Origin of the sequence: Streptomyces sp. WAC07094 (assembly GCF_036320405.1) — a bacterium.
Taxonomy (GTDB): Bacteria; Actinomycetota; Actinomycetes; order Streptomycetales; family Streptomycetaceae; genus Streptomyces; species Streptomyces lannensis.
This window is the reverse complement of sequence record NZ_JAVMJZ010000001.1, coordinates 8226443-8452500: the sequence shown is the minus strand read 5'-3', so window position 1 is coordinate 8452500 and position 226058 is coordinate 8226443. Positions and strand designations below refer to the sequence as shown.

208 protein-coding genes and 6 pseudogenes (2 of these 214 running past the window's edge) are annotated in these 226058 nt (G+C 68.9%); 113 read left to right on the top strand and 101 right to left on the bottom strand.

The window, feature by feature from the left end; all coding sequences use genetic code 11:
- The 7 genes from RCR19_RS37980 to RCR19_RS37950 form a co-directional block, all read left to right on the top strand.
- Positions 1–334, top strand: the 3' end of a protein-coding gene (locus tag RCR19_RS37980) for a LysR family transcriptional regulator (RefSeq protein ID WP_331269670.1). It extends 605 nt beyond the left edge of the window; only the last 334 of its 939 coding nucleotides appear in the window; its start codon lies off the left edge, out of view; its stop codon occupies positions 332–334.
- 116 nt (positions 335–450) lie between these two features.
- Positions 451–1608, top strand: a complete 1158-nt coding sequence (locus RCR19_RS37975) for a CoA transferase (protein ID WP_331269286.1) — start codon at positions 451–453, stop codon at positions 1606–1608.
- Positions 1609–1645: 37 nt separating this feature from the next.
- Positions 1646–2413 carry a crotonase/enoyl-CoA hydratase family protein gene (locus tag RCR19_RS37970; protein WP_331269285.1) on the top strand — a complete coding sequence of 256 codons (768 nt, stop codon included), beginning with the start codon at positions 1646–1648 and terminating at the stop codon, positions 2411–2413.
- Position 2414: 1 nt separating this feature from the next.
- Positions 2415–3161, top strand: a complete 747-nt coding sequence (locus RCR19_RS37965) for an acetoacetate decarboxylase (RefSeq protein WP_331269284.1) — start codon at positions 2415–2417, stop codon at positions 3159–3161.
- Positions 3158–4108, top strand: coding sequence for a 3-hydroxyacyl-CoA dehydrogenase NAD-binding domain-containing protein (locus RCR19_RS37960; RefSeq protein WP_331269283.1), 951 nt, complete (start codon positions 3158–3160; stop codon positions 4106–4108). Before RCR19_RS37965 ends, RCR19_RS37960 begins: the two co-directional genes overlap by 4 nt.
- 1 nt (position 4109) lies before the next feature.
- Complete coding sequence (locus tag RCR19_RS37955; RefSeq protein ID WP_331269282.1) at positions 4110–5330, top strand: acyl-CoA dehydrogenase family protein; 1221 nt, start codon at positions 4110–4112, stop codon at positions 5328–5330.
- 5 nt (positions 5331–5335) lie between these two features.
- Entirely contained in the window at positions 5336–6565 is a 1230-nt protein-coding gene (locus RCR19_RS37950; protein ID WP_331269281.1) for a CoA transferase, read from the top strand.
- A 170-nt stretch (positions 6566–6735) separates the two neighbouring features.
- Here the strand turns inward: RCR19_RS37950 and RCR19_RS37945 are convergent, their stop codons facing one another.
- Positions 6736–7962 (bottom strand): transposase, encoded by a 1227-nt coding sequence (locus RCR19_RS37945; protein WP_331269280.1) that lies wholly within the window; start codon positions 7960–7962, stop codon positions 6736–6738.
- Between the two features lie 366 nt (positions 7963–8328).
- Between RCR19_RS37945 and RCR19_RS37940 the strand changes: the two genes are divergently transcribed.
- A complete protein-coding gene (locus RCR19_RS37940; RefSeq protein ID WP_331269669.1) occupies positions 8329–9486 on the top strand; it encodes a CaiB/BaiF CoA-transferase family protein in 1158 nt (385 codons plus the stop codon).
- Here the strand turns inward: RCR19_RS37940 and RCR19_RS37935 are convergent.
- The 4 genes and pseudogenes from RCR19_RS37935 to RCR19_RS37920 all read right to left on the bottom strand — a co-directional run bounded on the left by RCR19_RS37935 (position 9438) and on the right by RCR19_RS37920 (position 14427).
- The gene (locus tag RCR19_RS37935; RefSeq protein ID WP_331269279.1) at positions 9438–10457 is read right to left on the bottom strand and encodes a MaoC family dehydratase N-terminal domain-containing protein; all 1020 of its coding nucleotides are present in this window, start codon (positions 10455–10457) and stop codon (positions 9438–9440) included. The genes RCR19_RS37940 and RCR19_RS37935 overlap by 49 nt on opposite strands.
- A gap of 112 nt (positions 10458–10569) precedes the next feature.
- Positions 10570–11744, bottom strand: a pseudogene (locus RCR19_RS37930) (acyl-CoA dehydrogenase family protein).
- A gap of 577 nt (positions 11745–12321) precedes the next feature.
- Positions 12322–13305, bottom strand: coding sequence for an Lrp/AsnC family transcriptional regulator (locus tag RCR19_RS37925; RefSeq protein WP_331269278.1), 984 nt, complete (start codon positions 13303–13305; stop codon positions 12322–12324).
- Between the two features lie 180 nt (positions 13306–13485).
- The gene (locus RCR19_RS37920; protein WP_331269277.1) at positions 13486–14427 is read right to left on the bottom strand and encodes an LLM class flavin-dependent oxidoreductase; all 942 of its coding nucleotides are present in this window, start codon (positions 14425–14427) and stop codon (positions 13486–13488) included.
- Positions 14428–14876: 449 nt separating this feature from the next.
- Between RCR19_RS37920 and RCR19_RS37915 the strand changes: the two genes are divergently transcribed.
- Both RCR19_RS37915 and RCR19_RS37910 read left to right on the top strand, forming a co-directional pair.
- The gene (locus tag RCR19_RS37915; protein ID WP_331269276.1) at positions 14877–15530 is read left to right on the top strand and encodes a response regulator transcription factor; all 654 of its coding nucleotides are present in this window, start codon (positions 14877–14879) and stop codon (positions 15528–15530) included.
- 95 nt (positions 15531–15625) lie between these two features.
- Positions 15626–16780: a histidine kinase gene (locus RCR19_RS37910; RefSeq protein WP_331269275.1), complete on the top strand. Its 1155-nt coding sequence runs from the start codon at positions 15626–15628 to the stop codon at positions 16778–16780.
- A 79-nt stretch (positions 16781–16859) separates the two neighbouring features.
- Here RCR19_RS37910 and RCR19_RS37905 read toward each other — a convergent pair whose 3' ends face one another.
- The gene (locus RCR19_RS37905; RefSeq protein WP_331269274.1) at positions 16860–17297 is read right to left on the bottom strand and encodes an ATP-binding protein; all 438 of its coding nucleotides are present in this window, start codon (positions 17295–17297) and stop codon (positions 16860–16862) included.
- A 416-nt stretch (positions 17298–17713) separates the two neighbouring features.
- Between RCR19_RS37905 and RCR19_RS37900 the strand changes: the two genes are divergently transcribed.
- Positions 17714–18955, top strand: coding sequence for a cytochrome P450 (locus RCR19_RS37900; RefSeq protein ID WP_331269273.1), 1242 nt, complete (start codon positions 17714–17716; stop codon positions 18953–18955).
- A 276-nt stretch (positions 18956–19231) separates the two neighbouring features.
- Here the strand turns inward: RCR19_RS37900 and RCR19_RS37895 are convergent, their stop codons facing one another.
- On the bottom strand, positions 19232–19780 hold the full coding sequence (locus RCR19_RS37895; protein ID WP_331269272.1) for a carboxymuconolactone decarboxylase family protein: 549 nt from the start codon (positions 19778–19780) through the stop codon (positions 19232–19234).
- Between the two features lie 137 nt (positions 19781–19917).
- On the opposite strand from RCR19_RS37895, the gene RCR19_RS37890 reads away from it, so the two are divergent.
- The gene (locus tag RCR19_RS37890; RefSeq protein ID WP_331269271.1) at positions 19918–20538 is read left to right on the top strand and encodes an ABATE domain-containing protein; all 621 of its coding nucleotides are present in this window, start codon (positions 19918–19920) and stop codon (positions 20536–20538) included.
- A gap of 336 nt (positions 20539–20874) precedes the next feature.
- Here RCR19_RS37890 and RCR19_RS37885 read toward each other — a convergent pair whose 3' ends face one another.
- Positions 20875–21807, bottom strand: a complete 933-nt coding sequence (locus tag RCR19_RS37885) for a 2-dehydropantoate 2-reductase (RefSeq protein WP_331269270.1) — start codon at positions 21805–21807, stop codon at positions 20875–20877.
- A complete protein-coding gene (locus RCR19_RS37880; protein WP_331269269.1) occupies positions 21798–23081 on the bottom strand; it encodes an MFS transporter in 1284 nt (427 codons plus the stop codon). The genes RCR19_RS37885 and RCR19_RS37880 overlap by 10 nt, the downstream gene beginning before the upstream one ends.
- Positions 23082–23123: 42 nt before the next feature.
- On the opposite strand from RCR19_RS37880, the gene RCR19_RS37875 reads away from it, so the two are divergent.
- Complete coding sequence (locus RCR19_RS37875; protein ID WP_331269268.1) at positions 23124–23747, top strand: CGNR zinc finger domain-containing protein; 624 nt, start codon at positions 23124–23126, stop codon at positions 23745–23747.
- Positions 23748–24018: 271 nt separating this feature from the next.
- Here the strand turns inward: RCR19_RS37875 and RCR19_RS37870 are convergent, their stop codons facing one another.
- From RCR19_RS37870 to RCR19_RS37835, 8 genes are all read right to left on the bottom strand, one after another.
- Positions 24019–24738: a DinB family protein gene (locus RCR19_RS37870; RefSeq protein ID WP_331269267.1), complete on the bottom strand. Its 720-nt coding sequence runs from the start codon at positions 24736–24738 to the stop codon at positions 24019–24021.
- Positions 24739–24882: 144 nt separating this feature from the next.
- On the bottom strand, positions 24883–25326 hold the full coding sequence (locus tag RCR19_RS37865) for a VOC family protein (RefSeq protein WP_331269266.1): 444 nt from the start codon (positions 25324–25326) through the stop codon (positions 24883–24885).
- Positions 25327–25757: 431 nt separating this feature from the next.
- Entirely contained in the window at positions 25758–26141 is a 384-nt protein-coding gene (locus tag RCR19_RS37860; RefSeq protein WP_331269265.1) for a hypothetical protein, read from the bottom strand.
- A 388-nt stretch (positions 26142–26529) separates the two neighbouring features.
- Entirely contained in the window at positions 26530–26997 is a 468-nt protein-coding gene (locus RCR19_RS37855) for a GNAT family N-acetyltransferase (protein ID WP_331269264.1), read from the bottom strand.
- A gap of 201 nt (positions 26998–27198) precedes the next feature.
- On the bottom strand, positions 27199–28128 hold the full coding sequence (locus RCR19_RS37850; protein ID WP_331269263.1) for a pyridoxamine 5'-phosphate oxidase family protein: 930 nt from the start codon (positions 28126–28128) through the stop codon (positions 27199–27201).
- Between the two features lie 51 nt (positions 28129–28179).
- On the bottom strand, positions 28180–28788 hold the full coding sequence (locus tag RCR19_RS37845) for an ABATE domain-containing protein (RefSeq protein WP_331269262.1): 609 nt from the start codon (positions 28786–28788) through the stop codon (positions 28180–28182).
- Between the two features lie 451 nt (positions 28789–29239).
- On the bottom strand, positions 29240–30130 hold the full coding sequence (locus tag RCR19_RS37840; protein WP_331269261.1) for a LysR family transcriptional regulator: 891 nt from the start codon (positions 30128–30130) through the stop codon (positions 29240–29242).
- A gap of 321 nt (positions 30131–30451) precedes the next feature.
- Positions 30452–31003, bottom strand: coding sequence for a TetR/AcrR family transcriptional regulator (locus RCR19_RS37835; RefSeq protein ID WP_331269260.1), 552 nt, complete (start codon positions 31001–31003; stop codon positions 30452–30454).
- 438 nt (positions 31004–31441) lie between these two features.
- On the opposite strand from RCR19_RS37835, the gene RCR19_RS37830 reads away from it, so the two are divergent.
- Entirely contained in the window at positions 31442–32878 is a 1437-nt protein-coding gene (locus tag RCR19_RS37830) for an aldehyde dehydrogenase (protein WP_331269259.1), read from the top strand.
- Positions 32879–33033: 155 nt separating this feature from the next.
- On the opposite strand, the gene RCR19_RS37825 is transcribed toward RCR19_RS37830, so the two are convergent.
- Positions 33034–33717 carry a TetR family transcriptional regulator gene (locus RCR19_RS37825; protein WP_331269258.1) on the bottom strand — a complete coding sequence of 228 codons (684 nt, stop codon included), beginning with the start codon at positions 33715–33717 and terminating at the stop codon, positions 33034–33036.
- 158 nt (positions 33718–33875) lie between these two features.
- Here RCR19_RS37825 and RCR19_RS37820 point away from each other — a divergent pair, with 158 nt between their 5' ends.
- The 5 genes and pseudogenes from RCR19_RS37820 to RCR19_RS37800 all read left to right on the top strand — a co-directional run bounded on the left by RCR19_RS37820 (position 33876) and on the right by RCR19_RS37800 (position 39553).
- Positions 33876–34739, top strand: coding sequence for an SDR family NAD(P)-dependent oxidoreductase (locus tag RCR19_RS37820; RefSeq protein ID WP_331269257.1), 864 nt, complete (start codon positions 33876–33878; stop codon positions 34737–34739).
- Between the two features lie 443 nt (positions 34740–35182).
- Positions 35183–35602: pseudogene (locus tag RCR19_RS37815) on the top strand (thioredoxin domain-containing protein); the annotation flags it as partial.
- A gap of 19 nt (positions 35603–35621) precedes the next feature.
- Positions 35622–35879: a hypothetical protein gene (locus RCR19_RS37810; RefSeq protein WP_331269256.1), complete on the top strand. Its 258-nt coding sequence runs from the start codon at positions 35622–35624 to the stop codon at positions 35877–35879.
- Between the two features lie 447 nt (positions 35880–36326).
- Positions 36327–38753 (top strand): SpoIIE family protein phosphatase, encoded by a 2427-nt coding sequence (locus RCR19_RS37805; RefSeq protein ID WP_331269255.1) that lies wholly within the window; start codon positions 36327–36329, stop codon positions 38751–38753.
- 215 nt (positions 38754–38968) lie between these two features.
- On the top strand, positions 38969–39553 hold the full coding sequence (locus tag RCR19_RS37800; protein WP_331269254.1) for a CGNR zinc finger domain-containing protein: 585 nt from the start codon (positions 38969–38971) through the stop codon (positions 39551–39553).
- Positions 39554–39669: 116 nt separating this feature from the next.
- Here RCR19_RS37800 and RCR19_RS37795 read toward each other — a convergent pair whose 3' ends face one another.
- Together RCR19_RS37795 and RCR19_RS37790 are read right to left on the bottom strand one after the other, a co-directional pair.
- Positions 39670–42123: an FtsX-like permease family protein gene (locus RCR19_RS37795; RefSeq protein ID WP_331269253.1), complete on the bottom strand. Its 2454-nt coding sequence runs from the start codon at positions 42121–42123 to the stop codon at positions 39670–39672.
- Positions 42117–42854: an ABC transporter ATP-binding protein gene (locus tag RCR19_RS37790; protein WP_331269252.1), complete on the bottom strand. Its 738-nt coding sequence runs from the start codon at positions 42852–42854 to the stop codon at positions 42117–42119. Before RCR19_RS37790 ends, RCR19_RS37795 begins: the two co-directional genes overlap by 7 nt.
- 382 nt (positions 42855–43236) lie before the next feature.
- Between RCR19_RS37790 and RCR19_RS37785 the strand changes: the two genes are divergently transcribed.
- Both RCR19_RS37785 and RCR19_RS37780 read left to right on the top strand, forming a co-directional pair.
- On the top strand, positions 43237–44508 hold the full coding sequence (locus tag RCR19_RS37785; RefSeq protein ID WP_331269668.1) for a sensor domain-containing protein: 1272 nt from the start codon (positions 43237–43239) through the stop codon (positions 44506–44508).
- Positions 44481–45140: a response regulator transcription factor gene (locus RCR19_RS37780; RefSeq protein WP_331269667.1), complete on the top strand. Its 660-nt coding sequence runs from the start codon at positions 44481–44483 to the stop codon at positions 45138–45140. Before RCR19_RS37785 ends, RCR19_RS37780 begins: the two co-directional genes overlap by 28 nt.
- Positions 45141–45277: 137 nt before the next feature.
- On the opposite strand, the gene RCR19_RS37775 is transcribed toward RCR19_RS37780, so the two are convergent.
- Complete coding sequence (locus RCR19_RS37775; RefSeq protein WP_331269251.1) at positions 45278–46183, bottom strand: NAD(P)H-binding protein; 906 nt, start codon at positions 46181–46183, stop codon at positions 45278–45280.
- A gap of 504 nt (positions 46184–46687) precedes the next feature.
- Positions 46688–47140 carry a MarR family winged helix-turn-helix transcriptional regulator gene (locus RCR19_RS37770; protein WP_331269250.1) on the bottom strand — a complete coding sequence of 151 codons (453 nt, stop codon included), beginning with the start codon at positions 47138–47140 and terminating at the stop codon, positions 46688–46690.
- Between the two features lie 319 nt (positions 47141–47459).
- Here RCR19_RS37770 and nthB point away from each other — a divergent pair, with 319 nt between their 5' ends.
- The 7 genes and pseudogenes from nthB to RCR19_RS37735 all read left to right on the top strand — a co-directional run bounded on the left by nthB (position 47460) and on the right by RCR19_RS37735 (position 51340).
- The gene (nthB, locus tag RCR19_RS37765; RefSeq protein WP_331269249.1) at positions 47460–48110 is read left to right on the top strand and encodes a nitrile hydratase subunit beta; all 651 of its coding nucleotides are present in this window, start codon (positions 47460–47462) and stop codon (positions 48108–48110) included.
- Positions 48110–48706 carry a nitrile hydratase subunit alpha gene (nthA, locus tag RCR19_RS37760; RefSeq protein WP_331269248.1) on the top strand — a complete coding sequence of 199 codons (597 nt, stop codon included), beginning with the start codon at positions 48110–48112 and terminating at the stop codon, positions 48704–48706. The genes nthB and nthA overlap by 1 nt, the downstream gene beginning before the upstream one ends.
- On the top strand, positions 48703–49059 hold the full coding sequence (locus RCR19_RS37755) for a nitrile hydratase accessory protein (protein ID WP_331269247.1): 357 nt from the start codon (positions 48703–48705) through the stop codon (positions 49057–49059). The genes nthA and RCR19_RS37755 overlap by 4 nt, the downstream gene beginning before the upstream one ends.
- 265 nt (positions 49060–49324) lie before the next feature.
- Complete coding sequence (locus RCR19_RS37750) at positions 49325–49702, top strand: hypothetical protein (RefSeq protein WP_331269666.1); 378 nt, start codon at positions 49325–49327, stop codon at positions 49700–49702.
- A gap of 126 nt (positions 49703–49828) precedes the next feature.
- Positions 49829–50353, top strand: a complete 525-nt coding sequence (locus RCR19_RS37745; RefSeq protein WP_331269246.1) for a YcxB family protein — start codon at positions 49829–49831, stop codon at positions 50351–50353.
- Between the two features lie 49 nt (positions 50354–50402).
- Positions 50403–50669 (top strand): annotated as a pseudogene (locus RCR19_RS37740) (transposase); the annotation flags it as partial.
- 476 nt (positions 50670–51145) lie between these two features.
- Positions 51146–51340, top strand: coding sequence for a hypothetical protein (locus tag RCR19_RS37735; protein WP_331269245.1), 195 nt, complete (start codon positions 51146–51148; stop codon positions 51338–51340).
- A gap of 79 nt (positions 51341–51419) precedes the next feature.
- On the opposite strand, the gene RCR19_RS37730 is transcribed toward RCR19_RS37735, so the two are convergent.
- The 4 genes from RCR19_RS37730 to RCR19_RS37715 all read right to left on the bottom strand — a co-directional run bounded on the left by RCR19_RS37730 (position 51420) and on the right by RCR19_RS37715 (position 54990).
- Complete coding sequence (locus tag RCR19_RS37730; protein ID WP_331269244.1) at positions 51420–52322, bottom strand: DMT family transporter; 903 nt, start codon at positions 52320–52322, stop codon at positions 51420–51422.
- 550 nt (positions 52323–52872) lie between these two features.
- Positions 52873–53127: a hypothetical protein gene (locus RCR19_RS37725; RefSeq protein ID WP_331269243.1), complete on the bottom strand. Its 255-nt coding sequence runs from the start codon at positions 53125–53127 to the stop codon at positions 52873–52875.
- Between the two features lie 104 nt (positions 53128–53231).
- Positions 53232–53912, bottom strand: a complete 681-nt coding sequence (locus RCR19_RS37720; RefSeq protein ID WP_331269242.1) for a flavodoxin family protein — start codon at positions 53910–53912, stop codon at positions 53232–53234.
- Between the two features lie 445 nt (positions 53913–54357).
- A complete protein-coding gene (locus RCR19_RS37715; protein WP_331269241.1) occupies positions 54358–54990 on the bottom strand; it encodes an isochorismatase family cysteine hydrolase in 633 nt (210 codons plus the stop codon).
- Positions 54991–55170: 180 nt separating this feature from the next.
- Here RCR19_RS37715 and RCR19_RS37710 point away from each other — a divergent pair, with 180 nt between their 5' ends.
- Together RCR19_RS37710 and RCR19_RS37705 are read left to right on the top strand one after the other, a co-directional pair.
- The gene (locus tag RCR19_RS37710; RefSeq protein WP_331269240.1) at positions 55171–55767 is read left to right on the top strand and encodes a TetR/AcrR family transcriptional regulator; all 597 of its coding nucleotides are present in this window, start codon (positions 55171–55173) and stop codon (positions 55765–55767) included.
- Between the two features lie 255 nt (positions 55768–56022).
- A complete protein-coding gene (locus RCR19_RS37705; RefSeq protein ID WP_331269239.1) occupies positions 56023–56547 on the top strand; it encodes a hypothetical protein in 525 nt (174 codons plus the stop codon).
- 121 nt (positions 56548–56668) lie between these two features.
- Here the strand turns inward: RCR19_RS37705 and RCR19_RS37700 are convergent, their stop codons facing one another.
- The 4 genes from RCR19_RS37700 to RCR19_RS37685 form a co-directional block, all read right to left on the bottom strand.
- A complete protein-coding gene (locus RCR19_RS37700; RefSeq protein WP_331269238.1) occupies positions 56669–57613 on the bottom strand; it encodes a D-2-hydroxyacid dehydrogenase family protein in 945 nt (314 codons plus the stop codon).
- 419 nt (positions 57614–58032) lie between these two features.
- Entirely contained in the window at positions 58033–58758 is a 726-nt protein-coding gene (locus tag RCR19_RS37695; protein ID WP_331269237.1) for a hypothetical protein, read from the bottom strand.
- Positions 58759–59308: 550 nt separating this feature from the next.
- Positions 59309–59866: a LuxR C-terminal-related transcriptional regulator gene (locus RCR19_RS37690; protein WP_331269236.1), complete on the bottom strand. Its 558-nt coding sequence runs from the start codon at positions 59864–59866 to the stop codon at positions 59309–59311.
- Between the two features lie 1098 nt (positions 59867–60964).
- Complete coding sequence (locus RCR19_RS37685; protein WP_331269235.1) at positions 60965–61396, bottom strand: helix-turn-helix domain-containing protein; 432 nt, start codon at positions 61394–61396, stop codon at positions 60965–60967.
- Positions 61397–61557: 161 nt separating this feature from the next.
- Here RCR19_RS37685 and RCR19_RS37680 point away from each other — a divergent pair, with 161 nt between their 5' ends.
- Positions 61558–62298 carry a response regulator transcription factor gene (locus RCR19_RS37680; protein WP_331269234.1) on the top strand — a complete coding sequence of 247 codons (741 nt, stop codon included), beginning with the start codon at positions 61558–61560 and terminating at the stop codon, positions 62296–62298.
- A gap of 169 nt (positions 62299–62467) precedes the next feature.
- On the opposite strand, the gene RCR19_RS37675 is transcribed toward RCR19_RS37680, so the two are convergent.
- Positions 62468–63145, bottom strand: a complete 678-nt coding sequence (locus RCR19_RS37675; protein ID WP_331269233.1) for an alpha/beta hydrolase — start codon at positions 63143–63145, stop codon at positions 62468–62470.
- Between the two features lie 571 nt (positions 63146–63716).
- Between RCR19_RS37675 and RCR19_RS37670 the strand changes: the two genes are divergently transcribed.
- Both RCR19_RS37670 and RCR19_RS37665 read left to right on the top strand, forming a co-directional pair.
- Positions 63717–64574, top strand: a complete 858-nt coding sequence (locus tag RCR19_RS37670) for an alpha/beta hydrolase (RefSeq protein WP_331269232.1) — start codon at positions 63717–63719, stop codon at positions 64572–64574.
- A gap of 193 nt (positions 64575–64767) precedes the next feature.
- Complete coding sequence (locus RCR19_RS37665) at positions 64768–65148, top strand: VOC family protein (RefSeq protein WP_331269231.1); 381 nt, start codon at positions 64768–64770, stop codon at positions 65146–65148.
- 227 nt (positions 65149–65375) lie between these two features.
- Here the strand turns inward: RCR19_RS37665 and RCR19_RS37660 are convergent, their stop codons facing one another.
- Together RCR19_RS37660 and RCR19_RS37655 are read right to left on the bottom strand one after the other, a co-directional pair.
- Positions 65376–66635: a DUF6596 domain-containing protein gene (locus tag RCR19_RS37660; protein ID WP_331269230.1), complete on the bottom strand. Its 1260-nt coding sequence runs from the start codon at positions 66633–66635 to the stop codon at positions 65376–65378.
- Between the two features lie 10 nt (positions 66636–66645).
- Complete coding sequence (locus RCR19_RS37655) at positions 66646–67047, bottom strand: YciI family protein (RefSeq protein ID WP_331269229.1); 402 nt, start codon at positions 67045–67047, stop codon at positions 66646–66648.
- Between the two features lie 582 nt (positions 67048–67629).
- Between RCR19_RS37655 and RCR19_RS37650 the strand changes: the two genes are divergently transcribed.
- Both RCR19_RS37650 and RCR19_RS37645 read left to right on the top strand, forming a co-directional pair.
- Complete coding sequence (locus RCR19_RS37650) at positions 67630–68409, top strand: transposase (protein ID WP_331269228.1); 780 nt, start codon at positions 67630–67632, stop codon at positions 68407–68409.
- A gap of 68 nt (positions 68410–68477) precedes the next feature.
- On the top strand, positions 68478–69026 hold the full coding sequence (locus RCR19_RS37645; RefSeq protein WP_331269227.1) for an N-acetyltransferase: 549 nt from the start codon (positions 68478–68480) through the stop codon (positions 69024–69026).
- A gap of 306 nt (positions 69027–69332) precedes the next feature.
- Here RCR19_RS37645 and RCR19_RS37640 read toward each other — a convergent pair whose 3' ends face one another.
- Positions 69333–70709, bottom strand: coding sequence for an FAD-dependent oxidoreductase (locus tag RCR19_RS37640; protein ID WP_331269226.1), 1377 nt, complete (start codon positions 70707–70709; stop codon positions 69333–69335).
- A gap of 71 nt (positions 70710–70780) precedes the next feature.
- On the opposite strand from RCR19_RS37640, the gene RCR19_RS37635 reads away from it, so the two are divergent.
- Together RCR19_RS37635 and RCR19_RS37630 are read left to right on the top strand one after the other, a co-directional pair.
- Positions 70781–71713 (top strand): AraC family transcriptional regulator, encoded by a 933-nt coding sequence (locus RCR19_RS37635; protein ID WP_331269225.1) that lies wholly within the window; start codon positions 70781–70783, stop codon positions 71711–71713.
- Positions 71714–71822: 109 nt separating this feature from the next.
- Positions 71823–72638 (top strand): DUF899 domain-containing protein, encoded by an 816-nt coding sequence (locus RCR19_RS37630; RefSeq protein ID WP_331269224.1) that lies wholly within the window; start codon positions 71823–71825, stop codon positions 72636–72638.
- 295 nt (positions 72639–72933) lie between these two features.
- Here the strand turns inward: RCR19_RS37630 and RCR19_RS37625 are convergent, their stop codons facing one another.
- Together RCR19_RS37625 and RCR19_RS37620 are read right to left on the bottom strand one after the other, a co-directional pair.
- Positions 72934–73683 (bottom strand): class I SAM-dependent methyltransferase, encoded by a 750-nt coding sequence (locus RCR19_RS37625; RefSeq protein WP_331269223.1) that lies wholly within the window; start codon positions 73681–73683, stop codon positions 72934–72936.
- Between the two features lie 398 nt (positions 73684–74081).
- Entirely contained in the window at positions 74082–74708 is a 627-nt protein-coding gene (locus tag RCR19_RS37620) for a TetR/AcrR family transcriptional regulator (protein WP_331269222.1), read from the bottom strand.
- Between the two features lie 223 nt (positions 74709–74931).
- Here RCR19_RS37620 and RCR19_RS37615 point away from each other — a divergent pair, with 223 nt between their 5' ends.
- Together RCR19_RS37615 and RCR19_RS37610 are read left to right on the top strand one after the other, a co-directional pair.
- Positions 74932–75807 carry an NAD(P)H-binding protein gene (locus RCR19_RS37615; RefSeq protein WP_331269221.1) on the top strand — a complete coding sequence of 292 codons (876 nt, stop codon included), beginning with the start codon at positions 74932–74934 and terminating at the stop codon, positions 75805–75807.
- Positions 75808–76027: 220 nt separating this feature from the next.
- Entirely contained in the window at positions 76028–76900 is an 873-nt protein-coding gene (locus RCR19_RS37610; protein ID WP_331269220.1) for a methyltransferase domain-containing protein, read from the top strand.
- Between the two features lie 231 nt (positions 76901–77131).
- Here RCR19_RS37610 and RCR19_RS37605 read toward each other — a convergent pair whose 3' ends face one another.
- Complete coding sequence (locus RCR19_RS37605; protein ID WP_331269219.1) at positions 77132–78358, bottom strand: CoA transferase; 1227 nt, start codon at positions 78356–78358, stop codon at positions 77132–77134.
- A 5-nt stretch (positions 78359–78363) separates the two neighbouring features.
- Complete coding sequence (locus tag RCR19_RS37600; protein ID WP_331269218.1) at positions 78364–79590, bottom strand: acyl-CoA dehydrogenase family protein; 1227 nt, start codon at positions 79588–79590, stop codon at positions 78364–78366.
- Positions 79591–80329: 739 nt separating this feature from the next.
- On the opposite strand from RCR19_RS37600, the gene RCR19_RS37595 reads away from it, so the two are divergent.
- On the top strand, positions 80330–81760 hold the full coding sequence (locus tag RCR19_RS37595; protein WP_331269217.1) for an MFS transporter: 1431 nt from the start codon (positions 80330–80332) through the stop codon (positions 81758–81760).
- A 212-nt stretch (positions 81761–81972) separates the two neighbouring features.
- Here RCR19_RS37595 and RCR19_RS37590 read toward each other — a convergent pair whose 3' ends face one another.
- The 6 genes from RCR19_RS37590 to RCR19_RS37565 form a co-directional block, all read right to left on the bottom strand.
- A complete protein-coding gene (locus RCR19_RS37590) occupies positions 81973–82509 on the bottom strand; it encodes a hypothetical protein (protein ID WP_331269216.1) in 537 nt (178 codons plus the stop codon).
- A gap of 282 nt (positions 82510–82791) precedes the next feature.
- Positions 82792–83304 carry a hypothetical protein gene (locus tag RCR19_RS37585; RefSeq protein WP_331269215.1) on the bottom strand — a complete coding sequence of 171 codons (513 nt, stop codon included), beginning with the start codon at positions 83302–83304 and terminating at the stop codon, positions 82792–82794.
- Positions 83305–83532: 228 nt separating this feature from the next.
- Positions 83533–83778: a hypothetical protein gene (locus tag RCR19_RS37580; protein WP_331269214.1), complete on the bottom strand. Its 246-nt coding sequence runs from the start codon at positions 83776–83778 to the stop codon at positions 83533–83535.
- A 177-nt stretch (positions 83779–83955) separates the two neighbouring features.
- Complete coding sequence (locus RCR19_RS37575; RefSeq protein WP_331269213.1) at positions 83956–84435, bottom strand: DNA-binding protein; 480 nt, start codon at positions 84433–84435, stop codon at positions 83956–83958.
- Between the two features lie 284 nt (positions 84436–84719).
- Positions 84720–86327 carry an FAD-binding oxidoreductase gene (locus tag RCR19_RS37570; RefSeq protein WP_331269212.1) on the bottom strand — a complete coding sequence of 536 codons (1608 nt, stop codon included), beginning with the start codon at positions 86325–86327 and terminating at the stop codon, positions 84720–84722.
- 155 nt (positions 86328–86482) lie between these two features.
- Positions 86483–87265, bottom strand: a complete 783-nt coding sequence (locus RCR19_RS37565) for an SDR family oxidoreductase (RefSeq protein WP_331269211.1) — start codon at positions 87263–87265, stop codon at positions 86483–86485.
- A gap of 86 nt (positions 87266–87351) precedes the next feature.
- On the opposite strand from RCR19_RS37565, the gene RCR19_RS37560 reads away from it, so the two are divergent.
- Together RCR19_RS37560 and RCR19_RS37555 are read left to right on the top strand one after the other, a co-directional pair.
- Positions 87352–88209: a helix-turn-helix transcriptional regulator gene (locus RCR19_RS37560; RefSeq protein ID WP_331269210.1), complete on the top strand. Its 858-nt coding sequence runs from the start codon at positions 87352–87354 to the stop codon at positions 88207–88209.
- Positions 88210–88772: 563 nt separating this feature from the next.
- Positions 88773–89852 (top strand): MerR family transcriptional regulator, encoded by a 1080-nt coding sequence (locus RCR19_RS37555; protein WP_331269209.1) that lies wholly within the window; start codon positions 88773–88775, stop codon positions 89850–89852.
- A 78-nt stretch (positions 89853–89930) separates the two neighbouring features.
- Here RCR19_RS37555 and RCR19_RS37550 read toward each other — a convergent pair whose 3' ends face one another.
- Positions 89931–90281, bottom strand: a complete 351-nt coding sequence (locus tag RCR19_RS37550) for a hypothetical protein (RefSeq protein WP_331269208.1) — start codon at positions 90279–90281, stop codon at positions 89931–89933.
- 304 nt (positions 90282–90585) lie between these two features.
- Between RCR19_RS37550 and RCR19_RS37545 the strand changes: the two genes are divergently transcribed.
- On the top strand, positions 90586–91404 hold the full coding sequence (locus tag RCR19_RS37545; RefSeq protein WP_331269207.1) for an SAM-dependent methyltransferase: 819 nt from the start codon (positions 90586–90588) through the stop codon (positions 91402–91404).
- Positions 91405–91484: 80 nt separating this feature from the next.
- Here RCR19_RS37545 and RCR19_RS37540 read toward each other — a convergent pair whose 3' ends face one another.
- A complete protein-coding gene (locus tag RCR19_RS37540) occupies positions 91485–91988 on the bottom strand; it encodes a DUF6083 domain-containing protein (RefSeq protein ID WP_331269206.1) in 504 nt (167 codons plus the stop codon).
- A 402-nt stretch (positions 91989–92390) separates the two neighbouring features.
- Between RCR19_RS37540 and RCR19_RS37535 the strand changes: the two genes are divergently transcribed.
- Together RCR19_RS37535 and RCR19_RS37530 are read left to right on the top strand one after the other, a co-directional pair.
- A complete protein-coding gene (locus RCR19_RS37535; RefSeq protein ID WP_331269205.1) occupies positions 92391–93320 on the top strand; it encodes a class I SAM-dependent methyltransferase in 930 nt (309 codons plus the stop codon).
- Between the two features lie 260 nt (positions 93321–93580).
- Complete coding sequence (locus RCR19_RS37530) at positions 93581–94147, top strand: GNAT family N-acetyltransferase (RefSeq protein ID WP_331269204.1); 567 nt, start codon at positions 93581–93583, stop codon at positions 94145–94147.
- Between the two features lie 584 nt (positions 94148–94731).
- Here RCR19_RS37530 and RCR19_RS37525 read toward each other — a convergent pair.
- On the bottom strand, positions 94732–95532 hold the full coding sequence (locus RCR19_RS37525) for an MBL fold metallo-hydrolase (RefSeq protein ID WP_331269203.1): 801 nt from the start codon (positions 95530–95532) through the stop codon (positions 94732–94734).
- 49 nt (positions 95533–95581) lie between these two features.
- On the opposite strand from RCR19_RS37525, the gene RCR19_RS37520 reads away from it, so the two are divergent.
- Positions 95582–96037, top strand: a complete 456-nt coding sequence (locus RCR19_RS37520) for a MerR family transcriptional regulator (protein WP_331269202.1) — start codon at positions 95582–95584, stop codon at positions 96035–96037.
- A 14-nt stretch (positions 96038–96051) separates the two neighbouring features.
- On the opposite strand, the pseudogene RCR19_RS37515 reads toward RCR19_RS37520, so the two are convergent.
- Positions 96052–96636: pseudogene (locus RCR19_RS37515) on the bottom strand (transposase); the annotation flags it as partial.
- Positions 96637–96656: 20 nt separating this feature from the next.
- Between RCR19_RS37515 and RCR19_RS37510 the strand changes: the two are divergent.
- Entirely contained in the window at positions 96657–97040 is a 384-nt protein-coding gene (locus tag RCR19_RS37510; RefSeq protein ID WP_331269201.1) for a hypothetical protein, read from the top strand.
- A gap of 224 nt (positions 97041–97264) precedes the next feature.
- On the opposite strand, the gene RCR19_RS37505 is transcribed toward RCR19_RS37510, so the two are convergent.
- The 3 genes and pseudogenes from RCR19_RS37505 to RCR19_RS37495 form a co-directional block, all read right to left on the bottom strand.
- Positions 97265–99376: a SpoIIE family protein phosphatase gene (locus tag RCR19_RS37505; RefSeq protein ID WP_331269200.1), complete on the bottom strand. Its 2112-nt coding sequence runs from the start codon at positions 99374–99376 to the stop codon at positions 97265–97267.
- A gap of 609 nt (positions 99377–99985) precedes the next feature.
- The gene (locus RCR19_RS37500; protein ID WP_331269199.1) at positions 99986–100156 is read right to left on the bottom strand and encodes a hypothetical protein; all 171 of its coding nucleotides are present in this window, start codon (positions 100154–100156) and stop codon (positions 99986–99988) included.
- A 176-nt stretch (positions 100157–100332) separates the two neighbouring features.
- Positions 100333–101767 (bottom strand): annotated as a pseudogene (locus RCR19_RS37495) (aldehyde dehydrogenase).
- Between the two features lie 182 nt (positions 101768–101949).
- Between RCR19_RS37495 and RCR19_RS37490 the strand changes: the two are divergent.
- The 9 genes from RCR19_RS37490 to RCR19_RS37450 all read left to right on the top strand — a co-directional run bounded on the left by RCR19_RS37490 (position 101950) and on the right by RCR19_RS37450 (position 110157).
- A complete protein-coding gene (locus RCR19_RS37490) occupies positions 101950–102504 on the top strand; it encodes a TetR family transcriptional regulator (protein ID WP_331269198.1) in 555 nt (184 codons plus the stop codon).
- Between the two features lie 30 nt (positions 102505–102534).
- Positions 102535–103200 carry an NAD-dependent epimerase/dehydratase family protein gene (locus RCR19_RS37485; protein WP_331269197.1) on the top strand — a complete coding sequence of 222 codons (666 nt, stop codon included), beginning with the start codon at positions 102535–102537 and terminating at the stop codon, positions 103198–103200.
- Between the two features lie 86 nt (positions 103201–103286).
- Complete coding sequence (locus RCR19_RS37480; protein ID WP_331269196.1) at positions 103287–104726, top strand: AMP-binding protein; 1440 nt, start codon at positions 103287–103289, stop codon at positions 104724–104726.
- Positions 104723–105331 (top strand): TetR/AcrR family transcriptional regulator, encoded by a 609-nt coding sequence (locus RCR19_RS37475; protein WP_331269195.1) that lies wholly within the window; start codon positions 104723–104725, stop codon positions 105329–105331. The genes RCR19_RS37480 and RCR19_RS37475 overlap by 4 nt, the downstream gene beginning before the upstream one ends.
- Positions 105332–105470: 139 nt before the next feature.
- On the top strand, positions 105471–105605 hold the full coding sequence (locus RCR19_RS37470) for a hypothetical protein (RefSeq protein ID WP_331269194.1): 135 nt from the start codon (positions 105471–105473) through the stop codon (positions 105603–105605).
- Complete coding sequence (locus RCR19_RS37465; protein ID WP_331269193.1) at positions 105602–106444, top strand: alpha/beta hydrolase; 843 nt, start codon at positions 105602–105604, stop codon at positions 106442–106444. Before RCR19_RS37470 ends, RCR19_RS37465 begins: the two co-directional genes overlap by 4 nt.
- A gap of 16 nt (positions 106445–106460) precedes the next feature.
- Positions 106461–107717 (top strand): lipase, encoded by a 1257-nt coding sequence (locus RCR19_RS37460; protein WP_331269192.1) that lies wholly within the window; start codon positions 106461–106463, stop codon positions 107715–107717.
- Between the two features lie 13 nt (positions 107718–107730).
- Positions 107731–108774 (top strand): alpha/beta hydrolase, encoded by a 1044-nt coding sequence (locus RCR19_RS37455; RefSeq protein WP_331269191.1) that lies wholly within the window; start codon positions 107731–107733, stop codon positions 108772–108774.
- Between the two features lie 180 nt (positions 108775–108954).
- Positions 108955–110157, top strand: coding sequence for an MFS transporter (locus tag RCR19_RS37450; RefSeq protein ID WP_331269665.1), 1203 nt, complete (start codon positions 108955–108957; stop codon positions 110155–110157).
- 130 nt (positions 110158–110287) lie between these two features.
- On the opposite strand, the gene RCR19_RS37445 is transcribed toward RCR19_RS37450, so the two are convergent.
- Both RCR19_RS37445 and RCR19_RS37440 read right to left on the bottom strand, forming a co-directional pair.
- Complete coding sequence (locus tag RCR19_RS37445) at positions 110288–111139, bottom strand: ABC transporter permease (RefSeq protein ID WP_331269190.1); 852 nt, start codon at positions 111137–111139, stop codon at positions 110288–110290.
- On the bottom strand, positions 111136–112122 hold the full coding sequence (locus RCR19_RS37440) for an ATP-binding cassette domain-containing protein (RefSeq protein WP_331269189.1): 987 nt from the start codon (positions 112120–112122) through the stop codon (positions 111136–111138). Before RCR19_RS37440 ends, RCR19_RS37445 begins: the two co-directional genes overlap by 4 nt.
- 381 nt (positions 112123–112503) lie before the next feature.
- Between RCR19_RS37440 and RCR19_RS37435 the strand changes: the two genes are divergently transcribed.
- Together RCR19_RS37435 and RCR19_RS37430 are read left to right on the top strand one after the other, a co-directional pair.
- Positions 112504–113247, top strand: coding sequence for a beta-phosphoglucomutase family hydrolase (locus tag RCR19_RS37435; protein WP_331269188.1), 744 nt, complete (start codon positions 112504–112506; stop codon positions 113245–113247).
- The gene (locus tag RCR19_RS37430) at positions 113244–115589 is read left to right on the top strand and encodes a glycosyl hydrolase family 65 protein (protein WP_331269187.1); all 2346 of its coding nucleotides are present in this window, start codon (positions 113244–113246) and stop codon (positions 115587–115589) included. The genes RCR19_RS37435 and RCR19_RS37430 overlap by 4 nt, the downstream gene beginning before the upstream one ends.
- 28 nt (positions 115590–115617) lie before the next feature.
- Here RCR19_RS37430 and RCR19_RS37425 read toward each other — a convergent pair whose 3' ends face one another.
- From RCR19_RS37425 to RCR19_RS37405, 5 genes are all read right to left on the bottom strand, one after another.
- The gene (locus RCR19_RS37425) at positions 115618–117132 is read right to left on the bottom strand and encodes a glycoside hydrolase family 47 protein (protein WP_331269186.1); all 1515 of its coding nucleotides are present in this window, start codon (positions 117130–117132) and stop codon (positions 115618–115620) included.
- A gap of 114 nt (positions 117133–117246) precedes the next feature.
- A complete protein-coding gene (locus RCR19_RS37420; RefSeq protein ID WP_331269185.1) occupies positions 117247–118011 on the bottom strand; it encodes a YoaK family protein in 765 nt (254 codons plus the stop codon).
- 176 nt (positions 118012–118187) lie between these two features.
- The gene (locus RCR19_RS37415) at positions 118188–118505 is read right to left on the bottom strand and encodes a hypothetical protein (protein WP_331269184.1); all 318 of its coding nucleotides are present in this window, start codon (positions 118503–118505) and stop codon (positions 118188–118190) included.
- Between the two features lie 164 nt (positions 118506–118669).
- Entirely contained in the window at positions 118670–119446 is a 777-nt protein-coding gene (locus RCR19_RS37410) for a polysaccharide lyase family 7 protein (RefSeq protein ID WP_331269183.1), read from the bottom strand.
- A 37-nt stretch (positions 119447–119483) separates the two neighbouring features.
- Positions 119484–120800, bottom strand: a complete 1317-nt coding sequence (locus RCR19_RS37405) for a ThuA domain-containing protein (RefSeq protein ID WP_331269182.1) — start codon at positions 120798–120800, stop codon at positions 119484–119486.
- Positions 120801–121228: 428 nt separating this feature from the next.
- On the opposite strand from RCR19_RS37405, the gene RCR19_RS37400 reads away from it, so the two are divergent.
- The 4 genes from RCR19_RS37400 to RCR19_RS37385 all read left to right on the top strand — a co-directional run bounded on the left by RCR19_RS37400 (position 121229) and on the right by RCR19_RS37385 (position 124133).
- Positions 121229–122224, top strand: coding sequence for a hypothetical protein (locus tag RCR19_RS37400; protein ID WP_331269181.1), 996 nt, complete (start codon positions 121229–121231; stop codon positions 122222–122224).
- 16 nt (positions 122225–122240) lie between these two features.
- Positions 122241–122594 (top strand): nuclear transport factor 2 family protein, encoded by a 354-nt coding sequence (locus RCR19_RS37395; RefSeq protein ID WP_331269180.1) that lies wholly within the window; start codon positions 122241–122243, stop codon positions 122592–122594.
- Positions 122595–122796: 202 nt separating this feature from the next.
- Positions 122797–123339 (top strand): GNAT family N-acetyltransferase, encoded by a 543-nt coding sequence (locus tag RCR19_RS37390; protein ID WP_331269179.1) that lies wholly within the window; start codon positions 122797–122799, stop codon positions 123337–123339.
- A gap of 83 nt (positions 123340–123422) precedes the next feature.
- A complete protein-coding gene (locus RCR19_RS37385) occupies positions 123423–124133 on the top strand; it encodes a hypothetical protein (protein WP_331269178.1) in 711 nt (236 codons plus the stop codon).
- Between the two features lie 188 nt (positions 124134–124321).
- Here RCR19_RS37385 and RCR19_RS37380 read toward each other — a convergent pair whose 3' ends face one another.
- Positions 124322–125038 (bottom strand): SDR family oxidoreductase, encoded by a 717-nt coding sequence (locus tag RCR19_RS37380; protein WP_331269177.1) that lies wholly within the window; start codon positions 125036–125038, stop codon positions 124322–124324.
- 71 nt (positions 125039–125109) lie between these two features.
- On the opposite strand from RCR19_RS37380, the gene RCR19_RS37375 reads away from it, so the two are divergent.
- Positions 125110–125925 (top strand): helix-turn-helix transcriptional regulator, encoded by an 816-nt coding sequence (locus tag RCR19_RS37375; RefSeq protein WP_331269176.1) that lies wholly within the window; start codon positions 125110–125112, stop codon positions 125923–125925.
- A gap of 406 nt (positions 125926–126331) precedes the next feature.
- On the top strand, positions 126332–127492 hold the full coding sequence (locus tag RCR19_RS37370; RefSeq protein WP_331269175.1) for a SpoIIE family protein phosphatase: 1161 nt from the start codon (positions 126332–126334) through the stop codon (positions 127490–127492).
- A 47-nt stretch (positions 127493–127539) separates the two neighbouring features.
- Here the strand turns inward: RCR19_RS37370 and RCR19_RS37365 are convergent, their stop codons facing one another.
- The gene (locus RCR19_RS37365; protein WP_331269174.1) at positions 127540–128613 is read right to left on the bottom strand and encodes an NAD(P)-dependent alcohol dehydrogenase; all 1074 of its coding nucleotides are present in this window, start codon (positions 128611–128613) and stop codon (positions 127540–127542) included.
- A gap of 470 nt (positions 128614–129083) precedes the next feature.
- Between RCR19_RS37365 and RCR19_RS37360 the strand changes: the two genes are divergently transcribed.
- Together RCR19_RS37360 and RCR19_RS37355 are read left to right on the top strand one after the other, a co-directional pair.
- Positions 129084–129614, top strand: coding sequence for a YbhB/YbcL family Raf kinase inhibitor-like protein (locus tag RCR19_RS37360; RefSeq protein WP_331269173.1), 531 nt, complete (start codon positions 129084–129086; stop codon positions 129612–129614).
- A gap of 134 nt (positions 129615–129748) precedes the next feature.
- Complete coding sequence (locus RCR19_RS37355; RefSeq protein WP_331269172.1) at positions 129749–130078, top strand: hypothetical protein; 330 nt, start codon at positions 129749–129751, stop codon at positions 130076–130078.
- Positions 130079–130201: 123 nt separating this feature from the next.
- Here the strand turns inward: RCR19_RS37355 and RCR19_RS37350 are convergent, their stop codons facing one another.
- From RCR19_RS37350 to RCR19_RS37340, 3 genes are all read right to left on the bottom strand, one after another.
- Complete coding sequence (locus RCR19_RS37350) at positions 130202–130576, bottom strand: hypothetical protein (RefSeq protein ID WP_331269171.1); 375 nt, start codon at positions 130574–130576, stop codon at positions 130202–130204.
- Between the two features lie 146 nt (positions 130577–130722).
- Entirely contained in the window at positions 130723–132051 is a 1329-nt protein-coding gene (locus RCR19_RS37345) for an MFS transporter (RefSeq protein ID WP_331269170.1), read from the bottom strand.
- Positions 132048–132650, bottom strand: coding sequence for a helix-turn-helix domain-containing protein (locus RCR19_RS37340; protein ID WP_331269169.1), 603 nt, complete (start codon positions 132648–132650; stop codon positions 132048–132050). Before RCR19_RS37340 ends, RCR19_RS37345 begins: the two co-directional genes overlap by 4 nt.
- A 284-nt stretch (positions 132651–132934) precedes the next feature.
- On the opposite strand from RCR19_RS37340, the gene RCR19_RS37335 reads away from it, so the two are divergent.
- From RCR19_RS37335 to RCR19_RS37310, 6 genes are all read left to right on the top strand, one after another.
- Complete coding sequence (locus tag RCR19_RS37335) at positions 132935–134008, top strand: hypothetical protein (RefSeq protein ID WP_331269168.1); 1074 nt, start codon at positions 132935–132937, stop codon at positions 134006–134008.
- 13 nt (positions 134009–134021) lie between these two features.
- On the top strand, positions 134022–135200 hold the full coding sequence (locus RCR19_RS37330) for a toxic anion resistance protein (protein ID WP_331269167.1): 1179 nt from the start codon (positions 134022–134024) through the stop codon (positions 135198–135200).
- On the top strand, positions 135197–136735 hold the full coding sequence (locus RCR19_RS37325; RefSeq protein ID WP_331269166.1) for a VWA domain-containing protein: 1539 nt from the start codon (positions 135197–135199) through the stop codon (positions 136733–136735). The genes RCR19_RS37330 and RCR19_RS37325 overlap by 4 nt, the downstream gene beginning before the upstream one ends.
- A 4-nt stretch (positions 136736–136739) precedes the next feature.
- Positions 136740–137324, top strand: a complete 585-nt coding sequence (locus RCR19_RS37320) for a hypothetical protein (protein ID WP_331269664.1) — start codon at positions 136740–136742, stop codon at positions 137322–137324.
- 183 nt (positions 137325–137507) lie between these two features.
- Positions 137508–137804 carry a hypothetical protein gene (locus tag RCR19_RS37315; protein ID WP_331269165.1) on the top strand — a complete coding sequence of 99 codons (297 nt, stop codon included), beginning with the start codon at positions 137508–137510 and terminating at the stop codon, positions 137802–137804.
- A 312-nt stretch (positions 137805–138116) separates the two neighbouring features.
- The gene (locus tag RCR19_RS37310; RefSeq protein ID WP_331269164.1) at positions 138117–138308 is read left to right on the top strand and encodes an antitoxin; all 192 of its coding nucleotides are present in this window, start codon (positions 138117–138119) and stop codon (positions 138306–138308) included.
- A 441-nt stretch (positions 138309–138749) separates the two neighbouring features.
- Here RCR19_RS37310 and RCR19_RS37305 read toward each other — a convergent pair whose 3' ends face one another.
- Together RCR19_RS37305 and RCR19_RS37300 are read right to left on the bottom strand one after the other, a co-directional pair.
- Positions 138750–139217 carry an SRPBCC family protein gene (locus RCR19_RS37305; RefSeq protein WP_331269163.1) on the bottom strand — a complete coding sequence of 156 codons (468 nt, stop codon included), beginning with the start codon at positions 139215–139217 and terminating at the stop codon, positions 138750–138752.
- A 332-nt stretch (positions 139218–139549) separates the two neighbouring features.
- Positions 139550–139762: a hypothetical protein gene (locus RCR19_RS37300; protein ID WP_331269162.1), complete on the bottom strand. Its 213-nt coding sequence runs from the start codon at positions 139760–139762 to the stop codon at positions 139550–139552.
- Positions 139763–140221: 459 nt separating this feature from the next.
- Here RCR19_RS37300 and RCR19_RS37295 point away from each other — a divergent pair, with 459 nt between their 5' ends.
- The 6 genes from RCR19_RS37295 (at position 140222) to RCR19_RS37270 (ending at position 148662) form a co-directional block, all read left to right on the top strand.
- Positions 140222–142582, top strand: coding sequence for a GH92 family glycosyl hydrolase (locus tag RCR19_RS37295; RefSeq protein ID WP_331269161.1), 2361 nt, complete (start codon positions 140222–140224; stop codon positions 142580–142582).
- A gap of 519 nt (positions 142583–143101) precedes the next feature.
- Positions 143102–143575: an MEKHLA domain-containing protein gene (locus RCR19_RS37290; protein ID WP_331269160.1), complete on the top strand. Its 474-nt coding sequence runs from the start codon at positions 143102–143104 to the stop codon at positions 143573–143575.
- 56 nt (positions 143576–143631) lie between these two features.
- Entirely contained in the window at positions 143632–144819 is a 1188-nt protein-coding gene (locus RCR19_RS37285; protein ID WP_331268581.1) for an IS4 family transposase, read from the top strand.
- A gap of 600 nt (positions 144820–145419) precedes the next feature.
- Complete coding sequence (locus RCR19_RS37280; protein WP_331269159.1) at positions 145420–146103, top strand: GNAT family N-acetyltransferase; 684 nt, start codon at positions 145420–145422, stop codon at positions 146101–146103.
- A 240-nt stretch (positions 146104–146343) separates the two neighbouring features.
- Positions 146344–147171 carry an NAD-dependent protein deacetylase gene (locus tag RCR19_RS37275; RefSeq protein ID WP_331269663.1) on the top strand — a complete coding sequence of 276 codons (828 nt, stop codon included), beginning with the start codon at positions 146344–146346 and terminating at the stop codon, positions 147169–147171.
- Between the two features lie 657 nt (positions 147172–147828).
- Positions 147829–148662 (top strand): PIG-L family deacetylase, encoded by an 834-nt coding sequence (locus tag RCR19_RS37270; protein WP_331269158.1) that lies wholly within the window; start codon positions 147829–147831, stop codon positions 148660–148662.
- 191 nt (positions 148663–148853) lie between these two features.
- On the opposite strand, the gene RCR19_RS37265 is transcribed toward RCR19_RS37270, so the two are convergent.
- Positions 148854–149816, bottom strand: coding sequence for a multicopper oxidase domain-containing protein (locus RCR19_RS37265; RefSeq protein WP_331269157.1), 963 nt, complete (start codon positions 149814–149816; stop codon positions 148854–148856).
- Positions 149817–150013: 197 nt separating this feature from the next.
- Between RCR19_RS37265 and RCR19_RS37260 the strand changes: the two genes are divergently transcribed.
- The 8 genes from RCR19_RS37260 (at position 150014) to RCR19_RS37225 (ending at position 164398) form a co-directional block, all read left to right on the top strand.
- On the top strand, positions 150014–152527 hold the full coding sequence (locus RCR19_RS37260; RefSeq protein ID WP_331269156.1) for a ThuA domain-containing protein: 2514 nt from the start codon (positions 150014–150016) through the stop codon (positions 152525–152527).
- Positions 152528–152541: 14 nt separating this feature from the next.
- Complete coding sequence (locus tag RCR19_RS37255) at positions 152542–154731, top strand: family 16 glycoside hydrolase (protein ID WP_331269662.1); 2190 nt, start codon at positions 152542–152544, stop codon at positions 154729–154731.
- Positions 154732–154999: 268 nt separating this feature from the next.
- On the top strand, positions 155000–156127 hold the full coding sequence (locus RCR19_RS37250) for a hypothetical protein (protein ID WP_331269155.1): 1128 nt from the start codon (positions 155000–155002) through the stop codon (positions 156125–156127).
- Positions 156128–156655: 528 nt separating this feature from the next.
- Positions 156656–157333: an NAD(P)H-binding protein gene (locus tag RCR19_RS37245; RefSeq protein ID WP_331269154.1), complete on the top strand. Its 678-nt coding sequence runs from the start codon at positions 156656–156658 to the stop codon at positions 157331–157333.
- A 110-nt stretch (positions 157334–157443) separates the two neighbouring features.
- Entirely contained in the window at positions 157444–158301 is an 858-nt protein-coding gene (locus tag RCR19_RS37240) for a MoxR family ATPase (protein ID WP_331269661.1), read from the top strand.
- Entirely contained in the window at positions 158298–159668 is a 1371-nt protein-coding gene (locus tag RCR19_RS37235; RefSeq protein WP_331269153.1) for a VWA domain-containing protein, read from the top strand. Before RCR19_RS37240 ends, RCR19_RS37235 begins: the two co-directional genes overlap by 4 nt.
- 80 nt (positions 159669–159748) lie before the next feature.
- Positions 159749–160456, top strand: a complete 708-nt coding sequence (locus RCR19_RS37230) for a hypothetical protein (RefSeq protein WP_331269152.1) — start codon at positions 159749–159751, stop codon at positions 160454–160456.
- 228 nt (positions 160457–160684) lie between these two features.
- Positions 160685–164398, top strand: a complete 3714-nt coding sequence (locus RCR19_RS37225; protein ID WP_331269151.1) for a S8 family serine peptidase — start codon at positions 160685–160687, stop codon at positions 164396–164398.
- A 340-nt stretch (positions 164399–164738) separates the two neighbouring features.
- Here RCR19_RS37225 and RCR19_RS37220 read toward each other — a convergent pair whose 3' ends face one another.
- Positions 164739–166934, bottom strand: a complete 2196-nt coding sequence (locus RCR19_RS37220) for an alpha-galactosidase (protein ID WP_331269150.1) — start codon at positions 166932–166934, stop codon at positions 164739–164741.
- A 235-nt stretch (positions 166935–167169) separates the two neighbouring features.
- Entirely contained in the window at positions 167170–167430 is a 261-nt protein-coding gene (locus RCR19_RS37215; protein ID WP_331269149.1) for a hypothetical protein, read from the bottom strand.
- Positions 167431–167883: 453 nt separating this feature from the next.
- Here RCR19_RS37215 and RCR19_RS37210 point away from each other — a divergent pair, with 453 nt between their 5' ends.
- Entirely contained in the window at positions 167884–169089 is a 1206-nt protein-coding gene (locus RCR19_RS37210; protein WP_331269148.1) for an ROK family transcriptional regulator, read from the top strand.
- Positions 169090–169125: 36 nt separating this feature from the next.
- On the opposite strand, the gene RCR19_RS37205 is transcribed toward RCR19_RS37210, so the two are convergent.
- Together RCR19_RS37205 and RCR19_RS37200 are read right to left on the bottom strand one after the other, a co-directional pair.
- Positions 169126–171399 (bottom strand): SpoIIE family protein phosphatase, encoded by a 2274-nt coding sequence (locus RCR19_RS37205; protein WP_331269147.1) that lies wholly within the window; start codon positions 171397–171399, stop codon positions 169126–169128.
- 422 nt (positions 171400–171821) lie between these two features.
- Positions 171822–172130 (bottom strand): hypothetical protein, encoded by a 309-nt coding sequence (locus RCR19_RS37200; RefSeq protein WP_331269146.1) that lies wholly within the window; start codon positions 172128–172130, stop codon positions 171822–171824.
- Between the two features lie 627 nt (positions 172131–172757).
- Between RCR19_RS37200 and RCR19_RS37195 the strand changes: the two genes are divergently transcribed.
- Both RCR19_RS37195 and RCR19_RS37190 read left to right on the top strand, forming a co-directional pair.
- Positions 172758–173285 carry a GNAT family protein gene (locus RCR19_RS37195; RefSeq protein WP_331269145.1) on the top strand — a complete coding sequence of 176 codons (528 nt, stop codon included), beginning with the start codon at positions 172758–172760 and terminating at the stop codon, positions 173283–173285.
- A 136-nt stretch (positions 173286–173421) separates the two neighbouring features.
- The gene (locus RCR19_RS37190; protein ID WP_331269144.1) at positions 173422–174111 is read left to right on the top strand and encodes a response regulator transcription factor; all 690 of its coding nucleotides are present in this window, start codon (positions 173422–173424) and stop codon (positions 174109–174111) included.
- A gap of 118 nt (positions 174112–174229) precedes the next feature.
- Here the strand turns inward: RCR19_RS37190 and RCR19_RS37185 are convergent, their stop codons facing one another.
- On the bottom strand, positions 174230–175429 hold the full coding sequence (locus tag RCR19_RS37185) for an Ig-like domain-containing protein (RefSeq protein WP_331269143.1): 1200 nt from the start codon (positions 175427–175429) through the stop codon (positions 174230–174232).
- A gap of 354 nt (positions 175430–175783) precedes the next feature.
- Positions 175784–176278, bottom strand: a complete 495-nt coding sequence (locus tag RCR19_RS37180) for a PaaI family thioesterase (protein WP_059129888.1) — start codon at positions 176276–176278, stop codon at positions 175784–175786.
- A gap of 89 nt (positions 176279–176367) precedes the next feature.
- Between RCR19_RS37180 and RCR19_RS37175 the strand changes: the two genes are divergently transcribed.
- On the top strand, positions 176368–176838 hold the full coding sequence (locus RCR19_RS37175) for a helix-turn-helix domain-containing protein (RefSeq protein ID WP_331269142.1): 471 nt from the start codon (positions 176368–176370) through the stop codon (positions 176836–176838).
- Between the two features lie 93 nt (positions 176839–176931).
- Positions 176932–178029 carry a PP2C family protein-serine/threonine phosphatase gene (locus RCR19_RS37170; protein ID WP_331269141.1) on the top strand — a complete coding sequence of 366 codons (1098 nt, stop codon included), beginning with the start codon at positions 176932–176934 and terminating at the stop codon, positions 178027–178029.
- A 372-nt stretch (positions 178030–178401) separates the two neighbouring features.
- Here the strand turns inward: RCR19_RS37170 and RCR19_RS37165 are convergent, their stop codons facing one another.
- The 4 genes from RCR19_RS37165 to RCR19_RS37150 all read right to left on the bottom strand — a co-directional run bounded on the left by RCR19_RS37165 (position 178402) and on the right by RCR19_RS37150 (position 182496).
- Positions 178402–178887 (bottom strand): lipocalin-like domain-containing protein, encoded by a 486-nt coding sequence (locus tag RCR19_RS37165; RefSeq protein ID WP_331269140.1) that lies wholly within the window; start codon positions 178885–178887, stop codon positions 178402–178404.
- Between the two features lie 29 nt (positions 178888–178916).
- Positions 178917–180185: an MFS transporter gene (locus RCR19_RS37160; protein ID WP_331269139.1), complete on the bottom strand. Its 1269-nt coding sequence runs from the start codon at positions 180183–180185 to the stop codon at positions 178917–178919.
- 107 nt (positions 180186–180292) lie between these two features.
- The gene (locus RCR19_RS37155) at positions 180293–181870 is read right to left on the bottom strand and encodes an aldehyde dehydrogenase (NADP(+)) (protein ID WP_331269138.1); all 1578 of its coding nucleotides are present in this window, start codon (positions 181868–181870) and stop codon (positions 180293–180295) included.
- Positions 181867–182496, bottom strand: coding sequence for an isochorismatase family cysteine hydrolase (locus RCR19_RS37150; protein WP_331269137.1), 630 nt, complete (start codon positions 182494–182496; stop codon positions 181867–181869). The genes RCR19_RS37155 and RCR19_RS37150 overlap by 4 nt, the downstream gene beginning before the upstream one ends.
- Before the next feature lie 170 nt (positions 182497–182666).
- Here RCR19_RS37150 and RCR19_RS37145 point away from each other — a divergent pair, with 170 nt between their 5' ends.
- From RCR19_RS37145 to RCR19_RS37135, 3 genes are all read left to right on the top strand, one after another.
- Positions 182667–183257 (top strand): TetR/AcrR family transcriptional regulator, encoded by a 591-nt coding sequence (locus RCR19_RS37145; protein ID WP_331269136.1) that lies wholly within the window; start codon positions 182667–182669, stop codon positions 183255–183257.
- Positions 183258–183391: 134 nt separating this feature from the next.
- The gene (locus tag RCR19_RS37140; RefSeq protein ID WP_331269135.1) at positions 183392–184099 is read left to right on the top strand and encodes a helix-turn-helix domain-containing protein; all 708 of its coding nucleotides are present in this window, start codon (positions 183392–183394) and stop codon (positions 184097–184099) included.
- A gap of 160 nt (positions 184100–184259) precedes the next feature.
- Positions 184260–184481, top strand: coding sequence for a hypothetical protein (locus RCR19_RS37135; protein ID WP_331269134.1), 222 nt, complete (start codon positions 184260–184262; stop codon positions 184479–184481).
- 369 nt (positions 184482–184850) lie between these two features.
- Here the strand turns inward: RCR19_RS37135 and RCR19_RS37130 are convergent, their stop codons facing one another.
- The 3 genes from RCR19_RS37130 to RCR19_RS37120 form a co-directional block, all read right to left on the bottom strand.
- Positions 184851–185060 (bottom strand): hypothetical protein, encoded by a 210-nt coding sequence (locus tag RCR19_RS37130; protein WP_331269133.1) that lies wholly within the window; start codon positions 185058–185060, stop codon positions 184851–184853.
- 205 nt (positions 185061–185265) lie between these two features.
- Positions 185266–185652 carry an SsgA family sporulation/cell division regulator gene (locus tag RCR19_RS37125; RefSeq protein ID WP_331269132.1) on the bottom strand — a complete coding sequence of 129 codons (387 nt, stop codon included), beginning with the start codon at positions 185650–185652 and terminating at the stop codon, positions 185266–185268.
- A gap of 299 nt (positions 185653–185951) precedes the next feature.
- Complete coding sequence (locus RCR19_RS37120; RefSeq protein WP_331269131.1) at positions 185952–186329, bottom strand: hypothetical protein; 378 nt, start codon at positions 186327–186329, stop codon at positions 185952–185954.
- 546 nt (positions 186330–186875) lie between these two features.
- Between RCR19_RS37120 and RCR19_RS37115 the strand changes: the two genes are divergently transcribed.
- Both RCR19_RS37115 and RCR19_RS37110 read left to right on the top strand, forming a co-directional pair.
- Complete coding sequence (locus RCR19_RS37115; RefSeq protein ID WP_331269130.1) at positions 186876–187820, top strand: LysR family transcriptional regulator; 945 nt, start codon at positions 186876–186878, stop codon at positions 187818–187820.
- A gap of 130 nt (positions 187821–187950) precedes the next feature.
- Positions 187951–189111, top strand: coding sequence for an NAD-dependent formate dehydrogenase (locus RCR19_RS37110; RefSeq protein WP_331269129.1), 1161 nt, complete (start codon positions 187951–187953; stop codon positions 189109–189111).
- A gap of 268 nt (positions 189112–189379) precedes the next feature.
- Here the strand turns inward: RCR19_RS37110 and RCR19_RS37105 are convergent, their stop codons facing one another.
- Together RCR19_RS37105 and RCR19_RS37100 are read right to left on the bottom strand one after the other, a co-directional pair.
- Positions 189380–190342, bottom strand: coding sequence for a GlxA family transcriptional regulator (locus tag RCR19_RS37105; protein ID WP_331269128.1), 963 nt, complete (start codon positions 190340–190342; stop codon positions 189380–189382).
- A 35-nt stretch (positions 190343–190377) separates the two neighbouring features.
- Positions 190378–191025 (bottom strand): HD domain-containing protein, encoded by a 648-nt coding sequence (locus RCR19_RS37100; RefSeq protein WP_331269127.1) that lies wholly within the window; start codon positions 191023–191025, stop codon positions 190378–190380.
- Between the two features lie 378 nt (positions 191026–191403).
- Here RCR19_RS37100 and RCR19_RS37095 point away from each other — a divergent pair, with 378 nt between their 5' ends.
- Positions 191404–192492: a PP2C family protein-serine/threonine phosphatase gene (locus RCR19_RS37095; RefSeq protein WP_331269126.1), complete on the top strand. Its 1089-nt coding sequence runs from the start codon at positions 191404–191406 to the stop codon at positions 192490–192492.
- A 9-nt stretch (positions 192493–192501) separates the two neighbouring features.
- Here RCR19_RS37095 and RCR19_RS37090 read toward each other — a convergent pair whose 3' ends face one another.
- The gene (locus RCR19_RS37090) at positions 192502–193182 is read right to left on the bottom strand and encodes a TetR/AcrR family transcriptional regulator (protein ID WP_331269125.1); all 681 of its coding nucleotides are present in this window, start codon (positions 193180–193182) and stop codon (positions 192502–192504) included.
- A 223-nt stretch (positions 193183–193405) separates the two neighbouring features.
- On the opposite strand from RCR19_RS37090, the gene RCR19_RS37085 reads away from it, so the two are divergent.
- On the top strand, positions 193406–193819 hold the full coding sequence (locus RCR19_RS37085) for an SRPBCC family protein (protein ID WP_059126305.1): 414 nt from the start codon (positions 193406–193408) through the stop codon (positions 193817–193819).
- A 54-nt stretch (positions 193820–193873) separates the two neighbouring features.
- On the opposite strand, the gene RCR19_RS37080 is transcribed toward RCR19_RS37085, so the two are convergent.
- Entirely contained in the window at positions 193874–194587 is a 714-nt protein-coding gene (locus tag RCR19_RS37080) for a D-Ala-D-Ala carboxypeptidase family metallohydrolase (protein ID WP_331269124.1), read from the bottom strand.
- A 446-nt stretch (positions 194588–195033) separates the two neighbouring features.
- On the opposite strand from RCR19_RS37080, the gene RCR19_RS37075 reads away from it, so the two are divergent.
- Entirely contained in the window at positions 195034–195576 is a 543-nt protein-coding gene (locus RCR19_RS37075; RefSeq protein ID WP_331269123.1) for a winged helix-turn-helix domain-containing protein, read from the top strand.
- The gene (locus RCR19_RS37070) at positions 195563–195922 is read left to right on the top strand and encodes a DUF1707 domain-containing protein (protein ID WP_331269122.1); all 360 of its coding nucleotides are present in this window, start codon (positions 195563–195565) and stop codon (positions 195920–195922) included. Before RCR19_RS37075 ends, RCR19_RS37070 begins: the two co-directional genes overlap by 14 nt.
- A gap of 262 nt (positions 195923–196184) precedes the next feature.
- Here RCR19_RS37070 and RCR19_RS37065 read toward each other — a convergent pair whose 3' ends face one another.
- On the bottom strand, positions 196185–196844 hold the full coding sequence (locus RCR19_RS37065) for a PadR family transcriptional regulator (RefSeq protein ID WP_331269121.1): 660 nt from the start codon (positions 196842–196844) through the stop codon (positions 196185–196187).
- A gap of 97 nt (positions 196845–196941) precedes the next feature.
- Between RCR19_RS37065 and RCR19_RS37060 the strand changes: the two genes are divergently transcribed.
- The 3 genes from RCR19_RS37060 to RCR19_RS37050 all read left to right on the top strand — a co-directional run bounded on the left by RCR19_RS37060 (position 196942) and on the right by RCR19_RS37050 (position 199151).
- Entirely contained in the window at positions 196942–197433 is a 492-nt protein-coding gene (locus RCR19_RS37060) for a hypothetical protein (RefSeq protein WP_331269120.1), read from the top strand.
- Between the two features lie 34 nt (positions 197434–197467).
- Positions 197468–198664 carry an NAD(P)/FAD-dependent oxidoreductase gene (locus RCR19_RS37055; protein ID WP_331269119.1) on the top strand — a complete coding sequence of 399 codons (1197 nt, stop codon included), beginning with the start codon at positions 197468–197470 and terminating at the stop codon, positions 198662–198664.
- 205 nt (positions 198665–198869) lie between these two features.
- Positions 198870–199151, top strand: a complete 282-nt coding sequence (locus RCR19_RS37050; protein WP_331269660.1) for a hypothetical protein — start codon at positions 198870–198872, stop codon at positions 199149–199151.
- Positions 199152–199346: 195 nt separating this feature from the next.
- Here RCR19_RS37050 and RCR19_RS37045 read toward each other — a convergent pair whose 3' ends face one another.
- Positions 199347–199664, bottom strand: coding sequence for a hypothetical protein (locus tag RCR19_RS37045; RefSeq protein ID WP_331269118.1), 318 nt, complete (start codon positions 199662–199664; stop codon positions 199347–199349).
- Positions 199665–200241: 577 nt separating this feature from the next.
- Here RCR19_RS37045 and RCR19_RS37040 point away from each other — a divergent pair.
- Complete coding sequence (locus tag RCR19_RS37040; protein WP_331269117.1) at positions 200242–200709, top strand: hypothetical protein; 468 nt, start codon at positions 200242–200244, stop codon at positions 200707–200709.
- Between the two features lie 212 nt (positions 200710–200921).
- On the opposite strand, the gene RCR19_RS37035 is transcribed toward RCR19_RS37040, so the two are convergent.
- The 4 genes from RCR19_RS37035 to RCR19_RS37020 all read right to left on the bottom strand — a co-directional run bounded on the left by RCR19_RS37035 (position 200922) and on the right by RCR19_RS37020 (position 202976).
- On the bottom strand, positions 200922–201095 hold the full coding sequence (locus RCR19_RS37035; protein WP_331269116.1) for a hypothetical protein: 174 nt from the start codon (positions 201093–201095) through the stop codon (positions 200922–200924).
- Between the two features lie 418 nt (positions 201096–201513).
- Positions 201514–201669, bottom strand: coding sequence for a hypothetical protein (locus tag RCR19_RS37030; protein WP_331269115.1), 156 nt, complete (start codon positions 201667–201669; stop codon positions 201514–201516).
- A 40-nt stretch (positions 201670–201709) separates the two neighbouring features.
- Positions 201710–202297: an Imm21 family immunity protein gene (locus tag RCR19_RS37025; RefSeq protein ID WP_331269114.1), complete on the bottom strand. Its 588-nt coding sequence runs from the start codon at positions 202295–202297 to the stop codon at positions 201710–201712.
- A gap of 238 nt (positions 202298–202535) precedes the next feature.
- Positions 202536–202976 (bottom strand): hypothetical protein, encoded by a 441-nt coding sequence (locus RCR19_RS37020; protein WP_331269113.1) that lies wholly within the window; start codon positions 202974–202976, stop codon positions 202536–202538.
- 1116 nt (positions 202977–204092) lie between these two features.
- On the opposite strand from RCR19_RS37020, the gene RCR19_RS37015 reads away from it, so the two are divergent.
- The 3 genes from RCR19_RS37015 (at position 204093) to RCR19_RS37005 (ending at position 207370) form a co-directional block, all read left to right on the top strand.
- Positions 204093–204797 carry a hypothetical protein gene (locus RCR19_RS37015; protein ID WP_331269112.1) on the top strand — a complete coding sequence of 235 codons (705 nt, stop codon included), beginning with the start codon at positions 204093–204095 and terminating at the stop codon, positions 204795–204797.
- Positions 204798–204938: 141 nt separating this feature from the next.
- Positions 204939–205670 carry a class F sortase gene (locus tag RCR19_RS37010; RefSeq protein ID WP_331269111.1) on the top strand — a complete coding sequence of 244 codons (732 nt, stop codon included), beginning with the start codon at positions 204939–204941 and terminating at the stop codon, positions 205668–205670.
- A 227-nt stretch (positions 205671–205897) separates the two neighbouring features.
- Positions 205898–207370 (top strand): MFS transporter, encoded by a 1473-nt coding sequence (locus tag RCR19_RS37005; protein ID WP_331269110.1) that lies wholly within the window; start codon positions 205898–205900, stop codon positions 207368–207370.
- A gap of 251 nt (positions 207371–207621) precedes the next feature.
- On the opposite strand, the gene RCR19_RS37000 is transcribed toward RCR19_RS37005, so the two are convergent.
- Both RCR19_RS37000 and RCR19_RS36995 read right to left on the bottom strand, forming a co-directional pair.
- Positions 207622–208527, bottom strand: coding sequence for a DMT family transporter (locus RCR19_RS37000; protein WP_331269109.1), 906 nt, complete (start codon positions 208525–208527; stop codon positions 207622–207624).
- 461 nt (positions 208528–208988) lie between these two features.
- Positions 208989–210762 (bottom strand): annotated as a pseudogene (locus RCR19_RS36995) (cellulase family glycosylhydrolase).
- A 489-nt stretch (positions 210763–211251) separates the two neighbouring features.
- Between RCR19_RS36995 and RCR19_RS36990 the strand changes: the two are divergent.
- On the top strand, positions 211252–211521 hold the full coding sequence (locus RCR19_RS36990; protein ID WP_331269108.1) for a hypothetical protein: 270 nt from the start codon (positions 211252–211254) through the stop codon (positions 211519–211521).
- Positions 211518–212078 (top strand): hypothetical protein, encoded by a 561-nt coding sequence (locus RCR19_RS36985; RefSeq protein ID WP_331269107.1) that lies wholly within the window; start codon positions 211518–211520, stop codon positions 212076–212078. Before RCR19_RS36990 ends, RCR19_RS36985 begins: the two co-directional genes overlap by 4 nt.
- 140 nt (positions 212079–212218) lie before the next feature.
- On the opposite strand, the gene RCR19_RS36980 is transcribed toward RCR19_RS36985, so the two are convergent.
- The 5 genes from RCR19_RS36980 to RCR19_RS36960 all read right to left on the bottom strand — a co-directional run bounded on the left by RCR19_RS36980 (position 212219) and on the right by RCR19_RS36960 (position 217288).
- Entirely contained in the window at positions 212219–212626 is a 408-nt protein-coding gene (locus RCR19_RS36980; protein WP_331269106.1) for an SgcJ/EcaC family oxidoreductase, read from the bottom strand.
- 131 nt (positions 212627–212757) lie between these two features.
- Positions 212758–214080, bottom strand: a complete 1323-nt coding sequence (locus RCR19_RS36975) for a transposase (protein WP_331269105.1) — start codon at positions 214078–214080, stop codon at positions 212758–212760.
- Between the two features lie 254 nt (positions 214081–214334).
- Positions 214335–214787: an NAD(P)H-dependent oxidoreductase gene (locus RCR19_RS36970; RefSeq protein WP_059126289.1), complete on the bottom strand. Its 453-nt coding sequence runs from the start codon at positions 214785–214787 to the stop codon at positions 214335–214337.
- A gap of 96 nt (positions 214788–214883) precedes the next feature.
- Positions 214884–216383 (bottom strand): NAD(P)/FAD-dependent oxidoreductase, encoded by a 1500-nt coding sequence (locus RCR19_RS36965; protein ID WP_331269104.1) that lies wholly within the window; start codon positions 216381–216383, stop codon positions 214884–214886.
- Positions 216384–216637: 254 nt separating this feature from the next.
- Positions 216638–217288, bottom strand: coding sequence for an NAD(P)H-dependent oxidoreductase (locus RCR19_RS36960; protein WP_331269103.1), 651 nt, complete (start codon positions 217286–217288; stop codon positions 216638–216640).
- 119 nt (positions 217289–217407) lie between these two features.
- Here RCR19_RS36960 and RCR19_RS36955 point away from each other — a divergent pair, with 119 nt between their 5' ends.
- Complete coding sequence (locus RCR19_RS36955) at positions 217408–217797, top strand: helix-turn-helix domain-containing protein (protein WP_059126286.1); 390 nt, start codon at positions 217408–217410, stop codon at positions 217795–217797.
- Between the two features lie 100 nt (positions 217798–217897).
- On the opposite strand, the gene RCR19_RS36950 is transcribed toward RCR19_RS36955, so the two are convergent.
- Together RCR19_RS36950 and RCR19_RS36945 are read right to left on the bottom strand one after the other, a co-directional pair.
- Positions 217898–219205 (bottom strand): FAD-binding protein, encoded by a 1308-nt coding sequence (locus tag RCR19_RS36950; RefSeq protein ID WP_331269102.1) that lies wholly within the window; start codon positions 219203–219205, stop codon positions 217898–217900.
- Positions 219202–220101, bottom strand: coding sequence for an LLM class flavin-dependent oxidoreductase (locus RCR19_RS36945; protein WP_331269101.1), 900 nt, complete (start codon positions 220099–220101; stop codon positions 219202–219204). The genes RCR19_RS36950 and RCR19_RS36945 overlap by 4 nt, the downstream gene beginning before the upstream one ends.
- A 64-nt stretch (positions 220102–220165) precedes the next feature.
- On the opposite strand from RCR19_RS36945, the gene RCR19_RS36940 reads away from it, so the two are divergent.
- Positions 220166–220558: a helix-turn-helix domain-containing protein gene (locus tag RCR19_RS36940; protein WP_331269100.1), complete on the top strand. Its 393-nt coding sequence runs from the start codon at positions 220166–220168 to the stop codon at positions 220556–220558.
- Between the two features lie 49 nt (positions 220559–220607).
- Here the strand turns inward: RCR19_RS36940 and RCR19_RS36935 are convergent, their stop codons facing one another.
- Together RCR19_RS36935 and RCR19_RS36930 are read right to left on the bottom strand one after the other, a co-directional pair.
- On the bottom strand, positions 220608–221486 hold the full coding sequence (locus RCR19_RS36935) for a YegS/Rv2252/BmrU family lipid kinase (protein ID WP_331269099.1): 879 nt from the start codon (positions 221484–221486) through the stop codon (positions 220608–220610).
- 64 nt (positions 221487–221550) lie between these two features.
- Complete coding sequence (locus tag RCR19_RS36930; protein ID WP_331269098.1) at positions 221551–223143, bottom strand: FAD-binding oxidoreductase; 1593 nt, start codon at positions 223141–223143, stop codon at positions 221551–221553.
- A gap of 73 nt (positions 223144–223216) precedes the next feature.
- Here RCR19_RS36930 and RCR19_RS36925 point away from each other — a divergent pair, with 73 nt between their 5' ends.
- On the top strand, positions 223217–223816 hold the full coding sequence (locus RCR19_RS36925) for a TetR/AcrR family transcriptional regulator (RefSeq protein WP_331269097.1): 600 nt from the start codon (positions 223217–223219) through the stop codon (positions 223814–223816).
- Complete coding sequence (locus tag RCR19_RS36920; protein ID WP_331269096.1) at positions 223813–225414, top strand: glycerol-3-phosphate dehydrogenase/oxidase; 1602 nt, start codon at positions 223813–223815, stop codon at positions 225412–225414. The genes RCR19_RS36925 and RCR19_RS36920 overlap by 4 nt, the downstream gene beginning before the upstream one ends.
- A 114-nt stretch (positions 225415–225528) precedes the next feature.
- Here the strand turns inward: RCR19_RS36920 and RCR19_RS36915 are convergent, their stop codons facing one another.
- Positions 225529–226058 carry the end of an aldo/keto reductase gene (locus RCR19_RS36915; protein ID WP_331269095.1) on the bottom strand. The gene runs 553 nt beyond the window's last position, so only the last 530 of its 1083 coding nucleotides appear in the window; the start codon falls outside the window, past its right edge; it ends in the stop codon at positions 225529–225531.

Below are 226058 nucleotides of genomic sequence, written 5' to 3'. Positions count from 1 at the left end.
GCTGGATCAGGCGTTGACGGAGCACGGTATTCGCAATCGCATCACCCTCACCGACACCGGCTACGCCGGAATATCGGAGGTCATTTCCAACGGGTCGGCATTCTGTATCTCCATTCTCGAGCCGGACAGCCCGATGCGGGGATACAGCATCGAGAATGTGACGGTACTGCCGTTCACGGACTTCCACCCCAGCCTGGACACGGCCCTGGTGTGGCGCCGCGACCGTGCCGACGGAGACCTCAAGGAGCTGGTCACAGCCGCGTGCGACATTTTCGACAAGCCCGTCCACCGTCGGTCCGATACCCGGAAAACGCCGTCCGGGAAATCCCGGTGAACGGTGTGACCGCTGCGGTCACACCGCCGTTCCTATTTCGATAATTCCACCTGGCATCGCTCTTCATTAGCGTTGTGCATCAGGCACGACGAAGCACGGCGCGAAAGGAAGAGGAGATGGCGGAATCCTTGAGGACCGGACCGCTCGACGGCGTACGGGTGATCGACATGTCCACCGTGGTGATGGGTCCGTACGCGGCCCAGATCCTGGGTGATCTCGGCGCCGACGTGATCAAGATCGAGTCGCCCTCCGACACCGTTCGCGTAGGCCGGTATCACGTCACCCCGGGCATGACCGCCCTCAGCCTCAACGTCAACCGCAACAAGCGCAGCGTCGCCCTCGATCTCAAGGACCCGGCGCAGCACGAGCAGGCCCTGAAGCTCATCGACACGGCGGACGTGCTGATCACCAACATGCGATCGGCCGCACTGCACCGACTGGGCCTCACCTACGCCGACGTCGCCGCACGCAACCCGGGCCTCGTCTACGCCCACGGTCAGGGCTTCCGCAGCGACTCCGACCGGGCCGGCAACGCCGCCTACGACGAAACCGTGCAGGCCGCCTCCGGGCTGGTCGACATCACCCGCCGCGCGCTCGGCACACCGGTGTACCTGCCGATGATCATCGGGGACAAGGTCTCCGCCCTGACCATCGTCTACAGCGTGCTCGCCGCCCTGCTGCACCGCTGCTGCACCGGGCAGGGACAGCACATCGAGGTGCCGATGACCGACACGCTCCTGGCGTTCAATCTGGTGGAGCATCTGGCGGGGCACGAGTTCGAGCCGGCGATCGGCCCCACGGGCCACCCCAGGTCGATGTCGAAGGAACACCGGGCACGGCGCACCAAGGACGGCCTCGCCTGCCTCATCCCCTACACCCCGCAGAACTTCCGCGACTTCTTCGTAGCCGCCGGGCGACCGGACCTCGCCGCCGACCCCCGGGTGAACGGGGCGACCATCGACATGGCCGACCTTGACGGCCTTGCCCTGCTGGCCGACGAGTGCGCACCGGCGCTGACCACGGCCGAGTGGGAAGAGGTGTGCGCCAAGCACAGCATCCCGATGGCCCCCGTGCTGGAGCTGGAACACGCCCACGAGGACCCCTACGTCAGCGACGGCCATCTGCTGGAGCCCGTCGTCCACCCCACCGAGGGACCGATCCGCACGATCGGTATCCCGGTGCAGTTCTCCGCGACACCCGCTTCGATCCGCCGTCTGGCCCCGGTACCGGGCCAGGACACCGCCGAAGTCCTCGCCGAGCTGTCCGGCCACTGAACCCCACCCCCCTGTACCTCACCGAGAGAGGCGAGCCATGAGCACCACCGACGTGCGCACCCAGCGGGCGGGCACAACCCTGCTGATCACGATCGACCGTCCGCAAGCACGCAACTCCGTCAACGCGGTGGTCGCCACGCTCCTGGCCAAGGCACTGGACGAGCTGGAGGCCGACCCGGAACTCCGAACCGGAGTGCTGACCGGCGCCGGCGGGACCTTCAGCGCCGGCATGGACCTCAAGGCCGCTCTGCGCGGTGAGTCCCCCAACGTCCCCGGGCGTGGATTCGGCGGGGTGACCGAGGTGGAGCGCACCAAGCCGCTGATCGCCGCCGTCGAGGGCTGGGCCATGGGCGGCGGATTCGAACTGGCTCTGGCCTGCGATCTGATCGTGGCTGCGGAGGACGCCCATTTCGGCCTGCCGGAGGTCAAGCGGGGACTGATCGCCGCAGGCGGCGGAGTGATCCGGCTGCCCCGGCGCATCCCGTACCACCTCGCGATGGAGTTCCTGCTGACCGGCGAGCCGGTGAGCGGCGCTCGGGCCGGTGAACTGGGCCTGGCCAACCGGGTCGTGCCCACCGGACAGGCCGTGGAACAGGCCCTTCTGCTCGCCGAGCAGCTCGCTGCGAACGCCCCGCTCGCGCTGGCCGCCGTGAAGGCGGTCACCCGGGCCGCGGACGGCGTGCCCGAGGCCGAGGCCTTCGCCGCGCAGCGCACGGTGATGGCCGGTCTGATGGCCTCTGCCGACGTGCGCGAGGGCATGACCGCTTTCGCCGAGCGCCGGACCCCTCGGTGGACGGGGCGGTGACATGCGCATCGAGGACGTCAGGAAGAACCTGACCACCCCACTGACCAGCCCGGCGTACACATCGACGGTCCCACGCTTCACCGACCGCGAGTACCTGAACGTCGTCTACCGCACCGACCCCGGCGCACTGCGTGCCGTCGTCCCCGAACCCCTTGGGATCGGCGAACCGCTGGTTCGCTTCGAGGTCATGAAGATGGGCGACGTCAGCGGGTTCGGGCCCTACACCGAGGCGGGACAGGCCATCCAGGTCCACTTCGAGGGCGAACAGGGCGAGTACCTGCACGCTATGTACCTCGACAACTTCCCGGCCACCGCGTCCGGGCGCGAGGTCAGCGCATATCCGAAGGTCATCGGCGCACCCAGCCTGTACGTCGACCACGGGGCGCTCGTCGGCACCCTCGACCACGGAACCCTTCGCGTCGCCACCGCGACCATGGGCTACAAGCACCAGCCCCTCGACGAGGACACGGCCAGGGCCCAGATCACCGTGCCCACCTTCATGCTCAAGGCCGTCCCGGGCTACCGGCGTGGCATGCGTGTCCAGGAGCTGGTGCGCACCGAGATCACCGACGTGGTCGTCAAGGAGGCCTACACCGGCCCCGCACGGCTCCAGCTCTTCGCCCACGTCCTCGCCCCGCTGGCGGACCTGCCCGTGCTCGAGATCGTCTCCGCCAGCCACATCCTCACCGACCTGACCCTCGCTCCGGTCGAGCCGGTCTTCGACTATCTGAAGGGAGACATGCAGTGACACACCCCATCCGCACCGCCGCCGTGATCGGGGCGGGCACCATCGGACTGTCCTGGACAGCCTTGTTCGCCGCACACGGTCTGATCGTCCGCGTCAGCGACCCTCGGCCCGATCTGGCGGAGGCGGTCGCCGAGGCGCTTGCCGCGTTCGGTCCGCACCTGGCCGCACAGGGCCTGGACACCGACGGCCTCGCCGCACGTGTACATCTCGCCGCCGATGTGACCGAAGCGGTCCGCGACGCGGACGTCGTCCAGGAGAACGCCCCGGAGCGCGTGGAGTTCAAGAAGGAGCTGTTCGCCCAGCTCGTCCGGGAAGCCCCTGGACACGCACTGCTGCTGAGCTCGTCGTCGGCGATCCCGGCGACCGCTTTCACCACGGACATCGAGGACGCGGGCCGCATCCTCATCGGACATCCGTTCAACCCGCCCCACCTGCTGCCGCTCGTCGAGGTGGTGCCCGGCAAGCGCACCACCGAGGAGTCCGTGCAGGCGGCCGTCGCCTTCTACACCGCCGTCGGTCGTACGCCCGTCGTCGAACGCCAGGAGATTCCCGGGTTCGTGGGCAACCGTCTCCAGAAGGCGCTCAGCCGCCAGGCCGTCTACCTCGTCCAGCAGGGCGTGGTGACCCCCGAGGACCTGGACACGGTGGTGACCCACTCGCTCGGCATCCGCTGGGCGACGGTCGGACCGTTCCTGGGCGCGCACCTGGGCGGTGGGCCCGGCGGCTACCGCCACATCACCGAGCACATCGGTTCGTCGATGCAGCAGATGTCCCTCGGCGAGCCCTCCCAGGAGCCGGAGGACCAGGAGCGGGTCGTCCAAGCGGTGGAGAAGGCCTACAAGTCCACCCCGTACGCCGACCTCGCCGAAGTCCGTGACCGCAGGCAACTCGCCGTCCTGTCCGCCCTGGCGGACATCCGTCGTAATCAGCACCAGAAGGAGAACTGAGATGACCACCACCCCCGTCCCCACCCCCGCCGCCCCGATGGACGACCTGCCGGCCGCCGACTTCTACCGCTACGAGACGCTGCTTTCGGACGAGGAGCGCAAGATACTGCTCGACGCCCGCGCCTTCCTGCGCAAGGAGATCAAGCCACTGGTCAACGAGTACTGGGGCAAGGCCGAATTCCCCTTCGAGTACATCGAGAAGTTCCGCGGCAGCGGACTGGCCGCCCTCGCCTACGAGGGGTACGGCGAGCACAAGCCGGCCTGCAGCCACCTATTGGGTGGCATGCTCGCCACCGAGCTAGGCCGCGTCGACGCCTCCACCGCCACCTTCTTCGGCGTCCACAACGGTCTCGGCTTCTACTCCATCCACTACGGCGGCAGCCAGGAGCAGCGCGACAGGTTCCTGCCCGCCATGGCCACGATGGAGAAGATCGGAGCGTTCGCGCTGACCGAACCGCTCGGCGGCTCCGACGTCTCCGGCGGCATGCGCACCACCGCCCGGCGCGACGGCGACACCTGGGTCCTCAACGGCGCCAAGAAGTGGATCGGCAACGCCACCTTCGCCGACTACGTCGTGGTCTTCGCCCGGGATGTCGAGGACAACAAGGTCAAGGCCTTCGTCGTCGAGAAGGGCACCCCCGGCTTCAGGCCCGAGAAGATCGAAGGCAAGATCGCACTGCGCATCGTACAGAACGCCGAGATCACCCTGACCGACGTCCGTCTGCCCGAAGCCAACCGGCTGCAGAACATCAAGGGCTTCCGCGACGTCGCCGAGGTGCTGCGCCAGACGCGCAGCGGGGTCGCCTGGCAGGCCCTCGGCGTCATGATCGGCGCCTACGAACTCGCGCTCGACTACGCGAAGGAGCGCATCGCCTTCGGCCGACCCATCGCCAAGTTCCAGCTGGTGCAGGACCTGCTGGTCAAGAGCCTGGGCAACATCACCGCCTCATGGGGCATGCTCATACAGCTCGCCCGGCTGCAGGACCAGGGCATCTTCCGCGACGAACACTCCGCCCTGGCCAAGGAGTACGTCGCAGCCCGAATGCGCGAGGTCGTCGCCTGGTGCCGCGAACTCTTCGGCGGCAACGGCATCCTCCTCGACTACGACGTCGCCCGGTTCTTCTCCGACGCCGAAGCCCTCTACTCCTACGAGGGCACACACCAGATGCAGACCCTCATCGTCGGCAAGTCGATCACCGGCCACAGCGCGTTCGTGGGGTGACGGCGATGACCACACATTCCGTCTTCACCGGCCTGAAGGTCCTGGACGCGTCGACCTACATCGCGGGACCGGCGGCGGCCACCATGCTCTCCGACTTCGGAGCGGACGTCATAAAGATCGAACCGCCGGGGCAGGGCGACCCTCAGCGGCGGCTGAGCTTCGTGCCGCCCAGCCCCCGGGCGGAGGCCAACTACGGCTGGCACCTCGCCAACCGCAACAAGCGCGGCATGGTGATCGACCTCAAGTCCCAGGCGACCACCGAGGTTCTCAAGCGCCTCGTCCAGTGGGCAGACGTGGTGATCACCAACTTCCCGCACGGCACACGCGAAAAGCTGCACCTCGACTACGACCAGGTGTCGAGCTGGAACCCGAGGGTCGTCTACGCCGACATCACGGGCTTCGGTGATGCAGGCCCCGACGCCAGGCAGCCGGGCTTCGACCTGACCGCCTTCTGGTCGCGCAGCGGGCTGCTGGCCTCCACCCGGGACGCGGGAGCCCCGCCGACGGTGCCGGTCTGGGGCAGCGGCGACTACACCTCCGCCGTCGCGCTCTACGGGGCCATCGTGACAGCCCTGTACCGCCGTGAGCTGACCGGGGAGGGGACCAGTGTCGGAACCTCACTGCTCGCCACCGGGGTCTGGGCCACCGGAACCCTCGTCGCCGGTGCGCTCGCCGGGGGCACGCCGTTCGAGCTGCACGACCGCAACGCACCGGTGAACGCGTTGACCAACCCCTACCGCACGGCGGACGGCCGGTGGTTCATGCTGGCGACCTCGTCCCTGCACTGGCCGGGACTGGCGCGCGCCGTCGGGCGTCCCGAGCTGCTCGAGGACCCCCGCTTCGCCGACGCCGAGGGCCTGCTCAAGAACGCCGCCGCCGTGAGCGAGGTGCTCGACGCCGAGTTCCGCTCGCAGTCCTTCGCCCACTGGAAGGACGCCCTGGACCGGGAGCGCATCACCTTCAGCCTCATCCAGACTCCGGAGGAGGCAGCGCAGGACGTGCAGTTGCGCGCGAACGACATCGTGGTGCCCCTGGAAGGCGTCAGCGATCTCAAGGAGACCGTCAGCAGCCCGATCAATCTGCGCGGGGTGCCGAAGGTGGCGGCCAAGCGTGCGCCGGACCTGGGCGAGCACAACGACGAGGTGCTCGCCGAGCTGGGATTCGGCCCCGCCGATGTCGTCCGGCTGCGCAGCCAGGGAGCGATCCCCGGCGCTCCGGAAGAGGAGGCGGCGTGATGAGCACGATGCCGGGAGAGACCCGCTCAGCGCACTGGCCGTGAACTGCTCCCTCGGGGTTGCGTTCCTTAATTGAAGGCTCCCCCGTCTGGAGGCGAGGGATTCCCGTCCGGCCTTGCGGCCGGACGCCCCTTGCGGGGCGCCTTCAGGCGTGTGTGGGAATCCCAGGCTCAGGCAGCCTTCCGGGCCAGCGGCCCGGGAGGTCTTACGCCCTCAGCACCTGCCGGGCACCAACCCGTCCGGACCAGCATCACGAACGCGGAATTCTTGTCCCGAGGGCGCACGGCTCCGCATCGCGTGCAGGTATACGTTCGCTCCGAAAGAGGCAGCGCGTGCTTGGTTCTCGCTCCGCAGTCTGCGCACTCCATCGTGGTGTGCACGGGATGCACCAGGCGCACATCCCGCCCATGCTTGCGGCCCATCTCGATCAGGGCGCGCTTGGTAGCCGAAATAGCAGCGTCGGCCGCCTTCTTGGCCATGGTGGTCTTCGCGAGGAACTTCGGGCGGAAGTCTTCCACCGCGATCCGGTCATGGTCGCAGACCACGGACTTGGCCCACTTGCGGCCGGTATCCTGACGCTGCCCGGCGACCTTGGCGTACGCCTTCGCGCGCGGCTTCTTCGCCTCGCGGTAGCCCTTCGAGGCGGCCTGCCCCTTGGCCGGTCGGCGTCGGGCCATCATCCGGTCATAGCGCGAGAGCTTCGCCTGGGCCTTCTTCCCATGCTGGGCGTGGGGAAGGTCGTGGTCGTCGCTCGTAGTGGTCGTGGTCTCCTTGACGCCCCAGTCGATCCCGATCATGAGGCCGGTCTCCGGCAGGTGCTCAGTGATGGCGGTGGTCACGAAGGACGCGTACCAATGGCCGATGCTGTCGCGGTACACGCGCACCGAGGACGGCGGCTTGGGCAGCCGGCGCGACCACACCACCGTCAGCACGATCCCGCCCGCCAGGTGCAGGCGCCCTTCCTTGAGACGGAACCCACGCCGGGTGTAGTTCAACGACGGGTCCGCCTCCCGCTTCTTCTTCCAGCGGGGCATCCCTGCACGCTGCCGCATCGGCAGCCGGGCCTTGATGTCCCCCAACGCCTTCGCCCGCGATGTCGCGAAGTCGTGTATGACCTGCTGCTGTGGCACGCTCGCGCCCTGCGCGAGCCACGACGTCACCCGGCGCGCCTCGGTCAGCATCTTGTCGAGCTGCGCTGGACCACACGTCAGCTTGTCCTCGGAACGCACCTTGTTGTGCAGATACACGGCCTTGGACTTGGCCACGCACTCGTTCCAGATCCAGCGGCACCCGTCCCACTCCGCTTCGAGCGCAGCCCGCGCGCCGGCGGACACCCGAAGGCGGTACGAGTACCGGACGTGCCCGGCCTCCCCATTCGTCGTCGCGTCCGCCGTCATGAACCCGAATCCATCCGGGAGGACTGACAGTCGGGAGCTCTTGATCAAGGCGGGCCTGCTCACCCCGTCCCGTGGTGGACGGCCAATCGCCCTCGCGGCGATCGCCCTTTCCCCGCCCCGCTCCGCCCCGCAGGAGTCCGATTCCTCCCCGACCTGATGGCCGGGGCATCCTCGGAGGAACCCGGTGACCTGTCTCCCCCCGGTCGTTGGGCATGGAGTGCCGGTCCGGACATGGCGGCCCCGACATCTCCGAAGCACCGTGTCCGCGCCCCTGGTCGCAGCGGGGGCCAGGATGTGATGGTCTTGCTCGACGACGTCGGCCGGACCCGAGGAGGCCCAGTGACCGCCCTGCCCCTGGAAGGGATCATGGTGGTGAGCCTGGAGCAGGCCGTTGCCGCTCCCTTCGCCACCCGCCAGCTCGCGGACCTCGGAGCCCGGGTCATCAAGATCGAGCGCCCCGGCGTCGGTGACTTCGCCCGCGCCTACGACGAGTCGGTGCACGGTCAGTCCAGCTACTTCGTCTGGCTCAACCGCTCGAAGGAGTCGGTCACCCTCGACCTCAAGTCCCCCGGCGGCCGCGAGGTGTTGGACAGGCTGCTTGTCGACGCGGACGTGTTCGTCCAGAACCTCGCCCCCGGCGCCACCCGCCGGCTCGGCCTCGGCGCCGAGGATCTTGCGGAGTGCCACCCCAAGCTGATCGTCTGCGACATCTCCGGTTACGGCAACCGCGGCCCATGGGCCGACCGCAAGGCGTACGACCTGCTGGTCCAGTGCGAGACCGGCGTCGTCTCCCTGACGGGCTCCCCCGAGGAACCCGCGAAGGTCGGCATCTCGATCGCCGACATCGCTGCCGGCATGTACGCCTACTCCGGCATCCTCACAGCGCTGATCCGGCGCGCCACCACGGGCCGCGGCACCCCGGTCGAGGTCTCCCTCTTCGAGGCGCTCTCGGAGTGGATGGGCTCACCGGCCTACTACACGGCTTACAGCGGCCTCGAGCCCGCCCGGTTCGGTGCCCAGCACGCCACCATCGCCCCCTACGGGCCGTTCACGGCACGCGACGGCGGGACCGTGCTGCTCGCCATCCAGAACGAACGAGAGTGGGCCTCGTTCTGCGAGATCTTCCTCAAGGCCGCGGACATCGCCGCGGACGAGCGTTTTCACCGTGGCTCCGCCCGGGTGGCCAACCGCGAGGAACTCAACTCGCTCATCGGCGAACGCTTCGCCGACCTGGACGCCGCCGCAGCCGTCGAGTTGCTGGACCGGGCCAATGTCGCCAATGCCCGGCTCAACTCGGTCGCCGAGTACTGGGACCATCCGGTTCTGGCCGGCCGTGACCGATGGCGCGATGTCGAGACACCGGGCGGGCCCATCAGGGCCCTGCTGCCCCCTGCCACCCTGGGCGGAGTCACCCCGCGGATGGACCCGGTCCCGGCCGTGGGCGAGCACACCGACACCGTGCTGCGGGCGCTCGGCTACGACAACGAAGCGATCAAGGCGCTGCACGCCGACGGCTCGGTCTGACCGAGGAGTTCACGACGTCCTCCGGGCCCTCCCGCAGCGGCCTCCGCGCCCTTCTGCGGGGCGCCGACCGCCCGGAAGTCCTGCTCAGTCAGCGAAGGGTCACGGACGCGGAGATCCCGGGAGCGGAGCCCGGAAGACCTGCCGAGAACACCGCACGGTCGCCCTCCGGAACGCCCGTCACCTCGATGTCCCTCGACGCGAAGAGCGGGGCTCTCGAGCGGAACGTGAAGGCGGCGACGGCGCGTTCCGGGGGCGCAGCGGCGCGGGAGTTCCAGCAGGGACAGGGCCAGCAGGGGGCCATGCACGACCAGGTCCGGGTAGCCCTCCACGTCCCGCGCATAGTCGCGGTCGTAGTGGATGCGGTGGGCGTTGTAAGTGAGCGCGCTGAAGCGGAAGAGCAGTGTCGGGTCCGGCCGCAGGGTGAACGCCCAAGGGGCGGTGGGCACTTCGGTCGGCGCGGCCGGGACCGCTTCCCCGGCAGGCTCGGGGACGGGCGCGATGCCTGCCTGCTTGTAGACGAGGTCCTGCTCCTCGACCGTGCGGATCTCGCCGTCGACGAGGTAGTCATGACGCACCGTCACCAGCAGTAGCCAACCGGATCCGCCGTGCCGTGCGCGTACGCTCGCGACCTCGGAACGGCGGGTGAGCAGATCGCCGACGCGGATCGGGGCACGGAATTCCAGCCGTCCTCCACCGAACATCCGACGCCGGTCCGGCAGTGGTGGCAGGAAGAGCCCGCCGTCGCGAGGGTGGCCGTCCTCGCCCAGATCGGCCTGGGCCGGGCGGTCCAGCATGTACAGCCAGTGCCACAACGGGGGCAGCGGATCGCCGACGCCCAGCGCCGGGACCGGCTGGTCGAAGAGCCCCGCCAAGGCCCGGACGGGCGCCGCGGTGACGAACTCCGCGGCCTCGACGGGCCCCGGACGCCAATCGGCCTCGATGGCCGCGAAATGCTCAGGCGCGCCGCTCATCCCAGTGCCTCCCCTATGGCTGCCGGCGCAGCTTCGGCGCCCGTGGGTCCGGCACCGGTGCGCCGCCCCTGCCTCGGGGCGCGGAGCGTGGTGGGGGCGTCGGATCGGCTCATCAGCGGCCTCCGCCGTCGATCGGGTTGCGGGCGATGTACTGCCTGGCGATGACGTTGCGCTGGATCTCGTTGGTGCCCTCACCCACGATCATCAGCGGGGCGTCACGGAAATAGCGCTCGACGTCGAACTCGGTGGAGTAGCCGTGACCGCCGTGGATCCGGATCGCGTTGAGGGTGACCTCCATACAGACCTCGGACGCGAAGAGCTTGGCCATGCCCGCCTCCATGTCGGCACGCTCGCCGGCGTCCACCCGGGCGGCAGCGTCCAGGGTGAGCAGGCGCGCCGCCCGCAGTTTGGTGGCACCGTCGGCGAGATAGTTGCCGATCGACTGGTGCTCCCAGATCGGACGGCCGAAGGCCTCCCGCTCCTGTGCATAGCGGGTGGCGTCGTTGAGCGCCGCCTGGGCGACACCAAGCGCCCTGGATGCCACCTGGATCCGGCCGATCTCCAGTCCGCGCATCATCTGCGGGAAGCCGCTGCCGGCCACGCCGCCGAGGACGGCGGACTCAGGGACCTGCACCTGGTCGAAGACCACTTCACAACTCTCGACACCTTTGTAGCCGAGCTTGGGCAGGTCTCGGGAGACTTCGTAACCGGCACCCTTCTCCACCAGAAGGATGGAGAAGCCCTGCCCTGTTCGGGTTCGGTGCGGGTGAGCAGCGCGATCAGTCCGGCCCGGCGTGAGTTGGTGATCCAGGTCTTCGAGCCGTTGACGGTCCATGTGCCGTCCGCGAGTACCGCCTTGGTCCGCATGGCCTTCAGGTCGGAGCCACCGCCCGGCTCGGTCAGCGCCATGGTGGCACGCAAGGCGCCGGTGGCCATCGCGGACAGATACGTCGCCCTCTGCTCGGGCGTGCCGAAGGTGCGGATCAGATAGGCCACCACGGAGTGCCCGCCCATCGCACCGGCCAGCGACATCCAGCCGCGCGCCAGCTCCTGGGCGACCAGGGCGAAGCAGGCGGTGGAAACATCAACGCCGCCGTACTCGGCGGGCACGAGCAGGCCGAACACCCCGAGCCGCTTCATCTGCTCGATGAGCTCCTCGGGGTAGGTGTCGGAGTGCTCCAACTGCCGAACCACGGGGAGCACCTCGTTGTCGACGAAGTCGGCGACCACTTCCACGATGGCGCGCTCCTCCTCCGTTAGCCGGGCGGTCGACGGGACCTCGGTCATCCCCATGATTACGTCACGTCCTTGTCGAGCGTCTTGCGGAGGATCGGCTTGGCGTCCTCCACCTTCTCAGGGGATGACTCCCGCCGGACCGGTCGGGCTCCGCAACGGGCAGGTTCCTCCTGGTCCTGCTGCCCGGAAAGTCCCTGCGACACGGCGCCGAGGGCTCGCAGACAGTCCTCCGTCTGCGAGCCCTCGGACCGCGACTGGTGGTTCGACGGACGTTCAGCTCGCCCGAGCGGAGATGCCGCCATCCACATCGGCCGCCGTGTTCCGGGTCACGTGCGTGGATTCAAAGGTGCCGGTTCCGCCGAGCATGGCCACGCCACCGCCGGGGCCAGCGGTGGCGGTGTTTCCGGTCACCCAAACGGTCAGCCCGGGAGCACCGTCTCCGTCACGTCGAGCCGGGTGGACGGCAACACGGCCAGTAGCGCCGGCGGTGCCATTGGGCTGAGTGACCTGGAACAGCCGGAAATGCGGTGTGCCGGGGGCGGTGGAAGACTCGATGACGGTATGATGCGCCGTCAGTTCCCTTGGCCTGCCCGGATGACGGCCAGGTCGACACCGACCTGAGGCCTCGTCACAGAGTCACCGCGGCGTGGCGCACAAGGCCGGTGCGCTTGACTCCGGTGAGGATGGGGGTCACCTCTATTGCGGAAACACCGGTCAACGCCCCTACCGTGCCGGTCAGGAAGGTGTACAACGCGCTGAGATCGGTGGCGGCCACCGCCACCAGCAGACTGCTGGAGCCCGTTGTGGCCGCCGTGAAACGTACTTGAGGATGCTGACTGAGGATCTGCCCCGTCTCTTCCCATGCCCCCGGATCCACCGTGATCCACAGCAGTGCCTCGGCGTGCACCCCCAGCAGTGCCAGGTCCACTTCGGTGGCCAGCCTGACGACATGCGCCTCCACCAGGGCGTGCAGGCGCCGTTGTACGGCTCTCGGGGTCCTGCCGGTGCGGTGCGCGAGCTCTCCATAGGTCATACGGGCGTCCTCGACCAGTGCGTCGATGAGCGGCTTGTCCTCCGGGAGTGGAGACAGCGCCTCGGGGGGCCGGGTCAAGTCAGGCCACAGCACCTGGGACTCCTCCTCGCTCAGAAGTCCCGCGCTCCACGCGAATCCCGCGGGGAAGACCTTCAGCAGGTCGTAGGCCGTCCAGGACTGCACTGCCGCGGTCGCCGGCAGGTCGCGGAGGAGCAGGTTGTTGCGTGCATCGGGTCCGTCGAGGAAGGCCACGATGCAGATCTCGTCTCCCCCACCGAGGATGTCGACCCAGACGGTGTCGGAACGCCGGGCGAGGGCGGCGGCGATCGCGGTGATCCGGTCGGGGCGACAGCGGATGCGCAGGACAGTCGGGACCAGGTGGGGAAAGAGAGCGGGATTGCGTACGGCGGTGGCCCGCAGGGTGCGATCCTGGTACAGCGGGGCGGCACGCCGTACGACCGTGCGCTCGGACACGCCCAGCACCGCCGCGACGCTCCGCCAGGACGCACGGGGTGACGCCATCAGCACGGCCGTGATCCGCCGATCCGCCGTGTCGAGACGGCGGCGAGCTTTCTGCATGGAGGGCCTTCAGCGTCCTCTCTCTTCTTGGCGGAGGCCTGTGCGGTATCCGTAGAGTGACGGTTCCTGTCGCCGGTCGAGGCGGCCCGCACGGTCATCGGCCGCCCGAGCGAGTGGCCCGCAATCGGCCGCCGGCGACAGAGCCGTTGGCCGGCCACCGGTGGCCGAGTCGGCGCCTTGCTATCCGGACGTCCCCGCGCCGAGTCCCGGCATGACCTCCGACGCCAGCCGCTCGAGGTGTTCGGCCTGCGCGAACAGCGGTGTGAACAGGATGAGTTGCGCACCCGCGGCGATGACCTCGCGCAGTTGGAGAGCGCATTCCGCGGGAGTCCCCGCGATCGCCGCGGCCTCCACCTCGGGCGACTTCCTCATATAGAGCGCGGCCAGCTCGGCGTTGATCCGCTCGCGGGCCGACCGGGCGTCGTCGTCCACCGCGATGTAGACGCGCTTGGCGATCGCGAAGTCGTCCACCGGCCTGCCGGACTCGGCCAGAGCCTCCCGCACGATCTGTACCTGGTCGGCGAACTTCGCGGTCGAGACCTGTCCGGCGCCGAAGAAGCCGCTGAACAGTCCCGGGCTCATCACGGCCCGGCGCAGTGCGGTGCGCCCGCTACCTCCGAACCACATGGGTGGGTTGGGCTTCTGGAACGGCTTCGGCTCCATGGCGGCGTCCGTCAGTTGCCAGAACTCGCCTCGGTAGTCGGTCTTGGAGTCGCGCCAGAGCCGGGTCATGACGTCGAGGCCCTCATAGAAGCGGGCGACGTAGCGCTCCGGATCGACGCCGAAGGCCCCGAACGGGCGTTGCTTGCCACCCGTGCCGAAGCCGACCTCGATCCTGCCGCGGCTGAGCTGGTCCAGCGAGCTGATGCTCTTCGCCAGGTGGACCGGACTGTGCAGGGTGGACACGAAGACCACGCATCCAAGACGTAGGCGCTCCGTGCACGCGGCGGCGTAGGTCATGGTCTCGATCGGTCCGAGCTGCGGCTTGGAACCGAGCATCTGCTCCTGCGTCCAGGCGCTGTCGAAGCCCGACTGCTCCACACGCGTGAGGTAGGCGCGGAACGCGGCCGGATCGAACGCGCCGTCTGCGGAGAACTGCGGAATGGAGATCGCGAATCGCACCCGCACATCCTAGGGAGCGTCGCCTGCCGGGCACCGGGTGCCGCGCCGCTCGCCCCTTCCGCCTTGTCAGCCGGGCAGCCGGGGCTCGTCGACGAAGGACAGGTGCGGTCCCGTCCGCCGAGGGCCCAGCATCCGAACGCGAAGAACAAGAAGCTCTCCGCCAGGAGCATCTTTGCAGGGTCCTCGTCGAGGACCTGCTCACCCAGCCGGTCCTCACGGTCGCGGATAGCGACACCGGCTCGCTCTGACACTTCATGCCGAGACCTCGTCCCCTATGGGGCATGCGCGTGCAGCCCCGCCCCGGGCGAACGCGTCAGTCATGCCGCAACATGCCGGTCCCGCCATGATGGGACACAGTGGAACACCTGGAGGTGCAGTCCGCCCATGGGCACGCGCACGGCGGGCGATCACCGTTGAGCACCTCCGTGAGAGCGACGGGGCGGTACCGGATGGTGATCCACGTCCTTGTGGCCGACGACAGTGAGATCGTGCGCCGCGGCATCGGTGACGTGCTCGAGTCCGCGGACGACGTACACGTGGTCGCCCAGGCGTGGGACGGTCGGAGCGCTGTTGACGCGGCCAGGCAGTTCAGCCCCGACGTCGCCCTGCTCGACATCCGTATGCCCGGCATGGACGGGCTGGCCGCGACGCGTGAGATCCGCGCTCTCCCGGTGCCGCCTCGCGTGATCATCCTGACGATGTTCGGCGAGGACGAGCACGTCGACACGGCGGTACAGGCGGGTGCCAGCGGCTTCCTGCTGAAGGACACGCCCCCAGAGGACCTGCTGCGGGCCGTTCGTCAGGTCGCGGCGGGCAAGGGCGCGCTCGACCCGGCCGTCACGGGACGGGTCATGGAGCAGCTCGCCGAGCACGGAGTCCGCCTCACCGAAGCCGAGCAGTCCGCCCTCGCGAAGCTGACCGAACGCGAGGTCGACGTACTGCGGCTCATCGGCCGGGGACTTTCCAACGCGGACATCGGCGCCGCCCTCCATGTCAGCGAGGGCACCGTCAAAGGCCAGGTCAGCAGGCTGCTGGCGAAGATCGGCGCCGAGAACCGCGTACAAGCGGCGCGGCTGGCGTACCGGGCGGGGTTGGAGCGCTGACCTCCGAGGCCACCGGCACCGCCCCACAGCGTCCCCGGCGATCCGCGGAGGGTCTCGGCGTGCCATCGGCGACCAGGACCTGATCCACTGTAGGGGTGGCGTCCGGCGTCTTCTCCGCGTCGTTCTGGTCGCCGCGGCGGGTGGACGCAGCCCTGGTGATCGCCGCGACCACGCTCGGCGTGGGCAACAGCTGGATCAAGCCCTCGAACGGTCTGCTGCTGACCGGGGCGCCGCTGCCCCTGACCGCCACGGTCTCCGGTGCGGTGGGGCTGCTGCTGTGGTGGCGGCGACGGCATCCGTTCGCCGTCGGCTGTCTGGTCGTACTCTGCCATCTGCTCTGCTTCACCCCCACGGCGCTGGCCATCGCCTTGTACACGGTGGGGACCGCCTACCGCCGGCAGGCACGGGTGCTCGCCTTCTTCGTGATCGTCGCGAGCGGAGCCGACATCGGGACCCTGTGGTCGGGTGCGGCGTGGGACCCACGGGAAGCGGGATACACCCTCGCCCTGGCCATCGGTCCCCTGGCCGTGGGCGGAGCGGTCGGTCTGCGCCGGGACCTCACCACCGCCGCCCGGGCCCAGCTGGCCACCCTGGAACGCGAGCAGGAGCTGCTCGTCCAGCGCACTCGTGTCGAGGAGCGGTCGCGCATCGCCCGGGACATGCACGACGTCGTCGCGCACCGGGTCGGTCATATTGTGCTGACAGCCGGTGCCCTGCGCGTCGGAGCCGCAGCACACGAACCCAAGATCGCCGATGCCGCCGAACTGATACGCCGCGAAGGGCGTCACGCGCTGGAGGAACTCCGCGAGATCCTCGGCATCCTCACCCCCGGCCGCCGCGCCCCGCGAGCTCCGCGACCCGACGCCGACGAACTGTCGGGCCTGGTGGAGCGGTGCCGACGTACCGGGCAGCTGATCTCCCTGTGCGTGGAGGGGTTTCCCGAGGCGCTGCCCACCGTCGTACAGCAGGCCCTCTATCGCACGCTTCAGGAGGCGCTCACCAACGCCGCCAAGCACGCTCCCGGCGCGTCCGTGGACGTCGATCTGCACTGTCGGGTGGACGGTGTGCACCTGACGGTCTCCAACGGTCCGGCCACCCGGTCACCTGACGACGATCTGCCGAGCGGCGGCCACGGCCTTGTGGGTCTGCGCGAACGCGCTGCCCTGCTCGGCGGGCACATCGACGCCGCCCCGAGCGCCGACGGCTTCCGTGTGGCGCTCCACCTGCCCTCCCGTCCGTCGACCGAATGACACAGGGACGGGCCCACGCTCCGATCGTTGCCATGCCGCACAGGGCAGCCACTGCCATGTGCCCATGCCGACGACGGTCTCACGCGGGAACGGATGCCCAGTCACACGTGGCCTCGAGCTGGAACCACACCCACTTCCCCCGGCCACCGACCGGGGAGACGCCCCAGGACGAGGCCAGCATGTCCATGAGGTCCAGACCGCGACCGTTCTCCAGGCACACGTCCGACTCGGCCGCCTCGGCCTGCCGCAGGTGCGTCACCCGGGCGCCGGGTCCCATCCGAGGGTCGGTGTCGAAGACCGCGCCGACGATCGTCCCGCCTGCCTTGCGCGTGACCGCCACGGTGATGTCGGCACCGTCCGAGTGGAGCACCGCGTTCGACACCGCCTCGGACACCAGCAGTGCGGCGGTGTCAGCGATCGTGCAGCCGGTCGGGGTGAGGCGGGCGAGGACTCGGCGTGCCTGGGAGGGCGCATGACGATCGCGGCGAAGCCTGGCGACCAAGCGGTGGCGACTCATCGAAGGGCCTCCAAGAGGATGCGCACGCGGGCCGACGGCTCGGTCCCGGACTACCTCCACAGTGGCCTTGCCGGAAGCGCGGGAACGATCTCTTTCTTCCGATTCGAGGATGGCCGAAGACACACGGCGACGTAACTTTCGTCGCGGTTGCGGCCCCGCTCCCTCCTCTCGGCGGACCGGGAGTCCGTGGGCTCTCGGCCCCCGCGTATGTCCGTCCACAGCGAGGCCACGGGCGGATTTGGCGGCTCCCCGCTGCTCGCCCGGGAGCCGATCCGTGCGACGTCCTCGGCGGAACACGGGCCAGAGTCTTCGTCCCGTCCCTTGGTTGAAATCCCTGATACGGCACAATCGACGCATAGAATCTCAAAGCCGGACAGATTCATGGGACGTGATCGCGGCGTACTTCGGGAGGCATCATGAGCCAGCAGCCGGTCCTTCTGCCCTACGCCGACCCGGACTTCCTCACCGACCCGTTCCCGTTCTACCGGCAGTTGCGCGACGAGGGTCCGGTGCGGCGCGCCGTCATCGCAGGCGGCCTGGAGGCCTGGCTGGTCACACGGTACGAGGACGCTCTCGCCGCCCTGTCCGACCCGCGGCTGAGCAGCGACATCCGCGACGCCTCGGACCCCCGGCTGATGCAGCAACTGCCTTCGACGGAGCGCGAGTCCTTTCTGAGCACCATGCTCCGCGCCGACCCACCGGACCACACCCGCCTGCGCCGCCTGGTGTCGAAGGCGTTCACCGCTCGTCGGGTCGCCGAACTGCGCCCCCGCGTTCAAGTGATCAGCGACCGTCTGCTCGACGCGGTCGTACCGACGGGCCGCGCGGACCTCATCACGGACTTCGCCCTGCCCCTGCCGGTCACCGTCATCAGTGAACTGCTCGGAGTCCCCTCGACCGACCGGCACGAATTCCAGCGCTGGACCGACGAGATGATCCGCCGGGGCTCGGAACCGCCGGATCCGGCCGTCGTGGACGGCGCCTGGCGGCACATGCGCTCGTACCTCACCGGGCTGCTGCAGGCCAAACGGGACCGGCCGGCGGACGACCTGCTCAGCGCGTTGATCGTCGCCCGGGACGCGGAACAGCGACTGGACGAGGACGAACTCGTCGCCATGACCTTCCTGTTGCTGGTGGCCGGATACATCACCACCGTGAACCTGATCGGCGGCGGCATCTCCGCGCTGCTGGCTCATCCCGACCAACTGCGATCGCTGAGGGATGATCCTGCGCTGCTGCCGGACGCGATCGAGGAATTCCTCCGCTACGACGGGCCGGTCAACCCCGGGATCGCCCGGTTCGCACGCGAGGATGTCGAGATCGCGGGCGTGACGATCCCTCGCGGCGCCACGGTGGTCGTCGCCTCCGCCATCGCGGACCGCGATCCGGAGCGGTTCGCGGACCCCGATCATCTGGACATCACCCGCCGGGACAACGCCCATCTCGCCTTCGGGCACGGCATCCACTACTGCCTGGGGGCACCGCTGGCCCGCCTGGAGGGCCAAGTCGCCATCGGGACCGTCCTACGACGTCTTCCCGACCTCGCCCTGGCCGTGCCGCCGGGCGAACTCCGGTGGAGACCGAGCGGCCTGCGCGGCCCCGAACACCTCCCGGTCACTTTCACCCCCGACCGGCTTCCCGTGGACTCCTCCGCGTGACCCCTGCTGACGTCGCAACTCCGCTGGGGGCCCTGGCAGTGACGCGTCTGTCGGACCGACCGGGCCGTGCGGTCCGCGGATCCGCCGCGCAGAGCAGGCAGCGGAGAAGTACCCGGACGTGCCGCGTGACAAGTGCCGACGGCGTACATCAACTTACCCGCGAACACGCGCGCTCCGGCCCCACCACCCGCCTGGGAGGCGGCAGTTCCAGTCCAGAAAGACGGCCGCGCGGGTCACGTCAACAGGACGGGGCGCCGACCCGCACGGTCGGTGTCGTCACGCGTGCCGGTGAGGTGTGACGACGGGGAACTCGGACTCCGTGCCGGCGACGAGGTTGAAGTAGTTGGTCAGGATGTTCAGTGCGAGATTGCCGACCACCTCGGCCATCTCGGCGTCTGTTACTCCGGCGGCCCGAGCGCTCTGGATCGTGCTCTCGTCCACGGCGCCGCGCCCTCGGGCGATCGCGCCGGAGAGAGCGAGCAGCGCGGCCGCGTGCGGGTCGGCCGACTGCTCGTGACGGGCACGCTCGATCTCCTCACTGTCCAGCTTGGCGACGTTCTTGCCCAGGTAGGTGTGGGCGGACAGGCAATAACTACAGCGGTTGTACTCGGCGGATGCCAGCGCGAGTCGTTCGCGCACCGGCGCAGGCAGCACGCCATCGGCAAGCGCGGCAGACAGTGCTATCCACCCCTTGAGCAAGGCCGGGCTGTTGGCCATCGCCTTCGCCATGTTCGGAACGGCACCGATGTTCTTCTTGAGCTCGGCGAGCAGGGTTGCCGCCTCACCAGTGGCTTCGGAAGGGCGGATCTGGAACAGCGTGGACATAACGATCTCCTTGGAGGATTCGGCGCATGACTAATGACTGGAAGCGTTTCTACCATTAGGACTGTGCCATGCCGCTGCTCATCGGTCAAATGGATGGAGTGAGACTTTTCCATTAGTCGCAGAGTTATCCTGGGGGTATGAGCAATGAGGGTGTGATCACGAGGGCGCCGCTGCTGGGCGAACCACTGCCGGTCGAGCTGATGAACACCGTCACCGCCGACCACGGCCGTACCCACGACGCCCTCGACAGCGAGTCCGGCGCCGCCGCCTGGCTGCGTGCCGTCGCCGACCGGCTGGCCACCGACAGCGCGATCACCGCCGAGCAGCTGGACGAGGACGCGGTGCGCGCGGTCGCCGGCCCCCTGCGCGCACTGCGCGACGCACTACGACGGCTCGCGGCGGAGACGACCGAGGACCCACGCCCTCCCGCCACCGCACCCGGCCTGGCCCGCCCGGAAGCGATCGGCACCCTCAACCGCCTCGCGCAGACCTGGCCCGAGCTGGTCTGGCCCACCGACGGGCACCCCACACGGACCTACCGAGGACCCGGCACCGCCGCCGACCACGCCGTCCAGCTCCTCGCCCACCAGGCCGTCCAGCTCTTCGCCGGCCCCGACCGCGACCGGCTGCGCCCCTGCCTGGCACCCAACTGCCTGCTCTTCTTCGTCAAGAACCACGCACGCAGGCAAATGGTGCTCACCCACCTGCGGCAACCGCATGCGCGTCGCCCGGCACCACCGCCGCCACCACACGCCTGAGGCCACAGACCAGCCTCAACGCATACGAATCCAAACTCCCTGTGGGCCAGGGGAGTTGAGCCACCCAGGGGTGCCGTGCACGCAAGCAAGCCGGACGGCGCCGGACGAGCCTCGCGACGGCATCACCTGTCGGCCGTGCCGTAACGTACAGATCCCTGATCCTCCCTACGCGACTTGACCAGCGTGTCCGGATGTCCCAACGGGACACCCGGCTCAACGACGTCAGCAGTCGCCCGCCCGGTCGGCTACGGGCCTTCGAAGTCTCGACGGGAGACAGGAAGCGCGCTGCGGCAGCCACTTCTTCCGGCGGAAGACAGAAGCGAGCCGACTCGCGATTCACCGGTCGGGATCGGGCCGTCCCAGCTCGTAGGGGGCGAGAACGTCGGCGATCGTACGGTTCCGCGGTGCGGGGACGCCGAGTTCGCGGCCGAGATCGACGACACTGCCGCTGAGCCAGGGCACTTCGAGGCGGTTGCCCTGCATCAGGTCGTGGTACATCGAGGAGGTCATCCCGGGCGGCAGGGTGTCACAGAACTCCAGCCGCTCGTCGGCGAACCGCGGGTCGAGATGCACTCCGGCGGCGCGGCCCACGTTCACGGCCTCCGCCATCACGTCGTGCAGGAGTTCCCGGGAGTGGGCGTCGGAACGGATGACGCCGATGGGCTGACGCACGGCAGCGGTGGTCGCCGAGAGCCCCACCAGGAACACGAACTTCTCCCAGATGACCCGTTCGATGTCGGCGCTGAGTTCCGCATCGATTCCGGAGGAGACACACGCCTCCAGGAAGTCCTCGGCCCGCTGGGTGTCGGCGTCGTCGTAAGCACCGAAGACGACCTTCTGCATCTCCCCGCGGTGGGAGACCACGCCCGGTTCCTCGATGACGGCCGAGATGTAACAGACTCCTCCCCACACGTTCTGCGCGGGCAGATGCTGCCGCAGTACCGAGTCCTTGCGGACACCGTTCTGCAGGGAGATCACACGGGTCCCCTCGTCCACGACGGCACTCAGTTGAGCGGCGACATCCTCGCTGTCCCACAGCTTCACGGCGACGAGCACCACGTCGACGGGGTCCAGTTCGGCAATGGTCGCCACCACCGAGGTCGCCGGGACCTTCAGGTCACCCAGCGGACTGCGTACCAGCAGTCCATGTTCCCGAATGGCCTCCAGATGCCGGCCACGGGCGACAAAGGTGACCTCGTGCCCCCCTGCGGCGAGCCGGGCACCGAAGTAGCCTCCGACACCGCCCGCTCCCACGACGGCTATGCGCATGACGTTTTCCTTTCCCATGCGGGATCTGGGTGTGATTCACGCCGGACACTCGGCGTACCGGCAGGACCTTCGGTTCCGCGCCGGACGGACCGGCCACGCCCCGTAGAGGGGCCACCGCCGGAATCCGGACCGCGGACCAGCGCTGTGGCCGGGATCAGCGCGGCGACAACGCAGGCGGCGCAGATCAGGAGTACGGCCGGTGGCACCCAGTGCCCGACCGCGGTCACGAGGTAGGGGGCCGCGAACCCCAGATAGCTCAGACAGTAGAAGACAGCCGCAGCACCGGCGAGTTCGTGCGGCGCGGCCAGCGCCTCCACGCGGCTCAGTCCTGCCACCATCAGCATGCCGTAACACGCGCCGAGGGTGATCGCCGCCGGGATGAGGACAACCGGATCGTGCAGCCGGACGGTCACGGCGCCGAGGAGGAACCCCGCAGTCCCCGCCGCCAGGCCCCAGTGGCGGATCGCGTGACGGCTGCGCTTCGACATCCGTCTGGCCAGCGGTTGCACGGCGGCACCGCTGGCCAGCGTCAGACCGGCGAGACCGCCGCTGGCAGCGACGCTGGGGCCGTGCGGTGGTACCAGAGCGGGCAGCACAGCGAAACTGGTGGTGGCGGCCCCGAACACCAGCGGAGCCGTCGGTGCGACCTGGAAACGGAACCCCCTGTGTCCGAAGATCGCGCTAAGCCCACCCAGTCCCGCTTCGTCATGGCGCGCTTCCGATGTGATGCCGGTGGGAGCGTTCCACACCAATGGGGCCACGCAGGCCGTCAGGCCGATGTGGACCAGGTAGGGCACCACTTCCGGTGCCGACAGCCATTGAGCGAGCGCCCCCGCCACCAGCGGGCCGCCCCCGAACCCCACCGAGAGGGCCATCGCGGCGCGGCGCGCCCCGGCGCCGGGAGAGTCGCCGTCCGACAGTTCCTTGACCCAGGCCGTACCCGGCGCGAACGCGGCGCCCGAGGCGACGCCGGCGAGCAGCCTTCCGAGCACAAGGGCCCACATCCGCTCGCCTCCGACCACAAGGATCAGTGACGCGACGGCGGACAGAGCGAGGACCGCCCGCATCGTTCTTACCTGCCCGCAGCGGCGAGCGATGGGGACAGCCAGTAGCAGCGCCGGGATGAGACCGAGCGCGTACGCCCCGAACGCCATGGTCACCGCGGACTCCGAGACCGCTCCACCGCGCCGGTAGACCAGGAGGAGAGGGGAGAACTGGTTGGCTCCCCAACCCACGACGAACATCGCGAGGGCGACGCGCATCCATGGTTTCATGTCTCGCCCCTTAGTAACCCCATACAGGGTTACTATAACGGAGTGACCGAAGGAACACACGACGGCCGCCGCACGCGGATCACGGCACGGCAGCGTGAACTGCGCTTCGACGCCGGATCGCTTTCGCTGAACCTCATCGCGACGGTCGGTCGCCGCCCGACCACACCGATCGAGCGCATGGGCGACATCGAACGGCTCACGGCCTGGTTTGCGGGGGTGGGGCTCGCTGTGCGCCCGGAGGAGGATCCGGGGAGTGTGCTCGCCGCCCTCCACGAACTGCGGGCTTGCGCGTACGAAGTCACAGCCGGGTACCTACGTGGCCAAGCTCCCCGAAGCGAATCGGTGCGGCTCCTGAACCGGCTGGCCCAGGTGAATCCGCCCGTCCCTCACCTGGAAGTGGGAGCCGACGGGCTTCCCGCCGCGGCGACCGACACCGCCCTTTCGGCCCCGGCCCTGCTCTCCACGATCGCGCGGGATCTCATCACGCTGCTCTCGGATCCTGCGCGAAGGCAGAACCTGCGCGCGTGCGACGCCGAGATCTGCCGGATGATCTACCTCGACACCGGTCAGGGAAAACCCCGAAAGTGGTGCTCGATGCAGCGCTGCGGCAACATCACCAAAGCGGCGCGACACCGACGGCTGCGCGAGGCGGCAGTCGAAGCATGACCATTGCGAATTGAGCGCTCACCAAATGCCCCGCACCATACTCTGGCAGTGGATCCTGCCGGAATCGCGCAGCGCGGCACTCGGAATGCGCTCGCCGTCCGGGCTCCCGCCGTGGCGTGGCGGCCCAGGCTGCGCTCGGGATGGTGAAGTGCGAATGGGACGACGAGCCGATGACAGCCGATCAGTTGGTGGCCGCAAACGCCCACCGGCGTCGGAAGTCCGGTAGAGGCGACGGTCGCCCTCATCATGAACGCCCGCTGTGCGACCCGACCTAATCGCGACCGGTGAAGCGCGCCCTCCAGAGGTCGCGGAGCAGCGCGATCTCGGCCATGTGGTGGATGAATTCGAGGTTGGCCCCCCACAGCACGGCGATGAAAGGTTCGTCCGGGTCGGAGCCGTACGGATACTGCGAGAAGCCGATCGTGTCGAGCTGCTCCTCGGTCACGGTGGCGATGCTCTCACGCCAGCGGTCCATCACCGTCCAGAACCGCTCCACGGCCAAGCCGGCGTCGGGGGTGAAGTCGACCAACCCCTTCGGCTCCTGCCGTCGTTCACCGAACGCCCACTCCCATCCGCCCGCGAAACAGAAGTGCAGGTGCCCCAGCCGCCATGCGATGGTGGTCACGGGTGACTCGTCCGGCTCCGGCGGGCCTACGTGCCCAAGGATCTGCTCCACCCGCTCGACACTCACACTCCAGTCGCCGGCGATCTTGACGACCGACATCCCATCGGCAGCCTGGCGGGCGACCTCGGCGTACTCGCTCGCCGGGATATCCGGGGCACCTTGATCGAGGAGCCAGTCGCCCGGTCCGAACGCCCTGGGCGTCGTCGCCTCGCCTCGGCGGCGGATCGACCAGCAACCGGGTACCGGCTCCCACCGATACTCCTCGTCGCTGAGCCCGGTAAGCCGTACCTGCGCCTTCTCCCTGACGGAGTCGAACTGGTCGAGCAACACGCCCAAACGATCGGTCCGCACGCCCTCGGTCTCCATGACCGGCCCCCTTCGTGGTCACGTACCTCGCCCCGCTCAGGCGGAGGCTAACGGTTGCGCCTCACGGGGCGCGACCGATTTCCGGGCTCAACCCGGCCTGCCCAGCCCGGCGTCGGAAGGGCTCAAGGCTTGTTGCAGGGCACTTCACAAGCCGCCGGCCTTCGCCTCGTGACCTCGTTCCTGGACAAGCCACTGGTTCCCGTCGGGATCCGTGAAGTCGAAGAAACTGGCATAGTCGCGACGCTCGGGATCGATCCCGGCCTCGAAGCCGCCACGCCAATCGGGGAGTCGGGACTTGTGCCGGATCCCACTCGCACGCACCCCACGTGCCACCAGCGCGTCCCGGGCAACTTCGATGTCGGTCACGACGAGGTAGGTTCCCCGGGTGCTGCCGGGCTCGGCTACGGTGAGGCCCACGCCGAACTGGACCGAGACGCCTGACCCCGGCGGGGTGAGTTGCACCACCCGGAAATCGTCGTCGGGCGCGTAGTCCACATCGAGGTGAAACCCGACCTGCTTTGTGTAGAACGTCAGGGCTCGGTCGACGTCCAAAACGGCCAACGTGACGACTTCGAGGGAAAGTTTCATTCCTCCAGTGTTGACGAACCACGCGTCCATGAGGAAACCGGGAATCATGCATTTTCTGGATAGCACGGTGAGAATGTGCGCATGCGGCACGCGGATCCGAGCGCTGTGTTCGTCGCTTGTGTCGATTGACGGCGTAGTTTCACGCACCAAGGGTCCGCATGGCTGTCCTCGACTGCCTGAGCTGTCCCGCCAACCGCTGTTTGCCATCTGCCAGAAAGGCTCCGACACCCTGTTCACATCAGCCGATGCACGATCATTCCGGTCCTAAAGGTTCTCCCCGCGGAAATCCCAGCCACAGCAGGCTACTTGCTCGATCACGTGCCCAGGAACCAGCTCATAGTCTCGTAAGGGATGAAGCGCTCGTCGTGGCTATGGACTTGGAATCTGGCTCCAGTTGTGGGTCCTCATCGGGTCTCACTGCCGCCAAAGGATCAGGGGTGCAACTCCGCCACCCGGCCTCGGCCGGAAGCATCCAGGACTACGGCGATCATCTCCAGGCCGCCGAAGTCGAACCAGACTGTTACGTTCAGCGCCGCGTCAACTTCGAAGCACTCAAGGAAGAGGCGGTCTGCCAGAGGTGACTCGTCCAGGGCCCCATAGTGATCACGCCACGGCTTCGGCCCGTGCGATACCGCGTAGGACCTGATTTCCGACAGGACGATCAGGGCGGCTTCAAGCCTTGCCGTCACGGCCGTGAGGCGTCCGTCGAGATCCGGCCCAGGCTCGACCTCGCCCCACATCAAAATCACCTCGGCATCCGCCCCGCCGTTGAGGCGAGGCGCCCGAACGGCGGGATCGAGGGAGATCTGGGCCAACAGTGCATCATCACCCTGCTTCCACAGGGGTCCGAGCCACTCATGATGAAGGAGTGGCTGTCGTCCAGTCGTCACGCAGCGATCATGACCCAGGACAAGGGCCCGAGGCCAGAGGGTGCACCTGCGCCTTGGCCCCAGCCCCCCCAACAACGTCGTGAGTCCACCCTCATCTGCATCGAGCAGCGTAGGAAGCGATGCCTTGAAAGTCGTCTCATTTGGTGATGCGGCAGTTGCAGATGCATGCTGCGGCGACGCCGATGAACCCGAGCAAGTGATCGGCAATGATTCGGGCCGGTGGAACCATTTCAACCAAGACACAGCCCTGGGTATTCAGGTACGAGTCTTGCGGCGATCTCCATGCCGACACGCTCAAAGACCAGCTGCCATGTCATGCCATTGTGCGGGTGGAGCCATCCTGTTCGATGTAGCGCCGGAATCCCTGTGCCAGAGCCATGAAGCCGCACGACTCGTAGAAGGTATGGACGTACTCGTCGTCGGCCGCCAGCAACTGAACCTTGTAGCAGCCAGCCGATTCACCCAGCCCCACAGCTGCCTCCATCAATCGGCGTCCGATGCCATGTCGCTGCAAGGAGCCGGTAACAACCACGTTCTCCACGAACAGAATGGCCCGGCCGCCACGGGTAAGGTTCGGCAGGACTATGCAGTCCGCGGTTCCGATCACAACACCGTCCGCCTCGGCCACCAGGACAGTCCGTCCCTCCTGCGCGAACACTGCCGCCAATATGCCTTCGGCCGACCCCTGGGGAAGCGGCGCATCTTCGGGGTTCAACTCGCCGTAAAGAGCCAGCAGCGATGACAGGTCCTGGTCGGCAGCCGGCCGCACAGTGATCTCCATGCGGCAGAGCTTAGAGGGAAATCAGCAGCTCCCGAGCGCTCCAATCAAGAAGGTAGCAGCCCGAGCAACCGGCTACGTCGCTGCGCGGACCCACTCCCAGCCTCGCACTCCCACCGCGTCGGACCACTCGCGTACCCCATCACCAGCCCACCGGTTCAAGCAATGGCCTGCGGAAGCACCCGCTCGCAGGCGGCCGAGGGCTCACGCGGCGCGGGGCGTCGTCACGGCGGGGTTGTACGGCGAGTAGCTCAACAGGTCGCCGTGGAGCGGGATTTCACCGCTGCGGATCCAGCGCGGTGTGAACCGTACGCGCCGGCCGGTCCGGCCTTCGTCCGCCGAGGGGTCGAGCCACTCGACCCGTGCCACACCCGAGAGTTGCAGCGTGCGCCCCGTGGCGAAGTCGATGAACAGCAAAGCCGCAGCGGGATCGACGGCGATATTGCCCAGGCTGTTGAACATGTTGTTTCCCGCGTAGTCGGGCCACCAGATCTCCCCGCCCTCGACCCTCACGAACCCCGGCCTGCCGCCCTTGTGTGAGGCATCGGCACCTCGCGTGGGATGGGTCGTGCCGAGGAAGAAGGTATCGGCGTTGCGGATCAGTTCCATGTGGTCCTGACGAAGCGACCCTGCGTCTGACGTGTCCCGCGGGTACCCGGCGTCGGCCCCGTGACCGGGCGCCCGTGTCACCGAGAGGTCACGCTGCTGGATGTAGGAAGGGCAATTTCCGAAGGCCTGGTCAGCAATGATGGTCAGCGTGTCCGCCGAGCCGTCGGTCAGTTCTCCGTTGACACGGATCCTGCGGCGGATGCCGAAATCGATCGCAAGCAGTCCGACGTGCTGAGGGACGGGCGCGTCGTGCAGCGGGTCACTCGCGGGCGGCGAAGTGTGCACGGTCACGTTGGCTCCGTCGGCGACAAGAAACCCCGGCTCCCCGTGGACCGGCGAGGTCCACAGCGTGCCGTCATGATCTCGACCGGTGAGGACGGCGAAGGAGCGCGCCGCGAGTACTGCGCCCAGCCCTCCGCCGGGGCGCGGGGGCTGGAGCATGCCCTGGAGCCGGTCAGCCTCGTCGACCACTCCGGCCAGGCGCTGGATGGTCCGTTCGCCCTCGTGAAAGCCTGCAGTGCTCATCGGCGTTCCTGTCGATCGCTCATGTCGGATGAGGGATTGGAGAGGGTACGGTCACGCGTCCGCGGACCGCTCCCGGTGACTGCGTTCGTAGTGACGGGCGACGCGCGCCCGGTTGCCGCAGAGGTTGCCGGTACACCACTTGCGCCGCTTGTTCTCGGCCAGGAAGAGCATGGAGCACGCCGGGTTGGCACAACGCCGCAATGTGCTCAACCGCTGCGGGTCGGCCAAGAGCGTGATCGCTTCCCCTGCGATGGCGGCCAGTGCAACGTTCCCGCCGAGCTCCGTGTGCCAACGGCGTTCGCCCTGGAGCCCTTTGGGTGTCATGACCAGTCGTGGGCTCGTCGGTGCGCCGGCGGCTGCGGCGTTCAGGTCCTCCAGAGCGGTCGAGTGGGCTTCCCTGCCTTCGAGCTGGGCGTCCAGAAGGTTCCTGACGGCCGTCCGCAGTCGGCGAAGGGCCGAGGGGGCGGGCATGGGTCCGGCAGGCAGCCCGGATGCCTCGAGTTGCCACCACTTCTCCGCCGCCTCTGCGGAGGCGATGAGGTCCTCGGCGGGCCGCACGGCCGTCATCACCGTGTCGGCCAGGTCCACCGCAACCAGCGGCTCGCCCCCCATGGGGAATCCCGCCCTCTGCATCTCCTCGACGCTGGCCCTAACACTCATGTGCCCACTATACCCATTAGCCACTTCGATGGAAGGACCCTCGCAGGGCTGATGCTCCTCGTATATCCGACTCTCATCGCCGCCCCGCCACCCAGTCTCTATAACGCCTGATCGACCGCTCCGAGCATTAGAAGCCCTCCTCCGCACATCACAAGGTCAGCAGCAGGCCACCTCGTCGGTCCGCACCGTCCCAGATCGGTTCCCCCGGCGCCGGGCCGGACGACCGTCCCCCCTGAATCGATCGGAGCTCTCGACACATGGAGGACTGCGGCACTGCACAGGCGGCCCGGCGGTCCGGACCGACCCGGCCACCGAGGCACCGAGGCACCGAGGCACCGAGGCACCGAGGCACCGAACGCCAAGTACTGCCCGCCGATACCCTCCGACGCCCTCTGTCCGTGGTGGTCACAGACAGGGCCGCCGAGGACCGTCCACGCAGCGGGAGGACTGCTCAGACGGAAGCGATCGGACCCGGCAGACCACGCCGTCGCAAGTCGCGCAGAAACAGCGAGACCAGCGCATCGGAGGGTGCGGCCGCGACGGCGACCACTCCGCGGTACACACGCGGCTCCAGTGGGCGTACCACGCCCGCGGGCTGCGCGGTCAGCGCCGACGTGGGGACGATGGAGACACCCATGCCCGCCCCCGCCAACTGCGCCGCAGTGCGCGGGCTGCGGGTCCGCAGGACGGGCATGAGGGACACCTGGTGCGCGGAGACGAACTGATCGAGCCAGGCGGCGTTGCCGTTGTCCAGCGTGTAGTGCACAAACGGCTCGTCGATGAGCTCCTTGACCGCGACGGACGCCATCCCGGCGAATCGGTGCTCGCTCGAGGCGACGACGACCATTTCCTCGTCCCCGAGGTGCTCCACATGAGCCGTGGTGCCGCTGGGTTCCGGCCCGACGACCAGGTCCGCCTCGCCCGCCATGAGCAGTTCAACCATCCTGTCGCTGCTGGTGAACTCCATGAGTTCCAGCTGCACATCGGGCCGGTCCGAACGCCATCGTCTCAGGACGGGAACGAGAAGCCACACCGTCATCGTCTCCGCGCACGCCAACCGCAACCGGCCCGCACCTCCGGCGGCCACATCCCGCCCGGCCTGCACGGCCCTCTCGGCCACCCGCAGCGCCACGCGCGCCTCCGCCGCCGCGGCCAGGCCGGCCGCGGTGACCCGCACCCCTCGGGACAGGCGTTCGACAACGGGCGTGCCGAGTTCCCGTTCGAGGGAAGCGATCTGGTGGGAGAGGGCGGGCTGTGACATGTGCAGCGCTGCCGCCGCCTTCGTCACGGATCCCGTTTCGACGAGTGCCACCAGGCACTCCAACGCTCGCAAAGTTGCCATTCGCAGAATCTAAGCCAGACCAATAAAAGATTCATGACTCGAAAGCCACTGAACGTCGAGCGTAACACTATGACAGGTTTCCGCAAACCGACGAAATCCGACAGGAGAGGTTGGAATCCGTACGCTCGATCAGAGAGCCGCCCTCCCTGCGAGGGACGACCCCCGCGCATACGCCGACGCCCTCCACAGTTACGACCTCAATGTCCGACGGTCGCGCTGTCCAGTCCTGAAGCCACTACCGACACCCGGACTCGAGAAGAATCCAGGAAAGGGCCGTTGCAACCGGGATCTGCGTCGCCATCGAGGTTTCCGTAACGGAACTCAGGAGGCGCCGGATCCGAATTCTGCAATTGCCTCGAAGAAATACAGCGACTGCTGGACGACGTCCTCGCGGGAGGTGCGGAGAATTCCGTCGGCCCAGTTCAGAAGTATCTGGTTCACACCACCGACGACAGCCATCGCCATCGCGGTGGTGTCAATGCGCGGATCGTGCCGGTCCGCAAGGAGCAGGGACTCGACCTGGTCGGCGATGCGCCGCAATCCCCGTCGGCGTTCCCTTGCCGCCAGGGGGCCGGCCGAGAGGGACTCGATCAGTTTGACACGCCCTTTCCGCGGATCATCGGTCACTGCGTGGGTCAGCACATCGAGCATGCGACGTGCTCGGTCGCGGCGGGTTGCACCTTCGTCCAGAGCCCTCTGGCATCTCGCGGCCTCATCCTCCTGGATTTCCCTGAGGACCGCGGCCATCAGTGCGTCGAGGGACGAGAAGCTCTCCGTGAAATACCTCTCCTGCACGCCACTGTGACGAAGAACCGAACGGATCGACGTATGGGGATATCCCTGCGTGGCGAAAAGCTCGAGGGCGGAATCCATGATGCGTCGACGCCGTGCCGACTGGCGCTCTCCGGCGGTGAGTCCGCCATACGTTCTCATCTCGGTAGACCTCTCGGCCTTCATATCGCTGAGCGGCTGCGCGTGCTGTCGCGTCAACGTCCATTATTGCCGTGCTGGGCGCGTCCACATGTGCCCGTGGGTACGTTCGGACCGAGGTCCGATGAGTGTCGTACGAGCCTGGGGCCATCTGAGGGCACGTGCCCTCAGATAGGTGTAACGTGGGTCACACTCAAGTGCAGAGCCCTACGAGTTGCCACCCTGCGGGACCCAGCCGTCCGCGGATGGCTCAGGGGATGAGCGCCGTATCGCCCGGTACGCGGGCCCGAACCGCTCATGGACCCCAAAGCCATTGACCCACCTCCAGCCGACCACGGGGCGATCAGCCCGGTTCGGACGCAGCTGAGAGAAGACCGTGTCATGCATGCCAATCGCTTGTTCATCGGGGGGCAGTGGGCCGCTCCGTCCGGCCACGACACCATCACCGCCTTGTCCGCCAGTACGGGTGAATACCTGGGTTCGGTGCCGGCCGCGGTGGAAGAGGACGTCGACCGGGCCGTCCGGGCCGCCCGCCTCGCGTTCGACTCCCCTGCCGGATGGCCTACCTGGGAACCCCACGAGCGCGCCGCTGTCATGGTGAAGTTCGCCGACGAGCTGGACGCCCGGAGCAAGGCGATGTCGAGCACCGTCAGCGCCCAGAACGGCATGCCCATCACCACCGCCGAAGCCTTCGAGGGCACGGTCCCGGCCGTGCTGCTGCGCTATTACGCGGGCCTGGTGTCGAACGCGTCGCGTGAAGAGCGCCGTGTGGGTCTGCCCCGTGGCAGCACGCTCGTCCGCCGGGAACCCGTCGGGGTGGTGGCTGCCATCATGACCTGGAACTTCCCCCAGACCATCGGTTTCTTCAAGCTGGCCCCCGCTCTTGCGGCAGGCTGCACACTCGTACTCAAGCCGGCACCGGAGACGGTGCTCGACTCCGCGCTGCTGGCCGAAGCGGTGGAGGCTGCGGGTTTCCCGGATGGTGTGATCAATATCGTGCCCGGCGGAAGCGATCTCGGCGCCTATCTGGTCTCCCATCCGGGCGTCGACAAGGTGTCGTTCACCGGATCGACGTCGGCGGGCCGTCAGGTCGCGGCCGCCTGCGCTCTCCTGCTGAGGCCGGTGACCCTGGAACTGGGGGGCAAGTCGGCCGCGGTCATCCTGGACGATGCGGATCTGACCGCGCGAGCAGAAGAGGTCTTCATGGCCAGCCTTCTGAACAACGGGCAGACCTGCTACGCCAGTACGAGGATTCTCGCCCCCACCAGCCGGTACTCGGAGGTGGTCGAGTTCTACACCGCGCTGGCTCAGGGAGCCGTCGTGGGCGACGCACTCGACCGTGCCACACAGATCGGCCCACTCGTCAGCGCCAGGCAGCGCAAACGAGTGGAGGGCTACATCAGGCAGGGACTGGTGGAGGGCGCCAGGATGGTCACGGGAGGTGGCCGCCCCGCCGGGCTCGAGTCGGGTTGGTTCGTGGAGCCGACCGTCTTCGCGGACGTGGACGCCTCGTCGACCATCGCGCGGGAAGAGATCTTCGGCCCCGTCCTTTCGATCATGCCCTACGGCAGCGAGGACGAGGCCGTGCACCTCGCCAACGACTCTGCGTACGGCCTCGCCGGCACCGTCTGGACCACCGATCTCGACCACGGCGTCCGCGTCGCCGGCCGCATCCGTACCGGCACCGTGGGACTCAACGGCTATCTGCCGGACCTCACTTCCCCCTATGGGGGCATGAAGGCCAGTGGCCTCGGACGAGAGCTGGGGCCCGAAGGACTGCAGGCGTACGAGGAGTCTCAGTCGATCTACCAGACCTGACCTGCCGTCCGGCCGGGCCCGGGCCGGCACCCGCCCCGGTTCGCCACGCCCGCTCGCATCGGGCCTTGCAGGCACCGCGGCGGACTTCACCCGCGCCGACCGCCCGGCCTCCGGAGGCTCCACGGCACTCGGCGGACACCTACCTCTGTTTGCCACTACGGCACTTCTGGGCCGCGGGCCATGGTGACGGGACCGGTGTCGGAGGCGAGGCCGAACGCCGTCGCCTGGAGCAGTCGGGTCAGCCGGGGTTCGAAGTCGAGCGCTACGTGACCCCAGCGCGGATGTTGGGCGTAGAGCTCGGCGAGGGTGGGCGTGGGGTGCGAGAGCTGCCAGAGATTCGCCGTCAGCGCCAGCGCCACGGTGATGACGCCCTGCACCTGAGCGCTGGTCATGGTGCTCGCGGCGGTCAGTACGTCGACGATGGCGTCGTAGGCGGCGAAGGAGTTGGTCTTGAACCGGCGGGCCCGCTCGATGTCGACGTCCCCCTCGAGGCTGAGCGGGACATGAGTCAGCAGGTCGCAGAAGAGCGGTTGTGAGGCAAGGGTGCCTGCCACCGCGGCCGCCGTCTGCTCCGGGGTGAGGTCGCGGGCCCCGGCGAGGTGGGACGTGAGGGCGTCGCGCCACTCGCCCCAGCCGCGTTCGGCCAGCTCCAGCAGCAGTTCCTCCTTGCTTTCGAAGTAGCGCCGCACGGCGGAGGGGTGCAGTCCGGCGGCCTCTGTGACGGCGGCCAGGGTGATGTGGCGGACGCCGCCCCGATCGGCGGCCAGGCCGCGGGTGGCTTCGAGGAGGTCTTCGGTACGGCGGAGTTTGGCCTCGGGCGATCGGGCTCGGCGATGCATGTCTCCACATTAACGCAACCCGAGTGCGTTACATGGTGTCCGCGTGCTACCGTCTCATTAACGCACTTGGATTGCGTTATCTCTCGGCGACCGCGCCCGGCCACCCGGAAGCGCCGCCCACCCCCACGAATCAGCCCGCATCGTTCGGAGTTCGCCCCATGTCAAAGGTTTTCCTGGTCACCGGTTCCTCTCGTGGCCTGGGCCGCGAGATCGTCAGCGCGGCTCTGGCCGCCGGGCACCTGGTGATGGCCACAGCCCGCAACCCACGCTCCTTGGACGACCTGGTGTCCGCCCATGGGGACCGGATCCGCACCACGCATCTCGATGTGACCGACGCGGATGCCGCCGAGCGCGCCGTACGCGAGACCGTCGAGGCGTTCGGGCGCCTGGACGTCGTGGTCAACAACGCGGGCCAGGGCGACCGCGCCTCACTGGAGGACACCACCCTGGAGGCGTTCCACCGACAGATCGACACCAACTTCTACGGCACCGTCCACGTCAGCCGGGCAGCGGTGCCGGTACTGCGCCGGCAGGGCGGCGGCCACATCATCCAGATCTCCTCGCTCGGCGGCCGGATCGGCAGCCCCGGCATGACCGCGTACCAGTCCGCGAAGTGGGCCGTCGGCGGCTTCTCCGAAGTCCTCGCATCCGAGGTCGCGCCCCTTGGCATCAAGATCACCGTCCTGGAACCCGGCGGCATGCGAACCGACTGGGCCGGATCGTCCATGCACACACCGCCCATCAGCGAGCCCTACCGAGGAACCGTCGGGGCCGCCGCCACGGCGATGCGGAACTTCACCGAAGAAGCCAACGGCGACCCGGCCAAGGTCGCCCGGGTCGTGCTCACCGTCGCCGACCTCGACGAGCCCCCGTTGCGCCTGCTCCTGGGCAGTGACGCCTACGCCTATGGACACGCCGCCTGGACCAAGAGGCTGAAGGAGGACGAGAAGTGGCGGTACCTCAGCGTCTCGACCGACCATGACCAGGCCGACGGCGACGGCTCACGCTGGCTCGACGACTGACCGGAACACCGGCCGACAACCGCCCACCCATGACTCCTGCGGGTGTGGGCGCCACGCGGTCCGGGACCGACGGACGCCACTCGCCGGGCCACCGCAATCGGGCAGTGTCGACCCGAAGAAAGGCAAGGATCAGGAGTCGCGCGGTCGGCTCACCGTAACCCCTTCGACCCTGTTGACCTCAGAGATGACCCAACCTAACTCCTGATAGCAATTTCGGCAGTTAGAATGGAACGATTGGCCACGGCCGTCATTCCTCACCGGTGCAGTTTGCTGCCGTCGCGCGCGATCCACGCACGACGTACCAGATGGGCAGAGAGTGATGCGGTCAGCCGTCCCACAGTGCGTTCAGGCCATGCCTCCCAGGAACGGCACCCGACGGCTCGACCCTCCGCGCCACGACATGATCCCGACGGCCCGAGCAAGGCAGGCAGTCCGCTCGGGCCATCAGGAGGCGCGATCGCCCTCATCGGCGCCATCCTGGCCGCCTTGGCCTGGTCGAACATCCGGCCGGAGCAGTACGTCAAGTTGGCTTCTGTACCGGCTCATCGCCCTGCTGCCCGGGCCTCGCCGAAGGCAGGCACTGCTCGGCGACACCGAGCGGCGGTCACCGGCACGCTCCCAACGCACCGATCACAGTCGTCGAGTACGGGGACTTCGAATGCCCGCACTGTCGCGCGGCCGAGCCGGTCACCCGCGAACTGCTCACGACCTACCCGCAGGTGCGCTACGTCTGGCGCCATCTCCCGCTCGACTATGTCCACCCGCACGCGGCCCTGGCTGCGGAGGCAGCCGAAGCCGCCCCGGCACAGGGAACGTTCTGGCCCATGCACGCGCTGCTGTTGCAACGCCAGGACCACCTGGACCTCGCCGATCTCATCGCGTATGCAGACGAACTGGGCCTCGACGTCCGGCGCTTCGAGCGCGGTCGATCTGCGCGACAGGGTGCACCGGCCCACCGTCGAGCGCCACATGGCATCGGCGGACGCCAACGCGGTCACCGGCACACCCATGTTCTTCATCAACGGCAAGCGGCATCATGGGCCCTACGACGACATGGCACTGCTCACCGGGATCGAAGAGGTCGCACACACCCAAGGTCAGGAGAGGCCCGGCCGCCCTCTCCCCTATGCGGCCGCCTGACCGCACGAGGCGGCCATGAGACGGATTCCGGATCTCGTCCCGAGCATGTGCCTCGTCGCCGCGACGATCCGCTGGACGTGATCCGCGCAGGGCTTCTACGGTCGGGGCTTCGCGGCCGTCTTTGTCCGCCGGCCTTCTTCTGCTCCTCCCGGCTTCCGGCCGGGTGGGAGCGTGCCGGGGCCGCTTTTCCTCATGGCCGGCGAGGCGGCGCGGCGTCCCCCGGCGGGGTGCGTTCTCTTTCCAGTGGCTCGAAGGTCCCCTGCACGCGACACAAATACAACGAAGCCGCACCGGCCGACGGACTTCGTCGCACGGATCACCGAATTTGATGCACCAAATGCGTTGCGATATCGCCGACAACCTCCGCCTCGCGGAGGAGGGGGCGCAGGAGCACAATGGGATCAGTTGCCTGTGGCATGAGCGTCCTTTTCGCACAGGAGTCCCCGCATGGACCAGGCGAACAGCGATCGACACGGGCAGCGGTCACCCCTTCTCGCCGTCGGGGCAGCGGTTGTGGACCGTGAGGGCACGGTGGTCCGCTGTTCGTCGACCGTCGCTGACCTGCTCGGCCGCAGCCAGGACGACATCTGCGGTCATCCCGTCCAGGACCTCTTCGCCGAAAGCCCGGGCACGGGCCGGAACAGCGGCGCAGGGCAACCGCCCGCCGAGGGAGTCGTGACGTTTCGTCTCGGCTCCGGCGGGACCCTCGATGTGGACCTCCGTGTCCTGCCTCTCGACGGCTCGCCGGACGAATACGTGATCATAGCCGCGCCGGCCGACTCCTCGAGTGACTGGCGATTCGGCGGGGCATTCTTGCGTGCACTGCTCGCCCAGGACCAAATGGGCATCGCAATTCACGACGTAGATATGAATGTCATACGCACGAACATCAGGACCGAGATCTTCGAAGGGCCGCCCATCGTACCGGGAATCCGTCTGGAAAGTGTTATTTCCGCAGAGGACGCCGAGATGATAGAGCGCCTGCTCGGCCAGGTGATGGAAACCGGTGTGCCTTTTGTACGGAAGAGGTTGGAAATTCATTCTTCGACGGTTTCGGGGTATCAGTGGGACCTCTCGCTGTCCGCATTCAGATTGCAGGACCCCGACGGCGCTCCCTCCGGCATCGCTGTCACCGTCAACGACACCACGGCGCAGCAGAGGATCCGTCGTCAGATGGATCTGCAGCACCAGGCGGCCGTGCGGATCGGCTCCTCGCTGGACGTCGTGCGTACCGCGCAGGAGCTGGCCGACGTCCTCGTGCCCGAACTCGGGGATCTCACCGCCGTGGACATATCCGACGCGGTGCTTGTGGGTGACGAACCGCTGAACGTCATCGAGGGGATGCCATCGCATCTGGTCCGGGTCGCCATCTCGTCGGGAGCCAAGCAGTGGCCTCCAGGCCTGCTCGAACCGGGACAGTCGCTCAGCCAGCCGTTCGGCACGGTCCACATTCATCAACTCCAGCTGGGGCAGGCCCTCTCGCTCGACCGTGAGGACATGCTCAAGGTGCCGAGCAGCCCGCTCACGAGAGGGCGCCTCATCCCCGTCGGAGCGCATTCCATGACCATCGCGCCCTTGCTGGCACGCGGTCGCATGCTCGGCACGGTATCGGTCTGGCGAACCGAGCAGCCGGATCCCTTCGACACGGCCGAAAGGGCGCTGCTGACCGAGATCGCCTCGCGCGCGGCTCTCGGCGTCGACAACGCGCGGCGGTACACCCGGGAACACAGGGCGGCGGCGGCCTTGCAGGAGCGCTTGCTGCCACGCGCGGAGACCGATACCGCCGGCCTCGAGACCGTGGGCATCTACCACCCCGCGGTCGGGGGCGCCGGCATCAGCGGTGACTGGTTCGACGCCATCCCCCTCCCGTCACTGCGGGTCGCATTGGTCATCGGGGACGTCTTCGGTCACGGACTGTCCGCCACCGCCACCATGGGTCGCCTCCGGACCGCGATCCAGACCTTCGCCGATCTGGAACTTGACCCGGCGGAGGTCCTCACCCATGTCGAGGGCCTGGTGCAGCGACTGGCCTCCGAGACCCCGACCGAGCAGCGGGATGTCGTCGGTGCCACATGCCTGTACGCCGTCTACGACCCCATCACCGGGAAATGCACGATGGCCAGTGCGGGACAGCCCCCTCCTGTTGTCGTCGGGCCGGACGGCACCGCGCGGGACATAGAGGTCTCCCCCGGTCCGCCGCTGGGTGTGGGGGGTGTGCCGTTCGAGTCGACCACGGTGGCTCTGGACGCAGGCAGCGTTGTGACGCTGTACACCGACGGACTCTTCGAACTGGAAGGCTTCGACGCCGTCCACGGAATCAACCAGCTCCGCAACCGACTTGCGGTCCTGACGGGGGCCGACCGGAGCCTGGCCGCCATCGGTCGCGACCTTATCGGCGATCTCACCGACCGGCCCCCCAGCGACGACGTGGCCCTCCTGCTCGCCCGCACCCGGATCATCTCCGAGGAGAACACCGCGAGTTGGCAGTTCCCTGCGGAGCCGGCCTCGGTAGCGGACGCAAGGGAGTCCGTCACCAGGCAACTGGAGCGATGGGGACTGGACGAACTGGCGCTCAGCACCGAACTGGTCGTGAGCGAACTGGTGACCAATGCGATCCGGTACGCCGGCGGCCCGGTAGGACTGCGGCTCATCCGTGAGAACGTACTGATCTGCGAAGTCGCCGATCCGAGCAACACCCAGCCCAGACTCCTCAGGGCCGCACCCACCGACGAGGGTGGGCGCGGGCTGTTCATCGTGGCCAAATGCACCAGCCGGTGGGGCAGTCGGTACGGACGGCGCGGCAAGACGATCTGGACCGAGCAGCCCCTGGACGGACTGCCCGGCGAGATGGTCCCGCTGTTCGATCTCGCCTGAGCACAGCGTGCCTTGGCGTCCGCGCGGAAGCACGGTCCGCATGGGGTGGCAGCCGGCCGCTCGGTCCGTGAGCGATGAGCCCCTACCGGACTTGGTGCGGAGAAGGGCAGTGACACAAGGATCACCCACCCTGGTCCCTCAGATACCGAGTAAGAGATGTAGGCTGTATACATCTGTCGTCGGACACATGGCACAAGGCGTGGGGAGTGATCCGAATGAGCTGGCCGGCCACGGCTCGCTACAACACGGAGCCGGCCCCGGAGGGGCTCGCCTTCGTGCAGGACCTCATGAACACGATCCCCGCCGGCAAGCCCCGCACGAACGACCTTCTGGCCGATCCCGGCTCCGCTCAGATCTGGCTCGACCAGGCGCTGGAGGAGTGGAGCCTGGCCACCGGCAAACCCCTGGCCGGGGTCCAGCTCGACCCGCACGACCAGGAGGAGCTCCGCACCTTCCGCGACGATCTGCGCCGGGCGGCAGGTCTCGGCCACGACGACGCGCTCCCCCCGCTGCACACAGCGTCCGTCGCCATGCAGCTCGGCGGGGACGGAGAGGTCCGTCCCGAGCCACGCGGCACCGGGTGGAGGCGTGTGGCGGCGCTGGTCCTGATCGAGGTCTTCCAGGCCCAGCGGGCGGGCACCTGGCAGCGGCTGAAACTGTGCCGCAACGACCGGTGCGGCACTGTGTTCTTCGACCGGTCCCGCAACAACAGCGGGGTCTGGCACAGTGTCAAGGTCTGTGGCAACGCGGCGAACCTGCGGGCCTACCGGGCAAGGCAACGCGCCCAGAGTGCGTCGTAGGCGCGGGGCGGTCGGCAACGCGGAGAAGCCGACCACCCCCTCGGCAACGACGACTTCGGCACTGTGACCCGGGCACCGGCTACCCGGGGGCTCCGATCCGCCAACTGCCGCCAGGGTCAATCCCGTCCGGCCGCCGACTCCACGGCCCGGCGACGCAGGGCGAACCAAGCCGGGACGACGGACGCGACCAGGGCCAGCAGGGCACAGGCGGCGACCGCAGCGCCGATCACGGCCCAGGGCAGCTCGATGGATGTCCACACCGACAGCAGACCCAGCGCGCCCCACATGCCCGCCACGTCGAGACAGGCGACCAACAGCCCGAGCAGTGCGCCCACCACGACCACCATCAGCGCCTCGGCGCCCACCAGCCGTAACGCCTGCCACCTGGTCGCACCGGCGAGGCGCAGCACGGCCAGGTCACGCACCCGGTCCGAGGTCGCCATGACCATGGTGTTGGCCAGGGAGATACCCGTGTAGACAAGGGCGATGCCGAGTACGAGCATCAAGCCGAGCCGGGTCGTAGGGTCGGATTCCGGGTAAGTGGCCCGCACCCACTCGGCTTTGGTGAGCAGCCGGCCACCCGAGTCCCGCAACGCCGCTCGCAGTCCCGCGGCGACGGAGCCCGCGTCGGCGCCGGTGGCCGGCGTGACGTCGACGCGGTCCACACTCGAGCCAGGGGCGTTGCGCGGAGTGACATAGGCGCCGTTGTTGCCGGTACCGGTGGTCATCACCGCGGCGATCCGCAGCGTCTTCCTCGTGCCGTCGTCGAGCCACACCTGCACGCGCTGTCCCACGGTGTGCCGCTGCCACTCCTCGTTGACGATGATCGAGTCGTCGTCGAGGTCGCTCACCTCTCCCGAGGCGAGCGGCAACCGGGTGGTGGCCGCGAGCAGGCCGGGCTCCGCCGCACGGGCCTCGGACCTGACGAGCGCCACACCGTCCTCCATCACATGGACGGCGGTGGAGGAGGTCGGCGACACCGTGACGCCCGGCACGGCACGCAGTCTGGTCAGTGTCACCTCGTCGAAACCTGCTCCGCTCGCCGCGGTGATCACAAAGGCGGCGGTGGTCTGCGTACGCGTCTCCGTGGCCTTCGCCCTGTTCAGCGTGGCAGTGGCACCCAGCAGTGATCCAGAGAGGGCGACCGTCACCAGGACGGGCGCGGCGATCGCCGCGGTACGACGCACACCGGCGGCCGCGTTCTCGCACACCAGCATGCCCCCTGCACCAGGAAGGCGGGCCGGCAGCCGGGCCACGAGCCGGACCGACGGGCGCACGACGATCGGTGCGAGGAACGCGAACGCGGTGATCAGCAGCATGGGCCTGCTCACGTACGACTTGCGGTGCAGCAACTCGCTCGGGTCGCCGGAAAGAGCCATGCCCATCGTGACCGCCGCGGTCAGCAACAAGGCAGCGCCGGACAGCAGGCGGCCCCACGTCATCACCCCGCTGTCGACGGAGGCATCGTGCAGCGCCTCGGTGGGACTCGTCCGTCCGGCCCGCCAGGACGCGGCGACCGCGCCGCACAAGGCGACGAGCAGTCCTGTCCAGAAGGCCAGGTGATACGGCCATGTGCTGTTGCCGATGGTGTACCAGCTCGGCGCGAGTCCCCCGTCGACCAACCATGAGGCCAGACGAGGTGCGCCGTAGGAGCCGAGCAGACAGCCGGCGATGGAGGCGATCACGCCCACCACGAGTGCCTCGGTGAACACGATGCGGCGGATCTGCCCCGGAGTGGCCCCGGCGGTGCGCAACAGTCCGAACTCCCGCCGCCGTTGAGCGACCGTGAACGCGAAGGTGGACGCCACCACGAACACCGACACAAAGGCGGAGACACCGCCGGCCGTGCCGAACAAAGCGGTCATCGCGGTGATGGCCTCACGGTCCCGGTCGAGGTCGGGGTCGGCACGACGGCGCGCATCGCCGGTCAGGACCTCGACGCCTTCGCCGCGAACCGCTTTGCGCACGGCCGCCGCGTCGGCGTCGACAGCCGACTGAACGCTGATCGGCGACAGTCGGGCGGCTTGTGCGTCGGTGTAGAAGACGGCGTTCTCGAAGCCGCGGTCGGCGACGGTGCCGACGACCCGTACGGTGCCGCGGCCGGTACGAAACCGCTCACCGGGCTTCGACCAGTCACCGCTGACGACGACTTCGTCGGCGGTCTTCGGCGCCCGTCCCGCGGTGATCTCGTACGGCGCGAAGGCCGCGACGGACCAGGGGTGACCCACCAGGTTCCCGGGGCCGTCCGCAGCACTCACGGAGAACGTCCGGTCCTGGACGACGGTGCCGAGCTCCTTGAGCTTCAGCACGGTTTCGATGGGCACCGCTCGCGGGTGTGCGAGCCTCTGGGTACGCTCGCCGATCGGGGTGGACACCCGCAAGGTGTCCGTCCCCTTGACGACGACCGGTGCGGCCGCGAACCGCTCGGGCTTTCGGCCGGGGGCGTCGGACGAGGAGTCGAGCGCCAGGCCCATCACGGTGAGCAGCGCGACACCGAGCGACAGCGCGACGAAGGCTCCGACGAAGGTGGCGCATCGGGTGTGCAAGGTACGCGGGGCGACGCTCAGCACGGCACTGCCTCCAGCTTGGTCATGCGTGCGGCGATGTTGTCGGCACTCGCCGCGACCAGTTCGCCGTTGACCCGTCCGTCGACGAGGAAGACCACACGGTCGGCATGGGAGGCGGCCACCGGATCGTGGGTGACCATGACGATCGTCTGGCCGTCGCGGTCGACCATGCCGCGCAGCAGGCCCAGCACCTCGCGGCTGGTACAGGAGTCCAGGGCTCCGGTCGGCTCGTCGGCGAAGAGCACCGCGGGGCGGGTGATCAGGGCCCGGGCAAGGGCGACGCGCTGCTGCTGGCCGCCGGACATCTCATGGGGCCGGTGTCGCGCCCGGTCGCCGAGGCCGACCTGCCGCAGCGCCTCGCGGACCCCCGCCCTGGAGGGCCGGCGGCCGGCCAGCCTCAAGGGCAGGGCCACGTTCTGCTCGGCCGTCAGGGCCGGCAGCAGATTGAACGTCTGGAACACGAAGCCGATGCGTTCCCGGCGCAGCAGGGTCAGCCGGGTCTCGGTCAGTTTCGTCAGTTCGACCCCTCCCAGGGTGACCGAGCCGGAGGTGGGCCGGTCGAGGCCCGCAGCGCACTGCAACAGGGACGACTTGCCCGATCCGGAAGGCCCCATGACGGCGGTGAACGTACCTACGGGGAAGCAGAGCGAGACTTGGTCGAGCGCCGTCACGGCGCTGTCGCCCGACCCGTACCGTCGGCTGACGGAACACAACTGGATTGCATGATCGACCACTTGTCCACCTCGTTGAGTGTCGGTCCTCCCGCACGGCAGGCGGGTGGAGTCTTCGGCTGACGACGCCGGAAGGCCACTGCCGGGACAGCCGGTCGGGCGCCCGAAACTGTCTGTCTGCGACGGCGGTCGGGCGTTCCGGCCCGACGACTCGTCCGGTTCCGGCAGAGGAAGTGCGGCGAACCCAGCCCCCATGCGATCGCCGTCTGCCTCGTCATTTCGGTGCCTCAACACAACAGTGCGGGGGCACCTCGGCGCAGTGCGGCAGAGTCGAGACCTGGGGTAGGGCCGGCCCTACCCACGATCCACCGGCTGGACCGATGGTGTGGGCCCCGCCGGGCCTTCTACGGTGAGTGCCATGCACCCTCGGAATGTGTGGCAGGCCATGTCCCGGCCCGGCTACCTGGTGTCGCCCTGGCCGTGGCGCTCCGTCGCATACCTGCTCACCGGCATGGTGACCGGCATGGTCGTGCTGGCGGGGCTGGTGACCTCGGCGGCGGTCGGCGGCGTACTCGCCATCGTGCTCGTGGGACTGCCGCTGCTCGTCCTCGCCGCGCTCGCCGGCATTCCGGTGGCCTGGGCGGAACGGCACAGGCTACGCCTCGTCGACCTGGACCCGGCTCCCGACCGGCACACCAGGCCCCCCGCCGAAGGGCTCTGGTCCTGGCTGACGACTCGGCTGCGCGAGCGCACGACCTGGCAGGAACTCGGCTACACGCTGCTCTTCGCCTGCGTGCTGTGGCCGGTCGACGCCGTCGCGGTCACCGTCGCGCTGCTCTTCCCCCTGTCCATGCTGGCGGCTCCTCTCCTCATGGCCACGGTCGGCGACGGCCGTCAGACGAAGGTGCTCAAGCAGTGGGCCATCAACACCTGGCCGACCGCGTTCGGTGTCGCACTGCTCGGGCTCGTCCTCTTGGCCCCCTGCGCTTACGCCCTCGGGGTCGCCGCCGGCGCACGGGCCGAACTGACCCGGCTGCTCCTCGCCCCGCGCGACGGCGGCCTCGACGCCAAGGTGGTCGAACTCACCCGCTCCCGTGTGCGATTGGTGGACGCCTTCGAGAGGGAGCGACGTCGCATCGAACGCGACCTGCACGACGGTGCCCAACAGCGCCTCGTCGCCCTGACGATGACTCTCGGTCTCGCACGGCTGGACGCACCCCCGGGCCCACTCGCCGACCAACTCGCCAAGGCGCACGACCAGGCGGGCCAGGCACTCGCGGAGCTGCGTGAACTCGTGCACGGCATCCACCCCAAGGTGCTCGCCGACTACGGTTTGGAAGCCGCCGTCGCCGATGCCGCGGACCGATCCCCGGTACCCGTGGACGTCGCCCTGGAACTGTCGGGGCGCCTGCCCCAGTCCGTCGAATCAGCCGCGTATTTCGTGGTCTGCGAAGCACTCGCCAACATCGCCAAACACAGCGGGGCGAGCCGCGCCGAGGTGAGCGGCGGCCATCGCGACGGACGACTGCACCTGCACATACGCGACGACGGCGGGGGCGGCGCCGATGCCTCGATCGGCACCGGGCTCACCGGCCTCGCGGACCGGGTCTCGGTCCTCGATGGCAGACTTACCCTGTCCAGTCCCCCTGGCGGACCGACCCAGTTGAGTGTGGAGTTCCCTTGCGATCCCTGCCGGCCGACCGATCGCTCCGCATAGTGCTGGCCGAGGACAGTGTCCTGCTGCGAGAGGGACTCATAGGCCTTCTCCACCGTTGCGGTCACGAGGTCGTCGCGGCCGTCGGAGACGCCGAGGCACTGTTCGCCGCTGTCGAGGAACACTCACCCGACATCATCGTGACGGACGTCCGCATGCCCCCCGGATTCCAGGACGAAGGGCTGCACACGGCAGTACGTCTGCGGGAGCGGACACCCACCCTGCCCGTCCTGGTCCTCAGCCAGTACGTGCAGCGGGCATACGCCTCCGAACTGCTCGACTCCGGAGACGGATCGGGTGTCGGCTATCTGCTCAAGGACCGGGTCGGGCAGGTCGAAGAGTTCGTGGACGCCCTGCGCGAGGTCGCCGGCGGCGGCACGGTCGTCGACCCGGAAGTCGTACGCCAGCTGCTGCGCCGTCGTCGCGACCCGCTGGAGCGGCTCACACCGCGTGAGCGCGAGGTTCTCGCCCTGATCGCGGAGGGCAGGTCGAACGGCGCGATCGCGCAGGAACTCGTGGTGTCCGAAGCGGCAGTGGGCAAGCACATCAGCGGCATCTTCGCCAAGTTGGACCTGCCGCCCGCGGACGCGACGCACCGCAGGGTCCTGGCGGTCCTGGCCTATCTGAGGGCGTGAGCCGGAACGGTCCTCCTTCCGTGTCGTCAGCCTTCCGCCCGACTCGTATGTCTGTGATCGTCATCGAACCGACGGCATCAGTCACCACGATGTGGTTCCGCAGAACATCGGCGTCGCATCCGCCCGAAGCGGCGGTCTCACCCCAGGTAGAAGTCCCTGCGGTCGGCCACGAACTCCTCGACCGTCCGGGCGGGTACACCCGTCACGCGCTCCACGTGGTCCGACGCGCGGTCGTAGCGATTCTGTTGATGCAGGCTTGCCATGACGGCGATGTGGTCCTCGATGTGCTGCGGCAGACGCACCTTCGCCAGCACCTCGGCCCGCCACCGGTCCAGCGGCACGTCCGTATAGGTCACCTGCCGCCCGAGCGCCCGCGTGAACTCCTCGGCCATCTCGATCATGTCGAGGGTGCGGGGCCCGGTGAGCTCGTAGACGTTGCCTGTGTGCGAGGCCGGCTCACGGAGCACGGTGGCGACCACGCGGGCGACGTCGTCCACCGCGACGGGCGATGTGCGCCCGGTGCCGAAAGGCAGCGCAATCGTTCCGCTCGCCTGGATCGATCGCGCCGCCAGTGTGGTGAACAGCGGATTGTCCAGGAAGGACGTCGGCCGGATGTGGACCACCGGCAGATCGGACCAGTTCAGCACCTGCTCGGCCAGCCAGTGCAGTCGTTGCTGATGTGACTCCGCGGTGCTGGTGGCGGTCATCTGCGAGACCGTCATCTGTGACATGCCGACCAGAGCGTCCAGTTGACCGTGCTCTCGGGCCACTGTGGCCACCACGGTCGCCGCGAGGAGGTGGTCGCGCGACACGGGCATCGCGAAGTACATCCGCCCGACGCCCTCCAGTGCCGCCGCCACGCTCTCGGGCCGGGTCAGGTCACCGAGGACCACCTCCGCGCCCAGCGCGCGCAACCCGGCCGCACGTTCGTCGTCGCGGCGGACCATCGCCCTTACGGGCACGCCCTGGGCTCGGAGCAGTTCGAGAACGGTACGGCCCACGCCGCCTGCGCCTGCGATCAGGACACGGTTGCTGGCAACCATCGGTAAGTCTCCTTCGAGGTTCTTGAGTAGCCGGGTGAGCAGTCATGTGTGTGCGTGGGAAGGCCCCGCGACATACGGCCATCAGGCGCGAGACACCGACCATGACGCCGCTCCGATTCCCGGTGCGCCCACCGCGGTCAGCCGACGCAAGTGCCCACGGATGTGCACGCATCAATATTAGGAGCATATGCTCGTATCGATGGGAACGCAAGGCACGGAGGGACTCCCCCGGTCACACCGGGGGTGCTCGTGCACAACCGAACTGATCGCGCGGCCACCACGACGGCACGTCAACGACCTGAGATCACAGCCCTGCCGCAACCATCGACCAGACCGGCGGACCGGTCACCCGACCGGTGCGGACGCGCTCGCCACCCGCCACTTCGCGGCTCTCGACATCACGACGGAAGTGGGCGACCAGGGGTGGACACAGAGGGCCGGCTCGTCCCGCCGGACGCGTCGTGCTCGCGCCACTCCACCCTCCCGCCCGCAAGAGGGCCTTTCTCACTCCGCCCAGGGCTGGAAGCCGGTATGGAGGACGGCTTCGAGTGACGCGCGCAGGCGGGCCGCGTCGTCGACCCCGAAACTCCCCTCGAACTGGGCCTGCACACCTTCCCACAGGGGCAGTGCGGCCTTCATCCGGGCTACACCCTCAGGCGTGATCGTGACGATCCGGGCACGACGGTCCGCCGCCGACGTCTCGACGGTGACCAGGCCTTCCCGTGCAAGCGGCTTGAGGTTGGAGGCCATCGTCGTGCGGTCCATGGCGATCACGTCGGCGAGGGTGGTGATGGTCATCTCCCCCTGGGCACTGAGCCTCTGGAGGATGCTGAACTGCGTCCCTCGGAGACCGGCGGGCGCCAGAGCCTTGTCGTACGTCGCACCGAGGTACCGGGCCGCCTTGCGCAGCGCCAGGTTGTTGCACAGATCGTCACGGCTCGCGGACGTAGCGGTCATGGTCTCCTCCAGGGCTCTCCCTCAATGATAGGAGCATCTGCTCACAAACCGAAAAGGGCGCCCTGGCGTCGAGAGGAGGCGTGGACCAGGGCCTTTGACTGGGAGTCTCTGGTCGACTCCCGTCCGTGACCAACGGGATCGCGATCACGGCTTAGCCGCAGACGTCTCCGGCCGACTACCCCGAGAGAGTGGCGCCGGGGCCGAATGATCCGCGGGCGGCCTGTGCCGTGGAGACGTCGACGCGAACCACATACGATTCGAGGACTTCAAGCCTTTACGTCCCTATATCGGAGAGCATGCCGTGGATAGTATCGCCGACATGGGCGGCACCAGGGGGTGGGGCCCGGTGCGCCCTCCGAGACGCGACGAACCCGTCTTCGAGGAGTCCTGGCAAGGCCGGGCGTTCGCACTGGCGATTCTCTCCAGCCGCATCGCATGCGACGGCATCAACCCGGACGCCTTCCGGCACGCGCAGGAACGCCTGGGCCGAGCCGCCTACCTGGACGACGGCTACTACGGGCGATGGCTCAACGCCGCCGAACTGATGCTCACCGACAGCGCCGTCCTGGCGCCCGGCGCGATCGAAGCCCGCGCCCGCAACCTGCGTGACGAAGGCGTCGAGGAACCGCCGGCCCCGGAGCCCACCAGGCCCGACTACGCGCCGACCGCCGAGGGCTCGCTGCGCACCGTGGACACCACCCCTGCCTTCACCCTGGGCCAGCGTGTGCGCGCCAAGCACATGTCCGTGCCAGGACACACCCGGCTGCCGGGCTACGTGCGGGGGCACACCGGTGTTGTCGAGGTCGTCCAGCCGGCCGCGGTGCTGCCTGACACCAACGCCCACTTCCAGGGGGAGAGTCCGCAGCACGTCTACTCGGTGCGGTTCGACTCGCACGAACTGTGGGGCGCCGACGCCGAGCCTTTCACGCTCATCTTGGAGATGTACGAGACCTACCTGGAGACGCCCTGATGACCACCACCGGATCGGGCGAGCACCTTCCCCCGGCCCTGCGCACCGAAGCACTCGAGCAACTGCTCACCGAGCGCGGCTTGATCGACCCCAAGGTGATGAACGGGATCATCACCGAGTACGAGACCAACGTGGGCCCTCTCAACGGTGCCAAGGTCGTCGCCAAGGCGTGGACCGACCCGGAGTACCGGCGACGGTTGCTCGAGGACGGTACCGCCGCCATCAAGGAGCTGGGCTTCTCCGGACCCCAGGGCGAGCACATCGTCGTCGTGGAGAACACCCCCACCCGGCACCATGTGGTGGTGTGCACACTGTGCTCGTGCTACCCATGGCCGGTGCTCGGCCTGCCACCCAGCTGGTACAAGGATCCTGCCTACCGTTCGCGCGTCGTCAGGGAACCGCGCGCGGTGCTGTCCGAGATGGGTCTCGAACTCGCCGACGACGTGCGCATCACCGTCCACGACTCCACCAGTGAGGTGCGCTGGCTGGTACTGCCCGAACGTCCCGCCGGCACCGAGCACCTCACCGAGGAGGAGCTCGTGCCGCTGGTCTCCCGTGACGCGATGGTCGGCGTCGCGAAGGTCGAGGCGCCATGAGCGCGCCCCTGGACATCGAGGGCCCGACCGCACCGCCCCGCGCCAATGGCGAGTTGGTGTTCTCGGAGCCGTGGGAGAGCCGCGCCTTCGGCATGGCCGTCAGCCTGTACGAGGCAGGCGGATTCACATGGCCGGAGTTCCGGACCGCGCTGGTCACCCGGATCCGGGCCTGGAAGACCGGGCCGACTCGCGACGAGCCCTGGCACTACTACCGCCTCTGGCTTGCCGCCCTGGAAGACCTGCTCGTGAGCCAGGGCACGGTCTCCGCGGACGAGGTCACCGCACGTACACGGGACCTGGCGCAACGGCCACCCGGCCACGACCACCGGGACGGTCACAACCACACGCACTGACCCGAACACCCGCCCGCCTGGAGGGAACCGAGCGGTTCCACACTCTCCCTACCCGCCCGTAACGACCCACGGCGGTCAGCGCCCCCATACCACGTGATCGACCCCGTCGTCCCCGACGATGCGCGCCAGGTTGGCGATCCCGTCGGACGAAACCGTGCTCACCCACACGACAGCGCGCGGAACGATGCGCTCCAGGTACCACAGCCAGAGGCCTCGTCAGGCCTAGAGCGCGTCTCCTGGATCCGCCTATGGGATCGTCGTGCGCATGATCGAGTCTTGGGTGATCGACGACGGCAGTGGTGCGCCCGTCTCGTCCGACACTGTGCGGGAGATGCTTCGGGCGAGGATCGACAAAGGACAGCTTGAGACGTGGCTGTCCAGTTCGTCCGGTCGCCTGCTGGCCTTTGTGACCAACCACGAGCGGGCGATGATGTCGTTGCTCGACGACGAGGCAGATCCCGGCGAGCACGCGGTGGACCCAGAAGCGGTCGGATCGAGCGAAGGCTTCGTACTCTCCAACGGTCAGCACGACGAGTATCCGAACGAGGACACCATGCCGCTTGAGGAGGCGTTCAGGATCCTCGGCCACATCTTGAGCGGGGGTGCCTGGCCCCCAGATTCGTCCTGGACGGTCGATCGCTGATGAAGCGCGCCTTCGGCGAGCCCGGGTCGGCTACACCGGCGATCGATGTTTTCGGGGTGCCGTACAAACTTGATCGCATCCTGGACACGCTGGGAGGATGCCGCATCATCGCTGCCCCGGAGGTCCATGGTGAACATCGATCTGTCATACGTACTGCAACCGGACGAGCTCATACATGCCCGCCTCAGGATGGCCCGGCGAAGACGCATCATCGTGTGGGCCGTCGCAATCGTGTTTCTCGTACTCGGCCTTGCCCTGACGTTGGGGCGCGGTGACCACGGCCCGGATTCCACTGGCTTCCTTTGCCTGGGCGTCGGGGTGATGTACGTCCTGCTGCTGACACTCGGCACAAGGATGGGAGTCAAGAAGCAAGCCTCTCGCCTGTGCAAGCCCACGCAAGTGCTTCTGACCGCGAATCGGTTCACGATCGAAACGGATCTTGAGCGTGGTGAATTCAAGTGGGCTGCCATCGTCAAGATCCGCGAGACAAGCGAAGCCTTCCTACTTCACCCGTCACCGCGGCTCTTCATCGTGATCCCCAAGCGCGCGTTCGCCCCCGAGCAGCTGACCGAGTTCTCGGGATTCGTCGCTGGCCGGGGTGCGGTACCCCCCAACGGCGCGCCAGTTGTTCAGGAGCGCGTGTCTCAGTGACGGGCAACCCGCCTACGAATCGTGATCACTCAGGGATGATCGCGGTCTCCGCGGACGCATCCCGGCGAACGCCACACTGAGGGAACGCATGGCCCGCAAACCGCGGACCAAACCCGACAGGGCCGCCTACGGCTGCCGCAACACCATCGTCGAACCCGTCTTCGACCAGGTCATGACCTGCCACAACGGCCGGCAACTCCCCCTTCGCGGCAAGGTCGGGGCCCGCGGCGAGTGGCGACCGCCAGCCGCCCGCCACAACCTCCGCAAGCTCTTCCGACACGCCGGAACCGAAAGGCTCGCCACCCTCGCCCCCTGACCAGCCGGTCAGTCACCGCCCTACCCGGCCGCACATCCGACCGTCAGGGCCCCAACCTCAGCTCTACAGGCGCAGACGGGGGCGACCGCGAGCAATCCCATCGATCACGACCAGCACGCCGCTCGCTCGTTACTGACCCACGCTCATAGCCGGGCGGCACGGAGGCGACGGCCCCGGCGGCAGCAGGGGCGACAGCTCGCCCCGGCAGCCATCCCGGTCGGTGAGTTCCGCGCTGCCGGATTCCCATCGAGTTCGCTCGACTCCCAATGCCGGGAGACCGCCTACGGCCCCTCCCCCGCGGTGCACGGGCTCCCGGCACCGGGTTCCCCGAGGAGCTGTGATCGCCGAGGGGTCGCCCATCTGCAATGCGGCGAGGGGGAGTTGACGGCACGCGTATGCTGGGCATGAAACGCATCAACGCCCGCACCGGACCGTGAGCCGGGTGGGCCGAGCGGGGGAAGAAAGGTGCGTGCCCGATGACGATCGGGCTCCTCTCCACGATTGCCGGTGTTTTCTACGGGGGCACCGTCTCCATCCTCGCCCTTACGGCGACCTTTGCTTCACGCGGCACATTGCGGCGTGAAGCGCGCAGCACCCTCGCTGTCCTGGTATCGGGGAGGGCGGTGGCGTCGCGGCAAGCGGGTGCCAGGGATGTGAGCCGCAACGGCTGAGTGGCCGGCGGTGAAGTGGCGAGGCCGGAACTCTGCCATGTTCGGCGCCCGGCCGAACGGCGAGGATCGGCACATCACTTCACCGCCTCCGTCGACTGCCGCCCCGCGCATCGCCCGACGTATCGCCCCGGCTCATGGCGTACGCGCCGGCCAGGATCACTCCACAGCCTGCCAGTTGCAGCGGAGTCGGGCGCTCGCCCAGGACGACCGCACCCAGCGCCACCGCGCCTCCCGGGGTGAGCAGCAGCAGGACGGCTCCGACATGGCCGGCGAGCCTCGGGGAAGCGGTTGCGACCAGCAGCCACCCCACGACCTGGCTGCAGGCGGCCACCGCCAGCAGCCAGCCGAGGACCCTCCACCCGGGTGCCGGGTCGAACCCGTACCACAGCAGACCCGCGGCCAGCGAGACCACCGTCGCCGAGGCCACGACCGCGGTGTACACCTGCCGTACCTGCCCGGTGCGACCCCCGCGGCGCAGCAAGTACAGGAATCCCGAATAGCACACCGCCGCCAGCACCGCATGGACCGTGCCCCGGAGCGGATCGGAGCCCACCGTCGCACCCTGCTCCAGCAGGCCGCCGGTACACACCACTCCCACCAGCAGCACGGGCAGCCAGCACAGAAATCGGTGGGGTACCGGTTCCCGGTCGACCGCCCAGGCCAGCAGCGGCACCATCACCACCTGCACATTCACCAGCACCGTGGACAGCCCAACCCCGACCTCGCCGATCGCCTGGGTCCACAGCAGCATGTCACCGGCGAAAAGCGCCCCCGCGGACATGGCAAGCCCGTACCGGTGCCTCGGGATTACGCCGGCGCGTCGGCGTTCCGCGGCCGACAGCGCGAGCAACGCCGGCAGGGCGAGGGCACATCGGTAGAAGGACGCGGTACCCGGCGAGGTGCGTGCCAGATCGAGCAGAACGGCTGACGCCGATACGGACAGCGCCCCGATCGACATGCTCCACACCGGATACCGTGTCACCCACGGACCATCGGCCCGACCGTCGTTCCTCGACGCAGTGGTAGACGCCTGCCGACCGCCGATCGGACGGGGCACAATGGACCACTCCTCCGTTCGTCCGGTGGCACTTCCAGGATCAACCCGTGTCGGCGGACACGAGTACCCAGCGAGGACGCGTGGGAACAAATCGCTGGTGGTTCCCGGTGCTCGTACTCACGGAGTGCCGCGGAACATGGTGTCTCCCGGAGCGAAGGGCGAGTTCCATGATCGGTTGACTGCTGCGCGCCGCGGTCGGAGCGGTGGCTTCGGAAGGGGGAGGCGGCGACCAGGAGGAACACGGCCTGCCCAGGTCTCGTGCGCCCGCGATCGGCGCCGGGAGCCCTCTCCCCTCCCATTCCGATGGTCCGCCATCCGGTGCGGCACCGCACTGTGAGGCTCAATAACAGCACCCGCACCCGCACCCGCACCCGGCGTCGAACGTTCAGCAGACCACCGCACTGCCCCATCGAGGGCTCCCGAAACGCAGGATGCTTGCGGGAGCCCTCCGGCATGTCGTCTGGGACGGCGTCGTTCAGAGTCGGCTGACCTCGATGAACTCGAAGGTCAGCAGCCCGTTTGCCGCATAAGGAAGCCGTCCCAGCTTGTCCCGGGCGTCCTGTACGCTCTCGGCCTCCACCAGAAGGAACGCGCCGGGCCGGTCGTGGCGGCGGAACGCCGAGAGCACCACGCCGTCGGCCTTGAGCTCCCGCAGCACCCGGGCCTCGCCCGCCGCGTGCGCAGCCAGCCCGCCCGGGTCGGTGACCGTTCCTGTCACATGCAGATACATCAATGATCTCCCTGGTTCTGGTGATGACATGCGATACGCCCCGGCCCTGTGTCGCCGAGGAGCACTCCTCGCTCCGGCGGACGGCGACAACACCGGGGACCGGCTCAACCTCGGGCAGCCGCCGCGGCCGCGCTGTGTGCTGAGATCTCCCGGAAGTCCTCCGCCGTATGGCGCCGGATCCTGTATTCCTGTCCGTGCGCCCACCGAGCGGTGAGTTCCGCGAGGCGAGTGCCGTAGCGCTCGGCGGTGACCATGTCGCCGTGCGCGCTGACCGCGTCAGGGCCTTCGTCCACGTTGGTCTGACCCATCACACCGAGCCAGGAGCCGAGTCGATTGACGTCGTAGATCGTGCCGCCGGTCCAGTTGTTGCCGGCCGAGTCGCCGACCGAGATCCACTGCATGTTCATCTGCGCGGCGAAGACGGCGAGCTGCTGCAACGAGAACAACTTGTCCCCGTTCTGGGATGCGGAGTGGGTGAAGCCTCCGGCCAGCTTGTCCTTCCATTCCTGCCCGAGGAACGGATAGAACGCGCCCTCCAGGAACGCCTTGAACACCGCCGACAGACTGCCCATGTAGGTCGGCGCGCCGAACACGATCGTGTCGGACCGCTTGAGCAGTTCCATCGTCGCGGCGTCCGACCATCGGCCTTCCGACACCTGGTCGCCGCGGATCTCGACCAGGTGCACATCGACATCCGGCACACTCTTCGCTCCCTGTGCGATGTGTTCGGCGAGCGCACGGGTGTGTCCGTTCGGGGAGTGGTAGACAACGGCCACTGTAGCCATGGAGATTACCTATCTGAAGTGCGATACACGTCCGCGTGTGCGGACCGGGGAAGCCGTGGTGGACACATGGATATGTGACCACGGGCGGGTGATGCGGCAACGAAGCATGTGTGGAAGAAGGACTCACACCGAGGCTTCCGGCGCATACCAGAGGTTGCTGCAAGAGGACGGGTACGCCACCTGCGTCACTGTCAGCCGACGGGAGCTGTCCGATACGGCAAGCGAACGCCCCACGGCACAACAGCCGCGCGAGCAGGTGGCCTCGCCTGTGATCCTGCCGCAGTTTCCGGGCCGGGCCCGTGCGCCGCGTTGAGGACAAGTCCTCAACGTCGCGCCGCCATCACATCACCGGTGAGCCGTCCGCTGCGGGTGCGATGTGGGTTCATCGGGCGCAGGAACGCCGGGTGAGTTGAGGCCTTGGACCGGATCGGGAGATGAGCGGTCGTCAGGCGACCTTGACGGGCTCGACGGCGGTGAGGAATTCGTCGATGGTGGCGACCTCGTGCCCGAAGGTGGGATACGAGATGTCCAGGGCGGCGCGATGGGCTTCCTCGGTGAACTCCGCCACGGCATCGGTGAGGAAGGTGACGTGGTAGCCGGCTTCCAGCGCATGCCGCCCCGTGCCCTCGATGCAGGTCTGCGAGGTGAGACCGGCCAGGACGACCTTCTCTGTGCCATGGCCGCGGAGCTGCTCGTCGAGGTCGGTTCCTGCGAACGAGTCGAACATGTGGTGGCGCCCGACAACGACGTCACCGGCCTGCGGCTTCAGCGGCGGGTAGAACTCGGCGCCGTAGGTGCCCTCCCAGAAGACCTGGTTGTCCACCGCGAACTGGAAGCGCGGCAGAAGGTGTGTGACGCCGGAGAAGGCGTCGGCATGCAGGCCGTGCGGCGCATGGAAGACCGTGACGCCGGCGTCACGGGCACCGGCGATCAGACGGCCCAGCTGGGCGCGCAGATCCAACCTGTCCAGCATGGGGCCTATCTGCTCGCTGAGCTTTCCGTCCTCGGCGAGGAAGTCGTTCAGGACGTCGACCACGACCAGCGCCGTCCGCTCTGGGGGGTAGCTGCGATTGCTCACGGGTTTCCTCTCGGTGTGTGGTCCAGGGGCGCCGTCGGCACCGCATGGGCGTCAGGGGCGCAGCCCTGAGCTCTTTACATGATGAGCATCATGAATAACTTAATCATGATGAGCGTCATGTAAAGTGTCAAGCAAGAGCTGTTCCGGCCGGAGGCATCCATGCGCGCATCCCGTGAGCAAGTGACCGCAAACCGTGAGAACATCATCGTCAGCGCAGGTCAGCAGTTCAGGAAGCTCGGCTTCGACGATGTGACGATCGCCGACGTGATGAAGGCCGCAGGATTGACCCACGGCGGTTTCTACGGCTACTTCGCCTCCAAGAACGCGCTGGAAGCAGCCATCTGTGAACGCGGAGTAGCCGACAGCGTCGCCGCCGTCGAGGCCGTGGCCACGGACGACAGCGGCGACAAGGAAGCAGTCGGCGGTGCGCTGCTGCAGCGGTTTGTGCGGGAGTATGTGTCGGCTGAACACCGGGACGCCCCGGAGCACGGATGCACCGTCGGGGCGCTGGCGCGCGACGCCGGCCGCAGCCCCGTCGAGATCCAGCGCATCTTCGCGTCCGGCATCACAGGTATGGCGGAGTCGCTGGCACGGCTGAGGAGGCTGGACGCAGCGGAGTCGGAGGAGGGGAATGGCTCCGCACCCGACTTCGCCACTCTGTCCACGATCATCGGCGCCCTGACGCTGGCGCGGGCCGTGGCCGATGCCGATCCAGCCCTGTCCGACACGATCCTTGAGACGGCGCGCGAACACATCGCATCATCCACGTCCGCCTGACGGGTACGGCGCGTTGTGCCACTTGACCCAACTGTTCTGCGCCGGTGACGACTCGAGCGGGAAAGCACCGGGCGGCGCAGTCCGTCGGCCGGCCCGGACGGTCAGGGAGTTCGAACCAGGAGTTCGCTACGTCAATGCGACGCATGCGCACCGTTCTCCCGCTTGAGTGGACCGTCCTTGCCGGCGATGAACGCCCCGGCGCCCGTACATGGGCTTCTGCGATGCTGGATACTCTTCCCGATAGGGAGGAAGAGCATGTCCATAGAGGCAGACGCACGGGTGGACTTGACCAACGCGTACACCGAACGAGTACGTGCTGATCTCGAACGCGTCGACAGTGAGATCGCACAGCTGGAAACCCGGCTCAAGTCGCTCCATGCGGACCGGGTGCTCTTGGGCAAGCTCTGGGAGAACCTCTCGGCCGTGGCCGCGGAGTCTGCGGCACCTGCCCCGAACCGGAAGGGACCGGCAGCAACCGGTCACGGCACTCCGGAGAGTTCCGCACCCGCTCCCGCGTCCGTCGACGGCACCCGCGGCCGCCCCGCCAGACGGGGATCCGTACGGGCTGCCGTACTGCGGCGCTTGCGGGCGTCCGACGGGCCCATGTCCGTCAACGACATGTTCGAGGCGTTGCCGAGCGCGGTCCGCGCCTCGGGAAAGGTCGTCGTGCGCAATACCCTCGAGGCCCTTGTGGCCAGGGGCATCGCCCAGCGTTCGCGCCAGGGGCAGTCCGTGCGATACACGTTCGTCGACCTCCCCGCCGGGGACGAAGGGGCGTAGGCCGGTCGCGGGTTCCCCGCACGTGGCCTACCCCATCACGCGGTCGCGGCTCCTCTGGCGCTGCCGACCACCATTCTCGAGTGAGTGTCCGGTACGGACAGGGCCGAGCGTCGTGCCGCGGTCAGGGATTCAGGACGCGTAGTGGGGTTCCGTTGCGGTACGCGGCGACGTCCTCGACGGCTTCCCGGTAGAACACGTCGTAGGTGGCCTCGGTGACGTAGCCGATGTGGGGTGTGAGCAGGGTATGCGGCAGATCGCGCAGTGGGTCCTCGACGGGCAGCGGCTCGGTGTCGTAGACGTCCAGAGCCGCGCCTGCGATCCGGCCCTGGTGCAGCGCCTCGACCAGGGCCGGGGTGTCGACGATCGGGCCGCGTGAGGTGTTCACCAGCAGGGCGGTCGGCTTCATCCAGGACAGTTCCTGCGCGCCGATCAGGCCGATGCTGCGCTCGCTGAGCTTGTAGTGCACGGTGACGATGTCGGAGGTGGAGAACAACTCCCGTTTGTCCACCGCCGTCACGCCGTGTTCCGCGGCACGGGCGGGGTCCAGATGTGTGCTCCAGGCCACCATCCGCATTCCGAACGCGGCGCCGACCGCAGCCACGCGCCCGCCGAGGTTGCCCAGGCCGACGATACCCAGAGTCCGTCCGGCGAGGTCACCACCGACGGTGCGCTGCCACGCGCCCTGCCGCATCCCGGCGGCCTCCTCATGGATGTGCCGGGTGAGGGAGAGGATCAGCCCCCAGGTCAGTTCGGCGGTGGCGTGCGGAAGGATCCCGGTCCCGCACACGGTGATCCCGAGCCGCCGCGCCGCCGTCATATCGATGGAGGCGTTGCCCATACCGGTCGTCACCAGCAGCCTGAGCGCGGGCAGCGCTTCAAGACGCTCCGCCGTGAACGGCGTCCGTTCGCGCATCGCCACCACGACGTCGAAACCGTCGAGAGCCGCGGTCACCGCATCCGTGTCCCCCAAGTGATCATGGAGGAACACCACCTCCGCCCCGAGACCGTCCCAGTCGGCGAAACGACGAGCGGCCCTCTGATAGTCGTCCAGCACAGCGATACGCATCGCGCAGTTCTCTTTCTCTGTCGGTGTCTGGTTCCCGGTCACCACCGCCCGAGACGGACACGCCGTAGATGACGTGCGGAAACGGACCGGAGGGTAGCCCGCGGTGCCGACCTCGTTCGGACGCCGGGCTATGGCGTGCCGGCGGACGCCGGGTTGTCCATCACTGAGGCCCAACTGCTCCGTGCATCGTGATGGTTCACGACCTGTCATGGGCTTCTGGGGACAAGGGATGTGGAACTCACATGGTCCGTTCGGGCAGCCGTCCTGCCCGAACGACGTTCGGCGCGCTCGCGCGTCGCGTCGCGCTGTTACGTTGACTGACATCCGGGCCTCGCTTTCCCCCGAGCGTACCCGGAGAACCGGCCCCGGCTTCGCATCCCTTGCCTGTGATGGGAGGCCGGGGCCGTGCCCTGACCGGATCAGACCGTCCAAACGCCTTCAATGTCGACTCCGATGGACCAGTTCCCACTTGCGGAGTTGTCAGGGTTTCGCCGGTGCACACGACGTCTGGTGGGCACCTTGATCCCGTCGAACTCCGTGTACGCGCCGACATAGTGGGCGACGGCGACTCCGACATTGACATCGACGTTGTAGTCGAGGCGCCGCAGCAGACCGTCGTCGCCGAAGTAGAAGGTCTGCTGTGCAGAGTGCGTGGCGATGGTCGGCGGAAAGTTCACCTCCAGCCGATGCCACACCTCCCCGTTCTCGGTCCACTGCTCACCTTCACGCGATGTGACACCCGGGTAGGTGAAGAGGAACGGCGTGGTGAGGTAGTTCCACATGGCGTAGCCAATGAAGTAACCGACCTGTAGTGACTCCCAGGGCGAGGTCAGCTCGTAGCCGGCGTAGGTCGACCTGATGTCGGACCTGCTCTTCAGGACGGTGTCGTCCGCTACCGCTCGCAACTCGACCCGGTCGTCCTCGGCCCGCAACAGCATCTCGTGTTCAGGATCTCCCCAGGGGCTGAAGCGAATCAACTCCCTGCGCGTCTCGAGCGTCAGTCTCTCCCTCAACGGCTTCTCCGAAAAGCCGCGCACGGCCCAGAAGGGGCCGTGAAGGACGATGTCGGCCCGCAGTCGATCGATCTGCGACCATCGATCCAGGCCGCCGTGAGCGTCCAGGACGTGACTCAGCAGGTCGTTCATCTTCATCTCCGTGTATTGCATGGAACTTCGTGTGACAGGACTTCCGTCGTTGCGCAGGGCGTTCGGGACCGGGCGATGGTCGGCATCGAACGATGGTCGGTCCTGCCCGACGAGTCGCCGTGGCGGGGCAGCGACTGAAGGCCGAGGTGTACAGAGGCGTCGATCCGCGGGCCGTCCGAACGGCTCGGACCGGTGCGGCCGCGACCGCGTGTCGCGGCCGCATCTGCGAGTGGTCATGACTTTCCTTGGTCAGCCGGTCAGGCTCTGACGATCGTGGGCGAAGGTCCTGGTCCGTGTCGGCCAGGACTTCCTTCCCCGCCAGTGGTTGTGTCCCCGAGGGGGGATGCCGGATGCAGGTCCTTCGGCACACACATGGTTGGTGCGGACGTAACATCGCAGGTCATCGTATCCCCGGGCCACCGCCATCGCGCGGTAATGAGGCCTGGCGCGGCAACCGGTGCACTTTGGTGCCGTGCCTCCTGCCCCATGGGGAGGGGCGCCGGCCCGCCACTTCTCAGGTGCACGACGGTGGTGACGTCGTGCGCGCTGTCTACAGAAGGCCGGCGCGAATGACGTACGCGACGGCATGCGTTCGGTTGCTCACCCCGAGGGTGCTGATGATCGAGTGGATGATGCTCTTGATCGTTCGCTCGGAGTAGCTGAGCCGTCTGGCGATCTGGGCGGTGTCGAGCCCGTCGGACAGCAGCCCCAGCACCGTCATGTCGCGAGGGCGCAAGCCCACTCCCGCACCGGGGCCACGTTGTTCAAGGCGCCTCAGGTGACGGATCAATGTGCTCAGGATCTGGGGAGGTACATCGGAATGACCGATGTGTGCCGCGACGACGGCATGAGCGATGTCGGAGAACGTTGCCTCTGCGGTATGCACGACGCTCACCACACCGAGACCGATCGCCCGGAGCAGTCTCGGCTCCGTGACGGACCTCATGACGAGCACGACCTGCATGTCCTGGCCGATCGCCGATATCTGCTCAAGTCGCTCCAACGTCTTGTCGGACACGTCGTCGGTGAAGGCGACGAGTACGTTCGCCTCCCGGATGTTCTGCCGCGACAGCACGCGGACGCAGGAGAAACCCGCGAGTGCCGCCACAGCACCCTCGTAGGTGAGTCGGTCGTCCGAGAGGACCGCCACGGAGACCGGCCCCGCGGCCTCAGGAGCCATACGGAGACGCTCACTCCCGTCCGTTGGCGGAACGGGCTCCACAGACTGATGTTCTACGGACCGATCAGCGTGCGTGGGCCCCCTCGAGCCGACCTGACCTCGCTCATTCAGGACGACCGATTCGTCTGCACCCAAGCCCACACCGCTTCCTTTCCGGCGCTGAGACATGGCGCCTGTACCGGGACTGCCTGCAACGCCGCACGCGAGCCCCACTGACCGGGCCTTCCCGTGCGGCACGCCGAGACGTCACCCAGACAGGCAGAGGCCCGCCTCGAACAATCGGCACGGAACCGCTCGCCACAGGCCCAGGGAGGTCGATGGATTGCAGGCCCCGGCTGCGCTCACGGCGTTCTGCGCATGGGGCAGCACACGGGCAAGTGCCGCTGTACCGCTTCCTCGTGGCGTCGACGGATCGAGTATGGCGGCTCCAAGGTCAACAGCGACGCGCAGTCACACCCCCGTCAGAAGATCCCGTTCGAGTCAAGGGCGATCGCGAAGCAAATCACCGGCCATCGGGCAGTGTGTGCCACTGCACGCGAGCCCCGGAGGTATCCACCGTGCCTACAGAGACAGGCTTTTGCCTGGTTCACGACGCGTTGACGCCGTAGGGCACACACATGGACCGAGCAACAGAAGGAACGCTGCTCCATGTGTCGTGAGTGTGTGAGGACAGCGCGACGTGTCACCGAAGCGGTTCGTCGAATCGTCGGCATCGTGTGACGGGCCGGGGTGCTACGCCGTGTGCGAGGCGAACCGCGGCGGTGGCGCGCCGGGCAACGGATCGGCCCGTGGTCCGGATGTGACGTGACGACGACCGCGGCAGGGCCCGCTCATCGAGGGCGGGGTGCTTGTCATCGTCAGCACCCGCAACTGCGTCTCGATCGAGCCCTGTTCCGCCGCGCTCCGCGATGCGCACCCAACGCGCTGTTGAACAGTCCGCGAGAGACTGGATGTTCCGCCTCGGCCAGTCGTCGCGTGCACGTCGGCATTCGGTGCCGGTTCAGCCAGGGAATGCCCGAACCGACCTCAAGCGGGCTGCTCCGAAGTACGGACCGATGACGCCCGCTCGTCGTACGCAATGCGCGCCCAGAAAATCTTCGCCGCTCGCTCATGGGTCCAGGTGCACAGCACGTGGGTTTCCTCGGCGATCTCGCTGCCCAGTTCCGTGAGCCCGTACAGCACCAGGGGTGGCGACTGGTCCGGGTCGACGGTACGACGCAGCAGACCGTCGCGTTCCAGCGTGCGCAAGGTCTGGGAGAGCATCCGGCGACTGATGCCGCCGACGGACCTCTGCAGCTCCGAGAACCGCTGCGTACCGTGCTGGCGCAGGCTCAGCAGCATCAGCAACGCCCATTTGTCGGCCAGGTCGATGAAGACATCGCGGCTTGGGCAGGCCGCATCCAGGACGTCCATCGGACGATCGATCGGGAAACCTGGCGGCAGCTCCTGCTGTGACATGGAGCCCATTTTACACCAGGACTCAAAACTAGGCTTGGACGCAAATTTAGGGCAGGTATACGATTGAGACCGCCTTGGCCGTCGGCCACTGCCTTCGGCGCGGAGAGACCGCTGGTCCACGATCCCGCCGCCCACATCGCATACGAAAGGGGAAGGCCTGCGTGGACACCAGAGAACGACCGCTGCTCCACCCGCCTGTGCGCGATGACCGGATCGCGCTCTCGGACGGCGCGGGAATCACGGGCAGACCGTGCCCCTTCGGCGAAACGGCCGGCGGCAACGGTTCCTGTCCTCCGGTCTCCCTCGTGGTCCTCACGGACAACCGGCTCACCTACGAAGGTGCCGTGGCCGCCCTTTCGGGCTATCCCGACATCGAAGTACTCCCATGGGAGAGCCACGGCACGGCACAGGTCGTCATCGCGTTCGCCGAGGACCTCTCCAACACCGTGCTCGGACGAATCGAGCAGTTCACCTCCGCCCGCCCGGACGTTCCGGTGGTACTGGTTGCGGAGTCGGTAACGGAGCCCTGTCTGGTGCGGGCGATCGGACTGGGCGTCGTCAGCGTGCTGTTGCACCGGCAGGCCAGTTTCGCCCGCATCAGGGAGGCCGTCGTAGCCGCGTACAAGGGGCAGCCGGACGTACCTCCGCAATTTCTCGGCCAGTTGATCCGTCACCTCAGGCGCCTTGGTCGGCACGATTCCGAGAGCGGCTTGGGCCTCGCCCCACGGGAACTCTCCGTTCTCGGCCTGCTCTCCGACGGACTCGACACGGCTCAGATCGCGCGACAGCTCAACTACTCGGAGCGGACCATCAAGAGCATCATCCATGCGATCGTCAACAACCTTGGCGTGAGCAACCGCACACACGCTGTCGCCTATGTGATCCGCGCCGGCCTCTTGTAGGGCGCCCCCGGCCTGAAAAGCCCCGTCGGCGGCGGCCCAGGAGGGGGCGGCAGGGCGCGGCGCCCGCACACAGGTGTGCGGGCGCCCCCGTTACTCCTCGCCCGGGAAGTGGCGGCTGTAGGCAGTAACTCGGTCCTCAGCTCACCGGCGACGCATCCCCGGGAACACGTCAGCCCGCCGCGGCCAGGATCGCGTCGGCGACAGCATGCGGCTGGGAGATCATCACCAGGTGGCCGGCGCCGGGCACCGAGGTCGTCGTGGCCCCCATGCGTTCCGCGACGAAGCGCTCCAGGTCCGGCGGGATGATCTGGTCGTTCTCCGCCACGACGAAATGGGTCGGGTGCTCGCGCCAGGCCGGCGGCCCGGACACGAACCCGAAACGCGCCATGTCGCTCGCCCCTTGGACGGCCGCCAGCACTCGGGCTTCCTGCGGGTCCACGTCCGGGCAGAAGTACTGCGGGAAGACGTCCTGCGGCAGCGTGAACCTCCCCTGCTTGTCGATCTCGAAGTGAGACGCGGAGGGAAGCTGTCCGAAAGGTTCGCCCAGGCCTTGCGCGCTCTCGCCTTCGTCCGGAGCGAATGCCGCGACGTACACCAGAGCACTCACATTCGGTGCGTCGTGGGCGGCCTGCGTGATGACGACGCCACCGAAGGAATGGCCCACCACGACGACGGGGCCCTCGAGTTCGTCGAGTACGCTGCGCACCTTGGCGACGTCGTCCGGAATCGACGACAAGGGCTGCTGGACCGCAATTACCTCATGCCCTGCGTACTGCAGAATCGGAATCACCTTGCTCCAGGACGACCCGTCCGCAATCGCTCCGTGAACGAGCAGGATGGTGGTCATGAATGTGCCTCTCGCTGTAAACCGGTACGGTCAATTCGCCGCGGCTTCCCCAACACGTCATCGCGTGCGTGCAGTGGTGGCCTTCCATTTCCCGTACCGAAGGTTGACGTATGTGAATGTCGCCGTACTGTCCCGCGATTCAAAGACCCTTCCTATTGCTGGATCGCGGGCTTCCGCCCCCGCGCGCCCGCCGCCACGACCGCGATGCCGCGAGGGCATCGTCGTCCCGGACAGCGCCCGGCCGGTGAGCAGTTGTCGTCTCCTTGTGGCTGTCTGCACGGCAGATCTTGCCGACCGGGACGCCCTGCCACGCACCCTTGCGACCGGTCGGCACCAAGAGGCAACCATCCCTTCCCTTTGAGGCGGAAAAACGGTGCGGATCCTGTCGTAGCGTTTTCGGAAGCAGCCGAGAGTCCCCCTCCGGGGTCCACAGCGGGGCGATTCCTGCTCACGCACCGGCGAATGCGGTCCACCGGCCGACCGTCCCCGGCCCGGACCGCTCGCAGCAGATGCCGGCATCTTTCGCGGCATTCGCTAGGATGCAGAAACTCCGCAAGAACCAAGGAGCACCATGTCCCCTTACACGCATGTCACCGCACCGACGCAGTACATCGAGGCAGAAGGGGTTCGGTATGCGTATCGCCGTTTCGGGCGTGATTCGGGTGTTCCGCTTCTGATGCTTCCGCATTTCCGGGCAGGAATGGACCACTGGGATCCACGTGTCACCGACGGGCTTGCCACCCGACGGCAAGTCGTCCTGTTCGACAATGCCGGCGTGGGGGCGTCGGGCGGCCGGACACCCGACACCGCCGAAGGGTTCGCCGAGAACGTCGCACACTTCCTTGGAGCACTCGGCACCGACCGGATCGACCTACTGGGGTTCTCCGTGGGTGGATACGTCAGCCAGGCACTGGTTCTCGCCCGCCCCGACCTGGTACGCCGCCTGGTCCTCGTCGGCACGAAGCCTCGCGCCGGCGAGATGGCGGGCCTCGGGGAACGGGTCCCCGAGGTCGTGGCCCACGACGTACTGACCGAAGAGGACTACCTCTACCTGTTCTTCGGCCCCTGGTCTGCGAGCCGCGACGCGGGCCGGGAGTTCTGGCTGCGCCGTCACGAACGCACCGTGGACGTGGACCCGGAGTCAGGCGCCGACAGCGTCCGTGCACAGAACGCGCTCCGAGCCGACTGGAACAGCCCTCGCGGAGAACGATTCGCGGAACTGCGGCGCATCGGACAGCCCACATTGGTCGTCAACGGGAGCAACGACATCATGGTGCCCACGATCAATTCGTGGATTCTGGCGCAGCACATTCCGCAGTCCCAGCTGATCATCTACCCGGACTCCGGGCACGGGTCACTCTTCCAGTACCCGGAACTCTTCTGCGCCCACGTCACCCGATTCCTGGACTCCGAGATCCCGTTCACATGAGCGACCCGGCCCCTGCCGTAGAGGCTCGGCGCCAACAGATCCATGGCCACCGTGCGTTGCTCCGGCCGTGCGACGAACAACGGATCAGGCGCCTCGCAGGGCAGCGCCGGCGCGACGCCCTCACCGGGACGGCTCTTAATGCTCCAGCTGTAGATCGCGATCTTGCTGTCCTGCGCCATCGCGCCTTGAGCGGATGCCGACGAAGGTCACAGCCGCTGCTGAGCGCCCGTTTGAGAGGATCGGGGCATGGCGGACTCATCTATGCAGGATCAATGCCCTCATCGTCGATGCCACAGACCCCGAGCGGCTCGCTGCGTTCTGGTCCGAGCTGCTCGGTAGGTCGGTCGTGGGACGTATGGGCCCATACGTGTGGCTGCGGCGGGAGAACGGCCTGGGTCTGGGCTTTCAGCGAACTGCCGAACCCAAGTCGACCAAGAACCGGATGCACTTCGACATCACCTCTCCCGATCCTGCCGCCGAGCAGCAACGGATCGAGATGCTGGGCGGGCACAGGCTGGAGCAGTACGCCGGCGGCGGGTTCCTGGTGATGGCGGACCCCGAGGGCAATCCCTGAGGGCCCCTTCGAGCTCGACGGCGAGGGGCGCGCGAACTACCTCACTGATGGTCAAACTTCGATGGCACAGGACACTTGCTGGTCGGGGCCAGTCTGTGAACGGGTGTCCCGTCTCCAGAGATCTGGTCCCAGTCTCACATGACCTGCTCCGATTCGCTTGCAATCTCAGGTGACCTGGTTCGCCGACGTCAGTAGTTGTCCTGCCTCACCGAGCTTTGACCGGTGGCTCACCTTCCCGTTCCCGCTCGCGCGGCCAGTCGGGCGGCGCGCAGGCTGAGGTGGTGCCGCTCCGGGAGGCTGGTGGTGCGGTGGGCTGCGGTGCGGAAGTCGGCGATGGCGGCCTCCCTCTCCCCGGCGAGTTCGTGCAGATGGGCGCGGACGGCGTACAGCCGGTGGTGGCCGGCGAGCGCGGGCGGTGGGTCGGCGAGCAGGGCGAGGCCGACGGCGGGGCCGTCCACCATGGCGGCGGCGACCGCCCGGTTCAGGGTGATCAGCGGGTTGTCGGAGATACGGGCGAGCACCCCGTACAGAGCGAGGATCTGCGGCCAGTCCGTCTCGGCAGCGGTGGGCGCCTCGTCGTGGACGGCCGCGATTGCCGCCTGCACCTGGTACGGGCCGACCGGGCCGCGCGGCAGGGCGGCGGTGATCAGTGCGACGCCCTCGGCGATCGCAGCTGTGTCCCATCGGCTGCGGTCCTGCTCGGCAAGGGGGACGAGTTCGCCGTCGGGGCTGGTGCGGGCGGGCCCGCGCGCCTCGGTGAGCAGCATCAGCGCGAGCAGGCCGGCCACTTCGGCGTTGTCCGGCAGCAGCGTGTGGACGGCCCGGGCCAGGCGGATCGCTTCCCGGGAGAGTTCGACGCGCCGCAGCTCGGGGCCGGTGCTGCTGGCGTAGCCCTCGTTGAAGATCAGGTAGAGGACGTGCAACACCGCGTCCAGCCGGGCCGGCCACTCGGCGTCATCCGGCATCCGGAACGGCACCCCGGAGGCCTTGATCCGCTGCTTGCCCCGGCTGATCCGCTGGCCCATGGTCGCCTCGGGGACCAGGAAGGCGCGGGCGATCTCGCCCGTGGTCAGCCCGCCGACCGAGCGAAGGGTGAGCGCGATCGCCGAGGCCGGCGACAGCACAGGGTGGCAGCACAGGAACAGCAGCGTGAGGGTGTCGTCGTGCGCACCCTCGTCTCCAGCGTCGGCCCCCGGTGCGGACCGCCGGTCGGTCGGGATCTGCCCGGCCACCAGCTCCTCGCGCCGACTGCGGGCCTGCTCGCTGCGGACCTGCTCGGTCATCCGGCGACTGGCGACCTGAACCAGCCAGCCGCGCGGGTTGCGCGGCACACCCTCGGCTGGCCACTGGGTGGCGGCGTCCAGCAGGGCCTCCTGGACGGCGTCCTCGGCGGCGGCGAAGTCTCCGTAGCGGCGGGTGAGCACGCCGACGACCTGCGGTGCGAGCGTGCGCAGCAGGTCGTCGACGGCTGGTTCGAAGGTCGTCATAGGGGGGTGTTCACAGCTCGGTGGGCGGGGCCGCCATGACTTGGCGCACTTCGATCGGCATGTTGAGCGGCAGCCCTCCCGGGCCGGGAGCGGCGGAGACGGCGGCGGCGATCTCGATCGCCCGCTGCTCGGTGTCGCAGTCCACGATCCACCAGCCGGCCACCCACTCCTTGGATTCCGGGAACGGGCCCTCGGTGACGACCGGCGCGCCGCCGCTGTGGGAGCGCACGATCCGGGCGGTCTCCGGCATGGCCAGGCCCTGGGCGTCGACCAGCTCACCGGCGGCGGCCAGGCCGGCATTGGTCTGCTTCATGAACTGGATGTGGGCCTGGATCTCCTCGGGCTTCCACTCGTCGAGCTTGGGGAAGTCGACGCTCTTCTCGCTGAACTGCATCAGCAGCATGTACTTCATGGTTCTGCTCCTCGTTCGTCGTGCCCGCCCCCGGGCGGGGGCTGTCACGGGTAGGTAGAAGCACGCCCGGCGTTTTCGACATCCTCGGCGGGAATCCGAGAAAAAAAACTTAGCGGCCACCCCAAACGGGCGCGTCGCGACCCGGTGTATAGAGCCACCATCGCGGTCGATATCGCCCCTCGCGCGATCTGCGCGGCCATCCTGCGACTGGCCGGCACGAAGGCGATCGACGCCGTCTTGCTCCTGGAGCGGGTCTCCCTCGCCTGTACTGACCACCCAGGCGTGGCACCAGTTCGAAACGCCTCAGCTGAACCAGATCAGCTGAGACGGCCACGGGCATCCACTTTCCTCGGACCAGATCACCTGAGATTCCTTGGCGCCTCCGCGTCTCACTTGGTCTGGTCGCTCCAGGTCTGAGCCGGTTTCGCGGACCAGATCCTGTGCGACGGGACAGCGGGACGGCCGCCGTTGATCATCGGTGTGTGAAGACAGAAGATCAGACGGCGACCGCGGGCCACAGCATAGATCTCGGCCGCTGGCAGGACACGTTCGAGGTCCTGATGGGCCGGACGGTTCGTCCGGGTGGAACCACGGCGCCGGGCACGGGCGTTCGTGCTCGGATTGCTGTCTGACCTGCCACGCAAGAACTGCTGGACACTCGCCGAGCACGCTGGGGACGCAAACCCGTACGGCTTGCAGCACCTGCTGTCGAGGGCCAAGTGGGAGGCTGACGCGGTACGCGACGACATCCGTGGCTTCGTCGTCGGGAAACTGCACGACACCGCGGTGGTGCTGGTCGTCGACCGACTGTATGTCCCCCGTTCCTGGACCGAGGACACGGCACGCTGCCAGGCCGCCGGGATACCCGACACTGTCGGCTTTGCCACGAAGCCCGCACTCGCCGCTCGCATGATCGGCCGCGCCCTGCACGCCTGCGTCCCCGCGTCCTGGGTAGCCGGCGACGAAGTCTACGGAGGCAACCCGCACCTGCGGACCGCACTGGAGCAACGGCAAGTCGGTTACGTACTCGCCGTTGCGCGTGACCACCAGATCGCCACCCACGCAGGGAAGTTCCGCGCCGACACCCTGGTCAAGAGGCCGCCGAGGCGGGCCGGGCAGAAACTCTCCGCCGGAGCCAGAACCAAGGGCCACCGCTGTTACGACTGGGCCCTGGCCGACATCGCCGACGACCGGCTCGGCCACCACCAGCTGCTCGTGGGCCGCAACCGGCGCACCGGTGAACTCGCCTTCTACCGCTGCCATTCAGCCACCCACGTGTCGCTGCACCCTGGTGCAGGTCGCCGTCGCCACCAGGCCCGATCCCAGACCAGCCACTACCAGCAACAAGCCGCTCAAGCATGAAGATCGCGATCTACAGCTGAAGGGTTAACCGCTCGCCCGCAAACTCGACTCTCCCTATTCTCAGGCCCATGGATCTGCGTGAAGAGCGACCGGAGGACGGGCAGGCCGTGCGGAGTCTCCATCGGGAGGCATTCGGTGATCACGGTTCTGTCGTGGCCGAGTTGACGGACGACCTGCGCGGCACCCTCGCGCCCGACGGCGGGCTGTCGCTGGTCGCCGAGCAGGCCGGGCATGTGGTGGGCCACGTCATGTTCACTCGCAACCTCCTGGACGCCCCGCGGTGCCTCGTCGAGGTGCAGGTGCTCAGCCCGCTGGCCGTGGCGCCCGGTCACCAGCGACGGGGTGTCGGCTCGGCCCTGGTACGAAGCGGCCTGGAGATCCTCTCCAAGCGGCCGGTTCCGCTTGTCTTCCTCGAGGGGGACCCCGCCTACTACTCGCGCTTCGGGTTCGTGCCAGGCGGGGAGCTGGGCTTTCGTAAGCCGTCCCTTCGCATCCCCGACGCCGCCTTCCAGGTGCTGAAGCTTCCGAGGTACGAGGAGTGGATGACGGGCACTCTGGTCTACTCGCAACTGTTCTGGCAGCACGACGCGGTCGGCCTCCGGGACGCCGACGCCTGACCGACGATTCCGACGGCGGACCGTCCCACTGAGGGAGCAGCCCCGGCTGCTGCAACGACCGTGCGCGCCGGGTCGCCCAGGGCCGGCGCGCACAGTGCCGTGACCATCCCCTCCGTCCACCGGGAGTCACACCGAGCGCTTGCCGGAGGCCTTCACCGGACGTCCGTGCCCTGCCCGGACCAGGCCCGTGCCGTCCTGCTCACCATTCGGTACAGCCGTTCACATGCTCGAAGCAGCTGATCGTCTTGGGTCCCGCGATCCCGTCGGCGCCTCTAGGCCGTACTCGTTACTCGCCTGCCCGAGGGGTCAGCGCACCACCGTCGCCAGCACCTCGTTGAAGGCCTCCGTCGAGCTGGGGTGGGTCCAGATCGCGTCCCGCAGGCCGCTCGCCGTCACCCCGCTGCGCATCGCCAGCGCCACGGTGTTCACCAATTCCTGTGCGTCCACGCTGAGTAGGGCCGCTCCGAGAATCTCGTCGGTCTCGGCGTCCACGACGAACTTCATCAGCCCGCGCACTTCACCCACGATGCTCGCCCGAGGCATCGCCGCCAGGTCCGCGACCGCCTTGGACGCGACACGCACGGATCGGCCGGCGGCCCGCGCCTCGTTCTCCGTGAGGCCCACCCGAGCCAGCGGCGGCGTCATGAAGAGTGTGTAGGGGACCGCCACCCGGTCGGTCGTGGAGCGCTTGCCTTCGCCCGAAAGCTGGTCGGCGACGATCCGGTAGTCGTCGAGGGAGATGTAGGTGAACTGAGGTCCGCCGTTGACGTCACCCATCGCGAAGATATGCGGTCGGCTGGTACGCAGGTACTCGTCCACTTCGATGGCGCCGTTGGCGGTCGTGCGCACACCCGCGGCCTCCAGCCGCAGTTCCGCGGTGCGCGGTGCACGTCCCGCAGCGGCGAGCACCGCCTCGGCTTCGACGGTGCCCGCGGCGCCGTTTGCCTCGTAGTGGACGATGGCCGCGTCTGCCGTGTCGGCGACCTGGGAGACACGGGCTCCGGTGACGAAGGTGATTCCCTCCTCCCGGAGGATCTCCTCCGCGGCTTGTGCCACGTCCTCGTCCTCTCGCGGCAGGATGCGGTCGGCGACCTCGAGGACGGTGACCTCGCTGCCGTAGCGGCGCACCATCGCCGCGAACTCGAGCCCCTGGTAGCCACCGCCGATGACGGCGAGTCGGCGTGGCAGGTCGGGCGAGCCGATCAGATCCGTGCCGGTGACCAGATGCGCGCTGCCGCGCAGGCCGGGGATGTCCGGCACCACCGACTCCGCGCCGGTGTTGACCACGATGGTGTCGGCGGTGATCTCCAGTCGGTCGTCGCCCGCCACGACCTCCACCCGCTTGTCGTCGAGGAAGGCCGCGGTGCCGGTCACCACCGTCACCGAGTCCAGTGAGTCGAGCATGCGGAAGTTCTTGTCGCGCATCGCGGAGGTCAGCGTTGCCGTCGATGCCACGGACGCCGAGTACCACGCCTGCGGATCCGCGTCCTCAGGACGGGCGGAAGCCCGGTGAATGAGCGCCTTGGTCGGTACACAGCCGATGTTGATGCACGTGCCCCCGTACATCAGGGCGGACTGCTCCACCATCACCACACGTCGTCCCAGTCGGCCCATGGCCGCCGCGAGTGTCTTCCCGCCCTTGCCGAAGCCGATGACCAGCAGATCCGCATGCAATTCGTCCATGGGCGTCAGACTCCGTCGAAGCTGCCGATCCGGCAAGACGCCAATGGATCAATTATCGTCGAGATAGGCTCATGGACACGATCAGCACGCTCCTGCGTATGGCCCGCCTCGAAGGCGCGGTCGATGTGCGCTGCATGCTGGCCGGAAGCCACACCCTGGACAACCCGCCCGGCGAAACCGGGATGGTGCCCTTCCATCTCCTCCTTGACGGCCTGTGCATGGTCGAGACCGGCGGTCGCACCGTCGAACTGCGCGCGGGCGACGTACTGGTACTCCCCCGCGCCGGGCGGCACCGCGTGCGCGTCACCGCCCTGGAGCCGCCGGTGCCCGCCGACCGTTATGAAGGCAGGTCGGTGGCCACCCTGCGCAGCGAGGGACCCACCACTGTGGATCTCTTCTGCGGTCACTTCACCTACCGGCCGGGCGCCGGGGAGCTGCTGTTCGCCGGGCTGCCCGACGTCCTGCACGCCTCCTTCGGCACAGGGGCCGACTCGCCACTGCGTCTGCTCGGCGAGCTGATGCGGAACGAGGCGACCCTCGACGGCCCCGGCGCCGGGGCCCTGCTGGCCTCGCTCTGCGAAGCCCTCCTGGCACTCGTCCTGCGCGGAGACGGCTCCAGCGGTCCCCGGGCGGCAGCCGTCCCCCCGCCCTGGACCGCCGTCGTGGACCCCGCTCTGCGAGCCGTGGTCGACGCGGTGATCCTCGAGCCGCACAGACCGTGGACGATCGCCCGCCTCGCCCGCCTCGCCGGGGTCTCCCGGGCCACTCTGGTACGGCGCTTCTCCGCGGCGACCGGCATGGGCGTCGCCGACTTCCTCACCCGGACCCGGATGACGGTGGCAGCCGATCTGCTGACCACCACGGAGCGTAGCCTCGACGACATCGCCGCGAGTGTCGGCTACCGCTCGCCCTCCGCCTTCGGCCGAGCCTTCCGGACCACCACCGGTACGACCCCCGCCCGTCTGCGGCGATCCACGGCGGAGTACGGGCACTGGCCGGCGTAGGCAGCATCCCACCGCAGCGATGAGTTACGGCCCGGACGCCGGTCTGTTCTGGTGACCGTCGTAGGACACCGCACGACGCTGCCCGGCACCAGACACCACGGAGGACACCATGACGACCACGCCGGACGACCCGACCACCGCTCTGCCCGGCCGCCCGCCCGTCGTCGACCTGGCGACCTGGCAGGCCGCACGTGACGAGCTGCTGGTCCGCGAGAAGGCGCATACCCGCGAGGGCGATGCGATCGCCGCGGCCCGCCGCCGGCTGCCGATGGTGGAATTCGACGGGACGGTCGAGGTCGTCGGACCCGACGGACCGGTCCCGTTCCTGGACCTGTTCCAGGGCCGCGAGGAGCTCGTGGTCTACAAGCACATGTGGTACGACGGCGCACCGCACCAGGGGCAGTGCGAGGGCTGCACCACCACGGCCTGGCACTTGGACGACGCCGTCTACCTCAACGCCCGCGGCGTCTCGTTCGCCGTCCTGACCACGGGCCGTCCGGACGAGGTGGCCTCGTACGTCGAGTTCATGGGTTACACCCAGCCCTGGTACTCGGTGCGCGACGTGGAGGCGCCGGTCGGCGGCGACATGGGGCATATCACCTGCTTCCTGCGAGACGGCGACCGTGTGTTCCTCACCTACTCCACGACCGGTCGTGGCAACGAGCCGGTCAACGGTTCCCTGTCCCTGCTCGACATGACGCCCTACGGCCGCCGCGAAGGGTGGGAGGACAACCCCGAGGGCTGGCCCAAGGCTCCTCAAGTCGGCTCCCCGGTCGGTGGTCATGGGGCGCCCATCTGCTGGTACTGGCGCTCGGACGCGGACGGGAACGCCGCCTGGGGCCCGACCACCCGCCCCGTGCCACAGTGGACCCGCCCTGGCGCAACCCCCGTCGAGACACTGGGCCGACAGGGCCACCACCACTGACGCGTCTCGACCGGCGGTGGCATTTCCGGCCCTTGTTGGACGATGACGGACGGGCAGCGGGCACCGCCGACGCAGGTGCTCCCGGTGGCCGGGAGCACCGGCGGCCGTGGGGCAGTTCCAAGGCGTGGGACTGGTGCCAGGTCCTGCGCGCGATCGTTAATCCCGTCCAGGGCCGACTCGCCCGGGGCAACCTGCCGGCCCGCATCCCCCCGCACCACTTGGCACCTCAACAGGGGCCCGACACCCGAACTCGGCGCACGCCGGTGAGGGGACCAGAGACTCCAGTGGATTGCGGTCAGTCGGTGGATGTCTCCGGATCGCGACGGAACAACGCGGTCCACAGGAACGCTTCGCCGAACAATTTCGACTCGGGCGGCTCGTCGTGCATCCGGCGCAGCTCGACCTCTGTCAGGTCCGAGAAGATCCAGCGCAGTGACTCCGGGGTGTAGGCGAGTCCGCCCTGCAGTTGGAGTTCGCGGTAGAGGTCGGCGTCGGAGAGTTCCGAGCCCATCGCGCCGGCGGCGAAGCAGGTAAGCGCGAGGTGACCGCCGGGAGCCAGGACCCGGTCGAGGAGGGCCAGATAGCTGACGCGGCGGTGCGGGGGCAGGTGGTGGAAGCATCCCGAGTCAACAACCAGGTCGTAGGGGCCGGTCAGTTCCGTGCCGACGGCCTGGAATGCGTCGCCGCAGATGAAGCGGACGTCGACTCCGGTCTCGTGAGCCCGGTCCTCCGCCCACGCGAGAGCCGCCGGGGAGAGGTCGACGGCATCCACCTCGAATCCCCGAGACGCGAGGAACAGGGCGTTTCGGCCTGGACCGCAACCGAGGTCCAGGGCTCGGCCCCGGGTGATCAGGTCCTGGTCGAGGCAGGCGGCCAGGCTTTCGTCGGGCTTGGCCACGAAGAAGGGGACGGCCCTCGAACGGTCGGCGTAGAAGCTGTCCCAAAAGGCCGCACCGTCACCCGTGGCCCACTGGCCGTTCTGACTGGTGAACAGCCCGTCCAAGAGCGCGAGAACATCCTCGACGGTGCGCACGGTCCGGTCCATCCGGCCCCCTTTCAACAGAGCGCGAGCGTAGGGCCGAGGGCGCCGAAAGACCAGGTCAGGGTCTACATCTCAGCGCCGCGGTAGCGCTGTTGGACTCCGGAAGCAGGGGACGAGGTGCACCCACCTCACCGTTCGCTCCAACGGGCGTCCCCGCCCCGACGACGGGCCGTGAAAGGGCTCCTCAGGGTTGGGCTGGGCTGACTTTTTTTGAGGGCAAGCGACGCGTCGCAGTGGCGAGCGCTGGTGTTCCGCCGCCTTGGGTCTGCGTGCGGAACACATATCCGCGCGGTGTGGTCGCGGCGGTTCGAGTCGACGACCGCGGCAGTCCGGGCACTTCCACCGGGTTGCGCAGGGAGTCGTTGGTCGAACGGGAGTTGTCACGCCGTGCTGACTGCCCGTCAGCGCCGCGTGGCGAACGACTCGACGTACGCCAGGGCGCCGTACAGCGCGTCACGCAGCGGCTTGCTGTCACCGACCGCCTGGTCCAGCAGCGCTCCGCCCTGGAACGCGGCGGCGATCAGGTGGGTGAGCGCGACCGGGTCCGCGTCCGGCCGCAGCTCGCCACGCTCGCGCATGATGCTCAGGCCCCGCCTGAACAGCTCCTGCCATTGCTCGAAGCCGTCGGACACCGCATCACGGTAGGAGGGTTCCGTCTTGACGACCTCGGCGGCCAAGGAGCCGAACGTGCACCCGCCACGCACCATGTCCAGCGACGCTGTGAAGGTGTCGGCCCAGCGGCGCAGCGCGGCGAAGCTGTCCAGCTCGGCGAACTCGGGCACTTGATGGCGGGCGCGGATGACGTCGGCCTGCCGGGCGAGCACCGCGCGCACCAGGGCTTCCTTGGTGGGGAAGTGACGGGTCAGCTGGGAGCCGCTGACCCCGGCGGCGATGCGGATCTGCTCGTTGTTGGTGTTCTGCGCCCCGTGCTCGTACATCAGCTCCGCTGCCGCCTTGATGATGCGGTCGCGCGTGGCCCGGCCCTTGGCTGTCAGCTTCCGAGCCGGCGCTTCGCCGGTGGTGGTCATGGCTTCGACCCTATCACCAGAATGGGCTTGACAACCCTTTTTTTGCGGTGTTCCATGGGCTTAGCTAAAAAGGGGCTGTCAAGCCCTTTTTATTGAACGGCCGGGTGGGAGGTCCAACCGCCTCCCTGCTCGACAACCAAGCGCGACCTCTCACTGATCCCGTGCCACACCCTCGACGGACTCTCTCCCACCACAGGCACCCGACCGGACAGGACAACCCATCGTGGAACGCAACCTCCTGGTGATCGGTGCGACCGGCAAGACCGGTAGCCGCGCCGCCGACCTCCTGCTCCAGCGCGGCCACCACGTCCGCGCGCTGGTCCACCGAGCCGACGAGCGCTCCGAGCGGCTCGCCGCCCTCGGCGCCGACATCGTGCAAGGCGACGTCCTCGACCTCGACTCCGTGGCCCGCGCGGCGAAGGGGATCGACGCCCTCTACTTCACGTATCCGATCCGTACCGGCCTGATGGACGCCACGGCGAACGTGGCACAGGCCGCGGAGGAGAACGAGGTGCAGGCGATCGTGAACATGTCCCAGATCTCCGCCCGCCGCGAAGCCGCCAGCAACGCCGCACGTCAGCACTGGGTCGCCGAGCGGCTGCTGGACCGCTCCCCCGTCGCTGTGACACACCTCCGGCCGACGTTCTTCACCCAGTGGCTGATCGACAACTGGGCAGGCGCAACGGGCGAACTGCGACTGCCCTTCGCCGATGGACGCCACGCCCCGATCGCGGAATCCGACCAGGCGAAGGTGATCGCGACCATCCTCGAAGACCCCTCCCCGCATGCCGGCAAGATCTACCCGCTGCACGGGCCGGAGGAGCTCGACCACTTCGAGATTGCCGAGAGGATGTCACGGGCGCTGGGACGCGACGTCACCTATGTGCCCGTCGAACTCGATGAATTCAGCGACATCCTGCACGGGCGCGGCGCGCCGGAACACCTCGTGCAGCACCTTCTCGCCGTCGCGATCGACTACCGCAACGGCATCTTCGCCGGCACCAACGACCTGGTGAAGAGGATCGGTGGTACCGACCCTGTCGACGTCGAGACTTTCGTCGCCCTCAACCGGGCGTCGTTCGACTCACACACCGCCTGAACAGCCGAGGAAAGACGCCATGAGCGCCTGAGCTCGTCACGGGTCCGTCCCCCGGACCGGGGCTCGAAACCGGTCGCACGGCGCGCTCGGCCGGCCGGCGGGTGGTGTCGACCAGCTCACCTGAGCCGACTTGCTACCGCCGTACACCCGCGCACCGACGGCACGGCCGCCCATAGAGGCGCAGAACTCTCCATTCACCCGTGGCAGAAAGGACACCGAGGTGACCGCACAGCCGCCCTCGAACGCCGTGACACACCACTACCAACAAGGTGACCTGCACCAGAGGATCGATGACGCGCTCGACCGGCTGTACCCGGGGCGCAGTTCACTCACCGCCGACGAACTCCACGGCGTGGACGAGTTCCACATCGGAGGCCATGCGGCGACACGACAGATCACCGAGCACCTGCGCCTGCGGCCGGGCATGCGTGTACTGGACGTGGGGAGCGGGCTGGGCGGGCCGGCCCGCCATCTGGTGCAGCAGGCAGACGTCGATGTCACCGGCGTGGACCTCACCGCGGAGTATGTCGCGGTCGCACGTCGGCTCACCGATCGCGTGGGCCTCGCCGGCAGGACGCGCTTCGTGCATGGCGATGTGACTGAACTGGCGTTTCCCACAGGGAACTTCGACCGTGCATGGATGCTGCACGTGGGCATGAACGTCGCGGACAAGTCCCGGCTCTTCAATGGGATCGGACGCGTCCTGACCGTGGACGGCCTCTTCATCGTGTACGACGTCATGCTCCTCGGGGATCCCTCCCTCCTGAGCTACCCACTCCCCTGGGCCTCGGAGCCGTCGCACAGCTTCATCGCCCGGCCCGAGCAGTATCGCGCGTCGCTGAGCGACGCAGGGTTCGAGATCGTGGCCGAGCACGATCGTCGGTCCCAGGGCATCCGGTCACTCCGTGGCCTCCGCACCGCGGACGCTCACCACGAGGGCAGCGCCCCGCAAGGCCCTGGAGCGTCCGACGCCCGACCGGCGTCGGTCAACGTGGCGATGGGAGCAGATGCGTCGGCCAAGATCGCGAACGTGCTGCGACACATGGAGGATGGCCTGCTCGCTCCTACCGAACTGGTCTGCCGTCTGCGGTGACACCACGACGCGCGCCGCCCGGCTCCAGGCCGTGGGCAGCGCGATATCGATTCCTGCGAAGGCAGCCGATCCGCTCGACCACTGCCTCGGCGCCTCACACAGCGGACCCGCCGACCGCTGTCACCGGCCGTGCGCGAAGCGAGCCGTGGCATCTCGTATCGGGGCCGTCGGCCACCGGCGCGTGCTGACGATGGGCCCACGCGACGGCCGCTTCGCGCACCCTGCTCGTTGCTACATCTCCGCTCTCGGCGGGGTCGGGATCGCGCCCTGGGTCCGCAGCTCGGCGATCTCGGCGGGGCTGAAGCCCAGCTCGGCGAGGACCTCGTCGTTGTGCTCGCCGAGGTCCGGCGCACGCTTGGCCACCGCCTTCGGCACCCCGCGCAGATTGATCGGGCTGCTGATGGTCTCCTTCAGATCGCTGACGCCTTCCAGGGGTACGACGATGTCGTTGGCGCGCAACTGCGGATCCTGCGCGGCCTCCTCCGGAGTCTGGATGAGGCTGAAGGTGATGCGCTCCCGGTTCAGGGCGTCCTTCCAGTGGGCGAAGGGCTGCGAACGGAACTCGGCGTCGAGCAGCTCTGTCAGTACGGCGGAATGCTCCACGAAGCCCTCGACGTCGGCGAACCGGGGATCCTCGAGCAGCTCCGGGTGCCCGATGACCCGTGTCAGTCCTGGCCAGTTCGGGGCTGAGGTGACCAGCATGAACCACTCGCCGTCCGCCGTCCGGTAGGAGTTCGTCAGCGGGTTGAGGGGCGCCTTCCGGTCGTGCAGCTCGAACGGCGTGCCATCGGCGAGCGCAGCGGCCACAAGCGTTCCCGTTGCCCAGATACCCGTGGCGAGCAACGACGTCCCGACGCTGGCCCCTTGTCCCGTCCGCTCACGCCGGTAGAGGGCCGTCACGATCGCCGCGTAGATGGCGACGGCCGACATGTAGTCACCGCTGCCCCAGACCGGCACCGTCGGCGGGGCTCCCGCGTCCCGGGTGGAGGCCAGCAGCCCGCTGCGCGACCATGCGGCGGTCAGGTCGAACCCCGGCTGCCCCGCATCGGGACCGGCATCCCCGAAGCCCGTGATGTCGGCGTAGACGACCTTCGGGTTCCAGCCCGAGACCTCGTCGTAGCCCAGGTGCAGCTTCTCGCGCGTGCCGTGCGGGAAGTTGGTGATCACCACGTCGGCCCACTCGACGAGGCGCTTGAGGATCCTGGGGGCCGCGGGGGACTTCAGGTCGATCACCATGCCGCGCTTGTTGCGGTTGGCGAGGTGCCAGCTGTAATTGGCCTGTGCGCGTGGACTCGGTGGCACGGAACTCAGCCGCCGCTGGGGGTCGCCCTTCCCGGGAGGTTCGATCTTGATGACGTCCGCTCCGAAGTCGGAGAGAATGGTGGCCGCGGCCGGTGCCGCGATGAAGCTCGAGGCGTCGAGGACCTTCAGGCCGCTGAAGACGAAGTCGTCGGTCATCTCTGTCACCCCACGAAGGCGCTCAGGCCGCCGGTCACGGCACGTCCGACGATGAGGGTCTGGATCTCCCGGGTCCCCTCGTAGGAATAGAGTGCCTCCGCGTCGGCCACGAACCTGCCGACCTTGTAGTCGAGGACGATGCCGTTGCCTGCCAGCAGTTCCCGGGCCCATCCCACGCTCTCGCGCATCCGCACCGTGCAGTAGGCCTTCGCCAGCGCGGACTGCTCGTCCCTGAAGACCCCGGCGTCCTGCAACCGGGCCAGTCGCGTCACCATCCCGCACGAGGCCGTCGCATTGCCCAGCATCTTCACCAACAGGTCCTGCACGAGCTGAAAGCTCCCGATCGGTCGCCCGAACTGCTCACGTTCCTTCGCGTACTGCAGCGCGATCTCATAGGCGGCGAACATCACTCCCACCGCCTGCCACGCCACCCCGCTGCGCGTCTTGCGCAGGATCTGGGCAGTGTCCTTGAACGTGTTCGCGTTCTGCAGCCGGTTGGTCTCCGGGACACGGCAGCCGTCGAGGACGATGTCGGCGTTCTGGACGATCCGCAGCGCCATCTTGTGCTCGATCTTGGTCGCGGTGAACCCCGGAGTGTCCTTCTCCACAACGAAGCCGAGCACGCGATCGGTCTCGACGTCGCGGGCCCAGACGACGACCAGATCGGCGAACGTGGCGTTCCCGATCCACCGTTTGGCTCCGTCGAGGATCCAGCCGTCCCCGTCGCGGCGTGCGGTCGTCTTCAGGCCGCCGGCCACGTCCGAGCCGCCGTGGGGCTCGGTCAATGCGAAGGCGCCGACCTTCTCCAGCCGGCTCATCGCGGGCAGCCACCGCCGCTTCTGTTCATCGGAACCGCACGCGAGGATGGTCCCTATGGCCAGACCGGCATGCGCACCGAAAAACGTGGCCAGAGATGCGTCGGCGTGCCCGAACTCCAAGGCGGCGAAGCCCGCGAGAAGGTTGCTGGGCTGTGACTGCGTGGAGTCCGGGTCGGCCCAGTCCATGAGGCCGAGCTTCCCGAAGCCCTCGACCAGTTGAAAGGGGAACTCGGCCCGGGCCCAGTAGTCGTCGACGATCGGTGCGGCCTGCGTCCGGAGGAACTCGCGGATGGACTCGATCTTCTCGCGTTCCGCGGCCGAGAGCTGCTCCGCATAGGCGTAGAAGTCGGCCGGCAGCAGCCCCTTACCCAGGTAGGGACCGGACGGTGCCGGCAAAGCCGTGGTGTCGCTCATCGCAGTCTCCCTCAAACAGACGCTGTCAGGACGTGCTCGTTGGCTCGCTTGTGCGCGCACTGCCGCCCGCCGTGTCGGTTCTGTACCGCGATTGAACGTCGATCCGCGCCCGATACCCCGAACCCACGCCGCCGACGGGTCCCGCCGCCGCTCCGGACCACCCCGTCAGCCCGACGCAGCCCGGCGGGAGCGGGACCGGAACGCCGCTGGACACGGGCCCGTCCTGGTCCGCCGCACTGACGTCGGTGGGCGGTCAGCGGCATGTGTGTGTCATCGCCGTGCGTCCGTCAGCCGGTGCAGAAGTTGACGGTGACGGACTGTGATCGAACCGGCTGTCCTCCACCGCGCACCGTCGGCACGCCGCAGTCGCCGGTCCGACCACCCGGACAGCCTGCGCCGCACGGCGCTCCCCGGTGGTGACAACCACCGGGACCCGATGCCGGCGGTGTCCTCACCGGCCTCGGACACGGCAGACACACTCGGCCGAGCGCGGGTCTCGGCGTCGCCGCACTGCGCGAGTCAAAGGGCCTGCACCTCGGACTGCTTGCCCTGCTGTACCGCCTGCGACGAGGAGAACCCGCGGATGAAGGCCGCGAGGAGTTCACGCGTCCCGACCAACCCGACCAGCCCGCACTCGGCGGCCCGAATGAGGGTCGGGGTTGACTCTTCTTCTCGATATTTACTTCTGTTTCACTACTGAACTTGCAAAAATGAAGTAGACGGCTCTACGGTCTTGGCCATGAGCAAACAAAGCCAGGTGACCGCCCCTGTTCAGGCGGCCGAACGGGCCGGCACGGGCAATCCGCGCGTGATCCTCGCAATCCTGTCGCTCGCCGCGTTCATGGCGAGCTTGGACGTCTTCATCGTGAACGTCGCCTTCGACAGGATCGGCGAGAGCTTCGAGGGATCGTCGCTCGGTGATGTGAGCTGGGTGCTGAATGCGTACGCGATCTTCTACGCAGCACTGCTGGTGCCCCTGGGCCGCCTGGCGGACAAGGTCGGCCGCAAGCAGGTGTTCCTGCTCGGCCTCGGGGTGTTCACCGCGGCGAGCATGGCGTGCGCGGCAGCTCCGGGCCTGTGGTGGCTGGTGGCCTTCCGGATCCTGCAGGCCGCGGGCGCAGCTGCACTGACCCCGACGTCGTTGGGCCTGTTGTTGGCGACGGCGCCGCCGGACAGGCGCATGCCCTATGTCCGGCTCTGGTCCGCCGTGGCGGGCATCGCGGCGGCGGCCGGGCCCGTGCTGGGCGGCATTCTGGTCACCGCGAGCTGGCGATGGGTGTTCCTGGTGAATCTGCCGGTGGGGCTCATCGCGCTGGTGGCGGCCGCCCGCGCCGTCCCGGACTCACGTGACTCCCGGGTCTCCAGGCTTCCCGACCTGGCCGGCGCCGGGCTGCTCACGACAGGCATCGGGACCCTCGCGTTGGCCCTGGTCAAGGGTGGCGACTGGGGCTGGGGGGACGGTAGGACGATTGCTTCGTTCGTCGTCGCGGCTCTGCTCCTGGCGGGGTTCGTCCGGCGGGCCGAGCGCCACCCGGTGCCGGTGGTCGAACCCGATCTCTACCGGGTCCGCAGCTTCGCCGCCGCCAACGTGGCGATGATCACCTTCAGCATCGGCTTCGCCGGCTACCTCCTGACCGTGGTGCTCTGGATGCAGAACGTCTGGCACTGGTCGACGATCACTACCGGCCTCGCCGTGGCACCCGGTCCCGCGATCGTCCCCGTGGTCACGGTGCTGGTGCAACGCTACTGCCGGCGTGTCCACCCCGGTGTGCTCACAGCCCTCGGCTGTCTGGCCTTCGCAGCCGGCATCATCATGACCCTCGCGCTCGCCGGCCCCAACGGCTCGAGCTATGCGAGCGAGTTGCTGCCGGGCCAACTCGTCTCGGGAGTCGGCATCGGGCTCGCGCTGCCGACCCTCCTGTCCTCCGCGACCGCCGCACTGCCGGCACACCGGACTTCGACCGGCAGTGGTGTCATCAACATGACCCGCCAGATCGGCTTTGTGCTCGGCGTCAGCATCGTCGTCGCGATCCTCGGCGTAACCAGCACCTACGCGACCACTCACGATGCGTTCGTCCACGGTTGGTGGACCCTGGCGGTCATCGAACTGGTCGCCGCGGTCGCCTGCCTCGGGCTGCTCGACCGACGAACGCGGCCGACCGGCACGTGAAGGGGACCACGACGGATCGTTTTGCACTTGAGTCGGACGACCGCCGACGGCACGGAGAACCAGGGGCCGACGCGCCCATGGCAGGCATGAGGATGCCTCCTCGGCGGCCGTCCCTCGGCGGCCGTCCCTCGTCAGCCTCATCGGGCGCACCCCTCGTCGGCCTCCCCTGCGGAACTCCACGAGCTCCGCAGGGGCGTCCACGTTTCAGCCGATCACGTCAGTTCATCCGGCACCGGTGCGCCGAGATGACGCAGGAGGGCCCCGACCTTGCGGTCCAACTCCCGCCCCACTTCGGTGATCTCGGGTCTACCGAGTACCGCGACCGTGTCACTGGGGCGATCGATCGCGAACAACGCCTCCCCCGAGGGAGACTCGTGGATCGTGGTGCGCAAGGGGACGTAGAGGAGGGCCCCCGCGTCATGCCGGTACATACGCTCGGCGATGACATGATTGCCCATCAGGTACTCGGTGCAGCGGGCGTGATCCCCGGCCACGCCGAACAACGGCTGGGCGTCGAACCGCCAGAAGATCATGAATCCCAAGGGGGCGTTCTCGTCGGCGAGATCCTGAACCGCGCTCCACGGCGCCTGCACCGTGACCAGATCAAAAGTGCGCCGGTAGTCAAGGGGAGGGACCGCCTGTTCATAGCGTGCTCGAAACTGCTCGTAATCGTCTTCGACCGCAATCTCCAGCCGGGCGACAGAGCGAGCAAGCGCGAGCGTCGCGGGGTGCGTCGTCGTGCCGACCATGACCTGCTCCCTTCTCGCTTCCGTTCTAAAAGCCAAGGTAGAACGGCGGCGAGATTGCGCAACAGAAGCCTTCCCTTACGCCGGCTGCCCGGCAGGGCACCGGTCCACGCCGCGGGAGGAGCACCGTGTGCAACCGAATGAACACGCAGGATGACCGACCGGGTTGTTCAACGGCCGAACAGTGAAGGACAGCCGCCGCCCTGCTGTGCGCCCCCCAGGGATGGTAGGCACGGCACGAGGGACCGAAGCCCCGACGTGTACGGACCCCGAAGCGGCGCCTGGTCAGTTGGGTACGCCCAGGTCCTCACGCATGATCCGGCGCAATGCGGTGAGTGCCGGCTCTGCAGCCTTCAGGTCGGCCAGTGCCTGCTCCGCGGTTTCCCCTTCCCCGGCGAGACCGCGGTCGATGCGCTTGGCGGTGGCGTCGATCGCCGCCAGGACGACGTTCAACTCGCGAGATGCCCGGAGCACCGCTTCAGGGACGACCATCTGGGACTCGGCATAGCGATCCCGGTAGTCACGCCGCGCCTCCTCGACCTGGGCACGGTCCTCGTCGCTGTAGACCCCGTCCCGCAGACGGTGCAGGGCATCCTTCAGCATGGTGTGGAAGTGGCGGGAGGCGCGGTTCATCGCGGTGTATGCCGCGCGCCGGTCCTCGAAGGTGCGTCTTCTTTCCTCAACGCGTGATTCCTCGGCGCGTTGGCGCTTCGTCGTCCAATTCGCGATCACGGGCGCCAGAAGCGTGCCGAGCACACCGACGACGGCAGTGACCATGGCGGCAGTCGTGGCTCCCATGTGCGCGACCCTAGCGGCTCGTGAACATCCGCTTCTACACCGCGAGATGCAACCGCCGGTCGACGGAACGACGAGTTGGACGGACGCTACGCGTTCACTTCGCGCCCCCTCGCGGCCGGGGCAGCGTGTCCGCTTACCCGGCCGGGGCACAACACCGATCGGGCCGGAGAGCCGGCGGCCTCTGTGCAGCTCCGGAGTGCCCGGACACACACCCAGGTCTTCCGGCAATCAGAGATCCGACTTCACGGCCTCCATCGAGACACCGTGCCTGCTCAGGTATCCCCGTATGCGCATGTCCCAGAAGTAGCCGGTCAGAAACACCACAAAACCCAACGCGAGCCCGCCGCCGAGGATGACGATCCTCCCCTCGCCGCTGACGAAGGTCCAGACTGTCACTCCGACACCCAGGAGGGCCAGCACGACCCCCATGACCATCCGTACCCGCGCCTGAGAGAGCTCCGTTCTGATCTCCACCTGCAGAGCTGGTGTCATCGGGTGCGGGCCGTTCGGTCCCTCGTTCGCCCACCGCTTCATGTGCCCCCCTGTAATCGATGGCGCAGGGACAGTACACCGGGCGCCGTGGCAGCAACCTCCACACATACGACCTGTCACTCAATCTTCGGTGAGATGCGCCTATTGTTCGCCGACAGGTCAGCCGGTCGAGGGGCCGTAAGGGGAAGCAGCGCACTGCTCCGAAGCATCGACAGCGGCGCGGCTCGCCAGTCGTTCATAGCGCTGCCTGGCCGCTTGCGGCGTGCCGAGCCCAAGCCCGAAGGCGATCTCCTGCCAGGTCATACCGCGTCCCCGGGCCATCTGCAGGAGTCCGGTCTCGAGTTCGTCCATCTCTCCGCGAACCAGCGGGACAAGGGTCAGTGCCGCGGTGATATCGGCATGGTCCACCGCCGGTTCACCGTCATCGGGTTGCGCCGCCCCACTGAGCAGGAACGACACTAGCCTGACGGCCTCGTGCGGCCCGACGACCAAGGGATGAATCTGTCGGCGCCGTTGCTCGTCGGTGGCGGCGTGCCGCTCGGAGATACGAGACAGGGACGCGTATACGCGGTGCGCTCGAGCCTGTTCCGGCTGCGGAGGTGTGAAGGGGTCGGTGTGCTCATCGGGAGTGGACGACATGCCACGAGCATGAGGCAGCGCATGAACCGATGTCAACGGAGTGTTTTAAACAAGTCGTTCAAACCCGCCATGCCATGGGGACACCCTTACCGGATCCCCAGTGGCCCGAAGCCCAGGTCTTCACGCATGAGGCGCCGCATCTCCGCCATGGCCGTACGCCGATGTGCCGTCAGGGACGCTTCCTCGGCGGAGCCGACCGCCGTTCCCCGAGCGTAGGCATCACGAAGCTCTCGCATGCTGCCCAGGCAGAGCCCAGCGTCCGGCCGCGCCACCGCCTCCGACGGTCAGTCAAGGAGGACACCCGGGTTGAGGATCCCCGCCGGGTCGAGTGCCGTCTTCGCGGCACGGAGCGCGAGGGCGAACGGCTCGGGACGCTGCCGGTCGTACCCGGGCCGGTGGTCACGGCCGACCGCGTGGTGGTGGGTGACGGTCGCGCCCAGGTCGTGGAGGATCTGCATGGCCGCAGACTTGATCCGGTCCCACATCGCGACCTCCTCACCGCGCCGCCCCGGTGCGATGACGGTGAAGTACGGCGCGGGGCCATCGGGATAGACATGGGTGAAGCGGCAGTTGATCGTGCCCGCCGAACCGGTCACATCCCTCACTACATCCGACAGTCGGCTGCGTACCGACTCATAGAGCTTCGGCACACGGTCCCACGTGCAGGCGGTCTCGAACGTCTCGGTGATCAGGCTCATCCGGGCGAGTGCATCGCGCAGATAGGGCATTCTCAGGAACGCGGAGCGCCAGGTGTCCGCGGCGGCGTCCGCCGATTCAGGCGCCGTCGATGCGAGTGTGCCGCCGTGGTCGCGGGCCAGGCCGATGAGTTCTGTGAGGCGCATGCCGACGGGGGTGTGGGCCGATTCCACACCCAGGATGAGTGCGCTTCGGCTGTCCTGCGCCACTCCTGCCAGGGCCGCCTCGCCCGGGTCCAGGAGTCTGCAATTGGTCGGGTGCAGTCCGGACTGCGCGACGGCACGTATCGCCTCGAAGGCTGCGTGGACGTCGTCGAACAGCACCGTGGCCGAGGCCTTGTGGCTCGGCCGGTCCTGCAGCCGCATCCAGGCCTCGGTGATCACACCGAGTGTCCCCTCGGAGCCCAGGAACAGCCGATCGGGAGAGGGGCCCGCACCCGAACCGGGCAGCCGTAGCGACTCGTTGACCCCGACGGGCGTCACGACGCGCAGTGACTCCACAAGGTCGTCGATGTGGGTGTACAGCGTGGCGTAGTGGCCGCCGGCACGCGTGGCGAGCCAGCCGCCCAGGGTGGAGAACTCGAAACTCTGCGGGAAATGGCGCAACGTCAGCCCATGTGGCCGCAGTTGAGCCTCCAGACCGGGGCCGAGGGCGCCGGCCTGGATCCGCGCGGCGCGGCTGACCCGGTCGATCTCCAGTACCTGATCGAGGGCCGAGAGGTCCAGGGACACCACTCCCCGATGCCGGTCCGCGCGGTACTCGACCCCTCCGACGACCGAGCTGCCCGCGCCGTAGGGCACGACGGCCACGTCTGCGCCCGCCGCCCAGTCGAGGACGTCGATCACCTCCAGTTCGCTCCGTGGCCGTGCGACCTGGTCGGGCGCCGGGGCGAGGTCGCCGCTCAGAGCGCGGATCACATCGCGGTACGCCTTGCCGTAGGTGTGCGAGGCCCGGTCCCTGGGCGTGGACGACATCAAGGCGGCAAGTGCGCGCGGGGCTTCGACGCGGACCGTCGGCAGCGCGAGGGCGGCGACGTCGGGCACAGGCAGCGGGGTTTGTGCCGCACCCGGGACCAGGGAGCCGAGAGCGATGCACTCGGCGTCGGGCAGGGCTTGATCCGTGGCGCCCCAGCCCCACCAGGACCGGTTCCGGGAGGACTCGAGGGGACGCACGGTCGGTGTGCTGCTGTCGGCCACGAGTCGCCCTTCCAGTTGTTTACCCGTTGGTAAGTTACTGGACCGTATGGCACGCGACGCAACGGCGGCAAGAGGCTCTGCCGCGCACCCTGCTCACAGCGGTTCCGTGCGCCATCGCGGCCCGGCACCGCGCCGACCGTGCGGTCTCCGTTCCTTCAGGCGCCCGCACCGCCGTCCACCGGCACGATCGCGCCGGTCACCATCGAGGCCCGGTCGCTGAGCAGCCACGCGGCGGCCTCTGCCACCTCACGGGGCTCGGCCATGCGGCCGAGCGGAATGGCCGCGTTGATGCGCTCGACGACCCCCGGGGACGCCGCCTCCCACCGGTCGATCATCTCCGTCGCGGTTCCACCGGGGGTGATGCCGTTCACGCGGACCCCTTGACGCCCCCACGTCACGGCGGCCGTCTCGGTGATGCTGTTCAGCGCGCGCTTCATCGCGCCGTAGGCGGGGAGCTCCGGGTTCGCGCGGCGGCTGCCGATGCTCGAGGTGTTGACGATCGCCCCACCACCGCCCCGGCGCATGAGCTCGGCTTCGAGCGTCATGGCGGTCCAGTGCCCCCGGAAGTTCACCGCGAACTGTTCCTCGATGTCATCGTCGCTCGTCGTGTCGAGCGGGCCGGGCTGCTGGATCGCCGCGCCGTTGTTGAACGCGCCGTCGAGCCGTCCGTGCAGCTCCTCCACGCGGTCGACCGCCGCGCGGATGCTCTCACGGTCGGCGAGGTCCACTGTCACGGCATCCGCGACGCCGCCGTCGGCGCGGATCTCGGTGACGATCTGCTGAATGGCTTCGGTGCCGCGGGCGGCGAGCACCACCGCGGCACCCTCGTGTGCGAAGAGTCGGGCCGCGGCGGCCCCGATGCCGCGGCTGGCGCCGGTGATGAACACGACCTTGCCGGTGAGCAGGCCACTGGGTGCGATGTCGATGTTGTACGTCATGGCGAAAGTGTCAGGTCGGACTCCGGGCCGGATGCAGGCACAGGCTGTACCAGGATCCGTCACCGCGCGGCATGCAGACTTGGAGTATGGACAAGCACGAGTTCGGGGCGTTCCTCCGCAGCCGTCGCGAGCGGCTCCTCCCGGAGGACGTGGGCCTCCCCTCGGGCTCGCGACGCCGGACACCGGGCCTACGCCGCGAGGAGGTGGCGGTCCTCGCGCACATCTCCACCGAGTACTACGTCCGACTCGAACAGGGCAGGGCGCCTCGACCCTCGGGCGAGGTTCTCGCCGGTATCGGAGGAGCGCTGCGGCTCACGGACGCCGAGCTCGATCACCTGCACGTGCTCGCGGGCACCGCGCCCACCCGTACCGGACTGCATCGGCGCGATGTCCGCCCGAGCATCCTCGCGCTCCTCGAGAGGCTGCCGCAGACGGCCGCCTTCGTGACGTCCGCCGTGTTCGAGGTGCTCGCGTGGAACGACCTCGCGGCGGCGCTCATGGAGAACTTTGCCGAGCTCGCCCCCGAGGACCGCAATCTCGCGCGCCGGGCGTTTCTCGGGCCCGTCCGCGCCGGCGCCACGCTGTACGGGGTCTCCGACACCGCGGAGTTCCGGCACCACGCCGTCATGGGGCTGCGGTCCACCCTCGCCCGGTATCCGACCGACCCCGCGGTGACGGGACTCATCGAGGAACTCCGCGACGGCAGCCCCGAATTCGCCCGGCTCTGGGAGCGGCACGACGTGCAGGCTGCGCCGATGCTCACGAAGACCTTCCGACACCCGGTCGTGGGAGAGGTCACCGTCGACTGCGACTCGCTCGCGCTCACGGACAGCGACCAGCACCTCGTGCTCTACAGCGCGCCGCAGGGATCCCCCGATGCCGAGGCGCTGGCCCTTCTGAACGTACTCGGGCCCCAGCGCATCGACGTGAGCGGATCGCTCTGACGGAACCGGATACGAAGGACTGCGGTGCCCTGATCGCGCCGGCCGCGGCTGTGGTCATGTCGCGGTGTGGACGCTGCGCCGGACCTAACTTGCGGAACCTTTCTCAGCAACAACATGTGCCTTGGTGTCACTCCGTTGCGCCACCGCGGCAGCAAGCGCGAGCAGCGCCTCCACCTGGGCTGTCGCGATGAGCTGATCGGCACTGAGTCGCCCCCTCGCCCACTTCTCACCCGCGGCCAGTAGCTCTTGAGCCTTGTGAGCATGTGCAGCGTAGTCCGCCACGAGACCCCCCTCTCTTTGAGGTTCCCACGGTAGCGACCGCTCCAAGGCGACGGGGCTGCAACCGCCTTGTCGACCACGCACAGACCGCGGTCCCCTCCGCTGCCCCACTGGTGCGACATCGGCTCCGATACCGCCCGTTCGTCGTGGTCCCGCACGCTGCAGACCGGAGGTCATCCCACTCTGCTCCGGCCACGCCGGACGCCTGACCACGGTTGGATTCCGGGGCCGAACTTGACCCTCGACCTTGTACAGGGGTCAGAGTTCCGGGTGTGGAGAGCGAGATGCGCAGCATTGGTGAGATGGCCAGGGACAGCGGACTGGGCGTAAGCGCCCTGCGGTTCTACGACCGTACCGGTGTGCTGGTCCCGGCCCGGGTCGACCCGGTGAGCGGCTACCGCTGGTACGGTTCCGCGCAGCTCGAGGAGGCGCGCCTGTTGGCCCGGTTGCGCCGGGCCGGGATGCCTCTGGCGGACGTACGGCTCGTCCTGGCCGGCTGGTCCGGCACGGACGGAGACCTGGTGCGTGAACTGCTTCAGGCACACCTGCGCCGTCTCGAAGCGGATCTGTCGGATGCCCGAGTTGAGTTCTCCACGCTCCAGGGACTTCTCGCACGCAGGGAGAACACCATGACTCCAAGTCGCATCACGATCCGACTGACCACCTCGGCTCGTGCTCTGGCAGCCGCACTGGACGCGGTACGCTTCGCGGCAGGCACCGACCCGGAGCTGCCGATGCTGGGTGGCGTCCTGTTCGACTTCGAGGGCGAGACGCTTCACGTCGTGGCCACGGACCGGTATCGGATGGCTGTCGCACGAGCCGAGACGACCGGGCACGGCGGACCCCCTGCACAGGTCATCGTGCCCGCCCCACTGGTCGATGCGATGCGGGCGCTGCTGAACCGCGAAGGACCTGTCCGACTCGACGTGGACGGCAACAGAGTGACACTGGAGACCGGAGACGGTCAGGCGTCCGGCCGGTGTCTCGACCACGCCTTCCCGGATTACCGACGTCTCGTCCATCTGCCGACCGGAAGCCGCGCCCTCGTCGACGCAACCACCTTCCGAACGGCACTCGAGAATGGACCGGTCCGCACGAGCGAGGCCCGCGAACAGGGCGCTGCGTCACATGACCTCAGCGTGCTCAAGGTGGCACACGACGGCTCCGTGGTCATCTGCGACGACGGCGACGACGACCAGAACCACATTGCCGTCAACCGTGAGTTCCTGCTGGACGCGCTTGCCGCCGCAGGAGGCGATCAAGTGATCCTCGAGTTCGGCGTCCCCACGGCGCCCATCGCGATCCGTCTGCCCGGCGACGAGGCGACGTTCTCGATACTGATGCCGGTGCGCCTGGACCACTGATACGGACCGTCGTCGACGAGGACGTTCCGCCCCACGCGGCCGTCTGCACGCGGCCGCGTGGACGTACCGCCGCCCGACCTACCCTTCCCGCCACCGCTCGGTCAGTTCCGCCATGTCCTGGCGGGCGAGGAGAGCCGCGACGTCGACACCCTGCTCCGTCAGGACGTCGTCGATGTAATCACAGAGGTCCTCGCGCTCGATGGTGCAGTACGTCCCATGCTCCTCGTCGATGACGTTCAGCTGCTCGACGACGCGCTCTACGGCGGCGAGTACGGGCTCGTCTGACGCACCGCCGACACTACGCGCGTCTTCCTCGAACGAAGCCAGCGCTGCCTCGGTGGCCCGCAGCATCGCCGGGGCGTAGAGCTCCTCGGACGCGGGGTTTCGCGCAACTTCGTCGCGCCAGGCAATGGACGGTCTGATGGCCATGCGCGGACGCTACAGTCCGTCGCCGACATCGCAGCGCACACCTCGCAGGCACGTACGTCATCCTCGACTGCCCGAAACTCTCCCGCCGCGCCGGGTCAGTGGACCGCGTTGGAACGGTCGCTCGCAGAGGCAAACCTGCGCTGCCGACGACGGAACATCCTCCCCCGGCCATCGGTCCGGTCCGGCGCTGCGGCCTTCCGAACCGGCAGAGCACCGCTGCCTGGTGCGATCGCGAAGAAATTGCTGCTGCCAGAGCTTCCAAAGTGATGGTCAACGGGCGACGTCGCGGAGGATGATGGTCGCCATGACGGATGCTGGCTCGACCATCGACCCCACCAGGCCCAGCATCGCGCGCGTTTACGATTATCTGCTCGGCGGCAAGGACAACTACGCCGTGGACCGCCAGGTGGGCGACGTATTCAAACGGGACCTGCCCGGCTCGGTGGCAATCGCCTTCGCCAACCGTTCCGCCCTGACCCGCGCGGTTCGCGAGATCGCGACCACGACCCAGGTGCGGCAGTTCATCGACCTGGGCAGTGGACTGCCGACCGCTGACAACGTCCACCAGGTCGCACAACGTCATGCCCCTGAGTCCAGGGTCGTGTACGTCGACACCGATCCTCAAGTACTCGTCCACGGCAGGGCGTTGTTGGAAGCGAACGACCGGACCAGGGTGGTCGCGGCTGATGTGCGCAACCCCGGGGACATCCGTTCACACCCGGACACCCGCGAACTGATCGATTTCGACGCCCCCGTCGCCGTCATGTTCAGCGCCATCCTCCACCACGTCAACGACGAGGAGGATCCCGCCGGGATCGTCCGCTACTGGGCCGAGCGCGTGCCCTCGGGGAGCTACTTCTTCGTCAGCCACTTCCGTTCCGGCAACAACCCGGAGACGGCGGAGGCCGAGCAGGTCCTCCAGAAGACCTTCGGCCGCGGCCGGTGGCGTACCGACGGGGAAATCGAATCCCTGCTGGACGGGCTGGAGATCCTCGACCCCGGAATCGTCCCCGCTCCATTGTGGCGCCCTGATGCGACCGACAACGCCTGGGCCGGAAGCGGCGATCGGGAACTCACCGTCTGGGAGCGCCTCATCGCCGCCGGACTGGCCCGGAAGGTGTGACGAATCCCGAGACGGCGGAACGACGTTGATGAGGGTGGGAAAGTCGCGGTAGAACCCGCCTGTGTACGTCTCTCTTCGTGTCATCCGTTGCTGTCGGAGTCAGGCGACTTCTCGGCGGACTGCTGCTTCGCCCTCTCCCCCGCGCACAGCATCTTATGCGTGGGTATCACCAGCTCACCGAGGAGCGGTTCGATACCCCGCACCCGGACGGCAAAGACATCGATGACCACGGGCGCGTAAGGGCTTGCAACGTTGACCAGGCGCCAGCGGAAGTGCGGTGGAACATCCTTGGCCGGCAGCTCGGCCAAGGATAGATTCACCCATCGGTCGTAGACGGTCGGATAGACACGAAACCGGGAGCCGCACCGCACGCAGTTCGGCGGCTCCACGAAGATCACATCATCCGGATCCGGCCGCGGTGGTGCTGTGGCGCCCTCGTCCATCGCCATCCGGTTCGCGAGTCGATTCCAACAGCCGTCGCAGAGTTCGGCTATGAGATCGATACGCCCACGGCTGCGGACCGTCCGGCCGGGCTCTCGACAATGCCGGCATGACGGCAGGTCCCGATCACTTGTCGTCTCCATGTTTTTGAGTGTGAACGAGTCGGACGAAATCGCAGTAGGTCGCAAACCAGCCGTGTTCAGACATCCATCCCCCTTCGGGAGAGTTCGCCGTAATGGGCCTCGGTGAGATCGCATTCAGGCGTTCTCAAGGCGGCTGCGGCACGGAGACGACTCGGCAGGGTGAGAGAGCGTAAAGAAGACCGAGCCGGGAGCAAGGGAACTGCGCAGGGGTGAGCGGCGCATCACCCGCGAGAAGGGCGTGTCACAGGCCAGTGCCCTTTACGCAGCGACCCATGCCGCCTTCATTCGAAGTTCGGCAGATGTTTTCCTGTCGGACAACTCCGAACCCTTCCGCTCTGGAGGGTCAACCCTAACCTTTCTCCTACCTTTGATCCTCCGCGAGACATTGAGGTCCTCTGTTCCATGAACAGCCGCTCCCTGCTTCGCAGTTCAGCCTCCCGGCGCCTCTTCCGCCCCGTTGCCGAGCTTCTCGACAAGCGCATCGAGCGGCAGGTCCGCTCCGCGGTCGCCCGGTCGCAGTCGGAGAACGAAGAGCTGAAGCGCGACATTCAAGTGTTGCGGCAGCATCAGTACACCTTCGATCTACTGGTCGGCCCCGGGGCCCGAGGCATCTCCCGGATCGTCGTGCCCGGCGCCATGGGCCGTCTGCAGGACGAGGTCGCCACGCTGGGCGGCGGTGACCGCAAGGCGGCCGAGCGCAACCTCGCCGCCGCCTTCCGTCTGCTGGTCGCGCTGGAGTCGCTGGGCGTCGGCAGGATCGCGGGCGGCACCATGAACATCTGCGGCAAGCTGGGCTCGATACCGCTGCTGGACCCGCCGAACGACGAGATCCTGGAGATCGGCACGCTCTACGGCATGTTCTCCGCCGGGCTCATCCGGATGCTGGAGCGCGACGGCCGCAGCCCGCGTCTGACCATCGTCGACCCCTTCGCCGGCGTGCAGCTCCAGCCCGGCACCGAGCACCGAGCCGACCCCACGGGTACGCCGGTCGACGAGCACGCCGTCCGGACGAACCTGGCGCTCGCCGGCACCGCCGGCGTCAACGCCCGGATCCAGCAGGGCTTCTCGGAGGACCCTGACACCCGCGCGGCAGTCTCCGACCGCCGTTACGGCGTGATCATCGTCGACGGCGACCACTCGGCCGAGGGAGTCGCCAAGGACCTGGAGTGGGCCGAGGAGATCGCGGCGCCTGGTGGGATCGTCGTCCTCGACGACTACCGCGACCCGAACTGGCCGGGCATCAAGGAAGCGCTCGACAAGCACCTTGCGGGCGACACGCGTTTCACGTACCTCGGCAAGGCCGCACGGTCGGCGTTCCTTCGGGCGTCCTGAAGGGGCTCCAAAAAGCCGAGGGTGTCCGGGCGCGACGGCAACCGAACGTCGTACCCGGACACCCCGCCGGGCCCCGCACGTGTCGTTGACCAGGTGGGCAAGCTGCCGACTGCGCCGTGCACCCGGCGCCGAACACCACGGGGAAACGGCAATCCCCGGCCCTGCTTTCCGATACACCGCGCGCGGGCCGGCCGCACGGCAACGTGGGCCAGGTCTTCTCCGTCCGACGGCTCTCGTGGGCCTGCGATAAGTTGCCCGCCATGACTGAACTCGGACCCGTCGCCTGGCCACCTGCCCCGATAAGGACCGAACGGCTCGTGCTCCGCGAGTCCGAGGGCCGGGACCGTGCGGCGTTCGTCGAGCTCTTCGCATCGCCAGAGGTGCGCACATACCTCGGTGGCCCCATGCCGCGTGATGAGCTCGAACGCGCCGTGCCTGAGGTGCCCGGGCGGCGCCCTGGCCTTTTCGTGGTCGACCTCGACGGATCGATGATCGGTACGATCACGCTCGATCGGCGCGCCGCGGAACGGCGGGGTCATCTCCGTCCGGATGCCGAAGAGGCCGAACTCGGCTACATGTTCCTGTCGGAGGCGTGGGGATGCGGGTACGCCGCCGAGGCGTGCGCAGCGGCACTCGACTGGTTCGCCGACACACTCCCCGGCGAACCGGTGGTGCTCTGCACTCAGACCGCCAACAAGCGCTCGATGCGCCTCGCGGCCAGGCTGGGGTTCACCGAGGTGGAACGGTTCCAGGAGTTCGACGCAGAGCAGTGGTTCGGTGTGTGGTCCTCAGCCGCGCCGTCCGGTGACGACGGCCGTCGCCCCTGAACGTCAAGGAGCGTTGTCGGGCTCGCGAGATCGACCGCCGCGGAGCCAAGATGTCCGTGTGACGGAAGCGAAGTGGATCTGCCGGCCTTGCCGCGCGGGCTCTGACCGGCCCGGACATCGCCGAGGACGTCGAACTCGCGGGAAGTGCCTCGTTCGTCATGCCGACCGTGGCTGATGCAGGTCATGGCGCCTGATGTGGTCCTGATCGCCGACGCCGGAGGGATCATGGCCGCCATCCGGGTTCCGATCCACGGCGCAGTACCGGTGGCAATTTTCCTCGCGCACGCGAACCAGGTGGCCGCGTTCGAGGCGGCGAGCGCGTGGCTCAACGACACTCTCGCGTCCGGGTCGACATCGACGGTGAACCGACTGCGCAGAGTCTCGCGGTGGAGAAGGTGAGGATCACACATCACTTCGTGTTGAGAAATCCGCGGAAGCCGGCACGAAGACCCGGCGCCGTGGGTGTTCCGGGCGGTCGGAACCGCCCGGAACACCCATGATCGCCCTCGAAGACGCCCCGATGGACGTCGGTGTGCATACCTGCTCGGGCACCCGCGCCCAACTCACGACCGGTGGGCGCCACTTCACCCCGCGCGGCGGGCGAACTCCCATGGGTCGTGCGCGCAGAAGACGTCGACCTGGTCGCTGTGGTCGCGAACAAGTTCACGCAGCCGGGCCTGGGTTCCGAGCCTCAGGTCGCGGTGCACCTGCGAGCGTGACTGGACGATGTCGAGAAGCGGGTGCGATTCCTTCGGTTCACCGATTTCACGATGGTAGTAGTAGGCGTCACCGCAGTGGAGAAGCCATCGGTCACCGTTGTGCACGGCCACCCCGGTGTGGCCTGCGGTGTGACCACCCAGGGGGATCAGCTTGATCTCCTGCGGCAGCCCTGTCGGTTGCACCGCGGTGAAGCCGTACCACCGCTCATCGGATTCGTGCTGGTAGGTGACCCACTTGGGTCCATGGGCCCAGTGGGCCGGGCGGTAGCGGTAGCTGGGCGCCTCGGCGGACGCCGCGTCGAGTTCGGCTGCCATGACGTGGACCTGGGCGTCGGGGAAGTCGGGAAGACCGCCGCTGTGGTCCACGTCCAGGTGGGTCACGATGATGTGCCGCACGTCCGAGGGTGCGTGTCCGAGTCGGGTGATCTGCCGGACGGCCGTCTCCTCCTCGGCGAGGACGGGTTGGGTCAGCTCCACCCAATCGGTCCCCAGCGTGCCGTCCGGATCCCGGATGTCACCGAGGCCCAGGCCCGTCTCGACCAGGACCAGGCCGTCGGTGTCGGTCTCCACGAGCAGGCAGTGGTTCACGGCGGGTGCGGGTTGCGGGCCGTCGTAGGTGGCCTCGACGGTCCGAACCGATCCGCAGTTCAAGTGACGGATTTCCATGGCGAGTAGGCTGCGACTTGAACCGCGATTCAAGTCAAGGGGGGCCGTGATGGACGAGCCGTTGCTGGACATCTCCGAGGTGGCCCGTCGGTCCGGGCTGGCGCCCTCGGCGCTGCGGTTCTATGAGCGGAAGGGCCTGATCGCCGCGGCGGGACGCAACGGCCTTCGCCGTACGTATCACCCTGAAGTGCTGCAGCAGTTGGGGCTGATCACGTGTGCGCGCGGCGCCGGCTTCTCGGTCGCCGAGATCGGCCGTTTCCTGGTGGCGCGGCCGTCGGACGGGGACCTGCGTGACCGTATGGCGGCCAAGGCCCGCGATCTCGACCAGCGGATCGTCCGGCTCACACGGTTGCGCGACAGCCTCCGGCACGCGGCCGTCTGCGATCACGAGCCGATCGTGGACTGTCCGGACTTCAAGCGAGCCGTCGGCACTGTGTCCGCACCGGCCACCGAGTCGGCCCAGTCCTGGTCTTGGACACCGCCGGGGAGACGGAGGCCTAGATGATCAATTCCAAGGGGTCAGTGATCGTACGAGGTGAGCGAGCGGAGGGTGGCTTGTCCGGTGCGGTCGTTGTGCCAGATCACGGTAGTCAGCGCGGGGATGCGCTGCATGACGCGGGCGATGACGCCGCGGGGTGTGCGCCCTCGGTGCTGTTCAAGGTCGAGTTGTCCTTTGAAGGTCTCGTTGATCGACTCGATGACTTGTCCCAACGGTTTGATCAGGGATCCGCCGGGCCGTTGCCGTTCGCCCTTGCGGGTCGGTCGTAGCAACTGGATGCCCTGCTGGGTAAGTTCGCGTTCGAAGTCGCGGCCGAAGTAGTTCTTGTCGCCGATCAGTGCCTGGCCGGAGCGGGCGGCGACCAAGTGCGGTTCGGTCGCAAGCAGGTCCAGCAGGGTCTCGCGTTCGTCGGCCTTGGCCCCGGTCAGAGCGAAGACGACGGGCAGACCTTGGAGAGTGCATATCAGGTGCAGGCGCAGGCCCCGGAAGAAGCTGCTGTGGCTGGCGCAGTATCCGTACTGGGCCCATCCGGCCAGGTCGGAGCGTTTCTCGGTCTCCCGTGAGTGGCCGCATTCCACGGGCGTGGAGTCCACGATCCATTGATCACCCAGTGGTGAGGAAGTCTGTGAACGACAGCGAGAGGGCGCCGTACAGCGCCGGAGCCTGGGCCGTTGGTTGGGTCACCTTCCTGGGATCCGGCTATGCGGCCTCCGTGCTGCTGAGCAATGCCTGGCATGACTGCGACATCGGTATCAACGCCTCAGCCAATCTCGGGGACCTCGTCATGGCATCGACCTCTATGGCCATGGCCTCCACGTTGCTGTGGGGGCTCATGCGCAAGGTCACCGGCCGTCGCCAGTTGCTGCTTCCCCTACTCATGACCGTTGCCGCAGCCGCCGCCCTACTGTGGCCCTTAATGGCGATCTGGCACGCGCCTGACGGTTATCCGGTCAGCTTCTGTGTGCCCGACAACGTGCCACCGTGGTGGCCGGACTGGCTTCCAGTGTGAGGCAGGAGGCCATTGCCTGGCCCGCAACGGCGTCTGCGTCGGCGATGGTGCACAACGACCGCACAGAAGAAGCCACCCTCTGCCCGCTCACGCCATACGATCACTGACCCCTTGGAATTGATCATCTAGGTGACGCGTCCGGCCGACTAGTCGCGGACGAGGGCGTGGGCAGTCCACCGCGCACCCGCCGCCGGGTCGCGAGCGTTCCCGAGGACCGGGCTCGGTCAGGTGGAGGGCGCTTCCGCGTCGTGCGTCGGCCGGCCGGGTACCGGGCCGGCCTGCGCGATGAGGAGAGCCACGTCGTCGTGGTCGTCCGGATGCCGGAGCGCCTGCAGAAGCCAGTCGCAGGTCTCCCCCATCGGCCGGCGAGGGCCGTCGAGAGTGTGGACCAGGGTGTCCAGACGCTCGTCGATGGGGTCGTGCCGGGTCTCGACGAGTCCGTCGGTGTAGAGGACGAGCCGGTCGCCGGGGTTGAGTGCGAACGTCGTGGTGTCGAACGGGACTCCGCCGACACCGAGGGGCGCCCCGGTGGGCAGGTCGAGCAGTTCGGGATGGCGGCGGTCGCGGATGAGAACGGGCGGCATGTGTCCGGCGTTGGCGATGCGGCATTCACGACGGTGCGGGTCGTAGACCGCGTAGATGCATGTGGCGTACTGCTCGAGGCCGCGTGTGGTCTTGTCGAGGTGTCGGAGGACCTCGTCCGGGGTCATGTCGAGGTCGGCCAGTGTGCCGGTCGCGGTCCGCAGGCGGCCCATGTTCGCGGCGGCGTCGATTCCGTTGCCCATGACGTCGCCGATGACCAGGGCGGTCTTGTCGTCGGCCAGGGGTATGACGTCGTACCAGTCGCCGCCGACCTCGGCGGACGCTCCGGCGGGCTGGTAGTGGGAGACGACCTCCAGTCCGACGAGCTGTGGCGGATGCCCCGGAAGCAGGCTGCGCTGGAGGGTTTCGGCGGCGTTGCGGACGTTCTGGTGCCAGCGTGCGTTGTCGATGGATACGGCGGCACGGGCGGCGATCTCACCGGCGAGGATGGCGTCGTCCTCGTCGAACGGGAGGGGATTGCGGGCGCGCAGGAGTTCGAGTGCGCCGAGGACCTCGCTGCCGGCGATCAAGGGCACCGCCAGGTAGGAATGCAGTCCGGCACGGGCCAGGGCGGCGGCGCCGTCGGGGCTGCGGGCGATGCGCTGGAGATCGGCTTCCTCGACGCAGGGCACGAGAACGGCCTGTCTGGTGTGGACGCACCGGGTGATCAGGCGGTCCTCGCCGTACGTGGTCTGGTCACCCGGCTTCACACCGACGGTGACGTCGGTGGGATAGGCGGTTGCCACCGCCAGTGTGCGAAACAGCTCCGAACCCTCGTCCTGTGTTCCGTTGCTGCGGCGGAACGCCAGAACGGCATCGAGGACGTCCACTGCCGCCAGGTCGGCGAGATCGGGGACGGCGACCTCCGCCAGTTCCTGAGCGGTCTTCTCCACTTCCAGTCGCGTACCGACGCGGGCGGAGGCGTCGGCGATCAGAGACAGACGGCGCTGAGCACGCTCGGCCTTGATCGTGGCCCAGTGGCGCTCGCTGACGTCGACGATGGAGGTCGCCACGCCGATGATGCGTCCGCCGGATCCCTCGAGCCGGTGGAACGACACCGACCACGCGTGATCGTTGTCGGGGTCGGCCGGGGTGCGTCCGACGACGTACTGATCGATCACCGGGGTGCCCGTGTGGAGCACCCGGCGCATCACAAGCTCGATCGCCTCGGCGTCGAAGGACGGCAGCAGATCGCGGGTGCGGTGACCGATGTGGTCGGCGGCCGGCATCCCGTTGATGCGCTCCAGGGCCGGGTTGACCAGGACATAGCGCAGTTCGGTGTCCATCAGGGCGATGCCGATGGGGGCCTGCGACACCAGGCGCTCGGACAGGGCCAGGTCGGTCTCGACCTGCTGCAACGTGGTGTGATCGGCGGCGATGCCCAAGGCGTAGATCGCGCCGTTGTCGTCGAGGAGCCGCACATTGCGGAACTCCACCAGGCGGGTGGTGCCGTCCTTGCGCCGGATGGGAAACGCACCGGCCCAGCTCGCTCCGGTCTCCATCACCTCGGAGAACAGTTTGATCACGAGTTCGATGTGTTCCTCGTGAACCATTATCTGGGCCGCGTACTGCCCCAGAGCCTCTTCTGCGGTGTAACCGAACACCTCTTCGGCCTGTGGGCTCCACAGCACGCACCGCCCTCGATCGTCCAGGACGACCGCGGCGACGCTGAGCAGATCGAGAAGCCCTCCCGGCGGCGACGGAACCGCCGAACGGTCCCGCTCTTCGTCCTGGCGCCGCTCCTCTGCGCCCATCCGCGAATGCTCCCTCCTGCCGGAGCCCGGGGGCCTTACCTGCTGAGAGTTTCTTCCATGTTGCCCCCCGAATGCTGCGATGACGATCCAGGCTTGCGCCTTTCGTACCCCGGACACCCTGCCCCACCTGGGGTCCCGCTCCGGTCTCCGGTGCCCCGCTCCGGCGCGCGGCAGCCGATCGAATCGAGTTCCCTGCCGGCCTCGTCCTCCGGTCGGCCGGCCGTCTTCAGCCCTCCACCGCGACCCGGACGCCGGCGCCGATCGCCTGCACGATCGGATGAGGGACGACCCCGGCAGCGTCGCGAGCAGGGTGGATGGTCCACTTTCTCACTTCCGCGGACGCGTCGTACAGCCCATTGCGTGCCACTCCTGCAACAGGCTTCCCCGAGTCGAGCCCGGACGGACGCTTGACGCCTACAGAAATTTCGCCGCCACACCGCCGCACGGAGCGTCTGCGTCGCCTCGTCGTCGGGCCGGAGTCGAAGGCACCCTGTACAGCGCGGTGTCGTGCTCGGGCCCGGGCGCCGAGCAGCGTCGAGCCCCGTCGCCATGCATGCGCGCGGCGGCGGGGCCCTGCCGCAGACACCCGTCTGTTGATCAATGAACCGTTCAGGAGGGCCCGAGGTCGTCCACCCTCTCGCCTTCCGCCTGGGACGGCTCGGTCCTTGGCACATCCGGGTGCAGGGCCGCACGCTCGGCCGGTTCGTCACGCTCGCCCTCGGCCTGGGACGGGGTGTGGGAGTACAGCCAGGCGTCTTCGTTCGAGGCACCGGTCTTCATGGTGGGCCTCCCTAGCTCGTTCACCTCCCATCCTCCTCCCTGGGGCACGGCAGGGCGATAGCAGCCGCCCGCCGATGCGTCCGGGCAGCCGCCGAGCAGGCGGGGTGGTGCCGAGCGGTAGCGGCCTCACCCCGCGCGACAGCCGCGCGGGGGCCCTGCGCTCGCCGCGCCGGGCGTCAGAGCGCGATCGACTTGTGCTCGACGTACTGGGTCAGGCCGACGGCACCGAACTCACGACCCACGCCGCTGGCCTTGTAGCCGCCGAACGGGGTGTCGAAGCCGATCGCCGCACCGTTGACGACGAACGTTCCCGTGCGGATGCGGCGGGCGACCGCCAGGCCGCGAGCGGTGTCGCGGGTCCACACACCACCGCCCAGCCCGTAGGGGGAGTCGTTGGCGATCCGTACGGCGTCGTCCTCGTCCTCGTAGGGGATGACCACGAGCACCGGTCCGAAGATCTCCTCCTGGGCGATGCGCATGGAGTTGTCGACGTCCGCGAAGACGGTCGGCCTGACGTAGTTGCCCTGCTCGAAGCCTTCCGGGGCACCGAGGCCGCCGACGACCGGACGGGCGCCCTCGTCCAGACCGGACTGGATGTAGTTCTGCACTCGTTCCTTCTGTACGGCGGTGACGAGCGGGCCGACGAAGTTGTCCGGGTCCGCGGGGTCACCGACGGTGACCTTCTCCGCGGCGGCCGCGATCGCGGAGACGAACTCTTCGTGGCGACTGCGCGGCACCAGCAGTCGTGTGTGGGCCACGCACGACTGCCCGTTGTTGACAAACGCCATGAACGGGGTGGCCTGGGCGACGGTCTCGAGGTCGGCGTCCTCCAGGACGATCGACGCGGACTTTCCGCCCCAGTTCCAGACTGACCCGCTTGAGCTGTTCACCGGCGAGCGACGCGATACGTCGTCCGGCCCGGGTGGAGCCGGTGAAAGCGATCTTGTCGACATCGGGGTGGATGACCAGATACTCGCTGGTCTCCCGATCCGCGGGCAGGATGCTGACGACCCCCTCGGGGAAACCGGCCTCGGAGAACAGCTCCCCCAGCATCAACCCGTCCAGTGGCGTCTCGGTCGCCACCTTCAGGACGACGGTGCAACCCGCCAGCAGCGCCGGGATCATCTTCGCCAGCGCGGACTGGTGGGGTGCGTTCCAGGGGATCACGGCGGCGACCACACCGACGGGCTCGCGCCGCAGCATGGTCTTGGCGCCGGTCGGTCCCACCGTCTCCTCTTCCCAGCCGAACCGATCGGCGGCCCGCAGATACGCGGCCGTCTGCTCGGCGACTGCGGTCTGCAGGGACTGGGTGAACCAGGCCGGCGTCCCGTTCTCCGCGGTGATCAGTGCGGCGATCTCGCCGGCGCGGGCGGCGTGCAGTTCGTCGAAGCGGGCCACCAGCGCGCGGCGCTCCTCGGGCCGCGTGGTCGGCCAGGGGCCCTTGTCGAAGGCCTTGCGGGCGGCGGCGACCGCCGCGTCGACGTCGGCGGGAGCCGCCTGGGCGGCATGGCCGACCAATGAGTTGTCGTGCGGGGAGCGGATCTCGATCCGCTCGTCGAGTGTGGGGGCGGCCCAGCGACCGCCTATGTACAACTGCTCGTAATTGATCATGACGCCTTCTGTTGAAACGCGGCCACCAGGTGCGGGCCGGTGGTGCGGATGAAAGAGGGGAAGCGGTGGGGCGACCGGTAGGTTCCGCAGGACCGCCCCGCATGTAAGTAGTTACCTACTTACGACGGTAGAACGGCCTGCGCGACTTTGCAAGTGGGTACCTACTTACTTAGAGTGCACCCATGGCACGCAACGCAGACGAGACCCGGCGCAAGATCCTGGAGGCAGCAACCGACGAGTTCGCCCAGTACGGCATCGCCGGCGCCCGGGTCGACCGCATCACCAAGGCCGCCGGGGTCAACAACGCCCTGCTCTACCGGTACTTCGGCAGCAAGGTCGACCTCTTCGACACCGTGTACAGCCGTCTGGTCACCGAGATCGTCAGCGCCGTCCCCCTGGACCCGACCGACCTTCCCGGCTACGCCGGGCGTCTGTACGACTACTACGAGGCACACCCCGACGTCGTGCGGCTGGCTGCCTGGCGGCAACTCGAGCGTCCCGAGCACGCGCTGCCTCAGGTCGTCCACGACGCCCAGAGGGAGAAGGTCGAACTGATCGCCCAGGCGCAGAAGGACGGCCTGGTGACCACGGCACTGCCCGCCGAGGAACTGCGCGACCTGATGATTCTGCTGTCCCTGAGCAACACCCCGCTCATCCCCGCCGTGGGCTCGGACATCGACCGTGAACGCCGCCGAGCCACCATCGTCGCCACGGCCAGCGCGATCCTGCGGGCCTGACTCTCGACTCCCTCTGCATCGGAGCCTCTTGTGAACGTCGTCGTATTCGGTGCGTCCGGCATGGTCGGACACGGCGTGCTGCGTGCCTGCCTGCTGGACCCCTCGGTCACTCGTGTCCTGGTGGTGGTCCGCAGTCCGCTCGGCATCACCCACCCCAAACTGCAGGAGATCGTCCATCACGACTTCACCGACCTGTCCGCCCTCACGGAGCAACTGACCGGGCTGGACGCCTGCTTCTACTGCCTGGGCATCTCCTCCGCCGGCCGCAGCGAAGCCGCCTACACCCGCATCACCCACGACTTCACCCTCGCCGCGGCCCTAGCCCTGTCCGCGAACAACCCCGGACTGACCTTCACCTACGTCTCCGGCGAAGGCACCGACAGCAGCGAGAGCGGCCGCACCATGTGGGCCCGCGTCAAGGGACGCACCGAGAACGCGCTGCTCGCCCTGCCGATGAACGCCTACATGTTCCGTCCGGGGTACATCCAGCCCATGCACGGAGCCGTCTCCAGGACACGCGCCTACCGCCTCGGTTACGCCCTCACGTCCTGGCTCTACCCGCTTCTGCGCCGTGTCGCCCCGGGACACACCACGACCACCGATCATCTCGGCCGCGCCATGCTCGCTCTCACCCGTCCGGGAACCACCGACAGTCGGATCCTCTACAGCCGGGACATCAACAGACTCGGCGCATGAGAAGTACGCCTACCCCTTGACGCGCCCGGGCAACGCCCCAAATATGACAGGTGATTCACTTCCCACTTCCGCTCCCGGGGGCGTGCATGTCCCACCTGTCCGACCTCTCGGGCCAGTTGCGGCACCAGGGCGACTCCGGCCGCACCGCGGTGCGTTGCGGCGACGAGTCGGTCAGCTACCGTGAGCTGGACGCCCACGCCGACGCCTGGGCGGCGTGGTTGCGAGAGCGGACCCGGCCGGGTGACCGGGTTGCCACGCTGTGCCGGTCGTCGATCGAGCAGATCGCCCTGCTGTACGGCTGCGCCCGTGCCGGCCGGGTGCTCATGCCGCTGTCGTACCGGCTGCGCCCACCGGAGTTGGCCGCGCTGGTCGCCGATGCGACGCCGGCACTGCTGTTGCACGACGCAGGGCATGGCGACCTCGCGGCCGACACCTTGCGCCGGTGCGCACATCGGCCGGTCCTGTCGCCGCTGGTTCAGCCCCGTGGTGCCGCAGAGGGATCCGGAGACGTCGATCCGGAAGGGACTGTCCTCCTGATCCACACCTCCGGGTCGAGCGGCAGGCCGCGGGGCGTGCCGCTGAGCCACCGCATGTGCGTCGCAACCGGCGAAGCGCTCGACGGTGTGGCCGCGCTCGGGCCGGACGACGTGGTGGTGCAGCTGCTGCCGCAGCACCACACGGGTGGCTGGACCGTGCTGCCGCTGCTCGCGCTGGCGCGGGGCGCCACATTGATCGTCGAGCCGGAGTTCGACGCGGACCGGGCGCTGCACCGACTCGCCGATGCCACCGTGACGATGGCGGTGCCCACGATGTACCGCATGATGGCCGACAGCGCCTCCTTCGGCACGGCCGATCTGTCGTCGCTCCGGCTCGCCGTGTGCGGTGGTGCGGCGCTGCCGGGGCAGCTCGCACGTATCTGGTGGGAGCGCGGTGTGCCGCTGTGCCAGGGCTACGGGCTGACCGAGGCGGGGCCGAACGTACTGTGCGTACCCCCCGGGTCCGTGGAGGCGTCGGCGGGGTGGACGGGTGTGCCTTACCAGGGCGTCGAGGTCGCGCTCGCGGGTGTGGCCGCCGGGCCCGGCACGGGAGAGCTTCTGGTACGGGGCCCGGCCGTGTTCGGCGGCTACTGGGGAGGACCCCCGCATCATGGCTGGCTGCACACCGGCGACCTGGCCGAGCGCGACGAACGCGGCTGGTACCGCATCGTGGGCAGACTGGACGACGGTTACGTCTCCGGCGGGGAGAACGTGACGGCCGCCGAGGTGGAACGTGTCCTGTGCACGCACCCGGCGGTGGTCGACGCCACGGTCGTGGGCATACCGGACAAGCGATGGGGCGAGGTCGGTGTCGCGTTCGTGGTGGCACGGTCCACGGTCGACGAGGAGGGCCTGCGGGCCTGGTGCAGGGAGCGCCTGGCCGGTTTCAAGGTGCCGGCGCGGGTGTCCGTCGTGGAGAGCCTGCCCACCACCGGCCTCGGCAAGGTGCGCCGGGATGTGCTGCGCGAGATGGCAAGGGAGGCACGATGAGCACCACGGCCGACCGCAGCCGCCGGCTCGGCGCGAAGGGCAACCGTACGCGCCAGCGCATCCTCGACGCGGCCGAGGCGGTGTTCGTGGAACTGGGATACCACGACGCGTCGATCGTGAAGATCACGGAGGCGGCCGGGGTCGCGCAGGGAACGTTCTACATCTACTTCCCCGGCAAGCGGGAGCTGTTCGAGGAACTGGTCGACGACCTCAACCGCCGGGTACGACAGGCGATGACCACGGCGTCCGAGTCGGGCGGCTCGCGGCTCGCCGCCGAACGAGCCGGGTTCGCCGCCTACTTCGCGTTCGTCGCCGAGCATCCCGGGCTCTACCGGATCATGCGGCAGGCCGAGTTCGTGGCACCTCACCAGCTTCGTCAGCACTACGACCGGATCGTCTCCGGGTACACCAAGCGGTTGCGCGCCGCGATGGACTCGGGTGAGATCCCGCCCGGCGAACCGGAATTGATGGCCTGGGCACTGATGGGTCTCGGCGAGATGGTCGGCATGCGATGGGTGCTCTGGCACGACAACGAGCCGGTCCCCGAGAAGGTACTGGCCGACACGGCCTCGGTCGTGGCACGGATCCTCGGAGTGCAGGAGTGAGGGCGCCGGAGGGGACCGCACGCGACCTCTCACTGCCTGACGGGCATGACCCGAATTCAGCGTGCGGCACCGATCGGGTTCGGGTGCCGTCCGAGGTCCCGCGCCCTGCGGCCCATCATCGAAGATCGTGGAGTTGAAGATGCGAACCGATCCCAGCAGTTGGAGCTTCGCCGACCGGCCCGAGTTCTCCCCCGCAGTTCTGCGCCCGCGCCGTCCGGACGCCGCACACATCAGCGGCACCACCGACCTGAGCGGCGACGGGAGTGCCCGATGACCGCGTACCGGCGGATGTCCGTGCCACTGACGGACGGTGAGCTGACCGTCGGGGTGTGGGGCAGTGGCAGCCGGGCCGTGCTGGCCGTCCATGGCATCACCTCTTCGCACCAGGCCTGGCGACTCGTGGCCGAGCGACTGCCCGAGGACACCCTGCTCATCGCGCCGGACCTCCGGGGACGGGGTGACAGCGCCGCGTTGCCCGGCCCGTACGGGATGGCACGGCACGCCGACGACTGTGCGGCCGTTCTGGACGCCCTCGGATGTGCCGACGCGGTGGTCGCCGGGCACTCGATGGGGGGCTTCGTCGCTCTGGTGCTCGCCGACCGCCATCCGCAACGGGTGCAGCGGCTGATTCTCGTGGACGGCGGCCCGCCGCTGCCGCTGCCGCCGGGCGAGACGCCCGAGGAGCAGCTCGCCGCCGTCATCGGTCCCGCCGCCGCACGGCTGACCATGCGCTTCCACGACCGCGAGGCCTACCGCGACCACTGGCACGCGCACCCGGCGTTCGCCGACTGGTCTCCGGCCGTGGAGGCCTACGTGGACTACGACCTGACGGGCGAGCCGGGCGAACTGCGCAGCAAGGCCTCGGCCGACGCGGTCAGGGACGACTCGGTCGACCTGTACACCGGTGGCGCCGCTGCCGGAGCATGGGCCCGGCTGCGGCACGAAGTGCAGTTTCTGCGCGCCGAGTTCGGGATGCTGGGTGCCCTGCCGGGCCTCTACCAGGACCCGGCACCCATCGCAGCCCGGATGCCGGTGCGCACCGTCGACGGCAGCAACCACTACACGATCCTGCTCGGTACGCACGGCGCCGCCTCGGTCGCCGAAACCCTGTAACCAGAAAGGCATCTGCATGCGTATGCGTCGCTTATGGATGGTCATGGTCGCGGCGGTGCTCGGCGCGCTGATGGCGCCGGCCCCCGCCCACGCGGCCGTACCCTCCTACCTCTCCCTGGAGGCCACCTACTCCAGTGTCGCCAACGGCTGGTCCACCGTGGAGCGGTACCTGGACACCACGCCGGGCTTCACTCAGGAGAGCTACCCGCCGGACGGTCGCGGTGACCAGGACGGACAGCGTCTGACGTACTTCGACAACGTCAAACGACCGTTCTCCGGGAGGTTCCTGCTCTACCACGCACCCGGCTGGAACTCGAACCCGAAGGCCACACCCGTCCTGCTGGTGCACGGCGCCAATGACAACCCGGACCGGGCGTGGGCCGATCCCGGCGAGTCCGGCGGTTTCGGCTGCGGTGCCCTGAGCTGCCCGAGCACCGGAATGGTGCAGTACCTCTCACACGCCGGGTACCGGGTGTTCGCCATCGGGTTCGCGCACAAGGAGGGCGACAACCTGATGCAGGCCCAGGAGGTCGGCGACGCGGTCGCGATCATCAAGGCCAAACTGGGCGTGTCCAGCGTCGATCTTGTCGGCTGGAGCAAGGGCGAGATGTCCGCGCGGATGTACGTGTCGTCGGTCAAGCCCAGCTGGGGCCGTGCCTACGCCGGTGACGTACGCAAGCTCATCACGCTCGGCGGCCCCAACGCAGGCTACGACTACCCCTTCGCACACGGCTGGGCGCACGACCTCTCGATCTGGCCGGAGTGCGGCGGCAGTGTCAACTCCCCCGCGCCGCACACGTACATGACGTGCTACGGCGTCTACGCCCACCATCCGGAGTTCTCGTTCGTGCCGAGCGGAGGGTACGACTGCTATCCGGGGCAGCGGCAGATGCTGGCACGTTTCGACGGCACCTACGGCATCGACCAGACCCAACAGGACTGGTACACCACGTACTACGGCGGCCAGGGCTTCTACACCTCCGGTCCCGGCATCCAGGCCGCGATCAACGCCGGTTCGCTGATCTCACGGATCCAGCAGGCGGGAGTTCCGGCATCGGTGCAGACGTATCTGCTGGCGGGGGGATCCCCCACGGTCGTCGGTATCTACAACGAGAACCGCGGCCCCAGCGACGGAGTGGTGTTCCAAAGCAGCGCGCTGTCCAGGACAGGCATCGGCACGGTGGCCGGCACCGCACTGGTGGCCGGCGCCAACCATCTCGAACTCGGCTGGTACCCCGCCGTCGAGTCACAGGTCGCAAGCTGGCTCGGCTGAGAGAGGAACCAGAATGACCACCTTGCTGCCCGGCGTGAGCGCACGCCGGATCACCACCAAGAGACTGACCGTCAATGTGCTGGAGGTGGACGGACGAACCGGCACACCGGTCGTGTTCGTCCACGGCAATGTGTCCTCGAGTCTGTTCTGGCAGACGACGATGCTCGCCCTGCCGGACGGCTTCCGCCCGCTGGCGGTGGATCTGCGCGGCTTCGGTGCCACCGACCCCGAACCGGTGGACGCCACCCGTGGACTGTCCGACTACGCGGACGACCTCGCCGCACTGGTGTCCGCCATGGACATCGCCCCCGCTCACCTGGTCGGCTGGAGCATGGGTGGTGGTGTGCTGCTGCAGTACCTGCTGGACGAGCCGACGGCGATCGCCTCACTGACCCTGGTGAACCCCGTCTCGCCGTTCGGTTTCGGCGGCACCCGCGGCATCGAGGGCGCACTGAGCCATCCGAGCGGCGCGGGCTCCGGCGCGGGCGGTGCCAACCCGGACTTCACACAGCGGCTGGCCGCCGGCGACACCGGGGAGGAGTCCCCTCTGTCCCCGCGCCAGGTCCTGCTCGCGCACTACGTCAAACCGCCCTTCGTACCGGAGCATCTGGACACGCTGGTCGCCTCCATGTTGTCCACACGCACCGGGGACGACCACTATCCGGGCACCGTCGCCACCACGGAGGCATGGCCCGGCATCGCCCCCGGAGACCGTGGCGTGCTGAACACCATGGCGCCGGTCCACTTCCGGATCCCCGATCTGTCCTCGGTCGACCCCAAGCCGCCCGTGCTCTGGCTTCGCGGCGCCGACGACGTCATCGTCTCGGACACCTCCCTGTACGACCTTGCCTATCTGGGGTCGATCGGTGCGGTGCCCGGCTGGCCGGGTGCGGAGGTGTTCCCGCCGCAGCCGATGGTGTCGCAGACGCGCGCGGTCCTCGACACCTACGGCAACTACCGTGAAGTGGTGATCCCCGACTCCGGCCACGGACCGCATCTGGACCGGCCCGACGCCTTCCGCGTCGCACTCGTCGAGCATCTCGACTCGGCCGGCTGACGCACCCGTACCGCGTTCAGGAGTGCGGCCGCCGCACACCCGGCTCAAAGGCCACCATCGGCAATGTGGTGCGACACAACGGAACAGGCACTGCCCCGGTCCCTCACCGGACCGGGGCACGGGGTTTGGGCGACCTCGCCTGCCGCACCGCCGCGGACAGCTGTGGTGAGATGAGATGTGATCACTCGTGACACCCCACACCGGTCACGGGCCTCCCGGCCGGGGTATGTGGCCGCGGCGGGCGTCTTCGCGGTGGGCATGATGGGCACCACCCTGCCGACACCGCTTTACGGCTTGTACCGCGATGAGCTCGGCTTCTCCGAACTGATCGTGACCGTGGTGTTCGCCGTCTACGCGCTGGGCGTGATCAGCGCACTGCTGATCGCCGGCAACTTCTCCGACGTGGTGGGACGACGTCCCGTCCTCTTCCTCGCGATCGGCCTGTCAGCGCTCAGCGCGGTGTGCTTCCTGTCCGAGGCCGGTCTGCCACTGCTGTACGTCGGCCGGGTGCTGTCCGGTTTCTCCGCGGGCCTGTTCAGCGGCACCGGCACCGCCGCCGTCCTCGAACTCGCTCCCGGGGAACGACGGGCCCGCGCCGGATTCGCGGCGACGGCCGCCAACATGGGCGGCCTCGGCCTCGGCCCCCTGGTCGCCGGCCTCCTCGCCGAGTACACCCCCTGGCCGCTCACGCTGCCCTTCGCCGTCCACCTGGCGCTACTGGCGGTGGCGTTCGCGATGACCCGCCTGCTCCCGGAGACGGTGCACCACAGCGGCCCCCGGCCCCCGCTGCGGCTACAGGGCTTGAAGATCCCGCCCGAGGTGCGTGGCGTGTTCGCGCCGTGTGCTCTCACGGCCTTCGCCGGCTTCGCGGTGCTCGGCCTGTTCACGGCGGTCGCCCCCGACTTCCTCGCCAAGACACTCGGCGAGCACAATCTGGCGGTGGTCGGGGCCGTCGTCTTCTCGCTGTTCTGCGCCTCCACGAGCGGACAACTGCTCATGACACGCGTGGGCACCCGTAACGCACTTCCGTTGGGATGCCTCATCCTCGTCGTAGGCCTTTTCCTGGTGGGAGCCTCCCTCCTGGCGCAGTCATTGCCGGTGCTCGTCGTGGGGGCCGTGATCGCGGGCGTGGGACAGGGCATGGCGTTCCGGGCGGGCCTGACCGCGGTGAGTTCCGCGGCCCCGGACATGCATCGCGGTGCCACCATCTCCGCGTTCTTCGTCGTCGCCTATGTGGGGATCTCGCTTCCCGTGGTCGGAGTCGGCGCGCTGACCAGGGCGTTGGGAGTGGCGGACGCCGGCCTGGTGCTCGCGGGGTGCGTGATCCTGCTCGTCGCCGCGGTGGGCGCCCACTTGTGGCGGCGGCCGCCCGCGGTCGTGTGAGCGTGACGACGTCCTGGCACCGGGTGCGACCCTTCTGGCTGCGTGCCGCAGCTCGCCACCCACGCTCCCCGATGCCCAGCCCTCGGCTCATAGCCCGCGACGGCTGCCGTGAATCCGGTCGGGACTCCGGCTACTTGCGGTTGTACAGCCGCATCGTCACGGGACCGAAGACGAGCAGGAACAGCCCCGCCCAGCCCAGCGACCAGGCGACTTCGCCGGCCGGCCAGTCGCCCGCCATCAGCCCGCGCACTGCGGCCGCCAGATGGGTGATCGGGCTGTTGTTGACGAAGGCCTGCAGCCAGCCCGGCATGGTCCTGGGGTCGACGAAGACGTTGGACAGGAAGGTGAGCGGGAAGATCACCATCATGCTCACGCTCATCACCGACTTCTCGGTGCGCAGCATCAGCCCGAACATGGTCCAGATCCAGGAGAACGCGAAGGAGAAGACGAGCAGCAGCGCGATCCCGGCGAGCACGCCCCCGATGCCGCCGTCGGGTCGGTAGCCGAGGGCCAGACCGACGGTGAGCATGACGGCGGACGCGATCGTGTAGCGCAGGGCGTCGCCGAGCAGATAGCCGACCATCGCCGACGGCCGCCAGATCGGCAGTGAGCGGAATCGGTCGAAGACACCCTTCTCGATGTCGATGTTCACGGAGACTCCCGTGTACATCGTGATCATCACGACCGACATCACCAGGATGCCCGGCAGTACGAACTGGATGTACTCGCTGGGCGACCCTGCCAGCGCACCGCCGAAGAGGTAGGTGAACATCAGCAGGTTCATGATGGGGAACGCGGTGACGTCGAAGAGTTGTTCGGGCACGTGCTTGATCTTGAGGATCGCGCGCCATCCGAACGTCAGCGACGTCGACAGGGAACTGGGCCGCGGGGGCCGCTCCTTGGTGACCAGGAGGGCGGCCAGCGACTCCGTCCTGACCGGGGCGAGTTCCTTGCCGTCTTCGGTGCTCGTGACCGTGGTCATGCCGCCACCTCGTCCTTTGTGTCGTGCCCGGTCAGGGCGAGGAACACCTCGTCCAGGCTGGGCTGCCCCAGGGAGAAGTTGTCGACGGTGATCCCTGCCCTGGACAGTTCCGCCAGGGCCTGGGCGGCTCGGTCGGCCGCGCCGTCGCCGGGCTCCGCGGCCAGGCGGGCGGTCAGCGCCACCGGATCGGGCTCCAGTTGCACCTCGGCCGCCAGCACCGTCCGCAGCACCTGGTGCGCCTCGGCCCGCTGGTCCGGGTCCCGCAGCCGCAGATGTACGGACCCGGCTCCCACGGACGCCTTCAGTTCGCCCTTGGTGCCCTCGGCGATGACCCTGCCCTTGTCGATGACGGCGATCCGCGACGCCAACTGATCTGCCTCGTCCAGGTACTGAGTGGTGAGCAGCACGGTCGTGCCCTGGGCGACGACCGCGCGCACGATGTCCCAGACCTGGTTGCGGCTCCGTGGGTCGAGACCCGTCGTCGGCTCGTCCAGGAAGAGAAGATCGGGCGTGCTCAGGATGGACGCGGCGATGTCGATGCGGCGTCGCATGCCGCCCGAGTAGTGCTTGACCTGTTTCGCGGCCGCGTCCATGAGCCCGAAGGTCTCCAGCAGCTGCCCCGCACGGTTTTGTGCGGCCTTCTTGCCGTGCCCGAGAAGGCGGCCGAGCAGGACCAGGTTCTCGGTGCCGGTGAGGTCCTCGTCCACCGATGCGTACTGCCCGGTGAGGCTCACCCGGCCGCGTACCTCGTCGGCCTCGCGCACGACGTCATGGCCGAAGACGTGGGCTTCACCGCCGTCCGGCCTGAGGAGAGTGGCGAGCATCTTGACCGTGGTGGTCTTGCCCGCCCCGTTGGGGCCGAGGACTCCGTAGACCGTGCCGGCGGGGACCGCGAGGTCCACTCCGTCCACGGCTCTCGTCTCACCGAACGTCTTCACCAGGCCTGCGGTCTCCACCGCCAGGCCGGATGCCTGCGTCTTCATGCTTGGGTCCTTCCGCGTGCTTGGGCTACGCATGGGGAGACCTTTACCTTCGCCCAAACTCATCGCCGTCGCACAGGTTTTTTCGACGGCACGGCCGAACGGGTGACGACGGGCGCTTGTCGCACCGGAGCGAAACGATGCGCACACACGCCCCGCGGCGCTTCCTGGATGCCGGCGAAGGCCACGTCGGCGGGCTCTCGGAATCCAGGGCGCGGCCACCGCCTCACCCGATCGGCCCGTCCGGCGAACCCGTCCTGCGCGCGACCGATCGCCGTACGTGCCTCTACGGCCGCCGGGAATGGGCCATGGGCCGGCCGCGGCGACCGCCTCGTCGGACGACTGACGGGTATGGAGCCGCGGCGGAGCGGGCAACCATAAAACATGACAAACCTGGGCCTTCCAGACGCCGTGCGCGCATGCCTGTTCGACCTGGACGGGGTGTTGACCAAGACCGCAGTGGTGCACGCCGCCGCCTGGCAGGAGACCTTCGACGACTTCCTCCGGCGCCGGGAAGGCCCGGGATTCCGGCCGTTCGATCCGGTCGCCGACTACGACGAATACGTCGACGGGCGGCCACGCGCCGACGGGGTCCGGTCCTTCCTCGCCTCGCGGGGCATCGAACTCCCCGAGGGGGCGGAGGACGACCCTCCGGAACGGGACACCGTGCACGGTCTGGGCGCCCGCAAAAACGGCCTGCTGCTGGAGAAGATCCATACACAGGGCGTCGAGGCCTACCCGGGCTCCGTCCGCTACGTGGAGGCGGTCCGCGCGGCCGGTCTCGCCACGGCCGTCGTCTCCTCCAGCGCCAACTGCCGCGACATCCTCGTGTCGGTGGGCATCGAGGACCGGTTCGACGTCCGGATCGACGGAGTGGTCGCCGCGGAGCGCAGCCTCCCCGGCAAGCCGCATCCGGACACCTTTCTGGCCGCCGCCACCGATCTCGGCGTCGAACCGGCCGCCGCGGCCGTCTTCGAGGACGCCCTGGCCGGCATGGACGCCGGACGGGCGGGCCACTTCGCCTACGTCGTGGGCGTCGACCGAGTGGGCCAGGCGGACGCCCTACGCCGACACGGCGCCGACACCGTGGTCGACGACCTGGCCGAACTGCTCGAGGAGCGCCCGTGATCAGCCATCCGGCCTACAGCGTCGAGCCCTGGTGCGTCCGTGAGACCGGCCTGCACTGGGACGTCCTGGCCCAGAGCGAATCCGTGTTCGCCCTGTCCAACGGCCACATCGGCTGGCGGGGCAACCTCGAGGAGGGTGAGCCGCACGGACTGCCCGGCTGCTACCTCAACGGCGTCCACGAGGTGCATCCACTCCCCTACGCCGAAGCCGGATACGGCTACCCCGAGTCCGGTCAGACGGTCATCAACGTCACCAACGGCAAGCTGGTCCGGCTCCTGGTCGACGACGAACAGTTCGACCTGCGCTACGGCCGACTGCTCTCACACGAACGCATGCTCGACCTGCGAGCCGGGGTCCTGCACCGGGTGTGCGAGTGGGCCTCGCCCGCAGGCAAGAGGATCCGCCTGCGCTCCTCCCGCCTGGTCTCCTTCACCCATCGTGCCGTCGCGGCCATCGCCTACGAGGTGGAGCCACTGGACGAGGAGGTCCGCCTCGTCGTCCAGTCGGAACTCGTGGCGAACGAGCCCTTGCCGCACCCGGAGGGCGATCCGCGGGTCGCGGCAGCCCTCCAATGCCCTCTCCGGGGCGAGGAGCACTACAACAACGGTGCTCGCCTGCGCCTGATCCACCAGACCGAGCGCAGCGGTCTGCGCGTCGCCGCGGCAGCCGACCACAACGTCCTGGGCCCGGAGCCCATCGAGTCGGCCGGCGAAAGCTCCGCCGACGTCGCTCGGTTCACCATCATCACCGACCTCAAGCCCGGGGAGACGCTCCGGCTGGAAAAGATGGTCTCCTACGGCTGGTCCCAGATCCGCTCGGTGCCCTCGCTGCGGGACCAGGTGGAAGCCGCGCTCGCCGGCGCCCGCAGCGTCGGCTGGCAGGGCCTGCTCGACCAGCAGCGCGCCTTTCTCGACGAATTCTGGGAGCACGCCGATGTCGAGGTCGACGGCGACCCGCAGATCCAGCAGGCCGTCCGATTCGCACTCTTCCACGTCCTGCAGGCGGCCGCCCGGGCCGAGCAGCGGGCGATCCCGGCCAAGGGCCTGACCGGTTCGGGATACGACGGGCACTCCTTCTGGGACACGGAGACCTTCGTCCTCCCCGTGCTCACCTTCACACACCCCCGCAGCGTCACGGCGGCGCTGCAGTGGCGCCAGGACACCCTGCCCACGGCCCGTGCCCGGGCCCGCCAGCTGGGCCTGCCGGGCGCCGCCTTCCCCTGGCGCACCATCGACGGGGCGGAGTGCTCCGGCTACTGGCTGGCCGGAGCCGCCGCCGTCCATATCAACGCCGACATCGCCCATGCCGTACTGCGCTATGTCTCGGTCTCCGGCGACCGGGACTTCGAGCGCGAGACAGGCGTGGAACTGCTGGTGGAGACGGCCAGATTGTGGACGGGCCTCGGCTACCACGACTCCCAGGGGCACTTCCACATCGACGGCGTCACCGGCCCGGACGAGTACAGCGCCCTGTCGGACGACAACACGTTCACCAACCTCATGGCGCAGGCCAACCTGCAGGCCGCCGCCGACTCCGCCGAACGTCACGCCGTGAAGGCCGACGAACTCGGGGTGGGCACGGAGGAGATCGCCGCCTGGCGCGAAGCGGCCAAGGCCATGGCCGTGCCCCACAACAGCGCACTGGGCATCCACGAGCAGTCGGCGGGCTTCACCCGCCACGAGGCGTGGGACTTCTCCCGCACCCGCCCCGAGGACTACCCGCTCATGCTGCACTATCCGTACAGCGAGTTGTACCGCAAGCAAGTGATCAAACAAGCGGACCTCGTACTGGCGATGTACCTGCGCGGCGACGCCTTCGACGACGCCCACAAAGCGCGGAACTTCGCCTACTACGAGCCGCTGACCGTGCGGGACTCCTCGCTGTCCGCGTGCGTCCAGGCAGTCATCGCCGCCGAGGTGGGCCATCTGCGCCTGGCCTACGACTACCTGTGCGAGGCGGCACTGATGGATCTGGACGACCTGGAGAAGAACACCCGCGACGGATTGCACATCGCCTCACTGGCGGGTTCGTGGATCGCGCTGGTCTCCGGGTTCGGTGGCATGCGCCACCACTACGAGTCCCTGTACTTCGCGCCCCGGCTGCCCGAGGCGCTCGACCGGCTCGCCTTCTCCGTCAACGTCCGCGGCCGGTGCCTGCGTGTCGAGATCACGAAGTCCGAGACCACGTACACCCTCGTGGGCGGGGAATCCCTTCGGATCGTTCACCACGGAGAGTCGGTGGACCTCACCCCCGACGCCCCGCAGGTCCGGCCGATCAAGGCGACGGCCCCCTTGCCGGAACCCTCACAGCCCCCTGGTCGCCGCCCCGAGCGCGCCGAGTGAGCGGGTAACGCGGAAGGGCGCGTGGTATTCACGCGCCCGGTACGGCCTTTCCGGTGACGGTGGGTGCGGTGCCTCGGCCTCGCAGACCGCGCAGGATCTTCGCCTCGGTGCTGAGATAGCCGGTGCCGTAGTCGAAGCGCTCGGCGTCGGCGAAGGTCAGGTAGAGCCACTTGAAGTTCTCGGCGAAGACGTACGCAGGGCAGTAGTCGCCCTTCGGCATGGGCCGCCTCGTCACGTCCGTCACGACGGTGTAGCCGCCCGGCACCCGCTGGAACGTCTTCTGGCTCTGGAAGTAGCGCCAGGCGGCGGCCCGGTAGACGGGGTCCCCGGTCCGCCAGTACAGGTCGAACGCACTGTTGGCGTACTCCGGGCGCAACGCGTTGCCGGGCGTCAGCACGCTCAGGCGGCGGTAGTCGATCTCCTCGGGGAGCACGAGGTACTTCTCCTGGACCGCCGTCCAGGACCGGTGGTAGTCGGCGGCCAGCGCCTCGTCGCCGCCGACCGACAGGACGCAGGCGGCCAGGCAGGACTGGCGCCGCCCCAGCAGGGCTCCGGTGCGGAAGTCGACCTGCTTGAACCAGAGCAGACCACCCGTCCTCTCCGCGAGGTGCTTCCTGAGGGAGGCGTCGAAGATGCGGAACCAGTTCAGGCAGTCGGTGTCACCGAACATCGCCCAGCCACCCCAGAGGTACTCGTAGAACGAGTCCGCCGGCGGGTTGGGACCGATGTCCGCGCGATCGAGCCAGCGGCCGGTCTCCACGTCCATGGTGGTACCGACCAGATCGAGGGAGGAGCGGCGCTCCACGACGGCGGCGAGTGCGCGCTTGGCCGCGCGGAAGTAGCGGGGGTCGCCGGTGACCTGCGACAGGACGCCGAACTCCAGAATGTTGGTGCCGATCTCCGCGAGCGGCACCTTGGAGCCCGACACGGCGCCGGTCCGCAGATTGACCCGCCGGTAGGGCATGCCGGTGGGTGACTTGGTGAAGGCGGGCAGCAGCCGGTCCGCCAGGTCCACGCACAGCGCCAGCAGCTGTCGGTCATCGGTGGCGAGGTAGCCGGCGAGCAGCCCTCCCACCAGGCGGATGATCGCTTCAAAGACGTGGAAGTCGGTGTCCAGGTCGAAGTCCAGCCGGGCCCGGATCCACTGAACGCAGCGGTCGACCTCGTCGTCCAGGCCCATCACGTAGTGCGTGTCGAGGGCTTCGACGATGGACAGGCCCACGGGATGACGGCCTGAGAAGAATTCACGGTAGCCGCCCGAGACGGGCAGCACCTCGTCATGCCCCCAGGCGTACTTGCGATAGCCGTTCCAGGCGTGCAGGAACTCGGCCCGGATCTCCTGCGCCTTCTCCGGGTCCGCGGGCCCGATCCGGGAGGCGGGCGGCGTGCCCGGCCGCGCGCCCGAGACCTGTGCGGAGACATTGCCGGCACGCAACGGCGAGCCCAGTGCGGCGACGGCGGCGGTCCCTCCGACGGCCGACACGGCGCGCAGCACACCACGACGTACGACGCCGTTGACACGAGGCAGGCCGGGGTGCGTCATGGTGCGAAGCCTTCCAGACCGTAGTGGATCAGACGGAACGGCCCATTATGTTGGCCCGCGCGCATCGAGCCGCAGCAGCCACGCCGCTGATCAGCCGCGCAGAAGCACGTGCGGTCACGCATGGCGGCACCCCCGCCCCGCGACCCGGCGGGCCAGGACCCGCTCGTCATGAAGGAACAGGGCCAGCCCCATGACCAGCAGCACGGACATCACCCAGACGGCGTGGGTGCCGAGGACCGCGGTGAGCCAGGCGCCACCCACCGCTCCCAGGAGGAACCCACAGATCACAGCAGCGAACCGACGCGCCCGGTGCGCCGCCGCGCTGTCCCGCTCCATGACGGCCAGGAAGGCGCTCTGCATCACGGTCCGCAGGTTCCCCGTGGTCATCGTGGTGTTGTACGCCGTGTCGACCAGTGTGCGAAAGCTCGTGACCTGCACCGATGCGACAAACGCGATCAGCACGGTCACCAGGGTGTCCGGTGCGCGGCCCGGGATGAACCCGACGCCGATCAGCACGAGGATCTCCAGGGCGAGGGCGCTTCGGGCGGGCCGGCGTACCACCGCCACCACGCGCGGCCGCCGCAGGGACTCGGCGACGACAACGCCCACAAGGAAGGCGAGAACCGGAGGCACGTGCTGCAGGGCCTGCCACCACTGCCGCTTTGCGGCTTCGACGCCCAGCAGAACGATGTTGCCGGTCTGGGCGTTGGCGAACACTCCGTCCCGGCTGACGAACGTGTACGCGTCCAGCGATCCGCCCACCACGGCCAGCAGTACTCCGAGTCGCACGCTGAAGGAGGTGGGCAGAGCCTGCTCCATCGACCCCGGCTCCGGCTCCTCGGCCGTCGTCGGCGTGCGCGGCGGTGTCGGGTCGGGCATCTTCGCGTTCCTCACTGGCACGGGTGGATCCCTCAGCGACCCCTGCGGGGTCTTCCATGATCCTTCCGATGCCAGGTCCGGGCAATTCGCCGCCGCTCGACACCCCACCGCGATGTTCCGAGCATGCCGTCCACGCCGGTGCGGGGTGCGAGGGGCAGCCCTGAGCCGCGGAGGCCTCAGATGTCCGAGTCGATTCCGGTGATCACCGCCGGGCCGAGGGGTGCGCTGCTCTCGTCCAGCCCTGCGGCGCGCAGGGCGGAGTCGGCGAGGTGCCGGGCGTTCTCTTCCGCATGAGGGCCGCTCTCCGCCTCGACGGTCAGACGAATGGTGAAGGTGTTGTCCTCATTGACGCTCAGCACGTCCAGATCCTCTTCGTTCCCCAGCTGGGTCCGTCGTGGATCGGCCGGACGCAGTGCTCGTGCCAGCTCGGCTCGCCGCCCGGCCGCGAGCGAGTCGGTGAAGGTGCCGGGCACGGAGATCACGTACGTGGTCATGTCGCTCCTTGGTCGAGGTGTCACCTCGGGTACCCCGGATCCCGGCCCGGGGCACCCCTCCCCGGCGCGCGGTGGTCCGGTCTGTGGGGCGCCGCGGTGCCGCGAACGCCCCACAGGCTGCGCGGAGGTCAGGAGAGACGGATGATCGCGCCGCGACCGGCCGATCAGCTGTGGGAGACCGTCAGACCGTAGAAACCGACCCGGGCCCCCTTGGTGGTGCTGTCCGAGGAGGACTGGTTGTAGGAACCGGCCTTGAAGTACTGCTTGTACGGCTTGAAGGACGAAGGGATGGCGTAGTGGGTCGTGCTGCCGTTGACCGTCAGGTCGATGGTGTTCCCGCCGGAGACGCCGATGGTGTAGGTCCAGGTCTTGCCGATGGACACATGTCCCACCGTGTGCAGGGTCTGACCACCGGACGGGGAGTTCTCGGTGCCCAGCACGATGTCGCCGTTGGAGTGGTAGTAGAGCTCGAGCAGCGGTTTGGTGGACGAGCCCCCGGTGCCCAGGTGGATCTGCCCCACGCACACGTTGGACGTCACGGAGACCACGCGCAGGGTGGCGCTCATCCGGTGCGTGCCGCTGAGCGACCAGTTCGCGGCACTGCCGTCGCGGTTCATCTCCCGTAGTTCGGAGCGGGCGTAGTTGGAGTTGGGCGTGGTGACGCCCTTCTCGGGCGCCCAGAAGGTCATCGCGCCGTCGCGGGTGTCGGTGTAGAAGTAGTCGTCCTGGTAGCCGTTGGCTCCCTGGAGCCTGGACGAGGGGATCGTGGTCGGGGAGCCGGGGGAACCGACCGGCTCCTGGAGCTGCCATATCGACAGGTCGAAGTTCCCGCCGGGCGCCACCTTCGGGTTGGCGGCGTTGGCGCTGCCGGTGCCGAAGACGGCCAGCGTGCCGACGAGACCCGCGACGACGGTCGTCGCGAGGAACTGGGAACGGGTCATGTGGGGGGCCTTCCGAGGAGGGGAGAGCGCGGCGGGCTCACTGCGCCGTCAGCTGGAAGCTCTGCGCGCCGGATCCGTCACAGGTTCGCTGGGTGAGCTGGATGCTGTTGCCCGCCGTGGAGGCGGCGCTGAGGCACTTGCCGCTGTGGCGGGCGACGAAGTGGTAGCGCCCGCCCGCCTCCTGGACCGGCTGCCACTGCTGGTTCTGACCGCCGCCGTAGGACCACAGCTGCAGTGGGGCGTTGTCCGCCTGGGAGCGGTCGGTGACGTCGACGACCTGCTGGGGGTTGCCCCGGGCGGCGATACGGACGTATCCGCCGTCGGTGGCCTGGAACTGGAACTGCTGCGCCCCGGTGTTGTTGCACAGGTACTGCTGGACGGCGGTGCCGTTCGCGGTGGCCGCGGCACGCGTGTCGACGCAGGTGCCGTTCCCGGTGTTCCGCACCGTGTACCAGGCGGTCCCCGAGATCGGATCGGACGGCGGCTGGGTGTCGCCCGCTCCGCCGAGCCACTTGAGCCCGTCGAGCACGAACCGGTTCTGTGTGGCACTGGCGAAGGTGGACGACAGGGTGGTGTTGGTGTCGTAGTTCATCGCGTTGTGGCCGAAGTTGGCGTACAGCATCCGGTACTTGGTGTTCGTCCACAGGATCGGGTAGTAGCCGCTGTACCAGGTCTGGTTGGGGTCGGTGCCGAGCGGGAAGCCGCTCGGGTCGACGGAGGCCAGGATCTTGATGTCCGGGTTCTGGCGCAGGTCGTTGGACCAGCTGTACCACTCGCTGACCGAAGAGGTGAAGCTGGACGGCAGGTTCACGGTCGACGGGTGGGTGCGGTCCTCGACGCGCAGGACGGCAGTCGTCGGTCCCCAGGTGTTGGACTTGAAGTTTCCGCTGCCGAGGAACTGGTTGTGGTACCAGGACCAGCTCGAGGCGTCGGTGGTGAAGGCCGAGACGTGGAAGCCCATCCACGCCCCGCCGTTGCGCATGTACTGCTCGAAGCCGGCTCGTTGTGACGCGGTCTGCGGCAGGTCGTCGAGGAAGAGCACCACCTGGTAACCGTTGACCCCGCCGTTGGCGAGGAGATTCCAGTCGTTGCTGGCGGTGTAGGTGAATCCGTTCGCTGCCGCCTGTCGGGGGAACCAGTCGTTCGCCTCGTGCACGAAACTGATGTGTGCGGCGTCCCATGTGCCGTTGTAGAGGGCCAGAACCTTGAACGGGGAAGCTTGTGTCGTCGCCTGCGCGGGCGGAACGGACAGACCGAGCAGTGCTGCCAGCAGGACGACCAGCCGCAGTACGGCGCGGGTGACCGCAACTGGTCCGCGTGCGCTGCGAGGTGAGGTGGGGGGTGGCACGGCCATGGGGATTCCAGCCTTTCTCGTACGGCTGATGGTGGGGGGAGCCGTGGAGCTGAGTTCAACAGGCTGAACGTTGAGCGCATTCATGGAGCGGTGGTGACCTGTGAACTTAAAGGTCTGAACCAGTCGCGTCAAGAGGTGAAGCGATGAAGTGCGCCAGGGTCGGAGACCTCCGCACTCCTTGAAGCTGGATGACGGGCGGACCCGTCCGTCGCGCCCGGAGTCGACGGGCCTGCGCGCTGCCGCGGACCAGGGGAACCCAAGGCTCCGTAATGACGACATCTCTTCAGCCGGATGTCGTCATCCACCCGCCCAGGTACGGGACTTCCCAGTGCTGAACACACACTGCTAAACAGGACAATGACTTTGCCACCCCCTCAAACACCGCCCCATGAGGACACAAGAGCGCCTGACGAGAGGAACCATGCGCCATGGCCACGCAGCGGGGGGACTCGTCTCCGGACGGTCAGCAAGAGGGCAGCACCGTACGGCTCCGTGTGATCCGGCTGATCGCCACGTTCCTGGCGGCCATTCCGTTCGCCGCCGTACTGAACATCTTCCAGGACTGGCTCGGCGACGGCATCAGTGCATCCCAGACCGGCCTTCTCATCGGGGTGCTGGTCCTGCTCGCTTTTTTGGTCTACGCCACCATGGGCACGTCGTCCGACACGGCCCGCGAAGGACAGCTCACCCGCGCAGAGTTGCGTCGCATGCGCGAGAGCATGGAGGAGTCGTTCGACGAGTTCCGGGATCGCACGGGCGCGTCGATCCGCTACTACCCGGCACGCCGCGGCACCGAGGCAAGGCACCTCGAACAGGCAAGAACCCTGTACCGCAAGGCGGGCGAGGTCGTCGAGAAGGCACGTCAGGGTGATGAGATCCTGGCTGTGAACTCGTTCGTCGAGGTGTTCCAGCAGGGCTCCGACCCGGCGATCGAAGAACTGCAGGAGGCGTATCTGCGCCGCATCGAGAACCGGCTCCTGCACGGCGCCGTCTACCACCGGCTCATTCAACTCCCCTCCCTCGACGTCCTCGACGACCGGTCGCTGTTCCTCTCGGACTCCATAGAGCCGAGTTACCTGGAGCACTACAGGCGGATCGTCGGCCTCACCGCCAACGCCCCCGGCCAGGAGGCGTCCCTGGACGCCGTGAAGGCCAAGTACCCCATCTCCTTCGTGGTGGTGAAGCGCAAGAACAACGGCAGTGTCGGCGGCACCATCATCTGGCAGGTCAACGAGCACATCCAGGTCGGCGCCCTGGCGGAGACGGGGCACTTCCAGCTCACCGGGATCGCCATCGTGGAGGACACCAAGGGCGACGTGACGGACCACTTCATCGACTGGTTCAAGGAGTTGCAGCGTGGTGGACACCGCTCCCTCACCACTCAGGACCTCCGCTCCCGCGAAGACCAGCTTCCCGCGGCATGAGGCCCGAGACAGCGACATGGCCGGACACGAGCGCCTCGTCCAGCGGCTGTTCACCGTCATCGACGAGGAGCACTGGGACGCCCTACCCCAGCTGTTCACCGAGTCCGTCCGCTATGAGCGGCCCGGATACCCGCCCATCTGCGGCATCTCCGCCCTGACCACCTTCTACCGGAACGAACGTGTGGTCGCGCACGGCAGACATGAGATCCACGGGTGCCTCAGCGGCGGGGACCAGGCGTGCTGCTGGGGGCAGTTCTCCGGACTGTCCCGTTCGGGAGACAGCCTCGTGGAAAGGTTCGCGGACTGGTACTGGATCACCGATGGGCTCATCAGTGAACGGAGGACGTTCTTCTACCGTCCGGCGATATGAGCGGTCCGACATCCCGGCCCGGTGCGACGGCCTCGGCAAACCGCTGAGGTGCGGTGGGCGGGGTGTCGGGCAAGGACGGTCTGGTCGAAGCCGGCTCCCGGGCCGGCCGGTATTCGGGAGCGCCCCCGCAAATTGTCGCTGCGCCCTTCGCCGCCCCGGTTATGCTGCCTCGTCCTGAAACAGGCCAGGGAGGTCACCCACCATGAGCAGCACCACGTCGTCCTTTCCCGAGAGGATCGAACTCTCGGGAGAGGGTCTCGTCCTCCGTGACTGGACGGAGGCGGACCTGGCCGCGATGCCGGAGCTGTTCGACCACCCCGACATCGCCTACTGGACACCGATCGTCTCGCCCTTCGACGAAGCGGCCGGCCGCGCCCGGCTGGACCGGGACCGGCAGCTGCGGGCGGAGGGCACGGCCATCCTGCTCGCCATCACCGTCGACGGCGGCGCACCCCTCGGTGAGGTGATGCTCCGGCGCGCCCCCGAGGGCACGGAGCTCGGCTATGCGGTCGGCCCCGCCCACCGCGGCCAGGGGCTGGCGGTACGGGCGGTGCGGGTGATGGCCGCGTACGCCTTCGACGAGCTGGGCGTGAAGCAGGTGATCCTGGAGCTGGAGGCGGAGAACTCGGCCAGCGTCGCCGTGGCCGTCAAGGCGGGCTTCACACTGCTCGACGTGCCGCTGATCAGGGGAGAGGAGAAGGGACGGCCCTTCGCCCTGCAGACGTGGGGTCTGGATCGCCCCTGACCACCTGCTTTCCGGTCAGTGGGCGGGGTCCTTCGGGATGGGGACGCCGTCCGACCGGCCGCCTTCGACCACAGTGTGAAGGTGTGCATACGGAAGCCGTGTCCGGGGTCTACGTGGAAGCAGGTCGGCCCGGACTTCGGTCCGCGCGATGCTGGTGGCACTGGTCCCCCACCGGCCTCGCGGTCGTCGCGGTGGTGCTCGCCGCGGCCGCGTTCCTGACCCTGCGAACCGGCCAGCTGATGCTCAACCTGTGGCTGACCGGCTGGATCGTCTTTCTGATCCACCATGTCGGCGGGCTGCCCGGGCCCACGGCATGGGCACGCGCCGCCGACACGGTGGTCGGCGCCGCACTCGCCGTACTGGTCTTCCTGCTGTGGCCGACACGGTCCACCCGGACGCTGCCGGGCCTGCTCGTGGAATGGCTGCGGGTCCAGGACCGACTGCTCCCCCAGCTGCTGACCGGCTACGCAGACGTCGGAGCAACCGATCTGGCGGCCCTCGACACGCTACGGGCACGATCACGCCAGGTCAGGGAGCACCTCAATGCCGCGGCCAAGCAGTCGCACGCCGAGCCGGCCGAGTACCGCGGCGCCTGGTCGACTGCCCAGATGGATCAGATCACCACCGAGGTGTCCGGGGTCGCCCGGTGCGCCACGCTGCGGCGCGAACATCTGCCGCGTACTGCGCAGGACACGGTGCCGGAGCTCACCGAGCCGGCCGACCCGCTGCACGAACACCTCGCTGCCCTCGCTCGCGCCGCCGCCGGAGCCGAGACGGGTGGCTCCGGGGCCTGAGCTCCGCAACCGTCGACGCCCTCGAGGCCCTCACCGCAACCGCCACGGCCGTCATGCGGCGGCCCCGAAGCCCGCGCGGCGCCCGCGGGGATGATCCGGAAGGTGCCTTGCGCGACCTGACATCGAGCCGGTCGGGAACGCGTACGCCGGTCAGCCGCCCGACGAGTCGCTTACGGGTGCCAGCCCGCTCACCAGGGCACGGGCGTTCCGTCCCAGGAGTAGAAGCCACCGGTGGGGCCGTCGTCCGGCAGCAGGGCCAGGCGGACGGCCCCCTGCGCGGCCTCGGCCGGGTCGCCGCCGGCAGCGGCGGCCCGGGGGTTGAGGTCGGTGGCCCGCAGGCCGGGAGCGAGCGCGTTGACCTTGAAGCCGTCCTCGGCCAGCGTCTGGGCGTAGAGCACGGTCAGGGCGTTGAGGGCGGCCTTGGACGACCGGTAGGCGGCGGCGCCACCGCTTCCAGGGGTGAACTGGGGGTTGGGGTTCGTACTCCAGGTCAGGGATGCGGTGCCACTGGAGATGTTGACGATGCGCGGGCGCGGGGACCGGCGCAGGGCGGGCAGGAAGGCGTTGGTCACCGCCACCACCCCGAATACGTTGGTCTCGTACGTACGCCGGAACTCCTCGACGTCGGTTTCCGCAGGCAGGTCCAGTGACTCCGAGACCCCGGCGTTGTTGACCAGGACGTCCAGGCGCTCCACCTGAGCCGCCGCCCTCACGATGCCGTCGGGGTCCCGCACGTCGAGGACCAGCGGGCGGGCGCCGGCGCCGATCTCCTCGACGGCCTGCTGCCCGCGCCCGGCGTCTCGGGAGCCCACGTACACCGTGAAGCCCTCGGCGGCGAGCAGCCGGGCGATCTGCTTGCCGATGCCCTTGTTGGCACCTGTGACCAGTGCTGTGCGATCGTTCATGGGGACTACGGTTGCCTGGCTCCGGCCGCCCTGCCAGGGACAGCCTGTACCAGGCAGTGGGAGGAGACGGCATGGCACGTCAGGAGCTGGCCCGCTTCCTGCGCGACCGCCGTGCGGGACTGCGACCGCACGAGTTCGGCGTCCGGGCGACCGGCACCGTCCGCCGTACTCCGGGCCTGCGCCGCGAGGAGGTGGCGGAGCTCGCCCATATGTCGGTCGACTACTACACGCGTCTGGAGCAGGCCCGCGGACCTCGGCCGTCGGCCCGGATCCTGGACGCGCTCGCCCAGGCGCTGCGCCTGACACCGGCCGAGCGCAGCCACCTGTTCCGTCTGGCGGGATCGAGCGTGCCGCCCGGCCCCAGCGCCGTACGTGGTGTGCGTCCACACGTGATCCGGATGCTGGAGCGACTGCCGGAGACCGGTGCCATCGTCACCGACGCCGCGTACGACGTCGTCGCCTGGAACCCCCTGGCCCAGGCACTGCTCGGCGGCGACTTCGCAGGCGGGACGACAAACCTGGCCCGGCGCCGCTTCCTGGGTCAAGGGCGGATGCACGAGAGCTCCAGCGCCGAGGAGTTCGGGCACATCGTGGTGGCCCGGCTGCGACGCGCCGCCGACCGCTACCCGCATGACGCGCAGTTGACCGCCATGCTCGCCGAACTGCACGCGGGAAGCGAGGAGTTCCGAGGGATCTGGGAGACGCGTCCGGTCCACGCTCCCGGGCACCGCACCAAGACACTGGACCACCCGAAGGCCGGCGTCCTTCGGTTGAACTGCGACGTCCTGCTCGTACCCGAGGATGATCAGGAGGTCGTCCTGATCACGGCCGACCCCGGATCACCCGCCGCGCGGACCCTGCGGAGCCTGGCCGCGCGGGCGGCCTGAAACAGCGGGGAGGCCGGACCTCCCGTTCTCCGCGGCCGTCGCCCGTCCGGGCGCGGAGCGGGCGCGCGGCCGCGCGCGGTAGCTGAGTTGACGTCGCGGAAGGCACGTGGATCCAGCCGTGCCGGGGAAAGGCACCGCCGGATCCGTTCGTTGCGGCAGATGCGGATCCCGGTCACCGCGCGGGGCGCGTCCGGGATCCACCAGCAGGAGCGGTCCGCTCGGTGCTCCGGCTGAGGTGACGGTCCAGCGGGTGAGCGGGATGGACATTGCGGCTGACCACGGTCCAGCTCGCAGATACTCGGAGCATGAGTGGGGCCCGGAGGGCCCGGCCCCAAGGGAAGTGCTGCCGCTTCGGCTCGGCGCGCCTAGCATGAGAAAAAGGTCCGTTCGTCGAGGCGAGACAGACATGGCGGAACCGGAGATCGACTACAAGGCGGTGTTCCAGGCCCTGCCAGGGGCAGTGGCCCTCCTCACCCCGCAGTTGATCTATGCGGACGTCAACGGGGAATGGCTGCGGATACTCGGCCGCGCTCGTGACCAGGAGATCGGCCGCTACCTGCCCGACGATTTCGCCTCCAGCCCGAACAGCGCGGGCGCGACGGTGGTACGCAACCTCCAGGCGTCACTGCGCCGGGTCGCCGACACTGGCGAGTGCGACGCCATGGAGGTGCAGCGCTTCGAGCCGGAGGGGCTGTACCGACCCGCGGTGAGGGACGAGGACCGGTCGGAGGCTCACGGCCGGCCGGAGACACTGGACGCCCGCTACTGGAGCATGACCAACATTCCCGTCTTCGACTCCAATGGGCAGTTGGTGCTCCTGCTGCACCGGGCCGAGGAAGTCACGGAGTTGATCCAGGCCCGCGCGGTCGCTCTGAGTTTGCAGGAGGCCATGCTGCCCACTCATCGTCCGACCGGGCGCCATCCGGTGGCCGTGCGCTACAGGCCCGCAGGCAGCGCACTGGACGTGGGCGGTGACTGGTACGACTTGGTCGACCTGCCCGGCGATCGTCTGGGCATCGCGGTGGGCGACGTCGTCGGACACGGTCTGTCCGCGGCCGGTGTCATGGGGCAACTGCGCAGCGCACTGAGCGCGTCCTCCCGCGTCGCCCCCGGTCCCGCCCGGGCCTTGGAGGTACTCGACCTGTACGCGCGGTCCGTCGCCGGCGCCGAGAACGCCACAGCGGCCTGCACGTTCGTCGACTGGGACGCCCACGACATCACCTACAGCAGTGCCGGGCACCTGCCGCCGGCCCTCCTGCACGGCGACGGCACCGTGTCATTCCTCGACCAGGCCACCCACCCTCCGCTCGGCGCCCGCCTGGAACACGATGCCTGGCCACAGGCCACCATCGACTTCACCGAGAACGCGTTCCTCGCGCTGTACACCGACGGCTTGGTCGAGCGCCGACGCGAGGACATCGACACCGGCGTCGCACGGCTCGCGGACTGCCTGACCCACCACCGGCGAGCCTCCGACGCGGAGGCTCTCGCCGACGCCCTGCTGAGCGACCTGCTCCCGCCCGAAGGCGTGACCGACGACACCGCCCTCGTCATCGTGCGCCTGTGAACGGGCCCGGGACGTCCACGGGGATACGCCGCCCCTGCCGCGCCTTCTCACTCGAAGACGATGACCTGACGACCGACGACATCGCCGCGGCCCAGGGCTTCCAGATTTTCGTTGATGTCCTCGAGCCGGACCTTGGTGACGTTGTGTCTGACGAGTCCGGCCTCGGCCAGTGAGAGCACCTCGACGAGGTCCAGGTGGTTGCCCCAGAAGGACCCGAGGTAGGACAACTCCGTCCCTACGAAGGGGAACTGACGATGCTCCACGCGGTGGCTCATGAGGCCGACCGCCGCAAGCGCCCCCTCGGGACCCAGCAGATCGAATCCCATGGAGACGGACGCCTCGCTGCCGACGCAGTCCAGGATGGCGTCGACCGTCCGCCGCCCGGTGAGGCGTTCCAGTTCGTCCTGAATGGCCTCGATTGACTTGTCCCTGACGTTGATCCCGTGGTCCGCGCCGTTCTCCGTGGCTACGTCGAGTTTGCTGTCCGTGCGCGCGAACGCCACCACCGTCGCACCGCCTCCGAGCAGCTTCGCATACTGGATCCCGTAGCTTCCCAGTCCGCCTATGCCCGTGACCGCCACAGTGCGGTCGGGTCCGAGCTTGCCTGCGTCCCGCAGCTTCCTCATGCCTCGGTACGGGGTCATGCCGGCGTCTGTCATCGGGGCAAGGAGCTCGGGAGTCTTCGCCGCCTCCTCGGAGACCCGGATCGCATGCCGGTGCTCCACGGCCATGTACTCGGCGAAACCCCCTGGAGGGCCGAAGCCCACCCACCTGCCGTTGCCACTGCACAGTTGCTCGTTGCCTTCGCGGCACTGCCGGCACGTACCGTCTCCCCAGCTGGGGTTGACGACGACCATGTCACCCTCTGAGTAGCCCACTGCCGACGGTACGGCGCTGCCCAGGTCCGCCACTCGGCCCGTGACCTCATGACCGGGTATGTAGGGGAGATCCACCGGGAACGGTCCCCTGAAGTAGCCGTCGAGGAGCTGGTAGTCGCTGCGGCACATGCCCACTGCGGCCACCTTCAGGAGAATCTCGTCCGGCCCGATCTCAGGTACCGGGACCTCTTCGATCCGAAGGGGTTCCTGGTATCCGTGCATCCGGGCTGCTCTCATCTGCATCACGTGTGCCTCGCTTTCGCCGGCAAGCGGAAATGCGGCCAGGGCCGTGCAGCGTGGGCAGGACTCGGGGTCAGGTGTCGGTCACCGAGTTCGCCCGCTTCGGATATGACCATGTTCGCGTGACCCCACCGGCGGCGCATCCGGTGGTGTGCCGGTGATCGGCAGCGGCTTTGGCGGGTGTTCGCCGGGTGGCGGCGGTCGGGCCGCGGGCTCGCGAAACGCCGTGTATGGCATGCCTCCGCCGTTGGGACATTGCGTTCCGAGGGTCGAGCGAGAGCGCGAAGGATGGGTGAATTGCCGGTTTTGTCAAGTGGTCATACGGTGGATTGGGCCGGACCGGCCGGTCGGCGCAGGCCCTCCGGCGCCTGAGCAGGTCCAGTACGGCTCGCGACGCGTCTCGACCACGCCGCCCGGGAGCAGACTGCAACCTGACACAGAGCGACCCGGTCCGGCGCTTCCCGAGGACTGCCATGATCAAGCCCTATGCCCCCTACGACTTCATGCCGCCGATCATCACCTTCTCGGTGACCTCCGAGTCCCTGGCCAACGGCGGGCAACTGGCCCAAGAGCAGGTGAGCGGCATCTTGGGGGCGGGGGGATCGGACATCTCGCCGCAACTGAGTTGGGCAGGCTTCCCGGAGGAGACGCGGAGCTTCACTGTGTCGATGTTCGACCCGGACGTCCCAACTGCTTCCGGGTTCTGGCATTGGGCGGTGGCCAACCTGCCCGCATCGGTGACCGACCTTCCGGCCGGCGCGGGCGACGGGAAGGATCTGCCCGGCGGCGCGATCACGCTGGCCAACGACGCGGGCCGCAGAAGGTACCTCGGTCCGGCGACACCGCCGGGCAACGGCCCGGACCGCTACTTTCTCGTGGTGCACGCCGTCGACGTGGAAGCACTGGAGGTGTCCGCGGAAACGCCCCCCGCCTACCTCGACTTCCTCCTGTTCAGCCACGCACTGGCGAGAGCGACCATGTACGGCACGTTTGAGCGACCCTAGAGGTTCGTGGGCCCGGCGCCATGAGCTGTGCCGGTGCCGGCTGGACGACGGCTGCCGGGCCACTGTGATTTCCCGCCCGACGTCGTGACGCCGACCAACGGTGTACGGTCTCCCGCAGGTGATCACGAGAAGGGGTGGAGTTGGCCGGACGTTGGTACTCGGCCCTGGGCCTGAACGTGCTGCTTGGGATTCCCGGCGTGATTCCGATCTGGATGTTGTGGTACATCGCGGCGAACTGGCCGCTCGCGGGCCTTGGAGTGACAGAGCGGGAGCCGACCGAGAACGACGGCCTGGGTGTGGGTCTGGTGGTATTCGGACCCGTCGTCGCAGCGGGTGCACTTCTGTGGTGGCTGGCCAACCGGCCCCTTGCCCGACGGACCCGGCTCGCAGCGCATCACTATTGGCTGCTCAGCCTCCTCGGCACATTGGTCCCCACCGCCACGCTCATGGTCATCTCGATCTGAGCCGTCGACGCTTCGCCGTCCGCGCCCACGTGGACGCCGCGTGCCGGAGACGGCAACCCCTGACGCCAACCCTTCGGCAGTCTCAGGGCGGCCTCGACCCCGGCTGCGACGGAGAGAAGCCGTCTATGCCTCGAACTCGTGGTCGTGGGGAGTCCTGCGGCGCTTGTGGCGGTTGATGAGCAGCCGGGCGAAGCAGAAGACGGAGCAGGCCGGCCCTGCGTAGAGCAGGGGCGCCGCCCACGGCCACACCACTTCGGTGCTGTGGTCGCCGGTCCAGTGACAGGTGACGGACGGAGGGAAGCTGTCCACGTCCACCGATGTCAGGCTGTAGTCCCGGCGGGCATCGATGTACACGCCGTCGCCGGTCTTGTCCCCGCATATGTCGAGCGGGTTCGTGAAGGCGAGCCCGTAGACGGTTCCGGCGCCGTAGGCGGCGAGCGTTGCTGCGATCCCGATCACAGCCCAGCGGGCCGGCCCGGAGGGCTTCCTCCAGGTCACCCACAAGGCATACGGAACCGCCCCGACAACGACGAGGAGGAGCGTGATCACGATCGGGCCGAACATTGCGAACAACGGCACCTTGCGCCCTGACGTTACGTCCAGCGGGGAAAGTTTCTGGTCACGAGCACCATCTCGTCATTGCATTATGACCGACCGGCTCTCTCGGCGCTGCCGTGGAGGGTGAGTTGTTCGCCGGGATCCAGTGACCGGATACGTGGTATCGGGGAGTTCAGCAGCCAGAGCACCGACAGCGCTCCTCCGACGGCGGCCGTGACCAGCGTCGCCCTCAGCCCGAAGAAGGTGGCGAGCACGCCTCCGACCACGGCACCGAGGGGGCGTATGCCGTAGTTGACGGTGCTGTACGCACCCGCCACGCGGCTCCGCATGCCGTCCGGGGTCACCGCGGTCTGGAGGGAGTTGAGGTTGACGTCGAACAGCATGACGCCGAACCCCACGAGAAACTCGGCTCCGGCCAGCGTCCCTGCGGCTGCCCATGGCGGACCGCCGGCGGCGGCGATGATGGCGATGGGGGCGGGGAACAGGACCGCGCCGACAGCGATGCTCCGTCCCACTCCGATCCGGAGCGAGATCCTCGGGGCGGTCACGGCGCCCAGCAGCGCCCCGATGGACCCGACGCCGAATGCCAGTCCGATGGTCCCCGCGGACAGCTCCAGCACCCGGTCGGCGAACAGCACGATGAGACCGGTGCCTGTGAGGAAGGTGAAGAAGTTGACGGTCGTCGCACAGCCCAGGCTTGCCCGGAGTATCGGGTGGCGGACCACGAAGACCAGTCCGTCTCGGGCGCGGTGCAGCAGTGAGTCCGCCGTCGGCCCGAGGTTGCCTTGGACCGGTTCGTCGACCCGTACCGTGCCGATGAGCGCCGCGGATGCCAGAAAGGACAGTGCGTCCGCGATCAGGGCGAGAGGCGCGCTGAAGGCCTGGACGAGGGCACCGCCGAGCGCGGGTCCCCCGACGAAGGAAGCCGAACGGCCTGCGCTGAGCTTGCTGTTGGCGTCGACGTAGGAGGACGGCGGCACCAGGTGGGCGAAGAAGGGCGGATAGGCGGTGTTGAACACCACCCCGGCGAGGCCCGTCAGTACTGCCACCGCATACAACTGGCCGAGCGTCACCGCGTCCAGGAGGTACGCGGCCGGCAGCGTGAGCAGCACGCCCGCCCGCATCAGATCGGCGAGAATCAGCAGGCGTCGCTTGTGGACTCGCTGATCCACCCAGGCGCCCAGCACGATGGCAAGGAGATTCGGGGCCCAGATCAACGCGGTCAGCCATGCGACCTGGCCGGCCGAGGCGTTGAGCGCCGCCACGGCGATCAGAGGCAGCGCGAGCTCGGTGATCCGGTCGCCGAACTGCGAAACCGTCTGTCCGGCCCAGAAGCGCAGGAAGCGCCGGTCCCTCCACAGTGGCGCCCTGGGCGCCGTGGATGCCTTGGGTGCCGTGTCCGGTGTGGAGGTCACTCCGTGTCTCCTCTCCGCTCCTCTGCTGCCGCCTCCGGCAGGAAATACCGCAACAGCCGCACATCACGGCTGCCGTGCGGTCGCTGTGCCGGATCGCGCATGACATACGGGGCGAGGACGGCTTCCATCGCGTCCTCGATGGCCGCGAGTTCCTCGGCGGTCACGACCACCCGGGTGTTGGCCAGGCCCGCGATCCTCCGCCACTGCGGCTCGAGTTCCGGCTCGGTTTCGGACAGCCATCGGTGAGGGAGCTCGGCGGCACCGGCGAACATCTGCCGGGACAGCGCATGGGCGGCCGACTGCCCCTCGTCGCCTTCGGGGACTTCGAACCGGAATCCCCGTGCGACGGCCTCCCATCTCCGCTCCCGCCGGTCCCCGCCCGCCTCGGCGTCGCGGACCAGTCCGAAGCCCGCGAGGTGGCGCAGGTGCCAACTGGTCACGGAGGGGGTGGCACCTACGTGCGGAGACAACTGCGTGGCCGTGGCGGGCCCGTACCGCTGCAGACGTTCGAGGAGAGCAAGCCGCACCGGATGCGCCAGCGCCCGCATGGCTTTCGGATCGGTGATCTCAATGTCACCCAGACGATTTCCCTGCACCATGATGTGAGAGTGTTCTCTCACAATCTTGGAGAGTCAACTCCTGTGCATCGGACGACGTCTACGACGTCCCGGGAACTTGTGGACGAGCCGCGGCAGTTGCTGCGCCGATCCTCTTGGGAAGACCAACAGGGCACCGTTGCAGTGCCCCTGAGGGCATCCCGACGCCCCGCCGTTCCCTCCCCTGGCGGAACCGTCTGTTCCCGTTGCATACCGGGATGTGTCTGTCACCCGGCGTTCACCCTTTGACGGGGGGAACGTTGGGTTCCGAGAGCACGCTCCCCCGCGTGAGACGTATCGCAGGAATCGTCCTCGCGGTACTGCTGATCGGCGGTGTGGTGGCAGCCGTCGTAGCAGGCCGTGAAGGTAAGGACACGGGCACGGCAACGAAGACCGTGCGAGGAGTGATCGGTTCGGAGAAGGCCGACTTCTTCGCCGATCCCGCCGTGGTGAAAGCCCTCGCCGCCAAGGGCTACACCGTCAAGACGGAGACCTCCGGCTCCTGGGCCATGGAGGATCTCAAACTGGACGGGTACGACTTCGCCTTCCCCTCCAGCCAGGCACCGGCCGACGCACTGGCCGACAAGTACCACGCACGGCAGCCCCTGCCGCGGCCCTTCTACTCACCGCTGGTCGTCGTGGCGCACCGCAGCTCCGCCCAGGTGCTCGCCGCGAACGGGCTCGCGACCCTGGACCATGACCGCGGCACCCTCCACATGGCCGCCTACCTCGACGCGGCACGCCACGACCGCACCTGGCAGCAGCTCAAGGGGGCCCGGTCGCATGCGGAGTTGACGGGAACTCTGTACATCGCGACCACGGACCCGGAGACCTCCAACTCGGGCGCTCTGTATCTCGCCGCGGCGAGCTACGTGGCCGGTGGTGGTCGCGTGGCGGCCGGCAAGTCCGACGTAGACCGCACGGCACCACTCATGCACAAGCTGATCAGCGTCCAAGGCGCTCAACAACCCAGCTCGGACGCGGCGTTCCGCGACTTCGTCAGCGGTGTCGGCAATCCGCTCGTCCTCGTGTACGAGTCCCAGGTGGCCGCCCTCCTCCACGACGGCCAGGGCGTGGACGACCTCACCGTCCTCTACCCGGACACGACGGCCAACAGCGACCACACGGTCGTACCGCTCACGCAGGCCGGCCGCGACCTCGGTGAACTGCTCAGCACCGACCCCGCGTTGCGCAAGCTCGCTGTGCGGCACGGGTTCCGGCCGCAGGGCGACAGCGCCGAATTCACGGCGGCCACGGCCCCGTTCGCCTCGTACATCAACCAGAAACTGACCGGCATCCGGCAGGTGCCCGTGCCCACCTCCGCGGTGTTGCACGAGATGGCGCGCCGGGCCCGGAACTAGGGGGGAACCACATATGACGAACACCGACAACGAGGCATTGACCCTCACCCCGCCCGAGCCGGTGGCACCCGTGCCCCGGGAGAAGGCCGCCGGGCTCGTGCCGCTGGACGACTCCGTCCGCGACGACATGGCCAGGAAGGCCGCCGGCTACGTCGAAGGGCTCGCCTCGCTCGACGCCCGCTCGCCCGAATTCGCGGGGAAGATCGGGGAGATCACGGCCCTGGGCGCAAGCGACATGCGTGCAGCCTCGGCACAGTCCAACCGCATGCTTGAGCGCACCGTGCGCAGCCTGCCCGGAAAGGGTGAGGACGCCCAGTCCCGGGTCGGCGGCTCGCTCGTCGAACTGCGCCGCGTGGTGGAGGACCTGGACCCCCGCGACATGCCGGCGAGCAAGGGGCGCAAGTTCCTCTCCCGGCTCCCCGGCGGCAACAAGCTGCGCGACCACGTCGCCAAGTACGCCTCCGCACAAGGAACCTTGAACAAGATCGTGGGATCCCTGCGCGGCGGTCAGGACGAGCTGCGCCGCGACAACGCCGCCCTGCAGACCGAGCGGGTCCGCCTGTGGGAGACCATGGGCAAGCTCCAGGAGTACGTCGTGCTCACCGAAGCCCTGGACACGGCGGTCGAGCAGCACATCTCCGGCGTCGAGGCGAGCGACCCGGCCCAGGCCGACACACTCCGCGCGGACGTGCTCTTCCCCGTCCGGCAGAAGCACCAGGACCTGCTGACCCAGCTCGCGGTGTGCGCGCAGGGATACCTCGCGATGGACGTCGTACGGCGCAACAACGACGAGCTCATCAAGGGCGTGGACCGGGCGGCCACCACCACCGTCTCGGCCCTGCGTATCTCCGTGATGCTGGCCTCGGCCCTCGACAACCAGCGCAAGGTCGTCGACCAGGTCAACGCCCTGCGCGGCACGACCGAGGATCTGATCCGCGGCAACGCCGAGATGCTCGCCACGCAGAGCGGTGAGATCCAGCGCATCGCCGCGGACCCGGCCGTCGGCGCGGAGACCCTCCGCTCGGCCTTCCAGCAGATCTATCGCACCCTGGACGCCATCGACACCTACAAGGCCCAGGCGACCGAGACGATGGCGGTCACCGTGGAGTCGCTGACGTCGGAACTGCAGCAGGCGAGTGCGTACCTGCAGCGGAGCCGGTCGCAGGGTGCCCTGGAGGGAGGCCTCGCGTGAGACGACGCCTCGCCCTGATCGCCGGCCTCGCCCTCCTGCTGACGGCCTGCACCACACAACACCAGCAGTCCGAGGACGACGGGGCGCAGCCCCGGCCCGGCACCCTCCGCGTTCTCGCGTCCAGTGAACTGAGCGACATGGCCCCGGTCCTCGACCAGGTCCGCAAGAGCACCGGTATCACGGTCCGCCCCACCTACATCGGCACTCTCGATGCCGTGGACCTGCTCGCCAAGGGCAAGGCGGACGGCGCATACGACGCCCTCTGGCTGTCCTCCAACGACTATCTCCGGCTGCGCCCCGACGCCGCCAAGAAGGTCGTCTCCGAGACACCGGTCATGTCCAGCCCGGTGGCCATCGGTGTCCGTGCCCAGACCGTGCGCTCCCTCGGCTGGAAACCCGATCACGTCACCTGGTCGCAGATCGAGAAGGCCGTGCAGGACGGCAGGCTGACGTACGGCATGACCGATCCTGCCCGCTCCAACTCGGGCTTCTCGACACTGATCTCCGTGGCGTCCGGTCTGTCCGGCGCCCAGTCCGCCCTCACCGACGCGGACGTCGAGAAGGCCACCCCGAAGCTCAAGGAGTTCTTCAAGGGACAGAAGCTGACGTCGGGGTCGTCCGGCTGGCTGGCCTCCGCCTATGCCCACCGGGGCAACGTCGACGCCCTGCTCAACTACGAGTCCGTCCTCAAGGGCATCCCGGGCCTGACCGTGATCCGCCCCCGCGACGGCGTCGTCACCGCCGACTATCCACTCTCCTCTCTGGCGTCGTCCGATCCCGACACACGCGACGAGGTCCGCCGGCTCGCCGAGGCGCTGCGCACCCCGGCCGTACAGCGGCTGATCACCGAGCGCACCCACCGCCGCCCGGTGGTCGCCTCAGTAGCGCCCGGCCCGGGGCTCGACACGAGCCGGCGCCGCGAACTCCCCTTCCCGGGCACCCGTTCCGTCGCCGACCGGCTCCTCGACTCGTACGAGAACAAGCTCCGCCGGCCCTCCCGCACGGTGTACGTGCTGGACACCTCGGGTTCGATGGAGGGCGAGCGCCTCGAACGGCTCAAGACGGCCCTGCTGGACCTCACGGGAGATTTCCGCGACCGTGAAGAGGTCACGTTGATGCCGTTCGGCTCGGAGGTGAAGAGTGTGCGCACCCATATCGTCGAGCCCACCGATCCTCAAGGGGGCCTCGACGCGATCCGCGCGGACACCCGAGCCCTCGAAGCCGGTGGCAACACCGCGATCTACACATCGCTCGAAAAGGCCTACGAGCACCTCGGTGACGACCGCGACACCTTCACGTCGATCGTGCTGATGACCGACGGTGAGAACACCAGCGGGTCAAGGGCCGGTGAGTTCGACGGCTTCCATCGCGGTCTCAGTGGCCACCAGCGCGACATCCCCGTCTTCCCCATCCTGTTCGGCGACTCCGACAAGACGGAACTGGAGCACATCGCCGAACTCACCGGCGGCCGTCTCTTCGACGCCCAAAAGGGCTCGCTCGACGGGGCCTTCGAGGAGATCCGTGGCTACCAGTAGGTTCATGCGCTACGTCGAATCCCGCAAGAACCTCCTCGGGAGCGCCGGTGGGATCGTGGGCCTCGGGCTCACCTTCACCGGCGTCGCGGGCGCGTACTGGCCCGTCGTGGTCGCCGGCCTCTACGGCGCGGGCGCCCTGATCGCGCCGCCGGAGCGTCCGGCGCCACCCGACTTCCCCGACCCGTCGGCGCAACTGGACGAACTGCGCTCCGACTTCGAGAAGCTGCGTGTGTATCTCGCCGACGTCGAGCTACCGCCCGCCGCCTCGGGCAGGCTCACCGAACTGACGGAGCTGATTGGCGCGTTGCTCGACCCGGGCTGGGTCGCCGAGGTCCTCGCGCAGGACCCGGAGGGCGTCCACATGCTCTCCCGCGTCGTGCGGCAGGACGTACCGGAAGCTGTCGACACCTATGTGCGCATCCGTTGGTGGAACCGTCTCGCGCCCGGGCAGGAACCACCGGAACGCCATCTCGACCGGCAGCTCGGCCTGCTCCAGGACGAGGCGGGCCGGCTCGCCACAGCCCTGCGCGAAACCGAGGCACGACGCCAGGAGATCCACACCCGCTATCTGGAGGACCGCTCCAACTAGACGAGACCGCCGAGGGCTCCGCCCATCACTGCCGCGCCGGGCTGTGGTGTCTCGGAGCATCGATGCGGGCTTCGCCGGCACTCCAGCGGCGGAAATCGGTGTACCGCACCTCAGTCGGGGTCGGGGCGCAACATGAGTACGCATACTCAGTTGCATCCGCCCCGGCAGCGGCATGGTGGGGACATGCGGCAGCCGGCGTGGTGGTTGGATCTCTTGGTCGCGATCGCCCTCATTCCGGCGTCAGGGCTGTTCATCCTCTGGCACTGGGCTCACGTCCTGTTCTCGGGTGAGGATTTCGGAAACGTCGGTAGACGCACGGCGGTCGCCGCGCGCCGAGCGGCATGGATCAGCGCGAGTGCCGCGATGGTGGCGGGCGGCGGGTTGATGGCCCTGCGGCTCTGGGTCGCCGGGTCCGTTTACCTGCTCCTCCTCGGTGCGGCGACCGTCCTGTTCGCCGGGGTGGCGACACAGAAGCATTGATCTGTCGGCAAGGCCGCCGTCAGGGAACTCCGCGGGCCGTCTGTCGGACTCCTGGGATCGTGCTCGCCCGGAGGTCTCATACGCCCTCATACGCCGTCTTCAGCGGGCTCGTACGCCATGGACGCCGGCGAGGAGTCCGGGGCGACCGCGGTCGGCTACGACACCGTGAGGCGTTCCGGAGAGCCCGTCATGCCGGTCTGATCAGTATCCCGGCCTTGAAAGGCACAGGGGTAAGAACGCAGCAGATGCAGCTCACGCCATGGAGGGTGATCCTGGAGTGGTCGCGGAACCACTGCTTCGAGGAGGACCACGATGTCCGTGATGGACAAGCTCAAGCAGATGCTGCGGGGCCACGAGGCTCAATCGGACCAGACCATCGACAAGGCGGGGGACTACGTCGATGAGAGGACACAGAACAAGTACCAGAGCCAGGTCGACACGGCCCAGGACAAGATGAGGGACCAGTTCGGCGAACGAGGTCGGGACAACCCGCCACAGCGGTAGCTCAGGACGTCGTCAGTGAGCGCCCGTCGCAGCGGAGAAGTGCGGTCGTGGCTTGCGTCTTCGATGCCCTTGGGCTTCCGAGATCCTTGCTGTGGCAGCTGCCGCCGGCTTCGTGGCAGCCCGGGGTCGGCGCCGGGTCGGCATGACCCTGGATCATGCGCCGACGACCTCGATGCCGTCGCCGCTCCAGGCGGACCCAACGCGTCCCGGAGTGCGGTACCGCATTGCCTGTGGTACGTCGGGCGGATGTTCCCCGCCGGGTTTCACGTGACCGGGCTGTAGCGAGTAGGGCGTCCGCCCCGGCGGACGCCCTACTCGCGCCACGGGGTGCTTGCGCTGGGCGGCGTTGCTTGCTCGCGCAGGGGGCGCTGTAAGCACGTAGAGGACCGCCAAGCACGTAGAGGACGGCAGAATACGCCGGGCTGTCGGCTCGAATGCCCGTCACAGCTTCACCGGGGTACCGCTGTCCCTCTTGCCATGCTCGCGCACCGCGATCCGAGCGAGCTTCGTCAGCATCATGCCGTTGCGGATTGCCATGATGTAGTCCACGGGGACCCCGTGCATCCTGGTGCCCGGCCCCCGCAGGGGGTGCCAGTCAAGGATCAGGAGGGTGTTCTCGCCCCAGGGGATCAGGTTCATGGCGATGCGGGCCGCACCGAAGGGGCCTGCCTTGGCTTCCAGCTCCAGACGTTGTTCCGGTACGGAGACCCGGACGACACAGGTGTCCTCAAGAGCCAGGGGGCCGACACCTACCCGGAGTTGCAGATGTGCACCAACATCCGGCCAGTGCGGGTCGGCCGCGAGGACCTGCTGGTTTCCCGTTACCCATTCGCTGTACCGGTGACCGTCGGAGAGCAGGCTCCAGACCTCGGACGGCGAGCTCAGGATCAGACGGCGATTCCGGGCCACGCCGACCACGCTCCTTCAGGAAGAGGCCACCCATCGGTGCGGGGCCGAAGTGGACGGCCGCAGCGTCTGGTACGGATGGCCTGCACGGCTGTTTGAGGTGCTTTTCGACCCTAGCCGCGCGCCTCATGTCGAGCACCTTGAACACGGGCTGCCGTCCGATGCCCGAGGCGCCAACCGGCAGGCGGGCAGTGCCCAGTAGTAGACCCATGTGCCGATGCTTCGCGGAGCGCCCGCTCGAGCTCGTCCTCATCGAAGGAGAGGCCGGCCAGGAGACCCCGCCTCGGCCACCTCGGCGTGGGAGGTGAGCCTCCATCGCCGACCCGCGGGTGCGCTCAGTGCTCCCACACGTCCGGCCCACCACCGCGCCACTCGATCAGGTCACATGTCCTGACGGACTGCTCGTCCTGATCCATGATGCCCTGGTTCTGCAAGAAGAACGCCAGCTCCTGGAGCGAATACGCGGTGCCGAGGACGGCCCCGTCCGCACGCACCCGTCGACCGCCCGTCTCCGAGGGTGGATACACGATCACACGACGTTCAGCCACACATCCAGCCTCGCGCTCGCGCTCGATTCACGCACGCCGACGACGCCCCTCCGCTGCGCGACATGACCGACGGACTCCGGTCAGGGTCACGCCCGGGGGAAATCCCTGATGCGTCGGGTCCGCCACATCACGCGGGAATGGGTTGAAACCGCCCCGGTCAGGCTCCGCCACGGCATTGGATCATGGAGTCGCGCCTACGGTCGAGTACATCCGATCGGCGCCGCTGCAACAGGATCTGCCGTCGACCGGCACCTCTCCCCCAGCCGGACGTGGACCAACCGAACATCGCAATCGTCTCATTCCTACCGCGCGCAGCCTCTCATGTGGCTCCATGATCCCGGCAGTTGACACCATACCGGGGCGAACCAGTGGAGACCGACGATGCATTGACGGGACACCACTCGAAGGACAAAGATCGAGGGCGCGAGATTGACAACGTTGTCGCAAGAAAGGAACGCGATGAGAGCGTTGCAACGCGTGTTCACCGCCTTGTTGCTCGCCACCACCGTGGTCGCCGCCTCAGCCACCTCCGGCGTCGCGAACTCCAGGGCGCAGGGCCCGAGGTTCGCCGACGATCCCACCACGCTGGTCGACACGTCCATCGGCAACAACGGCGACGGAACCACCTTCCCGGGCGCCGCCGTGCCGTTCGGCATGGTGCAGCTGAGTCCCGACACACAGTTGAACCAGTACGCGTCGTACGACTACAAGCAGGACACCATCCTCGGCTTCAGTCACACGCACCTGTCCGGTGTCGGCTGCCAGACGATGGGCAACTTCCGGTTCATGCCGACCACGGGCGCGGTCACGTCGTCCGACCCGGCTCAGTACGGTGCGAAGTTCAGCCACGACAACGAGACTCGTGCGCCGGGCTATTACGGTGTGAAGCTCGACAACGGGATCCAGGCCGAGCTCACCGCGACACAGCGGACCGGCCAGCACCGCTACACCTACCCGGCCGGGTCGGGCGCCGAGAACGTGCTCATCGAGGTCGGGCAGAGCAACGGCAGCACCTACGCCGGTGACGTCCACGTCGTCGGCGACAACACCGTCGAGGGCTGGCTCCAGGGCGGCAACTTCTGCGGTGAGACCGGCAAGGAGCGCTACCGGATCTTCTTCAGTGCCACGTTCGACCGTACGTTCTCGAGTTTCGGCACATGGAGCGACGGCACGCTGACCCCGAACCAGCGTGACGCCTCACGTGGCACCAGGCGCGCCGGTGCCTGGGTGACGTTCGACCCGGCCAAGGGCGACCAGGTCGGTGCTTCGGTGGGTCTGTCCTACACCTCGATCGACGGCGCGCGCCTCAACCGCAAGGCGGAGCAGCCGAAGTCGTTCGACAGGGCCCGCACCGCGGCGCACACCACCTGGAAGGACGAGTTGAACCGCATGCGTGTGGCCGGCGGCAGCACCGCCGATCAACGCACGTACTACAGCGCGCTCTACCACTCGCTGCTGCACCCGTCGATCGGGTCCGACGTCGACAAGCGCTACCGCGGCTTCGACGACCAGGTGCACCGCGCGGACTCCACCTACTACCAGATGTTCTCGCTCTGGGACACCTACCGTTCGCAGAACCAGTTGGTGGCACTGCTGAACCCGGACAAGGCCGCCGACATGGCCAAGTCCGTGCTGCACATCTATCAGGACGGTGGCTGGCTACCGCGCTGGGCGCTGGGCAACAGCGAGACCAACGTGATGAGCGGCGACCCGATCACTCCGTGGATCGTCGACATCTACAACCGGGGGCTGCTCGACAAGGCCACCGCACGGCAGTTGTTCGACGCGCTCTGGAAGAACGTCAACGACGTCCCCGCGGACCAGTCCATATTCCGCGGCCGTGACGGCAACCCGACGTATGTCCAGAACGGCTGGGTCGCCTACCAGAACCTGCCCGGGTACAAGTACGGGGACAGCCGCCAGGCGGGTTCGGCGACACTCGAGTACGCACTCGCCGACTGCGCCCTGTCCACGATGGCCGACGGCCTCGGCTACCAGGACAAGGCCGCGACGCTCGCCTCGCGCTGCGACAACTTCTCCAAGCTCTGGGACCCCGCCGTCACTTCACAGGGCTTCTCCGGGTTCCCGGTCGCCAAGAACGCGGACGGCACCGTCGCGGGCAACCCCGACCCCACCCAGACCGCCCCGTTCCACGAGGGCACCGCGTGGCAGTACCAGTGGCTCGCCCAGCAGGACCCGCAGACCCTCTTCGGACTCATGGGCGGTCAGGCGCAGGCCGAGCAGCGACTCGACAAGTTCTTCGACATGCCGACCGTGCTCACCGATCCGGCGAAGGCCGCTTCGGACTCCTGGGTGACCGGCGCCTACGACTACCACAACAACTTCGCCTTCAACCCCAACAACGAGCCCGACTTCCACGCTCCGTGGATGTACACGTGGACCGGCGCGCCGTGGAAGACCTCGGCCGTGCTGCGCGCGATGCGAACGCTCTTCACCGACAGCGTGTACGGCATGCCCGGCAATGACGACCTCGGCGCCACCTCGTCGCTGCTCGTCTTCGCCATGGCCGGCATCTTCGAGGCCCAGCCCGGCGCAGCCAACTACGTGATCACCGCGCCCATGTTCGACAAGGTCCAGATCCGGCCGGAACACGGACGCACGATCACCATCGAGGCACCGGGCGCCGACGCATCCCAGCTCCAGTACGTGTCATCCGTAGACACGGGCAAGGGCAAGTTGCGCCAGAGCTGGCTCTCCCACAAGGACCTGCTGCGCTCCGGCACGATCAAGATCAAGCTCTCCGACAAGCCGACGAACTGGGGCGCCAATGCCGCCCCGCCCGCCATGGCCGGGAACTGAGCTTTCGGGTGCGGCCGCTCGCCACGAGGGGCCGCACCCGGGCTTCACCCCTCTGCTGATCCCTTCTTCGTGGGGCCCCGCGCTGCGAACCGGGGACACGCCATAGCTTTATTGCACATAACTTGCAACAACTAAAAGAATGCACAACGATGGGCCGTAGCGGGGTCGGCCCGTCGGCTTTCGGCAGTGCAGCGCCTTGACCGGCGCGCACGAAGCCGAAAGGTGATCGTCTTCTCAACCGGCTCCCGCCGGATCCGGCCGACCCCGCGCACATCACCCCCTGCGACCGGCCGAACATCCCGGCAGCGCCACGCTCGCCCGGCAGAACGGTCCTCCTCGGCCACAATGCCCCTTTGCGAACGTGACACCCGATGGTTCGAAAGCCATGCCGAGTCGACGACCGGTCGGAACGGCGCACCCCGCTCGAGGACGCCCCACTTCGCACATGCATCATGTTTATCGACTTGTTCGATTTCTCGGTCAGGCGCCCGGGACGGGTGGGCCGCGCACGGAGGATCAATGCACCACGAGAATCTGCCGGACGGAGCGAATCCGGCCCTCTCCCGGCTCCTGCTGTCCAGCTACGAACGGCAGACGGGCCGGCCGTTGTGCCCGCCCGCCTGGTCCTCGGACGAGGAGGCGGCCGAGTGGCTGTACCGGCAGGCACCGTTCGGGTTGCTCGTCCATGACACGGCCGACGATCCGGTGTTCGTCTACGCCAATCGCACCGCGCAGCAGCGCTTCGAATACACCTGGCAGGAGTTCATCGCGCTGCCCTCGCGCCTGTCCGCGGCACCTCACGACCAGCCCGGTCGCGACTCGTTCATCGCGTCAGTGGCCGCCAACGGCTACGCCTCGGGATATCGAGGTCTGCGCCGGACCAGGACGGGCGGACGCTTCTGGATAGAGGACGTCACCATGTGGAACGTGACGGACGCCGACGGTGTCCACCACGGCCAGGCCGCCGTCTTCCACTCCTGGTCGGACGCCTAGGGTCAATGCCGTTGCCTTTGCTGTGGGCGTAGTCTGCTTGGCAGTGGGTCTCGGGGGTGGTTCGGGTGGCTGCGAGTGTGTCTGACTTATCGGGTCTTGGCTTGTTGACCTGGGTGTATCCGCCAGGTTTGGTGGATCGGGTGGTGGCCGCGTGTGGGCGTTCTGAGCAGCGTCAGCGGCTGCTTCCCGCCCGGTTGGTGGTGTACTTCGTGCTGGGGCTGGCCCTGTTCTCGCCTGCTCCGTATCTGGAAGTGATGCGGCACCTCGTCGAGGGACTGCGGGGTGTGGGCCTGCTGGGTACCTGGCGTGTTCCGGCGAAGTCCTCGCTGTTCAGGGCTCGGGAGCGCCTGGGCTCTGAACCGTTGCGGGTGCTGTTCGCCGCGACCGCGAAGCCGATGGCCACTGAGGCGACTCCCGGTGCGTTCTGGCGGGACTTACGGCTGCTGGCCGTCGACGGAACCTGCTGGGACGTCGCGGACAGCGAGGCGAACGAAGCCGCTTTCGGACGTCCCGGCAGTGGCCGCGGGTCGGGCAGGAGTGCGTTCCCGCAGGTGCGGATGGCGGCGTTGGTGGAGGTGGGCAGTCATGCGGTGCTGGATGCGGAACTCGCCGGCTGCCGCACCGGGGAAGTCACCCTGGTCGCCCGCCTGCCCCGGTCGGTCGGCCCGGGTCAGCTCGTCCTGGCCGATCGTGAGTTCCTCGGAGTCCCGTTGTGGCAGGCGTTCACCGCGACCGGCGCCGACCTGCTGTGGCGAGTGCCCGCCAACCGCGTCCTGCCGGTGATCAGGCAGTTCCGTGACGGGTCGTGGCTCTCTCATATCCGGGCGAGCAGTGGCCCCGCCCGGGATCAGCCGGTCGTGGTGCGTGTCCTGGCCTACCGGGTCAAAGAACAGGCTGGCGCGGACGGGGGTGACGGATACCGCCTGGTCACCACTTTGCTGGACGCCCGACGGTATCCGGCCCGGCAACTGGCCGCGCTCTACCGCGAGCGCTGGGAGATCGAGTCCGTCTTCGCCGAGATCAAGACACACCAGCGCGGCGCACGCGTCGTCCTCAGCAGCAAGACACCCGAAGGTGTCCGTCAGCAGATCTGGGCACACCTCCTGGTCCACCACGCACTGCGCGAGCTCATGCTGAGAACGGCTGCCACCCGTGGCCTGGACCCTGATCGGGTTTCCTTCACCGAGACCCTGCGCTCTGCCCGGCGCAGCGTGACCGTCACGCCGGGCAGTTTTTCCCCCTGACCTCCTGGTCAGAGCACTGGTGATGCTCGAGCAGGACCTCCTGGAACGACTCCTGCCTGTCAGACGGCTCCGCAGCCAGCCCCGCGTCGTGAAACGCAAGATGTCCAACTACCACCTCAGACGAGCCGAGCATCGTGCCTGGCCGCAGCCGACCCGCACCGGCACGCAAGCCGTCCTCGTCATAAGACCCCAACCGGCGAACCCGTAAAAGCAACGGCATTGCGCCTAGGGTCCCTTGCGACCTCCGCTACCACGGCCGTCCCGGCCTGGTACCCCGGGGCGACCGCCACACGGTACGTCCCTCACGGCCCTACGTTTCGGACGTGCCGTACGGGACGTGACCGCCCGAATACCGACACGTCGGTTGTCAGCAGCACTGGACCGTCCTCCAGGTGGCACCCCGCCCCAGCCTTCCGCGTAGCGCCCATCGGACAGCGTGACAGCGCGCTCACCCAGGGTTGACGGCGGACCTCTGGTCGGCCGAGGAGGCCCCCTTGACGGGACCGACCGGCAGATGGAGGGCCGCGTCGGTCGGTGGCAGCGGCCAACGGCGACGTTTATTCACCGGCCCACCGATTGCGGTCATGCTCTAATCGCCGGATGACGAAGATCGAATCAGGGCTCATACGACGTTGGCTGGACGGCTGGACCGTCGCCCGCTCCCTGCCCGAGGCCGAGCAGGTCGAGCCCGCCGGGGACGGCCTGCGATCCAAGTGCGCCCAACCCGGCCGCGAGGTCGAGGTGTTCGCACTGCGTGCGGACGAGGACCCGGACTCCTTGGCACGACTGGCGGCAGCCGTCGCCGCCGCACGGGAGATCACCTGGCTCACGGTGCCTACGCTGCACCCAGGCACAGTCGAGGCCGTCGTCGACGCCGCCGGACTGGAGGTGCTCCACCGGTCGGAGTGGTTCATGACGACTGATCTGACCGAGCACCCGCGGCACGAGCCTGCCGCGCCGTACGAGCGCGAGGTGCGCACGGAGGGACCGGTCACGCTCGTCTCCCTCCACGCCCCCTCCGGAGAGGTGGCAGCGCGCGGATCCATCGCCGTGGTCGGCGATGATGCGATCGCCGATCGCATCGAGACGGACGCGGCGCACCGCCGGCGCGGCCTGGGTCGCGCCATGATGAGCGCTCTGGCGGAGGCCGCCGTGTCCCAAGGCGCCCGCACTGGTCTTCTCATTGCCAGCGAGGAAGGCCAGCGCCTGTACTCCTCCCTCGGCTGGCACCACAAAGCCGACGTCCTGATCGCCCGGGGGCCGGCGGTTCCCGCCATCGGGTAGGACGTGACTCGTTGTGCGAGGGCCCCGTCGAGCAGGAGCTGGCCACCAGTGGTTTCGTGGAGGTTCGCGGCGAACCGCTTCGACTGAGCCATGTCATCCACCCGGCACCGACCAGCCGGAAGGCCGCGTGGATGGCCGACGTACAGGCAAGCTGCACCCGAGGCGCCCTAGACTGCATGTGTGCGCATACGTCCGATCGTCGGCCCTGTACCCGACACCGGTGTACGTCCCGCCGGTGGGATGGAAGAGATCGCCGAGCAACTCGCCGCCGGCGGGGTGGCCGTCCTGACCGGAGCCGGGATTTCCACCGAATCCGGCATCCCCGACTACCGGGGCGCGACCGGGCGGCACCGACGGCACTCCCCCATGACCTACCAGGACTTCGTGTCGAACGAGGCGAACCGCCGCCGCTACTGGGCCCGCGGCTATCTCGGGCGCCGCGCCATCGCGGGCGCCCGGCCCAACGCCGGACACCACGCCGTGCAGGCATTGTGCGCCTCCGGGTACGTCGACGCCGTGATCACACAAAATGTCGACGGGCTGCACCAGGCCGCCGGGACGACGGACGCCGTGCCACTGCACGGCAGCCTGGACCGTGTCATCTGCCTCGACTGCGCAACGATCGGTCCCCGCGACGAACTGGATGCCCGACTACTCGCCGCGAACATGGAATTCCCCGCCGCGCACGATGCCGCCGGACTGCCCGTCAACCCTGACGGCGACATCGAACTGCCGGACGACCTCGTCGACACCTTCCGCATCGTCCCGTGCCGGCACTGCGGCGGTGTACTCAAGCCGTATGTCGTGTTCTTCGGCGAGAACGTACCCAAGCCTCGCATCCAGCACTGCTTCGACCTGATCGACGCGGCCGATTCGCTACTCGTCCTCGGCTCGTCGCTGGCCGTCCTGTCGGGACTGCGGTTCGTGCGTCGCGCCGCGAAGGACGGCAAGCCCGTCTCCATCATCAACCTCGGCCCGACACGCGGCGACGACCTCGCGTACGCGCACGCAGCGCTCCCACTCGGCAAGGCCCTCACCGAACTGACCGAGCGCCTCGACATTCCCTGAACCGATCCCACGGCTCCTGCAGCGCACCCGTCGATCGGACCTCCGTGTTCACGAAACCGCGCGGTGCCCGAACATGGCAGTTCGCCGGAAAAGCGGCTTTTGCTCGCCGACGTCGGCTTCCCCTCGGGCGCGGCCTTCTGCCATCCAACTTTGGCATCCACAACGACACGTCCCTGGTACGAGCCCCTTCGCCGTGAGCGTCACAAGCTCGGGCTTCAAAGGGCCGACCGAACAAACCTCTCCCCCAGGCACACCGGGTCCGGGGCCAAGAGCCGGGCAGGGCAAGGAACGTGCCGGGCACGAATGAGGAAGTACTCGCCTTCGCCCGCCGGACCAGGACGGACCGGAACACGGCTCGCGCTGGAAAGTGCCGTCCCGGCGGATGCCGACGGACGTCGAAGCCGACGTGACGCCGAGACGTGCAGGTCGCGCCTGTACCTTGGTCGCGTTGCACGGCGACGCCTGGAAGGGCGAGCGGCCACGTCGGGAACAGCCGGGCCCGCCGGCACGGTTGCACCGGCCGAGGGACCAGCGCCATGCAGGCGGGGAACCGGGGGACCACACGGTCGTCCACCCCGCCAGGATCCGGGCCCCAACAGGCGCGGCACATACGCCGCGCAGGCGGACCACGACGTATTTCTGCAGGAGGACTGTTTCATGCCCGACCGCCCCTTGACGCTCATGGCAGTGCACGCTCACCCCGACGACGAGGCCACCGGAACCGGAGGCATCCTCGCCCGGTACGCGGCGGAAGGCATTCGCACGGTTCTCGTGACGTGTACCGACGGCGGCTGCGGTGACGGACCCGGTGGCATCAAGCCCGGCGATCCCGGGCACGATTCGGCAGCGGTCGCCTTGATGCGCCGCCGCGAGCTTCAGGCGAGCTGCGACATCCTGAAGATCAGCCATCTGGAGATGCTGGGCTATGCCGACTCCGGGATGATGGGCTGGCCGAGCAACAACGCTCCCGGAGCGTTCTGGCAGACCCCCGTGGACGAGGGCGCGGCCCGGCTCGCGGAACTCATGCGGCAGTACCGACCCGATGTGGTCGTCACCTATGACGAGAACGGCTTCTACGGCCACCCCGACCACATCCAGGCCCACCGCATCACGATGGCTGCGCTGGAGATGACCGCGCCGACACCAAAGGTGTACTGGACCACGATGCCGCACTCGATGATGCAACGGTTCGGCCAGATCATGCGCGAATTCCATGAAGAAATGCCGGAACCGGATCCGGCCGAGGCCGCCGCGATGGCCGAGATCGGCCTGCCCGACGACGAGATCACCACCTGGGTGGACACCACCGCGTTCAGCGGTCAGAAGTTCGACGCGTTGGCCGCCCACGCCAGCCAGGGCGACAACATCTTCTTCCTCGACATGGGCAAGGACAGGTTCGGCGAGTTGATGGGCACGGAGACCTTCCTACGTGTCCACGACACCACCGGCGCCGCCATACCCGAGAACGACCTCTTCGCCGGACTGCGCTGACCCGTCCCGGCCGGGCGGGAAAGCGCAACGCCCCCTTGCGGCGCGACGGAACGGGTCCACACGCCCGCAGCGTGTTGCATGTCCACGCGTGTTCCGCTCCCGCGGTCGCCTCCAGGCCCGTGGCCGATGACGGGGAAGTCGTCGTCCGGCCGGGCCTCGGAAGGCTTGCGCCTTTAGTGGGCCGCGGCCCGTCAGTGCTCGTGACCCGGTTCGTGGTCGTGCGGTTCGTACCCGGGGATCGTTCCGTCGGTCTTCTTCACCAGGAACAGCCCCACCATCCCCATGTCCGAGTGGCTCTGCACATGGCAGTGGTACATCCATGCGCCCGCGCCCACGCCCTCCCCCGCGATGACCTGGAACCCGAAGGAGTCCGCCGGTCCGACGATCTTGTTGTCGATGATCCGGCTCGGGTCGTCGGGCCCGGTGAGCAGGCCCGTGCGGTTGTCCGCCCAGCGGTGACCGTGCATGTGGAAGGTGTGGTAGTACTCGCCGTGCGTGATCATCACGAACTCGATCCGGTCGCCCACGGTGGCCTCGAAGTCGGGTCCCGAGTGCGGTGCGCGGTTGTTGATGGTCATGTCGTTGAAGACGATCGTGTACGTCCGGTCCGGCAGGACGTCTCCCTTGCGGCGGACGATCACCGGACCGTACAGGCCCTTTCGGATCCCGCCGGTGCCGTGTTCGGTGCCGACGACATGGTCGTGGTAGTGCCAGTAGCCCGCGCTGCCCGCCCGCCAGGTGCCGTCCTTGCGGCGACCCGGGGCGTGGGTGCGCCAGGTGTAGGTGCGAGTGCCACCCGGTTCGACGTCGCTCTTGTTCAGTTTTGTGCCGTCGCTTGAGATCTCGTAGTCCAGGCCGTGCACATGCAGGCTGGCCGGGACGTCCATCGTGTTCTCGAACTCGATGTGCAGCGTGTCGCCCTCGTTGATCTCGATCAGCGGGCCGGGGACCGTCGCCTTGCCCTTCTCGAAGCCGTAACCCATCTGCCCGTCGGCGAGCTGCTCGGCGTACATCTTGATGTGTTTCACCTCGCCCCCGGCGGCGGCCGTCGTCGCCGGGCCCTCCGCCACGGCGGACTCCGGCCCCAGGGACAACGATGTCGCGACGGCCGCACCACCCAGCAGCACCCGCCGGTTGAAGCTGCGTCTGTCCATGGCGAACTCCCCACACTGATACGGGATTTGCAAAGACGTAGCTGTGATGAACCTGTGCGACGGTACCGGCCGAAGCCCCGTTTATCCACACTCAGGACAAAGTTCGTTGCATCGCGGTCATACCTATTGGCGAACCGAGCAAAGAGGTCTAGCTTCCTTGGCGCTGCTGCTGCGACCGAGGAGGGTTGGGTGACCACATGCGGTTGACCTCGCATCAAGAACCCACGCACTTACGCGGGTTGAGCACAAAGGGCACAACAAGACGACTCTGGGCGGCGGCCCTGACCGCCGGCGTCCTCTCGGCCGGTCTGCTGTCGGGTCCCACCGCCAGCGCGCGTCCGGCCCCGGAACCGTCCCAGACAACGATGTCGATCAAGTCGCCGCCGGGCGGCGCGAACGTTCGGGTGCTGATCTTCCACGGTTCCGCCGCGTCCGGGGACGAGTCCCCGGTGGTGAACGCCGGGATCGAGACCATCGAAAAGATCGGACTGACCGGCCCGGCGAACCAGCGCTTCAAGGTCGAGGCGACGGACGACGCCTCGGTCTTCACCAACGAGAAGAAGCTGGGCCGCTTCAACGCCGTCGTGTTCCTGACCGGCGGTGGCGACGTCCTCGACCCGGACCAGGAGGCGGGCCTGGAGGCCTACATGGAGGCGGGCGGCGGATTCGTCGGCATCCATGACGCGGCCCGCGCGGAGCCGTACTCGGAGTGGTTCACCGGCCTCGTGGGAGCCCGGCCGGCCGCGAACAGCCCGGCGAACCTCCAGCGTGCCACCGTCGAGGTGGGCGACCGGCTGCACCCGGCCACCAAGGACCTGCCGGTGCAGTGGAAGCGGCCCGACCAGTGGCTGAACTGGGCGAAGAACCCCTCCGGCGAGGTGCACACCGTGGCTCGGGTGCGCGAGTCGACATACCAGCCGGGCGCGAACGGCAACGGCTCGGACCACCCGGTCAGCTGGTGCCGTGACTACGACGGCGGACGCTCCTTCTACACCGGCATGGGCGGCACCGTCTCCTCGTACGACGAGACGGACTTCCGCGCCCATCTGCGCGGCGCCCTGCTGTGGACGACACGGCTGGTGCAGGCCGACTGCAAGGCGACGATCACCGGCAACTACAAGGCGGAGCGCCTCACCCAGCCCAACCAGCCGGGTCGGAGCGACCAGATCGGCGAACCGCACGGCCTGGTGGCCGCACCCGACGGCCGCGTGCTGTACATCGGCCGGGGCGGTGCCGACGGCTCCCAGCCCGTGATCACCGACTGGAACAACCCGGACGTCGGCAAGGGCAAGGGCCAGATCCACGTCTACGATCCGAAGACCGGGAAAGTGACCCTCGCGGGCGAGTTGGCGGTCTTCGGCAACAAGGGCGGCGGCGACGAGCTGACCAAGGTCGAGGAGGGGCTGCTCGGCATCGAGCTTGACCCGAAGTTCGAGCAGAACGGCTGGGTGTACCTGCACTACACCCCCCACTCGCAGATCAACCGCGACACACACATGGCCGAACGGCGCGTCTCCCGCTTCACACTGGACCTCGCCACCGACAAGCTCGACCTCGGCAGCGAGAAGGTCCTGCTCAAGTGGCCTGTACAGATCCACAGTTGCTGTCACGCGGGCGGCGGGATGACCTGGGACTCCAAGGGCAACCTGTACATCGCCACCGGAGACAACAACTCCAGTGGATTCAGCGGTGGTTACTCGGGCAACAACCCTGAGCCCAACTACAAGGGCGTCTCCTTCGCGGACGCACGCCGCACCGCGGGCAACACCCACAACCTCAACGGCAAGATCCTGCGCATCCACCCCGAGCCCGACGGCACGTACACCCTTCCCGATGGCAACCTCTTCACCGGCAAGGAGACCGCCGAGGGAGGCGGCAAGACCCGCGGCGAGATCTATGTGATGGGTGTACGGAACCCCGCACGTATCTTCGTCGACAAGTCGACCGACATCCTCTACGCGGGCTGGGTCGGTCCGGACGCGGGCCAGCCGTCGCCGATCTGGGGGCCCGCCAAGTACGACACCTTCGCGGTGATCACCAACGCGAGCAACCGGGGCTGGCCGTACTGCATGGGCAACAAGCAGCCCTACCGGGACCGCAACCTGCCCGACCCCTCGCAGCCACTGGGCTGGTACGACTGCGACCATCCGAAGAACGAGTCGCCGAACAACGACGGCCTGGTCAACCTGCCGCCGGTCACCGGCAACAACGTCTGGTACTCGCCGCAGGGCGGCGGCCCGGACTACCCCCGCGACGCGAACGGCATCCCGTCCTACAAGCAGGAGGAGGCCACCTACCGGCTGCCCTGGCTCAAGGGCGGCGGTCAGGCGGCGATGAACGGGCCGGTGTACCGATACGACGCGGCGAACGCCAACGCGACGAAGTGGCCTGCCTACTGGGACGGCAAGTGGTTCATCGGCGACTTCTACGACGCCGATCAGCCACGCAACGCTGTGCTCATGGACCCCGCCACCCAAGGGGACGGCGGTCTGCCGGTCCACTCCGAGTCGCTGAAGAAGATCGTGCCGATCGGAAACGACGGCATCAAGAACCTCATGGACTGGAAGTTCGGTCCCGACGGTTCGCTGTACGTCCTCGACTACGGCCGCGGATTCTTCACCAGCGACTCCAAGTCGGCGCTGTGGCGGGTCACCTACACGGGCGGTGGGCCGACGCCGGCCGCCGACCAACTGGCGAGGAGGACCGAGTGATACGGCACAGGAGAATGTGGGCGGCGCTGCTGGCCGCCCTGCTCATGATGCTCGGCCTGCAGACGACGTCCGCTGCCGGACAGGATACGGCGCGGGCCGAGGCACCGGACGCCGCGCAGGTGCTCACCTGGACCGCGGGCGACGACATCACCAAGTACGGGTCGGCGCCCACCACGGCGGTGGCGGGTCCGGCGACGATCGTCTTCGAGAACAGCGCGGCGACGGGCAACACCACCGGTATGCCGCACACGTTGACGTTCGTGACCAGCGACCCCGAATACAACAGCGACGTCCAGATCAACATCCTGGCCAACCCGAACGACGACATGGGCGGTCGCCACACGGCCGAGGTCACGCTCACCCCCGGCCGGTACTTCTACCACTGCACGATCCCCGGACACGGGCAGATGCAGGGCGAACTGGTGGTGACCGAGGGCGGCGGCTCGGACACGACACCGCCCCAGACGTCCGCCCAGGTGACGGGCGCGCAGAACGCCCAGGGCGAATACGTCGGAGCGGCGACCGTGACGATCGCGGCCACCGACGAGGGCGGCAGCGGCGTGGACCGGATCGAGTACGCGATCGGGGACACCGGCGCCTGGCAGCCGTACACCGCACCGGTCGTCGTTGACCGGACGGGCGGCCACAAGATCCGCCATCGGGCTCTGGACAAGGCCGGCAACGTCTCGGCCGAGAAGAGCGTCGAGTTCACCGTCGTCGCACCGCCGTCCGACGACACCGCACCGCCGGAGACCTCGGCGACGGTGAGCGGCGAGCGGAACGCCGACGGGGCGTACATCGACATGGCCACGGTCACCGTCACCGCTTCCGACACCGGTTCCGGGGTCAACTCGATCGAGTACGCGGTGGGCGCGGGTGCATGGCAGGCGTACAGCGGGCCGGTGATGGTGCACCAGGTCGGCGCCCAGACCGTGCGTTACCGCGCCACCGACAAGGCGGGCAACGTCTCGGACGAGAAGAGCGTGCAGTTCACGGTCGTGGCGGCGCCGCCGCAGGACACGACGGCGCCCGTGACGGGCGTGGCAGTGGAGGGCACGAAGAACTCCGACGGTGCGTACGTCGGCAGTGCCAAGGTGACGGTGAGCGCGACCGACGACGGCGGCTCCGGTGTGGCGAGCGTCGAGTACTCCCTCGATGCCGGCCCCTACCTGGCGTACACCGCACCCGTGGTGGTCGACCGTGCCGGCGCCCACTCCCTCGCCTACCGGGCGAGCGACAAGGCGGGCAACACCTCCACACCGGGCACCGTGAACTTCACGGTCGTGGCGGGAGGCGGCGTCCCGGCGCCCAACTGTCCCGAGTACGACGAGCGGTTGACGGTGATCGTGGGCACGGTCGACTCGGGTGTCCCCAACCGGGTCACGAACAACCGGTGCCGGATCAACGAGCTGATCGAGGACGAGAAGGAGTGGACGTCCCACGCGCTGTTCCTCAAGCACGTGCAGAAGGTGCTGGACGGCCTCCGGGACGAAGGTGTCGTCGACAAGCGCGAGTACAACACGATCCAGCGGGCCGCCCGTCAGTCCGGGATCGGCAAGCCCGGACAGACCGAGGGCTACCGCAAGATCTTCGACGGAAGCCCGGGTTCCCTCGCCAAGTGGGAGCAGGTGGGCGGTGGTTCGTTCGCCCTGAACACCGACGGGTCGATCACCAGCGGCACCACGAAGGCGGGCCTGGGCATGCTCTGGTTCCCTCAGCGCAAGTACGGCGACTTCTCGCTGAAGCTCCAATGGCGTGACGACGCGCCCGGAACCGGCAACGCCAACGCCGGTGTGTTCGTCCGCTTCCCGGGGGTGCACGACCACCCGGTCGAGTCGCGACCGGAATGGGTCGCCATCGAGTACGGGCATGAGGTGCAGGTGTTCGACCGGCCCGACGGCGACATGTACAAGACGGGCTCGATCTACGGTTTCGACCGGGTGGGGCTCGCCGGGGCGGGGGTCACCCAGAAGGGGACGTGGAACGACTACGAGATCCGTGTGGTCGACCAGCACTACTCGATCTACCGCAACGGTGTTCTCATCAACGAGTTCGACAACATCGGAGGCCAGGAGTTCTATCCGCCGCGCTCGGACGACCCGGGCACGGACGGCCGGCGGTTCGCCTCCGGGTACATCGGACTGCAGGTGCACAGCACCACGGATGTGATCTCCTACCGGGACATCCGGATCAAGGAGCTGTGAACCGCTCCTGACACGGCCGACCCGCCTGTACCCGCCCGCGCACGTCGCGGGCGGGTACTGCGGTTCGCCGGACCGCCCGGCTCATCACAGCGCCCATGCGTGACAGGTGCCGGCACCCGGGACTACGGGCCGCCACGCCCGGGACGACGCCGGTTTCAGGGCGCCTTGTCCGACGTGCTACCGAACACATGCCCACACGTGATCAACACCCCCTACCCTTCGGATGATCAAAACATCGACGGCTCCAGGCCGAGGCGGGGGAAGACTCATGTCATATCGGCGCGCTGTGATACCGGCACTCGTCGGGAGCCTGCTGATCACGCTGTTCCTGTGGTGGGCGGGGGCCAGTGCGCCGGCGCTCCAACTGCCCGGCACCGCCAACGTGTTCGACGTTCAGTCCGCGGCCGAACTCCAGCGATGGCTCACTCCCTGGTCCTACGGATCCCCGGGCGCGCCGATGTCCGGCGGACCCGGGGGCGGGGACACGGCGTTGAGCGGGGGTACCCAGTACGCCGATCTGTACAACACCGCGATGCAGATCAGATTCGTGGCGGTATTCGCTTTCTTCCTGGCCGGCGCACTGCTCCTGATCCGCAGGATCCCGCCCGCTCACGGCCGCACACCGGCCACGCTGCTCGCGTTGTGGGCCTGGGGCCCGGTGGCCGGAACACTGGCCGTGACCGTCTCCGCGCCGTGGCTGATCGCGTCACGCGGACACGGCAGCTACCGGTTCCTGCCACAACTGGCGGGTGTGATCGCGTCGAGCGGTCCGATCACGGTCTTCGCGGCGTTGTTGACCGCGCTGCTCACGGTGCCCGTGGCACGCATCACCGCCAAGGATGCTGACCCGGTGCCCATGCGACAGGTGCCGCCACGTGCTGCCCGACTTGCCGCGAGCACCGGAACCGCGGTGATCGCGCTGTCGCTGGTGATCCTGTCGTACGGTTCGGTCGCGGCCGGGATCCAGACGTCGTTCGGCGGCGGAGGGCTGCTGTCCGAACCCGGCGACCTGCTGCGCGAGTGGCTGCTGCTCGGTGGCTGGACGACGCCGGGAACCACGCCGCTCGGCGACTGGCTGCTCCTGCGAGCCGCCGACGTGCTCCTGCTCGCCGTGGTGTGGTGGTCACTGCGGTTGCTGCCCGGCCTGCTCACGCGGGCTTCGCTGCCGGCGATGGCGGTCGGCGCGGTCTGCGCGACCGTGCTGGGGCTGCTGGTGAGCCAGGTGCTGCGCACGGCGACGGGCGACAGGGCCGCCGTGTGGGGGCCTGTGTACCTCTTCTCGACGCTCGGCGGCGGCGTCCCGGCCGCACTCACCTTTGGCCTCGCCGCGGGGGCGACGGCCCTTCTGACGCTGAGGTGGGCCGGCGGCCGTGACACCGACGATGTCTCCCGGTGATGAACGGGCCGGCCGAACCGTCCGGGCCCGAGGCCGGCGGCCGGTGCCCCGACGGGATCCTCTTCGGCTCATTCCGCATCACCGTCGGAGGTTTCGCGAGGGCTTTGTCCCGTTCTGAGAACAACGGGGCAGAAGTGGATCCCACGGAACGCGTTACGGCCGCACCCGGGATCCGGGTGCGGTCCCATGCCCAAGCCCCCCCTCGCACGACGCGTGCCCGCTCTCGCCGAGCCCGCCGGCACCGCCGACATCGCGGCTCGCATCGGTGCGGCGCCCGGCCGTGCCGCGGTCGGCCGAGGGCGCGTTGTGCCGCGTCCGTGCACAGGCCCCTGGACACGCTCTACGCCTCGGTCCCGATAGGTCGACCGTTCCGTCGCGCTCCGTGCGACGTGGGTCACATCCCCGGCTCGGATGTCACAGTCCCGCACCGTGTCCGCTCCCAGGAAGCAGACACGGCAGGAGGCCCTCGCGCCTGTCGGCACACCGCCGCTCCCCGAAGCGGCACCAGCCGAAAGAGGACAACGACCCATGAAGCTGACGATCTTCGCGGCCACCGGCGGCATAGGCCGCCACCTGCTCGAACAAGCCGTGGCATCCGGCCACGACGTCACCGCGGTCGTACGCGACCCCCGGCCCCTGACCGGCAGGGCGGGCCGGTTCGACGTGATCACGGCCGACCTGGCCGCGCCGGACGCGGACCTGCTCGCGTCCGCCGTCGAGGGCAGGGACGCCGTGCTCTCCGGACTCGGGCCGCGACGCCCGAAGGCCGACGCGGGCATCACATCGCACGGGACGAGGGCCATCGTGGCGGCGATGCAGGCGACCGGCGCGAGGCGTCTCGTGGTGGTCAGCGCGTCGCCCATCGGCACGGTGCCCTCGCCCGACCGGCCGCATCCGCCGAAGCATGATCCGGGCGACGGCTTCTTCATGCGCCATCTGGGCAGCCCGCTCGCCCGCACCATGTTCCGCGCGCACTACGCCGACCTCGCGCTGATGGAGGACATTCTTCGCCGCAGCGATCTCGAGTGGACCGTCTCACGGCCACCGCGGCTCACCGACAAACCGCTCAGCGGCGCCTACCGGACGGCGATCGGGCGCAATCCTCGCGGTGGCGTGCTGGTATCGCGCGCCGACGTCGCGCATCACATGCTGCGGGTCATCGACCAGCCGGAGACGGTCAGGCGCACGGTCGGCATCGCCGGCTGACACGTTCGCCCGGTGTCGACGTGGCCTCCGTCACAGGTGACAGGATGGGTGAGCAAGCGCTTAGATAGTTGAGCGTCAGAGTCCGTCGCCATGACCCGGAGGCCACGTTGTTGTTCACATCCGTCGACGACGTCTCCGCGCGTCTCGCCACAACCGGGTATCTGGCATCGCCCGCGGTGGCCACAACCGTCTTCCTGGCCGATCGGCTGGGCAAGCCGCTACTGGTGGAAGGCCCGGCCGGCGTCGGCAAGACCGAACTCGCCAAGGCGGTGGCCGAGGTCGCGGGGGCCCGCCTCGTCCGGCTCCAGTGCTACGAAGGCATCGATGAAGCACGTGCGCTGTACGAGTGGAACCACGCCAAGCAACTGCTGCGCATCAGCGCGGGACGCGACGAGACCTGGGACGCGACGCGTACGGACATCTTCGGTGAGGAGTTCCTGCTGGCACGTCCGCTGCTGACCGCCATCCGCGGCACGGACCCGAAGGTCCTGCTGATCGACGAGACCGACAAGGCCGACGTCGAGGTGGAGGGGCTGCTGCTCGAAGTGCTCAGCGATTTCCAGATCACCGTCCCGGAACTCGGCACGATCACCGCCACCACCCGTCCCTTCGTCGTCCTCACCTCCAACGCGAGCCGGGAGCTGTCGGAGGCGCTGCGCCGCCGCTGCCTCTTCCTCCACATCGGCTTCCCCGACGAGGAGTTGGAGCGGCGCATCGTCCGGCTCAAGGTGCCGGGGCTCGAGGAGGCGCTGGCGGAGTCCGTGGTGCGCGTGGTCGGGGCACTGCGCGAGATGGATCTGCGCAAGGTCCCCTCGGTCGCCGAGACCATCGACTGGGCGCGCACCCTGCTCGCGCTCGGGGCGGGCACCCTCGACGAGGCCGTCGTACGGGACAGCCTCGGTGTACTCCTCAAGCATCAGGACGACGTCCTCAAGGCGGCCGCCAAACTCGACCTGGGCGCCGTGTGAACTCGCCGGCGGCGCAGACGGGGATCGCGGAACGGCTGACGGGTCTGGTCGGCGCCCTCCGTGGGCACGGCGTGCGAATCGGCACCGGTGAGACCGTGGACGCCGCACAGGCGCTGGAGGCACTCGGGCTCGCCGACCGGGAGCGGCTGCGCGAGGGACTGGCCGCCACTCTGCTGCACGGCGAGGCCCAACGACAGGTGTTCGACCCGGTCTTCGACGTGTACTTCCCGCGTCGCGTGGGAGGCCCGGAGGCTCGGGCGGACATGGACCGGGAGGCGCTGCGGGACCGGCTCGCGGCGGCACTGGCCGCCAACGACGAGGTGATGACGGCGCAGTTGGCCGTCGACGCGGTGGACGGCTTCGGCGGTTACGGCTCCTCGCCCGGTTCGGACGGCTGGTCGTCGTACCAGACGCTCGAGCGGCTGCGCCCACAGACCCTGCTGGCACGTGTGCGCGACACCCTCAGGGCGCAGAATGCGGCGTCCGGGTTCACCGACCGGCTGCTGGAGGACGAGATCCGCAGGCGCATCGAGGTCTTCCGCAGGCAGGTCGCCACCGAGGCCCGGCGCCGGGTGGCCGAACGACGCGGCAGGGACGAGATCGCCAGACGCGCCGTCGCACCGACCTCCGACCGGGTCGACTTCCTGCTCGCCGGACGGACTCAACTCGCCGAACTGCGCAGGGCGGTGCACCCGCTCGCACGCAAACTGGCCACCCGGCTGGCGGCCCGCCGTCGTCGCGCCGCCCGCGGGACCATCGATCTGCGGCGGACGCTGCGGGGATCGCTGTCGACGGGCGGGGTGCCGATGCATCCGGTGTTGCGTCGCCGTCGTCCCGTCCGGCCCGAACTGGTGCTGCTGTGTGATGTGTCGGGTTCGGTGGCGGGATTCTCGGACTTCACGATGCTGTTGGTGCAGGCGCTGCACGACCAGTTCAGCAAGGTGCGGGTGTTCGCGTTCATCAACCGCGTGGACGAGGTGACCGGGCTCCTGGTGCACGGCGGGACCGACCCGCAGGGACTGGCCGCCCGCATCCGGTCGGAGACCACGGTGACGGGCTGGCACGACAGCAGTGACTACGGGTCCGCCTTCGGCGAGTTCGCCGAGCGGTACCCCGACGCGGTGGGTTCCCGCACCTCGGTGTTCGTCCTCGGCGACGCACGTACGAACATGAGCGACCCGAACCTCGCCGCGGTACGGCGGATCTCGGAGAGGGCCCGCCGTGTCCACTGGCTCAATCCCGAGCCGCGCGCCCAGTGGGGCACGGGTGATTCCGCCGCGCCCGACTACGCCGGGCTCCTGGAGATGTACGAGTGCCGCAACGTCCGGCAGCTCAGCGCTCTCATCACTCGCCTGCTGCCGGTCTGACCACCACCGGCGTGACTCCGGGCCCGCGTTACAACCGTCCGAGGGCGTCCCGAGTCATGTCTTCCCGAGGGGGTGACGTCATGGCCGGTGCCACCGAATGGCTGGTCCGCCACCGGACGTCCGGGTGGGCGGTTTCGGGGCTGTTGCTTCTGCTCGGAGGTCTCACCCTGCTGGCGCTGCCGTACCCGCACAGCCTCTCGACGGCACGGGGATACCAGGAGACGTCCGGTTCGGTCGTCATCCCCGCGGTGGTTCGGGATCTGAGGAACATGTCCAACGGCCGGGGCGGCGAGTACTGGGTGGAGGTCCGGGGGCTGGCGTCGGTGTCGGGCCGGATCAAACTCGACGACCCGGATCCCGTACTGTCCAGGCTCAGCAGGGGTGACCGCGTCGGCATCCTCCTGTGGCACGGCCGCCGGACCGGCATCACCTTCGACGGGCGCGTCCAGGAAGCCGTCACGGCGCCGCCCCTGGTACCGGGCCTGTGGCTGGCCGGTGGTCTGGTTCTGCTGCACGGCGGGGTGTTCGCCCTCCACACCGTCGGCCGGCTGCGCCGCCGGACACACGAGTTCCCGCCCGGGCGGGAGCCGGACGACAGCCTCACACCGACCGGCAGGGTGATCGCGGTATCCGGCGCGGCCGCGTGTTTTGCAGGTCTCGTCACCTCCGCCCTGCACGAGCCCGATCCCCTGGTCTACGCAGGCATTTGGCTCCCCGTCGCAGTGGTCGCCCTCGTCGTGTGGGGGGTCACGTGCCGTGTTCGTGAGTGGAGATCGTTCCGGGCGTGAAGGTCGGCCGCCGATGGCCTGACGACGGCCGAGCGCCTCGGGAAGTCGCGCGGGAATCGCGAAATACGCCCTGTTCGGCGCCGGTTGCGGCACGGCGGGTCGCACGCCCCGGGGGTTGGCGCATCTGCGCAATGGCCAGTTGCGCCAGTCCCGCGACATTGCCCGCGGCTCGGGCCGAGCACATCCTCAGGTGGTTTTCCGATCTCCGCATCCCTTGAGGAGTGCTCCTTGCCTATCGTTCCCAGACTCCGACCAGGGCCGCTCGTGGTTGCCGTCGTCACCGCGCTGGCGGCGACGGCCATCCCGGCCGGCGCCGCGGCGCACCGTGATGCGAGCCGGGCGGCTTCGGCCGTCGACGCGGTGCATCGGCCCGCGGGCCGCGGTGACACCCACAGCGTCACCCTGATCACCGGTGACAAGGTCACGATCGGCACCGCGGCCGACGGCAGTGTCGTCCGGTCCTTCGAGAGCCCCGACGGCGCCACGTCCGGCTTCCACCGCGCGGTCGTCGACGGCTCGACCTATGTGTACCCCGACGAGGTCCTGCCGTACGTCAGCGCCGGGAAGCTGGACAAACAGCTCTTCAACGTGACCCGGATGATCGCCGACGGCTACGACGACGCGCACAGCTCCCGGCTGCCACTGATCGTCAAGTACACGGACGCCGCCGCGAGATCCCGCACCCAGCCCAAGGTGGCCGGCTCGACCGTCGTCCGCCGCCTGGACAGCATCCAGGGTGCGGCCCTCGCCCAGAACCGCAAGCAGGCACCGCAGTTCTGGGCCTCGCTGACCGGTGGTACCGCGGCTACGGCGCGGTCCACGAAGCCGTCCTTCGCCGGCGGCGTCTCCAAGGTCTGGCTCGACGGCAAGGTGACCGCCGACCTGGCCGACTCCACCGCCCAGATCGGCGCTCAGCAGGTCTGGGCGGAGGGGAACACCGGTCAGGGTGTGAAGGTCGCCGTGCTCGACAGCGGCGCGGACACCGAACACCCGGACCTGGCCGGGCAGGTGGACAGCAGTGCCAGTTTCGTCCCGGGTGAGGACGACATCGCCGACTACAACGGTCACGGCACCCATGTCGCCTCGACCGTCGCCGGCACGGGCAGCGCCTCCGACGGGCAGGAGCGAGGTGTCGCCTTCGGGGCCCGGCTGGCCGTGGGCAAGGTACTCAACTCCGAGGGCAGCGGCCAGGAGTCGTGGATCATCGCGGGCATGGAGTGGGCGGCCCGGGACCAGCACGCCAGGATCATCAGCATGAGCCTGGGCGGCGGCGGTGACCACACCGACCCGATGAGCCAGGCCGTCGACGATCTCAGCAAGGACACGGGCGCGCTGTTCGTCGTGGCGGCGGGCAACGGCGGCCCGCACTCCATCAGCAGCCCCGGTGCCGCGGACGCGGCCCTGACCGTGGGCGCCGTCGACTCGGCCGACCAGCTCGCCGACTTCTCCAGCCAGGGTCCGCGGGACGGCGACGCCGGGCTGAAGCCGGAGATCACCGCACCCGGGGTCGACATCCTCGCGGCACGCTCGCACTACCGTCGCGGCTCCGGCTACTACACCACGATGAGCGGCACCTCGATGGCCACGCCGCACGTCGCCGGCGCCGCCGCGCTGCTCGCCTCCGAGCACCCCGACTGGACGGGTGCGCAGCTGAAGGACGCACTGGTCAGCAGCGCCAAGGCGACCCCGTCGTACACCCCCTACGAGGCGGGCGCCGGGCGGCTCGACGCGCGGGCCGCGGTGCACACCACGGTCTTCGCCACCACGACCGCCTACTCCGGCTTCCACACCTGGCCCCCGAAGCCCGGTGAGACCGACGTCCAGAAGGTGACGTACACCAACGTCGGCGACGCTCCGGTCGATCTCGACCTGGCCATCAACGGCACCGTGCCGACAGGGTTGTTCACGCTCTCGCAGAACCGGGTCACCGTCCCCGCGCACGGCACCGCCTCGGTCACGCTGACCGCGGAGCTGGACCGTCTGGCCGGCGACCAGTCGGTCAGCGCCATGATCACCGGCACCGACGACTCCGGTGCGGTCAGGGCCCGTACGCTGATCGGCGCGGCCCGGGAGGGCCGGCGTCAGAACCTGACCGTCGTCGCGAAGGACCGCTCGGGCAATCCGCTGGCCGGCAGGGTCCTCCTCAGCGCCGAGCACCTCTTCACGGTGCTCGACCTCGACGCATCCGGAACCGGCACGGCACGACTGCCCGTCGGGAGCTACAGCGGCTGGCTCACCGCCGATGTGCAGGGTGCCGGCGGCCCGCACTCGCGGGGCATGGCCCTGCTCGCCTTCAACGACGTGCAGTTGGACCAGGACCGTACCGTCAGCCTGGACGGCCGCAAGATGCGACGGATTCTGGCACGCGTGCCGCAGCAGACCACGGCCGTGGCACCGCGCCTGGACGTCCACAGGTCGTTCACCGACAGCCTGGTCGAGTCGTCGATGCTGCCCGATCCGTCCTACGACAGCATCTGGGCGCTTCCGACCGGGAAGAAGGTCACCGCGGGCGAGTTCGAGTTCGGCGCCCGCTTCCGCCTGGAGCAGCCGGCGCTGACCCTCGGCACGAAGTCGAAGACCATTGCCGACCCGCTGGTCAAGCGTGCCGCCAGGCCGCTGCCCGCCGGGACCCGGACGCTCACCGCGGTCTACGCGGGTACGGGCACGGCCGAGGAGCTCGCGCGGCAGCACGTGCGGGGCAAGGCCGTGGTGGTCCAGGGAGACGGCACGGCCGGGATCAAGGCACAGGCGGACGCCGCCGCGGCCGCCGGCGCGCAGGTGCTCGTGGTGGTCAACGACGGCACCGGCCGACTCCAGCCCTGGGACGAGACTCCCTGGAGCCCGGAGAGCCCGGCTCCGCTGACGGTGGCGACCCTCGACGCCGACCAGGGCGCGGAACTGATCGGATCGCTCCGGCACGGCGCTGTCGCGCTCAAGGTCACCTCCCACCCCACGACCGACTATGTCTACGACGTGGTGCACCACTGGACCGGTGCCGTCCCGGCGGACCCGACCTGGCGAGAGGATTCGAAGGACCTGGGACGGGTGGACGTCTCGTTCCGCAACTACCGTCAGGGCAAGGCGATGGAGTTCCGTCCCGACGTCTGGCGGGGCTGGGCCGTCGGCAACCAGCTCACCACACCCGCCCAGGGCGAGCGGACCGACTGGGTCACCTCCGGCGCGACCTGGCTGGACGACGCCTTCATCCAGGGCGAGACGGGACAGCACGCGATCGACGTCCTGCACTACCCCGCCAGGAAGACCGCCGAGGTCGACTGGTTCGGCCCGATCCAGCGGCCCCGCATGGGTCCGATCGGCTACCAACCGGTGCGCTACCTCGACACGATGTACATCACCGCGCCCGGCTGGGGCGACTCGGGATCCGGCCATGTCGGCGAGGCCGGAGCGAACTTCGACGTCAAGGACTGGATGTCCCTCTACCAGGGTGACCAGCAACTCGACTGGGGCAACGCCGAGTGGCTGCAGGTCCCCGGGCTCGGGGCGGAACGCCTGCCCTACCGGCTCGTGGTCGACAACGACCGGGGCGCCTGGGCCAACCCGTACTCGACGCACACGCTGACCGAGTGGGACTTCACCTCCGCGGTCACCGGCAGTGACTCGGCGGTGTCCCTGCCGCTCATCCAGCTCGACTACGGGGTGGACACCGACAGGGCCGGCCGGGCCGATCGGCACGCCCGGTTGTCGGTGGCCGCGTCCCACCTGCCCGGTACAAAGGCCTCGATCGGGAAGCCCACGCTCGACGTCTCGTACGACGACGGCGCGACCTGGCAGCGGGCCGCGCTCGGCGCCCAGGGCGAGGGATGGAGGACGGCGCTGCGCGCACCGAGGTCCGCCGGCTTCGTCAGCCTCCGGGTCACGGCCCGGGACAGTGACGGCAACAGCGTCTCGCAGACGATCACTCGGGCCTTCGGCCTGCGCTGACGTCGCCCGATGCGCACACCCGCCGGGCGTGGCCGCCGACAGCGGTCCCGCCCGGCGGCATGTGACGGCCCTTCGATCGCCCCAGAGGTGAGACCGTCATCCTCGACGCACGCACCGGCAGCCCGGCGGCCCTGTCCACCGACCCCGGCCGGGCCGCGTAGGGCCCAGGTCCAGCCTCGAGGCGACCGCCACCGAGCGGGAGCCCGGGCGTGACCTACGGCGGCGCGGTCGTCCGTGGGGGCCCGATCAAAGCCAGGAGAGGAACGAGTGGTGGCCGGGGCGGACCCTTTGCACAGGTCGCACCCCGGCCACCCCTTCGGACCGGTCCCCTCCGGGAACGTCAGGCGCCGGCCGACTCCTCGGTCCGGCGCACCTCGAGCAGCAGCGCCTGGTTCGGGTTGAGGTTCGGCATGGGCAGTCCGGCGATAACGAGGACGGCCCCCGGCAGTGTCAGCCAACCGTCGAGCGCAGAAGCCAGCCAGGCCGGGCCCGAGGTCTGGTGGAGGGACGGCAGGCCCAGTTCGGTACGGACCCGGACCTGGTAGGTCGCCTCGGCGGCCAGCCCGGGCAGGGGTACCCGTCCGTACTGGCCCTCGGGCGATGTGGCCACCCGCGCCCAGCAGTAGACCGCGGACGCCCGGTCCTGCGACACGACCCCGTGCAGCAGGGTCGCGTCGCCGCCGAGGTCCGCACGGACGGTACGGCCGCTGTGCAGCAGCGGGCGCAGTTCACGGTAGAGAGCCGTCCAGGCGGTGAGCCGGGCGAGCTCCTCGGGGGTGCAGCGGGTGATGTCCTGCTCGATTCCGGCGTGCCCGAACAGGGCCGTGATCAACCGGAAGGTGTCGGAGGTGATCCTGTCGGTGGTGTGGCTGGTGGCGGAGCCGACATGGGCGCCCATCAGCTCGAGCGGCAGCAGTTGGGCGGTCCACCGCTGAATGCTCTGACGCTCGACCGGGTCGATGCAGTCCGAGGCCCACACCCGGTCGGTCCTGGCCAGGATGCCGAGGTCCACGCGACCACCGCCGCTGGCGCAGCTCTCGATCTCCAGGCCGGGGTGGCGCTCCTTGAGGGCGTCGATGAGCCGGTACAGCGCGAGCACCTGGGCGTGGGCGACCGGACGGTCCCCGGCGCCGTGAACGGCTTCGTGCAGCTCACGGTTGTGGTCCCACTTCAGGTAGCCGATGCCGTACTTGTCCACCACGGCGTTCAGCGCGTCCAGGAGGTAGTCCCACACCTGGGGGTTGGCCAGGTCCAGGACGTACTGGTTCCGTGAGGAGGGGCCCGCTCCGCGGGACGGACCGAGCACCCAGTCGGGGTGCTCCCGGGCAAGATCGGAGTCGAGATTCACCATTTCCGGCTCGACCCAGAGGCCGAACTCCATGCCGAGCGAGCGCACATGGTCCACCAGCGGCGTGAGTCCTTCGGGCCACACGACCGGATCGACCGTCCAGTCCCCCAGACCGGCGTTGTCGGAGCGGCGTCCGCGGAACCAGCCGTCGTCCAGGACGAACCGCTCGACACCGACCTCGGCGGCCTTGTCCGCCAGTCGCAGCAGCCGGTCCAGGTCGTGGTCGAAGTACACCGCCTCCCAGCTGTTGAGGATGACCGGGCGCGGACCGCGCGGATGGTTGGGCCGGTCCCGCAGCAGGGTGTGGAAGCGTTCGGCGAGTCCGTCGAGCCCTTGGCCGGACCAGGCGAAGTGGCACACCGGGGTGGTGTAGGACTCCCCCGGGGCGAGGCGGATCTCTCCCGCCCGCAGCAGCTCGCCGCCGCCGAGCACCGCTGCATGGGCCCCGGCGCCCTCCGGAAGTTGCTCGACCAGGTACTGCTGGTCGCCGCTCCAGGCGATGTGCACGCCCCACACCTCGCCCGCTGCGAACCCGAAGCCGGGCACCCCCACCGTCACGAGATACGGCGAGTCCAGCCCCGGCTTTCCACGCCGCACCTGTCGCGCGTAGGTACCGAAGCCCAGCGGTCTGCGCTGAGGCGAACGCTCACGGCTCCACTTGCCGGTGAAGTCGAGGATCTCCTGAGCCCTGCGGGGCAGCGGCAGCAGGGTGGCGACCTGCGCCAGGTCGTACGGCGCAGGGTCGGCGTCCTCGTGCCGGGTGATCCGGCTCTCCACGGCAAGCACCCCGGAGGGCTCCAGCCGGTAGGTGACCGTGACGTCCAGCCCGGCCCCGGGTTCGGTGAGCCGCAGGGACAGTTCCCCGCCCTCGTCCTGCGCCTGGTACGAGGTCCCGGCCAGGCTCAGCCGGGGTGCGGTGGAGGCGCCGGCCAGATGGCCCTGGTGGGCGGGGGTCCCCGACCATCCGTCGGCCTCGGTGGGCCAGACGGTGAATCGGCGCGGGATGTCGATGGAGTTGTTGAGCACGGCGGGTTCACCGGTGAGGGCGAGCGCGGCCAGGGCGGACTCCGACAGGTCGCCCAGGTCGGCCCCCCAGTGCAGGACTCTGGGCACCGGCTCGGCGAGCTCCACGACGAGTGAGGTGCCGGCCGCGCGCAGGGCGAGGATCCGCGCGGTGGTGTCAGACATGCAGAGTCCTTTCCTTTCCTTTGTGCCGGTCCGCCGGTCGGCACCTGGTCAGGGGCCGTTTACCGCGGGCCGGACACCGGGTGACCGGCTTTCGGACGCCGGTCGCTGTCGGTTGTTCAGCTCTTCGTGAGCAGCTTCCTGCTCGTGTCCCACATATTTCAGCAGTTCGACGTCGCTGACGGTGCCGGTCGACCCCGCAGCCGCACAACAAGGGTGCCGGTTCCTGGGTGGGTGATCACAGGGTGATCCGGTCCACGTCGGACGCGTAGTCGTCGGCGTTGCCGAAGGTGATCGTGTCGGCGCCCGCCTTCAGGTGCACGGGCACGGTGATGGACTTCGGGCGGCCCCAGTTGTTGTCGTTGCTCCCGGGCAGCGGCACCTGGAAGGACGTTCCACCCGTGGTGGCGACCATCGTGCGACCCGAGGAGCCTTCGGTGTAGTCGATCTTCATCAGGTAGGTGCCGTCCGCGGGCGCCGAGACGTTGTGGATCGCCACCGATCCGCCGTAGCCGAGGTTGCCTACCTTCTTGCCGGACGAACATGCAGCGCAGTCAGCCGTTCGAAGTCGTGCAGGGCGAACGGGACGAGCCATGGACGTACTCCATCTCGGCGCGACTGCAAGCGGCCTTCCGCCTGGAGGAATCGAGCAGGATCGAGGCCGGTGTACCGGTGGGCGAGGTTGGTCCCGGAGCACCGTCCAAAGAGATCGAAGAGGAGCGTGCGGCTACGCTCCCCACCGGGGTGCCTGGGCCGCCCCGACGAGGAGTGCGGCGAATGTAGGCAGACTTTCCTTCCATCGTCAACATAGTCAGGTCCGGATAGTCCACCTACTGCCCGCCGCTACTTTCCGGAATACCGGGGAAACCCTCCCAAGGTCGACCTCCGACAGGGCCCAAATCCTCCCATACCGCCCTTGCATTAATTTCCAGTGGAAATGTAGAGTCCCTACATGAGCCTCGCCGACCAGTCGCCCGCCGCCGTTCTGGTCTTCCAGACCCTGCTCCAGCACGGCCCACTCAGTCGCGCCGAGATCGGCCGGCGCACCGGACTGTCGCCGGGTGCCGTCACCAAGGCGGCCACTCCGCTGATCGCCGACGGCTGGATCACCGAAGCGGGCCGGCCCAGCGTGGAGCGGACCACCGGACGTCCGGCGACGCTGATCGCCGTGCGGGCGGCGCGTGCCCGGTTCGCAGGGGTCAAGGTCACCGGGGACGAACTCATCGGCGTGCTCGCCGATCTGACCGCACAGCCGCTGGCCTCCCGGCGGGCACCGCTCGGATCACGCGATGTGGGCACGGTGGTGCTGGCGATCGGCCGGCTCGTCGACGAACTGCGTGAGGCGGCGGGTCTCGTCGAGTCCGACGCGATCCACGGCATCGGCGTCACCATCGCGGGCGACGTGGACGGGCGGACCGGGCATGTGCAGTACTCGCCCTTCCTGGACTGGCGCCGGGTGCCGCTCGCCCAGCTCGTCGAGTCGGGCACCGGCGTTCCCACGGTCATCGAGAACGACGTACGGGCCCTGACGGTGGCGGAGCAGTGGTTCGGCGCGGGAGCGGGCCTGTCGTCCTTCGCTCTGGTCACCGTGGGCGCGGGCATCGGTGCGGGACTCTCCGTCGGCGGCAGGGTGATCTCCGGGGCGCACGGTGTGGCGGGCGAGGTCGGCCACCTTCCCGTCGGCGCCATTGACCGCACCTGCACGTGTGGCAACACCGGGTGCGTCGAGGCGGTCGCCTCCACCCATGCGATCACCGAACAGGCGCGGCAGGCCACCGGCGATCCCGAACTGACCATGGACGAGGCCGTACGGCTCGCCCACGCCGGCGACCCTGCCGTCCGAGCGGTCTTCACCCATGCCGGACACACCCTGGGCCTGGCCCTCGCCTCGGTGGCCAATCTCATCGGCCCGGAACGGATCGTCATCTCCGGGGAGGGCGTGGCCTCCTACGACCTGTTCGCCGATCAGATCCGGCAGACCTTCGCCGATCACGCGTTCGGTGCCGCGGCGGACTGCGATCTCGTGGTCCGGCCGCTGCCCTTCGAGGAGTGGGCCCGGGGTGGCGCCGCTGTCGCGGCCCAGCGTGTGTTCGCGCCCGTCAAGCAGGCCACCGCTCCGTTCCGGCCCGCAGACGCGTACGGATCCGTCCACGCGTGAGTCGGCGCACATCTCCCCCGGTGGCTCTGCGCCCGCTCATGTCGTTCCGGTGGACTGCTGCGCCCAGACGGTCTTCCCCTCCGTCTGGAACCGGGTGCCCCAGTGGGTGGCAAGGGTGGCGACGATGAACAGGCCGCGTCCCGTCTCGTCGACCGTACGGGCGTGTCTCATATGCGGCCCGCTGGGCGCGGTGTCGCTGACCTCGCAGGTCAGCATGGCGTCGTGGATCAGGCGCAGCGTCAGGGGCGGACTGCCGTAGCGCACCGCGTTGCCGACCAGTTCGCTGACGATGAGTTCCGTGGTGAAAGCGGTCTCCTCTTCGACGTTCCAGGTGGCGAGCCGACGGCGTACGGTCCGTCGCGCAAAGGGTGCGGCCTCGGGACCGTCGGGCAGTCGGCAGGTGAGGATCCGTTCTTCGGGGAGCGTTCTGGTGCGGGCCAGCAGCAGCAACTTCTCGCTCGGCCACCCGCCCTCCTTGAGCGCGTAGGCGATGGTGTCGCACAACTCGCCCAACGGCCGGTCCGCACCGTCGTCCAGAACCGATCGCAGCGCCGCCGACGGTGCGAGGACCTTCTCGGCCAGTCCTGCCGTGCTGATGGCCACCAGGCTTCCGGCAGGCAGGTCGGCGGTGGTGGCGGGAAACGGAGCGTTGCCCGTGCTGGCGAGCAGTGGGCCCGCAGGCACGCAGAGGGTGGACGAACTGCCGTCCGGGAGAACGACGACGGGTTCCGGCAGCCCGGCCCGTACGACGGTGATCGTCAGATCCACCGGGTCGCACACCGCGATCAGACAGCCGGCGATGAGCGGCTCCCGATGCAGGGGGTCGCCGGTGGGCAGCGCCGCGCGTTCCGCGGCCAGCCGTACGGCCGTGTCGTTCAGCCGGGCGAGCAGTTCGTCCGGCTCCAGGTCCAGGGCCGCCAGGGAGTAGATGACGGTCCGCAGCTGTCCCATCGTGGTGGCCGCGGCCATCCCCTGACCGGCGACGTCACCAACGATCAGGGCCGTCCGCGCTCCCGCCAGAGTGATCACGTCGAACCAGGCGCCCCCGCCCTCGGGTCCGGGGAGGTGCAGATGGCAGAAGTCCACTGTGGTCGACCCCGTGGGAGCCTGGGGGAGCAGCCGGCGCTGCACCGTGGCGGCGATGGTCCGCTCACGGGCGAAGCGGCGGGCGTTGTCGATGCACAGCGCCGCGTGTGCGCACACATCGGCGGCGAGCGCGAGGTCCTCCTCCTCGAACGGGTCCTCGAGGTCATGGCGGTAGAAGCTGACCACGCCCAGCGCCTCGCCCCGCAGGGCCAGCGGGGCCACGATCAGGGAGTGGACGCCCGAGCGCTTGATGGCGTCGGCCCGGGGCGGATCGGCCGCCAGCCACAGGGTGTCCTCGTCGATCGGCAGCAGCCGCGGGCGCAGATCGGACAGCACCCGTGAGAAGGGGGTCCCGTACGGCAGATGGCGTACGTCCCCCACCGGATACGCGGTCACCCGCCCCCGGAACGCGGCGCGGCGCAGGGGCACATCCCGGTCCACGGGCACCAGCGGCGGCGCCTCACCGCGGACGACGTCCTCGATCACCTCCACCACGGCGATCCCCGAGAACGCCGGCACCACAGCGTCCACCAGATCCTCGCAAGCCGCGATCACATCCAGCCGCTCCCCCACTTTCTTGCGCACCTCGTCCAGCACGGACAGCCGCTGCAGTGCCCGCTCCCGGTCGGTGACATCGACCGCCGAGGCGACCAGTCCGAGGACGTCCCCGTCCGCGTTCTCCAACCGGATGTAGGAGACCGAATAGATGCTCCGCCTCTCGTCCCCGTACACCCGCATCCCCCGCACCAGCCGGTTCAGGGACGGCTCCCCGCTCTCCAGGACCTGGCGGGCGACCGTCTCCTCCTCCTGCGGATCGGCAAGCCGATAGGCCTCGGTGAACACCTGGCCGACGAGACGGCCGACCGGTGCACCGCGCAACGCGCGCGTGGCCGTGTTCATCCGGACGATGCGCAACTGGTCGTCCAGCACATGCAGCCCGACCGGCGACTGGGCGAACAACGCCTGCAGGATCGCCAGATCCTGGTCCGACACCGCATGCCCCGCGCCACGCACTTCCCAGTCCACGGACGAACCCGTCAGCACCGGCCTCACCAGCAGCGAGCCCATGCCGTCGAAGCCCACCCGACGCCGCACCGCATCGGCAGCGGTCTCATGCACGAGGAAGGCGACCGACCGGCCGACGGCCTCCTCCGGGGACCACCCGAACATCGCTTGGGCCTGCGGACTCCACTCGATCACCCGCCCGCTCTCATCGACTCGCATGAGCACGCCACCGCCGAGCATGGAAACACCTCCGCAGCATCCATGCCCCGGCCGGCGGTCGGCAGGACCACCCGCCGTCAGCAGCCACCGATCGGCGCAGCACGGACCGCTCCCCGGGCAGCCGCACGCTCCTCCCGGCCACCGGCACTCCCCGTCACGCGCGACCGTACCCCTGGGGAAACGGGCACGTGGACCGCACGTCCGTGCGCGCACAACAGCAAACGGCCGGGGCCCCCGAGAGGGCCCCGGCCTACCACCCGAGCGATCACACCGTCACCCGGTCGGCACCGTCACATCGTGAGCGCCCGGTGCAGTGGTACGGCGTCGCCACCCGCTACGGCAACGCCGCCGCCGTCCACGCGGACGGACACCACATCACAGGGATCCTGCTCGGATCGGGACGGCCCTCCGGACGAATCCGACTAGCGGCGACCGAGGAAGCGGTGGTGGTGACGGTCGTTGTGCCAGCGCTGCCATCCGTTCCGGCTGTGGTGCCGGCCCCAGTTGCCGTAGCGACCGTGGTTGAAGTGGTGGCCGTACCGGCTACGGTTGCGGTCCCGGTCGTGGCCGCCCAGCAGGAAGCCCGGACGGTGGGCCTGCGAGTAGCTCCGGCCGTGGTCGCGGCCGTGGCTGCCGCTGTCGGCCAGCGCCGGCATGGCGGCCGCCGCGACTAGGGCGCCCGACGCCACGAATGTGGCGAACAGGCGGACCGTGGTACGAGAAACAGACATGCGCTGTCCCCTCACTTTCGTGCACACCCGTCCTGTTCAGGACCGGCGTGCCATCCGATTTCCCGGCTCGGTGCCGAGGTCCGCAACTGTGGCCGGTCGCCGGGGCGCTAGATCAACAACAGGGTTCGTGTTACGAAACACCGACATATCCGTAACACTCCCTTGTATAGGGCATCGATACCGGTGGACCGTGCACCATTGGTCCACTCTTGCCCCGAACTGCGCTCTGATCAGCAGAAAAGCGGTCGGCATCGCACGGCGCTCCTCATGAGGACACCGCCCTGCCTCCCTCGACCGGAGCAATGGGTTTTGTAACGATCACGGGGCCACCGTTCGGGTGACCCCCCCCCGGTTGCACCGAGGACTTGGCGTCGCTTCGTGACCAAGGCGGCCGAACCGGGCCCCTGTCCCTGCGGCCCGCGGCGGTGGCGGACGGAGGGGCGCCCGCCGCGACACCGACACTCCACACGAGACGACGGGTCGCCGCGCCGACGACGGTCGGCTGGGGTGTCGAGGCCGGGGGGACTGTGTCACCCGCCGGGGGCGCACACATACCGCCGGGGCGGACGCACTGTGCCGGCGTGGCCTGCTGGCCGGGCGTGCCGCAGCGGTGGCTACTGTGGCGCCATGTCCGAGCCCGTGCGCCTGCGCCCCGTCGTCGAATCCGACCTCGATCTTCTGGAGCGCCTCTACGAGGATCCTTCGCAGGCAGGGGACTTCGGTTTCTTCGGCTACCGCAACCCCGGTCAGCTGCGTAGGCAGTGGTCGGAGCAGGGCTTCGTCTCCGACCAGGGCGGGCGCCTGGCCGTTGCCGCGGGGGACGGCCGTTTTGTCGGTGAGGTGCAGTGGCGGCAGGTGTTCCAGGGCCCTGACTCCCCCTGCTGGAACATCGGCATCGCGCTCGTTGCCGCCGAGCGCGGCAAGGGCTTCGGCAAGCTCGCCCAACGGCGGCTCGCCGAGTACCTGTTCGCCCACACACAGGTGAACCGGATCGAGGCGAGCACCGAGAGCGCCAACATCGCGGAGCAGAAGGCTCTGGAATCCGCCGGCTTCACGCGGGAGGGAGTGCTTCGCGGAGCCTGCTTCCGCGGCGGTGCCTGGCGCGACATGGTCCTGTACTCCGTGCTGCGGGGCGAGGTCGCGCTCGAGGGCTGACACCCGCGATCACCGCCGGCGCCCGTCCGGTCGGGTGCCTCGGCGGTACGCAGATCATCGGCTCGAGGCTTCACGGTGGTGCCCGGGTCAACCCCGCCGTCGTCCAAGTCCCGATGCATTTCTTATGATCCCGAGCGTGCACGCACATGTACTCGTCGCCGAGGACGACGAAAATCAGGCCGAACTCATACGCCGCTCACTGCTTCGCGAGGGTCACACCGCGACCGTGGTCCACGACGGCGGGGCCGCCCTGGAAGCGGTCCGGCGCAATCGTCCCGACCTCGTGGTCCTGGACCTGATGCTGCCGGTGATCGACGGGTTCGGCGTGTGCCGGGTGCTGCGGCAGGAGGGCGACGTCCCGGTCCTCATGCTCACCGCGCGCTCCACCGAGGAAGACGTCCTGCAGGGCCTCGACCTCGGCGCGGACGACTACATGACCAAGCCGTACAGTCCTCGCGAACTGATGGCGCGCATCCGTACCGTGCTGCGACGCACCGCTCGGCAGCACATGGAGCAACAAGTCGTGCGTGCCGCCAGGATCACCGTCGATTCCGCGCGGCGCGAAGTGCTCTGCGACGGCGAACCGGTGAAGTGCACGCCGGACGAGTTCGAGATCCTCCTGGCCATGGTCTCCGAACCGGGGAGGGTGTTCTCGCGGCGCCAGTTGCTGCAGTACACCCGGGGCATCGACCGGGAGTCCACGGAGCGGGCCGTGGACGTGCACATCATGAACCTGCGCAAGAAGCTCGAGGCCGACCCCCGCCGGCCCGTACGTCTGCTCACCGTGTTCGGCGTGGGCTACAAGGTGAGCGGGGATCGCGGCTGACAGCGGGCGTATCGCTGCGCGAGGACCGCGGCTCGCAGGGCTACCGGTCCCGGCCGGTGCACCCGGCCGGGACCGAGCCCGTGGCGGACCGGAGCGGCCCGCCCGGGCCGGGACGGACTCAGAGCGCCGAACCGGCCCGCCACTGACTCCACGACATGTTCCAGCCGTTGAGGCCGTTGTCCGGCGCGATGGTCCGGTCGTTCGAGTTCCTGACCACGACCACATCGCCCACCAGGGAGTGGTCGTAGAACCAGGCCGCGTCCTGACCCTGGTCGCCGCCGCCCTTGATGTCGTTGAGCCCCACACAGCCATGGCTGATGTTCTCGTGCCCGAACACCGAGTCGGGACCCCAGTAGTTGCCGTGCACGAACGTGCCGGAGGAGGAAAGCCGCATCGCGTGCGGGACGTCGGGGATGTCGTACTCCCCGGCAAAGCCCACCGTGGCACCGTTCATGCGGGTCGTACGCAGCTTCTCGGATATCACCATCTGTCCGTTCCAGGTGGTCCTGCCGGGCGCGCCTGCCGTGATCGGGATCGTCCGCAACAGCGCCCCGTCGCGCTCCACGCGCATCGTGTGGGCGCTCGCGTCCACGGTCGAGACCTGCCGACGGCCGACGTGGAAGTGGATGGTCTGCTCCTGCTCGCCGTAGGCTCCGGGCGCCCCCTCGACCCCGTCGAGGCCGATCCTGACGGTGACGTCCGAGTCGGCCTCCCAGTACTGCTCGGGCCGGAAGTCCAGGCGCCGGTCCCCGAACCAGTGCCCGACGACCGTCTGTCCGCTGCCGGTGGTGATGCGAAAGGCGGACTCCACCGCCTTCCTGTCCCTCACCGGACGGTCGAAGGTGAAGGAGACGGGCATGCCCACACCCACGGTGGACCCGTTCTCCGGAACGTGCGTCGCAAGGTAGCGGTCGCCCTCGGCGAGTGTGGTGAACGCGATCCGCCGACTCACCGTGTGTCCGTGCCCGTCCGCGGCGGTGACGGTCAACCGGTAGGAGGTGCCGTGCCTAAGCGGGGACCCGGGTGCCCAACTCCTTCTGTCCGCGGAGGGCACGCCGGGCACCGGGGCCCCGTCCGCGGTGGTCAGCGAGACCCGGGTGATGCTGCCGCCGGTGACCCGGACCTGTCCGCCCCGCGTGACGGACACGTGCTTCTGGCCGTCCGAGGCGTTCAGCGTGAGGACCACCGGCGGTTGGGACGCGCCGCCGGCCGAGGGCGACGCCTTGGTCGCCTCGGGGCCTCCGGCGCCGCAGCCCGTGAGCAGCAGGACCGTGACGGACAGGGTGGCGACGGCCGGGACGGCACGGGTGTGGCGCATGGGTGGGACTCCGGGATACGTCGGGATGCCGCGCCGCCGGACGCGCGGCCCCGGCGCGCGCGGCCCGGGGTCTCCGCTCGCCCGGCGACGCCGGCGGAAGGATGCCGATCACCACCCTGAGCGGCACTCTTCAGGAAGTTGTCAGGACCGCCGACCGCGTCTCGGGCTCCGCCGGGTCCGTTCACGGCAGCCCGGGTCGACGGATCGGCGCACGATGGGCGGCGGGACTCGCGTACGCGTACCCCGAACGTCGACGGCCGGGGCTCGTTCGTGGGAACCGCTTCACCGTGCTGCGCGGCACACAACCGGTCCGGGAATCCTCAAGAACCCGTACGAGCCGCGGGCCTGTCGGCCCTAGGCGGCAGGGACGGGGAACAGCATGCAGCTGCTGGTCGCGTGGGCGAGCAGGCGGTCGTTGGAGTCGAAGAGCTCGGCCTGTGCGAGTGCGGTGCGCCGACCCTGGTTGAGGACGCTGCCGACGGCGCGCACCTTGCCCGTGTCGACGGTGATGGGGCGCAGGAACTTCAGGTTCAGGTCGAGCGAGGTGTAGCCCATGCCTGCCGGGAGGACGGACTGCACGGCGCAGCCGGCAGCCGAGTCGAGCAGAGTGGCGTAGACACCCCCGTGGACGCTGCCGATGGGGTTGTAGTGCTCCTCCCCCGGTTCGAGTGCGAAGACGGCACTGCCCAACTCCACCTGCTCCAGGGTGAAGCCGAGTGTCGCGGCGATGGGAGGTGCGGGCAGGCGTCCACTGATCACGCTGCGGAGGAAGTCGAGACCGCTCTGCTGCCCGACGGCGGCTGCGGAGACCCTCGGGTCCTCCCACTCGAACGTGCGTGACCTGCTCATATGTGTCTCCTCGTCAGCTGCCTTCCATGTTCGAAGCTAGCTATGCACACCCCTGGATGTCAATGTCGAAGTCAGCCTACGATGGACCCATGACGTGGCTCGAGACCAGCACCGAGAACTGCACGGTGCAGCGCACCCTCGACCTGATCGGGGAGAAGTGGTCCCTCCTGGTGCTGCGCGACGCCATGAACGGCGTGCGCCGCTTCGACGACTTCCGACGGCATGTGGGACTCTCCGAGGCCGTGCTCGCCGACCGACTGCGCACGCTCGTCGGTGCCGGGATCCTGGAGACCGTCCCCTACCGGGAGCCCGGCCGCCGCACGCGCCACGAGTACCGGCTCACCCGCAAGGGCTGGGACCTGTGGCCCGTCATGATCGCGCTGAAGCAGTGGGGCGACCACTACACCGCGGACCCGGAAGGACCACCGCTCGAGGTCCGGCACCGCGACTGCGGTGAACCGCTGGAGACCGTCGTCGTCTGCGGGGAGGGCCGGCACGGGCCCCTCACCCCGTGGCAGGCCTACACACAGGCCGGCGCCTCGGCACACTCCGCCACCTGAGCGGCCGTGGGCTGCCGCATTCGCCGCGGCATCACGACAACGGCACCGGACATCGCCACTCTATGCCCGGTTCATCCCGATAGGGTGCCTTTTGTGATCAGGACAGGAAGGCTCCCCCATCGTCGTCCTCAGCGAGCGAGACGGCGGGGATCCGCGCTGCTGTCCCCGGTCATCGTCACCGTCCTCATCGCGAGCCTCGCGTTCTCCACGCCGAGGGAGATCGCCATCAGCCGCCTGTTGCCCGCGGCGCCCGCGCTCGCCGCCTCGATGTGGTCCGTGTTCGCGACGGTGCTTCTGGGAGTCTGCTGTCTGCTGGTCATGATCGGGCTCAGCTTCCTCTACTCCGATCTCGGGACGCCCTACACGGGTGCGGCGATCGTCGCGGTCACCTTGGCGGCCGCCTATGCGAGCCGTCTTCGGTTGCAGAGGGAGGAGACGCTCGTCCAGGTCCGGCTCGTCGCCGACACGGCCCAACAGGTCCTGCTGCGACCGCTGCCCAACCGCATCCGGGACGTCGCGATCGAGTCGCTGTATCTGGCGGCCCAGGAACAGGCCCGGATCGGAGGGGACTTCTACGAGGCGGCCGAGACGCCGTACGGGATCCGGCTGCTCATCGGCGACGTCCGCGGCAAGGGGTTGTCCGCGGTGGGCGCGGCCTCAGCGCTGATCAACTGCTTCCGCGAGAACGCGTACGACCAGCCCGACTTGACGGGCATCGTCCACCGCCTCGAGACCTGTATCGCCCGCCACGGTGTGGCGTTCCCCACCCAGCACCTGCCCGAGCACTTCGCCACCGCGCTCATCGCCGAGATCCCCTACGGCGGCGACTGCGTCAGACTCCTGAACTGCGGCCATCCCCCACCGCTGCTGGTGCACGGCGGAGAGATCCGCGTCGCCGAGCCCACCAGCGTCTCACCGCCCCTCAATCTGGGCCCCCTGGTCGGGAACCGCTACTACGTCGACACCTTGGCCTTCGTGCCGGGCGATCAACTGCTGCTCTACACCGACGGCGTGACGGAGACCCGCAACCGCGACGGCGACTTCTTCCCCCTGCCGGACTGGCTGCGGCAGCAGTGGCCGACGCCGCCCGGCGGGTTGCTCGCCCGGCTGCACCGGGACCTGCTCCGCTACAGCGAAGGAGTGCTCGACGACGACATCGCGGCCCTCGCGCTGCGTTGCATGCGCACCTGACGCCTCGCCCCTGACCGCCGACGTGACGAACAGGACGCCGCGGTTGTGGATCGCATCCGACATGTGGCGGGCGCGGACGGTGTTCCGCCCGCGCCCGAGCCCCCGCCCGACCAACTCCGGCGGCCCACACAGCTCGGCTGCCGCATCCCGGCATGGCGGAGGTCCCGATCCCCCGACGACCTGGGCTCGCGGCAACCGGCCGTACGTCGTCCCCACGGCTCCCTGCGTCACCTCCCGACAGTCAAGGCGGGAGCGCCGGAGCGGGAGTGACCCGCCCGCCACGCCGGGGAGGTCCGACGCCCCGCAGACCGGAGCACCTGATGCTGCGGTACTCGAGGTCGCCGGTGGGCCGGGGCTGTCGGGGCGGGAAGCTCAGTACGGCTTCCGCCATGTCAATTCCGCCGTGCGGTACCCGCCCCACATGCGCACGGGGGTGGCCAGGCCGAGCTTCAGGCATGTGTCGTCGAACGTCACCTTCCGCACCTGGGGCCGTCCCACCCAATCGGGGAACAGGCTGGTGGTGACGTGGTGCTCGACGGTGGTCGGGTCCACGACGTCGAAGGGGCCTCCGTAGGCGACATAGGTCACCGCCGCCCGGGCCAACTCCTCCGGCGGGCTGTCCTCGAGACGTTCGGAGCCAGTGGCCGGACGGTCGCCACGGCTCAACTGGGCAGACATATGACCGTCGGCGGTATAGACGATCAGTCCCTGCGGTGCGGGGCCGAGCGGGTGGATGACATGTCCGTCGGCGCTCGTCGCGGTGTACGACACGAGTGTCCATGCGCCGATCAGCCGTCTGCGCACCGCTTCACAGGCCTGACGTTCGCTGTCGGTGTGTGCCGGGTGGAGGGTGGTCATGGGGGTGTTCCTTTCTTCCGCGGGGTCGCCTACCGGTGTTCACTCACGGCGGGCTCGGGGTGTGCGGCACGGGAGGCACGTCGGGTCCCCGGAACCTCAGGGGTGCCGTGCCGGTTGACGGCGTGGACCGTGAGGATGAGTGCCGCGAGGGCGAGGAAGGCCATCCCCTCCAAGGCCACCGCCGTCCAGCCATGGCGCTCGAAGAGCGCGACGGCGAGGGCGGAGCCGACCGCGGCGCTCGCGAACAGGGAGAACATGTAGAGGGTGTTCAGCCTGGCCCGTACCGCCACGGGCCCTGCGAAGATCCGGGTCTGGTTGGCTATCTGGGCGCTCGTGGTGCCGTAGCCCAGCAGATTGCATCCGATGACAAGGGCCGCGAGGGAGTCGCCGTCAAGCAGGAAGACGAGGAAGGCGGTCGTGGCGGAGACCAGGGCGATGACGTTGACGGTGTCGGGGCCGTACCGGTCGCTGAGCCTTCCGGAGTAACGGGCCGCCAAGGCGCCGGGGACGCTGCTGAGACCGAACAGTCCCGCCGCGGCCGGTCCGAGTTCCAGCGGCTTCTGGGACAGGTGGAAGGCAAGGGTGGCCCAGAACGACGAGAAGGCGCCGTAGACCCCCGCGCCGAGGAGGGCGGACAGGCGCAGGGAGGGGTGGCGGAGGACGAGCGGGGGCATGGACGCGAGCAGTTTCAGGTAACCGGTTGTGCTCTCACCGGTGTTCGCACCGCGCTCCGGCATGTATCGAGGCAGGACGAACAGGAGGCAGGCCGTGACGAGCGCGGCGGCGAAATAGTCGGCGCGCCATGTTCCGGTCGCCTGGGAGAGGGCTCCCGACACAGTGCGGGAGAGCAGAGCGCCCAGAGTCAGTCCGGTGCCGACGGCCCCCAGGGCTCGGCCCGCCTGGCCCTTGGCAGCCAGCGAGGCGACGGTGGGCATGATGATCTGCGGGACCACGGTGGTCGTCGACAGGACGAGGGTGGCAAGGCTCAGCAGCGCGATCGAGGGGGCCAGCGCTCCGGCGAGCAGGGCGATCGCGGTGACGGTGAGCAGGATTCGGGAGACCCTGCGCAGCGGGGCACGGTCGGCGAGGGGGACGATCGCGACGATCCCCAGGGCGTAGCCGATCTGGCCGGCCGTGGCGACGCCTCCAGCGGCCGTGGAGGAGACACCGAGGTCCAGGGCGATCCGCTCGAGGAGCGGCTGGGTGAAGTAGATGTTGGCGACGGTGATGGCGGTGGCGACGGCGAAGACGGGGATGGTGCCGCGCTTCATGGCCGGGGCGGGGGACGGCGGGGTCATGGGGCCCTTCACGGAGACACTGGGTGAGCGGGGGCACCGCCCGGCACCGGCGTGGGGACGCCGGTGCCGGGACGGGGCCTGTTCGGTGATCGGGACGGGGGGCGGCGTCAGTCGCGGGTGAGTTCGCCGTCGACGAGCCGCCACAGGTGCAGCGTGTTGGCCTCGCGCAGCGGGCTCGGCAGCAGTTCGTCCGGGAATCCCTGGTAGGTGACCGGACGCAGGAACCGCTCGATCGCGCTCATTCCGACGGAGGTGAACCGGCTGTCCGACGTCGCGGGGAAGGGCCCACCGTGGACGGAGGCGTAGGACACCTCCTGAGGGATGGAGAAGGTGTTGACCACGATGCGGCCGGTACGGCGCTCCAGGATGGGCAGGAGCCGTGCCGCGGCGGCGTGATCGGGCCGGTCGGCGTGCATGGTGGCCGAGAGCTGCCCACGGAATGCGCGGGCAGCCTCGAAGAGCTGCTCGAGGCCGGTCAGCCGGACCAGCAGGACGGCGGGGCCGAAGACCTCCTCACGGAGGGCGGGGTCGGCCAGCAGTTGCTCACCGCTCACCTCGTACAGCAGGGACTGGCCGTCCCATGCGCGGATCGGATCCGGGCCGGCGCCGATACGCGTGGCACCGCTGTCCTCCAGCCGCTGCACATTGCGCGTGTAGGCGTCGTGGATGCCCGGTGTGAGCATGGTCCGCGCGGCCACCTTCTCCACCTCGGCACGCGCCGCTTCGCGCATCTCCTCGAAGCCGGGGCCGTCGACACCCAGCAGGACGGCCGGCTTCAGGCAGGCCTGCCCGACGTTGTACTGCGCACGCTGGGCGAGCCCCGCGCCGATCTCCGCACCACGGGCCGCGGCGGCGGCGGGCAGGACGAAGGTCGGGTTGACGCTGGTCATCTCGGTGAACACGGGGATGGGGTCGGGGCGTTGCTGGGCCCGGCGGAAGAGCGCCATTCCGCCGGCCTCGGAACCGGTGAAGGTGACCGCACGGACCAGGGAGTGATCCACCAGGGCCTCACCGATCTCGTTGCCAGGGCCCCGGACCAGCGAGAAGACGCCTTCGTGCAGTCCCGCCTCCGCGACGGCCCGCTGGATGGCGCGGCCGGCGATCTCGGAGACGCCCGGATGGGCGTTGTGGGCCTTGAGGACGACGGGGCAGCCGGCGGCCAGGGCGGAGACCGTGTCGCCGCCCGCCACCGAGTAGGAGATCGGGAAGTTGCTCGCGCCGAAGATCGCCACAGGACCGAGGGCCACCTTCTGCATCCGGTGGTCCACGCGTGGTGCGGGTTGCCGGTCCGGCTGGGCGGGGTCGATGGTCGCCTGCAGGAACCGCCCCTGGCGGACCACGGTGGCGAACTTGCGGAACACCGCAGCCGTCCGGATGGTCTCGCCCTCGAACTGGGCCGCGGGCAGGCCAGTCTCCAGCGAGGTGCGTGCGGCGAGTTCACCCTTGACCGCCTCGAGCTTGTCCGCGACGAGGTCGAGGAACGCGGCCCGCTCGGCCAGGCCTGTGTGGCTGTAGCTGTCGAAGGCCTCGTCGGCGAGACGGACGGCGCGGTCGACCTCGGCGTGACCGCCGAAGGCGAACTCGGGCTCGATCAGCTCTCCGGTGGCCGGGTTGAGCGCCCTCATCGTGCCTGCCGAGGCGGGCACGGCGGCTGCTCCTATCAGAAGTTCTCCGGTCAGCGTCACGCCTTGCCCCCTTCGATGGCGGCGACGAGCTCTCCCGTGTCGAGGATCGCGTGGGCGAAGGTGGGGCCGTTCAGTTCGTGCGCGGCCTGCATCATCTCGGGCCGGAAGGCGGCCGTGGCGTCGCGGACCAGTGTCACGTGGTAGCCGAGTTCCATGGCGAAGCGGCCCGTGGACTCGATGCAGGTGTTGGCCAGCAGGCCGACAAGCACCACATGGCTGATGCCGTGCTGCTTGAGCTGGAAGTCCAGGTCGGTGTTGGCGAACCCGCTCTGCCCCCAGTGCTCCTGGACGACGACGTCGCCCGGTCGCGGCTGGAAGTCGCTGTGGAACTCCCCGCCCCAGCTCCCGCGAGCGAAGCTGTGCGTCTTCATGATGCTGCGCTGGGTGGGATTGGGATGGTCCCAGGTCTCGTAGTCCCCAGGCTCCCAGCGGCGGTGCGGGACGAACAGCACCTGCACACCGGCCTCCCGGGCGGAGGCGACGGCCGAGCGCAGATTGTCCAGCAGACCGACCTCCTCGGCCTGGGCCTGCAGCCGCGGCCAGATCTTGCCTCCCTCGGACAGGAAGTCGTTGAAGGGGTCGACGAGCAGAACCGCCGTGCGGCGCGGGTCGTAGCTCTCGGACATGGTCTCTCCTCAAAATCTGGATGATGAGTAGCATCCAGAAATGAGGATTACTCCCATCATCCTGGAAGTCAAATATCAGCAGCTCAGCCCAAACTTCCAACCCATGTGTATGATGTGCATCATCTAAATTTCTTCAGGCGTCTGCGCCATTTCTCGGAGGGAGGCCCGGCATGGGGCACTCACAGGCGGAGAAGGCTGCGTCCCGCGAACGGGTGCTGCGCATAGCGGCCCGCAAGGTGCGCGCGGAGGGCGTGACGCGCCCGGGCATCACGGACCTCATGAAGGAAGCCGGACTGACCCACGGCGGCTTCTACAAGCACTTCACCTCGCGCGAGGATCTGATCTCCCAGGCCGCGAGCCTGGCCCTGGCCGAGGGCACGGCGAAGATGGAGCGCGCCGCGCGCAGGAACGAGCAGGAGCCGCGGACCGGTCTGATCGACGCCTATCTCGGGCAGCAGCACCGCGACTCCCCCGCCACCGGATGCGCCCTGGTCACCCTGGGTGCCGCCGCCGGCCGCGGTGACGAGCACTTCAAGGAGCCCTACGAACACCAGGTCCGCACCTATTTGGACCTGATCGCCGGGCTCGACGAGGACTCCGAGGAGACCCGCGCCGAGGCGATGCTCACCCTCAGCGCGCTGGTGGGCGCGGTCCTCATGTCACGGGCGGTCGCAGACGCCGGCCTGTCCGACGAACTGCTCACCAACGTCGCCGAACAACTCAAGCAGCGAGGGCCCCGGGCATCCGCTCCCGCGGCCTGAGGCTTCACCCTCCGACGGGGCGCGCCGCAACAGGTGCGCGCCCCGTCGCCGTGCCGGTGGAGCGGTGCAGGTCACGGTGTCTACAAGGTCACAGTCCCCCTATTTCGAGGGGTCCCTCATGTTACGCTCGCCGCATGAGCCAGCGAACCGTCCTGTCCGCGTCCCAGGCGTCGGCCAAGCCGCTGCGCCGTGACGCGCAGCGCAACAGGGACGCGATCGTGTGCGCCGCCCGCACGGCCTTCGCGGAACAGGGCCTGGGCGCCTCTCTGGAGGGCGTGGCCCGCGAGGCCGGCGTCGCGATCGGAACGCTTTACCGACACTTCCCGAGCCGCCTCGATCTGATCGAAGAGCTCTTCACGGCGAAGTTCACGGACCTGCTCGTAGCGGCCGAGGATGCCGCGGGCATGGACGACGCCTGGCGAGGGTTCTGCCACTACCTGGAGAAGCTGTGTGAGCTCCAGGCCTGCGACCGGGCCTTCAACGACCTGATCTCGGCCCGGCTGCCCACCCACGCGATCGGCCGGAACATGGACGCACGCGCGAAGGAACTGGGCGCCCAGATCTTCCGTAACGCCCAGGAGCAGGGTGTGCTCCGCGACGACGTCACCCCGGAAGACCTCGCCTTCGTGATCTGGTCGCAGGCCGGGATCATCCAGGCCACCCGTACCGTGGCGCCCAAAGCTTGGCGTCGCCATCTGCACCTGATGCTCGACGCCTTCCGCGCCGACTGCTCCCACGAGGAGCTGCCGGAACCCCCGCTGACCGCCCACCAGGTCGAGCAGATGCTGACCACCGTCGAGTGTCCCGAAGAGGAATGCGGCGAGTGCCACGAAGAGGCGTGACCGTCCGCGCCTGTACGGCGAGTGAACAGCAGCCTCTTTGTGACATGTGATCGGCACGGTTCTGTCGGTCTGCACGAGTCATCGGCTTGCTGCCCGCATGCGATCCGGCGATGCTGATCCGATGCCAGGGCAGCGCAGGAGGAGACGTCGACGGCGCGACGTGAGGCAGCAGGCCGCGGCCGGTGCGGGCCACTGGGACATTCTCTTCGAGACTCAGGACGAGTCGGAGTGGCGCGCCCGTATCCACCGGCTGCGTGAGTCGGACGAGCGGATCGACTGGACGGCCGTACGCATGGACACGTCGTGCGGGCGCCTGGCTCAGCCGACCACCTACCGTCTCAGCGTCTTCGTGGCGAACACCACTGCCGATGCGGACGAGTAGCCCGTTTCCGGCCGGATACGGCCCCCGGACGCCACCGTGAGCCTCGGGTGTGCTCCGGGAGGAACCCCGTCTCAGCGGGGGCATCCGAATGACCGTGCCGAGCTGAACGCCGAGCGGGACCCTGCGCTCTTGAGCCTCGCCTTCGCACCTCACCCGGCTCCGCGAGAGCTGCTCGAGCGGACACGTTCCGGTGACCGTCCGGCCGGGCGCGGGCGAGTGGACTTCCAAGACGAGTTCGACCGTCACGGCGATGGCTTGTACGTCGTCGTCAGCGCGTGCCGGTGAGAGGGAAGGGGGCCTGGGAACACGGCGGTCGGCCGTACATCGACGCCGACCGCCCGGTGCAAGACGTCTCGGTGAGGACACGGCTCAGGCGCTGCGCACCAATGCGACACCGGGTTCCAGAAGCTGGGTGCCCGAGGCGGGAACCACGGCCGGGCGGGTCCGGGAGGGCTGCTGCACCACCTCGCCCGGGAGCTCGGCGTCGGCCTTCCGCACACCGATCTCGCCGTCGGCCCGGCTCTCGGCGCCGGACTCCGGTCGGAAACGATGTGACGCCGACCGCTCATGACCGCGCATTCCATGCATCCCGGTGTACGCGAGGCGGCGACATTGCCCGACGCCGGACGCACGTCACGGCGCGGGGAAAGTTCGTCGAGGGGGTCGAAGGAGGCTTCGACATCGTGTGGACTTCGGATGGCTCCGGCCACACAACAGGCCCGGTGGCACGATCGGCCGCGGGGCCCGCACGCTCCAGGGGAGCTCGTCAGCCAGGGAGCGACGTTCAGCTTCCCGCCAGCAGCTGCGCAAGCTCGCCGTCCAGGTCGAGCCGCTCCGACTCCGTCCCCAGGGGTACCAGGGACCACGTCTCACGCAGGAAGGATTCCACGCCCTGTGCGGGGAGTTCGAGCAGGGCGGAGCCCCGCGGGGTACGAAGAGAGATGTACAGCGCATCGCGTCCCGAGCCACCGGCCGGCCACATCCGGACGTCGCCATGCCCTGTGTGCTCGCTCAAGGCCTGGGCCAGCATCTCGCGGCTGAGGCACCACTCGACCCTTCCGCTCCGGTCCACGGGATAGAAGGCGGCACGCACGGCATACGGATCGTCCGCCTCGTACCAAAGCCCTGCGAACATCTCCATCGACGTCTCGTGCGACACGACAAGTCGCACGGGCAGCTCATGTGCCACGGTTCTGACTGATCTCACTGTTCCTCATTCCTCTACGCCCGCCGGTCCGGCACCCCGATCGCCCCACAGTGCTTCGGGGGCTGGTGGCATCACAGCGCGCCCTGAAGCGTAGGAAGGCGAAGACAGCGCACACGGCTTCTCCGTGTACCCCGTTCGGCCGGAAGCGATCCCATCGGCCCCGGGCCGACTCAGGTCCGGCGAGCGAACCGCCGACGGGGCAAGGGCGCGCCCTCGGGCCACGTCCTTGCGACTCGGCAAAACCGCGACGACCTGCGGTCGCATCAGAGGTTGAACAGGTCCAGCTGGTCCTGGTACCAGCGTTCGGCGGTGACACCGTGCGACGAGGACACCGCGACCCACCGGTGGTCGTCACCGCCACGGACGTGGTGGACGTCTCCACGTCCGTCCCACGCGGAGTGGTGGCCGTGACGGAGCTCCTTGCGGTCGTGCGTGTACCCACCGCGGTTCCAGCCCTCGTGGCGCTCCATGTGGTAGCCGTCACGTGCGTGACCGGCGTCGACTGCGGTGACCGAGGACTGGGCCTGGTCGACGGGTGCGGCAGTCGCCGCCGAGGCCGCGCCGCCGGCGCCGAGGACGCCTCCGGCGACCATCGCGGTGGAAGCGAGAGCGATCGATGCGCGCCTGATCATCTTGTTCATGGTCTTTCCCTGTCTTTGCGAAGGTCCGGCGGCCGGGTGACCGCCGTGATCCGGGGTTTCCGGACCAGTCGGGTTCCGAGTGACGGGGGCCTCATCCGGAGGCACCCCTCATCTTCACCTGTGCCAGCGTACTCGAGGGGTGCCTCATGTTTGCGGTGAGGCTCATCACAGCACGTCGGAGAGGTGCGAACACGAGCGAACAGGCCTGCAAAGGGGTCGCCGCAAGAGCGCCGCCCTACCTCCTCCCCCGGCGATCGCGGTCGCCGGAGGCACCCTCCGCGGCCGTCCGTCGATGACGTGACCGAGGGGTCGGCGGGCGGACACCACGGGCATCCGATGGCGAGATCCCCCGGCGCCCGGATCGACAGTGCCGGAAGGGGGCCGTAGATTACGTCCGCCCATCACACAGCACCCCGCCGCACCGACCGGATCGGGAACCGCTGCCACCGGGCCCTCGAGTTTCATCTCGCCGACGGGCAGAGGGAGTTCGCCGGATTCCGCGGGGAACCGCTCGCCCTCGGCCGAACCGCGTCCGGAGGCCGCACAATGCTGCTGCGTCAGCTGGAGTACCTCGTCGCCCTCGCGCGCGAACGGCACTTCGCCCGGGCGGCGGCCGCCTGCTATGTCTCGCAGCCCTCGCTGTCCGCCGGGATACGCCGGCTCGAGCACGAACTGAACGTCTCGATCGTGCGTCGCGGCAGACGGTACGAGGGACTGACCCCGGAGGGCGAGCTGGTGCTGGCCTGGGCGCACCGGATCCTCGCCGAGCGCGACGCCCTGCACCAGGAGTTGTCCGAACTTCGCGGCGGCCTCACCGGCACGCTACGGCTGGGCGTGGTCCCGACGGCGCTGCCTGCCGCGTCCCTGTTGACCACTCCGTTCTGCGAGAGCCACCCACGGGCCCGAGTGAGCGTCGATTCGCTGTCGTCCGCCGAGATCACGCAGCGCTTGGGCGAGTTCGAGCTCGATGCGGCGATGACATACCTCGACGACGAAAGCCTGCGCGGCGCACGCAGGTTCCCGCTGTACGAGGAGCGTTATGTGCTCCTCACTCCGGCCGACGGCCCCATGGCCACGGCGTCCACAGCCCGCTGGTCGCAGGCCGCGTCGCTCCCGCTGTGCCTGCTCGGCGCACGCATGCGCAACCGCCGGATCATGGACGAGTGCTTCGCGGCCGACGGCGCCGTGGCCGCACCGGCGATCGAGTCGGACAGCGTCGCCGGACTGTACGCACACCTGCCCGGCGGCCGCTGGTCGAGCGTGATCTCACATGCGTGGCTGCACATGTTCGGTGTGCCGGACGGAATGCGGGTGGTTCCACTGGAGGGGCCCGCGCGTGGACCGCGCGTGGGTCTGGTGACCGGCCCGGACAACCCTCCGTCCGTACTGGCCGGGGCCCTGCTGAGGGTGGCGCGGCAGGCCGGTGTACGGGAGGCGTTGGACGAACTGCTCAAGACGCACCTCGACATCGGTCGGGGCGACGGGAGTTGATAGCCGTCGGCTATACGGCCATAGCAACATTCGCTTTGACCTGCGCATTCGACCGCGAGGATCGTGAAGTGCACCTTCCCGCACGGGAGTTCGGCAGAGCTCCCGCACATCGGAGTTGAGGAGCCGCGACATGGCCAAGGTGCTCTGCGTTCTGTACGAAGACCCCACCGACGGTTACCCGACCTCGTACGCTCGTGACGATCTCCCCGTGATCGGCCACTACCCCGGTGGACAGACCACCCCCACCCCCGAGTCGACCGACTTCACCCCCGGCCACCTTCTCGGCAGCGTCTCGGGCGAACTCGGTCTGCGCCGTTTCCTGGAGGAGGCCGGGCACACCCTGGTCGTCACCTCCGACAAGGACGGCGACGGCTCGGTCTTCGACCGGGAGCTGCCCGACGCCGACATCGTCATCTCCCAGCCTTTCTGGCCGGCCTATCTGACCCCCGAGCGCATCGCCGCGGCCAAGAACCTCAAGCTCGCCGTCACCGCCGGCATCGGATCGGACCATGTCGACCTCGATGCCGCCATCTCCCACGGTGTGACGGTCGCCGAGGTCACGTACTGCAACAGCATCAGTGTCGCCGAGCACGTGGTGATGATGACGCTGTCCCTCGTCCGCAACTACCTGCCCTCCCACCGGGTGGTCCTCGACGGTGGCTGGAACATCGCCGACTGTGTGGCCCGCTCCTACGATGTGGAGGGCATGCACGTCGGCACGGTGGCCGCCGGCCGCATCGGACTCGCGGTGCTGCGCCGTCTCGCCCCCTTCGACGTGAAGCTGCACTACACCGACCGGCACCGGCTGCCCCGCGAGGTGGAGCAGGAACTGGGCCTCACCTTCCACGAGAGCGCGGCCGACATGGTCCCGCACTGCGACGTGGTCACCATCAACGCTCCGCTGCACCCTGAGACGGAAGGCCTCTTCGACGACAAGTTGCTCGGCACGATGAAGCGCGGGGCGTATCTCATCAACACGGCACGGGCCCGTATCGTCGACCAGGACGCCGTCGAACGAGCCCTTCGCAGCGGGCAGTTGGCCGGTTACGCCGGCGACGTCTGGTTCCCGCAGCCGGCACCGGCGGACCACCCCTGGCGCAGCATGCCGCACCACGGGATGACCCCGCACATCTCCGGCTCGTCACTGTCCGCTCAGGCCCGTTACGCGGCAGGTACCCGGGAGATCCTCGAGTCGTGGTTCGCGGGACGGCCGATCCGGGACGAGTACCTGATCGTGGACGGGGGTGCGCTCGCCGGCACCGGCGCCCACTCCTACTCCGTCACGGACTGACCGCTCGGGGCCCTCGCCTCTCGGTCCCACCGACATGACCGTTCCTGCCTCGGGCGCCTGCCTCCCTTCGGCGAACGCCGCCGAAGGGAGGCAGAGGTCGGAGCGGCCGAGCGTAGCCGGCCCCCGCGTCACGGCCTTCGCACCAAGGACCGACCACGACGTCCGGACCTACGCTCCTGGCCCGGAGACCGGGTGCTTCGAGCCGCTGTACGGGCCTTGGGCGTACGACCGCGGTGACGGCGGTCTCCCTCGTCGACGGTCCGGCGCATCAGGGACTGAGCTGGAAGCGGCCCTGTGGCGCGGTGGTCCGGAAGCGGGCGCGGTACGCCGTCGGGGCGACGCCCAGCGTGACTTGGAAGACGCGGCGCATGGTCTCCGCCGAGCCGAATCCCGCCTCCTCCGCGACGACGTCGACCGAGTCGTTGCCCGCCTCGAGCAGCGCCTGGGCAGCCTCGAGCCGAACCGATTCGAGGTACTGGCCCGGCGTCATACCGACCTCGTTGCGGAACAGCCGAGTGAGATGCCGGCTGCTCAAGCCGACATGGCGGGCGATGCCGTCCGGGGTGCAGTCCGCCCGAGGGTCGGCCGCGATGGCGTTCATGGCCTGCCGCACTGCCGGATGCTGGGCCTCTCGCGGCGCCATCCGGACGCTGAACTGCGACTGACCTCCGGGTCGGGCCATGAAGACGACCAGGTGCCGGGCCACACTGCGGGCGAGATCGGATCCGTGGTCCTCCTCGACGAGTGCGAGCGACAGGTCGATGCCCGCGGTGACGCCCGCCGAGGTGGCGATGTCGCCGTCCCGGACGAACACCGGATCGGCCTGCACCACCACCTTCGGGTAGGCGGTGGCCAGTTCGCCCGTGAGTTCCCAGTGAGTCGCCGCACGGCGTCCGTCCAGCACACCGGTCTCGGCGAGGACGAAGGCGCCGGCGCAGACGGACGCGATACGCCGGGACCTTTCGGTCAGGGCGGTGGTGAGATCGATCAACTCCCTGTCTGCGACGGCCCGTTGCCAGGGCACGCAGCCGGGCACGACCAGGGTGCCGACACGCTCCGGCAGACTTTCGACATCCCCGTCCACACCGACCCTCACCCCTGATGAGGTGCGCACGTCCTCCCCCGTGACGGAGACGATCCGCACGTCGTAGTGGGCGCCGTAAGTGTTGGCCGTGGTGAACACCTCGGCGGGCCCCGTCACATCCAGCAACTGCACTTGGTCGAAGGCCATCACGGCGACCACATGGGGCGCAGAGGAGCTCCGGCCTACTCCGCCCACGGCGAGTCCTGGATGGTGCGTACGAAGTCGCCACGCTCGAATCCGGGCACGTAGTGGGCCAGTACATCCGCCTTGACGTTTCCGAACGTCGTCTCGGGCTTGCTGCGGATCCCCTCGGTGAAGGCCTGCAGAATGCGCGTCTTGAAGTCCGGGCGCGGGTGCAGCGCGACAACGGCCTCACGATCGGCGTCGCCGACGTCCCCATAGCCGATGCCGAGGACGTCGTACTCCACACCCGCCGTGACCAGCGCGACTTCGGGCTCCATGAACTCGGGGATGCCGGGCGTCGTGTGCAGCGCGATGGCCGTCCACACACGCCGGACGCTGTCCTCCGGCGCCCCGTGCGCCGTGAGGAAACGCCGCGCCTCGTCCGCGCTGTCGACCTCGAAGCGGCGCCCGCTGCCGTGGAAGCGCTCGGACAGTCCGAGGTCGTGGAACATGGCGCCGATGTAGAGCAGCTCCGGGTCGAAGCTCAGATCGCGGTTGCGGCCCTGAAGGCTTCCCCAGAAGTAGACGCGGCGCGAGTGGTGGTAGAGCAGCTCACTGGTGGTGTCACGCACCAGTTCCGTCGCCTCGCGGGCGAGCTTGGTGTCCGGCACGTTCACCCCGGCAACGGCGGTCAAAGCGGTGGTCATGGTCGTCACCTGGCCTTTCGCATCATGTGTGAGGTCCGGCGGCTCGGCGACACCTGATCACCCGCCGATCCGACGTGTTTCCAGCCTCCCGCCTCCCCCCGGCGTCCGCCATGGCCGAACGGACGAGCTCCCCACAGATACGGACATCCCCATGTCAACCTCGTCCTGAGCCCGAGCTCCGGGCGGCCGCGCATTCCGTTTCCGGGAATCACTGTGACATCCCTTTCGTTAGAGACAATGACTGTAAAGAAACTCCTCGCCCAAGAATCATGGGCTTGACCTGGGGTTTCCCGTAGATCAATTCCCCTCGCGACGCACGTCTCACCCGGCGGCACCGGACGGGGACCTCGCAAAGAAGATGGGCAAGGAGACAAGGCCTTGAGCAGTCCCGTACGACATGGCCCGGCCACAGCCGCATCGGTCGCACCGGTCGTGGGTATCAGCGTGATCGCCCTCGTGGTGCCCACCAGCGTTCATCTGGGCTCCCTGCTCATCGCCGCGCCCATCCTGGTGGCCGCGCTCTCGACGGCGCGCTGGACGGGCGGTGCGGCCGCCCTCTCGCTCCTGGCCGCGATGATCTGCGACATCCGTGACGGCCTGCTCCACTCCGCCGTCATGCCCGTCCACGCCGCCGCCCTGCTCGCCGTGTCCGTGTTCCTCGTCGCCACCTGCCGTGCGCGGGAGCGCGTCCGCAAGGAAGCAGGTCAGCTGCGGGCGATCTCCGAGGCGACCCAGCACGTCGTACTCAGGCCGCTCCCCCGCCGTATCGCGAATCTGCGGGTGGCCACTGCGTACCGTGCCGCCGAGAGCCTGGCCCGGGTCGGAGGCGACCTCTATGCCGCGGCGCGGACCCCGTACGGCACCCGGCTCATCATCGGGGACGTCAAGGGCAAGGGTCTGCGGGCGCTCGACGATGCGGCGGCGCTGCTCGGAGCCTTCCGTGAGGCGGCCCACCAGCACGCCGCGCTTCCGGACCTGGCCGCGGCACTCGAACGCAGCGTGCGCCGCCATGTCGCAGAGGCGTCCCACACCGACGCCGATGCCGCGGAACGCTTCGTCACCGCGCTGCTGGTGGAGTTTCCCGGCGACGGGGCCGTCATGAGAACGGTCAGCTGCGGACACCCCCCGCCCCTCCTGCTGCGCGACCACCGGATCACGACCCTGTCCAGCCGCGCCCCCGCTCCACCCCTCGGCCTGGCGAGCCTCGACCCGGCCGCCTACCGGCAGAACACCGTCGCTTGTGCCCCGTACGACGTGTTCCTGCTGTACACCGACGGCCTCGCCGAAGCCAGAGACGCTTCCGGCGGGTTCTATGCGCTCGCGGACCGTGGCACCCACTGGCACTCGGAGCAGGGCGACCCGGAGGCCCTTCTCCGGCGGGTGCTCGACGACCTCGTCCGGCACACGGGCGGCCGGCTCGACGACGACGTGGCGCTCGTTGCCGTCCAGTGCGCACCGACCGCCTGAGAGCGCCGGTCAGTCGGTGGGCGCGGGCTGTTCCGCAAGAGCGGGCCAGAGTGTCCGGACGACCCGGTCGGGCAAGTCGGTGACGCCCTCACCGGTGCGCAGATAGTCCGCGAAGTAGCTTCCGAAACACAGCGAGACGACGACGTCCAGGTCGACGTCCTTCCGAATGGCACCACGCTCCTGGAGCCGCCGAAGAACCTCCGTCAGCTCCTCACAGCGAGGCTGTACCGCATGCTCACGCAGCTGCTCGAGGAGACCGGGGACGCGCTCGGCCTCCGCCATGAAGTTGCCGTGCAGCTCCATCGCGGCCTTGTTGTGGTACCGAGGATCGAGTCGGCGCACGGCCTCACGGAACGCCTCGAGCGGCGACAGCTCATCGAATTCGACATCGGGATACGCCTCGCGCTGCGCCCGGAAGCCGAACGCGAGAGCATCGACGACCAGGTCGTACTTGTTGGCCCACCGACGGTAGAGCGTGGGCCGGGTGACACCGGCGTCGGCGACGATGTCACCGATCGTCATCCGGGTGTAGCCGTCGGTGACCAGACGTCTGCGTGTCGCCTGGATGATCGCGTCCTCGATCGCCGGATCACGCGGCCGACCGCCGGCTCGTGCGGGAATCCCGTCACTCGTGCCGGGACGCGACGCCTCGCCGCCTCCGCCGCCGACGTCGCGATCACCCCTGTTCATCCGCCGACCTCCCGGCGCAGTCCAGCACCACGCCATCGATTCATTACAGCGCCTGAAAGTAATGTAACGACGTGGGTGCAGGGATGCCACAGCACGGGCCGCGCAGGGGGATCACCGCGCATGCGGGCGTCATGGGCTCCGGCGGCCGGTCCCAGGACCGCTTCGATTACGGCGGAACGGGCACTCGTCCGGCTGTACGACCTCGACACGAGGAGCGGTACCGATGGCCGAGTACGAACGTTCACGCACCATGGCCGCGCTGCCCGAGCAGGTCTTCGAGCAGGCCGCCGACCTCGACCGGTTGGACAGCTGGCTACCGAACGCCCTCCACGTGCACGTGGAGGACCCGCCCGCCGTCACCGTGCACGACGATCACGACGAGCAGGACACCTCCGCGTTGCTCAGCGCCCGCCCGGAGCAGATGCGGCTCGAGTGGGGCACCCGCAACGAGGGCTACTACGCGGGATGGCTCCAGGTCGCCGGCATCGGCAGCGGCGCCAGCGAGGTGACTGTCCATCTGTCGTTCTTCGACGAACACCACGATCCCGGCGAGCGGTCGGTACAGGAGGCCCTCGACGCCAGCCTGCGGAACCTTCAGGAACAAGTACGGCTGCGGGTCGAGAACACGGCCGGCTGACACACCGAACACCCCGCCCTCGTCGCGCGCTTCGTCATGTCCCGAAGGCGGTGACTACACGACGCCGCTCTCCCACCACCATGAGCCGGAGCCGTAGGAGGGGTACTGCACACGGCTGTCCACGTGCTGCCAGGAATGTGTGTACGCCTCGAGGCCCGAGAAGCCGCATGTCTCGGCGATTCGGTACACCTGGAGGGTGGTGTGACCGGAGACCACGATGTCGGCGGCGTCTCCGTAGACGTGCATGCTGTTGGACGCGCCGCCCACCGAAGCGTTGTAGGACGTGCTGCGGAAGCCGGAGTTGATGGTGATCGAACTGTTTCCGGCCTTCTTGCGCACCGCCTCCAGCTTGTACATCAGCCGGCGCACATTCTCTTTGACCTGTGTCGAACCGACCTTGCCGCCGCCGAAGCCCGAGCCGTCATGGGAGGTGAACTCGCTCCAGGCGAAGTGGGCGGTCGATCCGTCGCTCTTCTCGAGGCTGTCGAGCACACCCTGGGTCTGGGGACCCACAACACCGTCCGCCGACAACCCGTAGGCGGACTGGAAGCGCTGGACTGCGGCGGCCGTGGCCGGACCGAATTCTCCGTCCCAGGCCACATAGGTCTGCTGAGCGCCCGACGCGGCCCAGCCACCGACACGGATCTGCAATTCCGCCACGTCGGAGCCGGACACGCCCTGCTGCAGGGTTCGAGTCCAGCCGTAGGCCGCGGCCGTGCCGGCGGAGCCGACCTCGACGGCCGCGGCCATACCGAGCGCGGCCGTCATTGCCGCCGCGCCTTTCAGCACAGTACGACGGTCGATGCTTCGACCGGAGTGTCGTGCCCAATCCATGGAAGCCACTCCTCTTCTGGGAACCGTGCGGCCTGCGTCAGACCTTCGGCGTCATATTGAGTTGCGCATGACAACGAATGCTATGCGCATAGAACCGGGACGGGGAAGAGCGGGAGCCTCGACTGTCACAGGCCGGGCGTGTGGAGGCGGACTTCCCAAGTGAGCTCCCGCGAGCGGGCGTTGAGTGACACGGGGACCTTGGGGCACGGGGCACATCCTCCCTTCTGTCCGCCGCGGTTCCGGCGTCGCGTGTCTTGCGAACTGCCGCTGTACGGTACATCGTTGCAGAAAATTCCAATGACTGGAGTCGTCTTCAACATGCGGATTGGTCGTCAATGAGTGCGGAAGCCTCTCCCCCTTCGACCCGGCGGTGGCATGGAGTGCACAAGGCGCTGGCCGACCCCCTGCGCATTCGGCTGTTGGAGGCGATGTGGGAGATGCCGCGCTCTGCTCGCGAACTTGCCGACTTCATCGGGCTGCCGGTTGATCGGCTCTACTACCACCTGGGTCGACTGGAGCAAGCAGGGCTCATCGAGATCGCCGAATACCGGCCGCTGGCTCGCGGCAAGGTCGAACGGGTCTACGCCCCGGCGGTCACCGAGCCACCGGCGGATGGCGCGACTCCAGAGGAGCAGGCGGCGTCCCTCGGGTCCATGCTCGACGCGACCCGGGCCGACATCAACGCCGCCTACCAAGCCAGACAGGTTGGCCGGCGGCGAGAAGTCGACCTGCATCGCGGTGCTCTGCGCCTGACCGACGAGGCACTTGCCGAGCTGCGCGGGCACATCGAGGAACTCGCCTCTCGGTTCGGGAACCACGACGCCCCAGGGGTCTGGACCCGGGTCGTCGTCGCAGTGGTCGACCTGCACGATCGCCCGTCCGACAACGCGCCGTCGCACGGAGGCCCAGATGAACCCTGCTGAAGAACCCCGCGACAAGCTCGCGGTCAAAGTCTCGGACGCGGAACGCGATATCGCCGTGGAGCGGCTCAAAGACCACTACGTGGCCGGCCGACTGACTCTGTCCGAACTCGAAGACCGCGCGGCCGTCGCTTACCAGGCAGCCACTGTCGCTCAACTCGGCGCCATCACCGCGGATCTACCGGCGCAGGGCAAGACTTCCGAGCGGACCTCGACCGAGATGAACCCACAGGTACTGATCCTGCTGCTGTGCTTCTGCCCCCCGGCGGCCTTCGTCTACTGGCTCATCACCCGTAGTCCGGCCCGCCGGTACCACTCGCATTCACAGCAACGGCCTTCTGGTGTGTAGCTCTGCGGGCAACGGCCGTCGGCGGTCGCAGGCGTGACTCGGCGCTTCGAGGGCGCTACCGGCACTGCGGGAACGCTGTAGTTGCTGTACTCCGCCGCTCTACGCGCTACAGCTCGACAAGTCGTGCGCGGGCACCCGGGCGCCCGTACGCCAGGATGCGCGGCGGCACTTGGCGCATTCGCGCCACGTCCGCCGCCGGCGCACGGAGCAACGCCTCGGCGACGGGCTGGGCCACACCGAGGGCGCCCAAGACGGCGCGCGGTCACCGTGGATCGTGCTGTGGCTCCGAGGACGTCTGGTCGGTCAGGGCCTGCCGCCCGGTGCTCTGGGCGATACCGGTCAGCTCGTCAACGCTCCAGCTGAGGCGACCGCTGGACAGATCGTCTGTGACTGCCCGGATCCAGTCCAGTTCTGCGGCGGTCATCGCGCGCAGATACTCCTCTTCGAGCGTCGTCACCCGCGGCAGGCCGTGGACCTCCGTCTGCTCCGCCAAGGACTTGTCGTGCGCCTCGAGGGTCTGCGCGAGGGTCGCGGCGCGCTGTTCCAGCACGTCGAGCGCCTCCTCCGGGGCCAGCATGAGGACGAAGGACAACGCGGCGGGGAACTGCGGGAACTCCTGCTTCGGCGCGGCCAGCATCTCCTTGAGCCAGACACTCATGGTCGAGCGCCCCGCGTCGGTCAGCTCATACACCGTCCGCTCGGGGTACTGCTGGTCGCGGCCGGTCTCCCGGACCGTGACCAGGCCCGTCGCTAGGAGCCGGTCGATCGTCCGGTAGAGGCTCGCGCGCTGGCCCACATTGACGACCTGGTCCTTTCCCCACTGCTTGATCAGTCTCTGGATCCCGTACGGGTGCAGCGGCTGGAAGTGCAGCAGGGCCAGCACGGTCAGCGCCAGCGGCGAACTGCGGGTCGGAGTGCTCATGCCGGCATATTACCCCCACTGCAACTAGTTGACATGAGACTAGTCGCACTACAACTATCAGGGAAGCGAGGACCACGAGTGGACGGAGACCACGGAGATGACCACCACCAGCACTGAAACCACCGACGCCACCGAGCGCATCCACGCCGACCACGCCGTGATCAAGCGGCTGGGCAACTGGACCCGCACGGGACACATCCAGGTGCGCGCCCGCCGGGGCCTGGCCGTGCTCGATCTGCGCTCCCCGGACCTGCCCGACGACATCGACCTGCACCTGGAACTCCAGCGCGCCACGGTCAAACTGCTCGTGCCGGACGACGCCGTCGTCGACCACTGGGCCCTGGGTTGGACCGCCCGGGGCAAGGTCGAGGACGCGCAGGGCCGGACCGCCGAGGACTCGGCCCTCGCCGACGCCCGCCGGATCCGTCTGACCGGTGTCGCAGCCGACGGCGAGGTCCGCGTACACCGCGGCGGCATCGCGGTCCTCAACGCCATGTGCTCCCGCGCCTACCTCCGGGACCTGCGGCTCGCCCACAGGACGGGCGGTCACCCGACCGTCGACGACCCGGCACGCTCGCACGGCCACTGAACATCCGACCCCGGCGCGGGAAAGGGACACACGCATGAGTGCGATCAAGACGGCTGCCGTCATCGGAGGCGGCATAGCCGGACCGGTAACGGCCCTCGCACTGCGCAGGGCGGGCATCGAGGCGACCGTCTACGAGGCCTACGAGAACACGGCGGACGGCCTCGGTGGCATGCTGATGGTCGCGCCCAACGGGCTCAGCGCCCTCGAAGTCGTCGGTGTGGACCATGGCTTGGCCGGTCAGCCGATCCACCGCATGGTCATGACCGATGGGCGGGGCCGGCGGATGGGCGAGTTCGCAGGCCTGACGGGCCTGCCGCCCAGCCAGGTGATGTGGCGTACCGACCTGTACGGGGCCGTGCGCGAGCGAGCCGCCGCGGCGGGCGTACAGACCGTGTACGGCAAGCGGTTGGCCGGGGCCGAGGAAACCCCGGCCGGCGTCACCGCCGAGTTCACCGACGGGACCCGGGTGACCGCGGACGTGCTGGTCGGGGCGGACGGTATCCGGTCGACGGTCCGGCAGCTGATCGACCCGGCAGCGCCCGGCCCCCGGTACACCGGCCTGCTCGGCTTCGGCGCCCACTCCAAGACGGAGGTCCCTCAGGCGCGTCCGGACACCATGTACTTCGCCTTCGGCCAGCACGCGTTTCTCGGCTACTGGCCGGCGCCCGGCGGAGGCACCGCCTGGTTCGGCAACCTGCCGTACGAAAAGCCGCTCAGTGCGGAGCAGGCCAGTTCGACGCCGTCGGCCGCATGGATGCGGATCCTGCGGGAGAGGTTCGCCGGGGACGTCCCCGGCCGCGATCTGCTCCGGGGCACCGGCGACGACGAACTCCTCACTTTCGGAGGGCTGGAGATCCTGCCTTCGGTGCCTACGTGGCACCGGGGACGGATGGTCCTGGTCGGCGACGCGGCCCACGCGCCCTCGTCCAGCTCCGGTCAGGGCGCGTCCCTCGCGGTCGAGAGCGCCGTGCAGTTGGCGCGTTGTCTGCGGGACATCCCTGATGTGGGCTCGGCGTTCGCGACGTACGAGCAGCTGAGGCGGGGCAGGGTGGAGAAGGTCGCAGCGCAGGCCGCGAAGACCAACAGCCAGAAGTCGATGGGCCCGGTCGCGACGAGGATCACGGCTCTGCTGATGCCATTGACGACGCGCACGTTCCTGAAGCCGGAGAAGATGTTCGGCTGGACGCACCGGTACCGGATCGACTGGGACGCGCCCGTGGTGCCCGCCTGAGGACGGGCGGACCGCTACCACCGGGAAGAAGCCCTGTCCCTTCAGGAACCGGAAGGTGCGTTTGCCGATCGCGGCCGACCTGCGAAGTGCCCGGCCTGGGCCGGAGCATGGTCTGTGCCGCTGTTCGCTGTGAGTCCCCGTTGTGTCCCGCCGGAATGGGCGCGCAACGAGCACAAGGCGCCGATAGCATCAACGAGTGATCAACATGCAGGTACGCGGCGACCAGGGGGACCTCGTGGCCAGTACCCGGGCCGGGGTGGAATGGACGGACGCCCTCGCCGAGCTCGACCCGGCCGCCTTCCCGATGCTGACGGCCTTGATCCCATACGGAGACGCGATGTTCAACCATCGACAGGTTCCGTTGCTGCTCACCGAACTCGACCGGCTTCCGGACGCATGTGGTGGCGCCTGGGTCGTACAGGCTCGGGAGATGTGTCAGGTCGTCCTGAACGGACCGCACCGCTATCTCTGGTTCCTCGGCGATTGAAGCCGTCCTGGAAATCGCTTTGGCGCGCGAGTCGTCGTGAGTTGGAACGCCACACCCACCGCGCAACCGAACGGCCCCTGACCGGGCGGAACGGTCAGGGGCCACAGTGGTGCGCGCCGACCGCAAGTAACCCGTCCATCCCCGAGTTCCCCGCCCGATCGGGCACGGCTGGGGTATGGGACAAGGCCGTATGCGTCATTTCCTACGGTCGGACGCAAGCGCCAGCACCATGCTCGCGAGTAGCACGAACACCACGAGCGAGGCGAAGAACAGGGCCTCGATCCAACCAGCGTTCGCACCCGTGAGCGTGCCGTTCGCGGACGCGCACGCCACCTCCGGCGGAAAGCTCTGTCGACGCAGGTCGCCACAGGCGTTCGGCAGGTCGTCATTCACGACGTACGCGTTCACCCAGCACAGCGCCCAGCTGACGAGGACGACGCCGAGCGAGGCCAAGGTGACGCCCCACAACGCGGTCGGGCGGAGTGCCTCGGAGCCCGTCGGAGATGCCGTCATGATCGGGAGCGTATATGCCAACGCCGGATGTCAGCGAAACAGCCCCGGAAACGGACAGGGCACCAACGGCTCCTCCGGCCGGTCGGCCCAGCGCCACCAGACGTGCCGACCGGCACACTTCCACAGTGACCGACAGGTCCGCCGGCCGTCATTCGACCGCCAGGCGAGCACGAGACCACCGGACCTCATCGGCTGACCGCACTCGGGACAGTCCGGGGCGTCGTCGCTCATACGCCACACCCTAACGGGACGAACGGTTCCCCCTGTCGGACTTCACGACGACGGGCGGTCAAGGACCCATCCGCTCAAGTGGTGTAGCCGATCACGTGTAGCAAAAACCCAGTTAACGAACCGAATTCGGGCTCCCGCAGTCACCCTCGAACTGCAGGCACGTCAGCCTGCGCAGTCTGGGTAAGCCGGCCAGTCACCGGAACGTAGCCGAGCGACGGCCAAGATCATCGGCGACGCCGACTACACAATGTGACGGCACGCATCGTGGGAAGCTCACGTCCACCGCGCCCGAAGGCTGTGCGGAATCACCAAGTACCTTCTGACACAGACGTGTTGGAATTTCCTCATGGCCACTGCCGCTGACGGAACCACCAGCCTGAGCCCGGACGAGCCCGCGCACCGCCTGCGTGCCGAGATCGAGCGACTGAAAGCCGAGGCGACGCAACAGAGGAGACTCGCCCACCGCCGGGCCGAGTTCTGGACCAAGACGGACATCGCCCTCGGTTTCCCCGCGGCCTTGCTCGCGGGCACGGCGGGAACGGCAGGATTGGCCTCGGCCGGCGCGCGTGTTCCCGCCGCCCTCGCCGCTCTGGCCTCAGCCGGGTTCGCGGCGGGAGCAGGCTTCCTGCGCAGCGACACCAGGCGCCGCGCCAACAAGCGCGCCCGGCACGCATGGGCCTCCGTCGAGGCCAGGGCGACGGTGGCACTGGCCCAAGAACACCTGACCCCCGAGCTCCTCGGCGACCTGCTGGAATGCCGCCAGGCTGCGCTGGCGGCCTACGACGGTGCGGAGCCCCTCTCGGGGTCGTCGTGACACGTAACCCCTCAGCTGCCCTCCTTCCGCTGCGTCGAATGGAGCGTCGATCACCTGGCTTCATGACCCGCGACCTGGATCGCCAGGGGGACGTCAGTGGCACAGGCCGTCAGCGGCACACACTGCCTCGGACCTGTGTCGCACGCCCACCGCACGGGGGTGCGAACCGCTCCCGCCGCACGCACTGCACGGCAGGGACGGCCATGACGTTGTCAGCGCTTGAAGGAGCCCTTGGTGGTCTCTTTCGCGCCCCGCATCCTCCCCCGCGCCTCCAGGGCGGCACCCTTTGCTGCGAGGGTGTCTTTGTGCACCGCGTGGGCCACCTTCCGCACGGTCTTGCCTACAACCTGTTCGGCTTTTGCCTTGGCTTTCTCTCCGGTACTCATCTCAGTACCTCCACGCTCACAGTCCGAGTGCCCCTGAGCCTGGGGGAAAACCCCGAGCAGGCGGTTTCCCGCCTCCACCGCTGCCCGAGACGATCGGCGGCACCAGAGGCGCTCTCGTTGTACCCAAGCGCTTCTCTCGTACGCTGTCCGGGGACCCCGACAGCCGCCGCCCAGGCCCCGTCGTTCCGCGGCTCCCCCGCTCGTGCCGCCCGCGGATTGCCGACGAGCACCCGACACCCCGCGCGGCGAGCGCACACCCCGGGCGACGAACCCGCCCGAAGCCCAGATCCTGGCCATCGGCCGGGGGGCGGCCTGGCTCATCGCGCCGTTTCGCCGAGGGCGACGTGCTGCCGATCCTGCACCAGCAGGGTGAGCTCGACCAGGTCGTGTCGATTCGCCACGTCGAGACCCACAGCCTTCAGCCGGACATCTCCGCCTGGTCCGGGTTCACGACACCGTGATCCGTGGTGGTGTCGATCGGCGCCGTCGGCGGGAGCGTCCTGCCGCCCCGGCACTGCCAGCTCGTCGTCGCGAAGCGACCGGACCGGCTGCTGTCCTGTTTGGAAGGTCCCATACGCAGGTCGCGCCTGCGCCGCCCGCACGCCACCTGTGAATCAAGGACCGTTTGCTGGGAGGAGTTGGAACACGCCCACCGAACAGCATCCGTCGGTCTTGTAGAACGCACGGACTCTCCATCGTCTTGCGGCCACGGGCACCGGGGCTTCGTCCGGTCGGCCCTTACCATCCGGGTAGGGCACGCCGAGGCCTTCGCCGGCCTCGGCTGAGTCCATCAGAACCGCCGGGCCGTCGGTCTCCCGGACTCCGCACACCGTCCATGGCGTCGCCTCATCGCTCAGGACGGCACCGGCCGCGGCGACCAGCTCGGTTTCGGAGCAGGCGCCGAGCCACCGCACGAAGGCCCCTTGTTCGGGGAGGTAGCAGGTCGTTGCTGATTCGTCGCCCAGCACCAACGCGGACACGTGCTCGGCGTCACCTAGGCTGATCGCCTCGGCGGGCCCCTCGACGGCGCAGGCCCGATCGTAGTCGTCCGGCTCGTCGGTGCCGCCGACGATGATGCCGTCCTCGGTGCAGCCGCTCCACTGGTGCAGTACAGACACAGGAACGACGATCAGCGGGCCGCCCATGGAATCCACCCATGTCAGGCCGAGCGTATGACGGTTGGTGTTGTCGCTGTCACTCATGCGCGCAGTCCGCCTTCACCCCATGACAGGGCGAGCCGACGGACAGCTGAACCGACCCCAGCCCGTCCAACCGGGCCGCACCTGAGGCCATCAAGTCCTCGTCGCAACACCCCGACAACACCGTCATGCAGATCTTCCACGTCAACGACCGGGGCAGCACGGTCCCCCGCGCCCGCGCCAAGGACCTGGTCGTGCGGAAGTCCGGCGAGAACCAACGATGGAAGCTCGTGTGAAGGTGCTACGTCTCGTTCGGAGCCGACTGGGGCCAGTTGGCGATACGGGTTCGGGCCGCTTCGGCGATCACGGCCCAAGGGTCGTCCGTCAGGCGCAGCACCGCACTGCGTGGGGAGTGCTGATGGGTGGCGACGGTGCTGCGGACAGCGTCGTGCGGGTCGTCGGCCAATTCCTCCAGCAGTTCGGCCGGACAGTTGCGACGGCTCGCCACCCTGCTGCGAACACGCCAGTCGTCGTCCATGATCAACTCGGTAAGGATCTCCGGCGGACAACTACGGTTGTGGGCAGCCCAGAACCGCATGTCCGGATGCTCTCGCACCAACTCGTGCCAGACCGGCAGCGGCATGGCCGCCCACGCCGAGCGGTCCCTCTCCGCCGGATCCTCGCTCGTGCGCAGTCGGATGAACTCCGCGACTGAGGTGATCTCGGGGAAACGGTCCGGCATGGCAGGACCGTAACGCACGATGCCCAGGACACGCTTCAAGACCCACCCGACGCCGACTCGTCAGGCATCAACTGAGCCCTGAGCACGGGCCTTTGGGGTGAAGCACCTCTGACAAAGAGGCCGACAAGTGTTGCTCTCCGCGCACGTGTCGCGGAGCAGATGTCACGATCGAGGACCATGGCCACGGCCGACGCGCTCAAGGCCGCATACACGACTTTGGCCGTCTTGACCCTCCGCGAGCGCACACCCCGGGCGGAGTTCGTCGGATCGAGCTGTGGGAAGTCCGCGAGTCACCTCCCGGCGGTGGCCGTGGGTCGTGATCGCCTCGCACGCGGTCGTCGCCGCCCGCCGGCGACCGCCTCGAGGACGTCGGGCCGCTGACTGTTCGGCAGTACCTCGACGGGGCGCGTACGTGGCCCGCGTACGCCTCCGGCCGCCGGGAAGGTCGGCGAGCCGAGGCGGTCGTGGGAACCGACGCGAGAAAGGGCTCGTACGGGAGCCTTGTGCCTGCCGGTGCTCGGACTGCCCGTCGCTGGGCCCAGCGCCGTCACCATGGCCACAGGCCGGACTCCGGCGGGCCCACGGCGGCTTCGGGCGTCCTGGCCACGGCGACCCCGGTCTCGGTCCGCACCCTGTACACAGGTGCCAAGCCCACGTCCCGAAAGCCTGGCGACGCACCGTCCATGACCGGCCGTCAAAACGATAATCAGGCACGAAACCGAGCCGCTGATGCCGATCTCGCACACCTGATCGGGTCGCTGCCCGCGCGGGCCGACCACACCCAAGGCCACGGCCGAAGATCGCGCTCCACCGCCTCACGGTCGTTCGCACGAGTATTTGATGCAACGTCATCGATCGTGTGAATGCGGCACATCGGCGTCGGCACACGCGTTCGCTCTCCATGCATTAGTGATGATGTTGGTACCGATGGGGGTGCTGCCGAACGGGTTACTTTTCGGTCTGGAGACACCCGGAGGGAGTACGGGCTTGCTCACTTCCCGTGTCATGCAGCGGTCGGAGGCGGTCTTCGGGTTGAGGGTGAACACGTTGCTGCTGCGATTCCGCTGTGCCGGCATAGTGCCGGCCTTCGTGGCGGCGGCGAAAGGACTACCTCTGATGCGAGTGACCCGGACAATGTTCGCCTCCGCTGCGGTCGCCGCGGCCGTCGCGCTCTCCGCTCCCGCCGCGCATGCCGTGTCGCTGGCCAGCGGCGTGAAGGCCGGTGACGGTGCTCTGACCATGGCGCAGACCCAGCCCGGCGACGACGACGGCGGCCGGTCTCACCACGGCCGACCGCACCACGAGCAGGGCGAGGGTGCCGAGGGCGCCGAGGGCGCCGACGAGAACGCCGGTGGAGCCGACGACGAGAGCAGCGACCCCGCTGCCTCGGACGAGGACCAGAGCGACGAGGGCAGGCCCGGCAGGCCTGGCGCGGAGAGGGCGCCCAGCGGCGGTGTGAAGGCCGGTGGCGGTGCTCTGGCGATGGCGCAGACCCAGCCCGGCGACGACGACGGCGGCCGGTCTCACCACGGCCGACCGCACCACGAGCAGGGCGAGGGTGCCGAGGGCGCCGAGGGCGCCGACGAGAACGCCGGTGGAGCCGACGACGAGAGCAGCGACCCCGCTGCCTCGGACGAGGACCAGAGCGACGAGGGCAGGCCCGGCAGGCCTGGCGCGGAGAGGGCGCCCAGCGGTGCCGTAAAAGCCGGTGGCGGCGGGCTGGCGCAGTCCAGCAACGGCCTGGCCGCTGGTTCGGTGCTGCTGCTCGGCGGTCTCGGCGCGGGTGCGTACATGCTGCGGCGTCGCGCGGCGGAGGCCTGATCGGCACTCGTCGGCCGACTGTGCGGTCGCGGCCGCCGTCACTCGCGAAGGGTGACGGCGCCCGCGACTGCGGCGTTGGGGCCGGTTGTCCGGCCCCCTGATGTCCTACCGCCGCCCTCGTTCATGAACAGGCGTTGACTGATGACCCTCTTTCAACCGGCCCCGCCGGAGCAGCCGCGAAACAGGCCCACGTCCCGTACCGTCAACCGTGCCCTGTTGTTGCTGCCGGCGGCGGCTGTGGGGCTGGGCGCCGTACTCATCCACCACTCGCTGTCGAGCCCGTCGGATCCCAAGCCGCCGACTCTGCCCGCGGCCGTCGTCCCCCCGTCCGTGGTCGTGACCCCGCCCGCACTCGTCGCTCCGTCAGGAACCGGGCCGCGTAAGGGCCTTCCGGCGGCGCAGGAGCTGCCGCGGTCCGCCCCCAAGCGCATCGTGATTCCGCAGATCGGAGTCAGCGCGCCGTTCTCGGAGATCTCGCTGGACGCCTCGGGGCACCTCACTCCACCGCCCGTGACGAACAAGAACCTGGTGGGCTGGTACAAGGGCGGGGTCTCACCCGGTGAGCGGGGAACTTCGGTCGTGGTGGGTCACGTCGACACCAAGACGGGACCGGCGGTGTTCGTGCTGCTGCGCACCCTGAAGCCGGGAAGCAAGCTCGACATCACCCGCGCGGACGGCGTCGTCACCAGCTTCAAGGTGGACACCGTCGAGACCTTCAGCAAGGCGAAGTTCCCCGACAAGCGGGTCTACGCCGGCAACACCACCCCCCAGCTGCGGTTGATCACCTGTGGTGGCACCTACAACCACAAGGCCCACGACTACGAATCCAACGTGGTGGTGTTCGCCCACCTCGACTCGGTCAGGCATCCCTGAGCAACCTCCGGGAGCCGCCCCCGACACACTCTCACCGGTACCTCCTTCTTCCGGCACCCCCGGCCGGCCGGGAAAGCTCCCGTCACCACCTGCAGGTGCCCCCGCCCGTGATCTCGGCCGTTCGAGTGCCTTGGCGGAGCCACGTCGGCCCAATGCCCGTGTGCCAGTGATCTGTCCGCAAGATGGCGTGCGGCGAGCACTGTTGCACAGCGACCGGTGAGGACGGCGTGGCCACCAAGACTCCGCCTGCCCAGCATGTGTTCGACCGATCGAAACCCCTGGGCGAAGCGCTGGACGGCGCCGCCGTTTCCCGACTGCACCTCAGGTTCTGGCTGCTGGCCGGGCTCGGCGTTCTGCTCGACGGTTTCGACTTCTTCATCATCGGTGTGGCGAATCCGCTGATCGCCGCGGACTTCTCGGTGAGTGCCGTCGAGAAGGGTTTGCTGTCCGCCGCGGCGGTGGTGGGCTCGGTGTTCGGTGCGGCGCTGCTGGGACCGCTGGGCGACCGGGTCGGCCGAAGCCGTATCTTCCGGGTCGATCTGTGGCTGTTCGTCGTCTTCTCGGCGCTGTGCGCGGTCGCGTGGGATGTCTGGTCCCTCATGGTCTTCAGGTTCGCGCTGGGCGTCGCGGTGGGCCTGGACTACCCGATCGCCGCCAGCTATCTGGCGGAGATCCTGCCCTCCAGGGCCCGTGGGCGGTGGCTGGTCGCCGCCTTCAGTCTGCAGGCGGCGGGCATCCTGCTGGGCGCGGCGGCCGGGGTGGTGATCCTCGAGGCTAATCCGCATGTGACCTCGTGGCGCATCATGCTGGGATTCGGGCTGCTCCCGGCCCTGATCATCATCTGGCTGCGCCGCCGGGTGCCCGAGAGTCCCCGATGGCTCGCCCAGAACGGCCGCGAACAGGAGGCACGCGACATCGGCCGGGCGCTCGTGGGTGTGCCCGTCCAGGTGACCGACGCGGACAAGGAACGGCACGAGCCCCCCGCGGAAGGTGTCGGTGCGTTCCTTCAGCCCCGGTTGTTCTCACGTCAGTGGCGCAGACGGACCGTCTTCACCGCGGCGCCGTGGTTCCTGATGGACATCGCCACCTACGGGGTGGGCATCTTCACCCCCACCCTCCTCGCCTCCCTGACGGTGCACGGGGCGAACACCACGTTCATCGCCGACGACATCGTCTCCACGAAGGGGACCGCACTGCTCGACGTCTTCCTCGTCGTCGGATTCCTCCTGGCCATCTTCCTGATCGACCGTGTCGGCCGCGTACCGCTGCAACTGGTCGGTTTCGCGGTGATGGCCGTCGCACTCTGTGTCCTGGCGGTCGGCAGCCAACTGCCCGGCGGGGCCGGCGCCCATCTGCCGATGGTGCTGATCGGGTTTGGGCTCTTCAACATGTTCATGAATCTCGGCCCGAACGCCACGACCTTCGCTCTGCCCGCAGAGGTGTTCCCCTCGGAGATCCGCTCGGCCGGACACGGCTTCGCCGCCGGATGCGGCAAGTTGGGAGCGGCCCTCGGTACCTTCCTCTTCCCCGTGCTGCTGGCGGGCATCGGCCAGGCCGCACTGCTCTACGCGGTGGCCGCCGCCTGTGCGCTCGGTTTCCTGATCACCCTCGTCATCCGCGTCGAGCCGCGCGGCTGTTCCCTCGACGAACTCTCCGGCGTCCAGGCCACGCGGCTCGCACCTCGCGTCACTCCCCCGTGAGGCGCCGGCTCACAGCGTGCTTCGTACGGTCACACATCGTGGCCGTCGTGGCGCCGACCGCACGCGGCCTCGGCCATGCGAGGTGACCATGAGGACGCGGCACCGACGAAACGCCCCGCCGTACAACAACCGCTCCTCCGAGCGCGGGCGGCTCGACCCGGTGATCACCCGCGTCCACGGCCGCCCCCGTGGGAGAGGCACTCTCGGGGTCGGCGGATTGCGCGGTGTCCGTCGGAAGGGGGCGGTTCGCCCTACATGGCCGCCGCGGCATGCTGCTCCTCCTGCTGCGCTTCCTCGTCGTCCCGGTCGATGCACTTCGCCAGGCAGCGGGTGCGGGACAGGGCGAACACGCCGTAGGAGAGCAGGGCGAGGCCGAGGAAGGCCGGAAGAAGCCACATTCCGAGGCGCGGGGACTCCGCGAAGAGGGTCACACCCAGGATGAAACTCACCGAGGCGTCACCGAGAGTGAGAGCCGGCTGCGACGCGATCAGCGGGCCTCCCTGCATGGCGTATCCCAGCAGGAAGATCGAGAGCGATCCGACGGCCGCGAATCCATAGGTCTGCCAGGCGAGAAAGAATCCCGTCGCCCCTTCGTCGGAGAGAATGGCCATGGACGACTTGACCAGCGCCGCGGTGAGCGCGTTGCCGATGGCGGCGGCGGCCGCCAGGCAGGCGGCTCGGGCGAGTCCCTGTGGGCGGCGCAGTCCGGTCAGCACGAGTACGACACCGGCCCCGCCGACGGCTGCGAGCGTCGGCACCCACCAGACCCCCGGAATCTGATCGCGTCCACCGGAGGGGGCCGCGGAGAACAGACCCAGAGCCAGGCCGACGAAGATGCAGGCCACGCAGAACCATGCCTTGGCCGACACCCGTACGCGGAATACCAGACTGCCGACCAGGAGCGCCAGCGGGAGCTCGAGGATGAAGAGCGGCTGGACCATGGCCAGCCGGCCCGCACTCAGGGCCAGGGCCTGGAACAGAGCGGCGAAGACGACCCCGAGAATGCCGCCGAACCAGATGGGACTGCGCAGCAGGTGCCGGACGAGGGCGAGCCGGGCCGAGGAGTCGGGCACCTCGACTGCGGCACGCCGCTGCAACACGGTTCCCACCGCGTTGCTGCCAGCAGCCAGGACGGCGAATACGACTGCCAGAATCATCCCGAACGCACCACTTCCACGTCCCGCGCCGGGTGCGCGGGTACGGCGTTTCCGTTCTTGTCGCTGCTCATGGCGGGTCTGCCTGGGCCTGTTCCACGATGGCACCTCGCGTCGGCGGTTTCCAGCCGGGCCTTCTTCTCCCGGCCCGGCCGGACCGGACGGCTGCCGCGGCGCGCGGGCGGTCTGCGGTTCCCGCCCGGGCAGGCCGGGCGCGGTCGAGGCCCGGCCACCGAGGCGGTCGACGGGACGGCGTACCCGGGGCCGGGCAAGCGTTCCTGACTCTGATCGTCCGTGGCTCCGCCGCAGGTCACGCGGCCGGCCGCGGTCCCCGGGCAGGTGCGCCCCGGGGACCGCGCCGCTCGGCGCACACGGCGTGCGGTACGGGCGCCGGCGGGGCCGCGGTACGGCACTCGGTGGTGTCCGGCACTCCCCGCCGCAGGCCTCCGGCGCCCCGCCCCTGCTCAGGACAGCGTGCGGCACAGTACGGCTGCGGGGCCCGCCGTGCTGCCCAGACGTGTGGTGAAGGCGATCCCGGCGGCGTACTCGTTGTCGGCGCACTGGCCCTTGTAGTCGCCGTAGGCGTAGTCACCGCCGTCGGCTTCGGCCGGGCGGTTGTCGTAGCGGTCGAACCAGACCGTCCGCCCCGTGCCGCCCAGCGCGATGCGGGCGGGGGCGCACAGCGCCGCCGACACACGGCCACCGCGGCGGCTGTAGCCGATGAGGAACTGACCGGAGGGGCACTGGAACTTTGTGTAGCCCGAGGCCCAGTCGCCGCCTTGCGGAACGTGGCGCTCGTCGGTGACCACCGTCCGGGCGTTGCCCTCGGCGCGCAGATCGCCCCCGCCGGTGTCGGTGCACAGACCGCGTCCGGCCGTGTGGCTGAGGCCGATCAGCCGCAGTCCGTCGGGGCAGGCCGCCTTGTAGGCGCCGGGATCCCAGTCCCCGCCCGCACGCACCCGAAGCGACTGGACCTGGTCCCCGTGGTCGGTGGTGAGCATGCGCCACGTGGGAACCGGGGCGACCGGTCCGGTGTGTGTCGGCGCCGTCATGAGATGGCTCCAGGCGGTGCCGCGCCAGTCGGCCGGGTCCAGGATTCCGTGCCGGTGGCCCTCGGTGTCGTAGCGCAGCAGGGCCCAGTCGTCGTGGCCTTCCCAACCGACCAGTGGCCAGTACGCGAAGTCCGCGTCGTGGTCGGCGAAGTAGTCGGTGATGTTGCCGAACCATGTCCGGGCGGCGGCCCCGGTCTCACCGGCTCCGATGCCGAACTCGCTGATCCACACGGGAGCGGTGTAGTGGCTCCCCTCCTCGGTGATGAAGAAGGCCTCGTCGGTGAGTTCTCGGTACAGCTCCTCACGGGTCAGGTCCTGGTAGCGGGGGTCGTGGGTCTCGCCGATACCGGTCGCACCGCTGTGGTGGGGCCCCGTGTATCCGTAGAAGTGGGCGGAGTACACCAACTTGTGGGTGGCCACGAGCGTGTGGGAGAGCGTGCGTGCCGGAGTGAGGGTGGGTCGGCCGTGCGGCAGTCCGTCGACGGGCAGCCCCGTCCAGTTGATCCCCTCGATGACGATGAGGAGGTCGGGGTTCGCCTCCGTGAGGATGCGGTCGGCGGCGAGTTGGGCGGCGGCGAACCAGTCGTGCTCGTCGCCCGCTCCCCAGTCGGGGTCGTCCAGGATGTCGCGGCGTACTTCGTTGTAGAGGTCGGCGCCCACCACTCGGGGGTCGGAGGCGTACCGGCGTGCCATGAAGACCCAGTCGTCCGCCCATTGACCGGTGGACTGGCTGCTGTTCCACCGCTCGTTGCCGTCGATGCCGCAGCACCAGCGCGAGGTGTTCGTCGGGCACGGCGGCCGTCGCGTGGATCATCTCGTTGGAGAACGGGAGCCGGATGCTGTTGATGCCGAGGTCATGGAAGTCGGCGAGGAGCTCGGGCAGGGGGACGCGGTCCAGGCCGAGGGGTATGCCGTAGGAGTTCTGTCCGGCGTGGTGGTTGGCGGGGTCGGCGGTACTGCTGCTGCCCGTCCACGATCCCTGGGCCCCGTCCCAGTTGGCGGATCTCAGCCGGAAGCGACGACCCGTGGCATCGACGATGTAGCGGCCGCGGGTGGACAGCGGCGGTTGCCAGGCGTCGGCCTCCTGGTCCGTGGCGTGCGCGGTGCGGGTCGGCGGCTGCGGGGCCGCGGCGACCGCTCCCGGTGCCGTGGCGAGCAGCACCAGGGCCGCTGCCAATCCTGTCAGGTACTGGTCAACTTTGTCTGCATGCGTACCTCGGCGAAAGAACGGCGGTGCACGGACGGGGTGGCGCGGGCGGCGGGCGGCTTGCCCGGACGGAAGCAGAGGCGGTGCGCGGCGCGTGTCGGCGACAGCGGCGGACGGCGGGCATCAGTCTACGGAAGAACGCCTCCCCCTGTCGGCGCCGTCGAACGAGCCGGCGCCTCGGCACCACACACCGGCCGAAAAGCGCCCCACCGGAGGGCCGGCGGGCCTCCGAGGCGACACCGCCGCAGAACATCGTGGCGTATCCCCGAGACTCCATGAACAAAGGTGATAATCAGCAATTAATAGGGCTTTTCACCCCCGTGTGCCGCAGATCACGTGGGAATGTCACGTCTCGGGTCTCCTCCTGGGAAATATATGGAGACCCCCCTCAGGTTGGTGGTTGCATTGGGTGGGCGCACTGGAGGCGGGCATGGACAGCAGGCACATGAGGCAGGCGAGGGGTCCGCGATGAGCCACCTCACACCGGGATTCCTGCGCAGCAGACCCCATCGCCCGGTGGCCGCGGCCGCGCCTCGTGAACCATGGCAGCGTGCCGCGTTTGTCCTGCTCGCGGTACTTCTGGATGTGGCGGCCGCCGTGATGGTGCTGAGCCGGCACCTTCCCAATGCCGTGGCCGGTGTGCTCCTGGCCGGAATCGGCTGGTTCACCACCGGACGCATCGCCGCCTGGTATCCCGGGTCGTCACGCACCACCCCGGACGATTCGGTGCACCGATGAGTCAGGCGACCGACGGCACCATGGCGACCGACCCCTTCCTGGCGACCCGAAAGCCACTGCCCGGCGCATCGACGGGCCGACCGGAGCGGAACGACCCGCGCGAACGCCGTCGGCGGCACATGGTCGAACTGCTCGCGGTGTGCGCGCTGGCCCTCGTCCCCTGGACGGTCGTCCTGGGCGTGACACTGCCCACCGACTACCGGGTCCACGCCTGGCGCACGACCTGGGTCGGCTTCGACATACTGCTGCTCATAGCCCTGGGGGCCACGGCCGTGCTCGGCAGACGACGTCACCGGGCCGTGGTGATCCCCGCACTGTCGAGCGCCGTGCTGCTGGTGTGCGACGCCTGGTTCGACGTCTCGCTCGCCTTGGGCACACCCGCCGTCTGGGCCTCCGCCGCTCTGGCCGTCTTCGTCGAACTCCCGATGGCGGTCTTCCTGTTCCACCGTATGTACAACCTGCTCCGCCTGCAGTGGACACCACTGCCGCCGGCCGACACCGCGGACCGCGCGGGAGGCCGTCGCACCGCCGTCGTCGAGCCGGAAGAGTCTCCGTAGCGCCTCCACGGCGCCCCCGTCCGCCCAGGCGAAGAAGGCCCCCGCGGCGTACACGGCCCAGGTCACAGCCGCGGACGCGGTCTGTGACGACCTCGTGGTCAAGGCGTCCGCCGCCTGGAGAGGACCGGAGCAGGCACGTGTCAGGGCCCGGTCTCCACGTAGGGGAAGGAGTGGTGCTCATGGGCCACCACCCAGCGGTCCCCTTCCTTGCGCAATCCCAGGGTGAGTCTCAGGCGGTTGTCCGGTCGCTCGGTCAGGTCCTGCGGCGTTCCGCAGCGAATCAAGGCGTGGGCGAACGCCACGTCGCTCCCGGCGGTGACATCGAGCGACTCGATCTCGAAGACGGCACCCACCGCCTGCCAGGCGAAGAACGACGGCCAGACGTCTCGGTAGGCCCGAATGCCGGGCACCCCCTGGTAGGGCGGCGGCACGTCGAACATCACGATGTCGTCCGCGTGGTCCGCGAGGACCCCCTCCATCTCGCCCCGGTGCACGGCCGCGGCCCACTTCTCGACCAAGGCCCGGATCTGCTCTGTGTCGTCGGCCATGTGAGGGCGGCTCTCTGGTTCCTGTCGTCCGAGCGAATACGTTGTCGGCGTGTGCGTTGTGCGAGTCGGAGTTGTGACGCTGGGGCTGTTGTCTTGAAGCGTTCTCCTGGCTGGAGCCGGGAGATTCCCTCCTACCTTGCGGTGGAGGGCTGGACGCTATGTGCGCGCCTGACGACTGCCCTTCCGGCAGCCGGGACGAGCGCGTGGCCCATCCGGTAGAGGTGCAGAACGTTCCGGGCGGCGTTGTAGTCGGCGTTGCCTGACCAGCCGCAGTCGGGGTTCTTGCACACGAACGTGGACTGGTCCTCTCTGCTCCCCGGTGTGATGAAACCGCATGCAGAGCACCGCCGGGACGTGTTCGGGGCAGGGACCTTGCGCAGGGTGCCGCCGTTGCGGGCAGTCTTGTACGCCAGCATCGTCACGGTGCGTCCCCATGCCTCCTGGCTGATGGAGCGGTTCAGGCCGGACTTCTTCGCGACGTTGTTCCCCGGGTTCTCGATGGTGCCCCTGGCTGATTTGATCATGTTCGAGATTTCCAGTTTCTCCACCACGATGACGCCGTAGGTGCGGGCGAGGTACGTAGTGGTCTGGTGCTGCCAATCGGTGGCGCGGCGCGTGGCTGTTGCGCGTAGCCGTTTGATCTGGGCGTAGGTGTTCGTCAGTCGGCGGGAGATTTTCTCGCCGGGGTTACGGAAGCTCCTGCGGTGCGCCGCGCGCCGTTCCAGGCGCAGCAGTCTGGCCTTCTCATGGAGGTTTGGCCACTTATCGCGGTCGGCTGTGCCGTCCGCCGGCCACGCAAGCCGGCCATGGTCCTGGTGGTTGCCGTCGGACAAAGCGAGGGGGACGTTGATTCCCACGTCGATGCCGACCTCGGCTCCGATGTGCGGCCCGGATGGGGGTACAAGGGTCTGGACGCGGAAAGTGATGTGCCAGCCGAGGGCGTCCTTGACCAGCCGAGCTCCAGTGATGCGATGGTCCTCGGAGGCTTTCTTGCCCACGGTCAGGTCGCGGGTCCAGCGGAAGCGGACCCGTCCGACCTTAGGAATGTTGACCATGCCCCAACGGCGATGTACCCGCTTGATCTGCAGGTCACGCCCCTGAGGAATGTCCACCGACATCACCGAACGCGTGCGTGTCTTGAAAGTCGGTTCCCCTGCCCTGCCCTCCCAGCAGTTTTTCCAAGCCTGGTGGTAGGTCTTGAGTACGGCTTGGGCTGCCTGGGCCGGGAGAACGCCGAGCCAGTCGATCTCCTTGCGGGCCTGCCGGATCGCCTCATCAGCGACCTTCAGCGACCGCCGGCATTTCGGCGTCATTGTCCAGAAGTCGTGAAGGAGATTCCACGTCGTCCGTGCGGCGTGGGCCTGGACGTCGATGAGCCGGGCTTGCGCAGGGACCAGTGCCGACCGAGCACGATGCCCGAACTGCCGCTTCTCCCATGCACGTTCCGTTCTCACAGGGTCAACATAACCATCGGGGTGATGACGCCACGCCGTAAATCACCATTTCGATTTGTCGTATGGACGGCCACGTCGTCCACAATGCTGAATCTGTGACGAGCGCCGGAAGCCGCATCGACCGCCCCCTGCTCCGGACTTCTCGGCCCGGAGACGGGCGGGCCTCAGGTCGATTGATGTGCGATCGGTGAGCCGGTCGGCTCCGTGATGCGTCCCCTGTGCAGGGCCGGGCAAGCCGGGCAAGCCGGGCGAGGTCAGCCCATCAGTCCGGCGGCGACCGTTGCTCCCAGCTCCCAGCACGCCTCGATGTCGGGCTTGCCCGGCTCGCCCGTCACGGTCACCGCCTCGGCCACGCGTCGCCAGCCGAGCCCCGTGGTGATGGACTCGATCCCCCGTACCGCCCCGGTCACATCGTTGCCGCCGTGCACCCAGTAGCCGAACGGCCGGCCGCGCGTCTCGTCCAGGCACGGGTAGTAGATCTGGTCGAAGAAGTGCTTGAGGGCCCCGGACATGTAACCGAGATTCGCCGGGGTGCCCAACAGGCAGCCGTCGGCCTCCAGTACGTCCGACGCGGTCGCCGACAGCGCCGCACGCCGCACCACCCGCACACCCTCGATCTCAGGCGCCGTCGCACCGGAGACGACGGCTTCGAACAGCGCCTGGCAGTTCGGCGAGGGGGTGTGATGCACGATCAGCAAGGTGGCCATACCGTCGAACCCTGCCGCGACGCCTCCCGCACCGCAAGGCGACGCGGACTCCCTCCCCGGCGGGCGAGGACGCCGTCCTGCCCGGCCGCCGATGCCTCAGCCGCGTTCCCCAGCCGCGTCTCCCCCGGCGCGTGCCGCATGGCGCTGCGATCGCAGTGTCTCCAGGAGCCGGAGCCAGATCTCGCTCGCCGTGGGATAGCTGGGCACCACGTGCCACAGGGTGGACAGAGGGATACGTCCGACGATCGCCGTGGTCGCCGAATGCACGAGTTCGGCGATGCCCGCCCCCACGAACGTCGCCCCAATCACGATGTCCTCGGCGCGGTCGACGACGAGTTTGGCCCGCCCCCGGTAGTCCGGGCGCATGACCCAGGTGCCCGCGAGCGCACCGAGGTCGTATTCCACGACCTCGATGTCGATACCCGCCTCCCGTGCCTGTTCTTCGGTCACACCGGCGCTGCCGACCTCCGGGGTGGTGAAGACGACCTGGGGCAGCCCTCGGTGTCCCTCGGCCGATGAGGGCAGGTCCTGGGAACCGCCGGCGCGTGCCGCGATGACCTCTCCGGCGATACGGGCCTGGTACTTGCCCATGTGTGTGAGCAGGGCACGCCCGCACACGTCGCCGATGGCGTACAGCCAGTCGCCGGGCACGCCGTGCACAGCCTGGTGGTCGTCGACGTCGAGGTAGCCGCCGGGCGACAGTCCGACGGTCTCCAGGCCGATGTCGCCGGTGTTCGGGGTACGGCCGGCGGCCACCACGATCTCGTCCGCCACGAGCACCGTGCCGTCGTCGAGGGTCACCCTCACCTCACCGCCGTGCACACGCCCCTGGCCGGTGTCCCGCGGGTCGGAGCGCTCCACCCGTGACATTCCGCGACCCAGGCAGAGCCGCACACCGCAGTCCTGCAGCTCCTCGGCGACCAACTCTCCCGCGAACGGCTCGGAGCGGGCCAGCAGCCGTGGTCCGCGCTGGACGACGGTCACCTCGGCGGCTCCGAGGCCGTGCAGCCAGGTGGACGCCTCGCAGGCGACCACCCCGCCGCCGAGGACGACGACCCGGCGGGGTACTTCCTTCATCGTGGTGACATCGCGGGAGTTCCAGGGCAGCGCGGCCCGCAGTCCGGGGACGTCCGGTACGGCGGGGCAGGAACCCGTGTCGATGACCACGGCGTGTCGGGCCGTCAGTTCCCGGACCGGTCCGTCGTCCCGGCTCACCGCGATCCTGCGTTCACCGGTGAGCCGCCCGTATCCCCGCACCACGTCGATGCCGGTGTCCAGGGCCCATTTCACCTGGGAGGTGTCGTCCAGGCCGTTGATCACGACGTCGCGCCGCGCGAGCACGGCCGAGGGCTCGAGCCGCGCCGTGACTCCGGGCGAGTGCGCGGCCGCGTCGACCACCTCGACCGGTCGCAGGAGAGCCTTGCTGGGCATGCACGCCCAGTAGGAGCACTCACCGCCGACGAGCACGTTCTCCACGAGCACCGACGACAGACCCGAGAACTGGGCGGCGTACTGGGCGGCGTTCTCTCCGGCGGCTGCGGCGCCGAGGACGATGACGTCCCATTCGGAGCTTTCCGGGTCCACCGTCGCAGTCATCAGAACCTCCGCGATCGTCCTTCCGCCGCACCGGCGGTGCATGGAGTGCGGTGAGTGTGAGGGGGATGCCACGTGCCGGCCGACATGGGATCGCCGAAGCGCCGGCAACCGGCACGAGCCGCTGCGGGCCTTCCGTCAGGCTACGGTCTGCGGAGCGTTCTCGCCTGCTCCCCGGGGTATACGGGGCAGACATGGGGGAACGCCGCCCGGCGCCCGGCGACGCGGGCGGTGGACGGCGTTCCGCTCCTCGCCGGTTATGCGGCGAGGCGCTCGGCGAGCTCCTTGGCCTTGGACGCCGCCTCACCGAAGGCACGCTCGCGGGAGGCCTCGTAGAGCGGGACCAGCTCGGCCATGGCCGGGTTGTGCGGGGCCATGGTGAGCTCCGGGACGATGAAGTCGAGTTCCAGCCCCAGCGTGTCGGCCAGGACGGCCCGCAGGTAGTTCTGCACGTACTCGAAATCCTGCTTCGGCGTGCCCGGCGCGTAGGAGCCGCCGCGGCTGGCGACGACGGTGACCGGCAGGCCCTTGATGGAGGACGTCTCGCCCGCGGTCCGGCCGAACAGGATCACGTTGTCCAGCCAGGCCTTGAGGGTCGAGGGGATCGAGTAGTTGTACATCGGGGCGCCGATCAGCACCGCGTCCGCCTGCTCCAGCTCCTCGATCAGCGCGATGCGCTCCTCGAAGGCGGCCGCCTGCTCCGAGGAGTGGGTGGCGGGGTCGGCGAAGCCCGCGGTGTGCGACTCGGCGGTGATGTGCGGCACGGGCTCGGCGGCCAGGTCCCGGTAGACGACCGTGCCGTCGGGGTGCTGTTCCTGCCAGGCCTTGCGGAAGGCGTCCGCGACGGTGCGCGAGGCGGACGCCTCGCCCGAGAAGACGGACGAGTCGATGTGCAGCAGGGTGGCCATGGGGGTCTCCAAAGAACATGCCCGAGCCCGGACGAGCCGGGCTAAGAATTCGTACAGAGCTATATCTAACACAGGAGCTTACTTTTTTTCATCCCCTGTCGGGGTAGTAAGCTGTACGCATGGCGGCTCAGGGTCACGACGTGGCGGCATGCAAGCAGGTGGACGGCGGTATCACCCGCGTCTTCCAGTTGCTCGGAAAGCGTTGGAGCGGCCCGATCGTGGCGGTGCTCGTGGACCAGCCGGCGCACTTCGCCGACCTGCGACGGGCGATTCCGGGCCTCAGCGAGCGCATGCTCTCCGACCGGCTCGCCGAACTCGGCGCCGCCGGACTGGTGGTGCGCGAGGTCGACGAGGGCCCGCCGCTGCGGGTCTCCTATCGGCTGACGGAGTCCGGGGCCGCACTCGAGCCCGCGCTCAAGGCGCTCGGGCAGTGGGCGCAGACGCATCTGCCGGATGCCGAGCCCTGCATGGGGGCCACCGAAACGTGCGTGGAGTCGGCCCGGAAGTGAACCCGCCGCCGGGCGGAACGAACGCCCGCGTCGGTATCGCCGTGCCGGGACACACCCCGCGCCGCACGCCTGCTCTCCCACTCGTGTGCCGTGGCGGCCGTCAGTCGGCCCGCCCGCGCAGGAGCCCGTCGGGGTCGTAGCGCTTCCACAGCTCCGCCACCCGGGCACCGGTCTGCCCCGGATAGGCGCGCGCGAACGTCGTCTCGTCAGGATCGCTCTCGAAGTTCACATAGGCGCCGTCGGCGTGTGCCGCGAGCCGTGCCCAGGCGGCGGCCGCCGTCGGCCGGTCGTCCGGCGGGAACGCCGACACGACGGCCAGGGTCCGCTGATGGCGGTGCGCGAAGGCCGTGGCGGACGGGGCCGGGTCGTGGGACGCGCCGCCGAGCGAACGCAACTGGACGAGCACCGGATGCGGCCCTGTCGCCGCCTCCACCAGTGCGCGGGCCGTCGCGGGACCCGTCGCGGTGAACAGCCCGTTGGTCGTGGTGGACCGCATCTGCCCGGTGTTGGGGTGCAGATGGGCGGTCGAGACCAGCTCGGTGTACGGGACGAGGTGGGCCTGCTGGACCATGACGCGGCCGATCCCGAGGAGCGGCTCGAGGGCCCGGCGGATCGCGGCGGGGCTGTCGGAGGCCACGACCGCGGTGATGAACGCGGTCACCGAGGGTCCCTGGGCCGCCAGTGTCACCGCCGTCGACAGCTTCCGCGGTGCCTGCGTCATGGCCGACTCCCAGCGGCGCAGCGTCTCACCGGCCGGATCCACCGGCACGGCCAGCTGTGCGAATCCCACTTCACGCAACTCGACGGCCTCGATCTCGAAGGCCACCGCGACACCCGCGCCGCCGCCCGCTCCGCGCATCACCCAGAACAGATCCGGATCGGTTCCGGGGTCGGCTCGTGTGATCGTCCCGTCGGCCAGGACCACCTCGACGGCGCGAATGCGGTCGACGGTCAGCCCGTAGTGCCGTACGAGCCATCCGATGCCGCCGCCCGTGGCCAGGCCGCCGACTCCGACGTTGCCGTGGTCGCCGGAGCTGATGGCGAGCCCGTACGGGGCCAGGGTGCGGGCGACCCGCGCCCAGCGGGCACCCGCCTCCACCCGTACGAGGCGCGCGGCCCGGTCGACCACCTCGACCCGCCTCATCGCGCTGAGGTCGACGACGAGGCCGCCGTTGTTGGTGGACCTGCCGCTCAGCCCGTGCCCACCGCTGCGCACCGCGAGCGGGAGGCGACGCCCGCGGGCCATCCGCAGTGCCGCGGCGACGTCGGCCGCGGACTGCGGCAGGACGACCACGGCCGGGCGGCCCACCGTGGTGTAGGTGGAGCGGAGCAGGCCGTAGCGGCTGTCGTCGGGGGTGATCAGCTTCCCGGCGAGTTCGGCGGGTGCCGGTACCGGGTCGGCGCTCATCGCCCGCTCCGCAGAGCCGCCACACGCTCGCGTACGGCGGGAACCACCTCGCCGGCGAAGAGGGCGACCTGCCGGTCGGGGTCGGTGGCAGGCCAGAGGACGAAGGTGTCGAAACCGAGGTCGACGGCCCACTCGCTGAGGGTGTCCACCCACCGCCGCACGTCGCCGACGAGGCCCGGGGCTCCCCGGTGGTCCCCGATCGCGCCGATCACGTTGTAGACGCGGCGGATCGTCCGCGGATCGCGTCCCGCGGCCGAGGCCGCCTCGTCGATGATCTGCCCGCGGGAGGGCACCTGCTGCGGCGGGACGTAGATGTTCAGCGGGGAGATCCAGCCGTCCGCCGAACGGCCGGTCACGGCGAGCATCTTGGGCTTCTGCGCGCCGAGCCACAGTTCGACGGGTTTCGGGGGCACCGGACCGGCCTGGTATCCGCCGACGGAATGGTGCGGGCTCCGCAGCCGGACCACCTCTCCCGCCAGCGCCCGGCGCATGACGGTCAGCGACTCCTCGGTGAAGGCGACCATGGGCTCGCCGCGTCGCGCCTGGCCGCCCATCGACGCGATGGCGTCGGGGATGCCACCTCCGCCGACACCGAGCCGGAGCCGGCCGTCGGTGAGGACGGCGAGCGACGCGGCGGCCTTGGCCAGCATGGCCGGCGGGCGAAGCTGCAGATCGGCCACGTCGGTGAGGAACGTGATGCGGTCGGTTGCCGCGGCCAGGTGTGTGATCAGGGTCCAGGTGTCCAGATGGCCCGGTTGGTAGGGGTGGTCCTGGACGGCGAGGTACTCCAGGCCTTGGTCCTCCGCCGCACGCGCGAGGCGCCGGGTCCGGTGCACGGCGTCGGCCGCGGGGTCGAGGCTCACCCCGAAGGAGAGAGGGCGTCCGTAGTCGGTCATGCGTCCACGGTGCGGGGCAACGCCTCACAGACCAAACTTCAAGTAAGGTGCTAACCTTTTGTAAGTGAACCCCATCGAGTCGTCTCCCGCCGCACCCCCGTCCCTCGAGCGTCGCTCCATCCACGACGACAGCTGCCCGAGCTTCCAGGACGCCCTCGAGCTGATCGGGCGCCGCTGGACGGGTTCGATCCTGAGCGCGGCCCGCCGGGGGGCCTCCCGGTTCGGCGACTTCCGGGCCGTGATCGACGGTATCTCCGACCGGTTGCTCTCACAGCGCCTGAAGGAACTCGAGACGGCGGGTCTCATCCAGCGCACCGTCACGCCCACCACCCCCGTGCAGATCCGCTACCGGCTGTCCCAGGACGGCCGGGCTCTGGTGGACGCACTGCAGCCGTTGGCGCGCTGGAGCCTTCACCGCTCGGGCCGCAGCGGCGGCACATCCGGCCCGGCGGCCTGATCTCCCGAGGAGCTCGACCACGTTCGGCTGCGACGACCGGCCGGGGCGTTCAGCACAGCACCGCGAGCGCCCCGGGCAGGACTCTCGCCGTCACGGGCAGGACGGCGTCCACCTCCCCGTCGGTCCCGTAGGGCACGTCGCGGTCGGCCTCCATGCGGATCTCCGCGCCCCGTACGATCCGTACTTCGCGCCGGTGGACGTGCGCGCCGGTCTTGAGTTCGTTCATCAGGGCGAAGAAGAGTCGGCGAGGCGCATGGCGGATCATCACGACCTCCAGCAGGCCGTCGTCGACGCGTGCCTCGGGGGCGATGATGCGGCCGGAGCCGTAGAAGGCGGAGTTGGCGGCCACCACGGTGTAGCCGTGGTGCGTGAGCTCTTCGCCGTCGACGGTGATCCGGTAGGTGGCCGGGCGCCAGGTCGCGACCGCCCGCAGTCCGCCCGCGTAGTAGGAGGCGGCTCCGCTCAGGAGTTTCGCGTGATTGGCATGGCGGTTGGCGAGCGCGTCGACACCCGCGTACACGCTGCCGAGCGCGACGGTGCGGCCCCGTGCGGACTCCACCTCGATGGTGTCGACACGCCGCGGCTCGTGGTGGAGCAGCGCCTCGGCCAGCTCGGCCGGATCGGAGGAAAGGCCGAGCGCGCGGGCGAAGTCGTTGCCACGGCCCGCCGGAACGATGCCGAAGACGGTGTCGGTGCCGCTGAGGGCCCCACCGATACCGCCCACGGTGCCGTCACCGCCGACGGCCAGGACCACCCGCTGCCGTTCTCCGGCCTGCCGTGCCAGGTCCTGGGCGTGGGCCAGACTGCTGCTGTACTCCGTCTCCAGCTCGGCCCCGGCCTCCCGCAGCAGCCGGGCCACGCTCAGCAGCGTCGCGACCCCGTTGGATCCGCCGGCGGTGGGGTTGACGATGGCGGTGAACTGTCGCATCGGTGTGCCTCCGAAGGCGCCTGACGGATCGTGGACGGACGGTGGTCGGGTGGACGGAACGGGATCAGTCGGCCGGCAGCAGGATGCCGGGGTTGAGCAGCCCGGTGGGGTCGAGACGCCGCTTGACCGCCTGGAGGGCGTCGACTGCGAGCAGTCCGGCCTCCTGGACGTACCAGTCTCGGTGGTCGGTGCCCACACCGTGGTGGTGGCTGATCGTGCCGCCCGCCGCCATGATCGCCTCGTTGGCGGCCTGTTTGGCGGGCGCCCAGTGTGCCACGGGATCGTCACCCTGGGCGGAGACCACGGTGAAGTAGAGCGAGGCGCCGTTTTCGTAGACGTGCGAGATGTGGCACATCACCAGCGGCGGGGTGCCCGAGGCGCCGAGCGTGCCGATGACGGCCTCGCGGACGGAGGCGTACAGCTCGGGGAGGCGTGACCAGAAGGCCGCGGTCTCCAACGTCTCGGCGAACGCACCCGCGTCGAGCAGCGCGTCCCGCAGATAGGGCGCCGAGTAGCGGCCATGGACCCAGCGCTCCCCGGGCTCCGGTCCCACACAGGTACCACCGCACTCGCTCAGGACCGCCGCCGCCCGCTCCCGTCGGTACGAGGTGTCCTCCTCGGTGCCCTCGTAGCCCGCGATCGCGAGGCATCCGACGGCCTGCTCCGCACCGGCGGAACCGATGGCGTCGGGCTGGGCGAGACCGACCAGCGTCTCGGTCTCGTCCGACAGACGCAGTACCGTCGGCCGGGGCCCGTCCTGGGCCAGACGCCGCAGGGCGGCGGCACCGGCCTCGAAGGAGTCGAAGCGCCAGCCTTCGTAGCGGCGGATCCGCGGGACGGGGCGGATCCGCACGGTCACGGAGGTGATGACCCCGAACGCGCCTTCGGAGCCGAGAACGAGCTGCCGAAGATCGGGACCGGCGGCCGACCGCGGAGCGCGGCCGGCCTCGAGGGTGCCGGCCGGAGTGGCGACGGTGAGGCCGAGCACCATCTCGTCGAACCGGCCGTAGCCGGCGGACGCCTGTCCGCTGGAGCGCGCGGCGGCGAAACCGCCGATCGTCGCCCACTCGTAGGACTGGGGGAAGTGACCGAGGGTGAAGCCGTGCTCGGCCAGGAGCGCTTCGGCGTGCGGAGCCCGCAGACCGGGTTGCAGGGTGGCGGTGCGGGAGACCGGGTCGAGGGCGAGCAGTGCGTCCATACGGCGCAGGTCGAGCGCGACGAAGAGTCGCCGCCCCTCGGGGGCGAGGCCGCCGACGACCGAGGTTCCGCCGCCGAAGGGCACGACGGCCACGTCGTGCACGACACAGGCCTTGAGCACGGCGAGGACCTCGTAGTGGCTCGCCGGGAGCACCACGGCCGCGGGGATGTCGGTGGTGTCGCCCTCGCGGATGCGCAGCAGATCGGGGGTGGACTTGCCTCGCATGTGCCGGATGCGCGACTCCGCGTCGGTCCGCAGGTGCTCGCCGCCGACGGCGGCGAGCAGAGCCTGGCGCATGGCGGCGTCCAGGGGTGACTCGGGCACGGAGATCTCGTCCAGTGCGACGGGTTCGGCGCTGCGGGGCTTGACTCCGAGCATGTCGCGCAGCAGCCCGATCACCGATTCGGGCAGCGGCGTCGCCCTGGCCGGGTCTCCCCAGCCGCTCCACAGCATGTCCATGGTGCGTGTCCTCACCGGTCGTCTCGACGAAGTGCCGCCCTGCACGGCCACAGGGCGCGTTACACTGTGACACATGACGCCTATTCGTCACAACGCCTCGGACAGCGATCCGGTACTCGACGCGGTACGCGACTGCGTCCTGGCCGTCGGCGTCCGGCGCACCACCCTCACGGACGTGGCCCGCCGCGCGGGCGTCTCCCGGATGACCCTGTACCGCCGCTGGCCCGATGTGCGGACGCTGGTCGGGGACTTGATGACCCGGGAGTGGATCGAGGCGGCCACCCGCGCGATGCCCGAGCCCGAGCCGGGGACGAGCGCACGCACCCTGATCGTGGAAGGGCTCGTCCGTGGTGTCGACGCCTTTCGCCGCCACCCGCTCTTCCGCAAGATCGTCGACGTCGACCCCGAACTGCTGCTCCCCTATGTGCTCGACCGGCGCGGGGCGAGCCAGGAAGCCCTCCTCGAACTGCTCGCCGACTCCGTCGAAAAGGGCCACACCGACGGCTCGGTATGCCCCGGGCACCCCCAACGCCAGGCCAGGGCGCTGCTCCTGGTCGCCCAGTCCTTCACGCTGTCCCTGCGCACCATGACCGACGAGGGCGACGACGAGCTGAGCCCCGAGGCCTTCTACGGAGAACTGCGGACCATCCTCGAGAGGACCCTGACGCCATGAGCACCAGCAGCACTCCGTCCATGCCCGCGGCCCCGCCTACGGGCACATCCCTCAACGCCACCCGCCGCCGACGCGAACTGGCCCTGTCCACCGACGGTTCGGAGGTGGACGTCCTGGTCGTGGGACTCGGCGCGACCGGCGCCGGAGCGGCACTGGACGCCGCCGCCCGGGGACTGACGGTTGCCGCGGTGGACGCCCACGACCTCGCCTTCGGAACCTCCCGCTGGAGTTCCAAACTCATCCACGGGGGACTGCGCTACCTCGCCTCCGCCCAGTTCGACGTCGCCCACGAAAGCGCACGCGAGCGGGGGGTTCTGATGGAGCGCACCGCGCCCCATCTGGTACGCGCCCAGCCCTTCGTACTGCCCCTCGCCCCCCTGGTCTCCCGACCGCAGGCCGCCCTGGCGTGGGCCGGGTTCCGCGCCGGGGACACACTGCGCCTCGCGGCGCGCACGGCCCGGACGACGCTGCCCGCGCCGCGTCGGCTCTCCGCGGCCGAAACCCGCTGTCTCGCCCCGTCACTGCGCGGCGCCGGGCTCCGCGGCGGCCTGCTGTCCTGGGACGGACGCGTGACCGACGACGCCCGGCTGGTCACCGCGATCGCCCGCACGGCTGCGGGGCACGGGGCACGCATCCTGACCCGGGTGCGCGCTCTCGAACTCACCCGCTCCGGCGCCCGCGTACGCGACGAACTCACCGGTGAGGAGGGCGAGATCCGGGCCCGGGCGGTGATCAACGCCACCGGCGTCTGGGCAGGCGGCCTCGTGGACGGCGTGCACATACGGCCCTCGCGGGGCACCCACCTCGTGCTGCGCGCGGACCGCTTCGGCTCCCTGCCGGCCGGCCTGCACATCCCGATCCCGGGCGAGACCAACCGCTTCGTCCTCGTCCTGCCGCAGGGGGACGGCCGGGTCTACGTGGGACTCACCGACGAGCCCGTCGACGGCGACATCCCGGACGTCCCCGAGGTCCCGGAAACCGATATCGGCTTCCTGCTCGACGTCCTCGGCTCCGCCCTGGACGTGCCGGTCCACCGCGACGACGTGGTGGGTGCCTTCGCCGGGCTGCGCCCCCTGCTGGACACCACGACGACCACAGGCTCCGGCACGGCGACCGGCACCGCCGACATCTCCCGCAAGCACGCGGTCCTCACCTCGGCGGAGGGCGTGATCACCGTGGTCGGCGGCAAGCTGACCACCTACCGGCGCATGGCCGAGGACGCCGTCGACGCCGCCGTCGCCGCCCACCGGCTTTCCGCGGGCCCCTCCCCCACCGCGACGGTGCCGCTGGTCGGCGCGGCACCGCCGCGGGTGCTGGCCGCCCTGCGCGCGCCGCAACGCCTGATCAGCCGTTACGGCACCGAGGCCGAGGCCGTCCATGCTCTGGTCACGCGCGAACCGGACCTCGCCGGCTCCGTCCTCCCGGGCCACCCGACCACCCGCGCCGAACTGTTGTGGGCCGTGCTCCATGAGGGGGCGCTGGACACCGCCGACCTGCTGGACAGGCGTACCCGCATCGGGCTGGTCCCCGCCGACCGTGCCGTCGCGCTGACAACGGCTCACGCGCTGCTCGGCGAGGCGACGGACGACGCCCGCTGACCCGCCCGCACGCCCTCGTGACGGCCGGCGGGCGCCGCGGCCCTCGGGGACCCGCCCGCCGTCGCCGTACGCGTGCCCGCACCACGGGTCGCGTCGGCGGGACCCGTGGACCGTTCAGTACCGCACGTCGCTCTGCACCAGCGGCGGATACACCGCGGACGTCTCACCGTCGACGGTGGCGCCCGCGAACTGCAGCATCGACCGCAGTGCGCCGTGCATGGGGACGGGGTAGTCCAGGGCGGGCGCCGACACCTCGTCCAACCGTCGCAGATGCTCGGGGGCGAGAGTCACCTCCAGGCCGGCGAGATTGGCCTCGAGGTGCTCGAGACGCCTTGCGCCGACGATCGGCACGACGGTGCCCCGACGGGCGCGAAGCCAGGCCAGTGACACGGCCGCCGACGTGGTTCCGAGGGCGTCGGCGACCTCCGCGACGGCGTCGATGACCACGAACTCCTCTTCTGCGGGACCGCCGACGAAGGGGGTACGTGCGGAATCGGTGACCTCCGCGCCACGCCGGTACTTGCCGGACAGGAACCCGTTCTTCAGCGGGCTCCACGGCACCAGCGCCATCCCCTGGTCGAACGCGAACGGTTCCAGCTCACCCTCGACGGTGCGGGCGAGCAGCGAATACTCGACCTGCAGGG

Excerpts from the sequence above, each read along its gene's own strand:
- RCR19_RS36920 (WP_331269096.1), top strand. The coding sequence starts at position 223,813 with ATGAGCACCAGCAGCACTCCGTCCATGCCCGCGGCCCCGCCTACGGGC.
- RCR19_RS37090 (WP_331269125.1), bottom strand. The coding sequence starts at position 193,182 with ATGAACAGGGGTGATCGCGACGTCGGCGGCGGAGGCGGCGAGGCGTCG.
- RCR19_RS37255 (WP_331269662.1), top strand. The coding sequence starts at position 152,542 with ATGTGGGCGGCGCTGCTGGCCGCCCTGCTCATGATGCTCGGCCTGCAG.
- RCR19_RS37160 (WP_331269139.1), bottom strand. The coding sequence starts at position 180,185 with ATGACCCCGCCGTCCCCCGCCCCGGCCATGAAGCGCGGCACCATCCCC.
- RCR19_RS37150 (WP_331269137.1), bottom strand. The coding sequence starts at position 182,496 with ATGTCCGAGAGCTACGACCCGCGCCGCACGGCGGTTCTGCTCGTCGAC.
- RCR19_RS37685 (WP_331269235.1), bottom strand. The coding sequence starts at position 61,396 with ATGTCACAGCAGGAGCTGCCGCCAGGTTTCCCGATCGATCGTCCGATG.
- RCR19_RS37395 (WP_331269180.1), top strand. The coding sequence starts at position 122,241 with ATGGCCGGACACGAGCGCCTCGTCCAGCGGCTGTTCACCGTCATCGAC.
- RCR19_RS37550 (WP_331269208.1), bottom strand. The coding sequence starts at position 90,281 with ATGGCCATCAGACCGTCCATTGCCTGGCGCGACGAAGTTGCGCGAAAC.
- RCR19_RS37275 (WP_331269663.1), top strand. The coding sequence starts at position 146,344 with ATGGAAGAGATCGCCGAGCAACTCGCCGCCGGCGGGGTGGCCGTCCTG.
- RCR19_RS37850 (WP_331269263.1), bottom strand. The coding sequence starts at position 28,128 with ATGAGCACTGCAGGCTTTCACGAGGGCGAACGGACCATCCAGCGCCTG.
- RCR19_RS37525 (WP_331269203.1), bottom strand. The coding sequence starts at position 95,532 with ATGGAAATCCGTCACTTGAACTGCGGATCGGTTCGGACCGTCGAGGCC.
- RCR19_RS37775 (WP_331269251.1), bottom strand. The coding sequence starts at position 46,183 with ATGGTTGCCAGCAACCGTGTCCTGATCGCAGGCGCAGGCGGCGTGGGC.
- RCR19_RS37415 (WP_331269184.1), bottom strand. The coding sequence starts at position 118,505 with ATGACCACGTACGTGATCTCCGTGCCCGGCACCTTCACCGACTCGCTC.
- RCR19_RS37500 (WP_331269199.1), bottom strand. The coding sequence starts at position 100,156 with ATGAAGACCGGTGCCTCGAACGAAGACGCCTGGCTGTACTCCCACACC.
- RCR19_RS37505 (WP_331269200.1), bottom strand. The coding sequence starts at position 99,376 with ATGGGCGCAGAGGAGCGGCGCCAGGACGAAGAGCGGGACCGTTCGGCG.
- RCR19_RS37105 (WP_331269128.1), bottom strand. The coding sequence starts at position 190,342 with ATGGCCTTCGACCAAGTGCAGTTGCTGGATGTGACGGGGCCCGCCGAG.
- RCR19_RS37560 (WP_331269210.1), top strand. The coding sequence starts at position 87,352 with ATGGACAAGCACGAGTTCGGGGCGTTCCTCCGCAGCCGTCGCGAGCGG.
- RCR19_RS37065 (WP_331269121.1), bottom strand. The coding sequence starts at position 196,844 with ATGAGCACTCCGACCCGCAGTTCGCCGCTGGCGCTGACCGTGCTGGCC.
- RCR19_RS37945 (WP_331269280.1), bottom strand. The coding sequence starts at position 7,962 with ATGACGGCGGACGCGACGACGAATGGGGAGGCCGGGCACGTCCGGTAC.
- RCR19_RS37975 (WP_331269286.1), top strand. The coding sequence starts at position 451 with ATGGCGGAATCCTTGAGGACCGGACCGCTCGACGGCGTACGGGTGATC.
- RCR19_RS37460 (WP_331269192.1), top strand. The coding sequence starts at position 106,461 with ATGCGTATGCGTCGCTTATGGATGGTCATGGTCGCGGCGGTGCTCGGC.
- RCR19_RS37885 (WP_331269270.1), bottom strand. The coding sequence starts at position 21,807 with ATGCGCATAGCCGTCGTGGGAGCGGGCGGTGTCGGAGGCTACTTCGGT.
- RCR19_RS37810 (WP_331269256.1), top strand. The coding sequence starts at position 35,622 with ATGCAGACGAACTGGGCCTCGACGTCCGGCGCTTCGAGCGCGGTCGAT.
- RCR19_RS37465 (WP_331269193.1), top strand. The coding sequence starts at position 105,602 with ATGACCGCGTACCGGCGGATGTCCGTGCCACTGACGGACGGTGAGCTG.
- RCR19_RS37755 (WP_331269247.1), top strand. The coding sequence starts at position 48,703 with ATGAGCGCGCCCCTGGACATCGAGGGCCCGACCGCACCGCCCCGCGCC.
- RCR19_RS37210 (WP_331269148.1), top strand. The coding sequence starts at position 167,884 with ATGAGCCTCGCCGACCAGTCGCCCGCCGCCGTTCTGGTCTTCCAGACC.
- RCR19_RS37310 (WP_331269164.1), top strand. The coding sequence starts at position 138,117 with ATGTCCGTGATGGACAAGCTCAAGCAGATGCTGCGGGGCCACGAGGCT.
- RCR19_RS37720 (WP_331269242.1), bottom strand. The coding sequence starts at position 53,912 with ATGGCTACAGTGGCCGTTGTCTACCACTCCCCGAACGGACACACCCGT.
- RCR19_RS37915 (WP_331269276.1), top strand. The coding sequence starts at position 14,877 with ATGGTGATCCACGTCCTTGTGGCCGACGACAGTGAGATCGTGCGCCGC.
- RCR19_RS37745 (WP_331269246.1), top strand. The coding sequence starts at position 49,829 with ATGGTGAACATCGATCTGTCATACGTACTGCAACCGGACGAGCTCATA.
- RCR19_RS37820 (WP_331269257.1), top strand. The coding sequence starts at position 33,876 with ATGTCAAAGGTTTTCCTGGTCACCGGTTCCTCTCGTGGCCTGGGCCGC.
- RCR19_RS37020 (WP_331269113.1), bottom strand. The coding sequence starts at position 202,976 with ATGCCGGACCGTTTCCCCGAGATCACCTCAGTCGCGGAGTTCATCCGA.
- RCR19_RS37870 (WP_331269267.1), bottom strand. The coding sequence starts at position 24,738 with ATGGAGACCGAGGGCGTGCGGACCGATCGTTTGGGCGTGTTGCTCGAC.
- RCR19_RS37410 (WP_331269183.1), bottom strand. The coding sequence starts at position 119,446 with ATGACCCGTTCCCAGTTCCTCGCGACGACCGTCGTCGCGGGTCTCGTC.
- RCR19_RS37965 (WP_331269284.1), top strand. The coding sequence starts at position 2,415 with ATGCGCATCGAGGACGTCAGGAAGAACCTGACCACCCCACTGACCAGC.
- RCR19_RS37925 (WP_331269278.1), bottom strand. The coding sequence starts at position 13,305 with ATGCAGAAAGCTCGCCGCCGTCTCGACACGGCGGATCGGCGGATCACG.
- RCR19_RS36970 (WP_059126289.1), bottom strand. The coding sequence starts at position 214,787 with ATGGCCACCTTGCTGATCGTGCATCACACCCCCTCGCCGAACTGCCAG.
- RCR19_RS37535 (WP_331269205.1), top strand. The coding sequence starts at position 92,391 with ATGAACAGCCGCTCCCTGCTTCGCAGTTCAGCCTCCCGGCGCCTCTTC.
- RCR19_RS37030 (WP_331269115.1), bottom strand. The coding sequence starts at position 201,669 with ATGGGACCTTCCAAACAGGACAGCAGCCGGTCCGGTCGCTTCGCGACG.
- RCR19_RS37785 (WP_331269668.1), top strand. The coding sequence starts at position 43,237 with ATGTCCCGGCCCGGCTACCTGGTGTCGCCCTGGCCGTGGCGCTCCGTC.
- RCR19_RS37100 (WP_331269127.1), bottom strand. The coding sequence starts at position 191,025 with ATGACCACCGCTTTGACCGCCGTTGCCGGGGTGAACGTGCCGGACACC.
- RCR19_RS37935 (WP_331269279.1), bottom strand. The coding sequence starts at position 10,457 with ATGAGCGGCGCGCCTGAGCATTTCGCGGCCATCGAGGCCGATTGGCGT.
- RCR19_RS37655 (WP_331269229.1), bottom strand. The coding sequence starts at position 67,047 with ATGAAGTACATGCTGCTGATGCAGTTCAGCGAGAAGAGCGTCGACTTC.
- RCR19_RS37130 (WP_331269133.1), bottom strand. The coding sequence starts at position 185,060 with ATGCGCGGTCATGAGCGGTCGGCGTCACATCGTTTCCGACCGGAGTCC.
- RCR19_RS37455 (WP_331269191.1), top strand. The coding sequence starts at position 107,731 with ATGACCACCTTGCTGCCCGGCGTGAGCGCACGCCGGATCACCACCAAG.
- RCR19_RS37250 (WP_331269155.1), top strand. The coding sequence starts at position 155,000 with ATGTCATATCGGCGCGCTGTGATACCGGCACTCGTCGGGAGCCTGCTG.
- RCR19_RS37645 (WP_331269227.1), top strand. The coding sequence starts at position 68,478 with ATGGATCTGCGTGAAGAGCGACCGGAGGACGGGCAGGCCGTGCGGAGT.
- RCR19_RS37520 (WP_331269202.1), top strand. The coding sequence starts at position 95,582 with ATGGACGAGCCGTTGCTGGACATCTCCGAGGTGGCCCGTCGGTCCGGG.
- RCR19_RS37080 (WP_331269124.1), bottom strand. The coding sequence starts at position 194,587 with ATGACGGCCGCGCTCGGTATGGCCGCGGCCGTCGAGGTCGGCTCCGCC.
- RCR19_RS37630 (WP_331269224.1), top strand. The coding sequence starts at position 71,823 with ATGACGACCACGCCGGACGACCCGACCACCGCTCTGCCCGGCCGCCCG.
- RCR19_RS37480 (WP_331269196.1), top strand. The coding sequence starts at position 103,287 with ATGTCCCACCTGTCCGACCTCTCGGGCCAGTTGCGGCACCAGGGCGAC.
- RCR19_RS37330 (WP_331269167.1), top strand. The coding sequence starts at position 134,022 with ATGACGAACACCGACAACGAGGCATTGACCCTCACCCCGCCCGAGCCG.
- RCR19_RS36960 (WP_331269103.1), bottom strand. The coding sequence starts at position 217,288 with ATGGCCACCCTGCTGCACATCGACTCGTCCGTCTTCTCGGGCGAGGCG.
- RCR19_RS36935 (WP_331269099.1), bottom strand. The coding sequence starts at position 221,486 with ATGCGACAGTTCACCGCCATCGTCAACCCCACCGCCGGCGGATCCAAC.
- RCR19_RS36980 (WP_331269106.1), bottom strand. The coding sequence starts at position 212,626 with ATGGCCGACGACACAGAGCAGATCCGGGCCTTGGTCGAGAAGTGGGCC.
- RCR19_RS37605 (WP_331269219.1), bottom strand. The coding sequence starts at position 78,358 with ATGACCGACGACTTCGTCTTCAGCGGCCTGAAGGTCCTCGACGCCTCG.
- nthA (WP_331269248.1), top strand. The coding sequence starts at position 48,110 with ATGACCACCACCGGATCGGGCGAGCACCTTCCCCCGGCCCTGCGCACC.
- RCR19_RS37475 (WP_331269195.1), top strand. The coding sequence starts at position 104,723 with ATGAGCACCACGGCCGACCGCAGCCGCCGGCTCGGCGCGAAGGGCAAC.
- nthB (WP_331269249.1), top strand. The coding sequence starts at position 47,460 with ATGGGCGGCACCAGGGGGTGGGGCCCGGTGCGCCCTCCGAGACGCGAC.
- RCR19_RS37435 (WP_331269188.1), top strand. The coding sequence starts at position 112,504 with ATGACAAACCTGGGCCTTCCAGACGCCGTGCGCGCATGCCTGTTCGAC.
- RCR19_RS37055 (WP_331269119.1), top strand. The coding sequence starts at position 197,468 with ATGAGTGCGATCAAGACGGCTGCCGTCATCGGAGGCGGCATAGCCGGA.
- RCR19_RS37380 (WP_331269177.1), bottom strand. The coding sequence starts at position 125,038 with ATGAACGATCGCACAGCACTGGTCACAGGTGCCAACAAGGGCATCGGC.
- RCR19_RS37735 (WP_331269245.1), top strand. The coding sequence starts at position 51,146 with ATGACGATCGGGCTCCTCTCCACGATTGCCGGTGTTTTCTACGGGGGC.
- RCR19_RS37025 (WP_331269114.1), bottom strand. The coding sequence starts at position 202,297 with ATGAGTGACAGCGACAACACCAACCGTCATACGCTCGGCCTGACATGG.
- RCR19_RS37835 (WP_331269260.1), bottom strand. The coding sequence starts at position 31,003 with ATGGATTCCGCCCTCGAGCTTTTCGCCACGCAGGGATATCCCCATACG.
- RCR19_RS37290 (WP_331269160.1), top strand. The coding sequence starts at position 143,102 with ATGCACCACGAGAATCTGCCGGACGGAGCGAATCCGGCCCTCTCCCGG.
- RCR19_RS37295 (WP_331269161.1), top strand. The coding sequence starts at position 140,222 with ATGAGAGCGTTGCAACGCGTGTTCACCGCCTTGTTGCTCGCCACCACC.
- RCR19_RS37970 (WP_331269285.1), top strand. The coding sequence starts at position 1,646 with ATGAGCACCACCGACGTGCGCACCCAGCGGGCGGGCACAACCCTGCTG.
- RCR19_RS37705 (WP_331269239.1), top strand. The coding sequence starts at position 56,023 with ATGTCCATAGAGGCAGACGCACGGGTGGACTTGACCAACGCGTACACC.
- RCR19_RS37595 (WP_331269217.1), top strand. The coding sequence starts at position 80,330 with ATGAGCAAACAAAGCCAGGTGACCGCCCCTGTTCAGGCGGCCGAACGG.
- RCR19_RS37675 (WP_331269233.1), bottom strand. The coding sequence starts at position 63,145 with ATGACCACCATCCTGCTCGTTCACGGAGCGATTGCGGACGGGTCGTCC.
- RCR19_RS37905 (WP_331269274.1), bottom strand. The coding sequence starts at position 17,297 with ATGAGTCGCCACCGCTTGGTCGCCAGGCTTCGCCGCGATCGTCATGCG.
- RCR19_RS37725 (WP_331269243.1), bottom strand. The coding sequence starts at position 53,127 with ATGTATCTGCATGTGACAGGAACGGTCACCGACCCGGGCGGGCTGGCT.
- RCR19_RS36985 (WP_331269107.1), top strand. The coding sequence starts at position 211,518 with ATGAGTCAGGCGACCGACGGCACCATGGCGACCGACCCCTTCCTGGCG.
- RCR19_RS37600 (WP_331269218.1), bottom strand. The coding sequence starts at position 79,590 with ATGAGCGACACCACGGCTTTGCCGGCACCGTCCGGTCCCTACCTGGGT.
- RCR19_RS36955 (WP_059126286.1), top strand. The coding sequence starts at position 217,408 with ATGGCGGCTCAGGGTCACGACGTGGCGGCATGCAAGCAGGTGGACGGC.
- RCR19_RS37890 (WP_331269271.1), top strand. The coding sequence starts at position 19,918 with ATGAGCAATGAGGGTGTGATCACGAGGGCGCCGCTGCTGGGCGAACCA.
- RCR19_RS37590 (WP_331269216.1), bottom strand. The coding sequence starts at position 82,509 with ATGGTCGGCACGACGACGCACCCCGCGACGCTCGCGCTTGCTCGCTCT.
- RCR19_RS37390 (WP_331269179.1), top strand. The coding sequence starts at position 122,797 with ATGAGCAGCACCACGTCGTCCTTTCCCGAGAGGATCGAACTCTCGGGA.
- RCR19_RS36945 (WP_331269101.1), bottom strand. The coding sequence starts at position 220,101 with ATGACCGACTACGGACGCCCTCTCTCCTTCGGGGTGAGCCTCGACCCC.
- RCR19_RS37140 (WP_331269135.1), top strand. The coding sequence starts at position 183,392 with ATGAGCCAGCGAACCGTCCTGTCCGCGTCCCAGGCGTCGGCCAAGCCG.
- RCR19_RS37010 (WP_331269111.1), top strand. The coding sequence starts at position 204,939 with ATGACCCTCTTTCAACCGGCCCCGCCGGAGCAGCCGCGAAACAGGCCC.
- RCR19_RS37040 (WP_331269117.1), top strand. The coding sequence starts at position 200,242 with ATGGCCACTGCCGCTGACGGAACCACCAGCCTGAGCCCGGACGAGCCC.
- RCR19_RS36990 (WP_331269108.1), top strand. The coding sequence starts at position 211,252 with ATGAGCCACCTCACACCGGGATTCCTGCGCAGCAGACCCCATCGCCCG.
- RCR19_RS37265 (WP_331269157.1), bottom strand. The coding sequence starts at position 149,816 with ATGGACAGACGCAGCTTCAACCGGCGGGTGCTGCTGGGTGGTGCGGCC.
- RCR19_RS37035 (WP_331269116.1), bottom strand. The coding sequence starts at position 201,095 with ATGAGTACCGGAGAGAAAGCCAAGGCAAAAGCCGAACAGGTTGTAGGC.
- RCR19_RS37205 (WP_331269147.1), bottom strand. The coding sequence starts at position 171,399 with ATGCGAGTCGATGAGAGCGGGCGGGTGATCGAGTGGAGTCCGCAGGCC.
- RCR19_RS37185 (WP_331269143.1), bottom strand. The coding sequence starts at position 175,429 with ATGCGCCACACCCGTGCCGTCCCGGCCGTCGCCACCCTGTCCGTCACG.
- RCR19_RS37800 (WP_331269254.1), top strand. The coding sequence starts at position 38,969 with ATGAGCTGGCCGGCCACGGCTCGCTACAACACGGAGCCGGCCCCGGAG.
- RCR19_RS37840 (WP_331269261.1), bottom strand. The coding sequence starts at position 30,130 with ATGGCAACTTTGCGAGCGTTGGAGTGCCTGGTGGCACTCGTCGAAACG.
- RCR19_RS37315 (WP_331269165.1), top strand. The coding sequence starts at position 137,508 with ATGCGGCAGCCGGCGTGGTGGTTGGATCTCTTGGTCGCGATCGCCCTC.
- RCR19_RS37175 (WP_331269142.1), top strand. The coding sequence starts at position 176,368 with ATGACGTGGCTCGAGACCAGCACCGAGAACTGCACGGTGCAGCGCACC.
- RCR19_RS37880 (WP_331269269.1), bottom strand. The coding sequence starts at position 23,081 with ATGAAACCATGGATGCGCGTCGCCCTCGCGATGTTCGTCGTGGGTTGG.
- RCR19_RS37360 (WP_331269173.1), top strand. The coding sequence starts at position 129,084 with ATGATCAAGCCCTATGCCCCCTACGACTTCATGCCGCCGATCATCACC.
- RCR19_RS37070 (WP_331269122.1), top strand. The coding sequence starts at position 195,563 with ATGAACCCTGCTGAAGAACCCCGCGACAAGCTCGCGGTCAAAGTCTCG.
- RCR19_RS37180 (WP_059129888.1), bottom strand. The coding sequence starts at position 176,278 with ATGAGCAGGTCACGCACGTTCGAGTGGGAGGACCCGAGGGTCTCCGCA.
- RCR19_RS37660 (WP_331269230.1), bottom strand. The coding sequence starts at position 66,635 with ATGACGACCTTCGAACCAGCCGTCGACGACCTGCTGCGCACGCTCGCA.
- RCR19_RS37445 (WP_331269190.1), bottom strand. The coding sequence starts at position 111,139 with ATGACCACGGTCACGAGCACCGAAGACGGCAAGGAACTCGCCCCGGTC.
- RCR19_RS37620 (WP_331269222.1), bottom strand. The coding sequence starts at position 74,708 with ATGACCACCACCGGCGAAGCGCCGGCTCGGAAGCTGACAGCCAAGGGC.
- RCR19_RS37050 (WP_331269660.1), top strand. The coding sequence starts at position 198,870 with ATGCAGGTACGCGGCGACCAGGGGGACCTCGTGGCCAGTACCCGGGCC.
- RCR19_RS37045 (WP_331269118.1), bottom strand. The coding sequence starts at position 199,664 with ATGACGGCATCTCCGACGGGCTCCGAGGCACTCCGCCCGACCGCGTTG.
- RCR19_RS37405 (WP_331269182.1), bottom strand. The coding sequence starts at position 120,800 with ATGGCCGTGCCACCCCCCACCTCACCTCGCAGCGCACGCGGACCAGTT.
- RCR19_RS37545 (WP_331269207.1), top strand. The coding sequence starts at position 90,586 with ATGACGGATGCTGGCTCGACCATCGACCCCACCAGGCCCAGCATCGCG.
- RCR19_RS37555 (WP_331269209.1), top strand. The coding sequence starts at position 88,773 with ATGCGCAGCATTGGTGAGATGGCCAGGGACAGCGGACTGGGCGTAAGC.
- RCR19_RS37370 (WP_331269175.1), top strand. The coding sequence starts at position 126,332 with ATGGCGGAACCGGAGATCGACTACAAGGCGGTGTTCCAGGCCCTGCCA.
- RCR19_RS37320 (WP_331269664.1), top strand. The coding sequence starts at position 136,740 with ATGCGCTACGTCGAATCCCGCAAGAACCTCCTCGGGAGCGCCGGTGGG.
- RCR19_RS37670 (WP_331269232.1), top strand. The coding sequence starts at position 63,717 with ATGTCCCCTTACACGCATGTCACCGCACCGACGCAGTACATCGAGGCA.
- RCR19_RS37900 (WP_331269273.1), top strand. The coding sequence starts at position 17,714 with ATGAGCCAGCAGCCGGTCCTTCTGCCCTACGCCGACCCGGACTTCCTC.
- RCR19_RS37530 (WP_331269204.1), top strand. The coding sequence starts at position 93,581 with ATGACTGAACTCGGACCCGTCGCCTGGCCACCTGCCCCGATAAGGACC.
- RCR19_RS37950 (WP_331269281.1), top strand. The coding sequence starts at position 5,336 with ATGACCACACATTCCGTCTTCACCGGCCTGAAGGTCCTGGACGCGTCG.
- RCR19_RS37565 (WP_331269211.1), bottom strand. The coding sequence starts at position 87,265 with ATGACGTACAACATCGACATCGCACCCAGTGGCCTGCTCACCGGCAAG.
- RCR19_RS37490 (WP_331269198.1), top strand. The coding sequence starts at position 101,950 with ATGGCACGCAACGCAGACGAGACCCGGCGCAAGATCCTGGAGGCAGCA.
- RCR19_RS37195 (WP_331269145.1), top strand. The coding sequence starts at position 172,758 with ATGTCCGAGCCCGTGCGCCTGCGCCCCGTCGTCGAATCCGACCTCGAT.
- RCR19_RS37060 (WP_331269120.1), top strand. The coding sequence starts at position 196,942 with ATGACCACCACCAGCACTGAAACCACCGACGCCACCGAGCGCATCCAC.
- RCR19_RS37230 (WP_331269152.1), top strand. The coding sequence starts at position 159,749 with ATGGCCGGTGCCACCGAATGGCTGGTCCGCCACCGGACGTCCGGGTGG.
- RCR19_RS37400 (WP_331269181.1), top strand. The coding sequence starts at position 121,229 with ATGGCCACGCAGCGGGGGGACTCGTCTCCGGACGGTCAGCAAGAGGGC.
- RCR19_RS37640 (WP_331269226.1), bottom strand. The coding sequence starts at position 70,709 with ATGGACGAATTGCATGCGGATCTGCTGGTCATCGGCTTCGGCAAGGGC.
- RCR19_RS37110 (WP_331269129.1), top strand. The coding sequence starts at position 187,951 with ATGGCCAAGGTGCTCTGCGTTCTGTACGAAGACCCCACCGACGGTTAC.
- RCR19_RS37000 (WP_331269109.1), bottom strand. The coding sequence starts at position 208,527 with ATGATTCTGGCAGTCGTATTCGCCGTCCTGGCTGCTGGCAGCAACGCG.
- RCR19_RS37635 (WP_331269225.1), top strand. The coding sequence starts at position 70,781 with ATGGACACGATCAGCACGCTCCTGCGTATGGCCCGCCTCGAAGGCGCG.
- RCR19_RS36930 (WP_331269098.1), bottom strand. The coding sequence starts at position 223,143 with ATGGACATGCTGTGGAGCGGCTGGGGAGACCCGGCCAGGGCGACGCCG.
- RCR19_RS37940 (WP_331269669.1), top strand. The coding sequence starts at position 8,329 with ATGGTGGTGAGCCTGGAGCAGGCCGTTGCCGCTCCCTTCGCCACCCGC.
- RCR19_RS37695 (WP_331269237.1), bottom strand. The coding sequence starts at position 58,758 with ATGAACGACCTGCTGAGTCACGTCCTGGACGCTCACGGCGGCCTGGAT.
- RCR19_RS37825 (WP_331269258.1), bottom strand. The coding sequence starts at position 33,717 with ATGCATCGCCGAGCCCGATCGCCCGAGGCCAAACTCCGCCGTACCGAA.
- RCR19_RS37270 (WP_331269158.1), top strand. The coding sequence starts at position 147,829 with ATGCCCGACCGCCCCTTGACGCTCATGGCAGTGCACGCTCACCCCGAC.
- RCR19_RS37770 (WP_331269250.1), bottom strand. The coding sequence starts at position 47,140 with ATGACCGCTACGTCCGCGAGCCGTGACGATCTGTGCAACAACCTGGCG.
- RCR19_RS37865 (WP_331269266.1), bottom strand. The coding sequence starts at position 25,326 with ATGAAACTTTCCCTCGAAGTCGTCACGTTGGCCGTTTTGGACGTCGAC.
- RCR19_RS37120 (WP_331269131.1), bottom strand. The coding sequence starts at position 186,329 with ATGAACAAGATGATCAGGCGCGCATCGATCGCTCTCGCTTCCACCGCG.
- RCR19_RS37805 (WP_331269255.1), top strand. The coding sequence starts at position 36,327 with ATGGACCAGGCGAACAGCGATCGACACGGGCAGCGGTCACCCCTTCTC.
- RCR19_RS36950 (WP_331269102.1), bottom strand. The coding sequence starts at position 219,205 with ATGAGCGCCGACCCGGTACCGGCACCCGCCGAACTCGCCGGGAAGCTG.
- RCR19_RS37220 (WP_331269150.1), bottom strand. The coding sequence starts at position 166,934 with ATGTCTGACACCACCGCGCGGATCCTCGCCCTGCGCGCGGCCGGCACC.
- RCR19_RS37895 (WP_331269272.1), bottom strand. The coding sequence starts at position 19,780 with ATGTCCACGCTGTTCCAGATCCGCCCTTCCGAAGCCACTGGTGAGGCG.
- RCR19_RS37085 (WP_059126305.1), top strand. The coding sequence starts at position 193,406 with ATGGCCGAGTACGAACGTTCACGCACCATGGCCGCGCTGCCCGAGCAG.
- RCR19_RS37015 (WP_331269112.1), top strand. The coding sequence starts at position 204,093 with ATGCGAGTGACCCGGACAATGTTCGCCTCCGCTGCGGTCGCCGCGGCC.
- RCR19_RS37340 (WP_331269169.1), bottom strand. The coding sequence starts at position 132,650 with ATGGTGCAGGGAAATCGTCTGGGTGACATTGAGATCACCGATCCGAAA.
- RCR19_RS37425 (WP_331269186.1), bottom strand. The coding sequence starts at position 117,132 with ATGACGCACCCCGGCCTGCCTCGTGTCAACGGCGTCGTACGTCGTGGT.
- RCR19_RS37540 (WP_331269206.1), bottom strand. The coding sequence starts at position 91,988 with ATGGAGACGACAAGTGATCGGGACCTGCCGTCATGCCGGCATTGTCGA.
- RCR19_RS37845 (WP_331269262.1), bottom strand. The coding sequence starts at position 28,788 with ATGAGTGTTAGGGCCAGCGTCGAGGAGATGCAGAGGGCGGGATTCCCC.
- RCR19_RS37165 (WP_331269140.1), bottom strand. The coding sequence starts at position 178,887 with ATGACCACCCTCCACCCGGCACACACCGACAGCGAACGTCAGGCCTGT.
- RCR19_RS37700 (WP_331269238.1), bottom strand. The coding sequence starts at position 57,613 with ATGCGTATCGCTGTGCTGGACGACTATCAGAGGGCCGCTCGTCGTTTC.
- RCR19_RS37575 (WP_331269213.1), bottom strand. The coding sequence starts at position 84,435 with ATGTCGTCCACTCCCGATGAGCACACCGACCCCTTCACACCTCCGCAG.
- RCR19_RS37115 (WP_331269130.1), top strand. The coding sequence starts at position 186,876 with ATGCTGCTGCGTCAGCTGGAGTACCTCGTCGCCCTCGCGCGCGAACGG.
- RCR19_RS37375 (WP_331269176.1), top strand. The coding sequence starts at position 125,110 with ATGGCACGTCAGGAGCTGGCCCGCTTCCTGCGCGACCGCCGTGCGGGA.
- RCR19_RS37245 (WP_331269154.1), top strand. The coding sequence starts at position 156,656 with ATGAAGCTGACGATCTTCGCGGCCACCGGCGGCATAGGCCGCCACCTG.
- RCR19_RS37145 (WP_331269136.1), top strand. The coding sequence starts at position 182,667 with ATGGGGCACTCACAGGCGGAGAAGGCTGCGTCCCGCGAACGGGTGCTG.
- RCR19_RS36925 (WP_331269097.1), top strand. The coding sequence starts at position 223,217 with ATGACGCCTATTCGTCACAACGCCTCGGACAGCGATCCGGTACTCGAC.
- RCR19_RS37365 (WP_331269174.1), bottom strand. The coding sequence starts at position 128,613 with ATGCAGATGAGAGCAGCCCGGATGCACGGATACCAGGAACCCCTTCGG.
- RCR19_RS37420 (WP_331269185.1), bottom strand. The coding sequence starts at position 118,011 with ATGCCCGACCCGACACCGCCGCGCACGCCGACGACGGCCGAGGAGCCG.
- RCR19_RS37625 (WP_331269223.1), bottom strand. The coding sequence starts at position 73,683 with ATGGACCGGACCGTGCGCACCGTCGAGGATGTTCTCGCGCTCTTGGAC.
- RCR19_RS37470 (WP_331269194.1), top strand. The coding sequence starts at position 105,471 with ATGCGAACCGATCCCAGCAGTTGGAGCTTCGCCGACCGGCCCGAGTTC.
- RCR19_RS37665 (WP_331269231.1), top strand. The coding sequence starts at position 64,768 with ATGCCGACGAAGGTCACAGCCGCTGCTGAGCGCCCGTTTGAGAGGATC.
- RCR19_RS37440 (WP_331269189.1), bottom strand. The coding sequence starts at position 112,122 with ATGAAGACGCAGGCATCCGGCCTGGCGGTGGAGACCGCAGGCCTGGTG.
- RCR19_RS37830 (WP_331269259.1), top strand. The coding sequence starts at position 31,442 with ATGCATGCCAATCGCTTGTTCATCGGGGGGCAGTGGGCCGCTCCGTCC.
- RCR19_RS36965 (WP_331269104.1), bottom strand. The coding sequence starts at position 216,383 with ATGACTGCGACGGTGGACCCGGAAAGCTCCGAATGGGACGTCATCGTC.
- RCR19_RS37585 (WP_331269215.1), bottom strand. The coding sequence starts at position 83,304 with ATGGGAGCCACGACTGCCGCCATGGTCACTGCCGTCGTCGGTGTGCTC.
- RCR19_RS37955 (WP_331269282.1), top strand. The coding sequence starts at position 4,110 with ATGACCACCACCCCCGTCCCCACCCCCGCCGCCCCGATGGACGACCTG.
- RCR19_RS37260 (WP_331269156.1), top strand. The coding sequence starts at position 150,014 with ATGCGGTTGACCTCGCATCAAGAACCCACGCACTTACGCGGGTTGAGC.
- RCR19_RS37750 (WP_331269666.1), top strand. The coding sequence starts at position 49,325 with ATGATCGAGTCTTGGGTGATCGACGACGGCAGTGGTGCGCCCGTCTCG.
- RCR19_RS37855 (WP_331269264.1), bottom strand. The coding sequence starts at position 26,997 with ATGGAGATCACTGTGCGGCCGGCTGCCGACCAGGACCTGTCATCGCTG.
- RCR19_RS37200 (WP_331269146.1), bottom strand. The coding sequence starts at position 172,130 with ATGTCTGTTTCTCGTACCACGGTCCGCCTGTTCGCCACATTCGTGGCG.
- RCR19_RS37280 (WP_331269159.1), top strand. The coding sequence starts at position 145,420 with ATGACGAAGATCGAATCAGGGCTCATACGACGTTGGCTGGACGGCTGG.